The sequence below is a fragment of the Rhizobium sp. NZLR10 genome (assembly GCF_019685125.1).
In the GTDB taxonomy this organism is placed as follows: Bacteria; Pseudomonadota; Alphaproteobacteria; order Rhizobiales; family Rhizobiaceae; genus Rhizobium.
In genome coordinates this window covers 1-230686 of the sequence record NZ_JABDWE010000009.1, presented here as the reverse complement: position 1 = coordinate 230686, position 230686 = coordinate 1, and the positions used below count along the sequence as shown (strand labels likewise).

181 protein-coding genes, 23 pseudogenes and 1 riboswitch are annotated in these 230686 nt (G+C 57.4%); of the genes and pseudogenes, 84 read left to right on the top strand and 120 right to left on the bottom strand.

Translation table 11 applies throughout. From position 1 onward, the window contains the following. The first annotated feature begins 214 nt into the window (after positions 1 to 214). The 5 genes and pseudogenes from nodL to HJB82_RS32005 form a co-directional block, all read left to right on the top strand. The gene (gene nodL / locus HJB82_RS15960; RefSeq protein WP_131702635.1) at positions 215 to 787 is read left to right on the top strand and encodes a nodulation O-acetyltransferase NodL; all 573 of its coding nucleotides are present in this window, start codon (positions 215 to 217) and stop codon (positions 785 to 787) included. Positions 788 to 1628: 841 nt separating this feature from the next. Next, positions 1629 to 3455, top strand: coding sequence for a glutamine--fructose-6-phosphate transaminase (isomerizing) (glmS, locus tag HJB82_RS15955; protein WP_221140613.1), 1827 nt, complete (start codon positions 1629 to 1631; stop codon positions 3453 to 3455). Between the two features lie 77 nt (positions 3456 to 3532). Beyond that, a complete protein-coding gene (locus HJB82_RS15950) occupies positions 3533 to 4018 on the top strand; it encodes a MaoC family dehydratase (protein WP_011654219.1) in 486 nt (161 codons plus the stop codon). A gap of 167 nt (positions 4019 to 4185) precedes the next feature. Continuing rightward, on the top strand, positions 4186 to 5634 hold the full coding sequence (locus tag HJB82_RS15945) for an efflux transporter outer membrane subunit (RefSeq protein WP_221140611.1): 1449 nt from the start codon (positions 4186 to 4188) through the stop codon (positions 5632 to 5634). A 202-nt stretch (positions 5635 to 5836) separates the two neighbouring features. Further along, positions 5837 to 6198 (top strand): annotated as a pseudogene (locus tag HJB82_RS32005) (transposase); the annotation flags it as partial. 110 nt (positions 6199 to 6308) lie between these two features. Here HJB82_RS32005 and HJB82_RS15935 read toward each other — a convergent pair. The 11 genes and pseudogenes from HJB82_RS15935 to msuE form a co-directional block, all read right to left on the bottom strand. Next, a pseudogene (locus HJB82_RS15935) lies at positions 6309 to 6663 on the bottom strand (ATP-binding protein); the annotation flags it as partial. Next, on the bottom strand, positions 6584 to 6928 hold the full coding sequence (locus HJB82_RS32000; protein WP_376775615.1) for a Mu transposase domain-containing protein: 345 nt from the start codon (positions 6926 to 6928) through the stop codon (positions 6584 to 6586). The gene HJB82_RS32000 and the pseudogene HJB82_RS15935, both read right to left, overlap by 80 nt. 356 nt (positions 6929 to 7284) lie before the next feature. Beyond that, entirely contained in the window at positions 7285 to 8139 is an 855-nt protein-coding gene (locus HJB82_RS15925; protein ID WP_221140609.1) for a calcium-binding protein, read from the bottom strand. Positions 8140 to 8455: 316 nt separating this feature from the next. Continuing rightward, the gene (locus HJB82_RS15920; protein WP_127431425.1) at positions 8456 to 9703 is read right to left on the bottom strand and encodes an SfnB family sulfur acquisition oxidoreductase; all 1248 of its coding nucleotides are present in this window, start codon (positions 9701 to 9703) and stop codon (positions 8456 to 8458) included. A 23-nt stretch (positions 9704 to 9726) separates the two neighbouring features. Beyond that, positions 9727 to 10509, bottom strand: a complete 783-nt coding sequence (locus HJB82_RS15915) for an ABC transporter ATP-binding protein (RefSeq protein ID WP_168260017.1) — start codon at positions 10507 to 10509, stop codon at positions 9727 to 9729. Between the two features lie 121 nt (positions 10510 to 10630). Beyond that, positions 10631 to 11965: an ABC transporter substrate-binding protein gene (locus HJB82_RS15910; protein ID WP_168257376.1), complete on the bottom strand. Its 1335-nt coding sequence runs from the start codon at positions 11963 to 11965 to the stop codon at positions 10631 to 10633. A 100-nt stretch (positions 11966 to 12065) separates the two neighbouring features. Continuing rightward, entirely contained in the window at positions 12066 to 13106 is a 1041-nt protein-coding gene (locus HJB82_RS15905; RefSeq protein ID WP_221140607.1) for a branched-chain amino acid ABC transporter permease, read from the bottom strand. A 3-nt stretch (positions 13107 to 13109) separates the two neighbouring features. Beyond that, positions 13110 to 14006: a branched-chain amino acid ABC transporter permease gene (locus tag HJB82_RS15900; RefSeq protein WP_221140605.1), complete on the bottom strand. Its 897-nt coding sequence runs from the start codon at positions 14004 to 14006 to the stop codon at positions 13110 to 13112. After that, a complete protein-coding gene (locus HJB82_RS15895; protein WP_409201848.1) occupies positions 14006 to 14899 on the bottom strand; it encodes an ABC transporter ATP-binding protein in 894 nt (297 codons plus the stop codon). Before HJB82_RS15895 ends, HJB82_RS15900 begins: the two co-directional genes overlap by 1 nt. A 162-nt stretch (positions 14900 to 15061) precedes the next feature. Next, complete coding sequence (gene sfnG, locus HJB82_RS15890; RefSeq protein WP_168257372.1) at positions 15062 to 16165, bottom strand: dimethylsulfone monooxygenase SfnG; 1104 nt, start codon at positions 16163 to 16165, stop codon at positions 15062 to 15064. A 22-nt stretch (positions 16166 to 16187) separates the two neighbouring features. Continuing rightward, on the bottom strand, positions 16188 to 16775 hold the full coding sequence (msuE, locus tag HJB82_RS15885; RefSeq protein WP_221140601.1) for an FMN reductase: 588 nt from the start codon (positions 16773 to 16775) through the stop codon (positions 16188 to 16190). Positions 16776 to 17351: 576 nt separating this feature from the next. Between msuE and HJB82_RS15880 the strand changes: the two genes are divergently transcribed. The 5 genes and pseudogenes from HJB82_RS15880 (at position 17352) to HJB82_RS15860 (ending at position 24538) form a co-directional block, all read left to right on the top strand. Next, complete coding sequence (locus tag HJB82_RS15880; RefSeq protein ID WP_221140599.1) at positions 17352 to 20501, top strand: hypothetical protein; 3150 nt, start codon at positions 17352 to 17354, stop codon at positions 20499 to 20501. A 713-nt stretch (positions 20502 to 21214) separates the two neighbouring features. Further along, a pseudogene (locus HJB82_RS15875) lies at positions 21215 to 21383 on the top strand (transposase domain-containing protein); the annotation flags it as partial. A gap of 689 nt (positions 21384 to 22072) precedes the next feature. Beyond that, complete coding sequence (locus HJB82_RS15870; protein WP_221140597.1) at positions 22073 to 22657, top strand: hypothetical protein; 585 nt, start codon at positions 22073 to 22075, stop codon at positions 22655 to 22657. Positions 22658 to 22862: 205 nt separating this feature from the next. After that, positions 22863 to 23576 (top strand): GntR family transcriptional regulator, encoded by a 714-nt coding sequence (locus HJB82_RS15865; RefSeq protein ID WP_221140595.1) that lies wholly within the window; start codon positions 22863 to 22865, stop codon positions 23574 to 23576. A gap of 188 nt (positions 23577 to 23764) precedes the next feature. Further along, positions 23765 to 24538 (top strand): hypothetical protein, encoded by a 774-nt coding sequence (locus HJB82_RS15860; RefSeq protein WP_246638995.1) that lies wholly within the window; start codon positions 23765 to 23767, stop codon positions 24536 to 24538. Between the two features lie 337 nt (positions 24539 to 24875). Here the strand turns inward: HJB82_RS15860 and HJB82_RS15855 are convergent, their stop codons facing one another. The 5 genes from HJB82_RS15855 to HJB82_RS15835 form a co-directional block, all read right to left on the bottom strand. After that, positions 24876 to 25958 (bottom strand): hypothetical protein, encoded by a 1083-nt coding sequence (locus HJB82_RS15855; protein ID WP_221140593.1) that lies wholly within the window; start codon positions 25956 to 25958, stop codon positions 24876 to 24878. A 35-nt stretch (positions 25959 to 25993) separates the two neighbouring features. Then, entirely contained in the window at positions 25994 to 27202 is a 1209-nt protein-coding gene (locus HJB82_RS15850; RefSeq protein WP_246638996.1) for a glycerophosphodiester phosphodiesterase family protein, read from the bottom strand. A gap of 333 nt (positions 27203 to 27535) precedes the next feature. Further along, a complete protein-coding gene (locus tag HJB82_RS15845; protein WP_246638997.1) occupies positions 27536 to 28033 on the bottom strand; it encodes a GNAT family N-acetyltransferase in 498 nt (165 codons plus the stop codon). A 151-nt stretch (positions 28034 to 28184) separates the two neighbouring features. Continuing rightward, complete coding sequence (locus HJB82_RS15840) at positions 28185 to 28856, bottom strand: HAD family phosphatase (protein ID WP_206990321.1); 672 nt, start codon at positions 28854 to 28856, stop codon at positions 28185 to 28187. Positions 28857 to 28990: 134 nt separating this feature from the next. After that, positions 28991 to 30277, bottom strand: coding sequence for a DegT/DnrJ/EryC1/StrS family aminotransferase (locus HJB82_RS15835; protein WP_221140592.1), 1287 nt, complete (start codon positions 30275 to 30277; stop codon positions 28991 to 28993). A 454-nt stretch (positions 30278 to 30731) separates the two neighbouring features. Between HJB82_RS15835 and HJB82_RS15830 the strand changes: the two genes are divergently transcribed. Next, complete coding sequence (locus HJB82_RS15830; RefSeq protein ID WP_221140591.1) at positions 30732 to 32006, top strand: ROK family protein; 1275 nt, start codon at positions 30732 to 30734, stop codon at positions 32004 to 32006. Between the two features lie 36 nt (positions 32007 to 32042). On the opposite strand, the pseudogene HJB82_RS15825 reads toward HJB82_RS15830, so the two are convergent. The 6 genes and pseudogenes from HJB82_RS15825 to HJB82_RS15800 form a co-directional block, all read right to left on the bottom strand. Continuing rightward, positions 32043 to 33823 (bottom strand): annotated as a pseudogene (locus tag HJB82_RS15825) (methyl-accepting chemotaxis protein). A gap of 182 nt (positions 33824 to 34005) precedes the next feature. Then, positions 34006 to 35172: an ABC transporter ATP-binding protein gene (locus HJB82_RS15820; protein WP_221140590.1), complete on the bottom strand. Its 1167-nt coding sequence runs from the start codon at positions 35170 to 35172 to the stop codon at positions 34006 to 34008. Positions 35173 to 35251: 79 nt separating this feature from the next. Continuing rightward, positions 35252 to 36277 carry a Gfo/Idh/MocA family protein gene (locus HJB82_RS15815; protein ID WP_221140589.1) on the bottom strand — a complete coding sequence of 342 codons (1026 nt, stop codon included), beginning with the start codon at positions 36275 to 36277 and terminating at the stop codon, positions 35252 to 35254. A 27-nt stretch (positions 36278 to 36304) separates the two neighbouring features. Further along, positions 36305 to 37138, bottom strand: a complete 834-nt coding sequence (locus HJB82_RS15810; protein WP_221140588.1) for a carbohydrate ABC transporter permease — start codon at positions 37136 to 37138, stop codon at positions 36305 to 36307. Between the two features lies 1 nt (position 37139). Next, a complete protein-coding gene (locus HJB82_RS15805; RefSeq protein WP_221140587.1) occupies positions 37140 to 38069 on the bottom strand; it encodes a carbohydrate ABC transporter permease in 930 nt (309 codons plus the stop codon). Positions 38070 to 38140: 71 nt separating this feature from the next. Next, a complete protein-coding gene (locus tag HJB82_RS15800) occupies positions 38141 to 39595 on the bottom strand; it encodes an ABC transporter substrate-binding protein (protein WP_221140586.1) in 1455 nt (484 codons plus the stop codon). Between the two features lie 287 nt (positions 39596 to 39882). Between HJB82_RS15800 and HJB82_RS15795 the strand changes: the two genes are divergently transcribed. Further along, positions 39883 to 41142 carry an ROK family transcriptional regulator gene (locus tag HJB82_RS15795; protein WP_221140585.1) on the top strand — a complete coding sequence of 420 codons (1260 nt, stop codon included), beginning with the start codon at positions 39883 to 39885 and terminating at the stop codon, positions 41140 to 41142. A gap of 119 nt (positions 41143 to 41261) precedes the next feature. On the opposite strand, the gene HJB82_RS15790 is transcribed toward HJB82_RS15795, so the two are convergent. Then, positions 41262 to 42452 carry an ROK family transcriptional regulator gene (locus HJB82_RS15790; protein ID WP_259673959.1) on the bottom strand — a complete coding sequence of 397 codons (1191 nt, stop codon included), beginning with the start codon at positions 42450 to 42452 and terminating at the stop codon, positions 41262 to 41264. A 107-nt stretch (positions 42453 to 42559) separates the two neighbouring features. Between HJB82_RS15790 and HJB82_RS15785 the strand changes: the two genes are divergently transcribed. Genes HJB82_RS15785 through HJB82_RS15770 form a run of 4 tightly spaced genes read left to right on the top strand, consistent with a single transcriptional unit; the run spans position 42560 to position 47308 of the window. After that, positions 42560 to 43564, top strand: a complete 1005-nt coding sequence (locus HJB82_RS15785; protein WP_221140584.1) for an extracellular solute-binding protein — start codon at positions 42560 to 42562, stop codon at positions 43562 to 43564. Between the two features lie 50 nt (positions 43565 to 43614). Further along, positions 43615 to 44619, top strand: a complete 1005-nt coding sequence (locus HJB82_RS15780) for an ABC transporter ATP-binding protein (protein WP_168260004.1) — start codon at positions 43615 to 43617, stop codon at positions 44617 to 44619. After that, complete coding sequence (locus HJB82_RS15775) at positions 44616 to 46325, top strand: iron ABC transporter permease (RefSeq protein WP_168260003.1); 1710 nt, start codon at positions 44616 to 44618, stop codon at positions 46323 to 46325. Before HJB82_RS15780 ends, HJB82_RS15775 begins: the two co-directional genes overlap by 4 nt. Before the next feature lie 17 nt (positions 46326 to 46342). Beyond that, positions 46343 to 47308: a sugar phosphate isomerase/epimerase gene (locus HJB82_RS15770; RefSeq protein WP_127431447.1), complete on the top strand. Its 966-nt coding sequence runs from the start codon at positions 46343 to 46345 to the stop codon at positions 47306 to 47308. Between the two features lie 85 nt (positions 47309 to 47393). Here the strand turns inward: HJB82_RS15770 and HJB82_RS15765 are convergent. From HJB82_RS15765 to HJB82_RS15755, 3 genes and pseudogenes are all read right to left on the bottom strand, one after another. Next, positions 47394 to 48099 (bottom strand): annotated as a pseudogene (locus HJB82_RS15765) (IS5/IS1182 family transposase); the annotation flags it as partial. Positions 48100 to 48160: 61 nt separating this feature from the next. Further along, on the bottom strand, positions 48161 to 49372 hold the full coding sequence (locus tag HJB82_RS15760) for an NADP-dependent isocitrate dehydrogenase (protein ID WP_127431448.1): 1212 nt from the start codon (positions 49370 to 49372) through the stop codon (positions 48161 to 48163). A gap of 143 nt (positions 49373 to 49515) precedes the next feature. After that, positions 49516 to 50238: a Crp/Fnr family transcriptional regulator gene (locus HJB82_RS15755; protein ID WP_131702452.1), complete on the bottom strand. Its 723-nt coding sequence runs from the start codon at positions 50236 to 50238 to the stop codon at positions 49516 to 49518. A gap of 513 nt (positions 50239 to 50751) precedes the next feature. Between HJB82_RS15755 and HJB82_RS15750 the strand changes: the two genes are divergently transcribed. The 13 genes and pseudogenes from HJB82_RS15750 (at position 50752) to HJB82_RS15690 (ending at position 67482) form a co-directional block, all read left to right on the top strand. Beyond that, positions 50752 to 51633 carry an N-acetylglucosamine kinase gene (locus tag HJB82_RS15750; protein WP_221140582.1) on the top strand — a complete coding sequence of 294 codons (882 nt, stop codon included), beginning with the start codon at positions 50752 to 50754 and terminating at the stop codon, positions 51631 to 51633. Next, complete coding sequence (locus tag HJB82_RS15745) at positions 51630 to 52394, top strand: GntR family transcriptional regulator (RefSeq protein WP_221140580.1); 765 nt, start codon at positions 51630 to 51632, stop codon at positions 52392 to 52394. Before HJB82_RS15750 ends, HJB82_RS15745 begins: the two co-directional genes overlap by 4 nt. A gap of 616 nt (positions 52395 to 53010) precedes the next feature. Beyond that, on the top strand, positions 53011 to 53211 hold the full coding sequence (locus HJB82_RS15740) for a hypothetical protein (RefSeq protein ID WP_168259706.1): 201 nt from the start codon (positions 53011 to 53013) through the stop codon (positions 53209 to 53211). Between the two features lie 698 nt (positions 53212 to 53909). Then, positions 53910 to 54935: a DUF3991 and toprim domain-containing protein gene (locus HJB82_RS15735; RefSeq protein ID WP_127431453.1), complete on the top strand. Its 1026-nt coding sequence runs from the start codon at positions 53910 to 53912 to the stop codon at positions 54933 to 54935. 64 nt (positions 54936 to 54999) lie between these two features. Continuing rightward, entirely contained in the window at positions 55000 to 55605 is a 606-nt protein-coding gene (locus HJB82_RS15730; RefSeq protein ID WP_127431454.1) for a DUF1419 domain-containing protein, read from the top strand. A 10-nt stretch (positions 55606 to 55615) separates the two neighbouring features. Beyond that, the gene (locus HJB82_RS15725) at positions 55616 to 56017 is read left to right on the top strand and encodes a DUF3085 domain-containing protein (RefSeq protein ID WP_127431455.1); all 402 of its coding nucleotides are present in this window, start codon (positions 55616 to 55618) and stop codon (positions 56015 to 56017) included. Positions 56018 to 56136: 119 nt separating this feature from the next. Further along, positions 56137 to 61239: a DEAD/DEAH box helicase family protein gene (locus tag HJB82_RS15720; protein WP_221140578.1), complete on the top strand. Its 5103-nt coding sequence runs from the start codon at positions 56137 to 56139 to the stop codon at positions 61237 to 61239. Positions 61240 to 61753: 514 nt separating this feature from the next. Beyond that, a complete protein-coding gene (locus HJB82_RS15715; RefSeq protein ID WP_221140576.1) occupies positions 61754 to 63502 on the top strand; it encodes a ParB N-terminal domain-containing protein in 1749 nt (582 codons plus the stop codon). 90 nt (positions 63503 to 63592) lie between these two features. After that, positions 63593 to 64069: a hypothetical protein gene (locus HJB82_RS15710; protein WP_020048110.1), complete on the top strand. Its 477-nt coding sequence runs from the start codon at positions 63593 to 63595 to the stop codon at positions 64067 to 64069. Further along, a pseudogene (locus tag HJB82_RS15705) lies at positions 64066 to 64954 on the top strand (DUF7007 domain-containing protein). The gene HJB82_RS15710 and the pseudogene HJB82_RS15705 overlap by 4 nt, the downstream one beginning before the upstream one ends. Further along, positions 64951 to 65280 (top strand): hypothetical protein, encoded by a 330-nt coding sequence (locus HJB82_RS15700; RefSeq protein WP_127431458.1) that lies wholly within the window; start codon positions 64951 to 64953, stop codon positions 65278 to 65280. The pseudogene HJB82_RS15705 and the gene HJB82_RS15700 overlap by 4 nt, the downstream one beginning before the upstream one ends. 389 nt (positions 65281 to 65669) lie before the next feature. Then, positions 65670 to 66254, top strand: coding sequence for a hypothetical protein (locus HJB82_RS15695; protein ID WP_221140574.1), 585 nt, complete (start codon positions 65670 to 65672; stop codon positions 66252 to 66254). Between the two features lie 301 nt (positions 66255 to 66555). Further along, positions 66556 to 67482 carry an ArdC family protein gene (locus HJB82_RS15690; protein WP_127431521.1) on the top strand — a complete coding sequence of 309 codons (927 nt, stop codon included), beginning with the start codon at positions 66556 to 66558 and terminating at the stop codon, positions 67480 to 67482. A gap of 6 nt (positions 67483 to 67488) precedes the next feature. On the opposite strand, the gene HJB82_RS15685 is transcribed toward HJB82_RS15690, so the two are convergent. Next, complete coding sequence (locus HJB82_RS15685; RefSeq protein WP_164735976.1) at positions 67489 to 67665, bottom strand: hypothetical protein; 177 nt, start codon at positions 67663 to 67665, stop codon at positions 67489 to 67491. A 460-nt stretch (positions 67666 to 68125) separates the two neighbouring features. Between HJB82_RS15685 and HJB82_RS15680 the strand changes: the two genes are divergently transcribed. Further along, complete coding sequence (locus HJB82_RS15680; RefSeq protein WP_127431460.1) at positions 68126 to 68437, top strand: DUF736 domain-containing protein; 312 nt, start codon at positions 68126 to 68128, stop codon at positions 68435 to 68437. A 300-nt stretch (positions 68438 to 68737) separates the two neighbouring features. Then, complete coding sequence (locus HJB82_RS15675) at positions 68738 to 68899, top strand: hypothetical protein (RefSeq protein ID WP_168259652.1); 162 nt, start codon at positions 68738 to 68740, stop codon at positions 68897 to 68899. A gap of 531 nt (positions 68900 to 69430) precedes the next feature. On the opposite strand, the gene HJB82_RS15670 is transcribed toward HJB82_RS15675, so the two are convergent. Beyond that, complete coding sequence (locus tag HJB82_RS15670) at positions 69431 to 69739, bottom strand: WGR domain-containing protein (protein WP_127431462.1); 309 nt, start codon at positions 69737 to 69739, stop codon at positions 69431 to 69433. Between the two features lie 441 nt (positions 69740 to 70180). Between HJB82_RS15670 and HJB82_RS15665 the strand changes: the two genes are divergently transcribed. Further along, positions 70181 to 70498, top strand: coding sequence for a hypothetical protein (locus HJB82_RS15665; RefSeq protein WP_221140572.1), 318 nt, complete (start codon positions 70181 to 70183; stop codon positions 70496 to 70498). 228 nt (positions 70499 to 70726) lie between these two features. Here the strand turns inward: HJB82_RS15665 and HJB82_RS15660 are convergent, their stop codons facing one another. From HJB82_RS15660 to traC, 4 genes and pseudogenes are all read right to left on the bottom strand, one after another. Continuing rightward, a complete protein-coding gene (locus tag HJB82_RS15660) occupies positions 70727 to 71176 on the bottom strand; it encodes a thermonuclease family protein (protein ID WP_221140644.1) in 450 nt (149 codons plus the stop codon). A 439-nt stretch (positions 71177 to 71615) separates the two neighbouring features. Beyond that, a pseudogene (gene traG, locus HJB82_RS15655) lies at positions 71616 to 73546 on the bottom strand (Ti-type conjugative transfer system protein TraG). Continuing rightward, on the bottom strand, positions 73533 to 73748 hold the full coding sequence (gene traD / locus HJB82_RS15650) for a type IV conjugative transfer system coupling protein TraD (RefSeq protein ID WP_165548347.1): 216 nt from the start codon (positions 73746 to 73748) through the stop codon (positions 73533 to 73535). Before traD ends, traG begins: the two are co-directional and overlap by 14 nt. 4 nt (positions 73749 to 73752) lie before the next feature. Further along, on the bottom strand, positions 73753 to 74049 hold the full coding sequence (traC, locus tag HJB82_RS15645; protein ID WP_168257341.1) for a conjugal transfer protein TraC: 297 nt from the start codon (positions 74047 to 74049) through the stop codon (positions 73753 to 73755). A 255-nt stretch (positions 74050 to 74304) separates the two neighbouring features. Between traC and traA the strand changes: the two genes are divergently transcribed. The 4 genes from traA to HJB82_RS15625 are packed head-to-tail and all read left to right on the top strand — an operon-like array spanning position 74305 to position 79966. Next, entirely contained in the window at positions 74305 to 77631 is a 3327-nt protein-coding gene (traA, locus tag HJB82_RS15640; RefSeq protein ID WP_221140568.1) for a Ti-type conjugative transfer relaxase TraA, read from the top strand. Further along, positions 77628 to 78191: a conjugative transfer signal peptidase TraF gene (traF, locus tag HJB82_RS15635; RefSeq protein ID WP_127431469.1), complete on the top strand. Its 564-nt coding sequence runs from the start codon at positions 77628 to 77630 to the stop codon at positions 78189 to 78191. Before traA ends, traF begins: the two co-directional genes overlap by 4 nt. After that, on the top strand, positions 78181 to 79344 hold the full coding sequence (locus HJB82_RS15630; RefSeq protein WP_221140566.1) for a conjugal transfer protein TraB: 1164 nt from the start codon (positions 78181 to 78183) through the stop codon (positions 79342 to 79344). Before traF ends, HJB82_RS15630 begins: the two co-directional genes overlap by 11 nt. Positions 79345 to 79360: 16 nt before the next feature. Beyond that, the gene (locus tag HJB82_RS15625) at positions 79361 to 79966 is read left to right on the top strand and encodes a TraH family protein (protein WP_168257337.1); all 606 of its coding nucleotides are present in this window, start codon (positions 79361 to 79363) and stop codon (positions 79964 to 79966) included. A 226-nt stretch (positions 79967 to 80192) separates the two neighbouring features. Here HJB82_RS15625 and HJB82_RS15620 read toward each other — a convergent pair whose 3' ends face one another. The 3 genes from HJB82_RS15620 to HJB82_RS15610 all read right to left on the bottom strand — a co-directional run bounded on the left by HJB82_RS15620 (position 80193) and on the right by HJB82_RS15610 (position 82262). Beyond that, positions 80193 to 81062, bottom strand: a complete 870-nt coding sequence (locus HJB82_RS15620) for a nucleotidyl transferase AbiEii/AbiGii toxin family protein (RefSeq protein ID WP_168337871.1) — start codon at positions 81060 to 81062, stop codon at positions 80193 to 80195. Continuing rightward, positions 81055 to 81672: a type IV toxin-antitoxin system AbiEi family antitoxin domain-containing protein gene (locus tag HJB82_RS15615; protein ID WP_127431473.1), complete on the bottom strand. Its 618-nt coding sequence runs from the start codon at positions 81670 to 81672 to the stop codon at positions 81055 to 81057. The genes HJB82_RS15620 and HJB82_RS15615 overlap by 8 nt, the downstream gene beginning before the upstream one ends. A 347-nt stretch (positions 81673 to 82019) precedes the next feature. Then, entirely contained in the window at positions 82020 to 82262 is a 243-nt protein-coding gene (locus HJB82_RS15610; protein ID WP_087002841.1) for a helix-turn-helix domain-containing protein, read from the bottom strand. A gap of 223 nt (positions 82263 to 82485) precedes the next feature. Between HJB82_RS15610 and HJB82_RS15605 the strand changes: the two genes are divergently transcribed. After that, positions 82486 to 82809, top strand: a complete 324-nt coding sequence (locus HJB82_RS15605) for a transcriptional repressor TraM (RefSeq protein WP_164735978.1) — start codon at positions 82486 to 82488, stop codon at positions 82807 to 82809. Between the two features lie 3 nt (positions 82810 to 82812). Here the strand turns inward: HJB82_RS15605 and HJB82_RS15600 are convergent, their stop codons facing one another. The 13 genes from HJB82_RS15600 to HJB82_RS15540 form a co-directional block, all read right to left on the bottom strand. Continuing rightward, positions 82813 to 83517: an autoinducer binding domain-containing protein gene (locus tag HJB82_RS15600; protein ID WP_127431476.1), complete on the bottom strand. Its 705-nt coding sequence runs from the start codon at positions 83515 to 83517 to the stop codon at positions 82813 to 82815. Between the two features lie 310 nt (positions 83518 to 83827). Beyond that, positions 83828 to 85126: an IncP-type conjugal transfer protein TrbI gene (gene trbI / locus HJB82_RS15595; protein WP_221140564.1), complete on the bottom strand. Its 1299-nt coding sequence runs from the start codon at positions 85124 to 85126 to the stop codon at positions 83828 to 83830. Positions 85127 to 85137: 11 nt separating this feature from the next. After that, positions 85138 to 85578, bottom strand: coding sequence for a conjugal transfer protein TrbH (gene trbH / locus HJB82_RS15590; protein ID WP_221140562.1), 441 nt, complete (start codon positions 85576 to 85578; stop codon positions 85138 to 85140). 3 nt (positions 85579 to 85581) lie between these two features. Next, complete coding sequence (gene trbG, locus HJB82_RS15585) at positions 85582 to 86394, bottom strand: P-type conjugative transfer protein TrbG (RefSeq protein ID WP_087002831.1); 813 nt, start codon at positions 86392 to 86394, stop codon at positions 85582 to 85584. 17 nt (positions 86395 to 86411) lie between these two features. After that, entirely contained in the window at positions 86412 to 87074 is a 663-nt protein-coding gene (locus HJB82_RS15580) for a conjugal transfer protein TrbF (protein ID WP_034523051.1), read from the bottom strand. Between the two features lie 20 nt (positions 87075 to 87094). Beyond that, positions 87095 to 88276: a P-type conjugative transfer protein TrbL gene (gene trbL, locus HJB82_RS15575; RefSeq protein WP_221140560.1), complete on the bottom strand. Its 1182-nt coding sequence runs from the start codon at positions 88274 to 88276 to the stop codon at positions 87095 to 87097. Beyond that, positions 88270 to 88470: an entry exclusion protein TrbK gene (gene trbK, locus HJB82_RS15570; protein ID WP_131702481.1), complete on the bottom strand. Its 201-nt coding sequence runs from the start codon at positions 88468 to 88470 to the stop codon at positions 88270 to 88272. Before trbK ends, trbL begins: the two co-directional genes overlap by 7 nt. Next, entirely contained in the window at positions 88467 to 89264 is a 798-nt protein-coding gene (gene trbJ / locus HJB82_RS15565) for a P-type conjugative transfer protein TrbJ (RefSeq protein WP_221140550.1), read from the bottom strand. The genes trbK and trbJ overlap by 4 nt, the downstream gene beginning before the upstream one ends. Continuing rightward, a complete protein-coding gene (locus HJB82_RS15560; protein ID WP_221140548.1) occupies positions 89242 to 91692 on the bottom strand; it encodes a conjugal transfer protein TrbE in 2451 nt (816 codons plus the stop codon). Before HJB82_RS15560 ends, trbJ begins: the two co-directional genes overlap by 23 nt. Positions 91693 to 91702: 10 nt before the next feature. Beyond that, positions 91703 to 92002: a conjugal transfer protein TrbD gene (locus tag HJB82_RS15555; protein ID WP_131702484.1), complete on the bottom strand. Its 300-nt coding sequence runs from the start codon at positions 92000 to 92002 to the stop codon at positions 91703 to 91705. Further along, on the bottom strand, positions 91995 to 92378 hold the full coding sequence (locus HJB82_RS15550; RefSeq protein ID WP_168337876.1) for a TrbC/VirB2 family protein: 384 nt from the start codon (positions 92376 to 92378) through the stop codon (positions 91995 to 91997). The genes HJB82_RS15555 and HJB82_RS15550 overlap by 8 nt, the downstream gene beginning before the upstream one ends. After that, positions 92368 to 93345: a P-type conjugative transfer ATPase TrbB gene (trbB, locus tag HJB82_RS15545; protein ID WP_221140547.1), complete on the bottom strand. Its 978-nt coding sequence runs from the start codon at positions 93343 to 93345 to the stop codon at positions 92368 to 92370. The genes HJB82_RS15550 and trbB overlap by 11 nt, the downstream gene beginning before the upstream one ends. Next, a complete protein-coding gene (locus HJB82_RS15540) occupies positions 93342 to 93980 on the bottom strand; it encodes an acyl-homoserine-lactone synthase (protein ID WP_127431485.1) in 639 nt (212 codons plus the stop codon). The genes trbB and HJB82_RS15540 overlap by 4 nt, the downstream gene beginning before the upstream one ends. Positions 93981 to 94369: 389 nt before the next feature. Between HJB82_RS15540 and repA the strand changes: the two genes are divergently transcribed. From repA to HJB82_RS15520, 4 genes are all read left to right on the top strand, one after another. Next, the gene (repA, locus tag HJB82_RS15535; protein ID WP_221140545.1) at positions 94370 to 95560 is read left to right on the top strand and encodes a plasmid partitioning protein RepA; all 1191 of its coding nucleotides are present in this window, start codon (positions 94370 to 94372) and stop codon (positions 95558 to 95560) included. A gap of 84 nt (positions 95561 to 95644) precedes the next feature. Further along, on the top strand, positions 95645 to 96637 hold the full coding sequence (repB, locus tag HJB82_RS15530; protein WP_168259693.1) for a plasmid partitioning protein RepB: 993 nt from the start codon (positions 95645 to 95647) through the stop codon (positions 96635 to 96637). Positions 96638 to 96793: 156 nt separating this feature from the next. After that, complete coding sequence (repC, locus tag HJB82_RS15525; protein ID WP_221140543.1) at positions 96794 to 98038, top strand: plasmid replication protein RepC; 1245 nt, start codon at positions 96794 to 96796, stop codon at positions 98036 to 98038. 341 nt (positions 98039 to 98379) lie between these two features. Then, complete coding sequence (locus HJB82_RS15520; protein ID WP_221140541.1) at positions 98380 to 102024, top strand: hypothetical protein; 3645 nt, start codon at positions 98380 to 98382, stop codon at positions 102022 to 102024. Between the two features lie 284 nt (positions 102025 to 102308). Here the strand turns inward: HJB82_RS15520 and HJB82_RS15515 are convergent, their stop codons facing one another. Together HJB82_RS15515 and HJB82_RS15510 are read right to left on the bottom strand one after the other, a co-directional pair. Continuing rightward, positions 102309 to 103301 carry a phospholipase D-like domain-containing protein gene (locus tag HJB82_RS15515; protein WP_221140539.1) on the bottom strand — a complete coding sequence of 331 codons (993 nt, stop codon included), beginning with the start codon at positions 103299 to 103301 and terminating at the stop codon, positions 102309 to 102311. Between the two features lie 291 nt (positions 103302 to 103592). Beyond that, on the bottom strand, positions 103593 to 104741 hold the full coding sequence (locus HJB82_RS15510) for a site-specific integrase (protein WP_221140537.1): 1149 nt from the start codon (positions 104739 to 104741) through the stop codon (positions 103593 to 103595). 188 nt (positions 104742 to 104929) lie between these two features. Between HJB82_RS15510 and HJB82_RS15505 the strand changes: the two genes are divergently transcribed. The 3 genes from HJB82_RS15505 to HJB82_RS15495 all read left to right on the top strand — a co-directional run bounded on the left by HJB82_RS15505 (position 104930) and on the right by HJB82_RS15495 (position 109188). Continuing rightward, a complete protein-coding gene (locus HJB82_RS15505) occupies positions 104930 to 106069 on the top strand; it encodes an RHE_PE00001 family protein (protein ID WP_221140642.1) in 1140 nt (379 codons plus the stop codon). 418 nt (positions 106070 to 106487) lie between these two features. Continuing rightward, positions 106488 to 107270 (top strand): DUF1837 domain-containing protein, encoded by a 783-nt coding sequence (locus tag HJB82_RS15500; RefSeq protein ID WP_221140535.1) that lies wholly within the window; start codon positions 106488 to 106490, stop codon positions 107268 to 107270. Next, the gene (locus HJB82_RS15495) at positions 107257 to 109188 is read left to right on the top strand and encodes a DEAD/DEAH box helicase (protein ID WP_259673955.1); all 1932 of its coding nucleotides are present in this window, start codon (positions 107257 to 107259) and stop codon (positions 109186 to 109188) included. Before HJB82_RS15500 ends, HJB82_RS15495 begins: the two co-directional genes overlap by 14 nt. A gap of 825 nt (positions 109189 to 110013) precedes the next feature. Here the strand turns inward: HJB82_RS15495 and HJB82_RS15490 are convergent. Both HJB82_RS15490 and HJB82_RS15485 read right to left on the bottom strand, forming a co-directional pair. Then, positions 110014 to 110862 carry a hypothetical protein gene (locus tag HJB82_RS15490; RefSeq protein ID WP_221140534.1) on the bottom strand — a complete coding sequence of 283 codons (849 nt, stop codon included), beginning with the start codon at positions 110860 to 110862 and terminating at the stop codon, positions 110014 to 110016. Between the two features lie 24 nt (positions 110863 to 110886). Further along, positions 110887 to 111516: a hypothetical protein gene (locus HJB82_RS15485; protein ID WP_221140531.1), complete on the bottom strand. Its 630-nt coding sequence runs from the start codon at positions 111514 to 111516 to the stop codon at positions 110887 to 110889. A 92-nt stretch (positions 111517 to 111608) separates the two neighbouring features. On the opposite strand from HJB82_RS15485, the gene HJB82_RS15480 reads away from it, so the two are divergent. The 5 genes from HJB82_RS15480 (at position 111609) to HJB82_RS15460 (ending at position 116575) form a co-directional block, all read left to right on the top strand. Beyond that, complete coding sequence (locus tag HJB82_RS15480) at positions 111609 to 112187, top strand: hypothetical protein (RefSeq protein WP_221140529.1); 579 nt, start codon at positions 111609 to 111611, stop codon at positions 112185 to 112187. Next, positions 112184 to 113563: a 7-cyano-7-deazaguanine synthase gene (locus tag HJB82_RS15475; RefSeq protein WP_221140528.1), complete on the top strand. Its 1380-nt coding sequence runs from the start codon at positions 112184 to 112186 to the stop codon at positions 113561 to 113563. Before HJB82_RS15480 ends, HJB82_RS15475 begins: the two co-directional genes overlap by 4 nt. Positions 113564 to 113568: 5 nt before the next feature. Further along, entirely contained in the window at positions 113569 to 114753 is a 1185-nt protein-coding gene (locus HJB82_RS15470) for an XRE family transcriptional regulator (RefSeq protein ID WP_221140640.1), read from the top strand. Next, entirely contained in the window at positions 114728 to 115351 is a 624-nt protein-coding gene (locus HJB82_RS15465) for a hypothetical protein (protein WP_221140526.1), read from the top strand. Before HJB82_RS15470 ends, HJB82_RS15465 begins: the two co-directional genes overlap by 26 nt. 75 nt (positions 115352 to 115426) lie before the next feature. Next, positions 115427 to 116575 (top strand): DUF3800 domain-containing protein, encoded by a 1149-nt coding sequence (locus HJB82_RS15460; protein ID WP_221140524.1) that lies wholly within the window; start codon positions 115427 to 115429, stop codon positions 116573 to 116575. A gap of 15 nt (positions 116576 to 116590) precedes the next feature. On the opposite strand, the gene dinB is transcribed toward HJB82_RS15460, so the two are convergent. Further along, a complete protein-coding gene (gene dinB / locus HJB82_RS15455) occupies positions 116591 to 117685 on the bottom strand; it encodes a DNA polymerase IV (protein ID WP_221140521.1) in 1095 nt (364 codons plus the stop codon). Between the two features lie 290 nt (positions 117686 to 117975). Here dinB and HJB82_RS15450 point away from each other — a divergent pair, with 290 nt between their 5' ends. After that, positions 117976 to 118644, top strand: coding sequence for a hypothetical protein (locus HJB82_RS15450; protein WP_259673954.1), 669 nt, complete (start codon positions 117976 to 117978; stop codon positions 118642 to 118644). A gap of 58 nt (positions 118645 to 118702) precedes the next feature. Beyond that, positions 118703 to 120157 carry a hypothetical protein gene (locus HJB82_RS15445; protein ID WP_221140516.1) on the top strand — a complete coding sequence of 485 codons (1455 nt, stop codon included), beginning with the start codon at positions 118703 to 118705 and terminating at the stop codon, positions 120155 to 120157. 42 nt (positions 120158 to 120199) lie between these two features. Here HJB82_RS15445 and HJB82_RS15440 read toward each other — a convergent pair whose 3' ends face one another. Both HJB82_RS15440 and ligD read right to left on the bottom strand, forming a co-directional pair. Next, a complete protein-coding gene (locus tag HJB82_RS15440; RefSeq protein WP_221140514.1) occupies positions 120200 to 120973 on the bottom strand; it encodes an SOS response-associated peptidase family protein in 774 nt (257 codons plus the stop codon). 63 nt (positions 120974 to 121036) lie between these two features. Next, complete coding sequence (ligD, locus tag HJB82_RS15435) at positions 121037 to 122101, bottom strand: non-homologous end-joining DNA ligase (RefSeq protein ID WP_221140512.1); 1065 nt, start codon at positions 122099 to 122101, stop codon at positions 121037 to 121039. 282 nt (positions 122102 to 122383) lie between these two features. On the opposite strand from ligD, the gene HJB82_RS15430 reads away from it, so the two are divergent. From HJB82_RS15430 to HJB82_RS15420, 3 genes are read left to right on the top strand one after another with little or no spacing between them, the layout of a single operon-like run. After that, a complete protein-coding gene (locus tag HJB82_RS15430; RefSeq protein ID WP_221140502.1) occupies positions 122384 to 123136 on the top strand; it encodes an ImuA family protein in 753 nt (250 codons plus the stop codon). Continuing rightward, positions 123057 to 124568 carry a DNA polymerase Y family protein gene (locus HJB82_RS15425; protein ID WP_165503836.1) on the top strand — a complete coding sequence of 504 codons (1512 nt, stop codon included), beginning with the start codon at positions 123057 to 123059 and terminating at the stop codon, positions 124566 to 124568. The genes HJB82_RS15430 and HJB82_RS15425 overlap by 80 nt, the downstream gene beginning before the upstream one ends. Beyond that, complete coding sequence (locus HJB82_RS15420) at positions 124565 to 127822, top strand: error-prone DNA polymerase (RefSeq protein WP_221140500.1); 3258 nt, start codon at positions 124565 to 124567, stop codon at positions 127820 to 127822. The genes HJB82_RS15425 and HJB82_RS15420 overlap by 4 nt, the downstream gene beginning before the upstream one ends. Before the next feature lie 101 nt (positions 127823 to 127923). Here the strand turns inward: HJB82_RS15420 and HJB82_RS15415 are convergent. The 7 genes and pseudogenes from HJB82_RS15415 to HJB82_RS15385 all read right to left on the bottom strand — a co-directional run. Continuing rightward, positions 127924 to 128191, bottom strand: a pseudogene (locus HJB82_RS15415) (GMC oxidoreductase); the annotation flags it as partial. Positions 128192 to 128226: 35 nt separating this feature from the next. Next, positions 128227 to 128350, bottom strand: a pseudogene (locus tag HJB82_RS15410) (zinc-binding alcohol dehydrogenase family protein); the annotation flags it as partial. 208 nt (positions 128351 to 128558) lie between these two features. Further along, positions 128559 to 128708: a hypothetical protein gene (locus HJB82_RS15405; RefSeq protein WP_017957033.1), complete on the bottom strand. Its 150-nt coding sequence runs from the start codon at positions 128706 to 128708 to the stop codon at positions 128559 to 128561. Positions 128709 to 128760: 52 nt separating this feature from the next. Then, a complete protein-coding gene (locus HJB82_RS15400) occupies positions 128761 to 129105 on the bottom strand; it encodes a hypothetical protein (RefSeq protein WP_017957032.1) in 345 nt (114 codons plus the stop codon). A gap of 125 nt (positions 129106 to 129230) precedes the next feature. Next, positions 129231 to 129632 (bottom strand): RidA family protein, encoded by a 402-nt coding sequence (locus tag HJB82_RS15395; RefSeq protein WP_128406154.1) that lies wholly within the window; start codon positions 129630 to 129632, stop codon positions 129231 to 129233. Between the two features lie 127 nt (positions 129633 to 129759). After that, a pseudogene (locus HJB82_RS15390) lies at positions 129760 to 130499 on the bottom strand (SDR family NAD(P)-dependent oxidoreductase). 264 nt (positions 130500 to 130763) lie between these two features. Further along, entirely contained in the window at positions 130764 to 131621 is an 858-nt protein-coding gene (locus HJB82_RS15385) for an alpha/beta fold hydrolase (protein ID WP_221140499.1), read from the bottom strand. 132 nt (positions 131622 to 131753) lie between these two features. On the opposite strand from HJB82_RS15385, the gene HJB82_RS15380 reads away from it, so the two are divergent. Beyond that, on the top strand, positions 131754 to 132320 hold the full coding sequence (locus HJB82_RS15380) for a TetR/AcrR family transcriptional regulator (protein ID WP_017957028.1): 567 nt from the start codon (positions 131754 to 131756) through the stop codon (positions 132318 to 132320). 192 nt (positions 132321 to 132512) lie between these two features. Here HJB82_RS15380 and HJB82_RS15375 read toward each other — a convergent pair whose 3' ends face one another. Genes HJB82_RS15375 through HJB82_RS15365 form a run of 3 tightly spaced genes read right to left on the bottom strand, consistent with a single transcriptional unit; the run spans position 132513 to position 134846 of the window. Next, complete coding sequence (locus HJB82_RS15375; protein ID WP_259673953.1) at positions 132513 to 133022, bottom strand: nuclear transport factor 2 family protein; 510 nt, start codon at positions 133020 to 133022, stop codon at positions 132513 to 132515. 40 nt (positions 133023 to 133062) lie between these two features. Then, positions 133063 to 134541 (bottom strand): aldehyde dehydrogenase family protein, encoded by a 1479-nt coding sequence (locus HJB82_RS15370; RefSeq protein WP_259673952.1) that lies wholly within the window; start codon positions 134539 to 134541, stop codon positions 133063 to 133065. Between the two features lie 47 nt (positions 134542 to 134588). Continuing rightward, on the bottom strand, positions 134589 to 134846 hold the full coding sequence (locus HJB82_RS15365; protein WP_132613581.1) for a hypothetical protein: 258 nt from the start codon (positions 134844 to 134846) through the stop codon (positions 134589 to 134591). A 194-nt stretch (positions 134847 to 135040) separates the two neighbouring features. Between HJB82_RS15365 and HJB82_RS15360 the strand changes: the two genes are divergently transcribed. Then, a complete protein-coding gene (locus tag HJB82_RS15360; RefSeq protein WP_221140497.1) occupies positions 135041 to 135952 on the top strand; it encodes a LysR family transcriptional regulator in 912 nt (303 codons plus the stop codon). A gap of 251 nt (positions 135953 to 136203) precedes the next feature. Here HJB82_RS15360 and HJB82_RS15355 read toward each other — a convergent pair whose 3' ends face one another. Further along, positions 136204 to 136731: a nuclear transport factor 2 family protein gene (locus HJB82_RS15355; RefSeq protein WP_259673951.1), complete on the bottom strand. Its 528-nt coding sequence runs from the start codon at positions 136729 to 136731 to the stop codon at positions 136204 to 136206. Continuing rightward, positions 136728 to 137681 (bottom strand): NmrA/HSCARG family protein, encoded by a 954-nt coding sequence (locus HJB82_RS15350; protein WP_077979880.1) that lies wholly within the window; start codon positions 137679 to 137681, stop codon positions 136728 to 136730. The genes HJB82_RS15355 and HJB82_RS15350 overlap by 4 nt, the downstream gene beginning before the upstream one ends. 134 nt (positions 137682 to 137815) lie before the next feature. Between HJB82_RS15350 and HJB82_RS15345 the strand changes: the two genes are divergently transcribed. Further along, a complete protein-coding gene (locus HJB82_RS15345) occupies positions 137816 to 138262 on the top strand; it encodes a helix-turn-helix domain-containing protein (protein ID WP_113544323.1) in 447 nt (148 codons plus the stop codon). A 76-nt stretch (positions 138263 to 138338) separates the two neighbouring features. On the opposite strand, the pseudogene HJB82_RS15340 reads toward HJB82_RS15345, so the two are convergent. Beyond that, a pseudogene (locus HJB82_RS15340) lies at positions 138339 to 139956 on the bottom strand (putative bifunctional diguanylate cyclase/phosphodiesterase). Positions 139957 to 140978: 1022 nt separating this feature from the next. Here HJB82_RS15340 and HJB82_RS15335 point away from each other — a divergent pair. Beyond that, positions 140979 to 141471 (top strand): annotated as a pseudogene (locus HJB82_RS15335) (OB-fold nucleic acid binding domain-containing protein); the annotation flags it as partial. Between the two features lie 81 nt (positions 141472 to 141552). On the opposite strand, the pseudogene HJB82_RS15330 reads toward HJB82_RS15335, so the two are convergent. From HJB82_RS15330 to HJB82_RS15295, 8 genes and pseudogenes are all read right to left on the bottom strand, one after another. After that, positions 141553 to 141651 (bottom strand): annotated as a pseudogene (locus tag HJB82_RS15330) (cold-shock protein); the annotation flags it as partial. Between the two features lie 299 nt (positions 141652 to 141950). Continuing rightward, positions 141951 to 142094 carry a hypothetical protein gene (locus HJB82_RS15325; protein ID WP_225510624.1) on the bottom strand — a complete coding sequence of 48 codons (144 nt, stop codon included), beginning with the start codon at positions 142092 to 142094 and terminating at the stop codon, positions 141951 to 141953. A gap of 273 nt (positions 142095 to 142367) precedes the next feature. Then, positions 142368 to 142987: pseudogene (locus HJB82_RS15320) on the bottom strand (thiamine phosphate synthase). After that, a complete protein-coding gene (locus tag HJB82_RS15315; RefSeq protein ID WP_077987984.1) occupies positions 142984 to 143757 on the bottom strand; it encodes a thiazole synthase in 774 nt (257 codons plus the stop codon). The pseudogene HJB82_RS15320 and the gene HJB82_RS15315 overlap by 4 nt, the downstream one beginning before the upstream one ends. Before the next feature lie 3 nt (positions 143758 to 143760). Next, the gene (thiS, locus tag HJB82_RS15310; RefSeq protein WP_077987983.1) at positions 143761 to 143958 is read right to left on the bottom strand and encodes a sulfur carrier protein ThiS; all 198 of its coding nucleotides are present in this window, start codon (positions 143956 to 143958) and stop codon (positions 143761 to 143763) included. Then, positions 143955 to 144929, bottom strand: a complete 975-nt coding sequence (gene thiO / locus HJB82_RS15305) for a glycine oxidase ThiO (protein WP_221140495.1) — start codon at positions 144927 to 144929, stop codon at positions 143955 to 143957. Before thiO ends, thiS begins: the two co-directional genes overlap by 4 nt. A 1-nt stretch (position 144930) precedes the next feature. After that, positions 144931 to 146748, bottom strand: coding sequence for a phosphomethylpyrimidine synthase ThiC (gene thiC, locus HJB82_RS15300; RefSeq protein WP_221140493.1), 1818 nt, complete (start codon positions 146746 to 146748; stop codon positions 144931 to 144933). 92 nt (positions 146749 to 146840) lie between these two features. Continuing rightward, positions 146841 to 146972: riboswitch (TPP riboswitch) on the bottom strand. A 209-nt stretch (positions 146973 to 147181) separates the two neighbouring features. Beyond that, positions 147182 to 147892 carry a hypothetical protein gene (locus tag HJB82_RS15295; protein ID WP_221140630.1) on the bottom strand — a complete coding sequence of 237 codons (711 nt, stop codon included), beginning with the start codon at positions 147890 to 147892 and terminating at the stop codon, positions 147182 to 147184. Positions 147893 to 149028: 1136 nt separating this feature from the next. On the opposite strand from HJB82_RS15295, the pseudogene HJB82_RS15285 reads away from it, so the two are divergent. From HJB82_RS15285 to HJB82_RS15275, 3 genes and pseudogenes are all read left to right on the top strand, one after another. Further along, positions 149029 to 149270, top strand: a pseudogene (locus HJB82_RS15285) (rhizopine-binding protein); the annotation flags it as partial. Positions 149271 to 149851: 581 nt separating this feature from the next. Further along, positions 149852 to 150084, top strand: a pseudogene (locus HJB82_RS15280) (helix-turn-helix domain-containing protein). A gap of 485 nt (positions 150085 to 150569) precedes the next feature. Continuing rightward, complete coding sequence (locus tag HJB82_RS15275) at positions 150570 to 150989, top strand: ACT domain-containing protein (protein WP_221140491.1); 420 nt, start codon at positions 150570 to 150572, stop codon at positions 150987 to 150989. Positions 150990 to 151353: 364 nt separating this feature from the next. Here HJB82_RS15275 and HJB82_RS15270 read toward each other — a convergent pair whose 3' ends face one another. Beyond that, on the bottom strand, positions 151354 to 152454 hold the full coding sequence (locus HJB82_RS15270) for a TlpA disulfide reductase family protein (protein ID WP_311044403.1): 1101 nt from the start codon (positions 152452 to 152454) through the stop codon (positions 151354 to 151356). Between the two features lie 678 nt (positions 152455 to 153132). Here HJB82_RS15270 and HJB82_RS15265 point away from each other — a divergent pair. Beyond that, on the top strand, positions 153133 to 153474 hold the full coding sequence (locus HJB82_RS15265) for a hypothetical protein (RefSeq protein ID WP_221140488.1): 342 nt from the start codon (positions 153133 to 153135) through the stop codon (positions 153472 to 153474). 57 nt (positions 153475 to 153531) lie between these two features. After that, positions 153532 to 153669 (top strand): annotated as a pseudogene (locus tag HJB82_RS15260) (IS481 family transposase); the annotation flags it as partial. A gap of 188 nt (positions 153670 to 153857) precedes the next feature. On the opposite strand, the gene HJB82_RS31605 reads toward HJB82_RS15260, so the two are convergent. The 21 genes and pseudogenes from HJB82_RS31605 to nifH all read right to left on the bottom strand — a co-directional run bounded on the left by HJB82_RS31605 (position 153858) and on the right by nifH (position 177223). Continuing rightward, entirely contained in the window at positions 153858 to 154388 is a 531-nt protein-coding gene (locus HJB82_RS31605) for a hypothetical protein (protein WP_221159701.1), read from the bottom strand. Positions 154389 to 154519: 131 nt separating this feature from the next. Continuing rightward, a complete protein-coding gene (locus HJB82_RS15250) occupies positions 154520 to 155182 on the bottom strand; it encodes a transcriptional regulator (RefSeq protein ID WP_168260073.1) in 663 nt (220 codons plus the stop codon). A 40-nt stretch (positions 155183 to 155222) separates the two neighbouring features. Next, positions 155223 to 155618 (bottom strand): hypothetical protein, encoded by a 396-nt coding sequence (locus HJB82_RS15245; protein ID WP_221140483.1) that lies wholly within the window; start codon positions 155616 to 155618, stop codon positions 155223 to 155225. A gap of 176 nt (positions 155619 to 155794) precedes the next feature. Further along, positions 155795 to 157351 carry an RNA polymerase factor sigma-54 gene (gene rpoN / locus HJB82_RS15240; RefSeq protein ID WP_221140481.1) on the bottom strand — a complete coding sequence of 519 codons (1557 nt, stop codon included), beginning with the start codon at positions 157349 to 157351 and terminating at the stop codon, positions 155795 to 155797. 312 nt (positions 157352 to 157663) lie between these two features. Next, positions 157664 to 157822 (bottom strand): cbb3-type cytochrome oxidase assembly protein CcoS, encoded by a 159-nt coding sequence (gene ccoS / locus HJB82_RS15235; protein ID WP_221140480.1) that lies wholly within the window; start codon positions 157820 to 157822, stop codon positions 157664 to 157666. Next, complete coding sequence (locus tag HJB82_RS15230; RefSeq protein ID WP_221140478.1) at positions 157819 to 160104, bottom strand: cation-translocating P-type ATPase; 2286 nt, start codon at positions 160102 to 160104, stop codon at positions 157819 to 157821. The genes ccoS and HJB82_RS15230 overlap by 4 nt, the downstream gene beginning before the upstream one ends. Then, the gene (locus tag HJB82_RS15225) at positions 160101 to 160586 is read right to left on the bottom strand and encodes a FixH family protein (RefSeq protein WP_221140476.1); all 486 of its coding nucleotides are present in this window, start codon (positions 160584 to 160586) and stop codon (positions 160101 to 160103) included. Before HJB82_RS15225 ends, HJB82_RS15230 begins: the two co-directional genes overlap by 4 nt. Next, a pseudogene (gene ccoG, locus HJB82_RS15220) lies at positions 160583 to 162150 on the bottom strand (cytochrome c oxidase accessory protein CcoG). Before ccoG ends, HJB82_RS15225 begins: the two are co-directional and overlap by 4 nt. 338 nt (positions 162151 to 162488) lie before the next feature. Next, entirely contained in the window at positions 162489 to 163352 is an 864-nt protein-coding gene (ccoP, locus tag HJB82_RS15215) for a cytochrome-c oxidase, cbb3-type subunit III (protein WP_221140471.1), read from the bottom strand. Position 163353: 1 nt separating this feature from the next. After that, positions 163354 to 163506: a CcoQ/FixQ family Cbb3-type cytochrome c oxidase assembly chaperone gene (locus HJB82_RS15210; RefSeq protein WP_003568501.1), complete on the bottom strand. Its 153-nt coding sequence runs from the start codon at positions 163504 to 163506 to the stop codon at positions 163354 to 163356. 8 nt (positions 163507 to 163514) lie between these two features. Continuing rightward, positions 163515 to 164249, bottom strand: a complete 735-nt coding sequence (gene ccoO / locus HJB82_RS15205) for a cytochrome-c oxidase, cbb3-type subunit II (protein WP_221140469.1) — start codon at positions 164247 to 164249, stop codon at positions 163515 to 163517. Positions 164250 to 164257: 8 nt separating this feature from the next. Then, a complete protein-coding gene (gene ccoN, locus HJB82_RS15200) occupies positions 164258 to 165880 on the bottom strand; it encodes a cytochrome-c oxidase, cbb3-type subunit I (RefSeq protein WP_221140467.1) in 1623 nt (540 codons plus the stop codon). 1231 nt (positions 165881 to 167111) lie between these two features. Next, a complete protein-coding gene (locus HJB82_RS15195) occupies positions 167112 to 168212 on the bottom strand; it encodes a uridylate kinase (protein WP_221140465.1) in 1101 nt (366 codons plus the stop codon). Then, the gene (locus HJB82_RS15190) at positions 168209 to 169234 is read right to left on the bottom strand and encodes an aspartate-semialdehyde dehydrogenase (protein WP_221140463.1); all 1026 of its coding nucleotides are present in this window, start codon (positions 169232 to 169234) and stop codon (positions 168209 to 168211) included. The genes HJB82_RS15195 and HJB82_RS15190 overlap by 4 nt, the downstream gene beginning before the upstream one ends. A 326-nt stretch (positions 169235 to 169560) precedes the next feature. Then, the gene (gene fdxB / locus HJB82_RS15185; protein WP_168301764.1) at positions 169561 to 169884 is read right to left on the bottom strand and encodes a ferredoxin III, nif-specific; all 324 of its coding nucleotides are present in this window, start codon (positions 169882 to 169884) and stop codon (positions 169561 to 169563) included. Positions 169885 to 169897: 13 nt separating this feature from the next. Then, entirely contained in the window at positions 169898 to 170239 is a 342-nt protein-coding gene (locus HJB82_RS15180; RefSeq protein WP_221140455.1) for a hypothetical protein, read from the bottom strand. A 25-nt stretch (positions 170240 to 170264) separates the two neighbouring features. Continuing rightward, positions 170265 to 171584, bottom strand: a complete 1320-nt coding sequence (gene nifN / locus HJB82_RS15175) for a nitrogenase iron-molybdenum cofactor biosynthesis protein NifN (RefSeq protein ID WP_221140453.1) — start codon at positions 171582 to 171584, stop codon at positions 170265 to 170267. 77 nt (positions 171585 to 171661) lie between these two features. Continuing rightward, positions 171662 to 173059, bottom strand: coding sequence for a nitrogenase iron-molybdenum cofactor biosynthesis protein NifE (gene nifE, locus HJB82_RS15170; protein ID WP_221140452.1), 1398 nt, complete (start codon positions 173057 to 173059; stop codon positions 171662 to 171664). Between the two features lie 54 nt (positions 173060 to 173113). Continuing rightward, a complete protein-coding gene (nifK, locus tag HJB82_RS15165) occupies positions 173114 to 174655 on the bottom strand; it encodes a nitrogenase molybdenum-iron protein subunit beta (RefSeq protein WP_168301761.1) in 1542 nt (513 codons plus the stop codon). Positions 174656 to 174749: 94 nt separating this feature from the next. Continuing rightward, positions 174750 to 176234 carry a nitrogenase molybdenum-iron protein alpha chain gene (gene nifD, locus HJB82_RS15160; RefSeq protein ID WP_168301760.1) on the bottom strand — a complete coding sequence of 495 codons (1485 nt, stop codon included), beginning with the start codon at positions 176232 to 176234 and terminating at the stop codon, positions 174750 to 174752. 95 nt (positions 176235 to 176329) lie between these two features. After that, positions 176330 to 177223 carry a nitrogenase iron protein gene (gene nifH / locus HJB82_RS15155; RefSeq protein WP_003551759.1) on the bottom strand — a complete coding sequence of 298 codons (894 nt, stop codon included), beginning with the start codon at positions 177221 to 177223 and terminating at the stop codon, positions 176330 to 176332. 1111 nt (positions 177224 to 178334) lie between these two features. On the opposite strand from nifH, the gene HJB82_RS15150 reads away from it, so the two are divergent. The 12 genes from HJB82_RS15150 (at position 178335) to HJB82_RS15095 (ending at position 195780) form a co-directional block, all read left to right on the top strand. Further along, positions 178335 to 178817: a TlpA disulfide reductase family protein gene (locus HJB82_RS15150; RefSeq protein WP_168260056.1), complete on the top strand. Its 483-nt coding sequence runs from the start codon at positions 178335 to 178337 to the stop codon at positions 178815 to 178817. 431 nt (positions 178818 to 179248) lie between these two features. Next, positions 179249 to 179818, top strand: coding sequence for a hypothetical protein (locus HJB82_RS15145; RefSeq protein WP_221140450.1), 570 nt, complete (start codon positions 179249 to 179251; stop codon positions 179816 to 179818). 531 nt (positions 179819 to 180349) lie between these two features. Continuing rightward, complete coding sequence (gene ectB / locus HJB82_RS15140) at positions 180350 to 181624, top strand: diaminobutyrate--2-oxoglutarate transaminase (protein WP_221140448.1); 1275 nt, start codon at positions 180350 to 180352, stop codon at positions 181622 to 181624. A gap of 557 nt (positions 181625 to 182181) precedes the next feature. After that, positions 182182 to 182883: a hypothetical protein gene (locus tag HJB82_RS15135; protein ID WP_206990211.1), complete on the top strand. Its 702-nt coding sequence runs from the start codon at positions 182182 to 182184 to the stop codon at positions 182881 to 182883. 474 nt (positions 182884 to 183357) lie between these two features. Further along, positions 183358 to 183567, top strand: coding sequence for a helix-turn-helix transcriptional regulator (locus tag HJB82_RS15130; RefSeq protein WP_206990212.1), 210 nt, complete (start codon positions 183358 to 183360; stop codon positions 183565 to 183567). 104 nt (positions 183568 to 183671) lie between these two features. Continuing rightward, a complete protein-coding gene (locus tag HJB82_RS15125) occupies positions 183672 to 184907 on the top strand; it encodes an acetyl-CoA carboxylase biotin carboxylase subunit family protein (RefSeq protein WP_221140443.1) in 1236 nt (411 codons plus the stop codon). A gap of 672 nt (positions 184908 to 185579) precedes the next feature. Continuing rightward, on the top strand, positions 185580 to 190238 hold the full coding sequence (gene gltB, locus HJB82_RS15120) for a glutamate synthase large subunit (RefSeq protein ID WP_246638873.1): 4659 nt from the start codon (positions 185580 to 185582) through the stop codon (positions 190236 to 190238). Between the two features lie 228 nt (positions 190239 to 190466). Next, entirely contained in the window at positions 190467 to 191873 is a 1407-nt protein-coding gene (gene glnA, locus HJB82_RS15115; RefSeq protein ID WP_221140441.1) for a type I glutamate--ammonia ligase, read from the top strand. Between the two features lie 72 nt (positions 191874 to 191945). Then, positions 191946 to 192266 (top strand): thioredoxin, encoded by a 321-nt coding sequence (gene trxA / locus HJB82_RS15110; RefSeq protein ID WP_221140439.1) that lies wholly within the window; start codon positions 191946 to 191948, stop codon positions 192264 to 192266. Between the two features lie 257 nt (positions 192267 to 192523). Next, complete coding sequence (locus HJB82_RS15105) at positions 192524 to 193804, top strand: D-amino acid dehydrogenase (protein WP_221140438.1); 1281 nt, start codon at positions 192524 to 192526, stop codon at positions 193802 to 193804. 4 nt (positions 193805 to 193808) lie between these two features. Then, entirely contained in the window at positions 193809 to 194189 is a 381-nt protein-coding gene (locus tag HJB82_RS15100; protein WP_206990217.1) for a RidA family protein, read from the top strand. 115 nt (positions 194190 to 194304) lie between these two features. Next, a complete protein-coding gene (locus HJB82_RS15095) occupies positions 194305 to 195780 on the top strand; it encodes an NAD-dependent succinate-semialdehyde dehydrogenase (RefSeq protein ID WP_221140436.1) in 1476 nt (491 codons plus the stop codon). Between the two features lie 69 nt (positions 195781 to 195849). Here the strand turns inward: HJB82_RS15095 and HJB82_RS31995 are convergent. After that, positions 195850 to 195988, bottom strand: a pseudogene (locus tag HJB82_RS31995) (IS5/IS1182 family transposase); the annotation flags it as partial. Positions 195989 to 196034: 46 nt separating this feature from the next. Here HJB82_RS31995 and tnpC point away from each other — a divergent pair. Further along, positions 196035 to 196627: pseudogene (gene tnpC / locus HJB82_RS15090) on the top strand (IS66 family transposase); the annotation flags it as partial. 9 nt (positions 196628 to 196636) lie between these two features. On the opposite strand, the pseudogene HJB82_RS31600 reads toward tnpC, so the two are convergent. Then, positions 196637 to 197183, bottom strand: a pseudogene (locus HJB82_RS31600) (serine recombinase); the annotation flags it as partial. 84 nt (positions 197184 to 197267) lie between these two features. Further along, on the bottom strand, positions 197268 to 197732 hold the full coding sequence (locus HJB82_RS15080) for an Lrp/AsnC family transcriptional regulator (protein WP_115097769.1): 465 nt from the start codon (positions 197730 to 197732) through the stop codon (positions 197268 to 197270). A gap of 185 nt (positions 197733 to 197917) precedes the next feature. Between HJB82_RS15080 and HJB82_RS15075 the strand changes: the two genes are divergently transcribed. The 4 genes from HJB82_RS15075 to HJB82_RS15060 all read left to right on the top strand — a co-directional run bounded on the left by HJB82_RS15075 (position 197918) and on the right by HJB82_RS15060 (position 203998). Next, positions 197918 to 199321: an aspartate aminotransferase family protein gene (locus HJB82_RS15075; protein WP_221140429.1), complete on the top strand. Its 1404-nt coding sequence runs from the start codon at positions 197918 to 197920 to the stop codon at positions 199319 to 199321. Between the two features lie 169 nt (positions 199322 to 199490). After that, positions 199491 to 200900, top strand: coding sequence for an aldehyde dehydrogenase family protein (locus HJB82_RS15070; protein WP_221140428.1), 1410 nt, complete (start codon positions 199491 to 199493; stop codon positions 200898 to 200900). A 78-nt stretch (positions 200901 to 200978) separates the two neighbouring features. Beyond that, positions 200979 to 202280 (top strand): aspartate ammonia-lyase, encoded by a 1302-nt coding sequence (locus tag HJB82_RS15065; RefSeq protein WP_221140427.1) that lies wholly within the window; start codon positions 200979 to 200981, stop codon positions 202278 to 202280. 287 nt (positions 202281 to 202567) lie between these two features. Then, positions 202568 to 203998 carry a CapA family protein gene (locus HJB82_RS15060; protein ID WP_221140426.1) on the top strand — a complete coding sequence of 477 codons (1431 nt, stop codon included), beginning with the start codon at positions 202568 to 202570 and terminating at the stop codon, positions 203996 to 203998. Between the two features lie 32 nt (positions 203999 to 204030). Here HJB82_RS15060 and HJB82_RS15055 read toward each other — a convergent pair whose 3' ends face one another. The 18 genes from HJB82_RS15055 to HJB82_RS14970 form a co-directional block, all read right to left on the bottom strand. Continuing rightward, positions 204031 to 205200, bottom strand: coding sequence for a M20 aminoacylase family protein (locus HJB82_RS15055; RefSeq protein WP_221140424.1), 1170 nt, complete (start codon positions 205198 to 205200; stop codon positions 204031 to 204033). 249 nt (positions 205201 to 205449) lie between these two features. Continuing rightward, positions 205450 to 206376: a LysR family transcriptional regulator gene (locus HJB82_RS15050; RefSeq protein WP_164049423.1), complete on the bottom strand. Its 927-nt coding sequence runs from the start codon at positions 206374 to 206376 to the stop codon at positions 205450 to 205452. A gap of 235 nt (positions 206377 to 206611) precedes the next feature. Next, positions 206612 to 208045, bottom strand: coding sequence for an amidohydrolase family protein (locus HJB82_RS15045; RefSeq protein WP_221140423.1), 1434 nt, complete (start codon positions 208043 to 208045; stop codon positions 206612 to 206614). A gap of 35 nt (positions 208046 to 208080) precedes the next feature. Next, positions 208081 to 209253 (bottom strand): Xaa-Pro peptidase family protein, encoded by a 1173-nt coding sequence (locus HJB82_RS15040; RefSeq protein ID WP_221140421.1) that lies wholly within the window; start codon positions 209251 to 209253, stop codon positions 208081 to 208083. A gap of 85 nt (positions 209254 to 209338) precedes the next feature. Continuing rightward, on the bottom strand, positions 209339 to 209956 hold the full coding sequence (locus tag HJB82_RS15035) for a hypothetical protein (RefSeq protein ID WP_246638994.1): 618 nt from the start codon (positions 209954 to 209956) through the stop codon (positions 209339 to 209341). A gap of 138 nt (positions 209957 to 210094) precedes the next feature. Continuing rightward, complete coding sequence (locus tag HJB82_RS15030) at positions 210095 to 210802, bottom strand: hypothetical protein (protein WP_221140417.1); 708 nt, start codon at positions 210800 to 210802, stop codon at positions 210095 to 210097. Positions 210803 to 210892: 90 nt separating this feature from the next. Next, entirely contained in the window at positions 210893 to 211966 is a 1074-nt protein-coding gene (locus HJB82_RS15025) for a DUF2817 domain-containing protein (RefSeq protein WP_221140415.1), read from the bottom strand. A gap of 132 nt (positions 211967 to 212098) precedes the next feature. Next, positions 212099 to 213313 carry a Xaa-Pro peptidase family protein gene (locus tag HJB82_RS15020; RefSeq protein WP_259673950.1) on the bottom strand — a complete coding sequence of 405 codons (1215 nt, stop codon included), beginning with the start codon at positions 213311 to 213313 and terminating at the stop codon, positions 212099 to 212101. A 177-nt stretch (positions 213314 to 213490) separates the two neighbouring features. Continuing rightward, a complete protein-coding gene (locus tag HJB82_RS15015; RefSeq protein ID WP_221140413.1) occupies positions 213491 to 215266 on the bottom strand; it encodes an ABC transporter permease subunit in 1776 nt (591 codons plus the stop codon). Between the two features lie 17 nt (positions 215267 to 215283). Beyond that, on the bottom strand, positions 215284 to 216405 hold the full coding sequence (locus tag HJB82_RS15010) for an ABC transporter ATP-binding protein (RefSeq protein ID WP_221140411.1): 1122 nt from the start codon (positions 216403 to 216405) through the stop codon (positions 215284 to 215286). A gap of 89 nt (positions 216406 to 216494) precedes the next feature. After that, a complete protein-coding gene (locus HJB82_RS15005; RefSeq protein WP_221140409.1) occupies positions 216495 to 217598 on the bottom strand; it encodes a polyamine ABC transporter substrate-binding protein in 1104 nt (367 codons plus the stop codon). Between the two features lie 71 nt (positions 217599 to 217669). Continuing rightward, positions 217670 to 218833, bottom strand: coding sequence for a M20 aminoacylase family protein (locus HJB82_RS15000; RefSeq protein ID WP_221140407.1), 1164 nt, complete (start codon positions 218831 to 218833; stop codon positions 217670 to 217672). Positions 218834 to 219295: 462 nt separating this feature from the next. After that, entirely contained in the window at positions 219296 to 220303 is a 1008-nt protein-coding gene (locus HJB82_RS14995; protein WP_221140405.1) for an ABC transporter ATP-binding protein, read from the bottom strand. Then, the gene (locus HJB82_RS14990; protein ID WP_221140396.1) at positions 220300 to 221307 is read right to left on the bottom strand and encodes an ABC transporter ATP-binding protein; all 1008 of its coding nucleotides are present in this window, start codon (positions 221305 to 221307) and stop codon (positions 220300 to 220302) included. Before HJB82_RS14990 ends, HJB82_RS14995 begins: the two co-directional genes overlap by 4 nt. 1 nt (position 221308) lies before the next feature. Further along, the gene (locus tag HJB82_RS14985) at positions 221309 to 222178 is read right to left on the bottom strand and encodes an ABC transporter permease (RefSeq protein ID WP_221140624.1); all 870 of its coding nucleotides are present in this window, start codon (positions 222176 to 222178) and stop codon (positions 221309 to 221311) included. A gap of 13 nt (positions 222179 to 222191) precedes the next feature. Beyond that, entirely contained in the window at positions 222192 to 223133 is a 942-nt protein-coding gene (locus HJB82_RS14980; RefSeq protein ID WP_221140394.1) for an ABC transporter permease, read from the bottom strand. Positions 223134 to 223138: 5 nt separating this feature from the next. Continuing rightward, positions 223139 to 224737: an ABC transporter substrate-binding protein gene (locus HJB82_RS14975; protein WP_221140393.1), complete on the bottom strand. Its 1599-nt coding sequence runs from the start codon at positions 224735 to 224737 to the stop codon at positions 223139 to 223141. 332 nt (positions 224738 to 225069) lie between these two features. Continuing rightward, the gene (locus HJB82_RS14970; protein ID WP_221140391.1) at positions 225070 to 227205 is read right to left on the bottom strand and encodes a prolyl oligopeptidase family serine peptidase; all 2136 of its coding nucleotides are present in this window, start codon (positions 227203 to 227205) and stop codon (positions 225070 to 225072) included. Between the two features lie 737 nt (positions 227206 to 227942). On the opposite strand from HJB82_RS14970, the gene HJB82_RS14965 reads away from it, so the two are divergent. The 4 genes and pseudogenes from HJB82_RS14965 (at position 227943) to HJB82_RS31590 (ending at position 230409) form a co-directional block, all read left to right on the top strand. Next, the gene (locus HJB82_RS14965; RefSeq protein ID WP_221140389.1) at positions 227943 to 228956 is read left to right on the top strand and encodes an ATP-grasp domain-containing protein; all 1014 of its coding nucleotides are present in this window, start codon (positions 227943 to 227945) and stop codon (positions 228954 to 228956) included. A 237-nt stretch (positions 228957 to 229193) separates the two neighbouring features. Next, a pseudogene (locus HJB82_RS14960) lies at positions 229194 to 229784 on the top strand (MFS transporter); the annotation flags it as partial. A gap of 35 nt (positions 229785 to 229819) precedes the next feature. Then, positions 229820 to 229996 carry a hypothetical protein gene (locus HJB82_RS31595; RefSeq protein WP_246638992.1) on the top strand — a complete coding sequence of 59 codons (177 nt, stop codon included), beginning with the start codon at positions 229820 to 229822 and terminating at the stop codon, positions 229994 to 229996. Between the two features lie 146 nt (positions 229997 to 230142). After that, entirely contained in the window at positions 230143 to 230409 is a 267-nt protein-coding gene (locus tag HJB82_RS31590) for a hypothetical protein (protein WP_246638991.1), read from the top strand. A gap of 12 nt (positions 230410 to 230421) precedes the next feature. Here HJB82_RS31590 and HJB82_RS14950 read toward each other — a convergent pair. Next, positions 230422 to 230686, bottom strand: a pseudogene (locus HJB82_RS14950) (hypothetical protein); the annotation flags it as partial.

Sequence of the window (230686 nt, the reverse complement as noted above, 5' to 3'; positions counted from 1 at the left end):
GACACATCTTATTGTGCCCTCCCCCAGCCGGTGAATGCGAAGGTCGCTTCCGGTCTGCCTATCTGCAGGATTTGCCGCGCTTGAGCAGATGACTTTCGAACCAGCCGCGAAAAGGCGAAAGATTGCTGTTAACTCCTCTGTGCGCTCTGCCGGCAACCAGGTGAATCCGAGCGCAATGACCGACCACTCCTCGAACAAGATCTGAGAAGAGACGATGACACGCAGCCAAAAAGAAAAGATGCTCGCAGGCGAGATGTATAACGCAGCGGATCCTGAGATCCAAGCCGAGTTGCTCCTCACCGGGGCTTGGCTGAAACGGTACAATGACACGCTGGGCGACCCCGCCGAGCGGTGGCATGCGCTTCTGTTAGAACGATTGGGGGCTGTCGGGCTTGGAGCTGCTATTCGTCCTCCGTTCCACTGCGATTACGGGTTCAACATCCGGATCGGAGCGTGGGTCTACATCAATTTCAACTGCGTCATCCTTGACGTGGCAGCAGTGACTATCGGCGACGGAACCGCAATAGGGCCTGCTGTGCAGATTTATACTGCGGACCATCCACATGATCCAGAGCAGCGCCAGGCTGGGTTGCAGTTGGGACGACCGGTCAGCATTGGCAGGCACGTCTGGATTGGAGGTGGAGCAATCATTCTCCCGGGCGTGACGATCGGCGATCATGCTGTCATTGGCGCTGGTAGCGTGGTCACTCGAGATGTTCCTGCTGGAAGCACGGCGATGGGAAATCCAGCTCGGGTCAGGGTTGGTGGACGCTTGCCGCAATCATAAAAGTAGGCGTCGGGCGAAAATCCGGTGGTTAGGGGTAGTCTCGTTGCTTGTGCGAACGACGATTCTGGGTCGCCATGGCCCGTGCGACCGTCGGCACTCTGACGCAGTTCTCTTTGCAAATGCGGTCGGTCAGTCCGTGCTAAGTGATTACTGATCGCGTTTGCTACGACCGGCTGCACATTGCACCGGACCGCCGGATTCCAGTGTCAGGATCCGGCTGTCCTGTCGAAAACTTAAGGCACCATCTACTGCCGACACACGCGGCCATGTGACCTTTCCTCGGAGACCGTTTGAAGATAGCCTGCGTTCGTCCCATGCCAAAGCCTCCTTCCCATCGGCGCCCGAAACCAACCTGTCGAATCTAGATCGACTGATGTTTTCCAGGAGATGCTGGTTCTGCTTCCGATTTATGAGTTGCGAACTGGTCGCATGCGAAGGGGCCAATTACGTTTAGGCTCAACTCGCAGATACAGACCGCTTCACCTGCATGAGCACGAATTGTTTTCGTGCGCTCGATGAATGACAATTGCTCGCTCTGAATAGAAATCACGCGCGGTATGTCGTCGGTAAATATCTTGCTGTCGCCAGGAACATCTTCAGAAGTAGGCACCGATCACCCGGCGCAGCCTATCGGTCCCACTCTGCAGAAAGCGCCTTTCGCCACGTACAGCGTTGATTGACCAGCTACCTAAGTACACTGCATCCATAACGTGGATGATAGCTATCCCAACAATCAATTTTACTAATCTGTTTGGATTTATTAGCACGCGCTGGAGGACACGCGCCGAGCGGCGTCCGCCTCCTGATTACCTGTCGGGGGCTCTTGACATGGGTGACGAGCATGTGTGGAATTGTTGGCATAGTGGGACATAAGCCCGTGTCGGAGCGACTGATCGAAGCCTTGGAGCGGCTGGAATATCGCGGCTATGATTCATCCGGCGTTGCTACGATCTTCGAAGGAGAATTGCACCGACGCCGTGCGGAAGGCAAGCTCGGGAACCTTAAAACGAGATTGAAGGAAGCGCCCCTGAGCGGCACCGTCGGCATTGCCCACACACGATGGGCGACCCATGGCGCACCGACAGAATGCAACGCTCACCCGCACTTTACCGATGGTGTAGCCGTTGTTCATAACGGCATCATCGAAAATTTCTCCAAGCTAAAGGACGCATTGGCGGAGGTAGGGGCCAAGTTCCAGACTGACACGGACACCGAGGTGATTGCGCATCTCCTGACAAAATTCCGCCGGGGTGGCATGGGATGCCTTGAGGCAATGCATGCCATGTTGAAGTGCGTCGAGGGCGCCTTCGCTCTTGCCATCCTGTTTGAGGATGATCCCGCGACCATTATGGTGGCGCGCAATGGACCACCGTTAGTGATAGGCCACGGCGATGGTGAGATGTTTCTAGGCTCCGACGCGATCGCTCTTGCTCCGTTCACCAATGACATCACATATCTGAACGATGGCGATTGGGCTGTTGTAGGCAAAACGAGTGTCCAGGTTTTCGATATCGAAGGCAATGTCGTTACGCGCCCACGGCACACATCGCTTGCTACCGCAGACCTGGTCGGCAAGGGCAATCACCCGCATTTTATGGAGAAGGAAATCTACGAGCAACCGGAGGTCATCGCCGGTGCTCTTGGTCACTACATCAATGTCAACGATAGTCATGTCACAACGACTTCAACCGAAATCGATTTCGCCGGGGTTGAGAGCCTCGCGATCTCCGCCTGCGGCACGGCATATCTTGCGGGACTAATTGGCAAATATTGGTTCGAGCGCTACGCACGCTTAATCGTTGAAATTGATGTCGCCTCTGAATTCCGTTATCGAGAAATCCCGTTGTCGCCGCGGTCGGCAGCGCTCTTCATCTCTCAATCTGGTGAGACGGCTGACACGCTTGCATCGCTGCGCTATTGCAAAGCACATGGTCTGAGAATAGGCGCTGTCGTCAATACCCGAGAATCAACTATTGCCCGCGAGGCAGATGCCATCTTTCCGATCCTCGCCGGGCCAGAGATCGGCGTTGCTTCTACCAAGGCATTCACTTGCCAGCTAGCTGTTCTCGCTGCGCTAGCCATCGGCGCAGGCAAGGCGCGAGGCACGATCGCAGACGACGAGGAACAATTGCTCGTCCAAAGTTTGGCGACGTTGCCGAGCGTTATGCGACAGGTGCTGAACGACATCAAGCCGGGGATCGACCTCTTGTCACGGGAATTGTCGAATTACCGCGACGTGCTCTATCTCGGCCGCGGCACGAGTTTCCCATTGGCCATGGAAGGTGCGCTGAAGCTCAAGGAGGTTTCCTATATTCATGCTGAAGGTTATGCGGCAGGAGAATTAAAACACGGTCCGATCGCCCTGATCGATGAAAATATGCCAGTCATCGTCATCGCGCCACATGATCGGTTCTTCGATAAAACTGTCTCCAATATGCAGGAAGTGGCCGCCCGCGGCGGCCGCATCATTCTGATCACCGACGAGACGGGAGCTTCGATGTCAAAACTCCCCACCATGCACACTATCGTATTACCCGATGTTGCGGAGATTATCGCGCCGATGATCTTTTCTCTGCCGCTGCAGCTTCTTGCGTATCACACAGCGGTCGTCATGGGGGCAGATGTGGACCAGCCGCGGAATCTGGCTAAATCAGTCACAGTCGAATGATCGTGACGATTGGTTAGATCGCAACTCGCTTCCGAGAAAATCCAGGACTTGATCAGACATCAAAAAAGTGAGGTCGTATGCACGAACTTTCGCTCGCCGACGTGCCGTCGCGAATTGGCCAGGAGCTCGGTAAATCCGAATGGATCACCGTCGATCAAACTACAATCGATCTCTTTGCCGATGCGACACACGATCATCAATTCATCCACGTGCACCCGGAACGCGCGGCAGTCGAAAGCCCGTTTGGTGGCACTATCGCTCACGGCTTCCTGACACTCTCGCTTCTGTCGGCGATGAACTTCAGCGGCATGCCAAAGATCCGCGAGCAGACCATGGGCCTTAACTACGGCTTAGACCGGGTGCGTTTCATGTCACCAGTTAAGACCGGCAGCCGTGTGCGCGGTCGCTTCGTTCTCTCTGAATGTCAATTTCGCGGCGCAAGCATGCTGGTGACTACCTACGAGGTTACGGTGGAGATCGAGAACGAGAACCGACCGGCACTCACTGCTAATTGGATCACTATCATTCAGTTTGATCCGAACGACAGGCCTAAAGGGATTTGACGCCAGCTCGCGCCAGCGGGTGTCGACTTGTTGTTTTGGCTGCACGCGATTTCGTAGTGTCACGCCGGAATTCTCGATCTGCTGCGTCGGCAATTGCGCGCTGGCATCATCCTTCGGGCAGGCGAAACGGGTTTGAGTTGAATTTCGCTGTAATGGAGGCTGATTGATTGCATTCGTTCCGTCTGGCCGCTGCGGTGTTGCCGCTACTTTTGTCATCTTGCATGCTCGGGCCCGACCATGCACCGCCGGAAACGCCTTTGCCGGAGAAGTTTTCCGAGGGTGCAAAACAGAGCGCCGGCGATGTTGCGGTGTCGGCGTGGTGGGATTCGTTTTCAGATCGTACGCTCAACCAGTACGTTGCCTCCGGCCTGCATGAGAACCTCAGTGTTCAGCAGGCGCTCGAAAGGGTTAATGCCGCCGCCGCGGACGTCACCATCGCTGGCGCCGGGGGCCTTCCCAAGGCATCACACACGACAAGCGGCGAGATCGGCAAAGGGGGAGATGTCACGAGCACACAGAATGTCTCGAGCGTGCAACTATCGTTGACCTGGCTGCTGGACGTATTCGGTCAGTACCGGCGCAGCACTGAAAGCGCACTGGCTTCTCTTGATTCTGCGCATGCGGCTGTCGACGCCGCAAAGCTAGCTCTAATCAAAGATCTTGTTTCCTCCTACATCGACGCCCGGTACTACCAGCAGCGCGTCTCGATTTCCCGAGCGAACCTGAAGTCGCGCCAGGAGACCTACGATTTCACGAATTTTCAAGTCGAAGCGGGAGCGGCTTCCCGGCTGGATGTCTTGCAAGCCGAAGGACTTGTCCGATCGACGATTGCCGAAATACCAAGGCTAGAACTGAATTTTCGCGTGTCGGCGCATCACATTGCGGCCCTCCTCGCTTTGCCGTCGGAAACAGTGATCAAGCAACTGCAGAAAAGTGAAGGGCAGCCGGTCTATCGCGGAAAGATCAATGCCGGCATTCCCGCCGATCTTATTCGCAATCGATTCGATATTCGCCAGGCTGAACGGGATCTCGCCGCCGCGACTGCACAGATCGGCGTGGCGGAAGCACAGCTTTACCCCGCGATAACGCTCTCCGGCTCGATCACCCCTTCCTATAACAAGCAGCGCGGCCGTCACGGGGGTATCTTGAAATGGTCCTTCGGGCCGAGCCTCGACCTCCCAATTCTGGACGGCGGCCGTTTGCGGGCAAACGTGGAGACTTCTAAATCGGACGCCGCAGCAGCCTACATAAGCTGGAAATTAACCGTCCTGACAGCTGTGCAGGAAGTCGAGGACGCTTTGACAGCCGTCCGACGCGACGTTCACACAGAGAACTCACGTCGCAGGCAAGTAGAAACGATCGAAGAAGCACTGAAGCTTTCGACGGCCTCGTACACTGATGGCGCCTCTTCTCTCCTCGATGTTCTCGAAGCGCAAAGGCAGGTGTCCAGCGCTCAGGCGAGCCTCGCTGCGGCGATCCAACAACTGGCCAAGGATCACGTGCGGTTGAATGTAGCAATCCGCGGTGGTTTTGCGGCTCCCAAAGTCGCGTCACCCAGGGAGGCCTCGAGGGTTGCAGCCGCAAATGCAAACATCCAATCCGCACATTCGCAATAGCCGAGCGCTGGATGCGGGATGGTTTAACCTGATCACGTCATTAGCGCGCCAGCGCCTGAGTTGTATTGGCGCCGGCCGGGAGGTCGTCCAATCGCGGCACATGCCCTTCACCACCTCCCGCTTACGAGCAGGGCTTAGAGCTAATGGGATGGTCCGCCCTGTCTCCCGAGAGCATAACGGAGGTGGGCAAAGGAGGGCTGAAATTATGGATCGCAACCAACTGCGCCAATGCGCCGTCTTCGGCATCGATATCGGAAAGAACCTCTTCCACGTGGTCGGCCTGGATAGTTCCGGCGCGAGACGCTACTGCAGTTCTTCGAACGAGCGAACAGAACGCTTGTCGGAATGGAATCCCGTCCGGGTTCCCAATGGCTTGCGCCAAGTTGCAGACGATGGGGCATTCCGTCCGCATCATCCCGGCGCAGTGAAGTCTATGTAAAATCGAACAAGAATGACATCATCGATGCTGCGGCGATCGCAGAAGCTGCAAGGCGACCGACGATGCGCTTCGTTGGCATTAAGCAAGCCGATCAGGTCGATCTTCAGATGTTGCATTGGGTGCGTATTCCGATGAAACCGGCCATTTTTCGGGCTGATCCTGGGTCTGTTTGATGTTTGGATCGGGTTTTGTGCCAGGTCAAGCTTTGCTGTGTTTCAAGCGCCATCGGTGAACGCTGTTTGCGCATACTTTCGCCAATGATATCGATGCCTCGGCGTTGTGAACGAGGCGATCCAGTATCGCATCGGCGGCGTTGGGTTTGAAATAATTTCCCACCAGCGATCCAGGGGCACCTGGCTTGTGACGATCGTCGAGCGACGCTCGTAGCGGTCTTCGATGATCTCGAGAAGATCGCGGCGCTGATCATCGTTGAGTTTTTCCGGTCCCCAGTCATCGAGGATCAGCAGGTCGGTCTTGGCGATAGATTTGGGGATTCTGCCGTATCGCCCGTCACCCCTTGCAAGCGCGAGCGTGGCGAACAGCCGGGGAACGCGGTGGTATGCAACGGAGAAATCCTCGCGGCATGCTTTGACCGATGGATGCGGCCCAGCGCCGAAAGCGATCTGGTGTCCACTCAGCGTATCGCCGGTGGGAACTGGTCATGTGATCTGGGTCGGTTCCATGACGACAGCCGCCATAGCGGCGCTGATGGACGGCGATGCGCTTGCCGCGGTAAAAGATCTCGATGGTGCGCGCCGTTGCTCTAAGATCGACCTGCTGGCGAATGAGGGCATGGGGGACGGAATAAAAGAAGCTTTTGAACTCGACGTGATAATCGGTCGAGACACGGACCAGACGCCATTCGGCGAATTCGTAGTTTCACCCGGGAGGCTAGCGAGCGCAGCACGTTCGACACGTTCAAATACTTGCCGCCGGGTAACACCCAATCGACGCATGAGGTGATCGTTGATGCGATCAAGTGCCAATAGCGGCATTGGCCTCAGCCAGCGAGAAGAAAGTCAGCTTGCGCAACCGCCCCAGGATGCAGGTGGCGCATGGCGGCGTCGTCATCGGCGACGAGAACTTGTTTCAATGGCGTACCTTTACTGGTGCAGTCGATCAATAAATCACGTCGTTTCTATTTTCAGTTCCCTGCGCCACGTTGGGAAAGAGAAGCGCCCCAAGGGTGGAACGCTCCTCGGATCTTCGAATTAAATGAAGCCGAAATTTTCCGCCGTAAGCGAGGTAAGATCCGACATGTCGTGCAGATTGTCGACATGAGCGAAGGCATGCGCGTGGTTCGCAGAATCGACATAGGCTAGTGTCGCACCGTGAGTTTTGCCATCTTGACCGAGAGTTTTTTCGTCATGGTAGACAATGATGTCACCGGGGACTTCGTCGTGAATAGCGGTCGCGGCGGCAGAGCCAGACGTGAACCCTCGATCCGTGATTACCACGACGTGCTGACCGTGCGCTTTCGCGGCCTCGCCATTGTAGAAAGTGTCCACAAATTCGCCTGGGAAACCCTTCGAGTGGTTGATGAAATTTGCGCCAAACAGATCCCCTTTGCCGAAGTCACCGGCGTCCATGACAAAACGGTCTTGCTTCGGGTCGAAATCCGTCACAGTCGTATACCAGTGCGTTGTTCCAACCATAGGATCGTGGAACCGAAACACGAAGGCGTCGCCGTCTTCGCCGCCAGTCAGAACATCTGCGCCGTCGCCGGCCACCAGGGTATCCCTTCCCTTACCGGCGTCGAGCCTGTCGTCGCTCTCGCCGGTATGTGGTATTACGCGGCGCACTTCGAAGGGGTTGAAGGCTTTGAATGAGCCGTCACTATACAGGAGGTCGTCACCATCATCAGCATGGATTGTGTCTGAGCCATCCCCCGCATAGACAATGTCATGGCCGTCACCGGCAAAGATCACGTCGTGGCCGGCTTGAGCCCAAACCCAATCATCGCCGCCGCCGGCTTTGATCCAGTCATTGAGCTCGCGTGCATAGATTGTGTCGTTGTCATCGGATCCGTTAATAAAGGGGCTGTTATCAGTGCCTTTGATCATCATCGCAAATACTCCTTATGAGGCAACGGGCGCCGCCTGTGCCCCTTATCTTTTCCAAGAGCGAATTAGTGAAATCCATTGTTTTGATATGACCTATTTGAATGACGGATGCGAAAATGTTTATCTCGGCCGCACGGCACGCCCTTCGTAGTTGGCCGGCAGATATGAAAACGACTGGGGGCTATGATGATCGGCGGCCGAGCCGTGGCAACAATGTCCGCGACATCTCGTTGACGAAGGCGAAAGCTTCCTCCTTCGTATGCGCTGCAGGCATAGTCTGCAGAGCACCTTACTCAGGGTGCTTTGCAGATCGAAAACCTCAGCTCCAGGCGTGGAGCGGTGGCTTCTCGCCGTTCAGGAAATACTTACCCAAAATGGCATACTTCCAGCGGACGGGGTCGTGCAGAGTATGGGTGCGGGCGTTGCGCCAGTGGCGATCAAGCCCGTGCTCTGCAAGGGTCGAGCGCGTTCCTGCCAGTTCGAACAACTTGTTGGCGGCCGCGATCGCGATCTCAGTGGAGAGGATCTTGGCTTCGGCGGTAACGATCTGGGCTTCCGCAACGGTTCCCGCGTTCGGGTCGAGGATCGCTCGGTCAATGGCATAACCTGCCTTTTCAAGCAGCGCCTGCGCCGCATGAAGCCTTAGCGTCAAGTCCCCGATCGCCTGGATTGTGTACGGATCGTCCCAAGCGTTGTCGACGCCGGAATCCACCCAGGCGCGGCTCTTGGTGCGCACAAAACTGACGGTCTCGTCAATCGCGGCCTGCGCGATGCCGGTATCGACAGCCACTTGGATAATCTGGAAGATCGCTCCGTCCGCAGTCGGCACTTCATACCCTTTGTAGCCAGGCACGAGATGCGTCTTCGACACTTTGACGTTGTTAAGCAGTACCGTGCCCGACAGCGTGGTACGCTGGCCAAAGGAGGACCAGTCGTCGATGACAGTCAGACCCGGGGCACCGCGCTCGGCAATTGCGTACCAGGCCCTGCCCTCGTCATCCAGTGCCACGATTGGCACCAGATGCGCGAGCAGCGCTCCTGACGAGTAGAATTTCTGGCCGTTGACCACGACATGATCTCCGGCATCAACGAATTTTGTTTCGAAGTCGACCGCACGCTTGGATCCAAATTCGGAGAAGGCATTGCCGAAGCGCGTTCCTTTCAACACTTCCGCGAAGAGCAGCTTCTGTTGGTCTTCGTCTGACACCGTGCGGATGGCGGCGACCACACCCAGGTGGTTTTGCGCGATTTGTCCGATGGATGAATCGGCCGCCGAGATGATCTCGATGACCTTCGCAAGCGTCGCATAAGAGACCTCGGGACCGCCGAAGGCCTTCGGCACGTTGATAGACCAAAGCCCGCTTTGCGAAAACGCGTCCAGTTCCTTGACCGGCCAGATGCGGTCGCGATCGCGTGCTGCCGATTCCTTGACGAACTCTGCCGCGAGTGTCTTGGCGATGGCAATCGCTTCGGCGTCAGTCTTGATAATGTGGGCGGGCTGCGACGGGCGTGGAACAGGTGGCACGGCCTTTGCGGCATTTTCGGTATTTATGGTAGGATGGGTCACGGTGTTTCTCCTCTTGGATCGTGTTAGCCGACAACGGCGGGGATGGAGGGAGCCACGGCTCTCTGGCCGAGGTAGAAAGACTTGATGTCGTCGCGCCCTCGCAGATCCTGTGCGTCACCGGTCAGCACCGTGGCGCCGTTTTCGAGAATGATGGCGCGATCCGCATATTTCAGAGCGACGGCGGAATTCTGCTCCGCCACAAGGATAGAAAGACCTTCTTCGCGATTGAGGTGGCGGAGCTTCCGGAAAATGTCCTGGACGATGAGCGGCGCCAGTCCCATGGATGGTTCGTCGAGAACCAGGAGGCGCGGCCGCGACATGAGCGCCCGGCCGATCGCCGTCATCTGCTGCTCGCCACCCGAGGTCAGGCCGGAAAGTGCACGACGCTTTTCCTTCAACCTGGGGAAATGCGCGTAGATCTTCTCGATATCCTCGGCGATCTCAGCGCGCGTGCCGCTGCGGCCAAGCCCGCCGGAGACGAGGTTTTCCTCGACCGTCAGGCTGCGGAAGCAATGGCGGCCCTCAAGCACCTGCACGAGACCGGCACGCACCAGTGCAGCAGGGCTTGTGCGCAGGACATCGAGCCCGTCGAAGCGGATGCTGCCGGAAACGACTTGCCCACGTTCGGCTGGAAGCAGATTGGACAACGCCTTGAGCGTCGTCGTCTTTCCCGCGCCGTTGGCGCCAAGGAGCGCCAGAATTTCACCACGCGCCAGATGGAAACCAACGCCATCGAGCGCGGTGATGGCGTTATTGTACGTCGCCTTCAGACCATCGACCGCAAGCAGGGTAGTTTCCAGAGCCATGATCGTGTTCCTCTTGCCTTAAAAGGTCGGATTGAGAGAAGGCGCGAGGTTGGAGAGGGAGGCACCATCCTCGCGCCCGGTTCTTCAAGCCTCGCCCGTTATCAGGCGCGGCTTGAAGGGATCAGTTGGTCGCCGCCTCGGCGTCTGCCGCCGTGCGCAGCTTGATGCCCTTCTCGGCCGCGTAGGCTTCGGAAGACTTCTCGATGATGGGCCGCAACAGTGCCCAGTCCGGCGCGATCCAGTCAGAGACCACGTTCCACTTCTTCCCGTCCCACTGTTGGAAAGTCACGTAGCCGTTGCCCTCATGGTTATCCCAGGTGACATTGATCGAGTGGAACAGGCCCTTGGCGCCGAGCGCCTCGACACGCGCCGGATCGAGCTGAAGGTGTTCGAAGCCCCAGCGGACCTCGTCGCCAGTCAGCGTCCGCTTGCCGAACTTCTCCTGAGCGATCCGGATCGCCTCGACATTGAGGATGCCGTTGACGATACCCAGGTTATGGTAGACCGAGCCGATTCGCTTCTTGTCTTCGAGGTTCCCCTTGCCAGCGTCGTAGAGTGTTTTGACGATCTCCCGAACGACCGGGTATTCGGTGCCAGATGCCTGCGTGGTGATTGCCGTATAGCCCTTGGCAGCATCACCAGCGGGGATGACGTCTTCTTCTGAATTGGACCAGACGTTTCCGATTATATGATTTACCGGGAAACCAACCTTGGCTGCGGTCTTCAGCGCGACCGGGTTCATCACGCCCCATCCACGCAGGATGACGAAGTCTGGCTTGGCGCGGCGGATCGTCAGCCACTGCGACTGCTGCTCGTTCCCCGGATGCGGCACCTCGATCTGCTGTAGTTCAAAGGCGTATTTCTTCGCCAACAGTTCGTAGATCGGGATCGTTTCCTTGCCATAAGGCGAGCCATGATAGAGAACGACGATCTTCTTACCCTTGAGGTTTTCGATACCGCCTTCCTTGCCGGCGATGTAGTTCACGATGCCGGAAGTTTCGCTGTACGGGTTGAGCAGCAGCGGGAAGACATAAGGGAAAACGCGGCCGTCGGTCGAATCCGTGCGGCCATGGTTGATGGTGATCAACGGGACCTTGTCGGCGGTGACGCGATCGATCATCGCATAGGCAATGCCCACGGAAAGCGGGTTCCAGGCAGCGACGTTCGGGTTGCTCTTCAGGCGCTCATAGGCCTCGACGCCACGCTCGACCTCGTACTGCGTCTCTGCTTCCGACCATGTTAGCTTGACGCCACCCACGCCGCCGTCGCGCGTGTTGATCAGGTTCAGATAATCGATGAAACCACCGAAGAAGCCGGTGCCGCCGGCAGCATAGGGGCCGACGCGATAGCTCTGGAGCGGGAAATATTGTTCGTCCGCATGGGCCATCGGCAGGGCCACCGTGAAGGCGAGGCCGGCGGCAAGAGCCGCAATCTTGAATTTGGCAAGGATCGTCATTTTTGGACATACTCCGGGTATCGACCGGGGCAAGGCGCCGGTCCGGGTTGATCTGATGAGGGCTGGTGGCATTTCGAGAGCCTTGATGGCTCCGTTTCGATCAGGAATGCACGATGGCGGAACGGATTCGTTTTCGGACCCGATCCCAAAGGGCGACAAGCCCATCCGGTTCGAGGACCAGAAAGAGGATGATGAGCGCGCCGAGCACGATGCGCTGGCTCATATCTAGCACGCCCGAATTGAAGATATTTCCGAGCAGGAAAGAGCCAAGCCGCGACAGGACCAGGGGGAACACAACGATCAGCGCCGCTCCGAAAAAAGCACCGCGGATCGATGCAAGCCCCCCGATGATGACGATGAACAGGACCTGGAACGACCGGTCAAGATTGAAACCGGCGGGCTCGACCGTGCGCAAATAGGCGAAGGCCCACAGGACGCCGGCGATTCCGATGATGAAGGAGGAGATTGCGAAGGCCAGAAGCTTGGTCTTCATCACCGGCACGCCTATGATCCGCGCCGCTGTCTCGTTGTCACGCACGGCGATGAAATTGTGGCCGGTCTGCGAATTCACCAACCGATACGCCAGAAAAGTGAGGACGGCGACCACCGTCAGCGCGAAATAGTATCGTCCGACCGGGTCATCGAAAACAAATCCGGAGACCGAAAGCTGCGGCGCATCGATCACGCCGGACGCGGAGTCATTAGAGAACCAGCTGAATTTGGTCAGCGCCCACTGCACGAAAAACTGCGCAGCGAGGGTCGATACTGCAAGGTAAAAGCCCTTGAGGCGGAGGCTCGGAAGGCCGAACACCAGACCGATGCCGGCCGCCGCAAGACCAGCAAGAATCATGCTGACGATCAATGGCAGACCGTCGACGCGAAGATTGAGATTGAACGCTGCGAAGGCACCGACAGCCATGAAGGCAGCACTTCCCAGTGACACCTGCCCTGCATAACCCGTGAGGATATTGAGCCCCAAGCCGGCGAGGCTGAGCGCCAGGAACGGCACCAGGATAGCCTCGAAGAGATAGTCGGACCCGAGAAGCGGCACAACACCATAGGCAATGGCAAGCCAACGCAATGGCGTCGCCCAGTGCGCCGGGAAACTGTAGACCGAAAGATCATGGGTGATCGTGGACATCGGTCAGACCCTTTCCACAAGCTTCTGGCCGAACAGGCCGGAAGGGCGCACGAGAAGAAAGGCGAGCGCGATGACATAGGCAAACCAGCCCTCAATGCCGCCGCCGAAATATCCGCCGATATAGACCTCAGCCAGCTTCTCGGACGCGCCGATCAGCAACCCGCCGAGGATCGCGCCGAGGATCGAGTCGAACCCACCGAGGACGAGAACCGGCAAGGCCTTCAGGACGATCAGCGACAGGGAGAATTGCACCTCGACGCGCGCTCCCCACAAAAGACCGGCGACCAGCGCCACCAGACCTGCAGCAGCCCAGACGGTCGCCCAGATCCAGGGCAGCCTCAACCCAACGGCGAGCGCCGCGAACTGATCGTCGGCCACGGCGCGAAAACCAAGCCCGATGCGGGTGTAACGGAAGAAGACAGAGAGCAGCAGCACCATGGAGGCGGCAACGACGGCTGCGAAGATGTCGAATTGACTGATGTAGACACCACCGACATCGAACGGCACATCCTCGATACCAAGATCAAGACCGTGCACCTGCGTGCCCCAGATCAGTTGGGCAGCGCCCTCGATAATATAGGAGAGGCCGAGCGTCGCCATGAAGAGCGTGATCGGCGGTTTGTTGGTCAGCGGCCTCAACACGGTGCGCTCGACGGCTATCCCGATAACGACCATGATCGCGAAGGTGATCGCGAATGCGAGCGGGAAGGAAATGCCGCGTTCCGTCAGGCTGACGAAGGTCAGCGCCGCGAACAGGAGCATCGCCCCTTGCGCAAAATTGAGGACGCCGGATGTCTTGTAGATCAGGACGAAACCGATCGCGACCAGCGAATACATGACGCCGGACAAAAGGCCGCCGACGAGAACCTCCATGAAGAACAGCCAGTCGAAATCAGCCATCAGATGCCCGCCCCCTCTTCATTTTCGAGAGCGACACCGAGATAGGCATCAATCACGCGCTGGTCGCGCTGGATTTCGTTGGGTGTTCCATCGGCGATCTTGCGGCCGTGGTCGAGCACGACAACGCGTTCGGACAACCCCATGACAACGCCGATATCGTGCTCGATCAGCACGACGGTGGTACCGAACCTGTCACGTGCGGCGCGCACGAAATCGGCCATCTCGTTCTTTTCCGTCGCCGTCATTCCGGCCATCGGCTCATCGAGCAGCAGGATGTCGGGCTCGGCCACCAGAGCGCGCGCCAATTCCACCCGTTTTTGCAGACCATAAGGCAGTGTACCGACCAGACGATCGCCAATATGCGAAAGGTGGAGGAACTCGAGCACCTCGAAAGCCCGACTGCGGGCATCCCTCTGTTCCGTGCGGGCTCGACCGAGGCCGACGATCTGTTCGACGAAGCTAGACCGCGTCTTGTGCGCTCGTCCAACCACGACATTGTCGAGAACGCTCAAACCCTTGAACAATGCCAGGTTTTGGAACGTGCGAGCGATGCCGAGACGGGCAAGTTTCTGCGTCGGGACCTGGGCATGGCGGCGCCCGGAGAGCCACACAAAACCGCGATCGGGTCGGTATACGCCGCTGATCACATTGATGATCGAGCTCTTGCCAGCACCGTTGGGCCCTATAACGGCGAGGATTTCGCCACGCCAAACGGACAGATCGATATCCTTCAGGGCGACGACGCCACCGAAGGATAGATCGATGCGGACCAGCTCCAGAATGATGCCGTCCGTTGCGCCGGCTTCAATGGGCGACGCCCAGGCCGCGCCTGTTCCTCTGTCCAAGCCGGCCAAGTGCTCCTGAACGTCCGGCGGAAACGGCGCCGCTCCCAAGCCTCCGAAGGCAAATGTCATAGTGTGCAGCCCCTGCTTTCGACGGCGCGCCACGAGCCCACGAGTTCATAGGCGCACGCTATCCCACCACGAACCACCGGGTTCTTGGCCTGTCATCGTTGATGCGGCCGGCTTTGCGGGCCGGCCGACAACGTGTTGCGATTACTCGGCGGCGACGGCCGTCGCCGTTTCGGCTTCTTCCAACTCGCGAATCAACGGGATGACGTGCTTGCCGAAATACTCGACCTCTTCCTGGAAATGCAGGAAACCGAGAAGGATGAGGTCCGCGCCGGCGCGCTTCAGGTCGATGACCCGCTCGGCGACCTGGCGGGGTGTCCCTATCAGGTTGGAGCGGAAGCCGTCGTTGTACTGGATCAGGTCCTCGAAAGAGGATTTCGCCCAGTTGCCCTCGCCTTCAGGTGATGATTTCCCGGCGTTCTTGACTTCGTGCCCGAAGGCATTGACCGCCTCTGGATTGGCCTTCTCAATAATCTCGGCGAGCACGGCCCTTGCCTCTACCTCGGTCTCGCGGACGATGGCGAAAGCGTTGACACCAACGCGGACGGAATGACCGTTAGCCTTCGCCTTGCCCTGGATGTCAGCCACCTGCTTGCCGATTTCCTCCGGCGTGTTGCCATTGGTGAAGTACCAGTCGGAAACACGCGATGCCATGTCGCGTGCAGCGCGAGAGGAGCCGCCCTGGAAGATTTCCGGCTGTGGATCGATCGGCTTGGGCTTAAGCGAATAATTGTTGAAGCGATAGAAATCGCCGTGGAACGTGAAATTGTCTTCGGTCCAAATACCGCGCAGTGCGCGGATGAATTCCTCCGAGCGGCGGTAGCGCTCGTCATGGTCAAGCCAGTGCTCGCCAATTGCGTGGAACTCGCCTCGGAACCAGCCACTGACGATATTGACGGCGACACGACCATTGGTGAGGTGATTGATGGTGGCGATCTGCTTGGCCGCCAGTGTAGGATTCCATGGTCCCGGCAGAATGGCGGCAATCACCTTCAGCGTTGTCGTCGATTCCAGCAGCGCATGGCTAAAGGAGACGGATTCATGCTGGAATTCGGCGCCATAACCGGCGGTGAAACGAATTTGGCTCAGCGCATAATCGAAGCCACTAGCCTCGGCGATCTGCGCCAGCTTTCTGTTATATTCGATCGTCCAGCTCGTCCGCTGCTCAATATTGGAAATGACGAGGCCACCCGAAACATTGGGAACCCAGTAGGCGAATTTGACCGGCTCTCTGCTGGCATAGGACATGATACTCTCCCTCTTGAAATGGCTAGGCTGACGCGTCGGCGAGCGCCCGGCGGTTTGCATGAGCGCGCGCGGCAGCGGTGTGCTCAGAGAGCGGCAGCACCTGAGCGAGTTCTGAAACGGCGCGCTCGATACGCTCTTGAACGACAGGACTGGCGATCTCATAATCCGTGAAATCGGTTTCGGTAGCGTAGATCGACGTCGGCAGTGTCAGGGCGTTGAAGAAGCCGAATAGCGGGCGCAACTGATGTTCGGTCATCAAACCGTGCAGCGGTGTTCCACCTGTGGCAGCCAGAATGACCCGCTTTCCGGTCAGTGCGCGGTAGTCAACAAGGTCGAAGAGATGCTTGAGAGCGCCGGTATACGATGCCCGGTAGACCGGCGACCCGACAACAAGGACATCAGCCGCCTCGACGGCGTCGATAATCGCCCGCCCCTCGGCATCCAACTGGTCCGATCGAAGCGCCTTGAAGAGAATGGGGGCAGCGTCAACCAGTTCTATGGTTTGCCCATCGAGACTCAGCTTCGATGTGGCTTCCGACACGATCGCTTCCACAAGGGAGGCAGTTCGCGACGGTCGTTTCACACTCCCCGATAGACCCAGAATTTTCATTTCGGCAGCACCTTAATTGTTGTGTTAGTCTATCGATTTTATGGATAAATGGTAACGACTTGATGCTATTAATCCTTCCAATCATGGATTCTAATCCTGAAATCGCGCCAGCTTGACGAAATAAAAACCTCAGTAACCTGCGCAAGGCGTTCTATGTGGGGCAACGAACCGAATGCCATGGCGAGGGCGAACAACTCTCCGATGCCGAATCGGCGGGGCGTCCGCAGCGTCGCCGTCATGATTGGCGAAAACGTTGAACCACTCGAAGAAATCACAGCCAACTCAGACAACATCGCCAACGGCGAAATGCACGTCAGCGGCGGCAGCGAACATAGTAGTAGAGCAGATCCTGTTTAATCTGGGTCATATCCTGGCGAAGTCGTTGACGCGTTCTGCCGGCGGTGAAACGTGGCATCCTCCACGAAAGCAGGAATTGCGCTCGCCAGACCGTCAGTGAACATCGAACATAAGATATGTCTGTGAATATAGATCAAAACGTCTGCTTGAGGGATGGAAAGACGATCAAGGGTAGTTATCAGTGTGCCGTGTGTGTGATTTAAGGTTGAGATGATCAGAATGGAAATTATGTCTACTGAGCGACGCTATTTTGATGTGGCCGTCGTTATTCCTCTTGAGGAAGAGTGCCAAGAGTTTCTGGAGGTGTTCGATCTCGGCGAGGACTTCTCAACAGAGTTTTTGTTCCGATCGGCGATCAACTTAGCAAACAGTGATCTTACAATGATCGTTATTAAGCAAGAGGGTATGGGGCGAACCCACGCTGGCAACGCAATAGCGTCAGTTTTGGAAGAGTTCGATATTGGCCTGGCAGTATGTTTGGGTATCGCTGGCTCGTTGAGCGACGATCTACAGCTTGGAGACGTATGTTACAGCACTCAGGTTTTTGACGTTCTCGACAATGCAAAAGCAAGTGACAATAAAGGCGGTATCGATATCGAATTCTCGCCAACCCATTATCGGACGGATCGATCCCTAGTCGCGTGCCTGAACTTCATGCGTTTAAAGAGAGAATTGAGGCCTCTTTATAAAGCTTGGAGGTCCGATCGTGGCGATTTCGCAAAGACGCTCGTTCCAGGACCATTGGTCGGGAGGAAGGGAAGAGCGGAAAGCCTTCACGAACCTAAGGCCTTGGAGGGAACAGTTGCCTGTGCGGCGGTAACGAAAAGCGAGGAATATAACGAGAAGCTACGTAAAATTGACCGCAAAGTCTTAGCTGTTGAGACGGAGAGTGGTGCGGTTTATGAGAAGGCTTCCGCTAAGGCGATTAGCGCTCTGACGATCCGTGGCATTTCTGACCATGCTGATGCTACTAAGAACGAGTTAGAAGCCTCGTCGCGAGGAGGCGTTCGCAAGGCAGCTGCCGCCAACGCTGCACACTTCCTACGGCTACAGCTTGGCAACCAAGAATTTGTGGATTACCTGAAGAAGAAACGCCAATCGAATGGCAAGTTAGTTCAACCCGAACCGAACGCAGTCAATGGCGAGCGTTCCCTTCAAGAAATATTCAATGAAGCGGAATCCGTAATTCGCACAAAACTCAAGGCGCTTTGCCCAGAGTATCAGCTGCAGGAGAAAGGCTATCGACTACCGGTGCCGCGTCTGCGCAGGACCGAGTCTGATCGAGATATCGATGATATTGATGACCGCCATCCCCGTGATATTCTGGAGGTGCTAGCGACGAAGTCAGCAGTCGTCATCACGTTGCCCGCAACATACCCCGATGACAGTATTCCGTGGGTAATTGCCGATCATCTATTGGCTAACAGCGTCGGAGACGCACAAATTCTCCCTATCGTGATAGATGGCAATGCAATGGCGCCGCCTCGAAATTCTCTAGCGAGCCTGTCGTCGCCGTCCGTGCCGTTAATTGATGAGGGCTCGGGCGTTCAGGTCGTGTACGTCATCGATGGGCTGCCACTTTCGTCACGGATCAAAATGAATTTCATTCGGGGCGAGATCAAAGCAAGATCCGAGGCAAAGTTCATCTACATCTGCAAAAACGAATCTAGGATCGTTGAAATCACCGAATTCGCGAACGAGCAATCTGCCGACCTTTGCCGTTTATGCCCTGTGTCTTTTCACGACATAGCATTGTTTCTCCAGAAAAATTTCTCAATGTCGTCCTCCGAAGCTGAGGTCGTGGCGTTTCGTTTAAATCGCACTTTCAATAGGTTCGAGTTGGCGGCCCACCCGACCTATTTTGCCGGTATACCAAAAGAGACTTTAGCGGCTTTGTTACAGGCTAATCGCAGGTCGGAACTTATCCAACTCGCGGTAGACGGCTTCCTGACGTTTGTTGTGGCGGATGATAAAGCGGACATTTCGCTTAGCCGAACGACACGCTCTCGGTTTCTGAGGAAACTCGTGGTCCAGCTGAACGTCGAGAAAATGTCTTTCTCACAGTCCGAACTTGTTGCCTTTACGCAGGATTTCTCCAAACTATATGATTTTGCAATTGATCCTCTCAAATTCATACAGGCGTTTGTCGATAAAGGTATAATTCATTTCGACGCGGGGGATAATGTCCGATTTTCTCTGCCTTTTGTCGAGAAATACCTGCTCGCCAGTGAACTTTCGCAGGATAATATTTTGGCTGAAAAATATTATGATTTCAATGCAACTGATTTTGATTTCAACTCGTTCGATATATACTGTGAAATTGGTGCGGCAGATGTATTGGTTGGCAAGTACCTCGCGCTTACGGACAACCTCATTGCCCAATATGGTCTCCAATCCGACGAAGAACACCTTCTTATCTCGGGCAACATTCATCCCGTAATGCTAGGTTCCCAAGACAGACTGCAAGTGTTGCACAAAAAAGTGGCGCAGGCCCAGGATGATATCAAAAACAACAGGGGCGACACCAAATCGAAGCAACGGATGATCGATATGATCGATCATGTGAAGGAAAAGGTTGCTGAAGAGAGCCGGCTCGAAGCCGAGCAGCCAGACGAACAATTCGCCGAAAGCCATCCGCCAGACCATCAAAACCTCCATCACCTACAGCATGCGATCGGCGTTTGGGCAGTCGGCGTTATCATATTAGGCTCTGGCGCCGAACACCTGACGGGTAAGACAAAGCAGAACATCACAAAAAGCATCGTTAGGCTCGGAAGCGCTTTGACCCATCATTGGACGAGCGTTCATGCGGCTATCGACTTTGCGAAGATGAAGCGTGAGCTGGCGACCGACGAAAATGTACTGCACTTTTTCCGGTCGAACGGCAAGCATCCTGAGGATTTAGTGGAAGCCAAAAAGTTCATCGAAACAATGGTCGATGTGATCGAGTATTACATGCTGTCGCAACCGATGCGACGAACCTTGGAATATCTCTGTGAGCAGGCACGTCAACGAGTTCTCGCAGAAAGCGTTGCCAAACCTTCGTTCGAGCATCCTATGGAGAAAATTCTACATAGTGCGTGGTTAACCGACATCGAAAGTGGTCGTGGAAAGGATGCGCTTTACGATGCCATTCGTGCGCTTCCCCCGGCAACGTTCCTGCGTATCAATCTTGCTTCACATTTTTTGACACGGGTTCATTGGAGTCACTGGCGAAAGGATGATCGCTTGCTTCTACTGGATATGGCGGTAGAGGCAATCAAGCCGTTAGATGTGTCGATTAAGAAGGGAGAGCTAAAACGAGCTATCGAGAAGGAAGCAGCTGAAAAGAAGAGGGATGTCGAAAAGAAGCTATCGGATGGTGGCTAAAATTGCGCTCGCCAGCGCTAACATAGTCTTTTATGCGGAACTGTTCCATCCTGGGTCGGGTCGCTCGTGGGGAAGCTGATTTATTCCTAAGCTTCTTCAAGCCCATGGAACTTCTCTCGACAGTCAGCTGATCGGACGACTCGACGAACCAGCTCTTTCACGAATTGCTTTACATCTGCGACATCATGCTTTTTGAGCTGAACGGAATTTTTTGGGTGGGCTGGCGAATGTGCGTCGGCTCGTGGCTGCCATGGGGGAGTGGGATATTAATCGGCTGTACCTTTGCTGAATCTGCTGCGAAACTGTTCACCTCTGTAGGTGCGTAACCGCCGGCGCAATAATCTAGCGTGGGCGCGCCCAACGATTCTCGCGGCGACAATTACTTTCGTTGAATGTGCACGAATAGTAGCTGACCCTGCTACCTCATCCGGAAAACCGGACTCTCGGGAAAACCTTTCGCATCCCAAGGCAGCGTGGTTGTGGTCGAACTTGTTTCGACGGCAGCCACGTTTGTGGCTATGAGACCGCCTGTGTCGCTAGGAATGTTCCGGGAGCGAGCGCGTAAGCGTCCGGTGAGGGCCGTCTTGCGAGGTTGAGACGAACATCGGAAGTCCTAGTGCAAACACTAGGAGTAGTCCTATGACGAAGCATCAGATTGAAGTGATCACGTCTGTCGAGCGCCGGCGGCGCTGGTCTCAGGAAGATAAAGAGCGGCTCGGTTCATGGCGACGCTGATCATGAGTGCCAAGCTCAACGACATCGATCCGCAGGCTTTGGCTTGCTGACGTCCTGGCCCGAATCGCCGACACGCCAATCAGTAAGCTGGAGCAATTGCTTCCGTGGAATTGGCAGCCACACGGACTGAACGCTCAAGCAGCCTAACCTGCGGCCGTCACCGGATGCTTACACGAGCTGATTGGCGCGATAAGAATGCCGTTCGTTTTTTGCTTTGCGGTGTGTCGCTCGTCCAGCGAAACTAGTCGGTTCTACCGCAAGGGGAAGCTAGGATGTCCGTTTCCGACCTGCCGAGAACGCTTTCTCTGCCGGCCGAATATAATGGTGGTCCGAGTAAACTGACTTCGGCGTAACCGGTGTTCTTCCCACGCGTTATCCTGTCAGGAATCTGGTGTTCGACTTTCAATACAAGAGCGAAGGAAGTGTTTCCGTCGCGGCTGAGATTCTGCGAATAAATTCAACTCATTGGCGATCGATCCGATGGTGACGAAATACTCAATCCGACCAAAATGTCGGGGTTTTCAGATAGAAGGGGAACTTTTCGTGCTGCTTGAGGGAGTCATAGCTGTACATGACCACTTCGAGGTTTGGCCATCGGCAACGGGAGATTGTCAGATCAAACATTTGCGGACTCAAGCAACGCTTCACCGCGCTTGCACAATACTATATCGTGCCGAGTTGTGTACTCGAACACCAAAGTAGAAAGCTAAGCTATGGCGATTTGCCAAATATATCAGAAAATATATTATTGTTAAATATTGATCTATGGCGGAGCGCCGTCTAGACCTGCTCAACACGCGGCATGGGACTACCCCGGTCAGCGAGGGGAGGCTTAGATGAACCGACGTGACAAAATGCATCCAAACGAAGTCAGGTGTGATAGCCCGGAAATGGGGAACCGTCCCGTAGTGACCGGCATGGAGCTGAGCCTTGAAAAATTGTCGACATTGCAACAACCACCTGCCGAACACGAGGCAAGGATAGGCCTGGGCCTAACCAAAGCACATCTCGCCACCAAACACGAACCGGAACAAATGCATCAGATCAGATGGTCTCTTTCAAAATCTGAACGTGTCTTTGATTGCGCTGGAGGCGATTCTGACAACGGCGAAACCATCGCTACTGATGGACAGGTCGAGGCTCTTGCGAACCGCGGCTACATCAAATCCGCCGAAGCCTATAATCAGCTGATTGATAGGAGTAACCGATCGGCAAAATTACTCATCGACGGTGAGGCCGACACACGTCCACCGAAGAGCTATCATGTACATGTTGATTTTGAAATCTGTCAGTACATTGATGGCACTTCCAGGCCTTGGAGACACGGTTCGCTTAAAGGGCGGCCGCTTGCGCGTAATACGACGGGGGTAGACATTGGACCAGCGCGCCATCCCGACGCAGCCTTGTGCCTATGGCATTGAACTTAGCGGCAGAATGCGATAGCTGCCAATTACGGCCGCGGCTGTAATACAGGTGGTTGATCCCGAATCTGGTTCGGGCGTGAAACGCGGTGCCGGTATTGTAAGGGTCGACTAATTCGACCTTCAATTCGAAGCGACCGTCCGGTCTCAAAGCAAGAAGCTCCTGTAGGGTCCTTGAAGGATATCGACAGAGGAAAACTATCAAATGCGGTGTTGCAAGAACGCGCCCCAAGGTCGTGGGGGTGGCTCGAATTTTTCTACTGAACCAGAACCTGCAAAGGCCGATATTGCCTACGATGCTATTCGAAGAATTCTCCACAGTAACGGTCGTGTGCCGGAGCAACATCTCAGGGAACAGGATCTAGCGTCGAAGCTCGATCTTGGTCGAACACCAGTTCGCGAAGCGCTTCAGCGGCTCGCAGCTGAAGGGAAGATTCAATACATCCCTCAAAGAGGCTTTTTCACCAGGCCGATGTCGGAAAGAGCTCTGTTAGATGTTTATGTTGTCGGACGAGAAACCCTGATCTCGGCATTGAATCGAATGCGGCCGCAGGTCCCAGAGAGCTGGACCGTGGCGGATAAATTGTCCTCTGACGAACTTGCCTTAAGGGCAGAAGCGATATTCACTAAAATCGCGCAAGAAGCATCGAATTGCGAGGCTTGCAAAATCGTCCACCGGTTCTGTTTTTGCACTCACCCTTTACGAATGGAACTAACTGCGTCGGAACTTCGGCCCGCGTTTGTTGAAAGCCTCGAGAAGCTAATTGACGCAATGTCTGAACTAGGCACGGCGACGACCCTGGTGGAGTCCGCGTTGATGAACCACCTTGATCTAGAACAGGGTGCCGTCTCAAGGATTGTACAAGAGGTGAACGAACGTGGATTAACAGGTTTTCCGGGGCCTGCGAAAACTTTGTGACATTTCAAACTGTCATCTCGACGAATGATCCTAGTCAACGAGCCTGAAGAATTTTGTCGAGTGCCGCGCATATCTGCGGCTGCTGCGGGCAATCCAAAAGCCGACGTCGGCATCACCTACCAGCATTTTAATTATGTTGCCAAATCAAAGAGGCTGCCGCCATCCCTTCAGCATCCCAGAATACAGCGATGGCAGAGCGAAAGGTGCTTGTGTCCTATCGGGCAACGCCCTCCGTAGGTTTCCATTTGCCGCGGCTTGGCCAAGCCAGCTATGTTGATCGAGCGACGTTTTCAGCCGAAGTCTCAAAAGACATTGTGCCAAAGATCATAACAGCCAACGGGATCGACGCTGCGACCTTGAGGACAGAGGTTACGCCGGGCGGGTATCTCCTCAAAACAAATGCATCGCTTCAGACCGAGGGTGATCTCGATGATGCCGCGGCGGATAGGCTTGCCAGCTCGCTAGGCTACGTCTTGCGTCAATATCGCGTTCTTACCTCTCGCCTCGACGACACGACAGGTAAGACAGGCCTTGTTATCGTGCGGTTTCCGCAGGGCAGCCTTAGCGCCACCGTGGCGCAGAGATTCTTCGAGGCAGCGGATGCAACGAAAAATGGCTTGGGCGGCGGATATAGCGTAGTCGGTGACGAGCAGATCTTCCTCAATGCGACGAATTCCGAAGGAAAACCTTATAGCGGACTCGATGACGCAAGCTTCCTAGACGGATTGAGGCGCGCAGCCGTATCGTTTGGCAGCCCTAAACGAAGGGTTTCTTCCCTCGGCAATGCGATCGCGCGCTTTATTGGGAATGATTGGCAGAGGTCAACAAGATGCGAGGGCTATCAAACCTTGCTTGGTGGATCGGACGGCGAGTTAGTGAGAAAGCTCGACGAGATCAGCAGGTGTTATGCATTCCTCCTCGCGAAGACAGCCGACAGCAAGGGTTGGGCCAGAGATGAATAAGGGCCGGACGAGGACCTACGCTCAAGTCGCTGAGCGAACTCAAAAGGCTTTCACGAAACGGGCCTCGCTGGCGACACTATTTGAGGATCGCACGCCGGCCACCTGGGGCCGCGCCGGAGAAAATCTCACTGCTGCAATGCTCAGAAATTGAGACGGCTTAATCCAGCTATAGTTCTAGAATATCTTAGCGCGGCGATTTCCACGCTTGAGTGGTCACCATCTTTGCCCAATCTTGTCAGACATTCGGTTCACAAGCGACCGGGATTGCGGCATCGCGGTAGCTGAAACTGATGCCGTCTGATCGCCGTTGGAACAAATGAGAGTCGTCCAACATTCGTTATTCAAAGCGTTCAATATTAGTGCGGATCGCATCACCAGCCACCGATTTCACATTCGACGGAGGATTGCCAGGACGAGCCGTGCCGCAGGGAGTCCTTATCTCGCCGGAAAGGTACTGGCCGCTGTTGCAGGGCAGCATGTTGACGTCGAGAAAGTCGCTCCTCTTCAGGGAGTTCTGATACGCTACGACTTCTTTCATCGACAAGGGGTTCGCGAAGACCGTCACTCCCTCAAACCCCGGTAACGCCTCAATTGGCTCAATCATGGGCGATGTCTGACCGGGCACTGCTGCAGCGCCAATAACCCATGGGCCAACCGATCCGAAAATGACGGATTTCGGACGATCGGTTGGCGTGCCAGAGCTGAAAGGAGAATGCGGGAACCCACTGTCGAGCACTGCCTCATCCCACTGGTAAGCTGTAAACGCTAGAAAATATGTGTATGGCGCAAAACGGTCCATGCGAACTTTGCCGTCTGGAGTAAAGGTATAGTAAATCCACTCAGTGCCGGAGAATGCCCCTGTTGGCCCCACGACGTTCATGTCCCAGGGCTTCTGCCACCATGCAGTAGACGCCATGTCGCTTTGAAGCAGGCTTTTCGCGAATGACCACTTCTGACCATTCGGATTGGGTGCAGCTCCCAATGCGAATGATAGGTAAGCATCGTTTGAATTAGAACTTAGAAGCGATAAGGCGCTGCCGCCATTAGGAACAGTATTTTCACGGGTTTTTTCGACCAAAAGGACAGTGAACCCCGTGTCTGGTCTGATCGACGCGCTTCGACTAGTCTCGATTGACGTGCGCGGTGGAAGGTTGAAGGAAGTCTTGTTGGTATAGAAGTCAAATGCCTGCCTCGTATCTTCGGGCACCGGATAATCCGCTTCTGCCGCCGAGTCGTGTATGTACAGCTTTGGAAATTCCCCGAAAATGGGCACTACCTTCGGTGTGAGCGTCTGAGATACTTTCTCCGACGCGCTTCTAAGGCAATTGGCTTCATTGGTACATGATGCCCCTTGCCCTTCTCCAGCGACAAGACAGCCCAGCGCGGAAGACAATAGGAAGATTTTTATTCCATTATTCATCAAAACATTCCCTTTTTGAAAGCGGAGGTCTTGCTCTAGCGAGTGAGTTCGGAGGTGTTGCGGCGCCGTATCTGGCGCAGCATATCGCCGACTACGTCGGGCCAATCAGTGGTGATAAGATTGGTACGATTGACGAGCGCCATCTCAGGATCTCCTCGGTAATCTGGTACGATCCCTCGCTGAGCGGTCGATTTCGGATCCGTGTTGTGCTCGAAGCAGCATTTTCCGGCGCTGTTTGCGACGCCCTCTGGAAAGTAGTTACTTTCATGATAGGTGGCGAAGCCCTGCAGCTGGTCGATATAGTCGAAATATGCCTGCAGACCGTCACCTTTATAGAATTGGTTCATTTCAAACTGAATGGAGAACGGCACCACATTCCATTGATCGTAGATTGGATCCTCGTGGGGATCATAGCTGGAATCCTTCACATTCTCGTCATCCGGGTTTTCGACGACAATCAGCCCGCCAATGAGGTTGGGGTCGTAGGTTGTCCGATTTAGAATCGTGCCGACATCCGCCGCATCCTTTGCTTTGAGCTTGAATACAACGGCTTTGCTGAGTTTCGCATTTCCCTTGCTCGCGAGAATGTCAAGGCAGCGTTGCATGAGCTCGATGGGATCAGTAGGGTCCTGATCATCGACTGCCGCCTTGATATCGACGATCATCACGTACCCATGACCATCATCGGAAACATATTCGGCGAGTAGATCGAGCGCGGCGGAGAATGTTAGGAACTTCGCCTTTCGCCCTTGTGAATCCGTAAAAACGCGGCCATGTCGGTCCCGTAGATCGGCCTGTCGTAGCTGCGACAAGTTCTGATTATATAATAGGCCGCTTCCAGTTGACTCGCGCTCAATCCTGTAGTCGTGAGATAGAACGACTTCTTTGTCTGCGGTGAAGCGGGCATCGACCTCCACGCTCTCAATCTGCGAATTCCAGGCGTCTTGCAAGGCATAGGCTGAATTCTCAGGATAGATCTCCCAAGATCCGCGGTGCGCAGATAGCAGGACCAAGTCGTCATCGGGTTTCGGCAGCTTGAACATGTTTCTCGTAATCGCACTTACAAGATATGGTGAAGGCTTTACCGGAAGTAGCGCCTCTGCTGCGGCGTAGGATGGAATACCGAAAGCAAGAAGAGAAGTTAAAGTGAGCGATGCACGCAAATCACGTCGGCCGCCGAGGTAACCGAGACGCGAGGAGCAAAAATTCACAAGCACTGATGCCACATTGTTGCTGGTGTCCATAAAGATTCAGAACCTTTCGATGAGAATTTCGGGTAGCTCGCTACTTTGTACGGCTTGTTCGTGCGGCCTTTGCAACAGCCCATCACAGCAGTGGCTAAGGCTTGGGGGAGCGAAATCCTGGGGGTGCCCGTAGTGCGAGGAAGTTTTTAGCCGGCCCACTATCGCTGCGATGTGCCGGCAATAACACGCTCTTCAACATCAAGATGATCCATAAATCGGCTTCCACCCAAGGCGCTGCGTTGCCACGTCGTGACGTCGCGTGCTCAAGCGTTGAGAGAGCTGTCATGAAAGCAGCTTGGAGCTCCGGCGCAATTATTTCGTCCTAGCGTAGCCTCAGTTGAGAGGAAGCAGGGCTTTCTTCATTAACGCCGCTTCGCCATACGATGTTTGGACGTGATCAATTGCCCGCCAGCCGCTCTTCTCGTAAAGAAGTTGCGCGTCCTCTGTTGTCAGATAAAGACTCTTGCAACCGAAGCACGATGCTTCGTGCTCGAGCCGCTCGATCAACAACCTGGCTATTCCTTTTTTGCGGTGAAATGGATGGACAAAAAGCGACTTAAGCCAAGGGGATAGATGAGATTTTCCATCGAAATCACGATCAGCCAACGTGACCATTCCTACCGGCAACGCGTTTTCGATGGCGACTAGTGTTAGCGGCATCGAGCTTTTTGTTGCCGCTTCAAACTCGTCTCGCGTTTGTTCGTACGAGCCATTTGATTGACAACCCCATTGTCCGAAAGACCAACTTGCGCAAATGGAAATGAAATTCGGAAATCTTTCTAGGTACTCGATCGTTACCGGAGTTCCAGCTACCATTGCTTTCTCGGTCATAGTGTCTCCATTTTTTGGCGGGCCGAGCAATCGAGTGACGATCGGTCAACTTGAGGTGAAGCCCCTGCACTAGTCAGCTATCGGACCTCACGATATATCCTGCACGGTGACGCCGCGATTCAAGACGGGTCGCCAGCACGCAACAGCGTGATCACAAACCTGCTAAGATTTGTGGCAAGGCGGTCATGCGGCTAAACAGCTTAGTGGCACCTGCCTCCATCAGTTTGTCTCCGTGCCCAGGAAGGCAATGCGAAGCACCTACGAAGCCAATCACCATCATCCCGGCTGCCACCGCCGCCTGAGTTCCAGCAACGCTGTCTTCGATAACGAGACAACTGCTAGCCGGTGTGTTCATATTCTCTGCTGCAAACAGAAACAGATCCGGCGCAGGCTTACCACGCGCAACTTGCGAAGCGCTAAAGACATGGGGCCAAAAGTAATCATGTAGGTCCGTGACTTTAAGCGCCAAGGAAAGCTTTGCAGCATCGCTGTTCGACGCCACGCACTTCTTTAAATTAATGGTCTCCAAGGTTTGCCGAACGCCGCTGGTTGCACGCAGATCGCGAGGATATCGTTTTGCAAGTTCGGCCATCACACATTCATGATGATCCTCCGGTAGGCGTAAGTCGCCCTCGGATTCTATGACGGAATAACTTTGCTGGTCAGTCATTCCTATGAAGCGATCGTTATACTCTTCAGCCGATATGATGTAGCCGCATTTCGCCAAAGCTTCGATGTGAACCGCAGTTGCAATTAGCTCGCTATCGACGAGAACCCCATCGCAGTCGAAGATCAGTAGTTTCGGACTTTTTGAAAAAGACATTAGTAGTCCTCATTATAGAACGACTCTGAGTTTTGCCCCAGTGCCAGCTTTCAATCTTCCAGGCATTGAGCAGGGTAGGATTGTATCCGATCGGATGTTGACCATTTCGGCACTGGGAAATTGACGCGTGGTGCTCAGCCGGAAATTGCTCCTGCGGCGATCTTCGGACCTTGCTTATGAAGAGCATTCCAGACCTTGTGAAACGCCTCTGCATAAAGCCGCATCAATTCGCCGTCGTTGGGCGGCGCAATCTCGGAGACGTAAAACATCGTATCCAAGAGTTTCACTGTATTTGGAAAATCGGCGGACTTCCAGTTGTCGCAAATGTCTGGGAGATATTCGAATACCGGCTTCGTGAGCCAAACACAGATAGGCACGCCTTCAGCCTGCAGCGATTTGACCACGAAATCCCTTGCAGCCGGGCCTGGTGCGAAGCCAAGTGCCGCAGGTTCGATCCGGAGGGGAAAGTTGAGCATCGAATGGTCGCAGTCAGATGGATTAAATAGAGGAAATATACCCACAAGCTCGCTGATCATCTCCCATAAAAGCTTGCTATTTTCTCTTCGGATTTGCAGTTGCGTATCAATCTCAGTGACTCGCAAGTTCGCTATAGATGACGAGAATACGTTCGGCCTGTAGTTGTACCCTTGGGAATAGGGCGAGAATATTCGCGCTCCACTCCGAGACGAGCTGGACAGCGATACGCGATCAACATGTGCAATCAAGTTGGCGTCCTCAGTAATGACAAATCCCAGTTCGCCGGCCCCAAGGTGCTTGGCGCCGTTTCCGGATAGAGCGAGCGCGTCTGCATCAAGATGCGCACCGCCGACGATTGCTTTCGCGGCGCCGATCGATTGGCAGATGTCGTCGATCACAGCAATGCCTTGAGCTCGCGCTGCAGACCTCGCGTCGGGGACGAGAACATTGTTTCCGAAAAGGTGAGTGACTAAAACTGCAGCTACATTAGGGCCGAACTTTTCAGCGGCCGCGCGCTGATCAATCCCGGCCAAGTTCATGTCGACATCAACGAAGACGGGTTGGAGACCGCTGATTTTGATTGGTCCTACCGCTCCTGGCCAATTCAGTGCCGCGGTAACAACTTGCTCGCCTCGCTCTTTGACGTAGTCGAGTTCGATGTGAATGGCCGCCGTTCCGCTGCCGACAGCGCGCACTTGCCACTTCCCAGTCCACCTTGCAAGGCTTTGCTCCAAACCGCTCACAATTGGATGATTAACGCGGTGATATTTTCCACCATCCACGACTCCACGCAGGGCATCCGAGTGCCTCTTCTCCGCGGCGGGCCAAGGTGTAACACGTCCCTGAGGGACCACAGGCTTCCCACCGAAAACGGCGAGCTTCTCGCCTGAGAAAGCACCTGTCGTGTTGCGAGTTATGAGTCGTAGTGCACCGAATCCGTTCATCACGTTCTCCAATCATGCTCACTAGAATGCTGATCAGCCCACACAAACGCTAGCACTGCTTTCCCACGTATGATAGCTAAAATAGAGTATATCAGAAAGTATATTTTAAAGTAGATTTGGAGCAAGCGAGTTAAAAGAAGTATTTTCTGAATATTTGTTGTATATTGGCGGATAGGCGCCTAGGGCGTCACTTTGGTCAGCTTCCGCGCGGAGCACGTTGGAAATTTCAACAGTTTTTTAACGGCTGGGCGGACAACTGGGATCACTGAATGAGGCTTGGGACGGGAACCGGCCAAAGTTTCCCGCAACGCCGGGTGCCTATTGAAGAGGCGATGGACGAACAGCACATTGCCCCGAGCTCATAATCCGAGCCCACCGAATGGTGAAGGAACGGTTGCCCTCCGCTAGTACTGGCCGTTGGTGGCAATGGAATTCGGCAACAGGATTGGATGCTATGGAATCCTTGATAAGAAGACACGAAGCTCATCGACTGGGTGAACGCGAGGGCAGTCCTGACGATCACCATAATGATGAGAGCACTAAGGGTGTTGTACTGGCTCAAAGATTGATTCCAACAGGAACCTTGGGCCCTGCGAATCGGGGCCGATTGTTGCAAGCCTTGTACGACATTGGACCATCTAGCAGAGCGGATCTCGCACGCCTTACCGGTGTGACTCGAGGAACTATCGGAGGGATTGTGCAGCCCCTGATCGATCAGGGCGTTCTTGCGGAAGGAGAGGTGATACCTCCCAATGAAACAGGCGGCAAGCCGGCTACCAAGTTGTGGTTTTCCAAGGATGCAAGGCCGATATGCGCGGTGCTCCTGCTTCACGACCGCGTGAGTGCGTGTCTGGTCTCTTTGGAGGGCGAGGTCTATGCTCAGCACGCCGCCAATTTTCCGAAGAACCTAACACAGCCCTCCGACGCATTCGGTATCATAAGCACCTGTGTCGAAGAAACCATCACATCCGGCAACCCGATCTTAGGGATAGGTGTAGCAGTGGCAGGAATGATCAATACGGAGACGGGCACAATCGTGACCGTCAGTCTCGGGCCATTCCTGGACGGCTTACCGCTCGAAGCCGAGTTGCACAAAAGATTCGGAGTTACCGTGTGTGTCGATCAGGATACCAGAGCCTTGCTGGTTGGAGACCGATGGTTTGGACAAGGCCGCGGTCGGAGAAACTTCGCCTCTGTCCATATCGGCGAGACTTTGGGTGGGGCGCTCTACCTTGATGGGCATCTCTATCGGGGACCCGCAGGTGCAGGCGGTGAAATCGGTCATACGACCGTAGACATCAAAGGTCGGATATGCCAGTGCGGCCGACGCGGATGCTGGGAAACAATCGCCAGCTCGAAGTGGTTAACGGACGAGGCCAAGGTCAGGCGGTTGCCACAACCTCGCTCGTTGGATGTGAGCCGATTGTTGACTCTGGCCAACGACAATGTCCCAGGCGCAAGAGGATTACTTCGCGACTACGCGTTCAATATTTCGGTCGGCCTGGCGAACCTCCAGCAGTTCATGGCGCCCAATTTTATCGTTATTCACGGCGACATCGTACGAGGGGGAAACCCCATGCTTCATTTAATCCAGGAAAGCTTCCGGGAATTGGTATTCCGTCGCCCGGGCGATGAAATTGCCCTTGCTTTCGGAGATAGCGAATGCCTGGCGGCTTTACGCGGTGCCGCCAGTCTTCTTCTTTCTGAATTGCTGAATTTCGTCATCTAAGGACATCCGCAATACGTTCCTGCGGGAGGTCCGCGGTCATTGCCGGGATCTATCTGCAACTCGACCGTCACTCACTTTGCCGAGTTCGTTCGCGACCTTTGCCAGCATCCGGCGTGCTGGCAAAGATATTGACGCTGTTTCACGGTTGCTTTGACTGGTCTGCTTCTCAGAGAGTGCATTCTCAATCTGAAACTCCGCCACAATCCCGCGCAACTGTTTTGCCTCAAGGGCAAGTGCCGTGGTTGCAGCCGTGGATTCCTCGGCCATGGCTGCATTTTGCTGCGTAACCTGATCCATTCGATTGACTGTCCAGTTGACCTCAAAAAGGGTTGCGGACTGCTCGTTGGAAGCGGCCGTGACGGCATCAAGCTGAGTGTTAATCAGCACTATCTGGTCCACGATGATCTTGAGCGCCTCGCCGGTATCGCGGACCAGCTTGACGCCACTGCTGACCTCATCAACCGGATAAGATCCTTGATCTCTTTTGCTGCATGCGCAGAGCGTTGAGCAAGCTCCCGCACCTCCTGGGCAACCACTGCAAAACCTTTTCCTGCCTCGCCGGATCGTGCCGCCTCGACGCCTGCGTTGAGCGCCAGAAGATTGGTCTGAAACGCGATTTCGTCGATGACCCCGACAATACTGGAGATCTGCGAGGATGACCGTTCGATGCGTTGCATTGCCGCGACAGCGCTGGAGACCACCCCCCGGAGTGGCGCGCCGACTTGTTTGCCTCGATCGCAACATGTCGCGCCTCCGCTGTGCGCTTTGAGGAACTGGCGACGTTCTGGGTAATTTGATCCAGCGCGGCGGCGGTTTGCTCCAGTGAAGCAGCCTGGTGCTCTGTGCGGCGTGACAAGTCCTGCGCGCTCAAACTGATTTCCTGCGCGCCATCATCTATCGATTCGGTTGCGTTCGACACAGCTCTCAAGCTCTCGGCGAGCTGGGCAACAGCAGCATTGAAGTTCGCCCGCAACGGTTCGAAGTCCTCGGCGAACTTGTCGTCGAGGCTGAACACGAGGTTCCCGTCGGCGAGATGCCTTAGGCCCTCTGCAAGCCCGGTCGTTGGCTCCGCCATATCCCGCGCCCGCTGACGATCGGTCTCGGCGAGACGCGCACGTTCAATCTCGTTTGCGCCACGACTTGTCTCTGCATCCTTTCCGAGATCGCGCGCCCTCAACTCGTTGTCCTTGAAGATCTGTACTGCCCGGGCCATCGATCCGATCTCGTCGCGGCGAATCGTTCCCTCAACTGTCGAAGTAAGATCGCCGTCGGCTATGACCTTCATCGTCGTAACCATCTGTTTGATCGGTTTGACCAACCAGGCGCGAATTGCGAGAAAGCCGAAACACGAGACAGTGAAGAGTGCCACAATAGCTGTTCCCAAACTCAGCACGGACGTGTCACGGACAACGTTTGAAACGCCAGCACGCTTTTGATCTGCGTCGGAAGCGAGTTTTTCCGTGACGGATGTGAATCTCGGTGAGATGGCAGCAAAGGCGGGTTGGCAACGAGTGAGATAGAGTTGCGCACCATGGCAAGCTCGGCTTCACTAGTTCCGCCGCGACCAACAGCGATGGCTGCACCACACGTATCGGTCAGGACGGAGAATCCATCCGCCTTCAACTTCGGCAGTTCGCTCTGCTCAGGAACTGCGGCAATCGCCATATCCATGAACCTGACGAAGTTTTCTCGTGCGTCATTCAGCTGTCGTTAACTTTCAACATTTGCCGGCTCTGATAGAACGTCAGACTGAGTGCCATGACGCCAAAGACGGCCATGATGATAAAGAACTTACCGACAATGGAAACGTGTTTCACAGGCCACTCCTCTAAGCTCGGGATCACTTACGGCAGATGGATGTTCAGATTCTGATGGTTTGATGTCTCGGGTTTTAAAAAAATGGCTGCCGCCGACCTCGTAATCGACGACAGCCAAGTTGCCTGGGAGGGCAGGAGAAAAGAGTTGAAACCCCAGATGGCGATGGTAAGTGCACTTTCTGTCACTCGCGGATCGCAGTCCCGGTTACTGGATCGAACCAGTGCAATTTCTCCAGGTCGACAGTCAATGGCAGCACCTGATTGGGTCGAGGCGTCAGCGCCGGTGGTATACGCGCCACGAGCCGGTTCTTACCCTTATTGAGAAAGTCTTCGGTATCTTCAGCATCGTTGATATTGACCGACGGTGACGCGATGTCGAAGAACACGAAGGTGTCGGCTCCAAGCGCTTCGGCAACCGGGATCTGCTCGTTGAACAACGCCTCGGCCTCGGGACAAACCTTAAACATCTCTGGGCGAATTCCAACAATGACTTGTCGCCCGGCGAAGGCCGACAGTGCCCCCTGGGCTGGGACCGAGAAGGATATTTTCGTTCCAGTTACCGCAGCTTTTAGCGACCCGCCTTCCGCCGTCAGCTCGACCCGAACAAAATTCATGGCGGGCGAACCGATGAACCCCGCGACGAACAGATTGGACGGCTTGTCGTAAAGCATCTGCGGCGTATCGATCTGCTGAAGATTACTCTCCTGTCCATTAAACACCGGCTTCAGCACAGCCACACGATCGCCCATGGTCATAGCCTCGACCTGATCGTGGGTCACATAAAGGGTTGTGACGCCGAGCCGCTGATTAAGGAGCTTCAGTTCGCCGCGCATCTGCACGCGGAGTTTTGCATCCAGGTTGGAAAGAGGCTCATCCATCAGGAACGCCATGGGATGGCGAACGATCGCCCGGCCCATCGCCACGCGTTGGCGCTGACCGCCGGACAATGCCCCGGGCTTGCGCTCTAAATAACGGGTAAGATCAAGCATTTCCGCTGCGTCGCGAACCAGCTTGTCGATCTTGTCCTTGGGCATTTTTCGCTGCTGCAGACCGAAGGCCATGTTGTCGTAAACGGTCATATGGGGGTAAAGCGCGTAGTTCTGAAAAACCATCGCAATATCCCGGTCCTGGGGTTCTGTCTCCGTCACGTCAGCGTCATCCATGAGCAGCCGGCCGCTGTTGAGCGCTTCAAGACCCGCTGCCATCCGCAATAGTGTCGACTTGCCACAACCCGACGGGCCGACCAACACGACGAATTCTCCGTCCGCGACCGAAAAACTTACATTCGCAACGGCAACGGTCCCGTCCGGAAAGGTCTTGCCGATCCCGTCGAAGGTCATGGACGCCATTTTTATGTACTCCCGCATTTTTCAAGCGAGGCAAGCCGCACCGTTTGTGCGGACATGCCCCTCGCCTTTGGTTCCGGCTTTAGCCGATGTTCACAGCCTTGCCGGTCGCGACGGATTCTTCGATCGCCGCCAGGATCTTTGTGTTTGCCAGACCGTCCTGCGCATCTGCCAGCAGCGGAGCGTCTCGCACAATGCTATCGACAAAGCGGGCAATGGATTCCAAGACAAAACCGCCGATCCGTGTCGCGCCGGTTGGTGTTATGCCGATGTAGTCATTGTATTTCAGTCCGCCGTCGACGATCTTGCGCAGGCCGCCATTATGGGTGGGGTCCGCCTGGACCTGGCCCTTTTCACCAACGAACTCGATCTTGAAATCAACAAGCGAAGGATTGTCACGCGACAGGATCCAGCTGTTCTCCATGGTCACGACCGTGCCCTTGGAAAATTCAAGCACCGACACATGGAAGTCTTTCGTATCCACGCCGGCGGCAAATAGGGTACCCGAGCGGGAAACCGAATAAACACGCACGACTTCGTCTGCGAGAATGAAACGTAGGACATCGACGAGGTGGCTGCCCAGGAACCAGAGTGCCGAAGACTTTGCAGCCCAGCTCAGCATTTCGAGCGGAACGAATGTCGTATTCGAAAGACGCGCGGTCCCGTGTTTGGCCAAGCCGATCTGACCGTTTTGGATCATGTCACGAACCTGGGCGAGGATCGGATTCACACGGTTGTGGAAATCAATCATCAGCTTGCCCTTGGACTTAGCGGCAGCCGCAGCGATTTCCTCGGCTTCACGCACCGTCGTCGCAAGCGGCTTTTCGCTCAACACGTGTTTATCGGCTTTCAGAGCCGCTAGAATGATCGGCGTGTGGGTAAAGTCAGGCGTTGCGACCGAGATGGCGTCGATCTGATCGCTTGAGATCAGCTTCTGGTAGTCAGTGAAGGCCTGCATTGCGCTGTAGCTTTCCTTCATCTTCAGCGCCCGGCCCTCATCAAGATCGCAGACGCCGACCAGATCGGTCTCCGGCAAGACATTAAAGGTATGGGCATGATTGCCGCCCCAGAGACCGGCGCCGATGACGCCCATTCGCAGTCTATTCATTTCATTACTCCATTCATAAAGGAAAGCTCAGCCCTTCACCGAACCAAAGGTGAGGCCTCGTACGACGTATCGATCGAAAACAAGGAAGATGATCATCGGAGGTATCATCGCGAGCACTGCGGCGGCGGCGATGTAGTTCCAGGTCACTCCGCTCGTTGCGAAATACCCAAGTGTTCCGATAGGAAGGGTGGCGGTCGAGCGTGAGCTCAGCACCAGCGGAAAAGCGGCGTTGTTCCACGCGAACACGAAGGCGAACATCGAGGTAACAATGATCCCAGGACGAACGATCGGTAGCGTGATCCGCAACATGATCGTGTACCAACGGGCGCCGTCCACCCGGGCAGCTTCCTCCAGTTCCACTGGCACCTCATCGATAAAGCTCTTCATCAACCAGACGGAAAACGGGATCGTCAGCGTCTGTAGGACCAGGATCATCGAAAAGTAGGAACCCTGGAGGCCAATGCGCGTGATGAGGATGAAATATGGGATCAGAAACGCGACCGGCGGGGCCATCAACAGCCCGAGATACCACAACATGATGTTCTTCTTGCCGCGGAGCTTGAAACGGGACAACGCGTAGGCTGCGGGAACCGAAAAAGGCAGATTGAGTAGCACAGCACCGATCGCGACGATGAGGCTGTTGACCAGTTGCGGCGCGTTGGTGCCAGGATCGACGAGGATGTGCCGGAATGCGTCGAGATTGGGCTCGAATGTGATTTGCGGCGGCATGGTGAACGCCGTCTCGGCCGGCCGGATCGCAAGGGCGATGAACCACAGGATCGGACCGACGAAGATTGCCAGGAAGAGGAGGCCGGCGGCGTAGGTGAGTGCCGTGTTGAAGCTCGTGTGTCGGCGCGACATTTTACCACTCCTCGTTTCGGAACGCGAAGAAGACGTACAGTGCAACGATGACGTTGACGATCAGCACGGTGATCCAGGTCATGGCACTGACCAGTCCGATGTTGAAGTTCACAAGGCCCTGTTCGTAGAGTGAGTATCCAAGGGTGCGTGTAGACGTGCCCGGTCCGCCGCGCGTGAGCACAAGCACCGTGTCGAAGGTGTTGAAGATCTGCATGAAGCGCAGCATGACGATAATGATTGCGGTGCGTTTGATCAGCGGTAGCTTGATCCGCATCAGGATCGTCCATGCAGACGCGCGATCCAGGCGTGCGGCCTCCAAAATCTCGTCCGGCACGGCCAAAAGGCTCGCATAGAGAACGATTGCAAAGAACGGTGTCCACTGCCAGATGTCGACGAAGAGGATCGCCGCGAGTGCTGTCGATGGCGAGCCAAGAATTCCTTCTGCGGGAACGGGGAGCCAGAGCGACTGCAACACCCAACTCAACAGGCCACCGCCGGGATCATAGAGGTAGCGGAACAAAAAGCCGACGACGATGGGCGCGATCGTTGTTGGCAGGATCAGCAAGGCCCGCACGATGTTCATGCCAGGCAGTGCCTTGAGCAGAATGAGCGCGATCGCCAGGCCAAGCGTGAACTCAAGTGCCGTGCCAAGGATCGACAGGATCAGGGTATTGGTGAGCGCGGCGCGAAAGTCGAAAGCGTTGAAGGCCTGCACATAATTCTCGAACCCAATGAACTGGAGCGGCTCCGGGCCGATTTGCAGGTTCCAGAAATAGAAGCTCGATCTTAGGGCAAACAGCAAGGGGTAGGCGATCAGAGCGAGCAGCATCACCACCGAAGGCGCAATCAGCAAGTAGGGCAGGTTTCGTCGGATAAAGCTCTTCCGGGCGGGCCCGAGGGCTCGCGGAGAGCAAACAGTAGTCGTGTGCATTGCCAGATCCAGTTCTTCTTCACTTGGCTGCCGGCGCGATCGCTCTCGCGCCGGCCCGAGGAGAACTCTAATTAGTTCTTGGCGATCAGGGCTTTGGCCCCATCAAGAGTATCTGTGTAGCTATCCTTCTGATAAGGGATCATGAGATTGCCCTTCAGGATGCTCTCGAACAGGCTGTTGGCGCGCTCGAGGCCGGTCTTCGGCTCTTCGCTACCGGTCAGAAGCTGGTTCAATGTGAGACCCAACACGCTTTCGATGGCTGTGTAACCAGGGACAGGCGGGCGTGTGATCTTGCCGTTGCCCTGCTTCATCATCGCATACTGCACATCGAGGTAAGGATAGATCGCCTTGACTTCCTCATCTTGATAGAGCGAAATGCGCGCAAAGTCGGAGAACTGGTAGTTGAGGTCCGGCCAAAGGGCCATTTTCTTCTGCGTGGCTTTCGAGGTCGCCCATTTGATAAAGGCGTAGCCTGCTTCTTGCCTTTCGGAACTCGATGGAATGCCAAGGCTCCAGCCGCCGAGACTAACCGTCTGAGGCACGCCCTCGGCCTTCGGCAAGGCCGCCGTTACGTACTTATCCATGATGTCCGACTTTTTGCCGGTCATGTAGCCCGAGTTCTTGATTAGATAGAAGTACGGGGTCCACCAGTAGAACATGCCGATATCGCCCTTGGCGAAACGGGTGCCGGCATCGAACCAAACATAGTTGATCGCTTCAGGCGGAGACAACTTGTAGAGCTGCCTATAGACTTCGACAGACTTGATCCAGGCGGGGCTCGTCAGTTGCGGGGAGAAATCCCACGGAGCGGCCGGGAAAGATTTGAACCAATTCGCGCCGTGGCTTGCCGACACCTGCGTAAACATGTGGACGATCGGCGACGGCTGGGAACCGCAAACGACGGTTGGAAAGAGCGGCTTACCGGCGAATGATTTGCCTTCCATCGACTTCAGTGTGTCGATGTATTTCGTCCAGGTCCAGTCTTCCGATGTCTCGGTCGGCGGCGCTGTAATGCCGAGTTCGTCAAAGACGTCCTTGCGATACATGACCCCCTGCGCATAGGCGGCAACCGGCAGTGTGCCAACTTGGCCGCGCCACATATTCGAGGAGTAAAGGACCTCGGGGATGAAGTCGGATAGGTCGAATTCGCTGTCCTTGGCAATAAAATCGTTCAGCGAGATGATCCAGCCGTTGTCGAGATATTGCCCGAGCCACATCTGGTCGACGACGATGACATCGGCGTCGGAGGTCTTGGCGACAAAGGCAGACACGAGGCGCGATTGAAGGGCGTCATAGGAGAGACTCTCCAGTTCGACTTTGATGCCGGTTTCCTTCTCGTATTCTGGCACCAGCGCCTTCATTGAGAAAAAAAATGGGTCTTCAACGGACAGGACGCGCACGGTGTTCGCATCCTGCGCGGCACCCCTCCGTGGAATGGCCAATGATCCCGCGCCAGCCACAAGAGCTGCGACGGAAGCGCTTTTCAGCAGGTCACGTCGCGACATATTTCCGATATCGATTGTCATAAACAGCCTCCTCAGTTGCTTCGTATCCCAACCCCGGCCCTTCAGCGCAGCCCCTGGGCTTCCGCTTGTCGATACTGAGATTGTTACCCCTAATGTGCTTTTTGTAAGCAGTTAGTTTGTACCTCGCACAAACTTATGTTAGTGTCAAGAAGTTGTCGCGGCGAAAATTCCGGCGCGGTACTGCGGTTGTCATCGAGGTCCTGCTTGCATCACCGGAAAGGGCCTTATGTTGTATGGCCGTTCGATAATGTACGGGCTAAAAGGATCCGGTAGATTGGAGAAGAGAATTGAAGTTTGAGAGCCAGCCGTCCTATTCGTTGGGCCAGCGCACCCCTGCCAGCAGAGAAGTCGCCGTCGGCGAGAACGGCGGTAACGTGACACTTGTCTCCCAATCGGCGCTTGGAGCGATAAACCGCGGTCGCGTCCTTCAAGCCTTATATGACAACGGACCCAAAAGCCGGGCAGATCTCGCTCGACTTGCAGGTGTCAACCGGACCACGATAACCGGTATTGTGCAGCCGATGATCGAAGACCAGCTTCTTATTGAGGGAGATGCGTCGCCTTCCGACGTCAAAGGCGGCAAGCCGGCTCGTCCGCTTTATTTTAACCCCGATGCACCGATGCTTGGCGCAGTCCTCCTTCTGCCCGGCACGATACAAACATGCCTCGTGGCGTTAACCGGTGAGATCAAGGCCGTTGCGAAAGTTGAATTTGATACGCATGGCGACACAGAAGCATTCATCGCGGTCATGACGGAGACGCTTACTGCCACACTGTCTCAGGCCCAGCAGGCGCCGTTTGGCATTGGCGTGGCCTCTGCTGGAATGATCGACAGTGACAATGGAACCATTCTCACCGTCAATCTTGCTCCCGTTCTAACGGGACTTCCCCTCGTAGCAATACTACAAGAACGCTTCTCTCTTCGGGTTGCCATCGATCACCACCCCCGTGCCTTGCTTGTTGGGGACAGATGGTTCGGACCCGGTCGCGGTCAACAAAATTTCGCAGCAGTCTATACTGGCGAGGTTCTCGGCGGCGCCTTCTTCATCGACGGCAAGGTCTATCGTGGACTCGCCGGATCCGGCGGCGAGCTCGGGCACACCGTGGTGCAGATCGATGGTGCCCCTTGCAACTGCGGAAAGCACGGCTGCTGGGAGACGATCGCTGCTCTTCCGTGGTTACGAAAGGAAGCCGCCCGAATGGGCTTGCCGCATCCCAAGAGCATCACCTGTGCCAGGCTTGTCAAGGAAGCAGACGAAGGCTCGAATGCGGCAGAGGAGCTTCTCGTCCGTTACACACGGAACGTGGCTTTCGGCATCGTCAATCTGCAGCAAACACTCTCCCTCAACTCCTACGTCCTTCATGGAGACGTCGCCGGAGGCGGAATGAAGGCAGCAGAGCTGATCAGGCAGCATGTAGAGCAGCTAGTGGTGAAGAGACCTGGTCAGGAGATATCGATCACGGTGAATGGTATCGGCGAAGGCCATACGGCTCTGCGCGGCGCCGCCGGTCTGGTTTTATCCAGCCACCTCAAGCTGGTCATTTGAGGCTTTGTAGCGACACCGATATGCAACGAAGGGGCTTGCGGACCTGTTGTGTCGATTCGCGCCGGGCAAGGCCTGTCCGGTAGGCTTCTTAAAGAGACTCAGGCGCGCTATCGAATTTTCTAAGGTCGGGATTTGGGCTTGCGACCGTTAAGGTAAGGACTGCCATCGTCTGCGACGGCGGCGGAAAAGAGAGAGGCAAAGAACGGAATGCAGGCCGCCCCGATCGCGCCGGCGCGAGGGCCAAGTCGAGAGGCCTCAACTGCGGCAGCCTCCAAGCCGCGCGACGGGCCAAGGATTGGCTGACTGGAAATTGCGCGTACCAGCCTGTCTGTCACTAGTTCTGGCAGCCGTCCCCCAAGGACAATCAGCGCGGGGTCGAACATCGCCGTAGCTACACGCACCGTCTCGCTGAGCTGCTTTCCGGCGCGTTCAATCCAGATTTCTAACGCCGCTTCGGCGCTATCTGGCAACCGATCGAGGTCGATGAAGTCGTGGATGGCGAAGCCGGCACTGTTGAGGGTGGCAAAAAGATCTTGGCCGGATGGGCGCGGCTGGTCGTACGGGTAGAGAACTCCGGGCAGGCAGGCGTTTCCATTGACACCGCGGTACGGCCGCCCGTCGATAACCGCCCCTCCCCCGACACCGTGTCCGATGTGAATGAAGAACATCGGATCAGGCTGCGGGATGCGTCCGCCGAACACATACTCTCCGAGCGATGCAGCTGTTCCATCATTCTCGATGTAATAGGGCGCTTCGAAAGTCGCTTTAAAAGCTTGGTCCGCCTCACCATCATCGAAAGCCGGGAAGAAGCTGTGGGCCTTGAGGATGTGCGACATCGTGCCGAAATTGCCGGGCACCGAGCAGCCGACCCCGAGAAGGCGATCTTTAGGCGTGCCAAGATCGGTCAGCATCGCTGCGATAGCAGCCTGCGCCGCCTCTGCCACAGACAAAGCTGTGCTGGTCTCGATGTCTACAGATCGGGAGGTAAGAATCTTACCCGCTAGATCAGCAATTGCTACCTCCATTCGGGAGACCGAGAATGTTATTCCCGCGGAAAGATATCGGTCAGCCCGCAAGCTCAGCAAGCGCCGAGGCTGGCCTTGGGCGCCGGTCCGCTCGACCACCTCGATCAGAAGTCCGATCTCAATTAAGCGACTTATCAGCCGAGTGACAGAAGCACCTGTCATGCCGGACCGTTCCGCCAGGTCGACCCGCGCAATCTGCTTGCCTACGAAAATCAGTTCGACCAGTCGTCGTTCGTTCCGTGAAAGGTCCATTGGTTCCAAGAGTGTCAAATTGTCAGCAGCCAAACAGCTATTGCAATATATATTAAATTACGCAATGTAATTAATCTGTCATGAGGATCCTTTAAGAAAGCCAAATCGGAATGACCGCCAAAATGAAATGGGAGAACACCATGCACCAGATCAAACGATTGTTGAGCCTCGCCGCCGTGCTGATCGCGATCGCCTCTCCGACCTTGGCAAAGAGTCTCGTCGTTTATTCACCTCAGGGGGAAGAGAACGTTCAATGGATAATCGACCAGGCTAAAGCCGCCGGTCACGACGTGCAGTTTCTGCGCGCACCCGGAGGAGAACTTTTTGATCGGCTGGTCGCCGAGAAGAACAACCCCCAGGCCGACGTCGTACTTGGCATGGTCGACGCGTCTATGGCTCTGCTCAAAAAGAATGGCCTGTTCCAGCCATACACACCAGCCTGGGCGGCGGACCTGCCTGCGCACTACAAGGACAAGGAAGGCATTGTCTACAAATTCTGGAGCACACCGGTCGTCATCGCCTATGAGTCTGACAAGCTTGCCGCTGAGCGGGCGCCGAAAAGCTGGCTGGACCTGACAAGGGGCGAATACAAAGGCAAATACGTCATCGGCAACACCGCCTGGCAGACGACAAGGGTCTATCTTGCCGGCATCTTGGCCCGGTTCCTCGACGACAAGGGCGAAGTCACTCAGGCTGGATGGGATTTTCTTGGCGCATTCTATGCGAACGCGATCGTTGTCGATGACGCCGATGCGCGCAAGGAAGCCTTCAAATCGGGCGGTGCGATCATCAATCTGAACTGGTTCGGCGGCGTAATCAAGGACGCCAAGGAGCTCGGCATGCAAGTCAAGGTCATTGACCCGGAAGGTGGCACGCCCGTCATCTCTGAAGGCGTGGCGATCATGGCGGGAACCGATCAGCTGGAGCAGGCAAAGGCATTCGTCGACTGGTTCGGCTCTGCCGATGTCATGGCCGGCTACGCCAAGAAATTCGGTCAGGTTCCGGTGCTGCCGGCGGCGTTGGCCAAATCACCGCCAGAGGTGCAGGCGAATGCGAAACTAGTCAAGGCGCAGCCGATCGATTGGGATGCCGTCGCGCCCAAACTGGACGGCTGGTTGCAGAAGATCGAGCTAGAAATCCGGTGAGGATGTAGGGCCGGGCGACGCAGATCGCCAGGCTTCTCAGGAGTATGTTTATGCCGACCCCGATCCTCATCATCGATAAACTGCATATTGGCTATGGCGACAAGGTTGTCATCAGCGACCTCTCGCTTGAGATTCAAGAAGGCGAGTTCGTTGCTCTGCTCGGGGCTTCCGGCAGCGGCAAATCCAGCGTCCTAAGGACCCTGGCTGGCTTTCATCCGGTCATGAGCGGTCGGATTATTCTTGAAGGAAAAGATATTACCATCGAGCCTCCGGAGCGGCGCAAAGTCGGCATGGTATTCCAGAACTATGCGCTGTTTCCAACGATGACGGCTTTCGAGAATATCGCCTTTGCTTTGCGTGTGGCGAAGATCCCGCAGGGCGAGATTGTCAAGCGTGTCACCCAGATCGCCGAAACATCCGGGATTACGGAGCAACTGCACAAGAAGCCCGCGACCATGTCAGGTGGGCAACAACAGCGGGTCGCGATTGCGCGCGCGCTCGTCGCGGGCTCCAAGGTGCTTTTGTTCGACGAACCATTGTCCAATCTCGACGCCAAGGTGCGAGTGACGATGCGCCGCGAGATCAAGAGGCTCCAGCAGGAATTTGGCTTCACGGCGGTCTTTGTCACGCATGATCAGGAAGATGCACTCACCATGTCCGACACGATCGTCGTGCTGGCGAACGGTGGCGTTGAACAGATCGGTGACGGACGTACTCTTTATCGAAAGCCCGCGACGCCGTTCATCTGCGAGTTTATCGGCACCGCCAACGAACTGCTCGCACCGGTTGTCGCGCAAATTCTGGGCCGCGACGTTCGGGGGCGCATCTTTGTCCGCCACGAAGATGTGTTCGTCGGGAAAGCGGTAGAAGCCGGGTTGCCGGCGACCGTCCGCCATGTGGAATTTCTTGGCGCCCACAGCCGCATCGACCTGGATGCCGGCGGACACTTAATTTCGGCCGCCAGGATGGGGCACGAGTTACCTGAAATCGGTGAGACCGTGTCCTGGACGGTCCGGCCGGGCTCGGCGCATATCTTCGAGGAAGCGGGCAGATGAACCGCGCGGCGCCCGTCGAGCGCGTAGTCTATTGGATCGGAGTGGCGGCCCTGATCTGGATCGTCATCACCTTCCTGATCCTGCCGCTAGTCGCGTCACTTCATGCGGCCTTTTTCAAGGACGGCAGCCTGGTGGTCGGCCAGATCGCAAGCGAACTTTCAAGATCACGAAGAGTGCGCGCTGCCCTTTGGAACACGCTTTGGATGACGTCAGCGACCATGGTTACGGTGACCATTGTGGGGATGTTCCAGGTCGTCGTCCTTGAATATTTTCACGTACGCGGTCGCGCACTCTTGAAAATCGCCTATGCAACGCCCCTGGTCTTCGGCGGTGTCGTTGCGGCGGCGGGCTACAACTTCACCTATGGTCCCAGCGGTGCGGTGACACATCTGGTGAAGGCCGCCGTCTCCAGCCTCCCGCAAGCCTGGTTCATCGGCTGGTTTGGCGTGCTCTTCACGCATACCTTTCTGATGACCAACTTTTACTATCTTTTTCTGCGCGCTGCGATGCGCCGCGTCGACTACGCAACAATCGAAGCTGCGCGCAGTATGGGTGCCTCGGAATATACGATCCTGTGGCGTGTGGTACTGCCCGCGATCATGCCGACGTTCCTCGCCGTCACCCTTCTCACCCTTTACACCGCAATCAGCTCTTTCGCCGCCCCTCAGGTGCTGGGCGGTCGCGATTTCCACATGCTGAGCCAGATGGTGCTGACCTTGAACAGCCTGCGCCGTCCCGACATGGCCGCCTTACTCGCGCTTATGATGGGACTATGTCTCATGGCGCTTATACTGCTGTCTCAATATTTCGAAGCGCGCGGCTCCTATGTCGGCGGCGCGAAAGCGACTGCGCCCATCCAGCTACGCAAAATTTGCAGCCCCATCGGCAATGCAGTGCTACATTTGTTTGCCTATCTTCTCGTGGCTATCTATACGGTGCCGATCGCGCTTGTCGTACTCTTCTCCTTCGCCCCTGCCGCGAGCATCGGCATCGAAGTGATCCCATCCAGCCTGACACTGAAGAACTATACCCGCGTCTTCACCGAAGGCAGCGCCTTTCTTCCGTTTTTCAACTCCATAGTGATGAGCCTTGTCGCGGTATCGGCGGCGCTCGGCGTTACACTGTTTGCCGTCCCGGTTATTCTTGGCCGCCGCAGTTGGCTGACGCGCCTTCTGGACATCACTTTCTTCCTGCCATGGGTAGTTCCTAGTATTCTGCTCGCTGTCGGGCTGATCGTCACCTTTGACTCGCCAAACCCGCTCGTTGGAAACGCAGTCCTCCTCGGCGGCTACTGGCTCCTGCCGATTGGCTACGCCATCGTCGCCTTGCCGCTGATGGTGAGGTTCCTGAGGGCCGCCTTCGTAGGAATTGATCCGGCCTATAACGAGGCCGCCCGCTCGATGGGCGCCACCGGTCTTTATCGCTATCGCCGCATCATTCTGCCGATAGTGGCGCCGACTGTAATCCTCGTCGCCGGGATGGCCTTCAACGATCTCCTGTCGGAATACCCCTTGTCGGCCTTTCTATACAACGTCAATAACAAGCCGCTGCCGATTGCAATCGTAGACAGCTCGCTGTCTGTCGATCCTGAGCAGGCGGCCCTCAACCTCGTCTACGTCAATCTGATCATGGTGTTTTCAATGGCGATCATTCTGTTGGCCGAGCGGATCGGCCTTGGCAAAGGTCCAGAAACCACAACATTGTAGAACAGGAGACTGATCCATTGGATACCTGCATCACCGTCTGGCATTGGCCGCACCAGGAGCGTTGGTACGACGAAGGCATTCGCAACTCGCTCACCCTCATTAAGGAAGCTGGCTTCACACACATCAACTGGAATCCCGACTCCGGCAGTTCGTACTGGCTGGCCGACGCCGAGATCGAGTTTACAAGCAGGATCGTGGCCGATGCTGGGCTGAAAGTGCACTCGGTTCATGCCAGCAATGGCCGCAATCCTATCACCGAGATCGGCTACAAAAACCCTGGCCCTTTCGCGATGGAGACGCGCAAGGACTTCCTGTCGCCGCATGAATGGCAGCGCCGCAGCGGAGTCGAGCTGTTGCGTAACCGTGTCGACCTGGCGGCCGCGTTCCAGTCCCCCAATATCGTTCTGCACATCGATATCAACGACAACGTCTTCGGCAGCGAAGCCGCCGAACGAGCGTTCTTCGACCCCCTTTTCCAGTCTCTCGACGAAATCAGGCCTTACTGCGTCGAAAAGGGCGTCCAGATTGCCGCGGAAACTCTCCTCTGCGCCAACGCCCAGAATTTCCTCAACCTCTATGATCGGCTGTTCGCTCGATACGGCAAGGAGTTCATCGGCGTCTGCTTCGATTGTGGCCACTGGGAACTGATCGAGCCAGGCAAGCTCAGCGTCCTTGAGCGTTTCGCGGATCGCGTCATTGCTACTCACATTCACGACAATTTCGGAGCAGTGGATGACCATCTCTTGCCATTCGACGGACGATTAGATTGGCACACGATCGCCTCGGCGATCGCCTCAACTCCTTATCAGACTCCGCTCAACTTCGAGACGCCAATTGACCGGTATGGGATACCAGAATCCGCCTATTATCGCCGCGCTCACGGTGTTGCTGTTAGGCTTGAGGAGATGGTAGCCGAGGCGCGCGAGAGGAAAAGCAGTGATGGCGAATGCGCCTGCCCTCGACAATTCTTCACTACGTCGTGACAGAGGTAGCAGCGTTGACGTTTGAACCGTTCCGCGGTCCAGATGGATGGACAGTTTAGACCAAAGAATCTGTCGGCTTCGTCGGTGTCGTCGAATGGGTCAGCAAATGGCCTTCGGGGCAGCGATAGCCATCGGTCTCGGGTTCGAAGACGAACGTCGACTTGCGCATCATGACGGGCTTGGGCGGAGTGGGATTGCGATAGCCTGTGACGCCAAGGATCTGCCGGTCTTCCAGGCCCTTGGCGATGCCCGGCGTAGCATAGCCGGCATCCAGCCCGTCCGCGCCGACATCGAAGCCGAAACGGGTCTGCTGCCGGTCGAGCCTTGAGAGATAGACGATCGAGTCGTGGACATTGGCTGGCGTGACATAAGTATCGGTGATGATGGCGAGCTTGCCGTCCATCGTGCGATGATCGAGAGAGAAGAAGCCCTTCGGCCTGCCGTCGCGCACCATATAGCCGCTGTCTGAACGCTGCGCGTAACCTTAGTCGTCGTCACCTCCGGCCGGCGTTCCTTGTCCTTCAAGGGCTTCTGGCCGTGCAGCTTGCGTTCGGCCTCGATCGCCGCATCCAGATCGGCCAAGTAGTCGGCGCGCGACTTCTCGACCATTGCAAGATCGTATTCGCCCTTGTTGGCATTGGCCTTCAGATGGGTCGAATCCGTGTAACGCCACCGTGCCGACCAGCCCGTGGCCGATCGCCTGTTCGACGATGTAATCGAAGATGTCCCGGGCAACCGATTTGTCGTTGTAACCGCGGCGGTTCTGGGCTGAGCGTCGGGGCGTCGAACACTCGCAGCAATCTGGCGGCGGGGAAATCCCCGCCGCTTCGATGTTATCTTGGAAAGACCGGCTTACGCCATGGCCTTCTGCAGGTTCTGGTCGATCTTGTCGAGGAATGCGGTGGTCGAGAGCCACGGCTGGTCGGGGCCGATCAGCCGCGCCAGGTCCTTGGTCATGAAACCGGATTCGACGGTGTCGACGCAGACCTTTTCGAGCGTTGCGGCGAAGCGGGCAAGCTCGGCATTGTCGTCGAGCTTGGCGCGATGCGCCAGGCCGCGCGTCCAGGCGAAGATAGAGGCGATCGAGTTCGTCGAGGTTTCCTGGCCCTTCTGATGCTGACGGTAGTGGCGGGTGACCGTGCCGTGCGCGGCTTCGGCTTCGACCGTCTTGCCGTCGGGCGTGAGCAAAACCGAGGTCATCAGGCCGAGCGAGCCGAAGCCCTGGGCAACGGTATCGGACTGGACGTCGCCGTCATAGTTCTTGCAGGCCCAGACGTAGCCGCCAGACCACTTGAGCGCCGAGGCGACCATGTCGTCGATCAGACGGTGTTCGTAGGTGATGTTTGCTTCCTTGAACTGATCCTTGAATTCGGTCTCGTAGACTTCCTCGAAGATGTCCTTGAAGCGGCCGTCATAGGCCTTGAGGATGGTGTTCTTGGTCGACAGGTAGACCGGCCACTTGCGCATCAGGCCATACATCATCGAGGCGCGGGCAAATTCGCGGATCGATTCATCGAGGTTGTACATCGCCATGGCAACGCCGGCGCCCGGTGCGTTGAAGACTTCCTTCTCGATGACGGTGCCGTCTTCGCCGACGAACTTGATCGTCAGCTTGCCCTTGCCGGGGAACTTGAAATCGGTGGCGCGGTACTGGTCGCCGAAGGCGTGGCGGCCGACGACGATCGGCTTGGTCCAGCCGGGAACGAGGCGCGGCACGTTCTTGCAGATGATCGGCTCGCGGAAGATGACGCCGCCGAGGATGTTGCGGATCGTGCCGTTCGGGCTCTTCCACATTTCCTTGAGGTTGAATTCCTTGACGCGGGCTTCATCCGGCGTGATCGTCGCGCACTTGATGCCGACGCCGTATTTCTTGATGGCGTTGGCGGCGTCGACAGTGACCTGGTCGTTGGTGGCGTCGCGGTTTTCGACCGAGAGGTCGAAATAGTCGATGTCGAGGTCAAGATACGGATGGATCAGCTTATCCTTGATGAGCTGCCAGATGATGCGCGTCATTTCATCGCCGTCGAGATCGGCGACGGGATTGGCGACCTTGATCTTGTTCATGTATCTGCCTCGTTCGAGCTTGAATGGGGACGGGGTCCCGGGTGGGTGATGTGATGAGGAGCGCTGCTGGCGCCACAGGCTGGCCCCGCCAACAACCGCGTCGTAATCACGCGCTGATCCCGAATTCGGCAGCTGATCCCGTTCTATGCGCTGATCATCCGCTCCAGCTCATCCATGTTGGGGACGATGATATGTCGAAACTTCTCGATGCGAATGACGCCGCTCTTGCGCAGCCTGGTTATCTGGCGGCTGACGGTTTCAATGGTCAGACCGAGAAAATCGGCGATCTCGGCGCGGGAAAGCGGCAGGTCGAAGGCGGTGGTCGTGGCGGTCTGCGGTTCGGCGTGGGTGGCGATGAGGTGGAGCAGGCTTGCGACCTTCTCCTCGGCGGTGCGCCGGCCGAGCGTCAGCATCCATTCGCGCGCGGCGTCCAGCTCCTTCAGCGCCTGATCGTGCAGGCTGCGCCGCAGTTCCGGCGTCTCCGATATCATGCGGTCGAGCAGGTCGCGGGGGAAGACGCAGATTTCGACATCGGTCGCAGCCTCAGCCGACAGCGTACTTTCGCGCACGAAGGGCCTGCCGACGAAATCGGGGGCGAATTGCAGGTCGACGATCTGCTGGCGCCCGTCCGGCATCACCTTACAGAGTTTCACCACCCCGCGCATTATGTTCGAATAGAAAGAGCTTTCCGACCCTTGAGCGATGATCTCGCTGCCGGCATCGACCTTGCGGCGCAGCGAGTGGCGGCCGAGGTCCTTTAACTGACCGCTCGACAGTACGCCGCAGACGACGCCGTGCCGCGCCTGGCAGGAAGCGCAAGCGACGGGAGTGCCGGCGTCGGAACCCTTACTGCGTGCAACGTCCATGTCCTGATCCCTTCAAAATCCGCGTGTGCCGGATGTGGCTGCGCATGCTGGGCATACTCAGACGCTTACGTCGCGATTGCGGGTTCGGCTATCCCGATTTCCTCCGGCGCGGCTTGATGATTACCAATTTCGCCGGGACCGCGAGTTGATCCAGATCAAAGTTTCCGTGCCATGCTGTTTTTGGAAGCGCCTGCCTCGACACGAGGCCGACCCGCAGAATCCTTCAAACTTGAACGACGAAGCAAAGATCTTCCAACCCTGGGCGACGAAGCTGCCGACGTGTTTGCGCACGAGCATATCCCAAATTGTATGACGGTTACTCGCGACGGGGAAAGGGTTCAGGTCGAAAGGCATTACGGGTGCTTCAGCTGGGTCGCCCATACTCTCCCTAGCCGATTTCGAATTGACGGCCCAGTATGTTTGTGCGACGAACGTACTAAGGCGGTGCGCGCGGCTGGTGCGGCCTGAACGCGATCGACGTTGTGTCAGATGACATCCTGAAGGAATGGGCGGATGACTGTCTACCTAATCGGAATCGACGGCGGTGGCACCAGCTGCCGAGCTGCAGTCGCCGGTGCGAACGGGAGTATCCTTGCGCGGGCTCAAGCCGGGCCAGCTAACATTCTCTCCGATCCGGATACGGCCGTCGACAACATTGCCAGTGCGACCCGCGCGGCTTTCTACGCAGCTGGCATCAATGCGCGTAGCATCGCCTTGGCGCGTGCAGTACTTGGGGTCGCAGGCAATAATGTCGGCGACGCCGTTCACTACGTGAAAAACAGGCTACCCTTCGCCCAGGCGGACATCGAGTCAGACGGGCTGATCGCGCTACAAGGCGCGCTTGGTGATAAAGACGGAGCCGTCGCCATTTTAGGAACAGGCACGATCTACATTTCCCGCCACTGCGAAACGGTGACCTACGTCGGCGGATGGGGCTTTACTGTGGGCGACCTCGGCAGCGGTGCTCGTATTGGACATGCGCTTTTGCAAGAAACGCTGCTCGCATATGACGGCATCCACGACATGTCCGCGATGACCGCCTCCGTCCTTGCGGAATTCAAAAATGACCCGCGCAATATCGTCGAGTTTGCGCGGCATGCAAAGCCCGGCGCCTTCGGCCGCTATGCGCCGCGCGTATTCGAGCACATGAAACAGGGCGATGCTGTCGCCGCGCGCCTGTTGCAAGAAGCCGCTGTTTCAGTTGACGAAGCACTTGATCGTCTAGTCGCTCGAGGAACGCAGAAGATTTGCCTGCTCGGGGGATTGGGGCCGCTGTATTCGTCCTGGATCGCTGCACGGCATCAAAGTCTACTGGTAACGCCCGAAGGCGATGCACTGAGCGGGGCCGTGGCCCTGGCTGTGTCGCGCTTCGGGCATCTGAAAGCGATCGAATGAGCGACACGCTTGCGGCTATGCTTCCAGGATGGGGCACAGACATCAACGGCGCCGGTCCGCTCTATCAAAGGCTTCGCCTGGCGCTTGAAAAGGCGATCCTGTCGGGTAAACTCAAAGTGGGCGACGTTCTTTATCCCGAACGAGACCTCGCTGAACATGTCCGCGTTAGCCGTGTAACGGTCCGCAAAGCAATCGACCATCTCGTGCAAGACGGATTTCTGGTTCGCCGGCGCGGCTCAGGAACCTTCGTAGCCGGATCGGTGGTCCGCGCAGATCAGCCTCCGTCACGCGCGTATCTTTTGACAGGTGGCATTTCCTGGCTTGGATCGGGCAAGAAAGTCGAGTGCATCGAGCGCAGCACGTCCCATCCCGCACCAGAGGAGATGATGACACTCGGCCTGTCAAGCGACAGTCGCGTCGTGCGCATCACCCATTTGCGGAGCTCGGCGGGCCAGCCGATTGCGATTGAACGCATATGCATTTCCTCCGAGTTCCTGCCCGACGCTCGTACCGTTACCTGTTCCATCTGCAACACACTCGCGGACGCAAACTTTAGACCCGTTCGTGCGATCCAACGCACTTTCGCACTTAACATCGAAGATCCGGACGCCACAACGCTTGGCGTCGCGGTCGGAACGGCTGGGCTTTTGACAAAACGCGTTGCCTATCTTGCTTCGGGCCGCGCGATCTTATTCACCCGCTCTCTTTTCCGAGGCAATGCCGAAGGTTTCGTCAGCGAGCTCACCTTTCTCGAAAACTGACCCCTCTTCTTACAAGACAGGATTCTATCATGCACGCCACCATGCAAACGAACATGCGCCGAGAGATCGACGAAGTTCAGAAGCTGCGGCCAGATTGCTCGGTCGCTTAGCGAATGACTTGGCTGCCTTCGATGCGGTTTGCGCGCCCTGGACTCCGAATTCGTCGTCACAGTCGCTCGAGGCTTGTCCGACCACGCCGCCATATCCCTGAAATATTCAATCGAGCTAAGCGCGAAATTGCAGTCGCTTCGATTCGGCTGTCACTCGCATCAAACTACGGTCTCGAGCCCAACTTGGTCGCGGGCCGCCTTCCCAAGGCAGCCACGCGCGCCGTCGCCGCTTGGATTTGCTCTGACAAATACGCTTCCCGCTTGCGGGACCCACCAACGCCATGAGCATGCTGAGCACAAAGGTCGGCTTGTGCCTGAAGACGACGCAGATCTCTTGGTGTTGACCCTAAGTTTGAGTTGAAGTCGAGCTGGACAGGTAGGCCAAAGGGTTTCGAGACAAGCGATCATGGTGATCTTGGATCAAATTTGCACAGGTTCTCCAATCTCATGGTCGATGCTTTCCGCTCGGAAACCTGCTGGCTTTGGCTGAGTGGAACCAGCACGCCATGAAGATTGCGATACTCTCGCCGCTTGAACGAACCTGCCTCCATTGGATATCTAGAGGCTGGGCGGTGACTGATATCGCGTTGATCGAGGGAAAGGATACCGCTGAAATTGAGGCGTGCGTGGAGCGTGCGGTTATTTCACTCAACGCCGACTCAGTGGAACAGGCGCTCGAGAAAATGAAGATCACGCGGTCAGATTGATCGCCACGGTCGCTGGCGCCGGACGCTTTCACCTTGCTTTGCATGCTGCTTTTAAATGCGTCGTCTTGGCAACGTCAGCCCGCAGCAAGATCGCGCCATCGGTTTTGAAAGTACGGAGACACTGGCTCCTGAGGTCGGTGCGGCACGCCGCTGAGAGGTGGCACGAAAGCAGGCCGATCCGCGTGTTTGTGATAGATCCTGGCCGAGCTCCGGATTCTACCGTCAACCCGCTGAAGGTCCGCTAGGAAGTTGTGGCCGCTGCCGCTCCGCGTCGGGCTGATCGCGTCCGTCCCCTGCCTTTGAGGAGCCATTGAGCGGGAATTGGCCAGCTCCCATTGAACCTCCTTAAAGTCGCGCGATCTTTCCTTCGCACGGTCCAACGCCTTCCAGCTCTCCCGCGTCGAAGCCGATGGCGAGTACGGCGTTCTACCCTCTGACGGAATCGACCCCGACAACGATCTTGCGATCGTTCACGAATTCTTTCCCTGGCCGGCTCATTGAACCTGCCCCTGCCTCTGGCGTGCCGCTTGCGAACTGCAAGCCGCAAGGGAGGCTTCGCCGCGGTCGAGCATAGCATGATCCGACACTTGTCAGCCGCGCCCTTGCCGCCTTTGCTCTTCGCGGCTGGCCGAAGGGTGCCCGCGAAACGACGGGCAAAGAAGGCAACGAGGGCCGATCGCCGGGCGATCGGAAATAAAATGAAGAGAAGAGACATAGAAGCGCTGCGCGAACGGGTCAGTTGCGCGGCCGTTCTCGAAAGGGCGAGCTTCGCCATCGACATCAAGGAAAGCACCCGGCGGGCGATCAAGTTTCGCCGTGACGGTGAAATCATCATCGTCACGCATGAGGGGCGCGGATGGTTCGATCCGCTCAGCGATGCGAAAGGCGACGTATTCGGGCTTGTCGAGCATCTCGACCATGTCGGTTTTCTCGAAGGCGCCGAAAGGGTCGCGGATCTCGTCGGTGTCAGGATCACAGATCCGGAGTGGCAGCCCGCGAGGCGTGAAGGAGGATACAACCTCTCTCTTCCCGAGCGCTGGCAGGCGCGCCGGCGCCCATGGCACGGATCACCGACATGGCATTATCTCCATGGCGATCGTTGCCTGCCGGTGCCGTTGCTCCGCGTGGCGATCAAAGGCGACCTTCTGCGGGAAGGGCCATACGGGAGCATGTGGGCAGCTCATACGGACGGTGTCGGCGTTGTGACTGGCTGGGAGGCGCGAGGTCCGCAATACCGAGGGTTCGCCTCTGGAGGGAACAAGGTTCTTTTCCGTCTCGGGCCGCCTACTGCGTGGCGCCTGGCCGTCACCGAAGCTGCGATTGACGCCATGAGTCTCGCGGCGATCGAGGGTTTGCGCGACGGCACGCTCTATCTGAGCACCGGCGGCGGATGGTCGCCGGCCACGCAAGCCGCGCTGTGGGAACTGACCTTCCGGCCCGGCGCCCAACTCGTCGCCGCAACGGACGCCAATGCACAAGGCGATCTGTTTGCCGAGCGATTACGGGCGCTCGCCGAGGATACCGGGTGCGACTGGACGCGGCTGCGCCCGCCCGAGGAGGACTGGAACGAGACCCTGAAGATTGGGAAAAAGGAAAAACGGGAAAAGGAAAGAGGCGTGCCGCATTCGCACCGCCCGCATCAAGGGAGGCTTCGCCCGGCGGAGCCGGCCCTTGACCCGGCCGGTCGCGATGCCGGCAGCTCGGAAGGGGTCATGAAGGATTGAAGAGGATGGCGAGGTCGAGAGGACGGCGCCGCACTTCGGTCCGAAAACGCGCAAGGAGCCGCAGATGATCCCCTCTCCCGCAATCGCCAAGGTTTTTCAGGGCGTCGCAAGCCGCCAGCAGATGTTCCGCATGTTCGATCGCCACGCGCAGCGCCCAAACCGTTGGGATGGTGATGCCGCGCCATTCTACGCAGACGAATGGTTCGAGATCGGCGAGACCGAGCATGATTACATGTTCGAGATCCTACCGCCATTGTGGATCCGAGGGTCCATGTTTGCGATGCGCGAATACATGACAGGCTCGGTGACATCAGTGTTCTTCGCGCTCAGGATCGACGAGGCGATCCGGTATTTCCATGGCTATTGCGATCTTTCCGACAAGGCATCCGTCGAAACGATGCGCGTCGCCATCATCGAGCGCGAAAGCCGTCCGGTCCGGGCCATGACGCGGCAAGAGCGGCTCGAGCATATCTGGAGCACGACTGCCGACGATTACCGCGGCTATGCCGGAGACAAGTGGCCGCAGTCCGCTCGCGGCAAGCGCACCGTCGTGCTCTATGGCGGCAACGAGGGCACTTTCCTGAAGCTACTCGAGGAACTCACCGACGGGGAGATCGCTGTGAAGCTGCCGGTGCATCTTCGCCACCTTCCCTCCCCGATCGCCGCGTGAGGAGGACGCCATGTTCACTTTTAGCGCGGTCGATGTCCGTGCGGTGATCGCGCGCGGACGCACCGACGCGGCAGCCAATGGCGGTTTCCGCAATCCTCACTATGGACTTCTCCCGGACAACGACGAACGGCACGGCCTGTGGATCGTCGGCGATGAAGGCGTCTATGTGCTTTCCAACGGAAAATTGGCAGAGGGTCAAAGGGCACTCGCGGTCTATGCCGACGAGTGCGATCCGAAGACCAATCCGGACCATTGGCACTACAAGCGCCGGTATTTCGGGGGAGACGACGGCATCGTCTTCATCGACGCTGAGAGCCTGGAAGCCATGCTTTCCACAAACCCGGAAGCCACGTATCTGCGGGCGGAGTTTGCGACGGAAACAACGCAGCTCTCCGTAATCACGCGCTCGTAGCTCGCGATCGCTGCCGCCGGACGAACCAGGTCCAATTCCCACAACTCATTTTCATCCGCCTTCGCAGCCACGGGACCTGTCCCGTGGGCGATGGCGCACATCCTCGAAAAGGAGCTTTCATGTCCCACGATCCCTTCACCCTCGATATATCAGGCAGCAGCGCATTGTCGTCCGGCTTCGGCCTGGGTGTCACCGCGTTTGGCGGTTTCGCCGCCAATGACGACGATCCCGATCCACCGCCGCCCTCCCCCACGCCGGCATTGCCTCTGCCAGCTACGAAGCGGCCGGCGACGCGGAGACACGGCGAGCGAACCAACTTCTATCTCAACGACGGCGACGACCGCGGCTTGGCCGCGACCTGGAAGGAGCGGGCGAAGGCAAATCTTGCGGCCATCCTGACTGCCACCGAAATCGAAAAACAGGATCGACCCGCCACCCGTGACGAACAGGCGAAGCTGATCCGCTTCACCGGTTTTGGCGCCTCGGATCTTGCGAATGGGATTTTTCGCCGGCCCGGCGAAACTGCATTCCGCAAGGGCTGGGACGATCTCGGCGGTTCGCTCGAAAGTGCCGTCACCGAGACCGACTACGCCTCGCTCGCCCGCTGCACTCAGTATGCACACTTCACGCCGGAATACATCGTCCGCGCGATCTGGGCGGGACTTCAGCGTCTCGGCTGGCGTGGAGGCCGGGTGCTGGAGCCGGGGATCGGCACGGGCCTGTTTCCGGCGCTGATGCCAACCGCGTTCAGGGATAACGCTCGAGTCACCGGAATCGAACTCGATCCGGTCACGGCACGGATCGCCCGGCTGCTTCAGCCGAAGGCGCGCGTCATCAACGCCGACTTTGCGCGCACCGATCTCAATGCGATCTATGATCTCGCCATCGGCAACCCGCCCTTCTCCGATCGAACGGTTCGCTCGGATCGGCAGTACCGTCCGCTCGGTCTCCAACTGCACGACTACTTCATCGCCCGGTCGATCGATCTCTTGAAGCCTGGTGCACTCGCGGCGTTCGTGACCAGCGCCGGCACGATGGACAAGGCGGACGCGACGGCCCGCGAGCATATCGTCAGATCCGCCGATCTGATCGCCGCTGTCCGCCTGCCCGAGGGCAGCTTCCAGGCAGATGCCGGCACGGACGTAGTGGTGGACATCCTGTTCTTCCGCAAGCGCCGGATCGCCGAGCCGGAGGGCGATCTGTCGTGGCTCGATCTGGAGGAGGTGCGCCCGGCCACATCCGACGACGGTGCAATCTGCGTGAACCGCTGGTTCGCAGAGCACCCGGATCTCGTGCTCGGCGAGCACGCCCTAACGTCTGGCCCGTTCGGCGAGACCTATACGTGCCGGCCACGCGCCGGTGAAGACCTGGAAACGGCACTGAAGGCCGTGATCGCTCTTCTGCCTGAGAATCGGTATGACGGCGAGCCGTCGCAGATCGACATCGATCTGGAAGAAGAGCTGGGCGAGATCGTCGATCTCCGCTCCGGCAACGACAAGGTCCGCGAGGGCAGCTTCTTCATCGATAACCGCCACGGCCTGATGCAAATGATCGACGGCGCTCCCGTCTCGATCCAGGTTCGGAAGGGCCGCACCGGCGACGGCGTTTCTGGAAAGCATGTCCGGATCATCAAGAAGCTGATTCCGATCCGCGACGCAGTGCGCGAGGTTCTCAAAGCGCAGGAACGCGACCAGCCGTGGCGAGATCTGCAGGTTCGGCTGCGTATTGCCTGGTCGAGTTTCGTGCGCGACTTCGGGCCAATCAACCACACAACGGTCTCGATCTCGGAGGATGAGGAAAGCGGTGAAGTCCGTGAAACCCATCGCCGGTCCAATCTCCAGCCGTTCCTGGACGACCCGGATTGCTGGCTGGTGGCCTCGATCGAGGACTACGACCTCGAAACAGACACGGCAAAGCCCGGTCCGATCTTCTCCGAGCGGGTCATTTCGCCTCCGGCACCACCCGTCATCACCAGTGCGGCCGATGCGCTGGCTGTCGTCCTCAACGAACGCGGCCGCGTTGATCCCGAGCATATTGCCGAGTTGCTGCATCGCGACCCCAACGCTGTCATCGACGAACTCGGTGACGCCATCTTCCGCGATCCCGCCGATGGCTCCTGGCAGACCTCTGACGCCTATCTCTCAGGCCCGGTCCGCACGAAGCTCACCGTCGCCGAAGCGGCGGCTGCACTCGATCCAATATACGAGCGCAATGTCCGAGCGCTGCAGGACGTCCAGCCTGCCGACCTCCGGCCGTCGGATATCACCGCACGTCTCGGCGCACCTTGGATTCCGGCTGCCGATGTCGTCGCCTTCGTCAAGGAAACGATGGATGTGGACATCAGGATCCACCATATGCCGGAGCTCGGGTCATGGACCGTCGAGGCACGGCAGCTTGGATATAGTGCCGTGGGAACCTCCGAATGGGGCACGGCGCGCCGTCACGCCGGCGAACTGCTGGCCGATGCGCTGAACAGCCGGGTTCCACAGATCTTCGACGTGTATAGGGATGTTGGGGGTGAACGCCGCGTTCTGAACGTCGTCGATACCGAAGCAGCCCGCGACAAGCTACAAAAGATCAAGGAAGCTTTTCAGAACTGGGTCTGGACTGACCCCGACCGCACCGACCGGGTGGCGCGAGCCTACAATGACCGGTTCAACGATATCGCGCCGCGGAAGTTCGACGGCTCGCATCTGAAACTGCCCGGCGCCTCCGGCGCCTTTGTTCTGTATGGGCACCAGAAGCGTGGTATCTGGAGGATAATCTCCTCCGGCTCGACCTACCTCGCTCACGCCGTCGGCGCCGGCAAGACGATGACGATGGCCGCCGCAATCATGGAGCAGCGCCGTCTCGGCCTGATCGCCAAGGCGATGCTGGTCGTGCCTGGCCATTGCCTGGCACAGGCAGCGCGCGAGTTCCTCGCCCTCTATCCGAATGCCCGCATCCTCGTCGCCGACGAGACAAACTTCACCAAGGACAAACGAGCACGTTTCCTGTCGCGCGCCGCCACGGCAGCCTGGGATGCAATCATCATTACCCATTCTGCCTTCAGGTTCATCGCCGTGCCGTCGGCTTTCGAGAGCCAGATGATCCAGGACGAGCTCGAGCTCTACGAGGATCTGCTCACGAAGGTGGACAGCGAGAATCGGGTGTCGCGAAAGCGGCTCGAGCGCCTGAAGGAAGGTTTGCAAGAGCGGTTGGAAGCGCTCTCAACGCGCAAGGACGACCTTCTCACGATCTCGGAAATCGGCGTTGATCAGATCATCGTTGACGAGGCGCAGGAATTCCGCAAACTCTCTTTTGCGACCAATATGTCGACGCTGAAAGGCATCGACCCGAACGGATCGCAGCGGGCCTGGGACCTCTATGTCAAATCCCGCTATATCGAGACCAAAAATCCCGGCCGCGCGCTCGTGCTGGCCTCCGGCACGCCAATCACCAACACGCTCGGTGAGATGTTCTCGATCCAGCGCCTGCTCGGCCACGAGGCGCTCCGCGAACGCGGGCTTCACGAATTCGACGCCTGGGCCTCGACCTTCGGCGACACGACGACCGAACTCGAAATCCAGCCGTCCGGTAAATACAAGCCGGTCAGCCGGTTTGCGAGCTTCGTCAACGTGCCCGAGCTGATCGCCATGTTCCGCTCCTTCGCCGACGTGGTGATGCCGGAGGACCTGAAACAATATGTGAAGGTCCCCGCACTCTCGACCGGCCGGCGGCAGATTCTCACGGCCAGGCCGACGCCGGCCTTCAAACTTTATCAGCAGATCCTCGACAGCCGCATCAAGGCGATCGAGATGCGCGAGGGCCCGGCCCAGCCCGGCGACGACATACTGTTATCCGTCATCACCGACGGCCGCCACGCGGCGATCGACCTGCGGCTGGTCATTCCGGCAAACGACGACGAGCCGGACAACAAGCTCAATCTGCTCATCGAGAACGCTTTTCACATCTGGAAGGAAACGGGCGAAAACACCTATCATCGCCCGGACGGCAAGCCCTATGAACTGCCGGGCGCCGCGCAGATGATCTTCTCCGATCTCGGCACCATCAATGTCGAGAAGACGCGCGGCTTCAGCGCCTATCGCTGGATTCGCGACGAACTGGTCCGTCTCGGTGTCCCGCCATCGGAAATCGCCTGTATTCAAGACTTCAAGAAGACCGAGGCAAAGCAGCGACTGTTCGGTGACGTCCGATCGGGCAAGGTTCGCTTCCTGATCGGCTCCTCGGAAATGATGGGCACCGGCGTTAACGCCCAGCTCAGATTGAAGGCGCTGCATCACCTCGATGTGCCGTGGCTGCCGTCACAGATCGAGCAGCGCGAGGGTCGAATCGTCCGCCAAGGCAATCAGCACGATGTCGTCGATATCTTCGCCTATGCTACGCAAGGGTCACTCGATGCTGCGATGTGGCAGAACAACGAGCGCAAGGCCCGCTTCATCGCTGCCGCTCTTTCGGGCGATACATCGATCCGCAGGCTGGACGATCTCGGCGAAGGCCAGGCCAACCAGTTCGCCATGGCAAAGGCGATTGCCTCGGGCGACGAGCGCCTGATGCAGAAGGCTGGTCTCGAAGCCGATATCGCTCGTCTCGAGCGGTTACGCGCCGCCCATGATGATGATCTGTTCGCGGTGCGTCGGCAAGTCCGGGACGCCGAACGCGACATCGAGGTATCGACCCGGCGTATCGACGAGATCGGCAGGGATATCCGACGGCTGGTTCCGACTGCGGGAGATGCCTTCACGATGACCGTCACGGGCGTTTCATACGATGAGCGAAAGGAAGCCGGCCGCGCGCTGATGAAGGAAATCCTTACCCTCGTCCAGCTTCAACAGGAGGGTGAGATCGTCATCGCCTCCATTGGTGGCTTCGATCTCGTCTATGATGGCGAGCGGTTCGGCAGGTCTGACGGCTATCGCTACACGACCCTGCTTCAGCGCACGGGCGCGGATTACGAGATCGATCTCGCTGTCACGGTGACGCCGCTCGGCGCGGTCTCCCGCCTTGAGCACGCGCTCGACGACTTCGACGGGGAGCGGGAACGCTATCGCCAGCGGCTGGAGGAGGCGCGCAGACGTCTTGCGTCATACCAAACCCGTGACGGTGGCGAATTCGCGTTTGCCGGGGAACTGGGCGAAAAGCGTCGCCAGCTCCGGGACGTTGAGGCGGAACTCGCAGCCGAGGCGCGCGAGGCAGGTACCTCTGCCAGGCAATCAGCCTGATCTTGGAAGCAGTGCCGCATGCGCATAGGTGCATTGCACAATAAATGTTTTCCATCTGATCAAAAAATGATCATAGTGCACACAGCTGGTGCACATGGCGGTCTCCTCCCAGTGCCGCCGCAACAGCTGTTCCCCTCTGGAGGTTTTTGACCTTCACACTTCGTGGGCCTCGGTTTTCCGACGGCCCATTTTTTTGTTCCCTTGCAACCAGATTGCGAGCTCTGTAGCAGAGCGCTTATCAGAAGAAGTTGGGAAAGGGAGAAGGGGAAAGGGAAGGAGAACCGGTCGCAGATCGGTCCTCCCGCCGCCGCTGTCGCTCAACCGCCGCCTCCGCATCCCGGCCACTCGTCCTTCGCAGGGCTGTTAGCCCCGCTTGTCCTTCGCGGCAGGGCTGCTCGACCGCTGTTGCGCCGGTCGGGCCGCTTTGCGGTCCGGAAGATGTCTTCAGGAAAAAATGAAGACTGGAAGGACCGGCAGAGGGCCAGGTCCGCATCCCCCGGAAAGGAACACTCCCATGCAACTCATGAAGGTCGATCCGCGTGCGCTGAAGGACAATCCCGACAATACCCGCCAGTCGAAATCGACGCCCCAGGCCGACGCGCTGCTGCTTGCGACCATCAAGGCCGTCGGCATCATCCAGCCACCCGTCATTTTCGCCGAAGCCGGCGGCAACGGCTATGTCATCGAAGCCGGTCACCGGCGCACCCGCATGGCGATCGCCGCCGGCATGGAGGAAATCGATGTTATCGTCGTCGAGGCGGCCAACGACAATGGCGCGATGCGTTCGATGATCGAAAACATCGCGCGCGAACCGCTCAATCCGGTCGACCAATGGCGCGGCATCGAGCGCCTCGTTGCTCTCGGCTGGACCGAGGAAGCGATCGCGATTGCGCTGGCGTTGCCGGTCAGAAAGATCCGGAAGCTTCGACTGCTCGCCAATGTGCTGCCGGCGATGCTCGATCACATGGCCAGGGGCGACATGCCAAACGAGCAGCAGCTTCGCACGATTTCCGCGGCGTCGCTCGACGAGCAGAAGGAAGTCTGGAAGGCCCACAAGCCGAAGAAGGGTGACACGGCATACTGGTGGGCGATCGCCACCGGCCTCACCAAGACCCGCATGTTCGCGCGCGATGCGAGCTTTGGCGACGATCTTCGCCAGGCCTATGGCATCGAATGGGCGGAAGACCTGTTCGGACCGGCTGACGAGGACAATCGCTTCACGACGAACGTCGAAGCGTTCCTCGGTGCGCAGCAGGAATGGATGAGCAGCAATCTCCCGAAGAAGGGTTCCATCGTCGAGCTCAACAATTGGGGCCAGCCGCAGTTGCCGCCGAAGGCGGAGCGTGTCTACGGCAAGCCCGGCAAGGGCGATTGCACCGCCATGTATCTCGATCGAGAGGGCAAGGTGCAGTCCGCCCACTTCCGGATGCCGGAGGCGAAGAAGGCGAACGGCAAGGCCGATCCGACCGCGCCCGGCGGTGAGGACGGAAACGAGGCCATCGATGTTGCAGCCAAGACCCGTCCCGACGTGACCCGAAACGGCCTCGACATGATCGGCGATTTCCGCACAGACGCTCTGCACGAGGCATTGGCACGAGCGCCGATCGAGGACGATATCCTCATGGCGCTGCTCGTCCTCGCATTCGCCGGGCAGAACGTCTCGGTCGACTCCGGCTCCGAAACCTCCAGCCATCTCTACGGCTCCAGGCGTTTCGCCCGGCACGCTGTCCGGCTGATCGGTGAAAGCGGCAAACTGGAGTTCGCCACGGACACGCTTCGTGTCGTGGCGAGGTTGACCCTGATCGACGCACTGTCGGCGCGGACCAACCGCACGGACAGTGGTATTGTCGCCCGGATCGCCGGGGATGCCATCGGCGCCGACACCTATCTTCCGAACATGGGCACGGAGCAATTCCTCGCGTGCCTATCGCGTCCGGCACTGGACGCGTCCTGCGGCGGTAGGAGTGTCGCTCCCCGCCCGCGCGTCAGGGACACCCGGGCTGCCCTTGTCGAGCACTTCAAGGAAGAGCGTTTCGTGCATCCGTCCGGCCTCTTCGCACCCGATGACGTGAAGCTGGGCGAGTGGCTGGCCAAGAACATGGAGCAAGGGGGCGAGGACGACGATGCACCCGCCGACGGGCCGATGGGCAGCATCGAGGACGGCGGCAACGCAGCCGACACCGGGCTCGAAGAACTGGATGAAGCCGACGCTGACACCAGCACTGAGGATCCCGATACCGCTTACGGAATTGCGGCCGAGTAACCCTCTCCCACAACGTCATACTGATCGATACCGCCGCCGGCCATCACCGGCGGCTGCTTTGTTTCCACACCTCAAAATAGGAGAACGAAGATGTCTGCGTCTTTGATTTATGACCTCGCCCCGATCGGCTCGATTGTCGTCTGGTCCGACGGCACGCCCCGCCCGCCCGAGCGCCACAGGAAGAAGCTCGCCGCCTGGGAAAACCGCAACAGCAAGGGCAGGCTGATCCGCAAACAGGGCAAGCGCGGCATCGGCAATGCCAACCTGTCGCCGGATTTCACGCTGCATGAGGGCGATTTCGGCGGCAATGGCGTCATCACGATCCGTATCCACAGGACGTTCTCGCTCGACAGCAGCCTGACATTCAAGGTGATCGAGCGCCCGCAGCTCGGCCACGTCAGGGTCTTCGACCGCGCCGGCGACAACGCCGAACTCGTCCACCTCGCCGCTAATCGCCAAGCCGCGGAGGAATGGTTGGCCCGGCATGGCTATCCCGATGCCGTGCTGGAAGAGGTCACTGCCGATGAAGTGGCGGCCGATCACGTCGAGGGGAGGGTCGCGGCATGAACACGCCTGCTCTCCAAGCCAAAGCAGCTTCCGCCCGTGATTTGCCAGGGCCGGAGTTCAGCCGCAGCGCCGATGACCTGCCTGTCGCCCGTGTCGGCGATCTCGTTTTCGCCATGGTGTCGGGACGCGATGGCCAGCATTTTCTCGTGAGCGCCTGGCGTGTGGCACGGCCGCTTTCCGAACTCAAACGCGACGACTTCTATTCGCATCATGGCGCCGTTGCGGATGAGGCGGAATTTCAAGCACGGATGTTCGAACAGGCCGAACACAGCCGCGAGCTCCGGGCGCTCGCCCGGCCAACGGTTCGGATGAACTGCTCCACCCCGTGGGGACCTTCGCAGGGCGCCACCGTCTACGCGGAGGGTATCGTCTCTCACACCACGGCCGGGCATGGCGGGTTCAAGTTGTGCAACGAGTGCAACGTCAAGATTCATCCGATGCTTCGTTGCGCAGGCGGCTGGTACGAAGAAGATACCGCGTGGGCCGCGATTGCCCTCGCCTATCCGAATCTCTTTACCGGATACGAGCGCAAGTGCGCCGATCGGACCATCCGGGATTCGTGGCCCGATGCCTGGGAAGCGATCTTCGGTCGCCCCTTGCGCCCGGTGAATCCCATGAGAAGGATCGCCGCGCCTTCGAGCGGGAGCATGCCGGCGGGACTGGATCGTCATCTCCGCGCTACGCTCGGAGCAGCATGCCGGGATAACCGAAGTCATCGCCACGATCGGCGGGCTGCGGGCAACCGATGAAGAACGCCGCTATCTCGTGCCAAGAGACGAGTACGAGGTTGGCCGATTTGGCTTCGTCATCGATCCGGCGCGCCACGCTGCCTATGACGGACCGTCGTCTTTCATCAATTGGCAGGCGCGGGTGACCAGTCCATGAAACCGGTTAGTCCCTGCGTTCTTCTGTTCCGCATGGAGGCGGCGCGGCGAGAGACCCGCCACCATCTCGATCGCATTCACCGGCAGATCACGGGCCGGGCCGAACGCAGAGCGGCCACCGAGAAGGCGAAAGCCCGCTCGCACCGCCGGGGCGGGTCGCGGTGGACGCGCTCCGACGAACAGCTGTTTCAGGATCACGTCGAGCGGCTCAGCTTCGAACGGCGAACGGAAATCGCTGCCCTAGCTCGCAAACTCCAACATCAGGAGCGGGCGATCACTACCATGCGTCTGATGCTCGGCGATGATGCGGGTAATGCGGCGGCGTGAGTCTGACCGTATGGGGGCTTTCGTGGCGGCTGATCCGCGCTGGAGGAAGGGATGCGGGCTGTCGGTCGCGAGGGGCTCTCTCCTCCGGGGTTTCGGAGCCTTAGCCCGCCCCGCCGGTCTGCCCTTCGTTTTCGCTGCGGTCTGAACCGGCGGCCGGTCGTTTCAAGGTCGCTGGCGGCGCCGCGGAGCGGCCGGTGCAGCCTCCCTCGCAAAACGGCTCCGCGTCCTTCGCAGGGCTTTACCCCGCTTGTCCGCAAACCCGTTTCGCTCGTCCGGCCGTCCCGGACCTGTGAAAGCGCCCGTCCTCAGCCGGTTCCTGTCGATCGCATCGAAGGGCAGACCGGCAGGGGCCGGAGCCGCTTTGGTGGAAACCACGAAAGGAAGATCCCATGGCCAAGCCCGCAACCAATCGACCCTCCCCCCGCGTCGTGCCGCTCCGCAAGGGCGCGACCCTCGAGATGGTCAGGCTCACATGCCCGGACACCGTCCAGGCAATGCTGATTGCCGAGAGTTTTGGAACGGCGGTGGTCGACAGTGACGGCATCCGTGAGCTCCATGAGCGCCTGATCATTGAGACCGCCGACAGCCTCTCGGACGGCCTCGGCGAGAAGGCGATGCAGATCCATCTCCAGCGCATCGTCGGGGCCTATGTCGGCTCGGCGCACGGAGCCGGCCAGTTCTACAGCCGCGCCGTCACCGAGGCCCGAGACGCCACCGCCAAATCGGCAAACGATGCCCGCGACGAGGATCTCGATGGCCCGGTCGGTTACGACAGCGCCGCCCAGCGCAAACGCGAATTCGCCGCCGACATGGGCATACAGTCCCACGCGTTGCGGATGGCCGCCGAGGGCGCAGTCGCTGCTTACAGCCACGTCATCGGCGAAGCCTGGAAGCCTTTCGACCGCCCGGTCGAAAACCCGGGCCAGTCGCTCGACCGCAAGGCGGCGGAGGCGCAGATGGCGGCACTCGGTTGAGCCGTTTTTCGCGCGGAGCTTCGGCTCCGCTTTTTCTTCCCTCTCCCTGATCATTAGGCCGGTTCCTTTGGGACCGGCCTTTTTCCAGGTCATCAGAAGGAAGAGAAACATGGACCCCGCTCGCCACGCGACCCCGTCCCGGTCGGCGGTCCTGCAGGAGCCGGTTGTCCGCCGCAACGGCTTCGCCGTCCTTCTCTCCGTTCCGGCAGTTCCGGTGCGGCATGCCACCCGATCGCTCCTGCCTTCGGACCTCCGCGACGGGGCCGCGGTGGGCGCGGCCTCCAAAACGGAGGATAATGACATGAGCAGGAAAGCCGAGGGCGAACGCGCCGACATCTATGCACGGATCACGGCCCGGATCGTTGCCGATCTGGAAAAAGGTGTAAAACCCTGGATGAAACCCTGGCACGCGGCCAACACCAATGGCCGGATTACCCGGCCGCTACGCTACAACGGTCAGCCCTATTCGGGCATGAACATTCTGTTGTTATGGTCGGAGGGAATGGCGCGCGGCTTCACCTCACCCATGTGGATGACGTTCAAGCAGGCGCTCGAACTGGGAGCGGCGGTGCGCAAGGGCGAGACCGGTTCGACGGTCGTCTTCGCCAGCCGCTTCACCAAGTCCGAGGCGGACGGCAATGGTGGAGAAGTCGACCGGGAAATCCCGTTTCTGAAAGCATATACAGTGTTCAACATCGAACAGATCGACAGGCTGCCGGAGCCGTACCATCACAAACCCGGTCCGGTGCTCGATCCTGACGAGCGCATGGAGCACGCCGATCGCTTTTTCCGCAACACCGGCGCAGTCATCCGCCATGGTGGGGTGCAGGCCTATTATTCGCCAGTCACGGACCACATCCAGATGCCGCCGTTCGAGACGTTCCGCGACGCCGCGTCTTACGTGGCAACCCTGAGTCACGAAAGTTGCCATTGGACGGCGCGCGCCGATCGCGTTGGGCGCGATCTCAGCCGATATGCCAAAGACAAGAGCGAGCGGGCTCGCGAGGAACTGATCGCCGAACTTGGAAGCTGCTTCCTTTGCGCTGATCTCGGGATCGCACCGGAGCTGGAGCCACGGCCGGACCATGCGTCTTACCTCGGCTCGTGGCTGAAGGTTCTATCCGACGACAGGCGGGCCATCTTCCAAGCCGCGGCACATGCCCAGCGTTCTGTCAACTTTCTGCACGGACTCCAGTCCATCCAGGCCGACAACAGAGCGGCTGCGTAGGAGACGTCAAGGTCGGTCGTTGTCACCCGCAACGGCCGACAGGTTTCTAGGCTCTTTCTCCGCCGGCGTGTGCTGATCGGACGTGAGGTCCAGTTTCACCCAGATCGATGGTCTTGGATCGGTGGCTTTCAGTTTTCGGGACTGCTTGATTTCGACGATAAACGGCTTTGTCTGCTGACGCATAGATCCTCCAGGCGACGAATCGCAAGCGCACGATACCGCGTTAATGGCAGGAGGCAACTGCCCGGCCGGCCGAGTTTGTCGCATCCGAATTCGACGCTATGACTTGGAGACAGGGTAACGGTTTAGCGGCTGCGGTGTCTCGGCACGGTAACGCCATGACGAGGGCCGCCATTGCCTTGTTCCTCCCATCGCTGTGATAGCCACGTCCCGCGCGGGCTCGATGAGGCATGTCTGATCGAAGACCGGCTTAGCCTCGATCGTTCTCCCGCAACGGCCGTCCGCAACTTTCTTCCCCTGCGAACTGCGTTCGCATTCCTCGCGGGGCAACAAAGCCGCTCCCCGCCGCCCTCCACGTCGTTTCGGCCCCTTCGGGGTGCGGTCCGATCGTCCCCGATCCTTGCGACAGCCATCGAGGCCGCGAAGGGCGCGGCCCGAAACAACCGAAAGAAAGGAACAGACAATGGCTACCATCGGCACCTTCACCTCCACCGAAAGCGGCTTCACCGGCTCGATCCGCACCCTCGCACTCAACGTCAAGGCCCGCATCGCCCGCATCGAAAACCCCTCCGACAAGGGTCCGCACTTCCGTATCTACGCCGGCAATGTCGAGCTGGGTGCGGCCTGGCAGAAGCGCTCCAGCGAGACCGACCGCGACTACCTCTCGGTCAAGCTGGACGACCCGAGCTTCCCGGCGCCGATCTACGCAACGCTCACCGAGGTCGAAGGCGAGGACGGCTACCAGCTGATCTGGTCCCGCCCCAACCGGGATTGAGATCCCACCAAGGCCCCGCCGCCTAAGGCGGGGCCAACGGGCTGCTTTGAGAAAGCAGGCAACGGGCGTCGAGCCCGTTTCCAGCTTTTTGGGTGCCATACGGGGAAGTGGGGTCTGCTCATATCAAGCCAATCGTGCCGTGGAGCCGGGCCAGCCTCAAGGACGAGCGGTCCCCCCAAAATGCTTGGCGCATTTCGGCTCCCCCACTCGCCGCCGCTGGCGGTCGCATGCGCGATCCTTGACCCTGACCCACCGCCACGACGGTGGGCGTCATCTTTCTCAAACATCAAGGAGATGACGATGATCGAACAACAAATCCAAGAACTGCGCGCTGAGCTGAACGCCTGCGTTGAGCCCGCCGAGCGCCGCCAGATCGAAGCCGAACTCGAAATCGCCCAGGCCGAGCTGACCATGATACTTGCCGAACAGGACGGTTCCATCAATGCCGAGCCGCCCTTCTGAGGGCGGCATAATCACCAACACTGCCAGTCCGCCGGCATCCACAGCACGGAGATGAGCGATCCACTGCCGCTCTCCTTTCGATCTCTGTCATCGACATCGGGGATGTTGCATCCCGTCCGTCGCGCCGCAAGCTGCCGGCGCCAGAATTTTCCCCACCGCGTTGCGGCTCCTCGCAGGCCAAAATTCAGGCGCCGGCAGGTCCTCCACTCTCATTTCGGCCTTTCAGGTGCTCCCTCCTTGCCCGTCATTTGGCCTATCCCCGCGATATCCGCTTTTCGAAAGGAGAATATACCGTGCAACAGCTCGCTCAATTCCTCATCGCCACCGGCCGCAGGCTCCGCGTCCTCGGCAACGTGATCTGTCACTTCTTCCGCAAGGGAAACTCGGTCTCGAGCTCACAATCAAGATCCCGTTCCTGGTCGAGATCGAGGCGTCGTTCGAGACCGACTGGAACCGGCGAGAATAACGCGCCAACAGGGGCCGCTTCGGCGGCCCCTGTTTCGCCATTTGAGAGATCGGAGACGATTGGGGTCAGCTCTGCAAATATCGCAGAGTTGTTCTGGGCCGATAGCCGCGAGTACGTTTTTGCTTCAACAGTTCAAGGAATAAGTGAACCGCTTCCTCTTCCCGTTCGAACACATGCCGTTTCTCCTGGCCACGCTTGCCGATCCGTCCCCATCGCCGGATCAGGCAAGCCTCTCCGAACATCGTCTGCTCGATCTCCATGGCATAATACCGCGCCATGTTCTTGGCTGGATCCGATCGTTCGACATAGAGCTGGTAGGGTTGCGAAATCATGCCGGCATGATCGCCACACGTCGCCGCCACGTCCAACGACATATGTGAATCTTACAAGTGCGACCGATTCATTTTCGTGAAGAATGGCGTGTCGGGCGAGGCGCCGACGGCGCACGGCTCTAGTCGCGCTGCGACCCGAGCCCGCACGCGGTCTGCGCCCTGTCGGGTTACGATCCTCTCGCGGCAAGACGCATTCCTGTGCCTGCTATCGTAATGGGATATGGCCGGAACGTCCCATGGCCAGCGGTGCTGGCAAGCGGTCGCGTCCTTTCAGGACGCGGTTTAATCTCTCTCTGACATCCCATTTTGCACCCGTCGTTCCGGCGTCAAGGACATCGCGGCCCCTCCAATTTTCCCAGCGCCGCAAGCGGCACAGAGAAATCGGTTCCTCCGCTCGCCGCACGGCGGCCGCGTTCCGCGGTCCCGGACCCCTCACGGACTACGGTGCGGACACCTTTCGTCAGAAACGAAAAGGAGACCCTGATGACAAAGCATCAAATCACTCACCAGATTGGAGACGACCAGAAGCGGTCGGATCAACAGCCGGATTGGCTTGAACGCTTGCGCGGAAATTTCGATGCGGAGGTGCATCTTCCCGCCGATATCTCGCGCGAGTTTCTGTCAGCGGCGCTGCTTTGGGCAATCGACAACAAGGTCGATTTCGGATTGTTTCACGAACCCGGCAAGATCATCATTGCGCATTCTGGCGGCGATGAGATCTACCTTCCGTCGCGGTGGTTCGACAAACGATGGCATATCGGCCTGGACGACAAAGAGCCCTTCTTCGATCCCGCTGATTGAGATCCAGACCAGAGGCGGCTTGCCGCCTCTGGTCCTTGACTTCGCGTGAGCCGTTCCAGCCGGAGCGGCTATGAAAGGGGGGCTCTGCCGCCCCTCTCAAACCTCACCCCATGAAGGAACGGCAACGCCCCTCCTTCAAACTTCCTCCCATGGGGAAGGGGACGGTTCCCTCCTCCCTTTCCCCAAACCCCTATCCTTCTCCCGTGCCGGGGAAGCGATGGTTCGCTGTCACCCGCTCTGGCACCAGCCGTGTCGGGCACCATCCCATGATCGGGCGAGCCCTTCGCCGATCAAGACGTCGCCCAGCGAATTGCCTGCGCGAGACACGATGCGAAGTTTGCGACCGTACTTGTCTTCGTCACGGAACCCGGCCGCCAGAGAGAACTTCCCAGCGTTGAGCAGCGCCAGCAGCCGGGATTTTGCCGCTTCACCTTTGATCCTTTCGGCCTCGCAGCGGGGCGGGCTGAGTTCAGGCGTATCGATGTCGGCGATGCGGATTTTCTCGCCCTCGAACCAGAAGGTGTCGCCATCGACGACGCAGTTCGTCCGGTGGCTGTCGCCGCAGATCGAAAATGCCGCCGACAATGAATCCGTCGTCGGTGTCTTGGCCAAAGTGGCGAAACCGGGGAGAGCTTCGTTGCCGCCATAGGCAAGCCAACCTCCAACGGCAATGATCACCGTGCATAGAACTGCCGCCGCGCGTTTACGCCGTCTGATCCGCTCAGATCTTAGCAGTCCTCCGCCCGCGCGCTGCCGATCGCGACCGCGTCCGGCCTTCGGCGGCTTTCTGAACGGAACTATATTCGATTTCGCCACTATCCGATTCCTCGTTTCGCCTCACCCTATGTCGGACCCGGTTTCATCTGCGTTTACGGAGGAGCTTGTCTTCGGGCTGCGGCGTGGCCGCCAAAATGGTGTGCGAGGGTCGGGGAGCAGTCGATCCCGCCTCCCCTTTTGGGGCCACTATGTTGAGGCTCCCGCGGCTGCTCTGTTTCCCGCCCGTCGCACGACGAGAATTCCCGAAATCCCGCCCGTCGGGCGTCGCTATGCTGATTTCTCCGATACTCTTCATTTTCCTGGATCAGCCTTGCTTGTTTGCACTGCGCGCCGGCTTGGATCATGCAGTTGGCGTATCGCCGATCATGTGAAACCTGTTCGTGCCGACGCATGCTTCATGTCGCCGCGCCGGAACCAGATAGCTCGTCCGCATCGGAGCGGCGCGTTTCCTGCGGTGAACACGATCTGTTCGTCGGCACGCATGCGCAGGACTTCGTGGGGCTGGATGAGTGGTCTGGCAGCGAGCTGCTTCGAGCGCGTCCGCGATGATCCCCTCGCTTGGAAACTACGGCTCACCTGGTCGATCTCGACCGTGGTCATGCCGCAACGTCGAGAAATGTAATCGGCGGTCTCGGGATCGTTGATCGCGGCGAACGAAATCCAGCTGGCGCTCTCGAACCATTTGCTTGCAGCATCGCGGCCGCCATAGGTTTCGCGCATCTGGCCGATCGACTGGTAGATCATCGTCAGCGTGATGCCGTATTTGCGTCCGGCGTCGCGCGCGGTCTCGATGATCCGCATGTAGCCGAGGCGGGCGACCTCATCGAGGAGAAACAGGGCGCGCCCCTTGATCTGTCCGTCGCGATTGTAAATCGCATTCAGAAACGAACCGATAATGACACGCGCAAGACCCGAATGGGTCTCCAATGTCTTGAGATCGATGTTGATGAAGACGTCCGTATTCCCGGCCGCGATGTCGCTGGTCGAGAACTTCTTCCCAGACACGAGAGCTGCGTAGTTTCGATAGGAAAGCCAGTGCGTTTCCTTGACCGCATTGGCGTAGACGCCGGAGAAGGTCTCCGGTGTCATGTTGACGAAGGCTGCGACGTTCTCCTTCACGAAATCCGAACCCGAATTGTCGTAGATGTCTTGCAGCCGCTTGCGCAATGTGGGCTCCGGCTCCGAGAGGTTCATGCGCACCTGCCGAAGCGTCTGCTCCTTCTCGTCCGTGTGACCGGACAGGCAGACATCGGCGATCAGCGCCGTGAGAAGCTGCAGCGCCGATGCACGAAAGAAGTCGTCACGGACACCACGCGCACTGCCGCTGTCGCTCATGATCCATGAGGCCACTGAGGCAATATCCTCTTCTTTGGTTCCGCCGAAACGGCCGATCCAGTCCAGGACGTTAAAGCCGATGTCCGGCTTCCTCGGATCGAGAACGAATACGTCCCTCCCCGCTCCGCCGCGATGCGCGGAGACCATCGGTGCGACCTCGTTCGATGGATCGAGCACGATCAGCGTGCCGCCCCATTTGAGCGCCGTTGGGATCGTCACCGACGTTGTCTTGAAACCGCCGGAACCGGCAAAGACGATCCCGTGCGACGAGCCGAACGAGCCATCGAAGCACAGCAACGGCGACTTGCCACCGGCGCCCCAGGTCTCAGCGCTGTCGGCGCGAAACGCTCGGGCGCCGACATTGTCTTTGTCGACCCGATAGCGCTCGCCGATGACGATGCCACCAGCATCGGGAAACAACTTTGCCGCCTCTGTGAGCTTCATCCAATCTGCCTCGCCATGAAGCGCCCGCTTGCCCTGAATGCGCTTCGGCTCGGCCCTTGCGAAGGCCGCATTGCCGATGAGCGCGACGCGGAGTGCGAAGCAGGCACATAAGAGCGCGGCACTCGCTCCGATCGACGTTGCCGGATCGAGAAAGGCCAAGACCGTCTTGTCGGCGGGTACCGTCTTCATGAAAGCGGAAAGGCGTATTGTCTCGCGAAGTGCCGCGATCAGGACCGTACCGCTGCATCCCGCAACGACGCCCCAACCTGCCTGCTTGATATTGATCGCGCCGGCGGTCGCGAACAGGAACAAGATTCCGACTGCGGCACTGGCGAGATAGGGAAGCGCGATCCCTGCCCGCCCCCATGCCAGTCGTGCGGTCTCGGTTTTCCCGAACCCGGATAGCCAATGTTCGATCCCGGTCATTCCGATGACGACCGGGATCATCAACGCCGTTGGTCCGACGACAAGTGCAATCCTATTGATCGTCATTGCCGAAGGCCTCCACGCCGATGGCCGTGATCCTGGAGCGCTCGGTATCGTCACCCTTGATGCGGCGCGCTGCATCGATCAGCGCGCCCAGCAACAGCGCTCGCTTCTCATAGCGCAGACCGGCCTTGACGATCAGGCCGCCGAGCTCGATCTTTTCGCGCGTGTCCTTCTTGCGGGAGTCGGATGTCATCGTCCTCACCATCCGTTCAAGCCTCGCCAGTCCCGCCTGCATTCGGGCCAGACGCGACCGTCGCGGTCGACGTTGCGCCGCTGCCATCGCCTGCCCCCTTTTTCCCTCCGGTCGTACCCCCCTGCCCTCCGCGAAATCGCCTGCTCAGTTGGTCAAACGCTGCCTGAAGCTCCGCCTCGTCGATCTCGAAGTCGCCGAGGCCTGCCTTGAGCGCGATCCGGCCAATGCGTTCCGCTTCCCGTGTCTCGGCGAGCTTGAGCTGCTCCTGCAGTTTGGCAATTTCGTCGCGGATCTTCGCGGATGGCTTCTTCATGTCCGTTTGTCTCCCTGGCTGAGAAAGCTTGTCTTTCGAAGCCAGTTTCCGGAACTTAAGTAGCGAACGCACTACTGTGAATCCTACAATCGCCAGCGGCGATGCTTTGGTGGATGATCCCGGCCGTTCCGAAGGAGCGGCTTCCAAGGGCGCAATTATACGTCGCTGGCGCGACGTGTTGCTGAGAGTGCCTGGCGGGGCCGCCGCTCCCGACGAACCCTTCGATTTCGTTTGCAACCGGGAGAGAACTTCGCCGTGGCCGTCCCTCACTTCTCCGTCAGCGTCGTCGCCCGTGGCTCAGGCCGCAGCGCCGTCCTGTCGGCGGCCTACCGGCACTGCGCCAAGATGGAGTTTGAGCGGGAAGCCCGGACGATCGACTACACGCGAAAGCAGGGGCTCCTGCATGAGGAGTTCGTGATCCCTACCGACGCGCCGGAATGGGTGCGCAGCATGATTGCCGATCGCTCGGTCGCCGGCGCATCCGAGGCCTTCTGGAACAAAGTGGAGGGCTTCGAGAAGCGATCCGACGCGCAGCTCGCCAAGGACGTCACCATAGGCCTTCCGCTCGAACTGACGGCCGAGCAGAACATCGCGCTCGTGCGCGACTTTGTGGCGTGCCACATCACCGCGAAGGGCATGGTCGCCGACTGGGTCTATCACGACGCCCCAGGCAATCCGCATGTGCATCTGATGACGACATTGCGGCCGCTCACCGAGGACGGGTTCGGCTCAAAGAAGGTCGCGGTTCTCGCCCCGGACGGCAAGCCGATCCGCAATGATGCCGGCAAGATCGTCTATGAGCTATGGGCCGGCAGAACTGAGGATTTCAATGCGTTTCGCGACGGCTGGTTTGCCTGCCAGAACAAACATCTGGCGCTTGCCGGCCTCGAAATCCGCATCGATGGCCGTTCCTTCGAAAAGCAGGGTATCGACCTCGAGCCAACCATTCACCTCGGCGTCGGCGCCAAAGCCATCGAGCGCAAGGCCGAGCAATCCGACCACAAGTCGGAGACCTCGACTCCCAAACTCGAACGCGTCGAGCTTCAGGAGGAGCGCCGCAGGGAGAACGCCCGCCGCATCCAGCGCCGTCCGGAGATCGTGCTCGACCTGATCACGCGGGAGAAGAGCGTCTTCGACGAACGCGATGTTGCGAAGGTGTTGTATCGCTATATCGACGATGTCCTTCTGTTCCAAACTCTGATGGTCCGCATTCTGCAAAGTCCGGAAGCACTCCGGCTCGAACGCGAGCGGATCAACTTTGCGACAGGTATTCGGACACCCGCGAAATACACGACGCGCGAGATGATCCGGCTTGAGGCCGAGATGGCCAATCGCGCGATCTGGCTCTCCGGCAGCACCTCCCATGGCGTCCGTGAGGTGGTGCTGCAGGCGACCTTTACGCGCCATTCCCGTCTGTCGGATGAGCAGCGAACGGCGATCGAGCATGTCGCCGGGACCACGCGGATTGCCGCTGTCATCGGCCGCGCCGGGGCCGGCAAGACGACGATGATGAAGGCTGCGCGCGAGGCGTGGGAAACGGCCGGTTATCGTGTGGTCGGCGGAGCTTTGGCTGGCAAAGCCGCCGAAGGTTTGGAGAAGGAAGCGGGCATCGTTTCCCGCACGCTGTCGTCCTGGGAGCTTCGCTGGAACCAGGGTCGCAACCAGCTCGATGATAAGACCGTCTTCGTACTCGACGAGGCCGGCATGGTTTCGTCACGGCAGATGGCGCTGTTGGTCGAAGCAGTCACCAAGGCCGGCGCCAAACTCGTCCTTGTCGGCGATCCGGAACAGCTTCAACCGATCGAAGCGGGTGCGGCCTTTCGCGCCATTGCCGATCGCATCGGCTATGCCGAACTCGAGACGATCTATCGTCAGCGCCAGCAATGGATGCGCGACGCCTCGCTCGATCTCGCGCGTGGCAATATCCGCAAGGCTGTCGATGCCTACACCGCCCATGGTCGAATGATTGGTTTGAGACTGAAGGACGAGGCGGTCGAAAGCCTGATCGCAGCGTGGGACCGCGACTACGACCCTTCGAAGACCAGCCTGATCCTCGCACACCTTCGCCGCGACGCCCGAAAGCTCAACGATATGGCCCGCGCCAAGCTGGTCGAGCGTGGCGTCGTCGCAGACGGATTTGCGTTCAAGACGGAGGACGGAACCCGCATGTTCGCGGCCGGCGACCAGATCGTGTTCCTCAAGAACGAGGGCAGCCTTGGCGTCAAGAACGGCATGCTCGCAAAGGTGGTTGAGGCCGCACCCGGCCGGATCGTCGCTGAGATCGGCGAAAGGGAACATCGTCGCCAGGTCACGATCGAGCAGCGCTTCTACAACAATCTCGGTCACGGCTATGCCACGACCATCCACAAGAGCCAGGGCGCGACCGTCGACCGGGTGAAGGTGCTTGCTTCCCTTTCATTGGACCGGCATCTCACCTATGTGGCCATGACGCGCCATCGTGAGGATCTCGCGATCTACTACGGCAGTCGTTCCTTTGCGAAATCCGGCGGGCTCATCCCGATCCTGTCGCGCCGAAACGCCAAGGAGACGACCCTCGATTACGAGAAGGCGTCGTTCTATCGCCAGGCGCTGCGCTTCGCGGAAGCCCGCGGCCTTCATCTTGTCAACGTCGCCCGCACGATCGCACACGATCGCCTCCAATGGGCCGTCCGGCAGAAACAGAAGCTCGACAATCTCGGCGCCCGTCTTGCCGCCATCGGCGCGGCACTCGGACTGGTCCACGGCAGCCACAAACACTCCATCCCGGACACAATCAAGGAGGCCAAGCCCATGGTGTCAGGTATCGCCACCTTCCCGAAATCGCTCGACCAGGCTGTCGAAGACAAGCTCGCCGGCGATCCCGGGCTCAAGAAGCAATGGGAGGACGTCTCGACCCGCTTCCAGCTCGTCTACGCGAAGCCGGAAGTGGCCTTCAAGGCCATCAATGTCGATACCATGTTGAAGGACCAGTCGGTCGAGCAGTCGACCCTGGCAAGGATTACCGGCGAGCCAGAGAGCTTTGGCGCGCTGAAGGGCAAAACCGGTCTTCTCGCCAGCCGTGCCGACAAGCAGGACCGGGAAAAAGCCATCGCCAATGTGCCGGCGCTTGCCCGAAATCTTGAACGCTACCTTCGTGAGCGGGCCGAGGCCGAATTCAAACATGAGACGGAGGAGCGCGCGGTCCGACTCAAGGTTTCAGTCGATATCCCGGCGCTCTCCCCATCTGCCAAGCAAACGCTCGAACGCGTGCGAGATGCCATCGATCGCAACGATCTCCCGGCTGGCCTCGAATATGCGCTGGCGGACAGAAACGTGAAGGCAGAACTCGAAGGTTTTGCCAAGGCTGTGTCGGAGCGTTTCGGGGAACGGACCTTCCTGCCTTTGGCTGCCAAAGACACTGATGGCAAGACTTTCGAGACCGTCACAGCAGGAATGACGGTCGTCCAGAAGGCTGAGGTCCAGTCCGCGTGGAAATCTATGCGGACGGTCCAGCAGCTTGGCGCTCATGAACGCACGACCGAAGCGCTCAAGCAGGCAGAGACGCTGCGGCAAACCAAGAGTCAAGGGCTCTCGCTGAAATGACCCGGGCAGCAACCACCCGGTCGATGACCACGCAACAACGACGTGCCACTGCGGTTCTGTCGATAGCGGCCGCGGCCACCATTCTGCTGGTGGTGACTGCCGTCGCCGGCGGCTACCGCATCAATCTGACGCCGAGCGAGCCACTGGGCCTATGGCGCATTATCCCGCTTCATCGACCGGTGGCAGTCGACGACCTCCTGTTCATCTGCCCGCTGGAAACGGCGGCGATGCGGGCAGCCAGGGCACGAGGCTATTTCCGTTCTGGTTCCTGCCCGGGCGACGTCGCACCGTTGATCAAGACAGTGATCGCCGTTGTAGGACAGCGTGTCGAAATCGGCGTCAACGTGAGAGTGGATGGGCGGGTGGTTTCCTCATCCAGTCTCGCACTACGTGATGGAAAAGGCCGGCCGTTGACGCCGTTTCCGAGCGGCATCATACCGCCAGGATATGTCTTCCTGCATTCCGCCTTCCCCGGCTCCTATGACTCCCGATATTTTGGCCCGGTGCCGATCTCCGGCATTCTCGGGCTGGCGCAGGAGGTGTTCACCTATGTGCCGTGATTACCTTCAGCCGGCGCTGCTGATATTCGCTTCGATCGCGATCGGCGTGGTGGGCTGGAGCGGCCATGTGTTGCTCCTACCCGTCGCGCTCGGGTTTCCGGTTCTTTGGTCGATCTCGCAAACGAGATCGGTCGCGGCACTTGTCTCCAGCGGATACTTCCTGGCCGCGTCCCGGGGTCTGCCACAAGGCGTTGCCGCCTTTTATTCGTCGGATATCTGGCCAGGCCTCCTGCTCTGGCTGGGTGCGTCTATGAGTTTCGTTGCCGTGCATACGCTCGTCTGGACGATGAACGGACGCGCGCGTCCGTTTCGCTACCTCCTTGCGGCAGCCGTCATGGCCGTTCCGCCGTTCGGCATCACGGGCTGGGCGCATCCTGTCACCGCCGCGGGTGTTCTGTTTCCGGGATGGGGATGGTGGGGACTTGGCTTCATGACAGCCGGCCTTGCGGGTCTCGTAACCCGCATTTGGCCAGCTGTCGCCATCGCCTTCGCAGGCCCTTGGCTGTGGTCCGCCGCAATCTGGACCGACCCGAAACTACCGGAAGGCTGGCGCGGCGTCGATCTTGATATGGGGGCTTCGCTCGGTCGGGAGCCCGGGCTTCAACGCCAGCGTGACATGATCGCAACGGTGCGTGGCGCGGCCAGCGATGGGGCCCGTTTTGTGGTGCTGCCGGAAACTGCGCTCGGTTTCTGGACACCGACCGTGGCGCGGCTTTGGACGAACGCCTTCAGGGATGATGATGGGACGGTGATCGCCGGTGCGGCGATGGTCGATGCTGGGGGCTACGACAATGTTCTGGTCGCGGTCGACGGGAGGGGCGGCCATATCCTCTATCGCGAACGTATGCCGGTTCCCGGTTCGATGTGGCAGCCGTGGCGATCCTGGTTTGGGGAGAGTGGTGGTGCTCGGGCGGATTTCTTGGCGAACCCGGTCGTCTCCATCGGCGCCAGCCGCGCGGCACCGCTGATCTGCTACGAGCAACTGATTGTTTGGCCGGTGCTTCAGTCGATGCTGCACGATCCGGACCTCATTGTTGCTGTCGGAAACGGGTGGTGGACCGAAGGGACATCAATCGTTGCTATCCAGCGAACTGCCACTACAGCGTGGTCAAAGCTCTTCGCAAAACCGATTGTTATTGCCTTCAACACCTGAGTGCTCAGGAGAAACCATGATCGACGCAGCCCTGATAAATGAATGCGCAGACCCTTCTCTCAAGCCGACGATCGTCGAGCAGTTCGTGATGGCGGCGGGCTCGGCTGATCCCTTCGCCGTCACCGTCAAATCAGGCGACCGATTGATCCTCGTTCCGAAAGCGGCATCGGCCGAGGAGGCGATTGCGATCGTGCGCCAATATGCTGGTCAAGCGGTCGTCCGCGTAGGGCTCACCCAGTTCCCCGCTGGCGTGGGAGTCAAGGAACCGGCGGATCTGAAGCCCGATCTCGTCGATCCTTGCCAGAACCTCCGGAAAGGCACTGCGATGTTCGCCAAGGTATTGAGGATCGTTGCAAAATGGTATGGCAACCCCACGAGCAAAGACGTCTTCCCGCAAATCTTCGAGGACGCGGTCTACGCATGGAAGACCGGCGAGTTCGGGGGTGTCGGCGTGTTTCAGGCGGAGGATCCTGGCATACCCATCGAAGCGCCGCAGCAAAGCGATAAGGAAGTGGATGGCGAGGAAGCGACGCCGAAAGACTTACAACCAGAGACGATGCAGGATGTTAGGCATGCGGGGATACGGATCGATCTTTCCCGCATTGGTCAACAACAGCGTTGAGTTCACCTCGCATTGGCGAGGCATGTTCCGGCCAAGCCAAAGTTTAGGCGACTCCAAAGCATGAAATTAATGCGCTTCCAGATGCCTCGTCCGCGGTTGTAATGGCGGCGAGCCAGTAAAACCCACGTACTGACGGGTTCCAGCTATGAAGTTGCCCGACAAAAACCCGACAGGATCTGAATTCTGCTCGCTGAGCCATGAACTCGCGTGGTTGCGACCAAACCGCTCATTCGTCCAGCCTCGCAGCCGCAACCGCGTGCGGCATCAGGAATGTGGCAATCCCCGCGATGACGTCGATCAGATCGCCAGGATTGTGTGCAACGCCTTCAATGAAAGCACGCCATTGTCGCTGCTTTTGCTGGTCCTTGGCAAAGGCGTCCGTTAGGGCGTCCGGCAGGTCAATGGGGATCGGTGTCTCGCGGCGATCAAAGGTAGCGGCTATTGCGCGCGCCAGCCGATCATCGCTGAAGTCGAAAGACCTGCTGAGGATCCAGATGTCGTAGAAATCCTTCATGCGGCTGTTTACTCGCCCCAGCATCACCATTGCCTGGAACTTCTCGGCAATGACCGTTTCTCGCGCATAGGCCCGAAGCCGCGGCATCGGAAAATCGAGCATGGAAGGATAATCCAAAACCTCCACCCCAGGCTCAAGCGCATCGCCAAAACCGATGTCGATGGTCAGGTTGATCCGGGCTCCGCTGATCGAAGCGATCACCCGCAGCCTGAGCCCACCATAATCCAGTGCCTCGCGAATACGATCCACATGCAGCGTATCAGCGTCGAACGTAACGCCATCGTCGGCCTCTTGCGCCAGAATTTCCCGAAATGTCTCAAGCATCGGGTCCGGACTCGGATCACCGAAACCCAAAAGATCCAGGTCGCGCGTGCCTCGGTGCGGATTGTCGAACCAACTCATCATCAACATCGCCCCTTTTAGAACGAAGCGATCGGCGTGGGGCGACTGGCTAAGCCGGAACAATAACCGTTCAAGGGCGAAACGCGTCAGGACGAGATCGAAGCTTTGCCCGCTTGCCTTGGCGAGTTGCAACAGGCGGGCGCGCACCGAGGCGCCGACGTTTCTGATTTCTTTAGCCATTGGCGGTCAGCGCCTCGAGATACGGCCGGATCACAGAGCCAACGCCACCGCGTTCGGCCTGGTTGGCGATTTCGCCAGGAGTAGCCCTTCGTTGCCGCAGCGCCTCCTGCAGCCCTTCTATCGCTACTGAAAGGCCGATCTTGTTGCGATATCGAAAGCAATCGGCAATTGTCTTGGCGATTCCAAAGACCCTCACAGGAACGCCTTCAATGATATGGGTTTCGACGCTGTCGTTGAGAAGGCTGTCTGTGAAGCGCACGATGCGCACAGCGGGGGCTTCCAGCTTCGGCGGCCAGTCCTTACGGCCTATGGCAAGCCAGATTTGTCCGGGGAGCTGATCTGTCAGGCTGTGAAATGCCAATGCCGAAACGAGGCAGATAACGGCTTTGGGCGCGCGTTTGGCAACCTCCGCCAGGCTGTGGCTGGCGTCGAGCTGCGCATCAGGAAGTTGATAGAGACCGCGGGCAAGCCGCAGCACTTCACCATCTCGTTCCATTCGGCTCATGGTGGCAGCCGTGACTCCTGCGTTCCGCAGTTCGACGAAACGTGCTATTCCGCGCTCGGTTAGCACGGTCCGAGCGATTTGGCGTTGCGTGACTGAACTGGGCATTGATATAAAAGCTCGGAGAATAGGATCTATTATCCTAGGATTTGTATCACAATCCCTGGGGCCGAGAAAGCCCTCGCATTATGAATTCTTCACCACGACTAATTGCCTCGATGGACAAAGTTGACAATTCTAGTGGTCGCCTGGAGTAAAGATGTAGCTTGCGGCGAGGTCCACCATGCGCGCAGTGAGAGCCGGATAACCCTCGACGATCTCGTCTGCGGCAGCGCCTTGCAATTTCATCGCAGTGATTGTTCGGACTCGAGAGGAGCACAAATCTCAATTCCATTTGGCTTGCTTCGACGATTTCTCGTTGTCGCGGGCCGGATTGAAGCTGCTGAGATCCCAGATTATGCGCCTGTTTGCGTACTCACTTGGGTCTCACCAATCGGTCGCACTAATTCGACGTGGCTGACATCTAAGGCTTGAGCCAGTTCATAAATCGTAATCACAGTTGGGTTGCGACGACCTCGCTCCAGGCTACTAAGATATTGCTGGCTGAAACCAGAACGCGCCTCGACCTCTTCCTGTGTCAGGCCTTTCTCCCGACGCAGGCGGGCAAAATTCGAGCCGACCAGTTTGCGCATGTCCATGCGCCGAAAGATCGCCGTTTACACACTCGGAGTTTATCAACTAAAGTATGTAAAGCTCCTTCCCGTAAATCCCGCCAATGCGGGCGGGTAATGGGTTTAGTTGTCGATATAAGCATCAGCACATTGTCTGCAACTCAGAGATTTTGGATGTAACGGTGTCCCATTTGATGTAGGCGAACCTTCGGGGCCGCTTGGTGAGAGAATGAAAGTTTGGGAGAAGCGGGTGAACAAAGCGAGCTCATCCGATGCAAATGGTCGAGAAAAGGAAAGAGAATCGCGCTTCAGCTCGATGCAACAGTCGAAGCTTGAGGCGTTGGCTGTCTCGGCAATTCTCGAACACCGCCTCCTGATCGCCGCCGACGAAGCTGTCTATGAGGAATGGGCTCGCGCGACCGCAGACCCATCAATTTCCGCCGCCGTGCTCAAGAGCCTGCAGGAGGAGTATGTCGCGCGCCAAAAGAAATCTGAAGTCCAGCAAGAAGAACTTTCGGAAATCATCGATGCGTTAGGCTACGTCCCCGAGGTTCCACTCGATAAACATGAATGACGGTCAAACCAACCCGTGATCTTTAGCAATTGCGACGAGCTGTGGGACGGTCGCAGCCTCAAGTTTTTCGCGCGCTTTATCAAGGTAGTGCTGCACTGTCCTCGGGTTGATCCCCGTTAGCATTGCGGTTTCCGGAGCGCTTTTACCCTTTGCCGCCCACATGAGGCACATTGCTTCTCTTGGTGAAAGCAACCGTCTCGGAGCGACAATGGTCGTCGCAGCGATAATCTTCAGGCAGTAATGGATCACCAGCACCGCTCGGATCGCTTGTTGCGCATCCCGCAGTTTTGAAACGTCAGCCGTCGGCGCCGAAGATGCAAACGTCAGCATCATCGTCGACCCGAAACTTCCTTCGACGGGGATCGTCACCCCACTCCGAATTCCGTACTCGATCGCCTGGTCCCGAAAACGCCTGAGTTCGGAGGTTCCACGAGCGGGCCAATCGTCGGCCGTCCAGGAAAACATTTCCATGCGACGCTTGGCTTCAGTAACGACCGGGTCGATGCGGGAGTAATGGCCTTCGAGATAAACACCCTGCCATTCCTCCGGATAGGAGTTGAATGTGCGGATTTCCAACCCCTCAGTCTGCAGATAAGCAAAACGGTCGAAGCCGCATGCGTGCGCAAATGTTTTCAAAGCACTTTTGATCATACGTTCATCATGCGCGGCTTCTGTCATATCGATGAGAGAGCGAAGGTCACCGTCCACTAACTTTTCTCCTTTTTTCGACGGTGCAAGCCTCCCACTCGTCGCGCCGTTCTGACGCCGCGAGCTACCGGTTGCCACCGTTCGGCTAGCCGGAACCACATGGGACATTGGACGATACGGCAGTTGCTTCTACGCGAAGCAGATCCACGTTCGTTGCATCGCTTAGGTCTATTGACCTCTGCCGGGTATTCAACTCTTTCTGATCTAAAGACGATGATTTTTATAGAGATTTTTAGTCACACCTGCGCCCCGCGCGGAATGTACTTGCGACGTTCAGCGACAAGCGAAAATCTGAGCGTCCGTTAGCTGTTTAGCGGCCGCTATAGACAGAATGAAAAATAACATCCTGATCGACCAACACATTGAACTTGTAGCCCGGCCGGATGCGAATCGTCGGCTGAACGTTCAGATTCTTCGAGATCGTCTCTTCTGCTACGCGGCCAAATGACGCGGCAAAATTCCGTCTTGCTGCATCCGAAGCCGTGTCCTGCGTCGCGAGCGTCGAACTCTCAGGCATCGACATATCGGTATCCGCCCCGATGATTGCCACCAGGGCTGCAGAACCGAATGTTCTCCAGAGATGCCGGTCGACCTTGTCCTGGAAGCCGCCATAACCTTCAGCGTCAGTGCCCGCCATACCACCGATCTGCAGGGTAGACCCGTTCGGAAAAATGAGGTCCGTCCAGACGACGAGTACCCGTTCCTGGCCGAAAGACACCTTGGAATCGTAGCGACCGAAGAGCTTTGCGCCTTGCGGGATGAGAAGGCGATAACCGGTTGCGCTGTCGTAGACATTTTGGCTGATCTGAGCGGTAATGCGCCCCGGCAGGTCGGAATTGAGGCCGGTGATCAATGTCGCCGCGATGACTGAACCGCGCTTCAATTCGTTGGGTGACATCTGCGGCACGACCTGGTTCGGCAGGTAGCCGAGATCCTTGATGTCCTGATTAAAGAAGTCCTCCTTCGACGTCTGCCCGTTCTGATCGACGTTCTGCTCCATCAAGCCTGATTTCATGGCCGCGCCATAAAGGTCTGAGGCGCTGCTCGTCACGGCATTTGTCGGCTGGCGGACGGTGTCATTGGTGGAGATTGCAGCCTTCTCGACATCGGAGATGTCTACCTTTAGCGGCGAATCGAGCGCCGTGGAACGGGCCTGGAGACGCGCCATCCGTTGCCGCTGGGCTTCGCGCATATATTGTTCATCCTGCTCTCGCTTCAGGCGTGCCTTCCACTCCTCTTCGGATTCGAGCCTTTGTCGGCGATCTTGTCGATCTGTTGGTTGGCGCTCGAAGACCGGTTCCTGCTTTTCCTTTTTCTCCGCGACGACTGGCGTCGGTTGAAACACCTCCTGCTTTTCTGGGTCACCGATAATGCCGTCGGTGACACCCCGCTTAAGCTGATCGCCGAAACTGGTCGCAGGGCTGTTGGAAGCACCCTCGATGTCGCCATGATTGAAGGAAAGCCCGCGCAGTGACAGACCAATCACGACCACGCCGACGAATAGCACGATGACGATGATGGCGACGATGATCGGCAGGCGGTTGAGCCGGCGCATGCCATTCTGATCGTCGGCCTGGGCTGACGCGCCAAGTTGGAGCGACTGGACCATATTGCTCTCCGTCAGTTACGCTGCATGATCGAAAGCGGACTAGCCGGCGTGGCGCCTGCCGCCGTTGGTGTATAAGCACGTCCGAGAGCGATCGAAGGCGTCGAAACCCGCGCGAGCAGCTGCCCGTCGATTCCCTCAATTGCATAGGCAAGCTCGACCGGCTTGATGTCTTTGGCGACTTTGCCGTCCCTGACGACCGTATAACCCCGCCCCTTCAGGGCCGCCTCGAGGGCGGATGCGAACTCCGATGCGTCCGTCTCCATTTTGATCGTGGTCGTAGCACCGGCCGGGCCGATCTGTTCGGCCAGACGACTTGCCATGTCGCCGGCGATGGCGCTTGCAGCCGGTCCGGTGACGGCCACAGGTGTGGAACTGGTGGTCAGTGCGTCGTCCGCCGTTTGGCAACCGGAGAGCAGCGCGCCCACGACGAAATATGTGAGAAGCTTGCGCATGGTTCAGCCTCCCCGCCGGATGGTGATCTTCTGCTGCCGCCAACCGACACCGGAAACGAGGATCGCCTTGTCGATCGCATAGTCGACGGTCATCATGTCGTTCTTCATGCGATAGTTGACGATGCGATTTTGACCGCCGGAGACGACGAAAAGCACAGGCGCATCCTGGCCGGAGATCGACTTCGGGAACTGGATGTAGGTCTTCACCCCGTCCGAATAGACCCGCTTCGGTTTCCACGAAGCACCGCCGCTGATTGAATAGGAGAAGTTCAGCTTGTCCGGCGCGGTGCCCGGAATGCCGCCCGTTTCGAGACGGGTGTTGATGTCGGCGAGCTTGGTGGACACGTCTTCCGGATATTCGAAACCAACGCGCGCCATGTATTGGCTCGGATGGGACTTGAGTTGGATGTGATAGGTGCGCCGCGATGTCGTCACGACCATTGAGGTGAGAAGGCCTGGCTCCGACGGTTTGACGATGAGATGGATCGCCTGTCCGCCTGTGGCCCCCGAAGTGGCCGGCTCTACCTTCCAGCGCACGGTGTCGCCGACCATAACATCGCGAACGATCTCGCCACCCTGAAGTTCGATGTCGCAGACCTGCAGCGGCGAGCAGACGACGGAAGGTTGCGTTTCGCCGAACAGGAAGATCACCTTTCCGTCCGGTCCCGTCGTCACCAATCCCGGCGTGCCGCGCCACTTTTTGGAAAGATTTGTTCCTTTCACCTCGTTGCTCGTCATACTTTGCGCCTGCGCGCCCGCCGCAAGCAAGAGTCCGGCCATGCAGCCGGCGGCCGCGATCAATCCCGTTTTTTTCATTGAAAGAATCCCTACCCTTAAAGCTGTGCCGTCCAGTCGAAATCCCGGACGTAGAGGCCGATCGGATTGAGGCGGATCGTCGCCTCATCCTGTGGCGCGGTGAGCGTCACCGTTGCGATCCCGCGGAACCGCCGCGTGCCGGTTTCCTTGCCCTTGCGGTCCCGCTCGTATTCCGTCCAGTCGATCTGATAGGTCTGGTTCGAGAGCGCCACGATGTTGTTGACCTCGATGGCAACGGTCGAGGACTTTGCCTTCTCGAACGGAGAATTGCCTCGGAACCAGGCGTTGACCTTCTCCGTCGACGGATCGGAGGTGCGAAGAAGAGCGTAGGTGCGGTCGATATATTGCTTCTGCACCACTGCATCCGGCGTGATCGAGCGAAAGCTCGTGACGAAGTTGCCGAGTGTGGCGCGCACCACGCGGACATCGGCATACTCGATCTGCTCGGGGAAGCCTGCGGTGACCGCAGTTCCGAGCTTGTCGACCTCGACGATGTAAGGCACGAGCCTCACTTGCGTGCTGAGATACATCGCGTAGCTGAAGCCGATGACGGCCATTACCAGACCGAGGACACCAACAATCCGCCATGCGGCGGCTGCCTTCACATAGGAACCATAGCGTTCGCTCCATTCCTGGCGGGCGGCAAGGTATGGGTTTTCCGGGGCGCGGTTCGCTGCCATTTATTCTTCCCTTGTCTCGATTACGGTTTGTCGTTGCGTTCGGGAGGAGGCTTCGGTCCGCTATGACCGCCGCGCTGTTCATCGAGCTTCGCATTGGCCAGTCCGAGAATGGACCCGGCATAAGCGCCCGGAGAGCCGATTGCCTTTTCCTTCGCGGCTGATCCGGCTGCTTGCGCGCCGGAACTGAAGCTCGCGCCCATGCCGCGAAGAGCGGCACCTGCAACGGATGAACCAGCAGCTCGTGCGGCTTGCGCGGCCGCAAAGCCTGCGCCGGCGGCGCCGGCGGCGAGGAAGCCAGCGCCTGCGGCGAAAGACGCCGCCTGCCCGCCGTGGCGGATCGCTTCCATTCCTCCGGACACCGATGCGCCCTGGACAACGCCCTGGATGATGCTCGGGACATACATGGCGATGATGAAGACTACGACGGAAATACCGGCGATCGCCAAGGTCGTAACGAACTGGTCCGATGAGGCAGTCGGAGCTTGCGCAAGGCCAAGCAGGACGTTCGATCCGATCTTGGCGATCATCACCAAGGCCATCAGCTTCATGCCGACGCCGAAGGCATAGACGAGGTATCGAACAGCAAAGTCTTTCGTGAAGGACGAACCACCCAGCCCGAGCATGATCATGCCGGCGAGCAGTCCGACATACATTTCGACCATGACCGACACGAAAATCGCTGCAACCAGCGAGAAGGAGATAACGACGATGCCCATTGCTAACACCGCCGCGATCGCCAGCGCATTGTCTTCGAAAACCCCAAACTGTGCCTGCTCCGACATTTGCGACGCGACGCGGATTCCGGCGTCGAACACCTCAGCGGGCGACGCTGAACCACCGCCGGCGCCAATCTGGAAAAGGCTGTCGACCACCGCTCGCGCAAAGGTCGGACCTTGGGTCAGAACGAATGCGAAGAACCCGATGAACATGATCCGCCGCACCAGTTCGGCAAACCAGCTGTCCAATGAGGCTGACTGGATCGCCAACCAGACGGCCGCAATGCCGATCTCGATCGTTGCGAGAATCCAGAATAGGGATTTCGCCGCCTCCATGATGGTGGTCTCCCACCCCCTCGCAGCAGACGAGACCTGGTTTTCCAATTCCGTGAGGACTTGCCCCTCCTGCGCGAATGCGGGAACGGCATAGGCGAGGAAAAAGAGACCTGTCATCAGGAACGAGCGTGCGACAGCAACCTTCACCATCTCGGGCGCATCTCCTGACCTTCCTTGATCGGCGGCAGCTCCTTGTCGGAGCCGAAGAATTTTTCCCGGACGGCGCGCTGCTCCTCGGTGAACGCAGGTGTTCCTGTGTTTCGGGAATTGACGATCAGCACTGTCATTGCAGACGATGCAGCGGCGACAGCCAACAGCAAGGCAATCAGGACGGGGCGGCTCACCAGCGCGGCTCCATTTTCTGGCCCTCCGGAACGCTCTTGACCTCGGCGTTGAAGAACTTTTCCCGCCGCGCCTGCGCCAGATCCTTGTCGGTCTGTTCCGTCTGAAGCCATGTTCCCATCATTGTCATCTGTTGGGAGACGAGGCCGCGAAGCTTCTGCATTTGCGCGACTTGCTGAGCGGCGATCTCGTGCCCGACCTGCAAAGCCTTCATCTGCCCGTCAGCCGTCTCGGACATCGACCGCAGCGAGGACATCGTGTCTTCCTCGCTCTCGAACTGGTCGGTCGTCAGGCTCGCGGCCTTCAGCGAGCTGGTGATCGTGTCACGGTTGGTGTCCGACCAGGACTGGTAAGTCGAGGAGAAGGTTGCGTTGCTCGGCAAATTGGTCTTGAGATCGGCATAGCTCTGAAAGCGCTGCTGAAGAACGTCGTCCGCATTCCCCATGGAAAAGGCGATGCCATGTCCCTGGTCGACGATACTGCGCAGCTGGTTGAGATCGCTTTCGACCTGCCCCCAGATATGATCAGGAAGCTGCGCGGTGTTTTGCAACATGTTCTCGTAGATCTTCAGCTGGTTCTGGATCTGCTCTGCAAGCTGGCTGATCTGCGTCAGCTGATTGTCGACCTGGATGCCGGAGCTTTTCATGAGATCGACAAGCTGCGCATTGTTGGCGAGCTGCGTCCATTCGGTCGCAGCGCCGGTGGCTGTCCCAGCTTGCACCGTGCCTGAGCCTCCAATCGTGAGAGCGGCGGCTGTTAAGCAGACGAGCCATCTACTTGAGTAGCGATGCGGCATCGTGAACTCCTCTCGTTTCAAGCCAGTGGATCGGCCATTCGTGGCCATGTTCGGATTTCAGTGCGCGAATGCGCTTGAGGTCCTCTTTGCCCGACGCGCCGACAAAGCTCAGTGCGATTGGCCCAAGCGACATGTCGAAGAGCCGCCGGCCGTCGGGGGTAGCGACGTAGTATTCGCGCTTGGGGATCGAGCTCGAGACGATCTCGATCTGACGCTCGTTGAACCCTATTCGCTCATAGAATTCTCGCGTGCCCGACTCACGAGCGGCGCCATTCGGAAGGCAAATCTTGGTCGGGCAGGATTCCTTCAGCACGTCGATAATCCCGGATCGTTCGGCATCCGAGATCGATTGGGTCGCAAGAACGACGGCGCAATTTGCCTTGCGCAGCACCTTAAGCCACTCGCGTATCTTGTCGCGGAACACAGGGTGGCTGAGCATGAGCCACGCCTCGTCGAGGACGATCAGACTTGGCGACCCATCCAAACGCTTCTCGATCCGGCGGAACAGGTAGGTCAGCACTGGCACGAGATTGCGCTCGCCCATATTCATTAGTTGCTCGATCTCGAAGGTCTGGAAGGCGCCGAGCGTGAGGCCGTCCTCTTCCGCATCGAGAAGCTGCCCCATCGGGCCGTCGACGGTGTAGTGATGCAGTGCGTCCTTGATCTCGCGCAGCTGCACGCCGCTGACGAAATCCGAGAGTGAGCGACCAGAGGCGCTCGCCATCAGGCCGATCTGCCGAGAGATGGCGTTGCGATGATCGGGTGTGATGGTGACACCCTGCAGACCGACCAGCATCTCGATCCACTCCGCCGCCCAAGCCCGGTCGGCAACACTTTTGAGTTCGGAGAGTGGGCAGAAGGCCAATGCCCTCCCCTCTTCCACACTGTCGCCGCCGATTTCATAATGATCGCCGCCGGCTGCGAGCGTCAGGGGCAGAAGTGAACTGCCTTTGTCAAAGGCGAAGATCTGCGCATTTTCGTAGCGACGAAACTGCGCGGCGATCAGGGCGAGCAACGTCGACTTGCCAGAACCGGTCGGACCGAAGATCAGCGTGTGGCCGACATCATCGACGTGCAGGTTCAGACGAAACGCTGTCGAGCCGCTCGCAACCTGCATCAAGGGCGGCGAATTCGGTGGGTAAAAGGGGCATGGCGCGACGGGGTTTCCGGACCAGACTGAGTTCAGCGGAATCAAGTCGGCGAGATTGCTGGTGTTGATCAGCGGCTCACGGATGTTGCAATACCAGTTGCCTGGCAAGCTACCGAGATAGGCGTCAGTGGCGTTGAGCGTTTCGATCCGTGCCCCGAAACCTTCCGCCTGGATCAGCCGCCGGATCGCTTCGGCCTTCTCCTGGAGTGCTTCGCGATCGCTGTCGAACAACACGACGACCGGTGTGTAATAGCCATAGGCAACCAGTTGCGACGAGGCCTGCGCGATCGCATCCTCAGTCTCGACTACCATCGTCATCGCGTCCTGGTCGACGGATCGACTTTGTGTCTGGAATATCTGGTCAAAGAACGGCCGGACCTTCTGCTGCCATTTCTTCCGCGTCCGTTCGAGCTTTTGCCGGGCCTCCTCGGCATCAAGGAAAATGAAGCGCGATGACCACCGATAAGTCAGCGGCATCAGGTCTAGGCTGTTGAGAATACCGGGCCAGCTCTCGGCCGGCAGACCGTCGATCGCAACGACGCCGAGAAAAAGGTTTTCGACCTTTGGCGTCAGTCCATGCTCAAGCTCCGCGGTGGCGATCCAGTCGAGATACATGGGAACGTCGGGTAGCCGGATTGGATGGCTTTCCCCGGTAGTGCAGAACCGCGCGAACTGCAGCAGCTCGTCGTATCTGGCAATTCGCTCGCCTCCCCTTTCGACCGTTTCACGGGTTTCCATTCGCCGGATCGAAAGCGTGTTGGCCAAATACTGCTCAAGCTCTCGCACCGCGTTCTTGAACACGAAGAGCACCGTGTCCGCGTAGGATTTTTTCCGGCTTTCCTCATCCGAATAGATGTATTTGCTGAGAGCAGTCTTTTTGGATTCGAGCGGCCGGTGGGTCAGGATCAGCGCATGCTTGCTCTCGAAATGGCCCTGCTCGCGCGCGAAATGCGCCCGACGCTCGGCATCGATTGCGCGGGTTACCGGGTCGGGGAAATGGCATCGATCTTCTGATGGATAGTCGACCGTTGGAATACGGATGGCCTCCACCTGGATCATCCAGCCGCTTCCGAGCCGCGACAGAACGGCATTGATCTGCCTCGACAGCTCGTTACGCTCGAGGTCGGTCGCGCTTTCGGAGTCCGGGCCAGCGAAATACCAGCCGGCCATCAGGCTTCCGTCCTTCAAGAGGAGGACACCATTGTCGACCAGGCCGGCATAGGGAACGAGATCGGCGAAGGAAGGGCCAGTTACCCGGAAGCGTTTGAGAGCTACCATGGCCGCCTCCTCAGTACCGTCGCCACGGCGTAGTGGTTGCCTTGTAGTAGCGCTTGTAGGAAATGTGCCTGATATAGACTTGCCGCATCAGTGGGTCGGACTTCGCCATCATCCTGAGCAGCCCGACGATCACGACCCAGACAGTGACGCCGAAGATCGCCGAATAGGCCGTAAGCACGACGAAGATCAGGATCACTGCTGCAAGACCGGTGATCAGGACCAGCTCCCGGTCGGCGCCCATGAGCAGGTTCGGGCGAGAGAGCGCGCGATGGATGCGGTTACGCCGCAGGCCGGACAGGGACTCAGCCATGATCTTCCTCCCCTCCTCTGTTCGAACCAATTGACGTGATCTGCTCGTCGGTCAGCCCGATCGAAGCGCCGGTCGCACCGAACAGGCCGACAATGTTGGTGGCGCCGAGCAGGATGCCGGCGACAAGAACGACGTACACAAGTCGCCGCGCGAAATCGTTGAGCTCGCCGCCGAAGATGAGCATGCCGCCGGCGATGGCCACGGCTGCAAGCGCGATCGCACCCGCGACCGGGCCGGTTATCGATTCCTGAATCTGCTGCAGTGGCCCTTCCCATGGGAGGCTGCCGCCGGAACTGGCGAGCGCCGGCGCGACAGAGGCAAGAACGATTGGCGCCGCCGCGAGCGCGGCCGCGATGAGGGTATGCTTACGCGACATGGCGCGCCTCCTGTTCTTCAGTGGGCTGATCGGATTCGATCTCATACTGTCCGTTGATGAACCGCTCGACTTGAATGATGTCGCGAACCAGCCGCCCCCGCGGTGTCCGCTCGATCGAAATGACCAGGTCGACCGCCTCTCCGATCACCTCGTGCATCGGCTGCTGGCTTGCCTCGGCCGTGAGCTGTTCAAGCCGACGCAGCGCCGACATGGCGGTGTTCGAGTGGATGGTCGCCACGCCGCCCGGGTGGCCGGTGTTCCAGGCCTTGAGCAACGTCAGGGCCGCGCCGTCGCGAACTTCGCCAACGACGATCCTGTCGGGGCGCAGCCGCATCGTGCTCTTGAGGAGCCGCGCCATGTCGATCGTATCGCTGGTATGGAGGAGAACGGCGTTCTCGGCTGCGCACTGGATTTCGGCGGTGTCTTCGAGAATGACGAGGCGATCGTCTGGGGCGGATTTGACGATCTCTCGGATCACAGCGTTCGCAAGCGTCGTCTTGCCCGAGCCCGTTCCCCCGGAAATGATGATGTTCAGCCTCGTGGAAATGGCACTGCGGATCGTTGCGGCTTGGTATTCTGTCATCACGCCGGCGCAAATATAGTCTTCGAGCGGAATGAGGCGTGATGCCCGGCGACGAATCGCGAAGGCAGGCTTGGTGACAACGGGGGGCAACAGTCCCTCAAAGCGATGGCCACCGATTGGCAGCTCGCCGGAGATGATGGGCTGTTCCGTGTCGACCTCTGACTGCAGCGCGTGCGCCACTGTACCAATGACTATCTCGGCGGCAGCGGATGACATCTCGCCGGCGGGCGCAACGCCGTGACCTAACCGTTCGATGAACAGCTTTCCGTCTGGATTGAGCATAATCTCGACGACATTCACGTCATCCAGGGCAACACAAAGCTGATCGCCGAGCGCATCCTGAAGTTTGCGGACGAGCCGAGGGTGAGAGCGAAGCTGGTTCACGTATTTCTCCTTAGGCTGCCAGGCTGACAGGGGGCGAGTTCAGAACGGTAGTTGGAGGGGCGAAGCCTGAGGAACGTATCTGCGTCGGCGGACAGCGTGCCTGCTACGGCCATCGTCACGCCGATCTTCTTGGGTTCGCCTAAACGATGCAGCTGCCACCCAACGCGAGCGAGGATCCGCTCAAACCGAAGATCGGTCACCGTAACAATCTCAGTGTACGCATTCGCCATGCACCATTCGATGATGCCAGCGAACATGGTGAGCGTCGCTTCATGGACCGAGCCGTCCGCCCTCCCCTCCGTGAGAGCCGTATCGACGCAGAACCGGGAACTCTCGATCATCGCGGCATGACCGTTGAGCTGACCGTCGGGGAGAAGCGAGGGGAAAACATCGGCTACCATCGTCGGACCAAGCGCCGGAAGAAGTCTCGCGCACCCAGCCAATTGGCCGGTCTCGGCGATGGCGAGAACATAGGTCGGTCGAAGTGCGTCAAAGCCATCGGACTCGTACCCCGCCGTTACGTCCACCTCCCAACCGAGGCGGTCGGAAAAAACCCGCGCACGTAGCTGGTAGTGGAGGTGAAGGAGGTGAGCCTCTTGAATCGTCCGGGGTGCTGAAAACGCGAGAACCTGCATGAACTTTCTCCGTCGTTGTTGGTGGCGGCGAAATCAGCACAGAATTGAATCGAGAGGCAGTTGTAGGATCCTACAAGTCGCACTCACGCGAGTCGGCAAGGAAAAGCGATAAGGGGTGATCGAGGGGGCCTTGCGCAGCCACATAAACGCGGGGCGCATTGTAGGATTCACAGTAAAACGGACCATGAACGCGGCGGGCCATCCCCCTAGCTAAATCCGTGAAAACGCAAGGAAAAGAAGCTATGGGTGTGCAACCCGTCGATTTTGCCTTAACCCTTTGTTAACCTTAATTCTCTTGCGGCTATCTGAGAATCGGGAGATAGTTGCGAAAATTATGGCTATGGGGCCATTTTTTCGAAAGTTCAGCCTCCCGGGAAATAGTTTTCAAAATGAGCCATCAGCAGCCCAACAGGTTTGACGTTGAGATCGCCCAGCAAGGGGCGAAGATCTCAAGCGCGTTGCATATGCTGCGCAGCCAGCAGTATCCTCCGGACGCTCGGAAGGGACTGCGCAAGTTTCAGCTCGGCGAAGTCGCCGAATTCATGGGCGTTACCCAGAGCCATCTCCGGCAAATCCATTCCGAAGGGAAGGGCCCAGAGATCGAATCGGTCAGCGGCCGACGCTACTATACCGCGGATCAGATGCTGGAACTCCGCGAGTACCTCGAAGCCAACAAAAAATCCGACAAGCGCTATTACGTTCCCCGTCGTCGTGAAGGCGAGCCGATGCAGGTCGTATCGGTCGTGAACTTCAAGGGCGGAAGCGGCAAGACGACGACAGCGGCGCATCTGGCGCAATACCTAGCCCTCACCGGTCACCGTGTCCTCGCCGTCGATCTCGATCCTCAGGCGTCACTTACGTCGTTGTTCGGCATTCAGCCCGAACTCGATGACACCGCGTCTCTATACGAAGCGCTTCGTTTCGATGATGAGCGCAAGCCGATCTCAGAGGTGATCCAGCCGACGAACATTCCTGGACTAGACGTTGTCCCGGCAAATCTCGTGCTGCAGGAATTTGAGTACGATGTGCCCCTGTCCATTTCCTCCCGGAAAGGTGACGAGGGCCGGTTGTTTCACATGCGCATTGTCAATGCGCTGAAGGAAGTGGATGACAGGTACGATGTTGTTATCATCGACTGCCCCCCGCAACTCGGCTATCTAACGATCACCGCGCTGATGGCCTCCACCGGCATCCTGATTACCATCCACCCGCAAATGCTGGACATCATGTCGATGAGCCAGTTCCTGCAGATGCTGGGCGGCATCATGACCCCCGTTGCAGAGGCTGGTGCAGAAATCCGTGTGGAATGGTTCCGTTACCTCGTAACGCGCTTTGAGCCGACCGATATTCCGCAAGCACAGATGGTCGGCTTTATGCAGTCTATGTTTGCACAACAGATGCTGCGAAATCACGTGCTTAAGTCGACGGCGATATCGGATGCATCGATACGAAAGCAGACTTTGTATGAGGTTGAGCGCGGTGATTTCGTTCGCTCGACCTATGACCGCGCTATGGAGAGCCTGAACGCGGCCAATGGCGAGGTCGTGGATCTCATCCACAGTGCATGGGGGAGGAAATGATCAACTTGTCAGCCGTTTTTTTCCCGCTTTTTACGAGCCGAGCCAATGCCTTATCGCATTTGATGGCGAATATGGAGGCCGATGATGTCGCGTGAAAACCCGTTCGCAAAACTGGATCTTTCCTCGCTGAACGAGAAAACGCCAACGAAGCCTGGCTACGGCATGACTGGCGCTGCAAAGACAGTCGTCCGGTCCATTGAGGACCTAGCGGAGAATACGAAGAAGCTCATGGAGGGCGAGGTGATCGTGGATTTGGATCCGCGACTACTCGACGTCTCCTTCGTAGCCGATCGACTTTCAGACGACGGGGAGGAATTTCAGGAGCTCAAGCAAGCGATCAAAGAATCTGGGCAAACGACACCTATTCTGGTTCGACCCAGTTCGTCAGACGGACAGCGCTACATGGTCGTCTTCGGCCATCGTCGCCTCAAGGTCGCTCGAGAACTCGGAATACCGGTCAAGGCCGTCGTCAAGAAGTTAGACGACATCAACTCTGCGATTGCGCAAGGACAGGAAAACTCCGCCCGCTTAAATCTCTCGTTTATTGAGCGTGCTTATTTCGCACAGAACCTGATCGCGTCCGGGATGACGAAGGACGTGGTCAGATCTTCGCTGGCGGTTGATGAGGCAATGCTCTCCAAAATGCTAGGCGTGGTCGATGTGGTCCCTGCCCCGGTCATCAAGGCTCTCGGCGCGGCCAAGAAAATCGGCCGCGACAAGTGGTTGAGCTTGCGCCAGCTGCTGCTGACCCCTGCCCTTCTGAAGATCGCCACGGGCTATGTGGAAACGGCTGAGTTTCTAAAGCTCGAGGAAGAGGCGAGGTTCGATAACCTGCACGGGTATCTCACCCGGTACAAGAACAAGTCAGCGGCCAAGAATCCGAAAAGCCCGAGATCGTCGAAAGAATGGACGTCGAGCGATAGTTCGCTGAGTCTCACAATGAATGCCAGGTCAAAGAAGGTCGCGATCGAGCTTTCGAATGCGGAAGCCAAACCCTTCAGCGATTGGCTTTCTAGCCGCATGGATCATCTGTACGACGAATACAGGCAGTCCAAACCTGAACGCAACGGAGATTAGACCGCAAAAGAAAAAGGCCCCCGAACGGTAAACCGCGAAAGCCTCTCTCGTTATCCTTAGCAAGATCGAGAATCGCATTTCCCGGAATCACAGTCAAGAGTTTTGGCACCGATTTGGTGAGCGGATTTCCTTTGCCTGAAGAAAGGTGAAAGAAAAATGCAAACGAGACATGTAACGACGCCCTTTGGGCGGCGGCCGGCGACGCTTGCCTTGGTGAAAGGGCAATTGGCGATCGCGGCTTCAACACCAGGCACGCGTGTCGAAAAGTGGAAAGTATTTCGCGATGTGTGCGAAGCGAGGGAACGCTTTGGCCTGCAAGACAGAGCGCTTGCCGTTCTCGATGCCCTTTTGACGTTCTACCCTGATCCACAGCTCGATGGCGAGAACGGACTTGTTGTATTTCCATCCAATGCGCAGCTGTCCGTTCGCGCTCACGGGATTACCGAGAGTACACTGCGCCGCCAACTCGGAGCACTCGTCGATGCAGGACTTATCCAGCGTCGTGATAGTCCAAACGGAAAACGTTATGCACACCGCGATCGAGCTGGGGTGATCGAACAGGCTTACGGCTTTGATCTGAGCCCGCTGCTTGCGCGTGCGACCGAGCTTGCCTTGCTGGCTCAGGACGTAGCCGCGGAGCGTATGCGCTTTCGCCGGGCGAAGGAAGCACTCACGATCTGCCGCCGAGATGTCCGCAAGTTGATAACAGCTGCGATTGAGGAAGGCGCTCCCGGCAATTGGGAGCATGTCGAAATGATGTATATTAGAATTCTGGGGCGGCATCCTCGCTATCCGGACAGAAATCAAGTCGAAGCCACACTCGATGAGATGGAGCTCTTGCGTTCTGAGGCACTCAACCTTCTGGAAATGCAATCAGAAACCAAAAATATGCACGGCAATGCCATCTCAAATGACCGCCACATACAGAATTCAAATACCGAATCTATAAGTGAATTTGAACCTAGCTCCGAAAAAGAGCAGGGCGAGAGCGGGCCGGAAGAGCCTCAAGCAACGAGTGTGACGCCTGGAGAGACGAAGGCAAAGCTCGAACAGATCAAAGTGTTCCCGCTGGGAATGATTCTTCGAGCTTGTCCGCAGATTGGAGACTATGGGCCGGGGGGCGGCGTTTCACATTGGCGAGAGCTGATGACTGCGGCCGTGGTGGTCCGCTCGATGTTGGGTGTCAGCCCGTCAGCCTATGAGGAGGCCTGCAATGCGATGGGGCCAGAAAATGCCGCAGTGGCTATGGCGTGCATTCTCGAGCGATCAAACTTCATAAATTCTGCTGGAGGCTATCTTCGCGACCTCACGAAACGCGCGGAACGTGGGGAATTCTCGCTTGGACCGATGCTGATGTCTCTGTTGAAGGCAAACGGTGATACCATACGTCGCGTGGGATAGACGCAAACCGCCAAATTAGTTACTACGATGCCGATCCGGCTATTTTCCCAATCCCGATTGTCAGCCGTTTTTTTTGAAAGATATTCAAGCAAATACAGATAATTAGAGGAAATGAAGCAGGTTAATCCCCCAAGTTGCCTAGAAGGCTGGGGACGAAGTTGGCAGCCTCCCAAAAAGAGTTGCCTAACATTACCAGCACGATCGACTTGAGGTACCCATCATGTTGTAAAAATGCTGGAGCGAGATTGCGATTGTTAACTGGAAAGCTACATAACCAATTAGGGGAGGGCCTTCACCTTAATGCCCTGGCTACGCGGCAGGCAAAACTGTGTGCGCGGCTAGTGAAGTTCGACGGCCTCCACCTCGTCCAGACGCTATCGGGTCTGTCGACGATCCCCGAAAATCAGGTTGCCACGTACCGGATCGAGGCCTTGATCCATCTCGCCGTCGCTTTCTGCCGGGGAACGCAAATCCCGTCTGATGCCCAGATCCGTGAGTGGCTCAATGATGACCTGCTTCAAGACCCCCTTGGCCTCGGTGAGGATCCTGTCGAAGATGTTTTTGCCACCGTCGTGCCAGCATGGGGAGGCGGCGTCGTCCTGCTCGAAGGCTCTTGGATTGATAACGGGTACTACCTTCAGAACCTTCTGGCTGCCCTGCTCTGTTTGCCCGATGAGGAATGGGCTCAAGCCGCCTATCACCACGTAATGGCCATTCTCCAAATTGCCCGCGGGGTTTCGGAGCGAACCGGTGTCAAACGCTATGGCAAATGTGCGTCCCGCCCTGGAAAAAAAGTCACCGTTTCGCCAGGTACAGCCGAGGCAACGCGGTCGGCCGCGCGGTTCAGCGTCCAGGACCTGGAAAACCTTCGTATTCATGCTTGGCAAATCGCCCCCTTTGTTCTTGCAGACAATGAGCGCGACGTCATTGGGTCAGACGTGCTCGGGCATTCGCTCCTGGAGCGGTACCCATTGCTGAGGCAGGGAAACGACTGGCTCCTCGCCTTGCCGACCGCAATCGGGGCAGCAGCACGCCGCTTTATTCTGGAGTTTGCCCAATCGGAGAACGCGTTGCCGCGCCTCGAGGCCACGCTCCGTGCTGTCGAGCTTCAGGACGTTCGGACATTTTTCGCATCAAATCTTGGCTTCAGCAATCGGATTTCGGATGACGATCTGGAGCAGCTGAATTCGCGCACCACCCTAATTAGGACGACATTCGGAGATGGCTGCCATGCTGTTATTGTGCACATTGGCGACGATCTTACCGAGACACTGCAAACAGGACTGCTCGGAGTATCCGAGGTGGGCGAAGGAGTGATGGAATCGGTTCGCGACGCTGAAACCGAACTTGCCAGTCGCCCCAACTATCGGCACGGGCTAACTCTTTTCGTCCATGGCGGAGTAGGGCGAGGATCGGCTAGAGATGCTGCATCTTCTCCGGCCAGTTGGCATCACGTCGACTTGTCGCTGAGCGATGGGTTAAGAATGAGCTGGGATGGGGACTTCACCGCGAAGCGGATCTGGAAAATCCTGGAGCAACAGGAGAAGCTTCACTCGCGCGGTTGGCAAATCGAAAACCCTTACGGCTTCATCAATCTCTACGGTTATCTGCAGGAACGCAATTTTGAAGTTGTGCCCGTCGAATTGCCGTTGTCAGGGATAGCGACCCTCGACGGTGGCTACGCCGGTCTGGCGCGTCATCGAATAAGAACGGAGAGCGACTACCATCTCACTATAGGACCGGACGGGCGGTCGCTCATCGAGGTGCAAAGGCGTTCCACGTCCTCGTACTTCAAGGAAGTCAGTCAACTCCCCATTTTCGTTTCGCCGATGGATGCTCTCCAGGACAAATTGCGGGTTGTCGTCGAAACAGAGCAGAGACCGTGGTGGATCGACCAGGAATTCGGACCGTTTGGCAATCGGGCGTTGACCCTGAACATCTGGGACGCGGCACAGAAATGGCTGCTCAGGTTGGCGCCTCTTTTAGAGCATGAGCTGACAACCCTGCCGGCCGGCCCGGTTGCGATGGAATTACTGTTCTCTGATCTTGAAGACCTGTCACAACTGGCCCCGATCGCTGCCGATCAGCTCGCGCGTCCAAATGTGACAGTGTCGAGCGGCGTGATCGGGATCGATTCAAGGATTGCCAGTCTATGTGGTTACATCCACGAGACGAACATTGCGGAGCGTTATCTCATCGCAGCGATGGCGCTTGGCGCCAGCCAGCTGGCGGGATTGCCTCGCTCAGTCGATTGGGCGGACGAGCTCGCTGTAAGGATTGCTGGCACTAAGGACGCCCGTTTTGCACATGCGATCCCGGCAGGAGACCCCGAGCAGATGATCCAGGCGGCGTTGCCCCTACCGACGCCGCTCTATCAATCAGACGAAGACCGGGCCTGGTCCGACCTCGGGCTGGCGACGCTAGCTGGCGCAACGGGGCGTGGGATTGTTGAGCAAGGCAATGTCAAATCTCTGCTACATGCTGCGGTGATTCGGCTTTGGGATAGAATCCGTGCTCGGCTGGCAACGATTGATCGACGAAGTCTGGTCGTAAAAGCGGTTGTTAACCATGAGGCTATCGATCGGGATAGAGCCAAGTGGGGCCAGACCGCTGCAGCGCTTCTTGCCCTGCACAAGGATCAGGGAGATGTCCTGTCGACACACAATGAGCAGGAGGGGAAGCGGGCTTCGGCCGGAGTGGCCAGCCGAGCGATGGCGGAAATGGCGTTGTGTACCTGCCCGACCGAAGGCGGCATTTCCTGCACGGAGATCGACTTCGACCAACTGCTTGCGGAAGTCTGCACACTGATAGACTGTGCGACGCAAAGCGATGCCTACTACTACGGTTTGGCAACAGGTCCTCTTAGGATCACACCGAGTGGATGCTTCCTCTTTGATAAGGGTTTCTACGATCAGCTGCATAAGCCCTATACTCACGCGCACGGTGACCGCGCCTTTCGCGATGCGGCCGCAGGCTACGCGGATTCATTTGACAAATCCGAGCCTGACGCGCGGAGCCCCACGGCTCCGGTGCTCGATCCCGACCTCATCGCGGGGGTGCGCGCTGAGTTCGGCATGGGGCTAGCGGAGCTCATCGAGCTGTCGCACAGCGTGGCGGAAATGGCACTCGGAAATGGTGATATCCTGGTCTCGATGACCAGAACCGAATTTCGTGAACTGCTGGCTGATCTCGGCACCGATGTCGACGTTGATCGCGCCTACGTATCTCTCACCTTAAGGCCGAGGCCCCAGTGGGACGAGTTAAAGCCGGAAGGCGCCCGTCCGCGGGATTGGGAGCCTTGGAGAATGAACAGGAAGCTGTCGCTGACGCGACGCCCGTTTGTTCAGTTGAGCGATGGCGAGGACCCCGAAATCCTGGTTTCTTCGGTACTCCTGTTACGAGTCGTTCGGCGCTACTTCGAGGTTATCGAAGGCAGGTTAGGAGCCGAATTATTCGATACCAAAGAGATCGGAAAATGGATCGGCAAAGTCGTCGATCAGCGCGGGCATGCCTTCAATCATTCCGTTGCGGCGCGATTGACGGAGCTTGGCCTGACGGCACTGCCCGATCAGCTGATGACACAGTTCCACGGAAAGAAGGAACTTGGAGATGTAGACGTGCTCGCCTGGAACAAGGAGGGTGATGTCTGGATCATTGAGTGCAAACGGCTGCTGCTCGATCGAACGGTTGGTGAAGTTGGTGAACGTCTTGCTGATTACACGACTACGGGAATGCGAAACGGCAAGCGGACGCCAATCCAGAAGCATCTCGATCGCATCAGCTTTTTCAAGAATGATCCAGGCGTTTTGACCAAACTGACAGGCATTGCCCCGGCGAAAATTCGCCTCCGGTCTGCGCTCGTGACGAGCGGCATCGTTCCTATGCAATTTGCAAAAGCAATGTCCCAGCTCGTCAATATCGCGACGGACTATAGAAGTATGGGAGCCGCGGGGTTCACGCCTAGTGGATGCGCGGAGCTACCATAGCGCCCTAAAGCATTTGCGCTGCCCGGCCGTTGCGTCGGGCTGCGCTAAATTCATTTAGACCGAAGCCGCGAAGCATATTTGCATTCTTACAGAATGCGACCTGCGGCTGACTGTGCAGGCGAGTTTTCGATGAGCGAATTCGAGTAGCGGTGCTGCGTGATCCTGTCAACTCCATCGATTTTACGATCAATCGGCATATGCCTGGCTAGGCTTTCGGCCACGTCAGTCAGGGCAGAAAGCGCAGCCGCAGGCAATACATCGGGGCGTGTCATTCCCAATCCCTCTTAGCTCTCTTCGAAGACCGTTGGAAGCAGGCACAACGCGTTTGGTGGAATGATGTCATGTGTCTGGAGTGGAGTTTTGCTATCGCGGAGAGGCCTACTCCGCGAGAACGTGCCCGTTAACCTGATATCCGTGGCGAGGTTTCTGCGCTCCACCCTGAAAACTACGAAGCGCTTTTGCTCGTCGTCGTATTCATTGTATGGCCTCGCAGCGACCAAAGCGTCCTCAATATGAAAATTCTCCTCCCGCATAAGCGGGACGGATCCCTCATTGAGTTTCAGGATGGCCATGTCGATACCACGTCGCATCACCTTGCCTTTGTCCCGCTCGCAGACGGCAAAGAACAAAGGCTGGCACTGCGGAAGTGCGAGCGACCGAGTGTATATTGGTTCATCCTTGTTCCTCGGAAACCGAGCGATTTCAGTGTTGAGATCAATGAAATCCATTATGTCGTTGTCTCGGTCGGTGTCGTCGAGATACAATGGCTCTGGTTCGAGCTCTATCCGGTATTGGGCATCCAGATATTCGCATCGATGACGATGCGCCTGTTTGCCGGTGATGACCAAAGCAGAGTCGTGGCGAACCACCGGCGAATTCGCTGTCCTCTCTGCAGAAAGCCAATTGAAAGAACCGTCGATGAAGATCTTGTCGTCTACAACGAGCGATTTATTGTGAACGTTCCGAAGCTGATGGATTGATACCCCAAGGGAGCGGAGCGTCCGCACGCTCCGCTCAAATCGCTTCTTCAAGGTGACTTTGCTGCCCTGGGTGAGGGTCTGCCGCTTATTTTTACTCAAACCTGGCTCTTCCCGGTTTGACGCGTAGTCGGTGTAAATATGTATTGATATCCGATGCGCCTCCTTTGCCAAACGCTCGGTGATCGTCCGCACGGCTTTGTCCGTTATCCAAGGCGAAGAGATGATTAATTCATGATCCGTCTTCTTGAGGCAGAACTCCAAGAGCTCACAAAGACGTTTAGTGCCCGCTACGAACATGCTTGAACATTCGCAATGACATATCTGGAGTTCTTGGTCACACGTGGCGCATAAGAATTTTTTGTCGGTCATACTCTACCTGGCTCTTGCCAACTTCTCATGTAACAAAGAACGCTTTCAAAGCGTTTATGAGATTGCTCGTTATAGCATTCGGACGCCTAGGCCGCTGCCGTGGGTGACGTCGGTTAGCAACTCAAGGCCCGCTGCACCAATCGCTAGCGTGAAAATTCGCTCTTAATCGCAGTACTCTTGTACCCGACCTTGCTCAAGACGGCCCTCTGTCGAGTTCGGTCAGAGAAGTTTCGCGGCCCGGCCGCTCCTCCTTGTTGCATTGTTATAATAGCTAGACGCCTGCTGCACGGAGCGATGGCGCGACTGCTCCATAGCCTCGGGGAGGGGAATGCCGCGATTGGCCGCTTCTGTCAGATATCCCGACCGCAATCCATGCGCGGAAAACTCCCCAGCATCCAACCCAGCCATTTCGGCCCGCTGCTTGAGGATAGCATTGACCGACTGCGGATCGATCGCCCGCTTCGAAACAGTCCCCCACCGCCCGATCGCCCGAAACACGCTGCCGCTCTCGATCTTCGCGGCCACCATCCATGCATTCAGCGCCTCTACCGGCCGGCCGGTCAGGTATACGACATCGTCCTGCTCGCCGGAGCTGGTCTTGGTGCGGCCCAGATGGATGGCAAGTGAGGGGAGGGGAGGGCCGTCCGGCTCCTCGATCGGCGGCTCGACGGTCAGCTGCTCGCACCGCAGGCCGGCGATCTCGCTGCGCCGGCGGCCGCCGGAGGCAAACGCGACCATCAGGATCGCCCGGTCGCGCAGATCGCGCAGGCTGTCGGTGGAACAGGTCGACAGCAGCTTTGCCAGCACATCGCCGGTGACCGCCTTGGCGCTCTTGCGGCGCCGCGTCCGCGGGACAGCGCGCACGGCGAGGCGGATTGCTGATTTCACAGAAGGGGAGGCGAAGGCGCCGTTAAAACCGCGCCATCTGGTTAGCGTCGACCAGTTCGCCAGCCGCCGGCGCACGGTGGCTGGCGCGTGCGGCCCGACGGATCTCAGGAAACCCTGGCTCCGAAGCTTTTCGTCGACGGCGGCCGGCATGCCGTGATCGGGATCCATCTCGTGGTGCTGCGGATCCCAGAGGTGATGCGCGACGAATTTCAAAAGCAGCGCCTCGGGTGCCGGCCAGGGCAGGGATTGTCCGGTCGCCGCCAGTCCCCAGGCTTCCAGATAGGCAAGGTCGGAAGTCAGCGCCCGCAGCGTGTTGTCGCCCATGCCCTGGTTGACGAGATGGCGCAGCGTCTCGACATCCTGGTCGGTGAGCAGCTCGGCGAGCTCGTCGCGGCGCTCGATCGGCAGCACGGCGGCGATGGTGTCGAGCTCCTCGGCGCGGCACTCCACCGCGGTTGCTGATTTCTTGGCTTTGGCCACGGGCGCTCCAAAATCGCAGTTTTGGCGGCCTTCAGGGCCGCCATTTGCCCCAGTTCTTTCTGATTTGCGACTCCAGATCAACTGCCATCGATAACCAGTACTTATCGATGGTTATAAACCCAACCAGCAATCATACCATGTAGGGAACCAAAACATTCCGATAGAGTTCCTTTAGCAAATCGTTTACCATAAAATCAATGGCTTACGATCTCGCGAAAATCAGCATGACAGCCCTGATGCGACCGGCTTTCGACGCCGTCATCGGATTGGTGCGTCTCGACGAGCGCATCGCCCGCTCCCCGATTGGGGCAGGGTGGATAGAACGCCAGAATTTTGCCGACGCCTGCGCCTCGCTGTGGATCGACGGCGAGCTCGTCCATCTCGAAGACCTCGTCCTCCACGACGCCACGCGGGATATCCGCACCCCGACCCACGAGCTCACCATCGCCCGCGACGTGTTGCGAACCCGTCGACGCATCGCAACCCAAATACCCGACTGGGCGCTTTCCCCCGACGGTTTGCGCACGCTGCGGAAAACATCGGAGATCGGGTCGGGCGGCGGGGACGAGGCGACGACGGCCGAAGTTATTCGGCCGGCGGCCGCGATCGAAGCGGAAGGGGAGGGGGAGGAAGGTGACGACGTCGGAAATCTCCCTGGCGTCGACTATGCCGCCATCGACGCGCTACTGGCCCGATCGGAGGCTGCGATCGAGAACGCAACCCGGCCCGGCCGTGGCGGCGGAGCCGAAAAAAATCCGATGATCTATGATCTCGACTGGGACGAGGACGAGCGGCTGGAGGAATGGCGCGGCGTGCTGCGCCAGGCCGAACATCTGCCGGCGGTGCTGCAGGCCATCGTCGCGCTCGATGCCTGGAACGAGTTGGCCGTTCTGCAGCATGCGCCCTGGCTCGGCCGGCTGTTTTGTGGCTCGATCCTGCGCCAGGCCGGCATCACGTCAGGCGCGCATCTCGCGGCCGTCAATCTTGGCCTGAAAACCATTCCCGTCGATCGGCGACGGCATCGCGATCGGGAGACGCGGCTGCTTGCCATCGCCCACGGGTTTTTGGCGGCGGCCGAAATCGGTCTGAAAGAGCATGACCGGTTGGCGTTGGCGCGCACGATGTTTGTGCGAAAGCTGGAACGGCGCCGGACGTCGTCAAAACTGCCGGAACTGGTCGATCTGGTGATGGCGAGACCGCTCGTGTCAGCCGGCATGGTGGCGAAGACGCTGGATGTCACGCCGCAGGCGGCGCGGCGGATCGTTTTGGAACTCGGCCTTCGGGAGATGACGGGGAGGGGGAGGTTTCGGGCGTGGGGGATTGTCTAGTCACGAGACGATCGGCGCGCTTCGCTCGTTTTCGGGCTATCAACTAACGCCTGAGGTGTCCTCGACCTATTTCACCACAAGGGGGTTTCTGTCCCACACCGGGTTCGCGAAGCCTTGCGATCTGCCCCACGCTAAGAAGGAACTTGGCTCAACCGTGAGGAGCGCCTCCTCATGTCGCAGGTTTCGATCGTTAGCGACGAAGCGGGTTGGTGAAGACGTGAAAGGTATGCGTCTCGGGCCCGAGGCCACAAACGGTCTCATGCCCTTCGAAGTTGGAAGGTCCGTTCGCGCGCCCATTTCGGACGAAAAGCGTGAGTGACTGTGCAGTTTTCGTAAGGTTGGCGGAAGTCTATATACAATCATTGATATACATGATTCTGATATGCCTGGCCGCGTCGGAATCAACTCGGGGGAATGCGTGGGGCTCTACGAACGATGGTGCGATGCCACCAGAGAAAGGGATAAGCGCAAGCGTTACTGGACCTATATCGAGAAGGATGGAGGCCGAGACGATATTCGAGACGACCTCGCCGAGACCATCCGCTCGCACTACGACCGCCTCGAACGCATTGCCGATGACGTAAAGCGGCTCGGCTACAATGTTGCTGCCACAATCCTTAGCGAGGCAATGCCTCAAACGCCAAAGGGCCGTTCTGGCGATCTTGGCGAAATTCTTGCGACGGAGTTGGTGGAAGAAGAGATCGGCCTGCGCGTTCCTGTACGCCGTCTTCGCTACAAGGATGGCCGCAACATGGCCATGCGCGGCGATGACTTTATAGGCGCTGGCTACGACGGGGCTGGCGAAAAGCTCTGGCTCCTGAAAGGCGAGGCCAAGAGCAATGAGAGGCTTGGGAAGGCTACCGTCACGAGCGCCCGCAAGGTGCTCGACCGTGACAACGGGCGCTGTACACCCGATTCTCTGCTGTTCGTCGCCAATCGCCTGCTCGACAGCAACGACCTGGACGACAATGCATTGGGCCGAAGCCTCCGCGACGAGGTGGGATTGAAGTCTCTCCGCGCCGATCGCATCGACCACATGCTCTTCACTGTCTCGGGCAATGGTCCGCACGCTTCGCTGAAGGACGACCTCCAAGCTGCGGGAACCAACCGTGACCACTACGTGGTGAATATTCACGTCGAAGATCACCAAGACTTCATCAAGGCGATGTATCAGGAGGCGGAAGATCTTGGAGACGATTGACGAGCTGACCACTTTTCTGGAAGCCGCAACTGTCGACGGCATTCTTGGGCGCCTCCTCTATCGCGGCGCCGCCTGGTCACTGATGCGCGAGGAAGGTGTCCTGCCGCCCAATGCGCCGCCGCTCGGCGTGACAATCGAGACCGATCTTGCAGAGCACGCCTTTGCCCTGCTTCGAGGTGCGATGGCGCTACGCGCTCAAGCTGGCCCCTCGGAATTGACTAGCAAGGCGTTTGAACGTGCCGCCAACGCCTTCGAAGCCCTCGTACGCAACGGCGATCCGGGGGCGGCCGATCGCGGTTTCCGCCGGATGCTGGCTGCCGCAACCTATCACCTTGCCGGTTTCTCGGCCGTCGCCTATTCGCTCTTCAACGAGACCGCGGAGGACCTCAATGTATCGCCGGGCGAGGCGGCGATCAGGCACCTAATCCTGCGCGATCTCGGCGAAATGCGTGCTTTCGTCCGTGATTGGCTGAATGATGCCGCCCATGGAGATGAGCAGATTGCCGAGGTGCTTCGCGGCGAAGAACCCGACATCGATGAGGTTCTGTCGACCATACTCAACACGACGATCTGTCGCGCTCTCGCACATTTTGATTTCGCGCTCGAGACAGGTGAACCCGAGCCGATCGAGGATGCACGTGCATTGCTGCGGATCGCAGTCAGTCTTGCGGACAACGCCGAGAACATCCCCCTGTGGTGGATTTCGAACCTCTGTCTCCACCTGATCGATGACCTCTGGCAGCACTCGCTACACCAGAACCTACCGACCGAGCCTCCGGACGGAACGGAGGAAAGATACCCGGATCTGCGGCGGCTGTTCATCTCGTCGCTCTTCGCCCGCAAGACATCCGAGGTGGAGCTATGGCCATCGCAACGCGAAGCGGCCCGGCGTTCCACTGACGTTACCGACGATCTCGTCGTCGCCTTACCGACTAGTGCCGGCAAGACGCGTGTTGCGGAGATCGCAGCACTGATGACCTTGTCGTCGGCCCGCCGGGTGCTGATCGTCACACCGCTGCGCGCCCTCTCCGCGCAGACCGAACGCTCTTTCAGAAAGACTTTCGCGCCGCTCGGGTTCAGCGTCTCTTCGCTCTATGGCGCGAGCGGTGTTTCGGCTGGTGACGAGGATGCCTTGCGAACCCGCGAGATCATCATTGCCACGCCCGAGAAGCTCGACTTTGCGCTGAGAAGCGACCCTTCGCTCATCGATGACGTCGGCCTGATCGTCCTGGATGAAGGACATATGATCGGCCCGAGCGAGCGCGAAATCCGGTACGAGACGTTGGTACAGCGTCTGCTTCGACGTGCGGACGCGGGCGACCGCCGAATTGTATGTCTTTCCGCTATATTGCCGAGTGGCGACGAACTCGACGATTTGACCGCGTGGATCCGCTCGGACGAACCGGGCGGGCCGGTTCGGTCCGACTGGCGCCCCACGCGTCAGCGGTTCGGCGCACTAACCTGGCGGGGTAAGGACGCGCTGCTTCGGCTAGACCTTGATGAGAACGGCCCCTTTCTCGACAAATTTGTTGTCGAAAAGCCCCCACTAGGGAGGGAGAAAAATTCTTATCCCCGCCAGAACTCGCATCTCACTCTGTTTGCAGCGTGGGAGTTCGCAGGCCAAGGCAAGCGGACTTTGATCTTTTCCACCCAAGCGAATTGGGTCGAGAGCTACGGCAAACAGGTCGTCGACCTCTGCAAGCGCGGCTATCTTCAGTCCCTTCTGGACGATGAAGGGTCGATCGCCCGCGCCCTGGAGATCGGAAAGGAATGGCTCGGCGAGGAACATCCCGCAGTTGCCTGCCTGAAAGTGGGCGTTGCCATTCACCACGGTCGGCTTCTTCCCGACCTGCCAGAGCACGGAACCCGGCGCAATTTTGTGCTTGTCGATTACCCTGTAGCGGGTTGCCCGGACTAGCCTATTAATCTTACTTTCAACGACTGCTTTTCCAAAGGTTCCGACCGTCGAGAAGAAGACGGCGCTGATCTCCTTGAACGAATCGTTCGTGAAGATCCCTATCTCCACCGGAGCACCGGAAGGCTTCAGGAGCGAGGTTATCTTGCCTTGCTTCCCATAGTCTGGCCCTTCGAGCACCGGCGGCGCCAAGCCAAAAAGGACCATGTTGATAAGTTCGTTATTTTGAGTGAGCGATAGGTCGCTATCGAAGGGGGCGATCGCAATGACGAACGGCCGGCCTTGCACGTGGCTCATCGAGGAATACGGGTGCTTCTTTCCATTCCTTCCGCGGAAAAGATCCAGCTTGTCCCTGATCTTCCCGGCAAGTTTAAGCGCACCGCGAGTCTTGAAATCTTGCGCGTCAAAGGTCTTCCGCTGCTTCGCAGTCGGAGGCTGATCAGAGACGACAGCTTCTATGTTGAACTCGTAGTTTCCGGGTCCTCGGACAAAGAAATCCGGCGCCGACTTTGAAAAGTCCACACTGCATTTCAAATCAATGAGCGCTCTATTCAGATATAGCTCCCACATCGAGGAATTGAACGTCGTTTGAAATTCCTTGATGAACTTCTGGCTCTCTCCCCTACGATTCAGCAGGCCAGTCGCCCAGTTTTGAATGATGGGCTGCACCTTTGTGTAGTCTGGATCGGCCGAGATAAGACGGAAATGATCGTTGAGTTTTTCTTCCGGGAATCGCGGAGTGAACAAGTCTAACATTCATGTACCGTTCGCGTGTTACAGTTGCGCATCGCGCTGATCACGCGGCACAAAGGTTTCCTATGGGGCCGGTTAATATGGGCCACGATCCAAGCGCCGCAAAAATAGTCTCGCGGTGACTAAATTTATCTGGAGCCTGAATGTCGCGTCTTCTTCTTCGGACAGCCCGGGATGCCCACCGTGGGGATGCATCCGGCTCATAAGTGCCTGGACAAATGGAGATTTTTTCCCATCAGGACTCCATTCATTGTAATCTGCCAAGAGAAACGGCGGTGTGACGCTTCCACCCAAGAAGTCTCGCTTCTGCCGGCTGTCCAAAGTATGATCGCAACCCGCCAGGACCGCAATCTCGTTAAAGTAGCTCTCAAGAAAGTTCCGAAGCTCGCCATTTGCACCTGACCACTCGCCTCGCTGGAACGCGGACATCGCTCGAGACAAATGGCCTTCGGCTGTGGTCAGTCGGTGTTTCCTAAGAAGTTGAATGACTTCGTTCTCAGCCTCTCTCATGTCCAGCTCGGGCGCATCGGCTGGCAACATTCTTACAAGCGTTGCGGATGCTTTGGCGGCTCGTCTTCCCCACACGTCGTCTTCCTCATCAGGTTCAACGATTTCAAAACCGTCGAACCTAAGACCTGCTTTCAGCTTTTGCCACGACGCCGTGTCCTTTTTAGTTAGCCAGTTCGTGAGGGCCTTCTCGATCATGGCACGCTCCAAGCTGATTTGGCCGGATTCCGTATAGACTAACAGACCACCTTCGATAGCAGCCTTGGAGAGACTGACGACTCTTGCCGGCTTGCTGCCCCCTCCGCCCCGATCCTCAATTCCCCATTGCACTTCGAGAACATCAATGTCGCTATGGGAATAGCTATCCGAAATAACTTCAGCAGCGGCGACCACTGTCATCCTATTGAATTCACTCATTGTCCTTCAGCTCCCCGGTCTGAATTATGAAGCAAGATCATTGAACTTGCGCACAAACGCAGCTTGCAGATCAAGGTCGGTGAGTAGATCACGGCCGTAGCCATCGATATAGTTTTCGATGAGCGTTTGAAACGTGTTTCGATAGACGATCTTCCGCGAGCAATCGACGCCGGTCTGCCCTGACGCGTGAATGGCCCAGCCGCCCTTGGTCCTTGCCTCATGCAATAACGCGCAACGAACCTTCCGATAGAATTCAAGAGCATCGTCGCGCGTGAAAAGCGCTTTGAACGGTACGGTTTCCGCCAGAAAAGATGCAAAAAGGTCTCCGCTCGCGCTGTACTCGAAAGGCGGCTGGGGGTTTCTGTGGCGATAGATCAGACCACCACGACATGCCGCGAGAAATTCCAACATAGCGCACTGAATGGAGACGATGCTGAAACCTTCGCCCTCCCAGCTTCCCTCGTTCTGGAGAAGACGGATAGGCTTAAGATATCGGCTTTCCAGCCGCTCAAAGAAAAACTCTTGAAAAGCGTCTGCCCATGGTGACGCATCGCCGCCGATTATGAGCTGGCCTGACAGTCGTCGCCAGTCTTCGTCGCTTCGACGCGGCGCCAAGAATATTTGCTTATCACTTCCGCTGCGCACTCCGGTCATTCCTTTCTGCTCCCCAAAACAAGATTCTACCTAAGAGAGAAGTTGACATGTCAGATAAAAAATATCAAGCTATCTGACATTAGGAGATTCGAATGAGCGACGGTCCGCATAAAAGCTTGCCTCTGCGCCCCGGATACCAACGTGTCGCAGCCTGGGCCTACAAGCCTGCCTTCAGCGTCAGTCAGATTGGCGAGGCGGCCGAGTCCGCGCTGTTGCGCGATGTCACCATCGAAGTTGTCCCTACGATCAAATCGCTTCAGGCCATAGTCGATGGTCAAGATCTTCTGAGCTTGGCATCCTCGGTGAATGATCAGCTTGAACGTCTGCGGGTGGACCCGGCGGTCGATACGCTAGCTGCCAATGCCGTCGAGGGAGCTCAGATGGCACTCCGCGAAGGATATGGTGGGCTCGTTGCGCTAGAGAAGGGATTGGCTTCTGCTTTGGCCGAACGCCTCGCAGCTGGAGGCCGCGCCATGGAGGAGCACTATCTTGTTAAAGCTGGACCTGGCGCATGTCAGCAGATGCGTCGCCGGATGAACGAAACGATCACGTACATGACGAATAACGGAACCTTCGATCGCATGGCCAAAGCCATTCTAGGCGATCGCTCCGTCAATGTCGCACGAACGCCGACTGTTCATGATGGCGTCGATCAAGGGGTCCCTCTTTGACCACGATACCAGCAGACGCGCCTTCTATCCGGGTATCTGTCATAGAGCCGGGGCGTAAACCCTACGACGGGTGGCATTCGGTCGAAATCGGCAAGGCTATCGTCTTCAAGACCGAGGATCTGGATGATTATCGGACGAAGAACTGGGACAGTCGCGTTTACGACGCGATGCTTTTGATTGCCGCACTCGAATACTGTGACAAGGCGCTGAAGCGGTCTGGCCTTCGTTGGGCGCGGCGATTTCAGCTTATGGTCCCGGTGCATGACGTCGCCCACTGGCAAAATCCCGACGTAGCGGGCTCAATCGTCGGGGCGTTGAAATTCTTGACCGGCGACGATTGGAACATCACGTTCACCGCTGCGTCGATCGATGTGGACCACGATTTTGGCCAGCAAAGCCTGTTAGAATGGGGGGATCCCGGCCGTACGATAACGCCCTTCAGCGACGGTCTCGATTCGCGGGCGGTGTCGGCCATCCTTGGGGCCAAAGGGCGGGCTGACAGGTTGATAAGGGTCCGGGTCGGATCCAAGGCCGATGACCGGCCGCTCCGTGATCGCAAGAAGGTCCCGTTTCTGAATATCCCGTTTTCCGTCAACATGCGGTATGGCGGCGGGATCAAGGAATCGTCTGTCAGGAGCCGCGGGTTCAAATTTACCCTGCTGAGCGCGCTTGCAGCTTATCTAGTTGGAACGTACGACGTAGCAATGCCAGAAAGCGGGCAGGGGGCATTGGGCCCAACCCTTGTCCCGACGAGCCACGGCTATGAGGATTATCGCAATCATCCTCGGTTCCTTCGCAAAATGGAGGACGTCGTGCAGGCGATCTTCCAGCATCCTGTCCGTTTCCGCTTACCACAGCTGTGGAGCACTAAGGGACAAACGCTTGCAGAATATGCTGCACTCGAGAGCAATCCCGATGAGTGGAACAGGACCCGATCGTGTTGGCAGCAGAGCCGGAATTCCTCGTTTGATGGCAGACGCCGGCATTGCGGAATCTGTGCAGCATGCATGCTGCGTCGGCTGAGCTTTCATTCTGCCGGTATCAGCGAGCCGAAGGAAAACTACATCTGGGAAGATCTTAGCGCCAGTACATTTGCCGATGGCGCCGTCAGAGAATTCACTAAGGTGACGCGAGCAATGCAACGCTACGGCATAGCTGGAGCATTGCATCTTGATCATCTTGCCGAAATGCACTTTTCCCCGGTACATCAGCCACGCGTGAAGCGAAGCGCCTGGCAGCTTGCAGACCATCTGCAAATATCGACCGACGAGGCCGAAGAGCGACTCTTCGGCCTGCTGGAACAGCATGACAGAGAATGGAAGGCATTCATGAAGGATCTTGGGCCAAAATCATTCGTCGCCCAATGGTTGGCATGACCGATATGAGTGAAGGTCATGACCAGCTCAATCCCGAGCAACTCGGCGAGCGGCTTCGCATTGCCCGGGAGTCGGCAGCGAAGACGCAAGCGGACGCGGCTGCTCTGATCGGCGTCGCGCGTACCACTCTCGTTGCCATGGAAAAAGGCTCGCGCCGGGTCAAGATCGGCGAGCTCCAGCAGCTAGCCCGCTATTACGGCACCAGTGCCAATGCGATACTGCGCAAAGAAGCTGTGCATATCGAGCTCACCCCCAAATTCCGCAAGCTCGCTGACCACGAAGAACCATTCGTGGCGAAAGCCGCAGAGCTTATGTCAGATCTTGTTCGAGCCGATGTCGAACTGGAAAGGCTTCTCGGCATTTCCCATGTCCGTAACCTTCCCCCGGAGCGCGCCATTCTCGCGGGCGACGTTCGCCAACAGGCTGAACAGCATGCCTTAGAACTCCGTCATTGGTTAGGACTAGGGCTCGCTCCCGTTTCCGATATTGGCGCGGTTCTGGAGATGCAGATGGGCGTGCGTCTCTACGTGCGCCGTCTGCCGGCGAAAATCTCAGGGCTCTTTGCATTTGAAGGATCCGTGGGCGCCTGCATTCTTTTGAATTCAAGCCACCCTCTCGATCGGCGCACTCAAACTGCAGCCCATGAGCTTGGCCACCTCGTTGCAACGCGGGCTCAGCCGGAAGTCAATGAAATCGATGAGCTTGAAAGCTCGCGAGAAGAGAAATATGCGAATGCGTTTGCGAGGGGGTTCCTCACGCCAGCCCAAACAGTCCGCCAGAAGTTTGAGGAGGTCACGGCTGGCGCATCGAGCTTGACGCGCCGCCATGTCATCGTTCTCGCTCATTTCTTCCATGTTTCTCGGGAGGCGATGGTGCGGCGCCTGGAGGAGCTGCAGTTGACCAAACGCGGCACTTGGGACTGGTTTGAGGCGAACGGCCACATCACCGATGACCATGTAAGGCAGGTTCTCGGCGACGCAGCTCAGAATGATCGTATGAAGGACGAAGCCGCATTGCCGGTCCCGCTTAAGACTGGACTGATGGCCTACCAAGCAGCAAATCGCGGCCTGTTGAGCGAAGGCCAGATCGCCCGGATGCTTCATATAGATCGTGTCAAAGTGCGTGACATCCTCAGCGATATCGACACCGAAGAAAGCGGGGCCAATGCGGCAACCTCTATTCTCCGGTAGCGTCTCAGCTCATCTCGTGGTCGATACGAGTGTAATCATCAATCTCAATGCGACGGGACGAGCGACTGACATCGTGCGCGCATTCGGAGTGAAGCTTCAGGCATCCGCCGTCGTCCGCGATGAGCTCGTTGCCGACCGTTTTAGTGCACGAAATGATGCAGAAATGGCCGCAGCGCTCGTAAGAGAAGAATTGCTCGAGTTCGTCGAACTCGATGATGAGGGTGAGCGCATCTTTGCAAGTCTGATTAGTGGCAGCGCCGCTCAAACTCTGGACGACGGCGAAGCTGCAACACTCGCGGTTGGCGCGGTATTGGGACAAACGGTTGTAATAGACGAACGCAAGGCTCAGAGGATTGCGGCCGAACGGTTTGATGGCATGCAGATCATTGCCACTGCGGATATCCTCTGTTCCGAGCGCATGGTGGCAAACCTGGGTGCGGAACAAGTTGGAGATTTGATCTTCAACAGCTTGACGGGGGCGAGGATGTTTGTTCCAGAAAGGCATCACGGCTGGGTGACCGATCTACTCGGGCCGCGTGCCATCGAATGCTATAGCCTCCCTGCGGCACTACGCCAGGCGGCCAGACAAACGGGCTGAGAAAGCAGGCATCTTAGCCAGCGGTGGAATCACGAAGTGAATATCTGTCGCGCTGGCGAACGGGTTAAGACGCAAATGATTGTCGATGTGAATGAACGTCGGAAGGCGCCGATCGCTCTTTATGGGCTACATAACGCCGACCAGGCCTATACGATCTACTACGACGAGACCAACAACCATCGCCGGGTCCATGTTCGCGAAAGCGGGCTCAATATTCCCGAACCAACATGCTTCGTCATCGGCGGCATAGCCTACAGCGGGCCTCAGCGGATATTCGATCTAAAACACTTGCGAAAAATTCTGCAGGTCCAGGACACTTCCGTGGAGATCAAACTCAAGAATGTCGCAACCGGCGACTTTCTCAAGATGCTCACGAGCCGGAAGTTGGAGACTTTCCTTCGCTGGCTCCTGGAGCAAGGCCTGTTTATCCATTTTTCGGTAGTCGATCCTCTCTACTGGAGCGTCGTCGACATCGTCGATTCGATATTGTCGAACGATGAGGCTGCTCATCTTATCCCATACGAGCGGCACCTGAAGAACGATCTTTTCACGATCCTCCGGCATGACATCAAGGGATTGATCGATCTCTTCCAGCGCTATGAATATCCAAACGTCGGTCAGGAGCGGAGGCGGGAATTCATCGAAGAGCTTCTGGACCTCGCAGAAGCGCGGTCCGATTTGCTCGATCATTTCAATTACATGATGTTGAAGGGTGTGTTGCAAATAGGGCGAAAGATCGAGTCGCTCCCCTTCGTTGAAGATGAGGCTCCGAATGTGCTGATAGACAGTTTCGGTGTCTTTTTCATTGAGCGCCTCTATATCCTCAAGAACGCTTCCCATATTCTGGATGTCGAAGAAATTATCATCGACTATCTTAAAGACGTGCGCTTTGTCGATGGAAACAGGGAGTTAAATCACTTCAGGTTCGCAGACTCGCAGCATGAGCCCGGTATTCAAATCTCAGATGTCGTGGCCGGATTCCTCGGGAAATACTTCTCTTTCATTTGCGCAACAGACGACGACGAACTCATTGAGATCCGCAAGTCGCTCGGACAGCAACAGGCAACCAACCTTTCGCTTCTGTATGAACTGCTTGAGCGTTCCAACGAAGAGAACATGGTCTTCGCTCATGCTGTCATGAGCAATCGCGATAGGATGATGGCAGAGACGTTTCGAGAGCCATTGATCGGGCGTAGAGGCGTATTCACTCGGCCCGATGCATGATGCAGCCGACCGGCATTACAGATTGAAATTCAGTTGTGGTTGCTCACTGCCACATCCATCGGGTCCCTCACTTGTCAATGATGATATTGTGACTCCCAGCAGGCGAACCGATGTTTTGAAAGGATATACGGTTGACAGCAGATCCGTCGCGACACGTAGGACGTCGCGACTTCCCCTAACGGGCAGGACGCTGGTCTTGCTACGCGTTGCCTGGGTGAAGTCAGAAAATTTGATCTTTAGCGTGACCGTCTTTCCGGAGATGCCTTTCGCTTTGCAATAGCCCCAAACTTTCTCCGCTAGCGGCTTTAGCTCGCCTGTGGCAGCATCGAATTCTTCGATATCTTGCACAAACGTTTCTTCAGCGCCGACGGATTTTCGCACCCGGTCTGACTGAACTTGGCGGTTATCGATCCCGCGGGCGATTCCATAAAAATGGCCACCCGATTTCCCAAAATGTTGCGTCAAAAACTGCAGCGACTTCGTCTTCAAATCCGCCCCGGTTTCGATCCCAAGTCGATGCATCTTCTCGGCTGTGGCCGGCCCAACGCCATGAAACTTCTTGACCGCAAGACCTTCGATAAAGTTGGGACCGTTTTTGGGAGTGATGACAGCCTGACCGTTCGGCTTGTTCAGATCGGACGCCATTTTTGCGAGAAATTTATTGTAGGAGATTCCAGCTGACGCGTTCAAGCCGGTGACTGCTTTGATCTTGGCCCGGATCTCTGATGCAATTTCCATCGCTATCGGCATTTCCTTCAGATTGTCCGTCACGTCAAGGTAGGCTTCATCGAGCGACAAGGGCTCGACCAAAGGCGTGTACTCGGTGAAAATTTCGCGGATTTGCCGTGAGACCTCTTTGTAGGCTTCAAAACGAGGCTTCACGAAAATCAGGTCAGGACATTTGCGTGCAGCAGTTACCGATGGCATTGCTGAGTGTACGCCGAACGCGCGTGCCTCGTAGCTCGCCGTCGTCAACACGCCTCGAGCACCAGAACCGCCCACTGCTATCGGTTTTCCACGGAGCTCCGGATTGTCGCGCTGCTCGACCGAAGCATAAAAGGCATCCATATCGATGTGGATGATTTTTCTAATCGGTGCGGCGATTTCCATCTCGGTTTCCATTGTCTGTGATGGAGGTGCAGAACATAAAGAGAACATACTTAAAATGTGAAAAATCACAACCCCTGCAGCATTGTTGAGTCGGGGACGCCTGAATCGCTTGCAATCCGGAAGAGTTTAGTTATCCTTTTGATGACGGAGCCGAGCGCCAGGGCTGCAAGCGACCCAAAAGGCGGCACATCTTGGATATGATCCTGAACGGCAACCATTCAGCCGGCGCAGGGTGTTCATGAAGCGCTTGCGACCACCCCCTCACGACGCCGGTGTGAAATGGATTTGTCATGTCTATCCAAAAGGAGTGCGCAGATCTTCTGCGCGAATACTACCGCAGTCTGACCGGTAGCAAACTCCGCTCCGGTCACGCCCATGAGCTTGTTGCAGCTTATTTCGGGTATGGGACAGCTGCCGCGTTACAGGCAGATGCCGTGTTTCCGATTTCGTCATTGGAAGATGCAGAAGTCTTGATCCCGGATATTGCGGGTATGGATCGTCGGCGTCTGGAGTTAAATGATGTCCCCGCCAATCTTCCGGATGGAAGAGCCCTCGCGGGGATTATATCGACCCACCTTGAAGCGGCCGGCCATTTCAAGGGAGGACAGATATGGGACGCCACATATCTGAGTGATGACATCAACGGCTATATCCAGAAGGACCCGATGGTCATTGAAAGCGATCTTATGGGCGAGATCGCTACGACCAATGCCTACTTCGACGAGCTCTACATCGACGAGACCGACGTAGAATTCCATGACGACAGCATGATTGCGACACTAACGGGATCATTGAACGGCGAACAGGATCAAGACAGAGCCTTCCACGGCGACAAGATCAGGTTCACAAGCATCATGACCATGCGCCGTGCCGCGGGCCGTATCGGATACTTCGATCCTGAGTTCGAGACAGGAGGTGGTGTCGACGACTCGATGTATTACGATCCCGAATTGTCCTGACGTGAATGGGGCCGCCGCGAGGCGGCCTCATCTACTTTATTAATTTGAGGAATAGCGAATGGCGATGAATATGAATGGTCACCAAATCGGACGCCTGAGAGCCGCGCTGGCTAATTTGAAGACCGTCAGGATTGAGGGACAGCCGCCGTATGGGGTTGATAGCCTGTCCGAGGTCATAGATCGGCATGATCTCGTTGAGGCGTCGATAGACTTCGTGAAATTAACTGCGACAGGTTTCACATCTGACGGCGTCAAAGCGATAGCTGCGCTTGCGAGATCTTTCAGGGATCCGGACAGCCAGCTCAGCCATCAGGCAAGCAATCCTACGCTGAGCAAATTCATCGCCAGCGAAATTATGCGCCGCTGGCACTCCAGTGATGTGACGATGATCGAAACGTCCGAGTTACAGGAACTGGCGCCGAGTGTTGAGGCGTGGTTCGCCCGTTTTAACCAAGTGAAGCAGCATGTTGTGCCTTGCATTCTGTTCTTACAGCAGGTGCCGCCTATTAAGATCGGCCCTGTGCTCTTCTTCCATGCTTACGATTTTCCCACCGAGGAATTCGGTATCACTCCACAGGAATTCTGGCCGTCCCTTGGGGAGGGCGAAACGGTTGCCAACGCTGCGGTGCGGCCGGGGGGGTTCTATTTTGAACGGCTGCTTGAAATCGCTTTTCGTCGAGATGCAAACTGGCTTGCAATCGTTGACGTGCCCGGCCGCGCCGATCCTGAATCGCAAAGATCGGCGGATGCGGCGGCTGATATTGCTCTCGGCGCGATCCAGTTGATTTGTCCTGGCAAAGACATGCGCAAGATTGCTCGAACGACCGGGCGGTCTGCATCCACCTACCGGGCGGATGTCTATCGGAGCCCGAATGGAGTGAGTACACCTGTTGCAAACCACACGCCTGCACTTTCCCGATCGCCCGAGATGATCGATCTGCATCTCCAGAATTCGAAACCTATGCTGGAGAGTATGGGCAGGCGGCTGGAGGGCTTTCTAGGTGCCACAAGTAATTCTTACAATCTCGACGCGGCCTGGTGCAACGCGGTCTACTGGTATCATGAAGCGCTTGCGGAAGATCTCGAAACTGTTGCCGCAGTTAAACTCGAGACCGCCATCGAAGTGCTGTTCGGTGCGGGAAACAATAAGGAGAGCACAAGCAGGATGCTCCAAGGTATCGAAGGAATACTTGGCCTGAGGAAAGACCATCAGATCGAACCCGGAAATCCGGTAACGGTAAAACAGGTCGTGGCAGCTATCTCGACAGCACGGTCACGGGTTTTGCACGGAACGTGGCCAACGTTGCACAATGATCTACCAGGATCAGGAGGCACATTTTCGCTTAGTCTCAGTGACATCGAACTGATCGCCCGGAACCTGCTTTTGTTTTATCCGATCTATCTTGAAAGCTATCAGGCGAAAGGGCAGATCGATGACACCGCGAAGGCGTTCCTCGATTGGATCGTGTCTCAAAGGCGTTCAGCAATCTCTGCTGCGACGTCAAAGCTTTGATCGGTAAGGGCGCCAAGCCACAAAGGCGCTAATCAGTGGCGACTATAGCAGGCGTGGTTGCTCAACTGGATCGCCGGATTTCGAGACGATCGTTGAGCCATACGGTTCGCGTGATGAAATGATCAGCGCGTCGTTGGGTAACGGCTTGGCCAGCTCCTTGGCCTCTTCCCAAGGCGCCCGCATCCAGGTGTCCATCTCTTCCTTGGTGAGCAACAGGACCGGCATGGCCTTCTCATGGATCGGCTTCACCAGGTCGTTAGGATCTGTGGTCAAGAACCCGTAGAGATCATCGGTGGTCAGGCCGTCCCTGACCTTTCGAACACTCTGCCATTGCGGCACGTGGAGACCGGCAAAGAACATCAGCGACTTCTGCTCATCGCGGGCGAACCAGGCATTCGGCACGTTGCCGGCATCTTGCAGGCTGGCCGGATCCGGTTCCGCGAAACTGGTGACAGGAACGAGACACCTGTTTCCGACGCCAAACCACCGCTTCCAGTGCGGAAAACTGAGCTTGCGCACATTGGTCGTGCCGCGGTCGGCTTCCATGCGGATCAGTTCTTCGAGATCGAAAGCCTTGCCCTTGGCCGCAAGTTTCTCGGCCTTGGCTTTGGCCGTCTTCTCGAGCGCGAAGCGCGGCGAGGGCAGTCCCCAGCGCGCATGGACCAGTTGCTTCTTTCCGTCGGCGGTGTTGCGGACGATCGGCCCCAGCTGATCGGGGTTCATCTGGTAGGCCGGCATCAGGTTGATCAGGCTTTCGGCGTCCTGGGCCCACTTCGCGACCCAGTCCTTGTCTTCCATGCGATAAAGATTGCACATTGCAGGCCATCTACTCCGCTTGAGCTCGAATGGTGGACAATCTAGCGGATGGCGCTGATTTCGCTAGTCGAGCCGGAAAACGTCGGCATTGTCCTGCCGTTCTCGCAAGCCCTTGTAGGACGGATGACGGAGTTTCCCGTCCGACGTCCAGGCGCGAAACTCGATCTCGGCGATCAGGGTCGGTTCGACCCAGACAATATCGGCACCTCCGGAAGAGGGAAGGGGCGGTTGCTTTCGCTTCCAGCGCAGCGTGTCCAGCATCTTCCGCAGCCTGATGATCTCGGCTTCCTTGAAGCCCGTGCCGACGCTTCCGACGTGGACGAGATCGGCGTCGCGGTAGGCGGCAAGCACCAACGATCCGAAGCCGGCAGGGAACGCTGCCGACCTCTCGTAGCCCACAATGAAGAAAGCCTCGCTCTGGACGCATTTTATCTTCACCCAATCCCCGGTCCGGCCGGAACGATAGGGCTGATCGAGATGCTTGCCGACGATGCCTTCCAAGCCGAGGCGGCAGACGTGCTCAAGCAGGACAGCTGGTTTTCCATCGAGTGTTTCCGATAGCCTGACGGCGCTGACTTGATCGTTCTTGAGGCCGTTTAACGTGTCCTCGAGAAGGTGTCGTCGAGACCGGTATTCGACGCCTCGCAGATCGTGGCCATCAAGATAGATAAGATCGAAAGCGTAAAGAACGGCGTCGGAGGGCCGGTTGCCAGCTTGTTTGCCCGATGCGCCCAGCGATTGCTGCAGCAGCCCAAAGTCCGGCCGCCCCTCTTCGTCGAGGACGACGGCTTCGCCATCGATGATCATCGTCGCCGGCCCGAGCGCTCGGGCGGCCTGCTCTATCGCCGGAAACCGGTGCGTCCAGTCATGGCCGCCACGGGTGAGGATCCTGATCCCTTGCGGCTCGATATGAACGGCAAGGCGATAGCCATCCCATTTAAGCTCCCAGCTCCACTCGTTTCCCTTTGGGGGACGGGACTTCAATTGCGCCAGCGCAGGCTCGACGCGCTCGGGCATGGGATCGAAGAGCAGCTGCGGTTGGGCTGGATTTCGCTTGCCTCGCGGCCGGGAACGGATCGGGGCCTCGGTGTCGCGAAGGAGGGGTTTTGATCTCGGAGGCTTCGTCATGCCGGGGGTTCAGCAGAAAAATCTTAAAGACACTGTGACGAATCCGACTTGTCCCCGCAATTCACACAAAGGGATTAGCGCTCCCAAACGCTCGGAAAAAATCTGCAGGCTTCTATCGGGCTGATTCCCATGGGTATTCTGCTGATTTCTAATGTTCAGGATAATATTCCCATCCCTCCGGTTGCTTGACTCCTTTATAGGATCGGAACAGAAGGGGAACATCCGCATTTTGTTCGACATGATTGTCGGCCGGCAACACGATCTTGAAGGGAGCCGTGAACGATGACTGCTGCCCGTGAACGGGTGATTTCCGATCTGCGCGAGCGCATCGCCTCGCTGGAGGGCGTGTCAGCCAGGAAGGCTGGCTGTCTCTCCTTCGGCGTGCCGGAAATCGATGCGGTCCTGCCGGGAGGTGGCCTGGCCCATGGGGGCCTGCACGAATTTGCCGGCGGCGGATCGGGCACGGTGGATGGCGCGGCGGCAGCGCTCTGTGCGGCGGGCATAGCGGCCCGCACCAAAGGCCCGATCGTCTGGTGCCTGACGCGCCCCGATCTGTTCTTTCCGGCGCTCGCCCAGGTCGGCCTCCACCCGGACCGGGTTATCTTCGTTGAATCCGACAAGGAGGAAGACGTTCTGGCAAACATGGAGGAAGGGCTTTCCTTTGGTGGGCTCGGCGCCGTCGTCGGCGAACTCGTTCGCCTGCCGATGGTCGGATCGCGCCGGCTGCAGCTGGCGGCCGAGCGAACGGGCACGATGGCGCTTGCCGTCCGACGCTGGCGACGGCAGACGGAGGCCAATGACTTCGGGCAGCCGACGGCGTCGACCACAAGGTGGCGGGTGAGCGTCATGCCGTCGGAGGAATTGCCGGTGCCGGGTGTGGGGAGAGCCCAATGGTTGCTGGAATTGATGCGCGTGAAAGCGGGTGAATGTGCTGAGTTTCTCGTGAGGGCGTGCGATGACAAGGGTTGTCTCGATCTATCTTCCGGATCTGCCGACGGATCGCATTCGTCGCGCCGATCCGTCTATTCCGCCTGAACAGGCGATTGCCGTGATCGCCAGGAGCGGCTCGAAACGCTGGGTGTCGGCCGCCGACGCGGCCGCCAGGAAAGCCGGCGTTCATCTCGGCATGCCGGCGGCCAAAGCACAGGCACTGTTCCGCGGCCTGATGCTGGTCGATGCGGATCCTGCAAAGGATGCCGCAGCACTTGAGCGCATTACCCTCTGGGCGCTGACGCTCTATTCGCCGATCGTCGCGGTCGATGGGATTGATGGGATCGTCATGGACACAGAGGGTGCCGATCACCTGCAGGGCGGCGAGCTCGCCATGGTGACGAAGATCGCCAATCAGTTCCTGGCAAAAAAACTCACTCCCCGTGTCGCCATCGCCGACACCTGGGGTGCGGCGCATGCCTGTGCTCGTGCCATCAGCCGCGAAACGGTCATCGTGCCTTCAGGTGAGACCGTCCGCGCCGTCGAAAAGCTGCCGATATCGTTGCTGCGCCTTCCCGGGAAAGTCGTCAGCGATCTGCGCACGCTTGGTTTCCAGACCATCGGCGAATTGGCCAACACGCCGCGCGCGCCACTGACGCTTCGTTTCGGTCCGGAGATTGGCCGGCGGCTCGACCAGATGTTCGGCCGCATCAGCGAACCGATCGATCCGATCCGCACCGCCGAGCTCGTCGAGGTGAGCCGCGCCTTCGCCGAGCCGATCGGTGCTGCCGAAACCATCGACAAATATGTCGGCCGGCTGGTGGTGCAACTGATCGAGGAGCTGCAAAGGCGCGGCCTCGGTGTTCGGCGCGCCGACCTGATCGTCGAAAAGGTTGACGGTGCGCGCCAGGCAATCCGCGCCGGCACAGTGAAGCCGGTGCGCGATGTCGCCTGGCTGACGAAGCTGTTTCGCGACCGGACGGAAAAGATCGAGCCCGGCTTCGGGATCGAAAAGCTCACCCTGGTTGCGGTGATGGCAGAGCCCCTGGAGGAGCGCCAGAAATCCTCCTCGCTGGTCGAGGAGGAAGTGAAGGACGTGACGCCGCTGATCGATATTTACGGCAACCGCGGCCAGCGCGTGTATCGGGTGGCGCCCGTTGCCTCCGACGTGCCCGAGCGCTCCGTCCAACGGATCAGTCCTGCTGCCGATCCGGTCGAGGTCACCTGGGTCAGCCATTGGCGCCGGCCTGTCCGGCTGCTGGCGCGTCCCGAGCTGATCGAGGCCATCGCCTTGCTGCCGGACCGTCCGCCGGTCTCGATCACCTGGCGCGGCAAGCGCCGGAAGGTCGAGCGGGCCGATGGTCCGGAACGGATTTTTGGCGAGTGGTGGCAGCGCGACGCGGAGATGGAGGCGGTGCGGGATTATTTCGTCATCGAAGACGAGGCCGGCGAGCGCCTCTGGGTGTTTCGCTCCGGTGATGGCATCGATCCGGAAACCGGAAGCCATCGCTGGTACTGCCATGGGATCTTCGCATGAGTTATGCCGAGCTGCAGGTCACGACCCATTTTTCCTTCCTGCGCGGTGCAAGCTCGGCGCAGGAACTGTTCGAGACCGCCAAGGCTCTTGGCATCGAAGCCCTCGGCGTTGTCGACCGCAATTCGCTTGCCGGAATTGTCCGGGCGCTTGAAGCATCGCGTGCCACCGCCTTACGCCTCGTTGTCGGTTGCCGGCTTGATCTGGCCGACGGCATGTCGCTGCTGGTCTACCCGACCGACCGCGCTGCCTATTCCCGGCTCACCCGTCTCATCACGCTTGGCAAGTCGCGCGGCGGCAAGAACAACTGCATCCTGCACTGGGACGATGTCATCGCGTACAACGACGGCATGATCGGCATTCTTGTGCCGGATCTGCCGGATGACGTCTGCGCGATCCAGCTGCGCAAGATGGCCGAGCTGTTTGGTGATCGGGCCTATGTATCGCTTTGTCTGCGGCGCCGGCAGAACGACCAGCTGCGGCTGCATGAGATTTCCAATCTCGCTGCGCGGTTCAGGGTGCGGACGGTCGTCACCAATGATGTCCTCTTCCATGAACCAGGCCGCCGGCAGTTGCAAGACATTGTCACCTGCATCCGCACCCGCATGACGATCGACGAAGTCGGCTTCGAGCGCGAGCGCCACGCTGATCGCTATCTGAAGCCGCCGGAAGAAATGGAGCGGTTGTTTCCGCGGTACCGGCAAGCCCTGGCAAGAACCATGGAGATCGTCCGTCGGTGCACTTTCTCGCTTGAGGAGCTCACCTATCAATATCCGGAGGAGGCGATCGTACCGGGCAAGGATGCCCAGGCTTCGCTGGAGCATTATGTCTGGCAATGCGTGCCCGATCGCTATCCCGAGGGACTGCCGCCCGATGTGTTGAAGGTCGTGCGCCACGAGCTCGATCTGATCCGCACCATGAAATACGCGCCGTATTTTCTGACCGTCTTCTCGATCGTGCGCTATGCCCGGTCTGAAGGCATTCTTTGCCAGGGGAGGGGTTCCGCCGCCAACAGTGCCGTCTGCTACATTCTCGGCATCACCAGCATCGACCCCTCGACCAACGATCTTCTGTTCGAGCGTTTTGTATCCCAGGAGCGTGACGAGCCGCCGGATATCGATGTGGATTTCGAACACGAGCGGCGCGAAGAGGTGATCCAGTGGATCTATCGCACCTACACCAGAGAAAAGGCAGCGCTCTGCGCCACCGTGACCCGCTACCGGGCGCGCGGCGCGATCCGCGATGTCGGCAAGGCGCTCGGCCTGCCGGAAGACGTGATCAAGGCCTTGTCGTCGGGCATGTGGGCCTGGTCGGAGGAGGTCTGCGACCGCAATGTCCGCGAGCTCAATCTCAATCCGGACGACCGGCGTCTTGTTCTCACCCTGAAACTGGCGCAGCAATTGATGGGCGCGCCACGGCACCTCGGCCAGCATCCGGGCGGGTTCGTCCTCACCCATGACCGGCTCGACGATCTCGTGCCGATCGAACCGGCCGCGATGAAGGACCGTCAGATCATCGAATGGGACAAGGACGACGTCGAAGCCCTGAAATTCATGAAGGTGGACATCCTGGCCCTTGGGATGCTGACCTGTATGGCCAAAGCCTTCGACCTGATCCGCGAGCACAAGGATCGGGATCTCGACCTGTCTGACATCGAGCAGGAGGATCCTGCGACCTATGCGATGATCCGCAAGGCCGATACGCTCGGAACCTTTCAGATCGAAAGCCGCGCGCAGATGGCGATGCTGCCGCGGCTAAAACCCCGGACCTTCTACGACCTCGTGGTGCAAGTCGCCATTGTCCGGCCCGGTCCGATCCAGGGCGACATGGTGCATCCCTATCTACGCCGGCGCGAAGGCAAGGAGGCGGTCGAGTATCCGACGCCTGAACTGGAAGCGGTGCTCGGCAAGACGCTCGGCGTGCCGCTGTTTCAGGAGTCGGCGATGAGGGTGGCGATGGTCTGCGCCGGCTTTACCGGCGGCGAGGCCGACCAGCTTCGCAAGTCGATGGCGACCTTCAAGTTCACCGGCGGCGTTTCGCGCTTCAAGGACAAGCTCGTGTCCGGCATGGTGAGGAACGGCTACACGCCGGAATTCGCCGAAAAGACCTTTTCCCAGCTCGAAGGCTTTGGCTCCTATGGTTTTCCGGAGAGCCATGCGGCATCGTTCGCGCTGATCGCCTATGCGTCGAGCTACATCAAATGCCATTATCCGGAAGCCTTCTGCGCGGCGCTCATCAATTCGCAGCCGATGGGTTTTTACGCGCCGGCGCAGATTGTCGGCGACGCGAGAGCCCACGGCGTCGAGGTGCGGCCGGTCTGCATCAATCGGTCCCGGTGGGACTGCACGCTGGAGCGGATCGGCGATTCTGGCCGCCATGGTGTCCGGCTCGGTTTCCGGCAGGTGAAAGGACTGGCGGTCGCTGACGCCGCGCGCATCGTCGCGGCACGAATGGACCATGCCTTTGCCTCGGTTGACGACATGTGGCGTCGATCCGGCGTGCCATCGGAAGCGCTCGTCCAGCTTGCCATGGCCGATGCCTTTCTGCCGTCGCTGAAGCTTGAGCGCCGCGACGCGCTTTGGGCGATCAAGGCGCTGCGCGACGAGCCATTGCCGTTGTTTGCCGCCGCGGCCGAACGGGAGATGGCTGCGATTGCCGAGCAGCAGGAGCCTGAAGTCGCGCTTCGGCAGATGACGGACGGGCATAACGTGATTGAGGACTACAGCCATACCGGGCTAACATTGCGGCAGCATCCGATCGCCTTCCTGCGCAAGGATTTATCAGTGCGCAATATCATCACCTGCGCCGAGGCGATGAATTCGAGAGACGGGCGGTGGGTCTATACCGCTGGCCTTGTGCTGGTCCGGCAAATGCCGGGATCGGCCAAGGGGGTCATGTTCATCACCATCGAGGACGAGACCGGGCCGGCCAATCTCGTTGTCTGGCCGACGCTGTTCGAAAAACGCCGGCGGGTTGTTCTCGGATCCTCGATGATGGCCGTCAATGGCCGGATCCAGCGGGAAGGGGAGGTGGTCCATCTTGTCGCCCAGCAGCTGTTCGATCTGTCAGGCGATCTGACCGGCCTCGCCGATCGCGATGAAGAGTTCAAGCTTCCGGCAGGCCGTGGTGATGAGTTCGCCAGGGGCGGTGGGCCGGATCCGCGGGACAAGCCGAAGCCTGTTGTAGCCCCGCGCGACATGTTCGTGCCTGACCTTCATATCGATACGCTGAAGGTGAAGAGCAGGAATTTTCACTAAGAAATCCAGCTGGATTTCTGTCCCAAATAAGGCCGTCGGCGGTTCGATTCCACTCAAGACCTGGTGTAATCGGGCAGTTGCTCATCTGCGTTAGAGCCTTTTTAAGAGGAATACTCTTCTCCATCAACGAGATGACGGCAGGCGCAAAGGGTCAGGGCCATGACGGTGAGGGTGGTGCCGGCAACTCCACTGCCGGGGAAGGCGCTGGCGTCGGTGACGATGAGGTTAGGCGCGTCCCAAACTTGGTTGTAGCGATTGAGCACTGATGGATATCTCCGGAGTCTCTCCCATCCGCGCGCCGCCCGTCTCGTGGATGGCAGCGCCCATGCACATGGTCTTGCGGAACCATGTCCGAAACATGAAGCGGGTGGAGCCTGGGTCAGCTCTCAGTGCAATTCACCAAAGAGGTCGCCTCCCTCAATGGAAATAGCCTCGACGGCAATGAGCACGTCGCCCGGCCCGCAGGCAGGATCCGGCATATTCAAGAACGGCCGGAACACCAGGGTTGCCATAGACTGCAGCCTTCATCTGTTCTTCCTTTTCCGTAACTGCACGGGCTAACTGTCATTCACCGATGAACCCAATTTGCAGCGCTCAGCCCAATCTGCTGAATTCCACTGATAAGGGATTGCCCAGCGATTGCGGGGCCAGATCGCGGTCGTCCCGCCCCTGCCGAGCGCCATTTGCATTGCTAAAAGGCAAGACGCCTGTAAACGCTTCAGTCCTTCGATAGTTGCTATAGCGGCTGAGCTTCCCGCTTGAAGAAATAATGAAAGACGAAATGCGCTGGTGAAACGACCGCAACTAATTCCCACCCGGCGTCACCAAGTTCGTTCATCTGCTGGTTATCGAGTGTCTTGTCGACCGTCAGGTATTCCCATTTCATGATGGACCTCGTTTATTGCTGTGACCGATTGCCTGGGACAGGAAAGTGCCTTTCAGGGCACCGCGGTCTGTGCTGTGTGGCTCTTCCAATAGGTGTCAATGATGTTGCGACAGTTCCGAATGACATGTTCGCCAACCTCCGGGTTTCCTCCCCGCAGCGTATCCGGATTGCCTCCGCAAAGGCGCACGAATGTTGCCTGCTGAACCGCGAACATGAAGTAGCCTTCACTGGTCGGTTCAAATTCCAAACCAGCGTCTTGCACGTTCCTCGTGACTTCGGCTGTCGCATCGGAGATGGCGCGCGACACCTTCTCAAGCATCGTCTGTTCGGCCGCTTGCTGGATGGCTAGGAAGGAGCGCTCCTGCGGTGTGGGAATGGGGCAACTGTCGGTGTTCATTACATTCTCCTTGGGAGGCTGAGATTCTGATCGCATTAAGGCGGTCACAGGCTTTGGCCATGGGTCGGTCGTTGCTAAACGCGACTAGCCTTTGCATCGTAATGCAGCCGTGGTAGGCGCCAGAGTCATTCCAGGATGGCAGTGACACGGATCTCAATTCGCATGGCGGGGAGCCCAAGGGCTTCCACACCGGTCTGCGTCCAGATCGGAGCTCGATCGGGCATGTACTCACGGAAAAGACCGGCAATCGTTTCGTTCACGATCGGTGGAAAGCCTCCGACGTGATAAGAGTTGACATGGACGACATCCTTCCAGTCCGCGCCAGCCGTGGCCAAGGTTCGCCGGACATTCTCAAATGCTCTCTCGATCTCGGTCACGATTGACTCCGGAATTTCGAGTTCATCGTTCCATCCGCCCTGGCCGGAGATCTCGATGCGATCACCAATCTTGAGCGCTTGTGAAAAGTGCAAAAGCTCATGGAATTTCTGCCCGTATCCGGCCGTGACGAAAAGTTCAGGCTTTGCCATTGAGGTCTCCTATTGTGAGGAAGGTATAAGCATGGAGATGGCGCCCACCGAAATGGTGTGTTGCCGGTTAGTCCGGGCGATCGAAAAGGTGGGCACCATCGCTCCATCAGAATCTTGCACGAGCAAGTCAGGCGATTGCACCGCCGTCTGCGGTGAGAATAGCGCCCGTGATGACACTCGCGGCCGGGCTTGCGAGAAATACCACAGCGTTGGCAATCTCCCGCGGTTCGCCGTAGCGTCCCAAGGAGGTCAAGCTTTTCTGCAAGTCTGCAGCCGGGCCGTCCGCCGGGTTGCTTTCAGTATCGGTTGCTCCGGGTTGCACGAGATTGACGGTGATACCACTTGGACCAAGTTCACGCGAAAGACCGCGTGTGAAGGATGTGAGTGCTGCCTTGGACATTGCATAGGGTGTATGCCGGGAAACGGTACCCGCTCGCCCAGAGCCGAGCCGATTGTGACGATGCGGCCGCCTTTGCCGAGATGCGGGATGACGGCTTTCGCGAACAGGACCGGAGCTCGTACATTGACATCCATCAAGGTCTGATACGCTGAGACATCCAGGTCGACGATCATGCCGTTGTGGCCAATCGCGGCGCTGTTCACAAGGATGTCCAGCCCCCCCAAAGCGGAGACGGCCTCGCTTACTGAGCTAGCAATTGCCTCGGGGTCGGCGCTGTCCGCTTGGATTGCAGCCACGCGACGCCCCATCTTTTCGATCGCTTCGGTTACCTTCGAGGCTTTTTCGGCGGAGCGTTGGTAGGTGAACGCGACATCCGCGCCGTTTTCTGCCAACGCCAATGCGATCGCAGCACCAATGCCTCGCGATCCGCCAGTTACCAGTGCGCGTTTGCCTTCAAGATTGATCATGTATCTGTTCCTTTCCACCAGGATAAGTTGATGTGTTTCAAGTTATTTGCGAAGGACACCGTCGGATCCAACCGAACAAGCGAACACTATTTCGCGGGGATTGCTGGCATCCTGTAGGTGCCAGACGTGCAAAACTCCGTTGCTTGAACAGGAACACTTGGAATAGGTCGTAAAACCCGTACCTGTCCTCCCCGTGAAGCTTCGCGATTGTCCGCTTTTCAGTGGCCACTTGAGCCAAGCCCGACGACGACAGTCGTATCGAGCTTAGACATGTCTGATCAGGAAGCTCCGGATGAACTGAGCGATCTCATCCGCATGTGTTTCCAAGGCAAAATGGCCGGTATCGAGCAGATGGACCTCCGCGGTGGGCAGGTCACGCTTATAGGCCTCAGCACCCGCGGGTACGAATGCTGGGTCATGTCTGCCCCAGACCGCCAGGAACGGTGGCTGGTGATCCCGAAAATACGCCTGAAACTCCGGATACCGGTCAATGTTTGTTCTGTAGTCGAGGATTAGATCCAGTTGAATGTCTTCAGCACCCGGCCGCGACATGAACGCGATATCAAGTTGATAACCATCGGGTGAAAGACGCTCCTTTGATGTCCCGGTGCGGTATTGCCAGTTCTCGATCACCCCAGGAGACAGAGATGCCCGACATGCCTCTCTGTTTTGAGCGGAGGGGTCACGCCAATATGCCTCCCACGCAGTCCATGCATCACTGAACCCTTCGATGTAGGCGTTGCCATTCTGGCTGATGATGGCGGAGATTCGGTCCGGATTGGCCGTCGCCATCCTGAACCCGATCGGTGCACCGTAGTCGAAAACGTAAAGTGCATAGCGGCTGAGGCCGAGTGCCTCTGTGAAGCCCGTCATGACAGCGGCGAGTTTATCGAATGTGTAAGGGAATTCTCCACGTTCAGGTGAACTCGTTCGACCGAACCCGGGAAGGTCTGGTGCGATGACGCGGTATTGATCTGCCAACAGCGGGATCAGATCACGGAACATATGGCTGGATGACGGAAAACCGTGGAGCAGAAGAAGGACTGGTGCTTCCTTTGAACCGGCCTCTCTGTAGAAAACCTCGACGTCTTGTACCTTTTGCGTTTTGTAGCTTACGGCCATTTTAGAATTCCTTCTCAAAGGATTCGACAAACCAACAGTCGCGAATGAAGGTAAAATACGACCGAACGGTCGGTTGTCAACCCCTTAGATTTCCTGTATCAAATGCGGAGAACCCTGGCTCGGAGAAGACGTATGAAAGTCATGAGAGAAACGATCGTATCGACTGCGAGGGAGTTGTTTCGATCAAAAGGTTATGCAGGCGCGTCGATGAATGACCTCGCGGATGCCGTGGGCCTGAAGAAATCATCGCTGTACGTCCGCTTCCCCAATAAGGAAGCTCTCGTTCCGGCGGTACTTGATCTCACTTTGCAAGAGACATTCGGTCAAAGAGACTCAGCCTCCGGGCAATGGGATGATGAATTCGTCGAGGTCATCGAATTTATCGCGACCACTCTCACTGATCGCGGCAGATGCGTAGGTCTGCATCTAGCCTACGGCACAAGTGACGAGACCCCGATTGCGAAGCATGCCGTTCGAGCATTTTTTCAAGCGCATCGCGATCATCTGTCGAGCATCCTGTCCCGCGCCATGCCTGTCGATGTAGCTCGCGACATTGCGACTGACACGTTAGCCCGTTTGGAAGGTGCCACGGCTTTTGTTGCGATATTCGGCGAGAAGGATGCCATGAAACGAGCGGTTCGCCTTTCCATCGAAGAAGCTAAAAATGCAGCCGCTGCGAAGTCACTGTCTAGCCGATAACGCCTAAGCCGTGCCGGTTAGGCGCCATCGCTCCTGCGAGAGGTGAGCAAGCGCATGCAGGATCAGGATTGTTTTTTCGGCGTTGTTTTGCCGAAAACTGACCGAAGTTTCGTTCAGTTCGCCTGGCGATTACTTGCTGCCCGAAACCTATTACATCAAGTTAGTGATCGTTGCCGCGAGGCAGACTTACATTCAGACAGTGATTTCGGACCCGTCTGGGTTCGCTTTGATGGAATACTCGCCGCCGTTTCTGAAACTGCGGACCGTTGCGAAAGTATCTTCCATAAACTGCACATAAGACAGCTTGCCGTTCTCACCGCGCGCCAGAACCGAAAAGGGCGACGTCACCGTATTGCCCAAAACGTTTGATGTGTAGGTGAACGTGCCGAAGATCGCTGCTCCGCTCTTATTTTCGAAGCTGTCCTGAATTTCGAAGTTGTCTGTCGTCCAGTAACGGCCGACATCGATAAAAGTCTGAACCAGCCCTTCGGTACCTTCGTTGGTACCGGCCCAAGGCATGATCCGCTTCAGCTCCGCGTGCTCATAGTTCAGCGAAACATAAATGAAATCGTCCGTCGTGAATTGTTTTACGAAATCCAGGTCAGTCGGGTTCGACAGGATCGACTGCAATACCCCCAACGGTGACGTGGGGGATGCAGGCTCGGCTTTAGACAACTTCTTAGCGTGCGCATTGATAGACATCGTATATTCCTCCTTCTAAGTGACTTTGGGAATTGAGGTGTCAGCGTTGCGCCAAGCCCGGCTTGAGCGCGATGTGCTTGTGTTCGATGAAATCGTCCAGCGCGGCCAGACCGTTCAAGCGGCCAACGCCAGACTGCTTGAATCCGCCCTCCTCGGTACCGTCGTAGACCTTCGCCCAGTCATTGATCCACACCGAGCCCGCTTCGAGCGCCTGCGCGACGCGCAAGGATCGATCTACATCGCGTGTCCAGATGCTGGCCGACAGTCCGTACTCATTGTCGTTGGCAAGACGGATCGCTTCCGCCTCGTCAGAGAACCGCTGAATCGTCAGCACTGGGCCAAAAGTCTCCTCCTGTACGATAGCAAGACTGTTGTCGGAGACTTCCAGAAGGGCCGGGCGGAAGAAAGCGCCGTTTGCAAGGGGACCCACATTGATGGGTCCGCCCCGCTCGACGACCTTCGCGCCGGCTGCGATAGCGGCCTCGACCACACCATCGACCCGCGCAACGTTAGCGCGGTCGATCAGCGGGCCCATATCGCTGGAGGGGTCGGCGGCGGGGCCAACCTTGACGCTGCGCAATCTCTCCGCCAAGCCGTTGCGCACGGCCTCATATTTTCCATCCTGCACGAGCAAGCGGGACCCCGTCATGCAGAACTGACCGCTGAAGACAGTCAGCGCCTTTTCCAGTGCCGGCAAGGCGGCATCAAGGTCTGCATCGTCAAAGACGATCATCGGCGTCTTGCCGCCGAGCTCCATTCCGAAACGTTTGAGGTATCTCGCGCCGGCGCTGCTAATGGCTCGGCCGGTACGGGTAGATCCGGTGAAACTGACGACTGGAACCTCCGGCGAGTCCACGAGATAAGCGGAGCCCTCAGGACCGCTTTCGAAAAACAGATTGATCACGCCATTCGGAAGATCCTCTGCTTCCGCCATAATCTCGGCCATGACGCTTGCCGTCTGTGCGACTTGTGCCGGGAGTTTGATGACGGTGGTGCAACCAGCAGCGAGCGCTGGGGCGAGTGATCGGATCGTCAGAATAACCGGAGAGTTCCAAGGTGCAATGACCGCCGCGACTCCCATCGGTTGCCGAAGGATCACGGAGATGCTCCCGGGCTTTGGTGTCAATGCCCGTCCACCTTCGACCAGGGCAGTGGCTGCCGAGTAGCGGAGTTTGCTCGCAACCATGTCCAGCTCGAATGCAGCTTCAGCCTTTACCTTGCCGTTCTCCAACGACAGAATTTCGAGTAGTCTGTCGCGATTGCGTTCGAAGGCGCACGCTAGTTGGTCGAGCACACCAGCCCGTAATTCATGATCATGCGCCCACATTGTTTCGCGAAAGGCTTTAGAGGCTGCTGCCACCGCAAATTTCGCTGCCTCAAGGCCGTAGTCGGGGTAGTGGCCGATTACGTTATAAGTCGCTGGGTCTATTGACTGTTTCAACTGACCTTCTTGGCATTGAGATCCGCTGATCCAATTGAAGGCTTTGCGGCTCGGTTTGTTGTCGAGGGGCATCGTCATATCTGTGGATCCTTCCACTTTCGAGTATTCGTCCGGAAAGGACGAGGCTAGAGCCGGTTACGTGATTGCCACTGCACCATTACCTGTTCGATTTTGCCGACAATTGTCCTGACTGCGGGTTGGCTAACGTTGGTGACAATTGGCACGACCATGAGCGTTGCGCCCAGTACGCGCAGCGGCATTGGCCAATCCTGCATGCAGTCGCCTACAATCCAAATAATCAGAAGGACGCTTGGGTAGACGGCGAGCCACACCATCGCAGTCGTTTTCAGGCGTTCGAATATTACCTGCCGCAATCCTGTCATTGCTTGCTTGATCCTTTACCCGGCGCGTTGAATGATCAACGACGGGGCACGTGCATGAGTGTGAGACATGATTACTTCCTCCCAATGCTTAGCCGACGTTCTAGTAGCGGTCTGCGCGAACAGTTGCTGTGTAGATATTGGAGAATCGCGGCTGTTGACGGAATGGGGGTCTTCGTCGCATCATACCGGACATAATGTCTTCAATCGCCTCAATAGAATCCCTTAGCGGCCTCGTCGCGTTTTCAGTCGCCGTCGAAACCGGAAGTTTTGCGGCTGCGGGAAGGAAGCTTGGTCTATCTGCATCGGCCGTGGGAAAGGCGGTGGAGCGACTTGAGGCGCGTCTAGGCCTGCGATTGCTGAACCGTACGACCAGATCGCTAGCTGTGACCGGGGAAGGCGACATTCTATATCGATACGTCGCCCGCATAATGAAAGAACTGCAAGACGCTGAGCAAGAGCTTCACTTGGTTCAAAAGGCACCCCGAGGCCGCATTAAGGTGAGTGTGCCCACAGTCTTAGGTCGCAAGATCATCATGCCGGCGCTCCTCGATTTTCGCATCCGCTTTCCAGATGTGATGACCGAGATCAGCCTCGATGACGTCAAGGTTGATATTATCAATGGTGGGTATGACGTGGTGCTGCGGCTAGGTGAGCTGGACGATTCGACGTTGCGCGCACGGAGGATCGGACCACACACATTCATAACGTGCGCCTCGCCGAAATATCTTGCACACCGCGGCACCCCGCAAACTCCGTCAGATCTCCATAATCACTGCTGTGTTTTTTATCGTTTTCCAACCACTGGTCGGCCGGAAGTTTGGGCCTTCAAAAATTCACTCCAACCAACGCCAATCAAGCCCTCTGTCGTTTTAAATGACGGCGAGGCACTTGCATCCGCCGCACTGGGTGGCTTGGGAATTATTCAGGCGCCGAGCTATCTCGTAAGCGAAGACATTGCGGCGGGACGGCTTCAAGCCGTCCTCGCAGATTACACGGACGAACGTGGCAGCGTTTCGCTCGTCTGGCCCCCTATGTCGGCACGAGCGCCCAAAGTTCGCGCCTTCATTGATTTCATGGCCGAGCGCGTTTCCCAAAAGCTTTATTGAGTCGGCACCCAAGATTTCTGTCCACTGCTATGGGACAGATTGCTGTTTAGGATCGGTCTCATGGGAAATGCTTTTTAATTCAAGCCACTTAACATCAGAAGCGCAGGAGCCGAAGGTCGTATCCGTTCAAGACCAGCGATGCGCATCGCAGAATGAGCGATTTCTGATAGAAGGCCGATTAACGTCGAGCCGGTTCCGTCCGCTGCGCGGCGCTCAAAGCGGGAAGCGGGCTTGGTCGCAATGGCCTTAGACTAGCCGAAGGTTTCTCGGACATGCATAAGGTCGGTGTATTCCCTTACGCTCGCAATCTTTCCATCGCGGATCTTGAACAGAATAAAGTATTCGTTCTCGTAGATCTTGCCGGACTTCGTGGTTGCCTGCGATCGCGCCTCAGCAGCGATGCTATCTCCTTCGCCGATCAGGTTGATGACTTTCATATCAAGACCGTTCGAATAGGCCGTAAACATGTCGCGGAACATGCTTGCAGCTTCCGTTTTCGTTTTTGTCCCGGCCGACGGAAACAGGTGCGGCTTTCCATTGACCCACCAAGTTGCGTCCTCTGTCATGCCGTCAATTAGACCATCAGCATTTGATGTCTTAAAGTGATTGCAAAACTCGCGCACGATGCGCTTGTTGTCTTCAACGCTCATATCGTTTTCACCATTGTTGTTGCGGCTGAATGCGCTTCGCGTGACGCGATAAGCCAGCCTGTGCCATTTCGACGTCGACAACTGCGTGACCGTATTCCGGCGGTTGTCGGCCCCGGCGGACTGGTTCAAAGGCCGAACTGCTTCCTGTCGCCGCGCCAGTCGGACGACTTCAGAAACTGCTCCCAGGAAAGCGTCTCCGGATTCAAGCGGCGGCTCCATTCCAGATCGTGTTCCTTGTCGAAGTAGCCGTACTCGACCGCAAATTCGACCATGCCGATCAGTTCATCGACAAGAAGCTCATTGGCGCCGAATGCCGGAAAGTATTTCAGCAGTTCTTCGCGCTTGAAAGCGCTACGGTATTCTGCCTTGATGCCGGTCACGTGCTGGAAAGTTTCGACCATCTCACGTGGCGAAATGATGTCGCCGACGATTGGAAGGGTCTTTCCTTTGAATGTCTCCAAGTCGGACAGCACAGAAAGGACGGCCGGTCCCGTTGCCGTCATAGGATCGACGAACGGCGCGCGGAAGTCCCCAGGGAGGTAGATCGGCATGAGGAGCGTGTCGCCTTCCATCTGCGGTACGTAATATTCCAGCAGGTTCGTATAGAAAAAGGCGAGAGAGACGAACGAGTGTGCAATTGGCAGGGTGCGAATGTAATCGGCAACGAGCGCCTTGTCGGTGAAGTGAGGCGTGAACTTCTTCCCACCCGAGATCTTTTCGACATTTTCTAATGTCGAGAAGACGATGTGACCGACGCCGGCTTCAACGGCTGCATCGGCCAGTTGTTTGCCCAGGGCAAATTCGGCGTTGTCTTGTGGCAGAAGCTGCGGCGTCATCAGGTACGCGCCATCCGCGCCCGCAAAGGCTGCGACCAGTTCCTTCTGATGGCCGGGCCCCAGCGGTGCGACCACAACTTCCGCACCAAGAGCTGCGAGGCTGCGAGCTTCTTCTGAATCGCGGTTCCGGGTCAATGCGCGAACCCTGTATTGATTGCTCTTGAGAAGTGTCGTGGCCACGCTGCGGCCTTGCTTGCTCGTTGCGCCAACGACCGAGATAAGTGGCTTTTGTTCCGTAGACATTGTGAGGCACAGCTCCTTCTTGAGGTGAAACGGCTGGAACAGGCCCTCCGGTGCCAGCCGTCCTTCTTTTCACTGCCGTGAAGTAGGAGTATGACGCTCTGAATGAAGTACGTACAAAGAGAGCATGTAGTATCATGGATGATAGTGCCAAGCCGAAGCGCAAGCGCAGTACGGCCAACCGGACTGGATGCGCCGTGGAAGCGACAATCTCGGTCATCGGGGGTCTGTGGAAGCCGGTGATCCTGTTTCATCTGCTAGATGGCAAACTGCGGTTCAACGCGATCTGCCGCCTCACTCCCGCTGCGACGCCGCGAATGATCACGCTTCAACTCAGGGAGCTGGAAGCCGACGGCGTTATCAACCGCATCATTTATCCCGAGATTCCGCCTAAGGTGGAGTACGAGCTCACGGAGCTGGGAAAATCCTTGGAACCTGTGCTTGTTAGTATGTGCAACTGGGGTACGCGGCTGCAGGAGCTAAGCGGTCTGCCGATTGATACCGGTAGCTGCAGAAGCACTTTACGGCAGCAAGAGCTGATCGATGGGCTTACGGCCTTCTCGATCGGAGGCGATGTCAACTGATCCACCGTATCGCGATGGCTTTTCACGAAAATTGGCAGTGACAGCTTTGGGGGCATCGGCGCTCGTTCGGGCGAGGTCACGCCTGGTGCATTGCAAACGACGTTCGCTGCAGATAATCGCGGGTAGCTTTGGCAGACATCGGGGCGCCCAGGAAATTTCCCTGTAGCCGGTCGCACTTTCTCTTGCCGAGCCAGGCAGCCTGACCGGCGGTTTCGACGGCTTCTGCCGTGACCTGCATCCCCAGTCCGTGTGCGAGGCCGATGATGAAGCGTACGATCGTCTGGCCTTTCGGATTCGTCTCAATATCCGTGATGAAATGCCGGTCGATCTTGATCGTATCGAATGGGAAGTTCTGCAAGTAGCTCAACGACGAATAGCGGGTGCCAAAGTCGTCCAGCCTGATCCGGACGCCCAGCACCTCGAGCGTGTGGAGCATGTCGAGGTTTTCGGTTGTTCGCTCAAGCAAGACGGTTTCGGTGATCTCCAGCTCCAGTCTATCTGCCGGAAATCCGACCTCATCGAGGATGCTGGATATGCGATCGGTGAAACCGCCTTGGAGGAACTCGGCCGGGGAAAGGTTGACAGCTACGATGCAGTGCGACGGCCAGGTCAACGCCTCCCGGCAGGCCTGCTCGAGAACCCACGTGCCGATTTCCGCCATCAAGCCGTCGCTTTCGGCCATGGGAATGAAAAGACTGGGCGGAATGACTCCAGCATAAGGATGGCGCCAACGTAGCAGCGCCTCAAACCCGACGATCCCCTCCGCTACCTCGACGACTGGCTGATATTCGACGAAGAATTGTTGTTCCCGAAGGGCGACCCGCAGGCTGCGCCGCAGCATCTCACGCTGTTCCAGCATGATCATCATCGAGCGGTTGAACATTCTTGCCCGGCCGCGTCCATCGTTCTTGGCGGCATAGAGCGCAATGTCGGCCGCCTTCATCAATTGTTCTCCGTCGCTGCCATCATCCGGTGCAATGGCAATGCCGACGCTTGCGCCGACGAAGACGCTGATGCCTTCGATCGTGAACGGCTCTTTGAAGGCCAGGACCAGGGATTCGGCCAGGCGTTCAGCCTCAGCGGGCTGGTCGTCTCCCCGTTGAATAACGGCAAATTCATCGCCCGCGAGCCTGTAGGCGGTCTCGCCGTCACGAAGCAGGGCTTGGATGCGTTCCGCGGTCATCTTGAGGACGACGTCGCCCGCGCCGTGACCGAGCGTGTCGTTGACCGGCTTGAAGTCATCGAGATCGATCTGCATCAGCGCAAGCTTGTGTCCACCGATCCCAGGGAGGCTTGTCTCAAGGTCGTTGCTGAACTGGCGGCGGTTGGCTAGTCCGGTCAAAGCGTCATGTCTCGCCTGATGGAGAAGCAAAGCCCTGTCTGGATCTTCACCGGACACCCGCGAGAGGGCGTTCCCAATTCGCTTTTCGATGACGCCTAGCCCCAGTTCGCCACGGAAAAGCAATAGAACTCCGAGCTTCGGGCTCGATTGTGATGGTGCGTGGAAGGCCGCTGGCGAGAACCGCCTTGACGTGGGACCTGCCGATAGAATTCTGAAGTTCCGGATAGACTTGCCAAAGAGTTCGGCTGGCGTCGCCATCGATGCGGTAGGCCGCGGCCATCTTCGCGGAGCATTCGACCAGCTTCAGGTCATGCCCATAGAAGGAAAGAAGTTCGTCAGCTTGACCATGCATAGCCGTCCGCCATTTAGCCGCTTTTGTTCCCGCCTAAGAATTGAGATATGGCTAACATGACGGCATAGTATTTTTCAATCATCTCTCGTCTTCCTATCATAAAACAACTTTTGAGCGTCCGTACAAGACAACCCGATTTCGGTCGGCCGAACCCGGCGCCCGCAGTATCTGACCGCCGGTGCTTTCGATACATCATCAGCAGCTTTGATGTTTTCGCCGTCGTGACCACCATCGAAACTCTAGGTCTTTTGCGTTTGCGAATAGGTTTGTAGCTTTATTCCGCACCGCGATCTCCTAAAATTGCACAACCAGAAGCTCTGATCTCCCTCTATGTCAAAGCTATGGAATACAATCTATATTTCAGCAACATAGAAGAATCGCCTCTCTCATTCTCCATATATGTTCTCTTGTCGTTCGTGACGACATCCCTGTCTGTTCTTGTTTCCATTAGAAACACCTCATAGTTGAAAGTGGCACTTAGTTTGAACGCATGTCGCGCGCTCGTAATAATTGCCGCGGTGACCACCATCATATTGAATGGATGCGACCGCACCCGCGCATTTTCGTGCAAACTGCAGGTGTCTTTTCAAAAGTTTGGAATGCGTTAGGGCGTATTCCGCCTCCTCTCATACTCCGGATCTACTCTTTGCCTCTCGACGTCATCCTTTTCGTTCTCTTCGGCGCACTGCTACACGCGACCTGGAACGCCATGGTCAAGGCGAGGAGCGCTAAGTCCCGCGATGCGTCTGATCTCCGTCGGCGGCGCTGTTCTGTACTGCGTTCCTCCCATCCCTGCAGTTTGCTCGCCCGCATCGGACCTATTTCGGACAGCGCGTGGCGACGCCGCCCAACACTTTGTTCGCATGCGCGATACCGCACTTGAGTGAGCCGACGAGGCAAAGGTTCTCAAGATGCTTTCGGAAATCGAGTGGCGCCGTGGGATCACGGGATCATCGATGAACAATGGCTCCTGAGCGATGTCTTTGACCGGTGGTGGGTTGCGCATCGCCCCAATCAGCAGATCGAAGGACGGGCGATGGGTCTATACCGCTGGTCTTATCCTAGTGCGGCAAAAGCCGGGATCGGCCAAGGGCGTCATGTTCATCACCATCGAGGACGAGACCGGGCCTGCCAATCTAGTTGTCTGGCCGACGCTGTTTGAAAAACGACGGCGGGTCGTTCTCGGATCCTCGATGATGGCGATCAATGGGCCGGATCCAGCGGGAAGGAGACGTCGTGCATCTTGTCGCCCAGCAGCTCTTCGACTTGTCAGGCGACCTTGTGGGTCTTGCCGATCGGGATGAGGAGTTCAAGCTACCGGCAGGCCGCGGTGATGAGTTCGCCAGGGGCGGTGGGCCGGATCCGCGGGATAAGCCGAAGCCTGTTGTAGCCGCGCGCGACATGTTCATTCCTGACCTTCATATCGATACGCTGAAGGTGAAGAGCAGGAATTTTTTGATATTCAGTTTGGAATGCGGGTCGCTGGTTCAAATCGGTTCAGGGCGACGGATTTAAAGCGGATCCGTGAGCCCGCGGATCTCAGACGCGACTAGCCTGACCGAATTTCTTGGTCAGGCTGTCACGCGGAGCCCTTAATTAGAGCACGCTGACGTTCTCGGCCTTGGACTTCCCGATCTTGCGGTCCTGGCCTACCTCGAAACTGACCTTGTCACCTTCTCTGAGCGAGCCGCCTTGCGCTGCCCTTTTAACCGGTCAAGCCGTGCGCGAACTGGCGCCGTCGCGGGGCGACTTCGCCTGCTATGCTCATTGTTGGAGGAGCGTCCTGGCCGTGGCAGACACGGCGTCGGTTCAAGAGGGCCGGCACCAAGCTGTCCGCCATTCGGGTGACTGATCTTACAAGCGACCCGGCTTGCCAAAACGAGTGACCCGCGGCCGGAACGAAAAGACCACGGGGATGGTCTAGCCCCTCCGCTGGTTTGAGAAGCTCGGAGCGTGCCACGCGTTGCGTATAGAGCGGAACGGCACTCCAACCGCTATTGTGCTGCAATCCCGAGTGCGTTCAGGACCTCTTTCGTTACCGTGTAGTATACCTTGAGGTTGTTGTGCTTTTGCATCTGGCTCAGCGGCGCGCGCGTGTCCTCGTCGATGACGCCAGTCAGGGCACCAGCGATCGACATGATTGTCATCATCGCAGCGTACGACGCGCCGCAGACAGTGGGAGACGTAGAACTCCACCATCGGTGCTCCGATGTTGCGTTATATCCGACGAGGGTCATGATGAACCGACGCCCCCTGACTGTGCGCGACCCGCCCTACTCGTGCCGACCGTATCTCGCAGATCTGGCGGGCGTCGTTCTAATCCAATTTGGCAACAATCGGCCCCTGCTTTGCTAACATTTCAACCAGCCCTTCCGCCTCAAGATGATCCATTACCCAGGTTTCCTGGCGGCTTACTGAAGATTGGGAGTTCGCGCCTGCGCTGTGGCGATGATCCATTGCTTTGTTCTAAGTTCCGGATTTTCATGCCGCATCACGTCGGTCACGACGGCGACGCTATCCGCCCCGTGAGCAAGGACGCCTTCGATCCGTTCGACATTCAACCCGCCGATGGCGCCAGAGGCAGGTCGCCGATGCGCGATTTCCATTCGCTCAGCCGCGTCAGCCCTTGCGGCGCCCATTTCATCTGCTTGAGGATCGTCGTGTAGACCGGACCGAGTGCGATATAATCAGGCCTCGCTGCCAGTGCGGTTTCCAGCTCGCGTTCGTCGTGCGTTGAGAGGCCGAGTTTCAGGCCACTCGCTCGGATCGCGTCGAGGTCCGCTGTCGCAAGATCCTCCTGGCCAAGGTGTACGAAGCCGCAACCTTCCTCGATCGCAAGCCGCCAGTGGTCGTTGACGACCAGCTGAGATTGATGTTTAGCGCAGACTGCTACTGCGCGACGGATCTCGGCGCGTAGTTCAGTCTCCGGACGATCCTTGATGCGCAACTGCACCAGCTTGACGCCAAGCGGTACCAGCCGGGCAATCCATTCGGCGCTGTCGACGATCAGGTAGAACGGATCGAGCTTCATGTGAACACCGCCTTTCCGATCACCGGCGTGGAGGGAACAGCCATGTCGCGCGGCTCCAGCACGCCAGCGTCAAATGCCTGCTTGCCGGCGGCGATTGCCGCGGCAAAGGCGGCTGCCATCGCCGCGGGATCTCCGGCGCCGGCAACGGCGGTGTTGAGCAGAACCGCATCGAAACCGAGCTCCATGACTGCAGTTGCGTGCGACGGCCGACCGATGCCGGCATCGACGATCAGCGACACGTCTGGGAAATGGGCCCGCATTGCTCTGAGCGCTGTCGGATTGAGCGGCCCGGCAGCGCTGCCGATCGGTGCGCACCAAGGCATCAGCACCTTGCAGCCGGCCTCCAGCAGTCGTTCGGCCACGACCAGATCGTCGGTCGTGTACGGGAAGACTTCGAAACCTTCGTTGACGAGAATGCGAGCCGCCTCGACGAGACCGAAGACATCCGGCTGTAGCGTATCATGGTTGCCGATGACCTCAAGCTTGATCCAGTCGGTGGCGAATAGCTCGCGTGCCATCCTTGCGGTCAGCACCGCTTCCCCGACGCTGTGGCAACCTGCAGTGTTGGGAAGGATACGAACGCCGAGTGCGCGGATCATCTCGAAGAAGGCGCCCCCAGTGCGGCCGCCAGACATCTCACGACGAAGCGAGACGGTGACTATTTCCGTCGCCGATTGCCTGACAGCCTCGGAGAGGACGGCAGGAGAGGGGTATCGCGCTGTGCCGAGCAGCAGACGGGAGTTTATTTCGGATCCATAAAGCGTCAGCATCCGTCAGCCTCCTTGCATCGGCGACAGGATTTCGATCCTGTCATTGTCGTTGAGCGAACGATTGAACCGGTCTTCGCGATGGACCAGCTCACCGTTGACGGCTGTCGCCAGCCAGTCACCCTCGTATTCCATCAGGACTAAAAGCTCCGACAGCGTCTCAGCCGCGACATCCTGGGCCTCGCCATTAACGATCACTTTCATGAGGCATTCCTTCCCGTGGTATGTTGGTTGAAGACAAGTTCAGCCGCCTCGGCCGCCATGGCTGGCGCGAGCAGAAAGCCGTGACGGTAGAGGCCGTTGAGCGAGATCACCTTTCCCTGATGGCTTGCACGTGGAAGATTGTCCGGAAAGGCTGGGCGGATTCCGACACCCGTTTCGATTATGGTTGCATCGGCAAAGGCCGGAAATAGCGTGTATGCAGCGTTGAGCAGTTCCATCAGTGAACGGGCGACAATAGGCCCGTCGAATTCCGTCTCGATCATCGTCGCGCCGACCATGAACAGACCGTCTCCACGCGGGACGATGTAGACGGGGAAACGCGGATGGAGCAGGCGGACCGGCCGGGAGAGATCCACGTCAAGGCTTTTAAGGTAAAGCATTTCGCCGCGGACGCCGCGTAACTCCTTGGCCTCGCCGATCTGCGCAGCGCCCGTGCAATCGACGACACTGTCGAAGCTCTCCTCATGCGAGCTCTCGCCCACGAAGGTGACCCCCTGAACCGTCAGCTTGGTGCGCAGCAGAGTCAAAACTCGCCGGGGATCGAGATGGGCTTCGCGGCGAAAGAACAGCCCGTGCCGGAACCGCCCGGCAAGGGAGGGTTCCAGCGCCGCGATCGCTGGCTCTTCCAGCCATTCATAACCCGTCGTGCGGCAGGCAAAGCGTCGCAGTTCACCAAGATCGCGAGCAGAGGCGACCACGAGCGTTCCGTTTCGTCGCACCTCTCCCGGCACAATTGCCTCCCATTTGTCGGCGGCGGTGAGACCGCGCATGAGTACCGCAACATCAGCACTCTCCCGCTCGCACCAGGGCGCCAACATTCCGCCCGCGAGCCACGAAGCAGCACGCAGGAAACCGTCATATGGATCGAGCACAGTGACCTCGGCATCTCGAGCGCGCAGTTCATGCGCCACCGTCAGGCCGGCAACGCCGGCCCCTTTCACAAGAACACGCATCTCATTCGCTCGTTTGCTGCAGGGTTTCTACCGGCATATAGAGGCCGCCGCCCTCGCGATAACGTGCCGCCATCGCCTCCAGTCCCTCCTTCTGCGCTTCGGCGCGGATATCGTGCGAGATGCGCATCGAGCAGAATTTCGGTCCGCACATGGAGCAGAAGTGCGCGACCTTGTGCGCCTCCTTCGGCAGCGTCTCGTCGTGGAAGCTGCGGGCGGTTTCGGGGTCCAGCGAGAGGTTGAACTGATCCTCCCAGCGGAATTCGAAACGGGCACGCGAGAGCGCGTCATCGCGCAGCTGTGCCGCCGGATGCCCCTTGGCGAGATCGGCGGCGTGAGCCGCTATCTTGTAGGTGATGACGCCTACCTTCACGTCATTGCGGTCGGGAAGCCCCAGATGCTCCTTGGGCGTGACGTAGCAGAGCATCGCCGTGCCGAACCAGCCGATCATCGCTGCGCCTATCCCAGAGGTGATGTGATCGTAGCCCGGCGCGATATCGGTCGTCAGCGGCCCGAGCGTGTAGAAAGGCGCCTCGCCGCAGACTTCGAGCTGCTTGTCCATGTTCTCCTTGATCTTGTGCATCGGCACATGGCCGGGGCCTTCGATCATCACCTGGCAGTCTTTCGCCCAGGCGATCTTGGTCAGCTCTCCCAGTGTTTCTAGTTCGGCGAACTGCGCCGCATCATTCGCGTCGGCGATCGAGCCGGGGCGCAGGCCATCGCCGAGCGAGAAGGAGACGTCATAGGCGCGGCAGATGTCGCAGATCTCCTCGAAATGCTCGTAGAGGAAGCTTTCGCGGTGATGATGGAGACACCACTTCGCCATGATCGAACCGCCGCGCGAGACAATGCCGGTGACGCGGTTGACGGTGAGCGGGATGTAGTGAAGCCGCACGCCGGCATGGATGGTGAAATAATCGACGCCCTGTTCGGCCTGTTCGATCAGCGTGTCGCGATACACCTCCCAGGTCAGGTTCTCGGCAATGCCATCGACCTTCTCCAGCGCCTGATAGAGCGGCACGGTACCGATCGGCACGGGCGAATTGCGGATGATCCATTCGCGGATGTTGTGGATGTTGCGGCCGGTGGAGAGATCCATGACGGTATCGGCGCCCCAGCGGGCCGCCCAGACCATCTTCTCAACCTCCTCCGCCATCGATGAGGTGACGGCGGAGTTGCCGATATTGGCGTTGATCTTCACCAGAAAATTGCGGCCGATGATCATCGGTTCGGCTTCCGGATGGTTGATGTTGGCGGGGATGATCGCCCGACCCGCCGCCACTTCCTGCCGGACGAATTCCGCCGTCACATGGTCGGGAATGTGGGCGCCGAAACTTTCGCCGTCGCGGACTATGGCGTCCGCCTGCGCCTTGCGGCCGAGGTTTTCGCGGATGGCTATGAATTCCATCTCGGGCGTGATGATGCCGGCGCGCGCATAAGAGAGCTGGGTGACTGCACTGCCGTCCTTTGCGCGCAGCGGCTGGCGTAGCGCGGGGAATTCGGGCGTCAGCCTTTCGCCGCTGGCAAAGCCGTTGTCTTCGGGACGGACATGGCGGCCCTTATAGGCCTCGACGTCGCCGCGGGCGAGAACCCAGTCACGTCGCAGTGAGGGCAGCCCCTGTTCGATACGGATCTCGGTGCCCTCGATCGTATAGGGGCCGGACGAGTCGTAGACGACAACGGGCGGCTCGCCCGATGTCGGATGCAGGCTGATTTCGCGCATCGGCACGCAAATGTCGGGATGGACGTCCCCCCGAATGTAGATCTTCCTGGATGCCGGCAAGGGGCCGGTGGTGACAGTTGGGGTGGCGGCGATATTCATGGTTTGAGGCTCCAAGTTTTCGATTGGAGACCCAGTCATCAGCCGGAATGATGAAAAGACGCCGGCACGGATTCCGCGCGTGAATCCACTGCCTTCGAGCGCTTGCACCGTCCCTACGCCAGTATGAACTGGATCAGGTTCAACGGGTCACTGCGCCACAATCGGCAAAGCCGTATTGTCCAGCAGTATCTCAGCCCCTTGCCGGGACCCCCCTGGTGAATGCAAAAAGGGTAGAGGCTTGCCGAGGGGACTGTCAAGCGACAATCTGCGATGGCTCGGGGTTAGGTTACACACAGGATATCGTGCGTGTCGCCGCTGTTAAACGATGGACAAGGGCAATCGTGCCGGCCGGCACGCTTCCGCAAGACAAGCGCCCTTGTCGCATGCAGTGGCAGTCGATTTATTTCGCCAAATCTACCGAGATACCGAAGCGCTATTGAGAAAGCAGGCGCGGAACTGGAAAGTCTAGTACTTTTTCCGTGTAGCTTTCGACCAGGGCGCTAAACGGCGTGCCGTCTGGAAGTTTCAATACGGCTCGATGTTCGAGCAGGAACGCCGGCAGGCCGGGGGAACTTGTTTCATGCGCTGTTGAGCCGTCCATGTCCCAGCCTTCGGATAGAGGGGACCAGAGCAACTTGGCAGACAGGTTTGTGCGAGTGAAATTGAGAGCCTGAACGGCTCTGCCAAAAGGGATATCGCTGGTATTCAGCGCCTGATTCATTTCTGCAGTTAACTTTGCAGGTACATACCAGTTGTCGGCTTCAGACAAGACGCGATCTCCGCAGACCAGTCGGACGCGGCGATAAGCGATCAACTCACCGGGTCCGACGGTCAGAAGTTTACGGATGTCCTCATCGGCCGGTTTGCCTTGCCCGCCCACACGCTGAGCTACGATCTTGAAACCTTCCGGTGCGAGCTTATGCGCGGCGCACCAACGGTCAAGGGTCAACGTAGCACTGGCGTTACTCAGGAGATTGGCATTCAGGGTCTGGAGGACCGCAAGCGCTTCCACCCGAGATACCGGCGTGTTCAGCCACTGAGCCCCTATAGACGGTTCTTGCGCAATTGCGAACTGGGTGCCCAGCACGATGGCAGCCGCTGCAAGCGCGGCGATGCGAATGCATTTCGCAGAACATAATGACATAGAGAATGAAATCCTTTCGGAAGTATAATTGGGCGAACCTTGCGGGCCAAATACCCTTGAATTTTGCCGACAAGTGAGCGTTGTCAGTGTATATGATAGCGGCAGCAGGATTTGAACTAGGGCTTGCGCGTACCGTGTAACGGTCAGGTTCCTGAAGACTTTCTTACCATCTTTCGATGTTCCTGCCGTGCTGGTTCGCACGTTTTGAAACCCGTGTGCCCGAGCCGTCCTTTGCTTGCGTTGCATCCATGTCGTCCATGATGTCCTCCATCCGCTCGCCGACCTGTTGTTGTAGTTTGCAAGAGTTGGCGACTGAGCAGGCGCTTCCATTCTGGAATATGGAAACCCGAGAGACGTGGATTTCAAATGAGGGACGTGGCGGCCGGTCCGAACTCTCCCAGTTCCATACTCGTAACTCTCACCTAATGGTTTAGCGCCCTTGTCGTCGCCCTCGCTCGTTGCGAGATGTTCATATAGCTGGATCGGATAAAATAGCTCGCAGCCGAAAGCAAAATCCAGGAGCAATTGTTGGAGAAAGGTCTTCTTCGTCGACCCAGAACCCTCCTGCGGCTCGAGTGACAACTGCAGACCAGACAGCGACACGCCGTCGATGGTTGCCAACCGCAGATGCGAGCAGCCAAGGCGCTTGTCTGATTGCTTTTGATGATCCATGTCATGTGCTCCTTGTGCAAGCCTCCAGACGATGCTGTCGCCGGAAAGGTTTCAGCATTCATAGGGAAAGAATTTCCCGTGCTACCGTAGCTCCCCATGACGGGACACTCGATGAAAACGATAAACAACGCAACAGATGTATTGAGTATATATTATCGTATATCATTTCCAGTTTGGCGAACTTTACCTATTATTTTGAGAAACCTTCGAGTTATAAAGTATGTCATTCATATATTATTACATATATCGCACTTCACGGCGCCTAGGTGAAATGGCAGGTCTCTACCGCTACGGCAAACTCTTGCTGGTGAAAACGGTAGTCGGGCGATACAAGGCCATCATAGGGCGGCCTCTGGGAGCCAGGTCGCGGCCTGGTCGGCAGACCGAACTCGCCATCAGTTGCTCCGTTCTCGACCGCATGCTTGACGGGCACGCCCGAAAGCCGTCTGCCGCCATGCAGACACGGCGTGATCAGACGTTTCAAAGAGGCAAGGAATATGACCACGGTCGTCGTCGGCGCCGGCGCCGACGCCACACAGGACGTGCTTGCCGCCATGCAGGCGCGCGATCTCGACCTTACCGTGTTCCAGGATGGCGCCGGCCAGGGCAAGGCTCAGTCGATACCGCACTCAAGCCTGCTAAGGGCGAAAAGGTCGAAAAGAAGGGCTACATTCCGTTTCAGCTCGTCACGCCTCAAGGACTCCGTCATCAAGAGCTGAAGGGCGAATGCGACACAATGCAGGTTTGCTTGCATCCTCTTTTTGGGCGCTCCAAGTCTCACTAAACCCTTAGAGTGCCAAGACGATGAAGGGTCCTTGAACTCAGGCCGCGCTTGACCTCGACGCGCCGTTCTCCGGCGATCTATTCAACCCGACGCCGATCAACAGAGCCCGGGAGATTTTTTACAAGCTCTGGCCGAACCTGCGGCCCACGAGCTAATCACGCCGAGGCAACGCCCGAATTGTTTGTCCATCACTCCCCGCTTGGGAACAATCAGTGCATTACTCCCTACGAGCTTCCCACCGCCGCGAACGCTCCCGCCAGATAGGAAGCTGTTTGTCGGCCGTCGCGAGTTTGCGCCGCAGTTCGGAGCTGGTCACCTCTCGTTGTTTGCCATGCAAGCGTTGTCCATCCTTCATCGCGTTAGACCTATACTCCGTCGCACAAACTGATAGAAAGAGCGCTCGCGGATTTCGAAGCAACTGTCCGTTGCCGGACGCGATCGGCAGCGGTGGAACTAGAAAACGGATGCACGTTTTCCGGCCGCCAAAAGGAGCCTTAAACGACATGAACATGGTCTCGAAAATTGCGAAATTCCCAGTTGCCCCGTCCGTTGGCGCTCTGCTTGCAGAAGCTCGTCTGGCTCGCGGCTATTCGCTGGACGACGTCGCAGAAACCACTGGTCTGACTGTGGCAGAGGTGACAGCTCTGGAAATGACGCGGATTTCGACGCGTCGAGGATCCGAAGGACCGCATCCGCTCTAGGGGTTCTAAAAAAAATATGTGATGCGCCGCGCTGACTTTTTTGAACAGCTTCTTCCACGCTGCACCTCTTCCAGGAAGATTGGTGCCGCAACTCACGGGTCGCGCTTCAACCACTATCTCGAGCAAGAAATCAATGCCTCCCGAGACGAGGTGACATGCTATTACTTCGGGAATGGGGAGGCCTCTAGGAAGGAGTCTGCGTTGTCGTGGGAGTACCGTGCGGCGTAACGGAATATCCTCACTCCAATTGAGTAGGCCGGCACGGTTGATCGCGGGCTATGAAGACAGCCAACCTTTTCCTCAAGCGCTCTAATATGCTGCGAGACCGCCAAAGGCGTAACCCGAAGTACTTTGGTCACCCGCTCAAGGGCTTGCGTTGCGAAGGACTGCGCTTAAGTTGAAACGATCCAACATCGTCAATCTGCCTTATGCCAGTTAAGGAAATCTCATTTGTTCGCGCCCAGTTCCCGTCTTAGACATGGCCAAGACATCCTGTGATACGCAGAGGAGACCGCTGGCAATGGCTATTGTGTTGCGAGACAAATTCGAAATGCTGTCGAACATGACGCCCTCGCTCAAAGAAGGCGAGTATGTATTCTGCTCGATTCCCAATGAAGGGAGCAAAGCCCACAATCTGAATCCGATCGCGACATTTCACGAAAAAGAAGGTTTGACAGTCATCCTTGAGAAAGGAGAGGCGCACGAAGCGGGGTTCGAAATTTCACTTGCGATGCGCCAGATCACCCTCAATGTGAATTCTGCGCTCGATGGCGTCGGCCTTACGGCGGGCGTCGCCGCCTCTCTCGCAGAAGCCGGGATACCGTGCAACATGGTGGCCGCGTATCACCACGACCACATCTTTGTTCCGACGGGCTTAGACGATCGAGCATTGCATCTGTTGGAAAGGCTGCAACGCGAGTCCGCGCGGGCGATGCGCTGACGAACGGTAATCCCCGCACATAGCGGCGAAGCTTTGTGAAATTCGCGGGCAAGCGGCAGCACGAGCAGACCTGGCGTTGGTTCGCGATTCGGGTAGACCTTGATATCAGCGCTCAGTTTGACATTGCGCAAAGCTCCGATGATCGCCGTCAATGCATCCAAATTCCCGTATCCCAGCGAACGCTTCATTCCATTGCGCTGATTTCGGAAGAAACTGACAGATCGACCGTCTTCCCTCGTGATGCCGGTTGTGGGATGTGTGCGAAACGCGAGCGATCCGGCCGGATCAAACATGCGTTTTTGCTCCAATGGTTCGTTAGAATTCCTGTCGACGCTGTCTGAGCAGCGCCAACAGGTTCCTATTTTCAACACTGCTTTCGCGGAGCTGCACAAATCCCCCCATAACAAACCTGCTCACCCTTATACTCCGCCAAGGTATGCAGCAATTGTGCCATCCGTTCGTGCTTCTCGACGTCCGGGAGAGCCTCTCCGTCCACGAACTTCAGAGCCTGCTCGATCAAATCGACAGCGCGGTCATCGTCGCCGCTCTCATGGTAGTAAAAGGCAATTGTCAGGTAAGAATGATAGCGGAAAGGAGCATCGTGCTGCGGATACAGTCTCAGGATTCGTTCGGAGAGCTCCTTAGCCATCGAAGAACGTTCGGCCAATGGAAGGCCCGAGTAATCGTAGATTGGACCGAAGAGGTCTTGCAGCGCCGCGAGAAGCCAATCTTCAGAGTTTCGTTCAATTGCAGTGCGAGCAAATTGGACTAATGCGATCCAGCCCGCCTCCATGTCGCGCATTACTCCAATCAATATCTCGACATGCTTCTGGTGGAACCTGATGTTGTCCGGGAAAAGGATGATGCCCTCTTCAATGGCAGAGAGCGCCGTCTTCCAATCCTCAATCTCTGTCGCCTCCCGGATTCGACGAAGCAACGCGCGCTGCGGAGCATGGATCTCGGCTTCAGCAATCCGCTCCTCTTCGGCATTTTTTGCTTCGGCGCTGGCGCGCCAGCTGCCGTCAATCACTTTTGGCAGAACGTCCTCGAGCTTAACCAGATCGCCGATAAAGGCGATCCTACCGTCTCGGTCGACAATGAACGCCTTTGGAACGTGGAACGTCAGGCTGGCTTTGAGCCAATCCTTATCCATTTCGCCTGAGTGGTCGAACCCGATCCGTATGTTCGCATTCGGGAGCCATTTGGTTACCCATGCGTCCACCTCAGCTGGGGCCTCGTCAGCCGTTACAATGCCGATGACCTCAATTCCGATATCCCGGTATTGCTCATGCAACTGAGCCAGGCGGGCCAGCGCCGCCCCGCAACCACTGCAGGTAGTCGAAACGAACGCAGGGATGTATATCTTGCCGAGCTGGAAGTTGGAAAGCGGATCGCCTCGCAGCCAGTGCTGCACATTGATAGACGGAGCTGGAGAGTCTATGCCTAAACAAGAGGTCATTTTCATTCTCCACCAATAGCTATCCGACGCTTCGTGCGCCAGGAATGAGCGTGTGAAGTATCAGGCCGAGTTGCTTCGATTTCGAAGCGCGGCGCATGTTCCGTCTGTTGGACCCACGCTTGTGATCTCGTCTTCTAAAATGGCTTCTGCGGGTGCGGGCGGCCATTGCGATAGTGTCCTTCTTTTGGGAGGATGGCGATGTCTCCGTCGTGACAGGAAGACACCCGAGCCTTGATGCAGATGGCGGTCATTGGAATTCCCATTAGTCATGAACACCTATGCTTCTCCGCGTTGGACGCCGCGGGTCGTGCAAGAGACGCCTGTAAGTCAGTCACCGGAGGTTCTGCATCTTTGCAATTGCGGATCCGACCGGGGCCGGGTGTCCATCAATTGTCCGCTTTCCGGAACGACGATCAGGCGCCTGAATGTCCGGCACCCGTTTGATAAAAGGCACAGTGTGCATAGTCACTTGATCTCCCAAAATCGGAACAGGTCAGTAGCGACCCGACTTACTCTGAGCACTACTCGTGCCAGTCAGGTTGCGCCGATAACCCTTTGAAATTGCACATGTGCTGTTGTCGCTATTCGCAGGGTTTGTAGGGCTTCCGACATGCGTTGTCGGAAGCAGCCCCGATCACTACCGCGTTGAAGAGGCGCTCCGACAGGCTTCAAATCGGATAAGTCATGAAGGCTGCGCTACGAGCGGGTAGATTTGGACAATCCCCATACCGTGGGTACCCATCGCCCCTGGTCGCGTCCTTCTCCGGGCGCGCTTCTCGCATCCTGGACGACGGCCGGGTTGCGCAAGATCAGGAGATCCTCACCCTGGATAATGAGGTGGTTGCGAAAAAGCTCATGGCGGTTAGAGCCAATGTTCGGGCTAGCAGCGATCTTGCCATTCACCTCAAAGCTCTGATCTCGTTCGGATCCACCATCGGCCCGGTCCGCCTCCTCACCGAAACGGTTAAGGCCGAGCTGGCGCATTTTCTCAACCTGCTGCGTGAGAACCGATTTTTCCCGTACTAGGTGTTTGATCCCGGGAATTGATGGTGCGATCTTTTCCGCCGAATGGAAGGAAGCACTATCGGCCAAATACGTCACGGCAGCGCCACGACCGCGCACGCAATTCGAGCTGCAATACAGCGATCGCAAGCTTCGGCCGCGGAGCTGAGCCGGAGCTACGGGATCAATCCGAAGACGGTTCTGAAGTGGCGCAAGCGGGCATAAATCAGGCGACCTACTTCAAATGGAAGAAGAAGTATGCCGGCTTTCCGCGCCGATCAGGCCTGTCTGGAACGTCGTCTTCGTGAGATCTGCGAGAAGCGTGTGCGGTACGGCTATCGTCCTCAGCATAAAATGCGTTGACACGCAGCTCAAACCCGCGGCCGGTGGATCGGACTTGGACACGTTCAGTGCTCGAAACGCTCCAGCATATGCTTCAGTTGCGCATTTTGCATTCGAAGCTTGCTCTCGAGTTGGTGGCGGAGGAGCCTGATCTCTTCATTGAGATTGACCGCATCGTCAGAAGCAGTGCAAACGCTCGGGGACCGTGGGAGAACGACTGCAATAGTTTTCGACTTCTTGCCCCGCGTGCTGCGCTTTCGCGTTTGACCTTCACCCGCGGCATGCGCAGCTATGTCGACTTCATCGAACAAAGCTGGATCAGCTCCTTCCTCCGGTCCCGCGCCTTCGATATCTGCGGGACCATTAACAGCGCTTGCCGCCTCTTCGGCACGACCCGGGTCGACTGGCGCCGCCGCGGAATGACCCTGGAGAACTGACTTTTCATCGGCCGGACGGTCTGCGGCGCCTAACTGGTTGTTGGCTGCCGGCTTGGCAATGGCCAATACGTCCTTCACGGCATCGGTCGAGCCGTGTTCTTGCCTCTGCTGCCGTTGCGGGGACACCAGTCTGGCAAGAAGCTTCCATGGAGACGCCATTTTATTCGACCTCGAATTCTACCCCGTGCGCAAACTACGTGCAAAAGCGTTGCCGGCATGACTAACCGCCGCCAAACTATTCGCATCAATAAGCATGAGAATGCGGCCAGCGCTTGATCGACGGCTGTCGATCAACCGAGGTTGAGCCTCTTTCGCAGATCGGCATTTTCAGCACGTAGCTTCTCGGCCAGCAGCTTCCGCAGTCTTTGATTTTCCTCTTCCAGCTGCAGAAGATCCGAAAACTCGTCAACTGCAGCTACCGACGGTGCCGTCGCTGCCTGAACCGCCCTCGGAGCACGCCTGATAGGCGCACGTCTGGCGTTTGTCGCACCTTCGTCAGACTTTGCTTTGCGTCCTCTCTTTTGCTTTCCGGCGGTGGCATTCGAAGCCAATGCTGGTTGCACAGAAACCGGGGCTGGGGCCGTTTCAGGCACTGCCTTCTTGGCGCGAGGTTTGCGCACTTTCTTCGATACATCGGACGCGATCGCGGCCGGCGGTTCAGCATTGATCATCGTATCGTTTTCGTCGGCCATTGTGGTCTCCTGTAAAGCCGATGCATTTGTCTCCTGCTCGATCGGCAGTGTCAATAACGACCCAGCCTGTTCTTCTCCGGATACAAGCATCTCGCTGCTTTTTGCCTGAGGAGTTAATGACAGAAATGGCATTGCCTCGTTCTGAAGATCTTGAGCAACGGACTTGAGATCGGTGTCTCCCCAGATTGAGTTCGGTTTGAAATTGAGTTTCCGGCGACCTGATTTGTACTCGACGGCAAAGCTGCGTTGGACTTTTTTCATCTTAAAGAAGCCTCGGGTGTCTGATTCGGCGGCGACGTCTTCAGCGTCGCAAGCCTTTCAGATAGCGACTGCAGTCCATCCGGTCTATATTTTTTGAATATTGGCTCACTGGGTCGAATCGAAAACAAGCAACTGCTATGATATCGTTCCGTTGGCGCCGCTCGATGATTGCGAGCCGATCTTGGCTGGTGAGAGGATAGCCCTTCGACGTGGCAACACGGCCTGATCCGATGTTCCGGCTATACAAACATTGCGTTAGTTCGTTTTGCGCCGAACCATCGCATAGACGACCAATAGCTGACGCGCCGAACCCGATCACGGTTGTGCAAGTGTCGGGCGAATAGCCGAATGCGTGACGTAGAAAATGGCCGGCTTTCTGCGCCAGCGCAAGCTCATCGTCCGGCAAAGCGAAAAAGATCGAGCGCAATTGGGTCATAGTCCTCCGCAATTAGGGTATCGCCCACGCCGCGGCCTAACCGGCTCGGGTAGGCATATCCGGCAATGCCTTCTCCTCGATCAAGGGTTGGTTCTATCGTAACCTGAGCGCAGCCGGACACGGAAACCCGCGCCGCCGATTAGAGCAGGATAATTCGATCCGGGTTGAAGACAGCCTCAGAAGCCCGCGACCTTGGCGAGTGCCCGCTTCTCGCGGCGGCGCTGGACCGAAGAGGCGATGTTCATCTCTTGCCGGTATTTCGCAACCGTGCGGCGGGCAAGATCGACGCCGCCCTTCTTCAGCATCTCGACGATATCGTTATCGGAAAGCACCGCCTCCGGGCTCTCCCGCAGGATCAGCGCACGGATCTTGTGACGCACGGCTTCGGCCGAATGGCTGTCACCGCCCGCGACGGCGCTGATCGAGACGGTGAAGAAATATTTGAGTTCAAAGAGGCCGCGTGGCGTCAGCATATATTTGTTCGACGTGACGCGGCTGACGGTGGATTCATCCATCTTGATCGCCTCGGCGACCGTCTTCTGGTTCAGCGGGCGCAGGTAGTCGACGCCGTGCAACAGGAAGGCGTCCTGCTGGCGGACGATTTCGATTACCACCTTCATGATGGTTTTTTCCCGCTCGTCGAGGCTGCGCTTCAGCCAACTGACCTTCTCCTGGCAACCGGCAAGGAAGGCGCGAGCTTCGTCGTTCTTTTTCACCAGGGAAGAATAGGACTTGTTGACCAGCACGCGCGGCAGCGTATCCGGATTGAGCTCGACCAGCCAGCCGCCGTCCGAGGCGGGCCTGACGACTACATCCGGCGTGATTGCTTGGGAAACACCCGCTTCGAAGCCGCTGCCGGGCTTGGGATTGAGCTGACGGATCTCGCGGAGCATGTCGAGAAGATCTTCCTCGTCGACGCCGCAGAGCCGCTTCAGCGTGGCAAAGTCGCGCCGGGCCAGCAGTTCGAGGTTTTCGACCAGAGCCTGCATGGCCGGGTCGTACCGGTCCTTCTGCCTGAGCTGGATCGCCAGGCATTCGGCGAGGCTGCGGGCAAAAACACCTGGCGGATCAAGGCTCTGCAGGGTGGCAAGCACGCGCTCGGCCTGTGCGAGGCTCGTGCCCAGCCTCTCGCTTGCCTCGACAATATCGGCCTGCAGATGACCTCGCTCGTCGAGCTGGTCGACGAAAGTCTGCGCGATCAGCCGGTCGGCCATGTCAGGCAGGACGAAGGGGATCTGCTGGGCGAGATGATCGCGCAGCGACACCTGACCGGCGACGAAATCGTCGAGATCGTAGTCGGCGCCTTCACCGCTGCCCGGCATCGACTTCCACTGGCTGACGAGTTCCGGCGCATCGAGGCGCTGCGGGGCGCCGTCGTCAGGAAAGACATCGGTGTAGTTGGCGTCGAGCTCGTCGTTCAGTCGGCTGGTGCTGGCGCTGCCGCCATTGTCGCACCAGTCGGTGGAGAGCGCCTGGTCACGATTGTCATAACCATCGTCCCCGCCAGCATCCTCCGATTGATGAGCATACTCACCATCTTGGGTTCCGCCGCATTCGCCATCCGCCACGTTGTCGTCCTGAAATTCGAGCAGCGGATTCTGTTCCACTTCTTGAGCGATAAACTGGCTGAGTTCGAAATGATTCATTTGCAGCAACCGGATGGATTGCATCTGTTGCGGTGACATCACCAGGGACTGGGTCTGGCGCTGGATAAGATTGGCGGAAGGTTTCATGATAAAGTCCACTTAATTCTCGGATCAATGCCCGATCATGACCTCAGGGCACGAGATCGATGCCGTCAGGTGGCACGTGCTTGGCATCATGAACCAAATTGGGGCAACTTGGGCGCCCCGTCGCTTAGTAGCTTTCAAGAAAGCCCTCCAAATCATCGAGTGAATCCCGAAAAGAATATTCCTAAGTTTTAGTTATTTTGGCGAGCCGTGAACTCGGTTAGGAAAGGGAATTTGTCGCGGAGCCGACAAACGACGACAGTGCAGATTGTCGCAATTCTGTATCTACATTTCCTTTTTGGACCCAGTGTTTGGTCAGGGTTTTCGTTGATCGGTTTCGTCCTGGGCGAGGATTCGCCAGGCGGCGCCTTCAAGGTCGTCGTACTGGCCGCTCTTCAGCGACCAAAGGAATGCCAGGAGTCCTATTCCTCCCATCAGCAGCGCGATCGTTATGAGATAGATCAACATGTTCATGCGGCTTTGACCTCCGCGATCCTGCCGATCCGCCCTCGAATGTGCATATCCGGACGCTTGCTGAAGGCGTTCAGGCGCAGTGCGTTCGTCACGACGATGATCGAAGATGTCGACATTGCCACCGCCGCTATCAGCGGCGTCGCCAATCCGGCGATGGCGATCGGCACCGCCAGCGCATTATAACCAATCGCCAGAACAAAGTTCTGCCGGATCAGCGTGGCAGATCTTCTCGCAATGGCGATCGCTTCCGGAACAGCGTCAAGGTGATCGTTGAAGAAAACCAGGTCGGCCGCCTGTCTGCCGATATCGGAGGCTGTGGCCGGCGCCATCGAGACATGCGCGGCAGCAAGCGCCGGGGCGTCGTTGATCCCGTCGCCGACCATGAGCACGCGACGACCTTCGCCATTCAGCCTCTGGCATTCCTCGACCTTCTGTTTCGGCGTCAGAGAGCCCAAAGCCCTGTCGATACCTAGGGCATGTGCCGTATTGTCGACGACGGTTTGCCTGTCTCCGGACACGATCAGCGTTTCAAGGCCGGCTGCATCGAGCCGGTCGATGGCCTCGCAAGCACCCGGACGAAGCGTGTCATCGAAGAAGAAGCGGGCAAGATCGACGCCATTCTTCGACAGGACCACTTCCGAGAACGGACTGTCGGCGGTGCGGGGCACGACGCTGGTTCCGCAGGCAAACGCCGCGTTGCCCAATCGATAGACATCTGCTCCGTTCCTGGCTTCCAGTCCCCCGCCGGGGATTTCCGTGACGAGGTCGAAGAACATGAGGTCGGTTTCGGTATCCCGTACCAGGGCCCGAGAAAGAGGATGCCGTGAATGCGCTGCCAATCCACGAGCGATCACGGTGGCGCTCTCGTCCATGGCGTCCACTCTGACAAGGCGCGAACTGCCGATCGTCAAGGTGCCCGTCTTGTCAAAGGCCACGGTGTCGGTCTCGGCCAGTCTTTCGAGTGCTGAACCGTCCTTCACCATGATGCCTTTCCGGAAAAGCTCCCCCGCAGCGACAACCTGGACCACGGGCACGGCAAGACCCAACGCACATGGGCAGGTGATGATCAGCACCGCTACGGCGACCAGCATGGCCTGTTTCCAATCTCCGCCCAGGAGGCCCCAGGCAAGGAAGGAGACCAGCGCCAGCAGATGCACGACCGGGGAATAGAGTGTCGCAGCGCGATCGGCGATCCTGCGATAGCGAGCTCTTCCGCCCTCGGCGGCTTCCATGAGGCCGATGATCTCCGAGAGAAGCGAATTCTTGGCAATTCTCGTCGCCCGCAACACGAGGGAGCCGGTCAGATTCATCGCCCCGGAACTCACTTCGCTGTTGCTGGCGACGGCGACGGGGCTGCTCTCGCCGGTGACGATGGAGAGGTCCAGGTCGCTCTCTCCGCTGACGACGATGCCATCGACGGGAACCCGTTCGCCTGCGGCTATCGAGATTTCATCCCCCGCCGCGATCTCATCTACCGCAATGTAGCGTCGCGACCCGTCCGGATTGATCAGCAATGCTCCGCGCGGGGCCAGTCTAGCGAGTCCGTTGATCGCCGCCCGAGCCTTTTCCCGCATGACATGATCGAGGGTTCTGCCGATCAGCAGGAAGAAGAGCAGCGAGACCGAAGCGTCGAACCACGCATGCTCGCCGTGATGGACGGTCTCCCACAATGAAACGGCATAGGAGAGCGTCACGGCGAGCGAAATCGGAACGTCCATGTTGGTGCGCCCATGCCGCAGCGCATTCGAGGCCGATTTGAAGAAGAAGCGCCCCGCATAAACCAGCGCGGGCGCTGCTATCATCGCCGAGATCCAATGAAACATGTCGCGCGTCGCAGCATCTGCGCCCGACCAGACCGATACCGAGAGCAACATGATGTTGGCGGCCGCAAAACCGGACACGCCGATCGCGAGGAGAAGTTGATTTCTGGTCTTGTCGTTCTCGGGAGCTGAGGGCGTGAAGACATGCGCGCGATATCCGGCCGAGTTGATCGCTGCGAGGATCTTGGACGGATCGGTTGCGCCCGTCTCGATCTCCTCCTGGTAGACGCAGCTCACCCTTCGCGCCGTGAGATTGACTCGTGCTGTCTTGACGAAGGGAAGCGCCAACAACGCCCTTTCGATGGTCGAAATGCAGCCACCGCAGTGGGCGTCGGGAACGCTCAGGTCCAGCTGGCGCAATCCTTCGCCGAGCGGCTGGCTGGCAAGGCGAACCTCTTCGGCACTGAATGATGTCGTGCTGAGGGCAAGCACGCTTTCCGCGTCCATGGTACAGCAGCTCACTGGCCTAACTCCGCGGTATCGATGCGTTTTGCCTCATGCATGACGACCACGCCGCCGTTTCGCGAGATGGCCTCGACGATCCAGTCACCGTCGGCTAGATCATGCTCCGCTTCGAACCGCCCCGCTGCTCTCTTCCTGAGCGTAAGGAGGAAGTCTTCGTGGTCTCCGACCGGACGTTTGAAATTCAGAATGACGTCGTCGACGATCGCAGGCGATCCGCTCTTGTCGTGAATATCGTAGCGGATCTCGTGCCCCTTTATGGAGAGGTTGCCCTCGATGTCGGAAGCGGCCATTGCCTTCATCGCCGCCGCTTTGCGGTTGAACTCCTGACTGGCGACATAGGTGTTTTCCACGACCAGACCGCTCCAGCTGGAAGAGGCATAGAAGGCCATGGTGACGTTCACCGCGATCACCACGCCAAAGAATGCCGAGGTCGAAAGCAGCATGTGCAGGCCTGTAAAACCTTGAGCAGAGGTCTTCATTTGATGTCTCCCGGTGCATTGAACGCCGCGCGGTAGGTTGCCCGATCGGCATGATCGATATCTTCGATAACGAACAGAAATTCATTGATCGGGGCTCCGGTAGGCTTGCGCGTAACGAAGATCTTCAGCGTCGTGGCCGCGTCGGGCTCGGCATGAACTGTAAAGCTGCGGGCGTCTTCATTGCCTACCTCGGGAATACGCATCGTCGCCCCCTCCAGCCCGACCAGGCTTATGTTCACATCCCTCGGCTTCGGCACCATGTTCAGGATACGAAGCGTGTAACCATTCCGCAGCGAGCCGTCGCTTTCCAGAACATACTGGGGGTTTCGGTCGTGAACGACGTTGAGTTCAAGGCGCTCCCGAAAGGTGAGATGGACGAGCATGGCCACGCCGACTGCCGCCCAGGAGAGTGCGTAAAGAACGATTCTCGGACGAAAGATGATGCGCCAGTTGAAGTGCCGGATCGCCGGAACGAAAGTCCCATCATCGTTTCGAACCCTTGACGGCTGAACGGCTGTTCGCCCTACCCTGGTGGCAAGCGACATGTTGCTCGAGTATTCGCTCAGCGTGGCGTAGGCGATCAGGCCGCGAGGCTTCCCGCGCTTGTCCATACGACCGTCGCAGGCGTCGATGCAAAGCGCGCATGTGATGCACTCCATCTGCTGCCCGTTGCGAATGTCAATTCCCATCGGACACACCGCCACGCAGGCATTGCAATCGACGCAATCCCCAACCGGGATGCCCCTGGCTCGAGCGCTCTTGGGGTACCGCGACCGCTGCTCGCCCCTCCAGGCATTGTAGGTGACGACGAGAGAATTTTCGTCGAGCATCGCACCCTGGATGCGTGGCCAAGGGCACATATAGGTGCACACCTGCTCTCGCATGAGACCGCCGAGCACATAGGTGGTTGCAGTAAGGATGGCGACGGTCGTGTAGGCGGCTGCAGGAGCGTGGCCGGTGAACAGCGAAACAAGCAGGCTCGGCGCGTCGGCAAAATAAAAGATCCACGCTACTCCCGTGACTACGCCTATCAGCAGCCAGATCGAATGCTTGACGACACGCTTCCTCAGCTTGGCAAAGCTCATTGGCCTAGCGTCGAGCTTCATTCGCGCGTTTCGATCGCCTTCGAGTGCACGTTCGACGACGAGAAAAAGATCAACCCAGACGGTCTGCGGACAAGCGTAGCCGCACCAGGCGCGGCCAACGGCGGAAGTGACGAGAAACAGGCCGAGGCCTGCCATGACGAGGAGACCCGCTACATAGTAAAATTCCTGAGGCCAGATTTCAATGAAGAAAAAGAAGAAGCGCCGTGAGGAAAGGTCGATGAGGATTGCCTGGTCAGGCGCGTAAGGCCCGCGATCCCAGCGAATCCATGGCGCGAGATAGTAGATGCAGAGCGTAACCAGCATGACGATCCACTTGAACCGACGGAATCGTCCCTCTGCACGCTTGGGAAAGACCTTCTTCCGAGGAGCGTAGAGAGGCTGCCGGTTGCGACGGGCGTTGACTGGCTCGCCACTGAGCCTTTTGATGTATCGGGATCTGGGGCGGTGCGGAGGTTCATGGGGCCTATCGGACTTCATCTGCCGTTGTCCCATCTGCTGCGCATCTGCCCTTGATGCAGATCAAGAGACAAGGCCTTCCCGCGAAAGGAAAACGCCATGGAGAGAGGGCGTGGCTTTGGGGGGCTGCGGGGGAACAAGCAACCACGCTGGAACGTCCTCGACAAGGCTATTGCAACCGGCTTGTCTGCTCGTGGTCTTTGAGGCAGGTCCAACTGATGATCGACCTGCCGCTCTTTGCTAGGTCGTCCTGATTGGAAGGTGGCGGCGTGGCCTTGCCGCGTCGTGCCATAGAGATCGAAGATTTGGTTGTCGCCGTGAGCTGTCATGGTTTTTTTCCTCACGTCCCGCCGCCAAGCGAATGCACGAAAATGGTAAGTTCCTTGACGGTCGTATCGCCGAGACGCCCTGCCCAGGCAGGCATGACGCCATGCTTGGGAGCGGCCACCTGACGGATGATCGCATCCTCGCCACGTGCCTTCAGCCAGATCGCATCGGCGAGATCTGGCGCGCCCATTTCGGCTTTTCCTTTGGCGTCGTCGCCGTGACATGCGGCACAGTTATCGACGAAGACCTGTTTTCCGGCCTCTGCGAGGCCGGGGTCCGACGGTGTATTGGTCAGTCCCCAGACGTAAGCCGCGACCTGCCTTGTCTGGAGGGGATCCAGAACATCGGCAAAGGGCGGCATCTCGGAAGCATGAGTGTCCGTATCCTCGTTGAAGCGAATTCCATGCGCGATCGTCGCCTGGATGGCATCCAGGTCTCCACCCCACAGCCAATCGTCGTCGTTGAGGTTCGGAAATCCCGGGCCGCCGCTTGCTCCCGAGCCATGGCACGGCGCGCAGTTCACCTTGAATGCAGATGCGCCGCCGGCGACCGCGAATTCGCGAAGAGCAGAATCGGAATCGATCTCGTGCACCGTCTTGGCGGCGATCAGATCACGCAGCGTCGTCTGCGATGCTTTGGCCTGATCCAGGTTCTGCTGCAACTCGGCGCGGCTGGAGAAACCCAGCATGCCCTTGGTGGCGTCGGTAACCATCGGGATCGCGGGATATGCGATCGCATAACCCAAGGCCCAGACGATGGTGGCGTAGAAGGTCCACACCCACCAGCGGGGCATCGGATTGTTGAGTTCGCGGATGCCGTCCCATTCATGTCCGGTCGTTTCGACGCCGCTAAATTCATCGATATGTTTTTCCGACATCTCAATCGTCCTTCAAGGGAATATCGGCGGCTTCTTTCGCCGTTTGCTTGCTGCCTGGGCGAAGGGTGAACACAACCGCGCCGACGAAGAATGCCGCCATTGCCAAAAGGCCCCAGCTGTCAGCGAAGTGTCTCATTGCAGTGTAGGTTTCCATGGATCACCTCATCGGTAGCCGGTCGCGTCGTCGTAGGTCGAGAAATCGACCAACGTTCCGAGCATCTGCAGGTAGGACACCAGGGCATCCATTTCGGTCAGCGCAGCAGGATCGCCGTCGAAATCGCCGGTCTTCGCCTTCGGATAGCGGGCAAGCAGGGTCGTCGTATCTGCGTTCGGATCGGCTTGGGCCTTCATGTCGGCCTCCGCATTCGCCAGCATGTCGTCGTTGTAAGGCACGCCCACGTCCTCGTTGGCCTTTAGGTCCATTCCCACGTCCTTGACCGTCACCCTCTGCTCTTTGAGGAAGGCGTAACTCGGCATGATCGACTCCGGCACGACCGCCCGTGGATCCGCGAGATGCTGGACATGCCATTCGTTGGAGTAACGTGCACCGACACGCGCCAGATCCGGCCCGGTTCGCTTGGATCCCCATTGGAAAGGATGATCGTACATGGACTCGGCCGCGAGCGAATAATGGCCGTAACGTTCGACCTCGTCGCGGAACGGCCTGATCATCTGGCTGTGGCAGAGGTAGCAGCCTTCGCGGATGTAGATGTTCCGGCCGGCCAATTCGAGCGGCGTATACGGCCGCATGCCTTCCACCTTTTCAATCGTATTCTGCAGGTAGAACAGCGGTGCGATTTCGACGATGCCGCCGATGCTCACGACGAGCAGCGAGCCGACGAGAAGAAGCGTCGCGTTCTTCTCGAGGATCTGATGTTTATCTAGTATCGATGCCATGTCTCACCTCATTCGGCAGGCTGTGGTTGGGGCACGAAAGTGGTTGGGATTGCAGCTTCGTCGCGCAGGTGGCCGCGGATCGTCATGAACACGTTCCAGGCCATGACGAGACCGCCTGCCAGGTAAAGCGTTCCGCCGACCGCGCGCAGCACGTAGTAGGGGAACATCGCCGCGACTGTCTCCGCGAAGGAATAGACGAGGAAGCCCTGAGAATTGTACTCGCGCCACATCAGCCCCTGCTGGATGCCGGCAACCCAAAGCACGGCGGCGTAGACGACGATCCCGAGGGTTGCGAGCCAGAAGTGCCAGTTGACCATCCGCAGGCTGTAGAGACGCTCGCGTCCCCATAGCTTCGGCGTCAGATAGTAGATCGCCCCGAAGGTGATCATACCCACCCAGCCGAGGGCGCCGGAATGCACGTGGCCGATCGTCCATTCGGTATAGTGGCTGAGCGAATTGACGGTTTTCACCGACATCATCGGGCCTTCGAAGGTCGACATCCCGTAAAAGGCGATGGCGACGATCATCATACGGATGATCGGATCGGTGCGGATCTTGTCCCAGGCGCCTGAAAGGGTCATGAGACCGTTGATCATGCCGCCCCAGGAGGGCATCCAGAGCATGATCGAGAAAACCATGCCGAGCGTTTGGGCCCAGTCGGGCAGTGCCGTGTAGTGCAGATGATGCGGGCCGGCCCAGATGTACATGAAGATCAGCGCCCAGAAGTGGATGATCGAAAGCCGGTATGAATAGACGGGTCGGTTGGCCTGCTTCGGCACGAAATAGTACATCATGCCCAGGAAGCCGGCGGTGAGGAAAAAGCCGACGGCGTTGTGGCCGTACCACCATTGGGTCAGCGCGTCCTGGACACCCGAGGAGACAGAATAGCTCTTGGAGCCAAGGAACGAGGTGGGAACCGCCAGGTTGTTGACCACGTGCAGCATGGCGATGGTGATGATGAAGGCAAGGTAGAACCAGTTTGCTACATAAATGTGCGGCTCTTTGCGCTTCAGGATCGTCCCAAAATACACTGCTAGGTAGGCCACCCAAACGATGGTCAGCCAGAGGTCGACGTACCACTCAGGTTCGGCATATTCACGGCCTTGGGTGATTCCGAGAACGTATCCGGTCGCAGCCATCACAATAAAAAGCTGGTAGCCCCAGAATACGTACCAAGCCAGGCTACCGCCGAAAAGACGTGCGCGACAGGTGCGTTGCACCACGTAGAACGACGTCATGATGAGCGCATTGCCGCCAAAGGCGAAGATAACCGCCGACGTATGAACGGGCCGCAGCCTCCCGAAATTGAGATAAGGGGCGATGTTGAGGTCGGGATAGGCAAGTTGCAGCGCGATGATCACGCCAACCAGGAAGCCGACCACGCCCCAGAATACCGTGGCGATCAAGCCATACCGTATCACCTCGTCGAAGTAGCCGGACTTATCGGCGTTACGCTGTTGGCCTGCCGGCGAAAATTCAACCTTGCTGACCATCAGCACAGCCCCCATAACGAGGCAGAGGCAAAGTATGCCCATATGAACCGCAAAGAGATGATCATGCGCGAATGCGGCTAGTAGCAGCGCTAGAAACGCCGCGACCGCGATCACCATCGTTTCCGTTGTGTAATTCATGATGTCGTCCCCAGTACGCCGACGACCGCGTCGCGGCCGTCTTTCTCGCCAGGACTGTCATGAAGCCGCGAATTGCGCCTTGATCTGCGTCAACGAGAGGTCGGGAAGACGGGACTGCGCTACGATTATAATACAATGGGTCGTTTAGTCGTTCGGCACATTGCAACTGTCCTGACATCACGCTGGGTGTGTTAGATCACGTTTTTGTGGTGGATCAGTTCTCCCGGATTGGCGGAACGCGTTATGGGCCAGGTGTTATAGACGAGCGCACGACGACAGATGCAGCCCATCAAACAATGTCAGAGTTTGCTGACGCGCTATAGGATCAACCTGAGGAAGGTGGCCGGAAGAAAAATTATGTTTTTGGCCGACATGCCGTAGGAAACGCCGAATTTAGGGCGCTGCACCCTTGAGGTGAGATGTCCAGAAGGAGGGCTTAGGAAATCGTTGCTAACATCGGCTGGGATACATGTTTCGAGCGGCAACTTGTCGACGGCGTGCAAGCCCGGCGTATAATCAATGAAACACGAGCCGATTGGAAGCAAGCTGCGCGCTTCGCTCGATCGTGTCAGAAACGCCGCTACGGGTGAGCGGCATTATTGTTCCTCTCTATGTTGGTTGTCTGGTCAAAAAGGGGACCGTCCAACACCTGGTTCGCCAAGATAGGTGGAAGTCTCCGATTCGATCAGAGCGTTCCGCAGGGAGCGTTCTCCTCTCGTCGTACAGGGCTGCGCGAGTCGTCCGGCGGCTGGAAGGTGCGCCGAAGACCAAACGCAATGCCATCAAATGGAGGCGCTAGTCATATGCCACCGCGGCGCGGACTGCCGCCAGCCGCATCAATGACCGCGAATGCGAGCTCAATACCTTGCGATGGGTTCTGGCGACCAGCAAGCACTTCATGATCGAGCCTGAGTCAGACAACGATATGCTGGCGCACCGGAGTCGAAGGCTATCAACTTCAGCCGCATTGGGCTGCCTCGTCTTCAATAACGGGAAAGCGCCGATCCGGAACCTACAACCCTATCCGTATTCACCGGTCGGGTCTGTCCGCGCCCTGTCCGTGCGATGAAGACTGCATGTTGAACTCGACGATGTGCCGGGTTATCAGAGCGGTGGAACAGGCGATCGCCGCCAGCGATCAAATGGCTACCAAGTCGACGCGTCCCTGGGCCGATGGCCAGATCAAGCGATTTCGCCGCCGCCTCCATTCGGGCGTCGCTTGTGGCGCTGTTTAGTCGTTCTCTATCACAAGATCGCCAATGGCTGCAGGATGCATTTGTTCGTGGATGTTTTGCGCATGTGCCATGGCGCTCTCGTAGTCAACGTGAAGGTGGACGCGCGACATCGCGCCATTAAGCTCGGTCACCACGACCTTTGATCCGATGGCGACGGCGCGCGTGCCTGCCGTTTCGACGAGGCGCATCGCGAAATCGATGTCGGTTATGATGCAAAGGCAGGGCCTGCCGTCCTCTTCAAAGCATATCGAGCTAATATCGTGTTGATCAAGAAAGACACAGAGAGCATCGCGTTCTGCAACACTCGCGACAGCTAATACTGCTGTGTCGCGTGCTAGTGTCACGGAAGCGGAGTATCCGTGGCCTGTGATGATCGTGCCCGTCGCCGCTCCGTTATCAGTCAGTGCTTTGCACACTATGGTGACTGCGTGCTTATTAGCATAATCCACTGCCCTGTGGTGCAGCACCTTTGCGCCCTGTCGCGACATCTGCGCGATTGTCCCATACCCAATCTTCGGGATGAATCGTGCCCCTGGTACAAGATGAGGATCTGCCGTGTAGACGCCCTTAACATCTGAATATATTTCGCACACTTGCCCTCCCAACATAGCCGCGATCACGACCGCTGTCAGATCGGAGCTGTTTCTGCCGAGAAACGTTAGTCTGCCCGACTGATCAACTGCCTGACCACCCGCGACAACGACAATGTCATGCTCCTGAAGTGCAGCCCTGATTGGCTGAGGATCGACGCTTTCAACTGAGGCGCGACCGAAGTCCGAATTTGTGTGTATCCCTAGGACATAGCCGTTCAACGACGTTACGGGAATCCCAAGGCGACTGACCGCAGCTTCCAACAGGCACGCACTCAGCATCTCGCCGATAGCAAGCGTCGCATCGAGATTCGATGGCGTTGCTTCCCTATTGACGCCAAGCACGGTTGATTTCAGCTCGTCGGTCATTCCAGACATTGCGCTGACCACGGCAACTATCTTGCTTCCTCCTTCAGCTCGCAGCTCAGCTAAATACCGAGCAACTCGGGCATAATGGCAAGGGTCTCGAAAACTCGAGCCCCCGAATTTGACAATAGTCGTCTTCATGATTCACCGATCAAATTTTTGGCGATCGCAAGCTGTGCGATGAGGAGTGCGTTGAGTGCGGCCCCAACCTGAACGTTGTCGGCTACAACCCACATCCACAGCCCGCGCGGGTTCTCTGGATTAACTCGGACCCGTCCGACGTGAACATCTGCAGGATCTCCCAGATAGCGCGGCGTTGGATATCCGTCAGCATAAAGTCGAACACCTGGTTCATTTGCCAGGAGCTCATGGACCTGTTCTAGTCGAACATGTTCGTCAAACTCGACGTATACCGCCTCGGAATGACCCGTCTTTACCGGCACTCTGACGCAGGTGGCGGCTAACTGCAGATGAGGCATACCGAAGATCTTCCGTGACTCTTGAACCAGCTTGCGTTCCTCAAGAGCCACGCCTTCGCGGGAAATCTGTCCGATCTGCGGTATGACGTTGAATGCAAGAGGGACAGGGAAGCTCTCCGCAGCGGGTCCGGTGCTCCCCTCGAGCCAGGCTTTGACACCGTCTTCCAGCTCCTTAATCCCGCGCAGGCCAATTCCTGAGGCGGCTTGAAAGGTGGTCAAAAGAACCTGGCTAATGCCGAACGTCGCTATCAACGGTCGCAGTGCCCGAACCAGCTGTATCGTGGAGCAATTTGGATTTGCTACTATTCCAGACGGTGGACGAACCGTAAGTGAACACGCGTTAACTTGTGGTACGATGAGGGGTACGTCAGGCCTCATTCGAAAGGCATTCGAGTTATCAATCACCAAGGCTCCTTGGGATGCGAACCGAGGTATCCATTCGCCGCTTACGTCGCCGCCTGCAGAGAAGAATGCAATGTCGGTTTTGGTATCACCGATATCGCTAATGTCGCGGAGTGCCTCAACCTGGTATGTTTGGTCTCGAAACTTGAATTGGCGCGCACCCGAACTGGAGGCGAACATCCGCAGTCGATTGACCTTAATCTCACTTTTTTCCAATAACTTGATCAGGGCCGTTCCGACCGCCCCGGTTGCTCCAACGATAGAAATATCTAATGGTCTCATGAGTACCTCATTTAGACGCTCGTGGTTGGATCTTGCTTTCAATATTCGAAGCTCGCTTCGGCCGCCCAAGGATGTAACTGGAAGTCTGTCGTCGCGGCTTGATGCACAGTTCAATGCCTCCTCTCTTCAGATCGTTGGACTTTCGACCTGGTGTTTCCTGCAATAATTGCCTCCGAATGGCAGATTGGACGCCTAGAAAGGTCTTCGCGTCGCCAGCCGGATTTGCTTTCAGGAAGCTGCCATGCGGCCTTCTCCACGTCTTCGAACCGATGCGATAGTCACGCAATTTGGACGGTGCCGGCGGCTTCTAGCGCTCGGAACGGAATTCAAGATTCGTGCGGTGAAAGATGATCAACGGCGATATGAGTCTGGCAGTTCTTTGGACAGACGCGGGCGCACGCTCCGCAGCCGATACAGCGGCCGGGATAATCAATGACCATGATGACCCGACTGAGTTCACCATTAAAGTCGTCCTCGCCATCGCAGGCACCGAGCATGTCGCCTGCTTCATCGATGCCGTAGGGATGCATGACCTCGCGTGAGCAGACCTTGAAGCAGCGACCGCAGCCAATGCAGGTCGCAGGGTTGATCGAATTCAAATATTCCGGCATCCATTGGGATCCGTCGCGAGTCACGCATGAGCTTGTCATAGATTCCTCCAATTTAGCGAGTTCTGCCGATGGCAAATGTGACAGCCGAAGGCCCGCCGATTGCCAGACAAAAACGAGTTGGCAGCTGTCTACAATCTTTGCCCAGCGCAGCCTCACCTTCGCTTCGATGTCTTTCGATCTTGTCGGAGATATTCTCGATCCCGGCGGCTTCCACGAAGGTCCACGTGTCGCTTGTCTCGTCGTAGGTGGCAAATAGTCTGACCGATGCAAACCGCGCTGTCAGTCCCTTCATATCTTGCGTGACGATCGCAATTCGCAGAGCGCCTGCCGGCAGTTTCGGCCGCTGTTGCTGGAGTCTCCCATTGAAGAGTGAGAGGCGACGAATTGATCTCATTTGCGATTCCCGCCTGTCGGTTGGGTCAACTGGACCGTGGGTTCGGAGGGTGGTTGGCCTGAATGATGTTTGCGAGGTCAAAGATCACATCGCGGGTTCCCCGGTATAATATTGTAAGCTTTTGCTGGCTGCCGACGCGGTCGAAAATTGGCAAACCAAGCCGCATCAGCGGAACGCCGAGGCGTTTGGCAGCTTCCCGGCCGTGCGAGTGTGTGGCGATAAGATCGGCCGTTGCGGCGAGACTCTCCAGATCGCTGAGATCACCGACTTTGACGGTGTTGGCCGGTACCATCTCGAGTGCCTTCGAAGTGCCGGTCGTGGCGACTGCGACCGCAATTTCCGCACCCATGGCAGTAAAAAGATTGGAGAACTGGAAAAGCTGATCCGGCTCGGAGGCGATTGCGATCTTCTTGCCTGCCATATGGAAATGTCCGTCGAGCATCGCATCCTGCAGCTGCATTCGATTGCGGCGGACGTTGAGCGGCGCCTGTTTCCGTGACAGAGCGGCAAGCACGCGAATAAAGCGATCGACGTTCTCTAGGCCCGTTAGCGATCTAAACAGGACGTATGGGACGCCGGTCAGTCTCTGTAGCGCTTCAGCCGGTCGCCGCATATGCTCACCGATTGCGATACACTGCATCGCAGTACCAAGATCGCGGATTTCCTGCACTTTCGTGCCGCCATATGTGGTCGGCATCCATTCTTCGGGGATGGACCCGTCGAGCGCTCCCGACACATCGGGAAGGATAACCGGATCGAGCCCGAAGCTTACGGCCGTCTCGCGCAAATGTTCAATATCAGCAACTGTTAAGTTGCAGCCAGGCAAGATCGCGATCTTGCCTGCATCTCGATACTGCTTTTCAGGTCGTGTTATTGCCTCGATCATGGCGGTAACAGCTTTAGACCAACCTTCCTCTATGGCGCCGTCAAAGTCCGGCGTGTTGGCGAGTACCACTTCGGTGCCCACAAGTTCTATCGCCCGCTTGCGTTTTATGTTTTCGACGTCACCGGCGACATCCTCGTCGCGGGCCTCTACCGATGCGGTCGTGCATATCCCGATCAGTCGTGGTCTTGTGCGGGCTTTGAGGCTGAGAATTGCCTCTTCGAGACGATCCGCGCCGCCGACGATTATCGCGGTTTCGTTCATCGCCGTCGTTTGCAGCGGGATCGCTTCATTGAAATGCCTCACGAGCAGTGCGAGCGCGAAGCTCGTACATCCCTGGCTGCCATGGAGCAGAGGTATTGCGCCGTCGACGCCCAGAAAGGCGAAGGCAGCACCAAGCGGCTGAGACGACTTCAGGGGGTTGACCGCCGCCGACTTATTTTGAGATACGACGCGTGCCATAGTACGACCTCAAGATTTTTTGCGAGTGATCTCGCGGTTTTGGTTCGACGCGCTTACGCTTCTCTTTTAGCTCGTTTTTAAACGACCAAGGCCGGCTCCCATGGCGCCGGCTCGCGCACCTGCGGCCACATCGGATTGTGGATTGCCAGGTCAATTTGTCGAGCAAGTTGCACCATTCCCTCATAGCCAGCGTAAGCGTGATGACGCTCCTGGTTGATGTCGAGCCAGGGCAGTTTTGCCTTTAGCGCTATATACTGGGTGCGTCCGCCCGACAGCATGATGTCAGCCTTTCTCTCGAGTAGAAGCGAGAAAAGTTCGCGCGGCGACATCGACTCGAACAGGAGGTTCCCCTCCTTCAGGGTCTGTTTCACTCGCTCTCTATCTTCGAGCGTCGATTTCTTGACTGATGTGCCGACGATCTCCATGCCGATCTCCATCAAGGCATGGACGACCGACCATGATTTCACGCCGCCTGTATTTAGAAGCACGCGCTTGCCCTCAAGGCGAGGTCGGTAGGCTTCCAGCCTCTTCCACACCTTTTCCTCTTCTTCCGCTACAAGGATTTCCGTGCGACGCAAAAGCGAGGGGTCAGCACCTTTCCTTACAAGCAGATCGGCGATCCGCCGGAGCGCCTCCGAGGTGCCGGAAATGCCATAGAAGGAGCCCTCAAAAAATGGAATGTCCCAGCGTTCCTGCATCTTACGTGCCAAAGCAACGAACGCTGTCGAACACACCGTCATCGCTGCGCGTGAGCGGTGGGCGGAGGCGACGTGCAGGTATCGCGCGTCTCCCGGGATACAGGCGCGGACGCGGATGCCGAGCTTATCCAAGAGCGGCTTCACCAGCCAGAACTCACCCGAGAGGTTAAATTCGCCGAGTATGTTGATATCGCAAACGCTTGGTTCATCGGCCTCCACGGTACCAATGACATGCTTGAGTAGCGCCTCGCCCGCTAGCTTGTTGCCGAGGTTCTTAGATCCGAGGAAGCCTGGCGCATTGACCGGCACCACTGGTAACGCAAATTCGTCCGACGCTCGCTTGCAAACAACCCCGATGTCGTCGCCGATCATCGCCGTTATGCAGGTTGAATAGACGAAGATTGCCGCGGGCGCATACCCCTCCTTGATTTCCCGGATTGCTTTAAAGAGCTTCCGTTCACTGTGGCCCATTACGATGTCGATTTCCGTAAGATCAGTCGTGAAGCTCGTGCGCCAAAGTGTTGGACCTGACGAGGCAGTGCCACGGTTGTCCCAGGAATTTCCCTCGCAGGCGAGCGGTCCGTGAATCAGATGCGCGACATCGGTAATCGGCTGCAGTGCGACCTTGGCGCCGTCGAAAGCGCAACCGCCGACAGCCGTTCCCGGGGCCATTGGCCTCGCGCAATTCTTTCGGCGCGCCTTAGGACCCTTGCCGCCGCTCCTTTCACTCGCTAGCTCGTGGAAGGCATCTTTGATTTTGGCGTTGGGCGAGGACATTCGTCTGCCTTCATATCTGGTTTGAGAGATAGGCCGCCTGGCCGGCCGCCGCTCTTAGCGAGTGAGGTCATACGAATAGTCTGTCACACCGGCGTGCATTGTTTCGCGATCGAGGTTGTCGAAGATCTTGTCGAGGATCGCGGTCAAAAGACGCAGTCCGCCCTGGTAGCCCATGAGGGGGAATCGATGATGATGGTGCCGGTCAAAAATTGGAAAGGTCAGCCGAACCAGTGGGGTACCGGTGTCCCGTTCGAGATACTTCCCATAAGAATTGCCTATCAGGAGATCCACGGGCTCAGTGAAAAGTAGCGAGCGCAGTGCCCAGAGATCTTTGCCTGGCCAAACCTGTGCATTCTTCCCGAAGGGCGAGGATGCGAGGAGTTCCTTCATCTCGTCCTCCCAAGCTGAGGTGCCGTTAGTGGCAAGGCAGTGGGTTGGCTCGCCGCCGGTTTCCATGATGAAGCGCGCCATCCCATAGACGAAATCTGGATCGCCGTAGATCGCGTATTTTTTTCCATACAGCCAAGCTTGGCTGTCCGCCATCGCGTCGATGAGTCGCCCGCGCTCCAGACGGATCACCTCGGGAATTTCTCTCGTGGAAATGTCAGATATCGCCATCAGGAGTTCGTCGGTAGCTTCGACGCCAAGAGGATAGCGGAAGGAGGTCGTCGCTTGTCCAACGGCTCTGCAGTAATCCAGCGTCTTGCGAGTGTTGTAATATTGCAGGGACAACGTCCCCTCCGCGTTCAACGCCGCCTTCACGTCATTGATTTTGGTCCCCCCGTCATACATACGAAAGTTACCATCGGAGGGGGTATCGAACTGATCTGATGCGTCCTGGATGAACATGTAAGTCACTTGCATCAAGTCGAGCAGGCGTTTTAATTCGCGATTGTTCCCAACGCAGAAGCCATCAAATCCAGGAATGATGTTAATAGAAGCGGTGGCTTCACTTCGCGCGGTGCCCTTCCAGAAATTCTCCAGCACACCTTTTACCATGCTGTCGTAGCCATCGACATGGCTGCCGACAAAGGCTGGTGTGTGGGCAAAGGGGACATCGAAATCGCGCGGGACCGAACCTTCACTTTTGGCATTTTCGATAAAACCATGCAGGTCATCTCCGATGACCTCTGCCATACATGTGGTCGACACCGCGATCATCTTCGGGTTATAGAGCTTGTACGTGTTGGCGAGACCGTCGACCATATTTTTCAGGCCACCAAAAACAGCCGCGTCTTCTGTCATCGATGACGAGACCACCGATGACGGCTCCTTGAAATGGCGCGATAGGTGCGATCTATAGTAGGCAACGCAACCTTGGCTGCCATGGACGAACGACATCGTTCGCTCGAATCCCGCCGCTGCGAAGACCGCACCGAGGGGCTGGCAGGCTTTGGCTGGATTGACGACAAGGGCTTGGCGGGCCAAGTTTTTCTCTCGGTATTCCCAGCTCTTCGTGAATTCGCGCTGGTCCGACACGACCTGATCCGGGTGTGGGCACTCGAATTTCAGCTTTTTTTTGGCCAACATCTTCCTGTATTCAGGCTCGCAGAATAGGGGCGCGTGGTCGAGAGTTTTCTCAGCTGACTGCGGCATAGGGTCACCTCTTTCGATCTGGCCGCGGCTCAAGGGCGGTCCAGAAACATGCGTCGTTTAAGCCGTTGCGCGTTTACGCGCGAACGCTATGTTCTCACCCAGCAACCGCCGCCAAAATGCGGTCATTTTTCCAGGGCGCGTCGTAGAGACCCCAAACTGGATTGTTGATGGCCATGTCCATGTCCCGAGCGAAAATTGCGAAGCCGTCATAACCGTGATACGGACCAGAATAGTCCCAGGAGTGCATCTGACGGAATGGAATGCCCATTTTCTGCACCGGGTATTTTTCTTTAACGCCGGACCCGACGAGATCGGGCCGAATTCCCTCAATGAATTTCTCAAGTTCATAGCCAGTCACATCGTCGTAGATCAGCGTGCCATCTTTTACATAATGGCCAGTGCGCTGATAGTCGTCGCCGTGACCGAATTCGTAGCCGGTTCCTACGATTTCCATCCCGAGGTCCTCATAGGCGGTGACGACGTGACGAGGACGCAATCCCCCGACGTAGAGCATCACCCGTTTGCCGGAAAGGCGCTGCCAGTATTTGTCGATTACGGCCCAAACGAGGGGTTGGTATTTGGCTATGACCTTTTCGGCTTTTTCTTGGATCTCCGGCCCGAAGTGTTCGGCAATGTTGCGCAGCGAGGCATCGATTTGGGAGTGTCCAAAGAAATTGTATTCCATCCAAGGGATGCCATATTTTTCCTCCATATGCCTGGAGATGTAATTCATCGACCGATAGCAGTGAATGAGGTTGAGTGCCGCTCTCGGCGCGCGCTCCACTTCGGCGAGAGTTGCATCTCCGGACCAGTTGCCGACCACGCGCAATCCGATCTCCTCGAGCAGGATGCGCGAGGCCCATGCGTCGCCGCCAATGTTATAGTCGCCTATGACATTTACGTCGTAGGGACCTGGATCGAATTTTATGTCTTTCTTGTCGAAGACCCAATCTCGAATTGCGTCGTTGGCGATGTGGTGGCCAAGCGATTGCGACACGCCACGGAAGCCTTCGCAGCGTACCGGCACGACGGTCGTCGCGTGTTCTTTGGCCTTCTTTCGCGCTACGGCCTCAATATCGTCGCCAATCAGACCGATCGGACATTCTGATTGTAGGGTGATGCCATTGCTTAGCGGGAAAAGTTCAGCAATCTCATCGATGACCTTTTCCAGTTTCTTGTCACCACCGAAGACGATATCTTTTTCCTGAAAATCAGATGTAAATTGCATCGTCACGAATGTGTCGATGCCTGTCAGACCGACGTAATAGTTGCGACGTTGCGACCAGGAATATTGACCGCAACCCACAGGCCCGTGTGAAATGTGAACCATATCCTTGATTGGTCCCCAGACGACACCTTTTGAACCGGCATAGGCGCAGCCGCGTATCGTCATCACGCCTGGAACAGACTTGATGTTCGACTTTACCTCGCATTCGCTGATCGCGTTTGCGTCCGTTTCGCTCGTTGCAACGCTGAGGTGTTTACTGCGGCGCTTCGCTGCTTTGCCCGGGTATTGCGACAGCACGTCTGCAATAAGCTTCGCATGGAAGTCACTGTCATTATCGTATTTGAGGCTCATTGACACTACCCCTTAGAAAATCCGGATGAAGCCTCATGGCGAAACCTCCCTCACGGGACGGCGGGCGCCTTGCGTGTCGCTGCGCGTCAGTGTGATCACTGGGCAGCTATCAACTTGGCATCCCTGGCTTGAAGTTCGGCAAGCATCTGCTCATCGGTTTTCATGATCCCGAAATCGAGAAGCATGTCCTCAAGTTCTTCCATGGTGATGGGGGTCGGGATGGTGCCTTTGCCCGAATTGTCATGTATTCTTTGGGCAAGTGTCCGGTACTCGGCCGCTTGCTGAGAGTCCGGCGCATATTGGATCACCGTCATCTTTCTAAGTTCGGCATGTTGGACAATGTTGTCGCGTGGCACGAAGTGGATGAGCTTGGAATTGAGTTTGGCAGCCAGCGCTTCGGCGAGGTCGAGTTCGCGGTCGGTCTGACGCTCGTTACAAATGAGGCCACCCAGGCGCACGCTGCCGCCTGCAGCATATTTTAGAATGCCCCTGGCGATATTGTTGGCGGCATAGAGGGCCATCATTTCGCCGGACATGACGATGTAGATTTCCTGAGCTTTGTTTTCACGGATCGGCATCGCGAAGCCGCCGCACACAACGTCACCGAGCACGTCATAAGACACGTAGTCGACATCGTTGTAGGCGCCGTTCTCTTCGAGAAAGTTGATCGACGTGATAACGCCGCGTCCCGCGCATCCGACGCCTGGCTCCGGGCCGCCAGACTCCACGCATTTGATACCCTTATAGCCTACCTTGAGCACGTCTTCGAGTTCAAGATCTTCAACCGAACCTCTCGTTGCTGCGAGATCAAGAACCGTATCCTGGGCCTTCGAGTTCAAGATCAGGCGCGTAGAGTCGGCCTTAGGGTCACAGCCGACGATGAGGATCTTCTGCCCATGGTCCACAAGGGCGGCTAGCGTGTTTTGGGACGTAGTGGACTTGCCAATTCCGCCCTTTCCATAGAATGCGATCTGACGCAGAGCTGCCATGCTTGGCGTTCCTTCATGTGTTCGAGCAATGCGGTTATCCCGCAAAGCGAAAAGCGGAGGCCGTTCCGCTGCCTCGCAATAGCTCTCAAGATTCGTGCCAAGCGGGCCGATAGAGATGACGAACAATAATTAGCTGCGAATCCAGTTATGTGGGCGTAGAATACGGGATTGAAAACAGGAGCGCTTGTCACGTAACCGACAAAGGTGATGACAATGTCGAAAATAGATTGTCACGCTCTGAGGGCCAATGAACGGTGCGGCCCTTTGTGCAATATCTGACCAACCGACAGGATGTCTCATTTTGTGTAGCGGACTATTGTTAGAGCAGTTTCTATCCCATCACCAGACCGGCCGTAACGAATTCTGATCGCTTCCCCTAAAGAGTTGTCTTCGGTGGATATTGATGATGATCATGATCATGCTATCTAGGCTCGACTGCGCCACGGCGAGCGGTCTACTTCACAAGGAAGACGTCATTCGCGCCTCGACTGGTCCCCTACATAAAGTTAACTTCCTGCTCTGCTGTCGGTCATGATAGTGGCAGTGATGTCAACGAAGCTCTCGCCCCTGCTCACGCGGTCAGCAATCATGACCACTCGACGACGAAGAAGGCGCCACGTTCTGACGAACGTCGTGTGGCGCGGTCCTATTGAGTACGGATCTTCTCGAATGCGCTTCAACGTGGCATCCGTCCTTCGAAGTGGCTTACTTTTCTTCAAGGGCACTAGCCGGATGTAGATCGTTCAGAATTGTTCCGCGTTTCAGTGGCGTCCAGCTTCAGAACAGATCTTTGTCTCAAGGCCTTCGTCGAATGATTACTTCGCCCCGTTAGGGATCGTAACTGGCAAATTCTAAATGGCCTAATTAGTTGGAGTAGGTCACGAGTTAAGGCATTGTCGCCCACCTTTGTCGGTTACGTGACAGGCGTTGTTCTTCCTCAATTCCGAATTTTTCGTCAGTTAGCTGAAATGGCAGCGAAATTGTTGCTCGCCAGCTAAATCGGCCTGCTTGGCACGAATCTTGAGAGCTATTGCGAAGTGGCGGAACGGCCGACACATCCGCAGTGCGGGGTAACCGCATTTGGTTTTGAACACGTGAAGGAACACCAAGCATGGTTGATGTGAAGGTAGGTGACTCAGCGCCTTCGATCATTGATGTGGGCTGGGTTCGTGGCAGGCCTCTCGAGACCTTCCAGCCAGGCAATGTTTACATTCTCGTGTTTCTGACGGCCACCCGCGGAGGCTGCGCGGAAATAATGCCCGATCTCGTGCAGTTGCAGGAAAAATACCGGACTGATGGTCTTGAGGTCATCGGCATCGTGATCAAATGGCCTACAACGGCGGCTGCGGCTCGTGTTTATGTGAACGCATGGCTAAACCAAACCTGCCCGAATCTCAATTTTCGAGTAGGGGTCGATTTCACAGGTCAAATTCACAGCCTCTGGATGGACCCGATCCATTCTGTTGTGCCGTACTCGTTCGTTCTCGACCGCGGCGGAAAGGTCGCCTCTGTCCACCCGATAGACCTTGATGACGTTGTGCGGAAAGCGCTTGACGTAAGCCAACGCAAAGCCACGCCGCATAGGCGCTGTTGATGTTTCACGGGCATGATTGATCCAATCAAGGCCGCTCGACCTCATAGGTGCCAAGACCGTCCCCGTCATAGAGCACCAAGCGCCATAACGCAGTGGAGCGCAGATATGGTTGATTGCGGATTGGCTCCGTCGATTAAAGCGCAGGACTGGCTGCGAGGCGATCTCTTTTCGACCTTCCAGCGCGGCATTATGCACATCCCCGGATCCTTTCCTCGTGCGTGTCTGCATACCGGCACTGGCCCGCCTGGAGCAGGTGCCGGAGAAATACGGAACATGGGTTGGAGGGTATCGGCGTTGCAGCAGATGAGGAAGCTGCGACCGCTGACGGCTAGAGCTCACCCACCTGTACATGTGGCTAACGGCAAAGTTCCCTCATTTTGACGCAGCTGGCGCACCAGCAAGAAGCGAACGATCTGACAAAGGAGAACGAAATGGATGCCGCTGGACAATCATTGATCGATCGCATCTGGGCGGCGATAGAGGCTAAGGATTGGAAGACGGCACTGTCGCTACTACAAGATGGCATCAGTGTTATGCCGGACAGCCTCTACCTATTCCAGTTATATGCAGACATATTGATTGACGAATTGCAAGACATGGAGGCCGCCTGCCTGATGCTACGCAAATTTGTCCGCCTTGCAATTGAGAAGGACTCAAAAGACTGGCTTCTTGGAGCGATGCATCAACTCTTTGACTCATCGCATGACTACTCGCGATTTCCATTTGGTGAACGCTTGTCGATGGGCAAGGCGCTCTCCGAGCACATGCTGACACTGTGCCAGTGGGAAAATGCCCACTCAAGAGCGGAGTATTATCAGGCCATGGCCTACTTCTTCCATGAGATCGGCAACAACATCGTGGCAGTGGAGTTGTTCGAAATGACTGTGACTTTGGTAAAGGGGTTGCCCATCCAAGACGAAGTGAAGCGGCTAGCCCGATTGCAGAAGACATTAGCCGAGTACAAGTGCCACGAAGCAGTTCGCGCGGAGCTGCTTTGCTAGGGTGGAAAGAGGCGATGCCTGGGCAGCGGGTCTTAAACCAGCTTGGTGCGCTCGATCGCAATGCCGACCCGCCACCACGCCGATAGTTTTGACGGATTGTAGTGGCTGGCGAAGGCAAGCGTGGTCACTTCTAGGCAGGTGACGAACCGCGATCGATAAACAACGACTGAATGCTTTGGTCAACCCCTCCTTTGCCGATTCAAAGTGATCACAGCATAAAGATAAACGACTCGCACATGAGTTCCACGCGCCACAAGCGGTTAACCGTGCATAGGCGTCACGATGTACGACATTGTCTTTGCTGGTTCAGCGACATGCCTGCATTTCTCGGCCCCGTATTTGGGCGCCTGAATAGCTGGCATAGCAGTGAATAATATGGGTCGTCTATAAAGAAGCTGACTGGCACGAAACTTGAAAGAAATGGGCCGGACGAAGGTTGCAAGTCATCACCGTTGAGCCGAGCCGGAATTCCGATCGGACCCTAGCTCGGACAGCAGACCGAAATTGCAGCGGTTAAAAAGGAGTAAGATCGTGTTCCCTGACAACAACTCCAACTCGCTTTCTGTGTTCGAAAATCTCGAGTCGAACGTGAGGTCGTATTCGCGATCCTTTCCTACCGTATTTAGGAGGGGCGTCGGAGCCATTATCGAGGACGAGAAGGGCTGCAAATACATCGACTTTCTCTCCGGCGCGGGTGCTCTCAACTACGGTCACAACGATCCCGAGTTGATAAATGCCATGGTAGAATACACGAAATCGAGTGCAATAATCCATGGATTGGACATGGCTACGTCAGCTAAACGAGAGTTTATGGAGTTTTTCAATGCCACAATTTTACGCCCGCGTGGTTTGAAATATAAATTTCAATTCCCCGGCCCGACCGGCGCCAATGCCGTGGAGGCTGCCTTGAAGCTCGCACGCAAAGTCACTGGACGGCATAACATAATTTCATTCACCAACGGCTTTCATGGAGTGAGCCTGGGCGCGCTTGCGGTGACAGGTAATCGTTACTACCGCGATGCGGCAGGCCTTCCTCCAGCCGGCGCCGTATTCATGCCCTATGACGGCTACTTCGGGCCTGAAACAGACACGTCGGAGTACCTGGACAAAGTGTTTTCGGATGCAAGCAGCGGCATAGATCTGCCAGCAGCCATCATTTTGGAAACCGTTCAAGGCGAGGGGGGCATAAACGTCGCGAGCGAGAAGTGGCTGCGGTCGGTCGAGCGAATTTGCAGAAAGAACGACATTCTCCTCATCGTTGACGACATTCAAGCAGGATGTGGGAGAACCGGCAGTTTCTTCAGCTTTGAATACGCCGGTATATCGCCCGACATAATCGTTCTCTCGAAGTCGCTGAGTGGCATTGGGCTGCCGCTGTCTCTTTTGCTGCTCAAGCCGGAGTTGGACGTATGGCAGCCGGCAGAGCACATCGGGACGTTCCGAGGCAACAACCTTGCGCTCGTGACAGCGACGGGCGCCTTGAGAAAGTTCTGGGCAAATGAAAATCTATCTGACGATGTCATGGAAAAAGGAAGCAACATGAGCGAGCGCCTGCGGCAGATCGCGCAAAGCACCCAAAATCACAATCTATCCGTCCGCGGAAGAGGCCTGATGCTGGCGCTCGACTGCGCTGAAGGCAATGTGGCCGAAAGGATCGTTCGCAAAGCCTTTGATGAGGGGCTTGTGGTAGAGAGATGCGGTGCAGAGGACCAAGTTATCAAGTTTCTTCCACCTCTGACGATCGATGCGCAAACGCTTCAGCGTGGTCTGGACATTCTGGACCTGTCTGTCCACGCGAGCGTCTGACTCTAAGAGCCGAAAATCGGACAGAGGCTCAATGCAGGGTCAGCGAGACATGAACTTCCTTCGAAAACGCGTTGGCTTACGGTCGCGGAAACTGATGTTGCTGAGTGGCGGACTTGAAGCAGAAGATGCTCATCGCCGACGGCGGCGCCTCGCAGCTGGCTCGCAGGCCTCATGTTTAACGTAGAGGCCCAGGAAGGTCCCTCATCTCGCGGCAAGGTGGATGAAGGGGCCCAACTCGTGGCTTAGTCGAAAGCCGCATGTGCTTCACTCATATTCAGGAGGTAACGATGAGCGAACCTGTTGGCCTTTATATTGATCACCAGATGACCGTCGCCAATCTCCCAAGTAGCGAAGCTCGGATATATTCGTCGACGGCTGCGAAGAAAATAGACAGCTCAGCGGAGATTGGGCTCCCGGTGGCTATAGGCCGTAGACCGCGGCGGCATGCGTGTCCGATTACGCCGCAATGCAGGGGTGACCAAACAGACGACTCATCTGTTGGGCGAAATGCCCTCTAGCGATCTTCGCCGCAAACACTGGTGAATAGGAGAAGTGACATGCACGGAAACGTGACGACGCTCGATGTATCAAAATATATCTGCGCAACAAACGAGTTGGCACGCCGATCCGGTCTCAGCATTACAATGGGCGAAGACTTTGAGGAATATGTGGGGATCACCAGCAAACTTCCCGGAAAGCGGCCCACGTATCCAAACTTCCGTCCAGACTGTTCCGATCTTTTCCCTGGAAAGGCTTTTTGGATCGTCGGGCGGGACAGAAAAGGAACCGTGGCACATGTCCAAGCAATGCGCGTCGACGATCTACTTGACACGAACCTTGCAGAGCACCTCGAGTCGCTAAAATCCTGCTTCAAGGATCCTGTCTTGAAAGCGGGACAATACTCCTCATGTCGCTGCTACGCTCCGAGTGCTCGAGGAATAACCGGCGTTGTAGCATATCGTGGCGATCTGTGGCTGCGGGAAGACTTTAGGGGCCGCGGCCTCATGAGTTATATTGGTCACATCGCATTCGGATTGGCATGGGCTAAATGGGCGCCCGATTTCATTTATTCGCTGGTTGCCGACTGGTATGTGGCAAAAGGGGTCCTTGGTCGTTCTGGTTACGTGAACCGAGAGCAGCATGGCTCGGTCCTGCGCCTGGATGCCGAGGGCATCGATGATGATGATTGGCTCCTTTGGATGACGCGAGACCAGGTGCTGCAAATGATTTCGTCCACTTTGGAGACTGACAACAGCTAATTTGTCTGTGGTACGTGGCCGCGCTCGGCGCCCGGTTTGTCCCCAAAGCGACAGACAGCTTAGTGATGCGCGTTCCCGCTCGTAAGGCATCGGTCAAGACCAAGGAAATCCTTAGAGGGATAGGTTATCAAGCATGACCTTATGCCATGGTTTATCAGTCGGTGAAGGCATAGTTGCCTGCTTGCTTATGGCCCAGAGGGATCGGGCTTTCCTCCCGCCGAATAATTGACCGGGCACCGGACCAAACCATGCCGCGAGGTAGGCATCCTGTAGAGTTTGTCTACTTCAAAACACGACGCTGTTGCCCTGCCTCCATGCTTTTATGCCGTAACCAGTTGAAAAGTAATGGCAATGTCGTCTGAGGCTCGTTCGACGCTGTTGGCACGATATTCGCAACGAAAGAAGCGGCGACGTCAACAGGCACTTCTGTGGCGTCCCTCAATCGGTGGAACGAATCGAAATGGATAAGGTGGCATGGAGTGTGTTCCTAGCCTCTCTCCACGCGAGAAAGAATGTCTCCTGTGGATAGCGCAGGGAAAGACATCGTGGGAAACGGCCGTGATCATGGGGATTTCCGAAAATACGGTCGCTTTTCATGTGAAGAATTGCCTACGAAAATTGGATGTCCGAACCAGAACGGCCGCCGTCGCGACGGCAACACGATTCGGACTCCTGAAGCTATAGCGAGCACTACTTTAGCATGGCCTGGCACGTTCCTACCTCGTAGGCTTCGATACTCGCCAGAGCCTCTGCAGAGGGTGCTATCGAAACCATGGAGGTCAACGCCATTGGCCAAAAGAGCGCTTATTCTGGTTGAGGGCCATAGAACTATTGGCCACCTGTACGTGAAGGAAGCCCGGCGTTTGGGTCTTTACCCAATCACGCTTTCTGCTCACCCAGCTCAGTATGCATATCTCGAGGCGGAAGGCACTGAGGTCATCCCAGTCGCCACGGACAATGTCCAGGCTCTGCTTCATGAATGTTCAATACTGCGTTCAACCCATGAAATCGCTGGCATAACTGGCTTCTCGGGACTTGACGAGTCGATTTATGTGACAGTCAGCGAACTCTGCCGGCATTTCAGTCTACCGGGGCCGGACCCTGCTTCAATCGATCGATGCAACGACAAATTCAATCAACGTCAGTTGCTCAGAAAGGCAGGCATTCCGATGCCCGCTTATCGCTTAGCAATGGATGCAAAGGAGGTAGAATACGCAGCCGCAGAGATCGGCCTACCTGTAGTTCTAAAGCCAGCTGAAGGAAGCGGCAGCAGTGGCGTTCGATTGTGCCGCGATGTCGCCGAATTGGCCGCTCATACGAGCTATCTGCTGGGCGGGGAACACACTTGGCGGTCCACGCCGAGGATACTGGTCGAAGAATTCGCAAGGGGAACGTTTTTCAGTGCTAATTTAATGGGGAGTGAAGTCGTTGCAATCGGTGCTTCTGAATTCGGCCCCCCACCGAACTTCGTCTTCCATGAGACTGTTGTTCCGGCCCCTGTGACTAATGAGGAATATCATCGCGTGGTCGATCTGTCCCGGCGCTGTTTGGAAGGTCTCGGGCTTGGCTGGGGACCGTCAAACATTGAATTCCGATCGACAAAGCAGGGGCCCGTGGTGATTGAAGTCAATCCGCGTCTTGCCGGTGGCGCCAGTCCTCGGCTGGTTCAGCTCTCCTGCGGTATCGACCTCATACACGAGCATATAAAGGTTGTTATCGGCCAGGAATGGGATTTGCGCAGCCGGCATTCATGCACTGCAATTGTACGGCATTTAGTTCCTGATAGCGATGGTACGTTAGATTGGATTAGTGGCGGCGCCCGGGCGGCCTCTATCCAGGGTGTCGCCGATGTGAAGTTCCATGTAAAACCTAACGCCCGGATCATCAGGAGAGGCGACTATACAGATACTCTTGGACATGTCATCGCCGCGTCAACCAACCTCGTATTAACGAAGGAGATCCTCCAGCGGGCTGTTGACGAAGTCACCTGGTCAATCACACCATTTAGGACAAACGACGAATAGGTTGGGCTCCTCCCGCCAGCGGCTGATGGGAGGGAAATTTGTATTGATGTGACTCATAACAGAGGGAATCGTTGATGACGCTCTCATTAATAATTATCACGGAAGCTAAAGCCTACGAACGGTGCCGGTTCCCCCATTTCCCTCCTCGACTACGACGTGGCGGCGCCCGCCTGGCGACCAATCTTGGTCAGCTTCCCCGTGGCACCTCAAAGTGCAAGCTTCTAGCGACAGTGGACAGAGTACGTCCATGACATTTAGAGCGGACCACGACCGTGACTTTTAGAAAGAGCGCTTTCAAAGCTGCGCAGCCTGCATACCAGCGCGTCTTCGCATTGCCTCCGCCGCTTGTGCGAGGGAACGTTTACTGGGTGCGAGCCGTCTCGTCTGCATTTTGCAGCGGATGGCCGGCGGCAGGACTCCTAGCCGTATTGGCGTTTTCGTGCGCCACAAGCGGATTCGTCCCTATCCGATCCAGTAGGTTTCGGACTGCACGCGAGATGATATCACTGAATTTAGGAAAGGAGATTTGCGTCAGCGCCAGCCGGCGCCGGACCGTTAGATCAATAGTGTTGATCTTGCTGAAACGTGTCATCCGTCCGTCGACGCGAGATTGCCGCTGATATTCCTCACCAGCATCGCTGGTGGGAAAGAGGAGCAGAAGAGGGCCAAGTCATGCCAACATTCAGCTCAAGTCCGACAGCCAAGAAGATTGCTGCCAATGCGATCAAGCCTCGTGCCCAGGGCCTTTACGATCCACGGAACGAGCGTGATGCCTGCGGCTTCGGCTTCGTCGCGCATCTAAAGGGCCATAGGTCGCACCGGAACGTCGTGGATGGTCTGGGCATGCTCGAGAGACTGATGCATCGCGGCGCCGTCGGGGCCGATCCGCTGGTGGGTGACGGCGCCGGCATCCTGGTGCAGATCCCCGACCGTTTCTTCCGCGAGGAAATGGCCGAGCAGGGCATCACCCTGCCGCCGGTCGGCGAATATGGCGTCGGCCATATCTTCATGCCCCGCGATGAAAAGCAGATCGAGCACTTCAAGAAGGTGATCAAGGACGTCATTACCGAGGAAGGTCAGGTCTTCATCGGCTTCCGCGACGTGCCGGTCGACAATTCCTCGCTCTCCAAGGCGCCGGCCATTGCCGCAACCGAGCCGCATCATGTGCAGGTCTTCATCGGCGCCGGCGAGGATGCCGAAAACAACGACGAGTTCGAGCGCCGGCTGTTCACGCTGCGCAAGGTGATCTCCAACCGCATCTATGACGAGTTCGACGGCGAGGAGAGCAATTTCTATCCGGTATCGCTGTCGTCGGCGACGGTGGTCTACAAGGGCATGTTCCTGGCCTATCAGGTCGGCGTCTATTACAAGGATCTGTCGGATCCGCGTTTCGAAAGCGCGGTCGCCCTGGTGCATCAGCGCTTCTCGACCAACACCTTCCCATCGTGGAAGCTCGCGCATCCCTACAGCATGATCGCCCATAACGGCGAGATCAACACGGTGAACGGCAACGTCAAATGGATGGAGGCGCGCCGCCAGGCCTCGGTCTCCTCGTCGCTGTTCGGCGAGGACATCTCCAAGCTCTGGCCGATCTTCGAAAAAGGGCAGTCGGACACCGCCTATCTCAACGACACACTCGAATTCCTGGTGCGCGGCGGTTATTCGATGGCGCATGCGATGATGATGCTAATCCCGGAACCCTGGGCCGGAGACCACTCGATGGCCGCCGAACTCAAGGCTTTCTACGAATATCACGCCGCACAGATGGAACCATGGGACGGACCGACTGCCATCGCCTTCACCGACGGCAAGCAGATCGGCGCCAAGCTCGACCGCAACGGCCTGCGGCCGGCGCGCTACCTCGTCACCGATGACGACCGCGTCATCATGGCGTCCGAAGCCGGCGTGCTGCCGGTTCCGGAGGAGAAGATCATCCAGAAGGGGCGCCTGCAGCCGGGCAAGATGCTGCTGATCGACATGGTAGAACGCCGCGTCATCTCCGACGACGAGGTGAAGTCGCAGCTTGCGACAGCGCATCCCTATCGCAGCTGGCTCAACCGCACCCAGCTCATCCTCGAAGACCTGAAGCGGGCGGAGCCGCGGGCGCTGCGCCGCGACGTGTCGCTGCTCGACCGCCAGCAGGCCTTCGGCTACACTGCGGAGGACTTGGCGACGGTCTTGAAGCCAATGGTCATTAACGGCGAAGAGGCTCTCGGCTCGATGGGAATGGACACGCCCATCTCGGCGATGTCGGAAAAGTCGAAGCTGCTCTACACCTATTTCAAGCAGAACTTCGCGCAGGTGACCAACCCGCCGATCGACCCGATCCGCGAGGAACTGGTGATGAACCTGGAGTCCTTCATCGGGCCGCGGCCGAACATTCTCGACCACGAGGGTGCGGCGAACGTCAAGTGGCTCAAGGTTCGCCAGCCAATCCTGACCAATGGCGATCTTGAAAAGATCCGCTCGACCGACCGTTTCGACACCAAGACGCTCGATTTCACCTATGATATCGAGCGTGGTGCCGAAGGCATGCCCGAGATGCTCGACCAGCTCTGTGAGCGCGCAGAAGCGGCCGTCAAGGGCGGCTCCAACATCATCGTGCTCTCCGACCGCCAGATCGGGCCGGACCGGATCGCGATTCCCGCATTGCTTGCCACAGCTGCCGTGCACCATCACCTGATCCGCAAGGGACTGCGCACCTCGGTCGGTCTCGTCGTCGAGTCCGGCGAACCGCGCGAGGTTCATCATTTCTGCCTGCTCGCCGGCTACGGCGCCGAGGCGATCAACCCTTATCTTGCCTTCGACACGTTGCTCGACATGCATGCCAAGGGCGAATTCCCGAAGGAAGTGGATTTTTCCGAAGTCGTCTACCGCTACATCAAGGCAGTCGGCAAAGGCATCCTCAAGGTCATGTCGAAGATGGGCATCTCGACCTACCAGTCCTATTGCGGCGCGCAGATCTTCGATGCGATCGGCCTGCAGTCGGAACTGGTCGACAAGTATTTCTTAGGCACCGCGACGAAGATCGAAGGCGTCGGCCTCGAGGCGATCGCCGCGGAAACCGTCGCCCGCCATAACGCGGCCTTCGGTACCGATCCACTTCTTGCCACGACACTCGATATCGGCGGCGAATATGCCCGACAAAAAGGCGGCGAAAGCCATGCCTGGACACCGGATGCGGTCGCAGCCCTTCAGCATGCCGCGTGCGGCAATGCCGAGGACCGCTACCGCGAATTCGCCGACATGTTGAACAATTCGGCGCTGCGCATGAACACGATCCGCGGGCTGTTCAAGATCAAGAGCGCCGAAGCGCTCGGCCGCAAGCCGGTATCGATCGACGAGGTCGAGCCGGCGGCCGATATCGTCAAGCGTTTCTCGACGGGGGCGATGTCCTTCGGCTCGATTTCCAGGGAGGCGCATACGACCCTGGCGATCGCCATGAACCGGATCGGCGGCAAGTCGAACACCGGCGAGGGCGGCGAAGAATCCGACCGCTACATACCGCTGGCCAATGGTTCGATGAACCCGGAACGTTCGGCGATCAAGCAGATCGCCTCGGGCCGCTTCGGCGTCACGACCGAATATCTCGTCAATGCCGACATGCTGCAGATCAAGATGGCGCAGGGCGCCAAGCCTGGCGAAGGTGGCCAGCTGCCGGGTCACAAGGTCGATGCGACCATTGCCAAGACCCGCCATTCGACCCCGGGTGTCGACTTGATCTCGCCGCCGCCGCACCACGACATCTATTCCATCGAAGATCTGGCGCAGCTGATCTACGATCTGAAGAACGTCAACCCGGCCGCCGATGTCTCGGTCAAGCTGGTCTCTGAAGTTGGCGTCGGCACGGTTGCCGCCGGTGTCGCCAAGGCAGGCGCCGATCATATTACTATTTCGGGCTCCGACGGCGGTACGGGTGCGTCGCCACTAACGTCGCTGAAACATGCCGGCAGCCCCTGGGAAATCGGCCTTGCCGGGACCCAGCAGACGCTGGTGCTGAAGGGTTTGCGTTCACGTGTCGCCCTGCAGGTAGACGGCGGCCTGAAGACAGGCCGCGACGTCATCATCGGGGCGCTGCTTGGAGCCGACGAATTCGGCTTTGCCACCGCGCCGCTGATTGCCGCCGGCTGCATCATGTGTCGCGGGTGCCATCTCAACACCTGTCCGGTGGGCGTGGCGACCCAGAATCCGGCGCTGCGCAAGCGCTTCAAGGGTGCGCCGGAGCACGTCATCAACTACTTCTTCTTCGTCGCCAACGAAGTGCGCGAAATCCTCGCCTCGCTCGGCTTCACCCGGCTTGACGAGATCATCGGCGCCTCGGAGCTGCTGGAGAAGGACGAGATGCTGTCGCACTTGAAGGCCAAGGGCCTCGACTTCAGCCGCATCTTCCACAAGGTTGACGCTCCCAAGGAAGAGACCTTCTGGACGAGCCGGCAGAAGCACCCGATCGACGACATTCTCGACCGCGTGCTGATCGAACAGGCGCAGCCGGCACTGACGGCCAAGACACCCGTCGCCTTCGAGGTCGGCATCAAGAACGTCGACCGTTCGGTGGGCGCGATGCTTTCTGGCGAGGTCGCCAAGCGTTATCGCCATCGCGGTCTGAAGGAAGACACGATCAATGTGACGCTTCGCGGCACGGCGGGACAGAGCTTCGGCGCCTTCCTGGCACGCGGCGTCACCTTCAACCTGATCGGCGACGGCAACGACTATGTCGGCAAGGGGCTTTCAGGCGGCAAGATCATCATCCGGCCGCCGGAGAATTCAAGGATCGTGGCCGAGGACTCGATCATCGTCGGCAACACCGTGCTTTATGGTGCGACCGAGGGCGAGTGCTATTTCCGCGGCGTGGCGGGCGAACGTTTCGCCGTGCGCAATTCGGGCGCGATCGCCATCGTCGAGGGTGTCGGCGACCATGGCTGCGAATACATGACCGGCGGCGTCGTCGTCGTGCTCGGCGCCACGGGCCGCAACTTCGCAGCCGGCATGTCCGGCGGTGTCGCCTACGTGCTCGATGAAACCGGTGATTTCGCCAGCCGCTGCAACATGGCGATGGTCGAGCTCGAGCCGTTGCCCGAGGAAGACGACATGCTGGAGAAGCTGCACCATCACGGCGGTGATCTCATGCACAAGGGACGGGTCGACGTCTCCGGACACATGACGCGCCATGACGAGGAGCTTCTCTACCAGCTGATCTCCAACCATCTGCACTATACGGGCTCGGCCCGCGCCACTGAGATTCTCGACAACTGGGCCGAATACCGTCTGAAGTTCCGCAAGTGTATTCCGCGAGGCCAAGGCCGCTTGCTGGTGAAGAGGGAAACCAAGTGAACGGAAGTGGCAGCGACAAAATCGTTTGGTTTTGTCCGACAATGTCGGCCATAAATATCGTCACAGAAAGTTAACGTGCTGTTTTCACAAGCGTTTTCCGTTCGGCATCGAAATTGCACAGATTGGTGGACAGGCAAGAGGAGAAATCGTCCCGACATCGAGCCTACTGAAAATGCTCCCGCTTCAACGGGTTAAGCTGACTTTGATCGACGCGGCGAAGGACCAAACATGGACCCGCTAAAAAGGCTGCTCAAGCTTATCAAAGACAACGACGTCCAAGAAATCGACTTCCGCTTCACGGAAATAGGCGGCAAGTTGAAGCACATCACATACGACGTCGCAATAATCGACTCGGACACAATGACTAAAGGTTTAATGATAGACGGTTCGTCCTTTGACGGCTGGAAGGCGATCAACGAGTCCGACATGGGCCTTATTCCAGATCCGACGACCGCCCAAATGGATCCGTTCCTCTCGGTACCCACGCTGACGATCATCTGCAACATTTTCGAACCTGTCACGGGTGAGCGCTACAACCGCGACCCACGCGCCATAGCCGAAAAGGCTGAGAATTACGTGCGGTCGATTGGAATCGCCGACACGGTGCATGTGGGTGCCGAGCCCGAGTTCTTCGTCTTCGACGACGTTAAGTACCAGGCTGACCCCTACAACACCGGCTTCAAACTCGATTCCGCGGAGCTGCCGATCAACAGTGATAAGTCTTACGAAGGAGGGAATCTCGGCCACCGCATCCAGACCAAGGCCGGCTATCTGTCAACGCCGCCGGAGGATTCTGGTCAAGAAATGCGCAGCGAGATGTCAGCACAGATAAGATCGATGGGCGTGACAGTGGAAAAGCACCACCACGAAGTGGCTCCTGCCCAGCACGAGATCAGCACGCAGTTCAAGACCCTGGTTCGCAGCGCCGACGAGGTGCAGATCTTCAAATACTGCGTCCGCAATGTCGCTGAACGTTACGGCAAGACGGCGACATTCATGCCGAAGCCGGTCATTGGCGTGAATGGCTCGGGCATGCACGTGCACCTATCGCTGTGGAAGGGCGACAAGCCGATATTTGCCGGCGACGAATATGCCGGCCTTTCGGAGAGCTGCCTGTACTATATCGGCGGCATCATCAAGCATGCCAAAGCGCTCAACGCCTTCACCAACCCGTCAACGAATTCCTACAAGCGTCTCGTCCCGGGTTACGAAGCACCTGTGTTGCTTGCCTATTCGGCCCGCAATCGATCGGCCGCCTGCCGTATTCCGTTCGGCTCCAATCCGGAGGCAAAGCGTGTGGAGGTCCGCTTCCCGGATCCGGCCGCCAACCCCTATCTCGCCTTCGCCGCCATCCAAATGGCCGGTCTCGATGGCATCAGGAACAAGATCGATCCAGGTCCAGCGATCGACAAAGACCTCTACGATCTGCCACTGCACGAAAAGGAAAAAATTTCGACCGTCTCTCTATCGTTGCGCGAAGCTCTTGACAGTCTCCACGACGACCGCGCCTTCCTCAAGGCCGGTGGCGTCTTTAACGATGATTTCATCGACAGCTATATCAAGCTGAAAATGGAAGAGGTTACTCTTTTAGAGACAACCCCGCACCCGGTTGAGTTCCAGATGTACTACTCATGACAGAAAGGAGCGGCGACATCATCACATTGAGATCGCACAATCACATGACACCCCAATTTCAAGGAGTCGCCCATGTCTATTTGCAATGTTGATAAAGAGAGCTTTCAATCAGAAGTTCTGGAATCCGAAAAACCGGTCGTGGTCGATTTCTGGGCCGCTTGGTGCGGCCCCTGCATAGTGATTGCTCAGGTGCTCGAGGAAATCGCCGTCGAATCGGAAGGCAAGGTCAAATTCGCCAAGCTGAATGTCGATGAGAACCCAGAACTCGCCTCGCAATTTGGTGTGGAGTCTATTCCGACCCTTGCAATCTTCAAGCGCGGCGAACTTGTCGATAAGCTGGTCGGTGCAACACCGAAGACTGCTCTTTTGAACTGGATTTCGAACGTTGCCTGAATGATATCGTCCAACTGTTATCCATTGACGAAAATTCCGGTGCCACCGGTCCTTTTTTATCGCAGTCGCCATCTCGAGGATGCCATTGTCGGCTGGAAGTGAGCTTTGAGGTTGTCCATCCGGAGGGAATTTTCGCAGACTGGAGTTGCCACACCTCGATTTCCAGAATCACTCCGAATGAACATCCGTAAGAATGAACCACTGATACGGCTGCATCGAGAGGAAAAGGCTATGGCCGTTGCATCCATGGGGACATTATGAGGGTCATCGTTCTAGGCGCCGGCATTGTTGGCGTCACCTCCGCTTACCAGCTGGCAAAAGCTGGTCACACGGTAACCGTTATCGACAGGCAGAAAGGTCCGGCGCTTGAGACAAGCTTCGCCAATGCAGGCGAAGTTTCCTTCGGATACTGCTCGCCTTGGGCAGCGCCAGGAATTCCGATGAAGGCTTTGAAATGGCTATTCATGGAACGTGCGCCGCTGATCCTGCGGCCAAAGATCGATGGCGCCATGCTGTCATGGCTTTTAAAGATCCTATCGAACTGCACTTCCGAGCGCTATGCTATCAACAAGAGCCGCATGCTACGGCTGGCTGACTACAGTCGTATCTCCCTCGCTGCCCTGCGCAAAGAGACTGCCATCGAATACGACCAACGTATGCAGGGCACGCTGCAGCTCTTCCGCACGCAGGTACAGCTCGATGCCTCCGCCAAGGACGTCGAGGCGCTTGCAGCCGACGGCATTCCCTACGAGGTACTCGATCGTGATGCCTGCGTTCGCACTGAGCCGGCGCTCGCACATGTCCGCGAGAAGATCGTTGGTGGCCTGTTGACGCCGAAGGACGAAACTGGCGATTGCTTCAAGTTCACCAACGAACTGGCCAAAAAGGCAGAGCAGCTTGGCGTCCGGTTTTCCTGGAGTACGGAGATTAAGGGCTTGGATATCGAGGCCGGCCGTGTGCGTGGCGTTGTGACCAAATGGGGAACCCTGCCAGCAGATGCAGTTGTTGTGGCACTTGGCAGCTACTCTCCGTTGCTTCTCAAATGCCACGGCATCAAGCTCCCTGTCTATCCGGTCAAGGGCTACTCCCTGACTATCCCCATCACTGACTCCTCGCGGGCGCCGGAATCGACGATCATGGACGAAACTTTCAAGATCGCGATCACGCGTCTTGGTGACCGTATCCGCGTCGGGGGCATGGCAGAAATCTCCGGCTATTCGAACGACCTCGGCCTAGCCCGCCGGAGCACCCTCGAGCATTCCGTCATGGATCTTTTTCCCGGTGGTGATGCAAAAGAGGCGACATTCTGGTCGGGTCTTCGCCCGATGACTCCGGATGGAACGCCGGCGATTGGTCCCACCAAGATCGCGGGCCTCTTCCTCAACACCGGACACGGCACACTCGGTTGGACGATGAGCTTTGGCTCAGCCCGGGTCATCGCTGATCTCGTGTCCGGTCGAAAGCCCGAAATCGACGCAACTGACCTGGCGGTTAGCCGCTACGCTTTAAGCCACTGTCAGAAATCTCACGGAGGATAAAACCTTGATTGAACAAATTTCGACGACCGACGCTCCTGGAGCCGTCGGCCCATACTCACAAGCAATCAAGGCCGGCGATCTACTCTTTGTTTCGGGCCAACTGCCAATTGATCCGGCCACAGGCGAATTCAATTCCGCAAACGCCGTAGAGCAGGCCGAGCAGTGCCTCAGAAACCTTCAGGCGATCGCGAGGGCCGCCGGTACGGAACTGTCAAAGACAATCAAGACGACCGTCTTGCTAACCGATCTGGGTGACTTCGCTGACGTCAACCGCGTTTACGCGAGCTTTTTCTCGACCGCCTTTCCCGCTCGCGCATGCTACGAGGTAAGGGGCCTCCCAAAAGGCGCGAAGGTCGAGATCGAAGCTGTCATTTCCCTGATTTGACCGACCACGACAGTAAGGCATGTAGCCAGGGCGCTGACGTCATCGCTCCAGTTTTGTCGTTCTGGACAGACGGAAATACAGACGGCTGGGTGCACAATCGGGAGTAGGAAGAGCAATGACCCTAACGACAGCATTGACGCGCCACCTGAACCGACCGGAGCTATTCCTTGGTCTTGCCAATGACCGTTGTTCTTCGACTGCAGGGCTAAGCAGAAGATTTGCCGTGCTCAATCCGTCCACGGGAGAATTGCTGGCCGAAGTACCGGACATGAGTGCCGAGGATGCTCGGTTCGCCATTGAAAGAGCTCACGCCGCGAAAGAGGCCTGGGCTGGGCTGACTGCTCGGGCACGATCGGATGTGTTGTGGAACTGGCACCAATTAATGATTGAGCATAGCGACGATCTCGGAGCGATCCTGACCGCGGAGATGGGAAAACCGCTGGCAGAGGCCAAATCGGAGATCTCGCATGCGGCGGCCTATGTGCAATGGTATGCCGAGGAAGCCAACCGCATTTACGGCGAAACCATCCCGGGTCCGTCGATTGATCGCCGAATGCTGGTCATCAAGCAGCCGATCGGGGTGGTCGGCGCGATCACTCCCTGGAACTTCCCAGCTTCGATGGTGACGCGCAAGATTTCGCCGGCGCTTGCAGCCGGTTGTACCGTCGTCCTCAAACCCGCTGAGCAGACGCCATTGATTGCTGCGGCTATGTTCAACTTGGCAAAGCTGGCTGGCTTCCCCAACGGCGTCTTGAACCTGGTCTATGCGTCAGAAGGTGATGCGATTGGTCGCGAACTATGCGTCAACCCTAAGGTGCGGAAAATTAGTTTTACCGGTTCGACAGAGGTCGGCCGGCTGCTCATGCGCCAGTGCTCTGACCAAATTAAGCGAATCAGCTTCGAACTCGGCGGCAATGCCCCTTTTATTGTCTTCGATGACGCCGAGATCGATGCTGCGGTTGAGGGAGCGATCCAAGCGAAGTTTCGCAATGCTGGACAGACTTGCGTATCCGCCAATCGGATTTACGTTCAGTCGCGGGTCTATGCTGAATTTGCCGAGAAGTTCACTGAGCGCGTGCGATTGCTTAAGGTCGGAGACGGGTTTGATCCTGATGTGACGATTGGTCCATTGATCAACGGGAACGCGCTCGAAAAGATCGAATTACACATCACCGATGCGGTGCAGAAGGGGGCAAGGGTTCGCTGCGGCGGACGTCGGCTTGGAACTTCAGGAACATTCTTCGAACCGACTGTGGTTACGGACGTTGCGAAAACGACGCTTGTGGCGCAGGACGAGACGTTCGGCCCGCTTGCACCACTTTTCCGCTTCGAGGACTCCGACGACGTGATCCGCGAAGCCAACGACACCATTTACGGCCTGGCGGCCTACTTCTACGCTTCCAACCTCAAGCGGGTCTGGCGCGTCGCTGAAGCGTTGGAATATGGCATGGTTGGCATCAACACGGGGCGTATGTCCTCGGAGGCTGCGCCATTTGGCGGCATCAAGCAATCCGGGATAGGACGCGAGGGCTCGTGGCATGGCCTAGAAGACTACCTCGAAATGAAATATCTTTGCATGGGAGGGCTCTAAAAGTCGCAGGAGTGCCCGCTGTGCATGGAACGGAATTTCCTTCCCCCGAACGACATCGTTGCTGTGCCCGCGTCCGTCCATATCGACCATTATTGTCGCTGGCAGCCTTTGATCTTTTTGCCCGCAGCATAGCCGTGCGGACCGCCGCTCTCATGGTTTTGACACTCTGACTATCCAGCACAGCAGCACTCGGAGAGGCATGGCAGCCCGGTCCGCTCACGGGCCACGGGCTAATCGCTGCGGCATCAGGCGCGAGTAGCGAAACGACAGCACCCGTGCTGGATCCGGGACGGGGCAAGACCAAGACCGGCCAGCTCTGGGCGTATTCCCGCGATGACGGGCCTTGGCAGGGAACCGATCCGCCCGGCGTCGTCTATGTCTACGCGCCGGATCGCAAAGCCGAGCGTCCGATGGCCCATCTCGAGGCTTCGTCGGCATTCTTCAGGTAGACGGCTATAGCGGCTATCGCCCGTTGACTGCCAAGAACACCGTATCTCTGGCATATTGCTGGTCGCATGTCCGTCGGCGCTTTTACGAGCTGGCAGCCGCCGGTCCCGCACCCATTGCCACCGAGGCACTCAGACGCATTGCTGAACTCTACAAGATCGAAGATGAGATACGTGGTCGCACGCACAAAGAGCGCAGCACCGCTCGGCAAGAAAGTAGCCGTCCGATCACCGATAGCCTCGCTCCTTGGCTACGCGAAGAGCTTGGCCTCCAGAAGACAAAACTGGCCGAGGCGATCCGTTATGCCCTGTCACGCTGGGACGGGCTGACAAGATTTATCGACGATGGCCGGATCGAGATCGACTCCAACACTATCGAGCGATCCATCAGGCCGATTGCCGGACCTGAGTCATTGTGCACTCCTTCTCTCAGTATCTGTAAACATTGGAAGCGTCTCCATGTCAGCAATGCGACACGGGCGGCCCTTTCGGGCTATCGCGGCTTGGACCCTCGCAGAAGCCAGGTCGCTGACCCTAATTTGATACGGCGCACCGCGAACCACCTCTTCAGCGGACAACACCTTCATCTTTGTCAGATGGCGTATTCGATGGTTAGTTACGCCTAATGCCGCCGCAGCCTCGGTCATGGTCAGCCATTCGCCGTCTTTGTCGGCTGATTTGTACGCGTGGATCGCACGTACCCGCCTTACAGAAACGACCCGATGCGCGGTCAGGTTTTTCCTTGCCCCGTTGGATGCCCATTCGATTAAGCGACGCGGCGATATGTTCATCGGACCAGCGACCAGCCATGCTGCGCATCACCGCCAGGGCATCCTCAGTGGTGGCACAACCGTGTTCACCGGTCTGAGGCTTACGGACCTTGAGTTCCGAATGCTGACCGCCCTTCCAATGGATCGTCAGCACCACGTCACGCACCGCATCGTCGACATGCGCCACGCCGCATCTGGCGAGAAGGGAAAAAAGCCTTGACGAGTGCGGCGCAAGAGAAGACGACACCTTGGCCTAGTCGACCAAACACTCTCAGTCTTCGATCGGAAAGGCAAATCCAGCCTTCACGCGGTCCATGACAACCATTGTTTTAAACCCTTTAATATCATTGTTCTCGTAGAAGAAACGACGCGTGAACTGCTCGTAATCCTCCATATCTTTTGCCGTAACGACGAGCAGGAAGTCGGCGTCACCGGTTACATAGTAGCCGATCATGACTTCGCGCGTGTTTTTGATTGCTGCCTTAAAGCGATCGATAATGTCAGCCCTCTCTCGCTCGAGGGATACCAGGACGACGACCGTCACATGCCTGCCGACTGCCTTCGGCGACACGATTGAAACGTCAGCCTCGATGACGCCCTCGGCCCGCAAGCGTTTGAGCCGGCGCTGGCAGGCTGTCGGTGAAAGATGTGCTCGTTCTGCCAGTTCCTCGGACGTGAGCTTGTTGTTCTTTTGAACGGCGTTTAGAAGCGCGATGTCCGCGCGGTCGAGTTCCATGGTCGTGAAATCCTGCAGCTAGCTTTAAAATTCGCAGAATTCCTGCATAGGTGGCATTATATCCGCCGTCAATCGGCATCAATTTCGCAGCACATTGAACCATCGAATATAGATGCGGGAAATCAGCGGAGCATATCACGCTGGCTTCAGCCGCTTCACTCCATCGCGCTACGGAAGGGGTCAGAATGACCATCAACATCAAGGACATCGCCGAGAAGGACCGCAACTCGGTCCTGCATCCGTTCACGCAGCTGCAGGACTTTGCCAGCGGCAAGCTTGGCGAGCCGACGATTGTCGAAACGGGCAAGGGTATCCACATCCAGGACGCCTACGGCAATCAGCTCATCGATGGCTTTGCCGGCCTTTACTGCGTCAATGTCGGCTATGGCCGAACCGAGGTGGCCGAGGCGATCTCGCGCCAAGCCTACCGGCTTGCCTATTACCACTCCTATGCCGCCCACACGACCGACGAACTGGCGATCCTGTCAGACCGTCTGGTGAAGATGGCGCCGGGCAAGATGAGCAAGGTGTTCTACGGCATGTCCGGCTCCGACGCCAACGAGACTCAGGCGAAGCTCGTTTGGTACTACAATAACCTCCGCGGCAAGCCCACAAAGAAGAAGATCATCTCACGCGAGCGCGGCTACCACGGCTGCAGCGTCGTCTCCGGTTCGATGACCGGCATGAGCTTCTACCATGATCACATGGACCTTCCGCTGCCGCAGATCACCCATACCGGCGTGCCGCATCATTATTGGGGCGCCCATCCTGGCGAGACCGAGCGGGAATTCTCCGCGCGCCGGGCTGTTGAGCTCGACCAGCTCATCGAACAGCTTGGGCCTGACAATGTCGGCGGTTTCATCGCTGAACCGGTGCTTGGCACTGGCGGTATCACCCCGCCGCCGGAAGGCTATTGGGAGGCCATCCAGCCGGTGCTGAAGAAGCACGACGTGCTGCTAATCGCCGATGAAGTGATCACCGGTTTTGGACGCACCGGCTCCATGTTCGGCTCGCAACATTATGCCATCGAACCGGACCTGATCACGGTCGCCAAGGGCCTGACGTCTGCCTACTTCCCACTCTCGGCAGCGATCGTCGGGGAGAAGGTCTATCAGGTGCTGGAGGACGGAGCCGACAGGGTCGGCGCTTTCTCGCATGGCTATACCTATTCCGGCCATCCGATCGGCGCAGCCGCAGCCAACGCCGTACTCGACATCGTTGAGAAGGAAGATCTGCCGGGGAACGCCCGCGATGTTGGCGCCTATTTCCAGGCGCAGCTCAAGGAAAAATTCGCGCAATTGCCGATCGTCGGCGAGGTGCGTGGTGTTGGCCTGATGGGTGCAATCGAGTTCGTCGGCGACCGCGAGAGCAAGACCCGTTTCGATCCGTCGCTGAAGGTGGGTGCACGTGTCTCGAAGACAGCTCGCGACGGCGGTCTGATCGCCCGTGCGATGCCGCATGGCGACATCCTCGGCTTCGCACCGCCACTGGTCACCACCAAGGAAGAGATCGACGAGATCGTCTTGATTGCCGAGAAGGCAGTGCGCTCGGTCATGGACGACCTGGTGCGCGACGGCCAGAAGCTCTGACCGAGAGCGGCTTGCGTTTTCCAGGCCATCGCCTGAACAGCCAGTCGCAATCAGATTGTCGTTGTCGACCACATCAAGTGGGCACAGGGTGGGGGTAAGACCTCACCCTGCCCGAAGACCATACCCGCCGGTCATGCAGGCGCTTCATCAGGGAAAGGGGAGCTGGTCTATGACCGCCGCCAAACTTCAGATCAAAACTGGCTTGCAGCCCATATTTGTTTACAGTCCGTTTGACGGCTCGCTGATCGGATCGGTCGACACGACGGACGCAGAGGACGTCGGGGAACTCATTGCTCGCGCCCGTCGCGGGGCCGAGATCTCGCGCAACCTGCCGCGGCACAAGCGGGCAAGCATCCTCGACGGTGCCGCGCAACTTATCGAGCGCCGCCGTGATGCCTTTGCCGAGACCATCGTGCGCGAAGCCGGAAAGACGATCGTTCAGGCACGCAAGGAAGTTAGTCGTTGTGTCAACACGCTCAAGCTTTCGGCCGAGGAAGCAAAACGCAACGCAGGCGAGATCATCCCCTTCGATGCATTTGCCGGATCAGAACAGCGCCAGGGTTGGTTCACGCGGGAGCCGCTCGGTATCATCACCGCTATCACCCCGTATAACGATCCGCTGAACCTGGTCGCGCACAAGCTTGGCCCGGCGATCGCAGGCGGCAACGCGGTTCTGCTGAAGCCGTCGAATTTGACGCCGTTCTCCGCCATCAAGCTCGTTGACGCTCTTTTGGAAGCCGGCCTGCCTGACGATGTCGTTACCATTGCTCACGGTGATAGGGAGTTGGTCACTGCTTTCATCTCGTCCCGCGATGTCCGCATGGTGTCGTTTACCGGTGGCTTTGCCACCGGCGAAGCCATCAGCCGAACGGCGGGGCTGAAGAAACTGGCGATGGAGTTGGGCGGCAATGCCCCAGTGATAGTGATGAATGACTGTGATTTCGATAAAGCTGTTGAGGGTTGCGTTTCCGGCGCGTTCTGGGCGGCTGGCCAAAACTGTATCGGCGCCCAGCGCGTCCTGGTGCAAGCGGCTATCTATGAGCGGTTTCGTGATGCCTTCGTCGCTGGAACCAAAAAACTTAAAGCCGGCGATCCGTTGTGCGACGACACCGACGTCGGCCCGATGATCTCCGTCCAATCAGCCGAACGGACCGAAGCTGCTGTCAATGACGCAGTCGCAGCTGGGGCCACGCTGCTGTGGGGTCATCGTCGGGAAGGCTCCCTTTATCATCCGACGGTGCTCGAAGGCACGCCGCGAACTTGCGGGCTCTGGAGTGAGGAAGTGTTCGCCCCGGTTGTCATGCTGGCGCCGTTCGAGACCATAGATCAAGCCATCGAGATGGCCAACGACCCCGAATACAGCCTGCATGCGGGCATCTTCACCAACGATCTCAATGTGGCGCTCGACGCAGCAAACAGGATTGAGGCAGGCGGCGTGATGATCAACGATAGCTCCGACTACCGCTTCGATGCCATGCCCTTTGGCGGCTTCAAATACGGCAGCATGGGCCGCGAGGGCGTTCGCTTCGCCTACGAAGACATGACCCAGCCAAAGGTCGTTTGTATCAATCGGGGATGATGTCGCCTGGAACTGCTGCTGAATCTTCCGTAATCCTGGGCTACGCGAGGCAACGCGGCCTGAACAATCGAGGCCACTATGTCTAATGACACTCGTATCGAACACGATCCGCTTGGCCCGGTGAGCGTGCCGTCAGAGCGATATTATGGCGCCCAGACGGCCAGAGCGCTCGCTAACTTCCCGATCTCGGGCATACCGATCAAGACCATGCCGTCCGTCATACAGGCACTCGCCCACGTAAAGATGGCTGCTGCACAAGCAAATTGTGACGAGGGATTGCTTCCGAACGAAAAGCGAGACGCGATCGTGCTGGCTTGCCAGGAAGTGCTGGCGGGTAAACACGACGACGAATTTCTGGTCGACGTCTTCCAAGGTGGGGCAGGGACCTCCACCAATATGAACATGAACGAAGTGCTGGCCAATCGTGCGAGCGAATTGCTGGGCGGAGTCAGGGGCGAGGGGCGTTTGGTTCATCCAAATGACGACGTTAACCGATGCCAATCAACAAACGACGCCTACGCGACTGCCGTCCGGCTTTCTGTGATTCCGGCTAGCCGCCAACTGCGCGATGCGCTCGCCGATCTCGCCACGGTTCTCAATTGCAAAGCAAAAGAGTTTGCAGACATCCGCAAGCTCGGGCGCACACAATTGCAGGACGCTGTTCCGATGACGCTTGGACAGGAGTTCGCAGCGTTCGCGACGACACTTTTGGAAGACTGTGACCGTCTTGACGAGACAGAGCGGCTGTTCCTGGAGGTCAACCTCGGCGGTACAGCAATCGGAACCGGGGTCGCAGCCACCCCATCCTACCGACAGCGGGCGATCGAGAATTTATCCCGCAACATGCAATTGCCAGTGGTCGGATCAAAAGATCTACTGGAGGCAAGTTGGGACATGGGCGCATTCATGCTTCACATGGGGCTTTTGAAGCGAACTGCGGCGAAGCTTTCGAAGATCGCGAATGATTTTCGGCTCCTGTCAAGCGGCCCGCGCGGGGGCATCGGCGAGATTGTGTTGCCCTCCCTTCAACCGGGTTCTTCGTTGATGCCTGGAAAGGTCAACCCGGTTGCAGCGGAAGCGCTGAACCAAGTCTGCTTCTGCGTCTACGGCATGGACACGACCGTCGGCATAGCTGCCGAAGCAGGGCAGCTTCAGCTGAACGCCATGGAGCCGGTGATCATTTTCAGTATCCACAACGCCATGGAACTCCTCAAGCAAGCGATCGGGACATTTAGGAGAACATGCGTCGAGGGGGTTCAGGCCAACGCTGCACGGTGCGAAGCCAACTTGCAAAATAGTACGGCGTTCGCAACAGAACTTGTGACGTCGATTGGCTACGAGGCAGCGGCCAAAATCGTGAAAGCACGATTGGCGAGTTGATTTCTCCGCAAGGTACGTCCGAGTTTCCCCGCCCTCCGGGGCGAACTGGCTGTCGTCGAATCCGCTGCGCGGCAGCCTCTTTTCGGATGGGCTGACAACGTGGCTTGGCGGACAGCTGGCGATGTGTGCCAGAATTTGGCTCTGCCACCCATCACGCATTGCTTTGTGAGGACTCATCCGGACCTCCGACTACCGGGCCCACAGGCCGCATGTTCAGCATGCTGGGCAGGATGAGAGACAGTTCATTGCCTTTAAAATTCAACGAACGAACGATTGAGGATAGATTCATGACGGAAAAGCTGGCGGTTAATTCTGGGCATGATGATAATGGACCGGTTCAGCCAGGCCTCTACGACGTCGATGGCTGCGTTGAGACAAACGTCGCAGATGGCTTCACGCTGGCGGCAGTTGGCGACCTGATCGTCACGCGACCGCTCACAAAAGGTCACCATCCAGGGTTCGGTGAGGTGGTCGAGATCCTGCGCAATGCTGACGCCACTTTTGGGAATATGGAAACCAATATCCTCGACATTCGGTCGTTCAAAGGAAGTCCACAGGCCGAGCACGGTGGTGCCTATCACGTCAGCCTGCCAGATCTCGGGCCTGATCTGAAGTCCATGGGCTTCAACTTGGTGAGCTATGCCAACAATCATACATTCGAGTGGGGAGTTGAGGGCATGCGGGAGACATGCCGGGCGCTCGATCAGAACGGAATTGTCTACGCTGGGGTTGGCGAAAACCTGGCACAAGCTAGTGCCGCCCGTTTCCTGGAGACCCCGCGAGGTCGGGTGGCTCTGGTATCATGTGCCTCAACGTTTACGCCAATGTCGCGTGCCTGCGATCCGGCGGGTGAGGCCCCGGGCCGACCTGGGCTTAATCCCCTTCGTCTCGAAGAACGGATTGTCGTTTCCCCGGCAATGTTTGAAAATCTACGACAAGTGCGTGACGCACTGCCAAACTATGGGCCCGGCCAAAGCGATTCAACCCGCCTTAAGCTTGCTGGAGCGACGTACATAACCGGCGATGACGCCGGTTACAGCTACCGACCCAACCCAGCCGACGTCGCCAACATCCTGCGCAACACTCGGCAGGGAAAACAGTTCGCCGATTTTTGCATCGTCACCAATCATGGCCATGAGCCTGGCAATTGGAGCCAGCAGCCTCCCGATTACGAGCAAGCGTTTGCACGTCAGATGATCGACGCGGGGGCCGACGCATACATCGTTCATGGGCCGCACCAATTGAGGGGCATCGAGATCTACAAGGGCCGGCCGATCTTCTACAGCGTTGGCAACTTCATAATGGACGACCTCCGGACGCCGGTCGGCGCCGACATGTTCGCAGCATACGGCAAGGACCCGCGAACTGACACCGATGCGGAAGTGACGTTGGCAGAAATGGCAGAAGGATATGAGACGGACGCGGGTTTTACTGATCCGATATTCTACGAAAGCTTCATTGCAGTGAGCCGGTTTGAAAATAATCAGCTCGCGGAAACGCGGTTGTATCCCATCGAACTTGGCCACTCCAAAAGGTTTGCCAACCGCGGTGTTCCGCGTCTTGCTCGCGGGCATCAAGGCCGGGCCATTCTGCAACGGATCCAGGATCTGTCGACGCCATTTGGAACTGAGATCACAATCGAGAACGGCGTTGGAGTCATTGTCTGTGAATCCCGCGCCGAGCAAACGGCAGGAGAGAGGATATTTATTGCAGACTAGAGTCGCGGAGCTACAGCATCAGAGCTCCGCTATCACAAGGGACCTGGTAAGACTGTCTTTACAAGGTTCGCCCAGTATCCGATTCCGTAGGGAAGAGCCTCATCGTTGAAGTCGTATGATGGGTTATGGAGAGAAGCTGTTGAACCGTTGCCAATGAAAATCATAGCACCGGGTCGAGCTTCGAGCATGAACGCGAAGTCTTCCGATCCCATGACGGGCTCGAACTGGTCATCTACGCAGATCGGACCTACCAGATTGCGAGCGGCGCTGATGGCGAGGTTCGTCTCCTCAGGAGAGTTGGTCATGATTGGATCAAGCCTGCGGTACTTAAATTCGATCTCCGCGCCATATCCGCTTGCTATCCCGCGCGCTACGGCAGGTATTCGCGTCTCAGCCAAGTCCCGAAGCTCATGCTTCAATGTTCTGACTGTCCCGGACAACGTCGCGGTCTCGGGTATCACATTGTAGGATTCCCCCGCGTGCATCTTGGTAATCGAGACGACCAAGGATTCGAGCGGGTTCGTCGACCGAGAGACCAACGGCTGGAGGCCCACGATAATTTGGCCTGCAATCACTATGGGATCGATGTTGCGATGAGGGCTGGCAGCATGTCCTCCTTGGCCCTTGATCACGATATCAAATTCGTCCAGCGCCGCCATAAAAGGACCGTCGCAAATTGCGAACCGCCCGACATCAAGGCCTGGCGAGTTATCCATAGCAAAAACGCGGGATATTCCGAATCTATCCATAATGCCTTCTTGGACCATCCGCTGCCCGCCAAGCGCGTTTTCCTCAGCTGGCTGAAAGATCAAGGCAACGGTGCCGCCAAAATTTGGGGCTTCGGCGAGAAATTTAGCGGCACCGAGCAGCATTGCCATGTGGCCATCGTGTCCACATGCGTGCATTCTTCCAGACATTTTGGAGGACCACGGTTTGTTCGACCTTTCCTCGATGCGGACAGCATCCATCTCCGCCCTCAAGCCAATTGTCGGGCCACCACGATGATTTCCTTCAATCAGTGCAACCAAACCGGTCTCCGCAAGACCAGTCTCGATATGATTTACGCCGAACGATCGGAGTGTTCCTTCCAGGTAAGCTGCGGTTGAGTGCAAATCATAATCAAGCTCTGGATGCTGATGAAGGTGACGGCGCCACTTCGTCGCCTCCTTCACCAAGGGCCTGAAGGTTTTAAGATCGTGCATGGTGCTTTCCTTTGACTTGCGTCCCTGCCGAAATCCGGCCGGACTATGGTTCGGTTAAACCAAGCAGGGCGTCAAATTCAGAGTTTCTATACAATAAATCTTGATACGCTATGGATGACATAATGATTATTAGCGGTGCCTCGCCGGCTTTGAAGGGCGAGGCGTCTCGCGGCCACGAACGATGACTTCAAAGGTGACCAGCTCCGGCTGGAGAAAGAGCGGAAGAATCACTCTTCGTCTAAGCCAACATTAGGGCGATTGCGGCAATCTCGCCTGCCATCTTCCATCCTTGATCAACTGGCGCACTACCTTCGGAAGCAGCCCCCGGATGGCGGCAACTTCAGCCGAACGCTCATCTCGCGCATTCACCGCAAGTATTACCGACCTCGATATTGATGGGTTTATGATCTTTGCCATTCGTACAAGACCGAGTGACGTTTCCCGCTGGACCGCGGAGGGTGTCAATATAGAGTGAGCTTTACCATCTGCGACCATGTCTATGATCGTTGAGAGCGAATCTATCTCGTACCGGACATCTAAGAAGACATTGTGCATTTTTGCTGCGTCAGTCACGGCTCTCTGAACACTGGTAACATTCATGGGAACAGCCAGGGGGAAAGCGCTTAGCTGATCAAGAGAAATAACATTTTCAAAAGGGGGGCTGCCCGGAGGGATGATCAGACAGAATTCCTCTTCAGCGAGGACGTCATAATACGAACCGTCATCTTTCATGGTGTAAAAAACAGCGAGGTTGAATCGGCCCGCAACCATCATTTCTTCAATCGAACCGCTCATCCCTTCGACAATCTTTAGCGAGACTTTCGGGAAGCGCTCGTTCGCCATATTGAGTAACTCTGGTGCCATAAAGCGCGCCGGACCGGACGGCAGTGCGATGGACACTTCACCCACTGGTATCTTCGGCTTGCTGGTAAGCTCTTCCTCGGCAATACTCACCTGATTCAAAATAATGCGCGCATGGTGCAGCAATCGCGAGCCAGCCGGTGTCAGAGTGACGCCGCTACGCTCACGCACGAGTAGCTTGGTTCCTAAGCCGTCTTCCATCTCTCGGACATGAAGACTAAGCGCGCTTTGCGCGACATTCATATACTCTGCGGCTCGGGTAAATCCGCCTGCCTCGGCTATGCCAACGAAATATTTTAACTTCTTAAGATCCACTCTGGTCGTCCGTAATTCGATGAACTTCCAGTAGTATCGCAAATCGAGATGGATAGAAAGGTTTCTGTGAAATTTTGACTGCGGTCGCACTATAACTACGAGTGCTGAGTCGTTATTCTCTGCCTATTGGGCTTCCTACGGGCGACCTGGCAGCCGATCATCTGAAAAAACGATAAGCGACAGTTCCGGGTTGCCCATTCTTTCTCGGTGGCACATAAGCGACGAAACACCGGTCTCAGTCATCGAGCCCGTAAACGGTACGGTTGTTCTTGTAGAGTATCATCCTTGCGGCCTCGACGGCTTCCTCCACCGAGAGGCTTCCACCAACGACATAATCAGTGAGTGCTTTTGCTAGGTATCGTTTGCCCCACCGACCTGCAAGCCAATACAATTCCGGGATATGGTATGCATCGCTTGCAAACAGGATCTTCGAGAGCGGAACAACTTCCGTCACCTGCATATATCGCTGATATAGATTCTGATGGACATGAGGGGTCATGATCGAGAGTTCGAAGTAGCAGTTGGGGTAAAGGTGACTGAGCCACGCGGCCTTACCGACCGAGGGATAGCCAGCATGCAGCGGAATAATTTTGGGCATCCGCATCATGTTGTCGCGGTCAAACCGGACAACCTCTTCCAAGTAAAATGGGTCTTGATTTCGTAGGACCACGTCGGGAGCTTCACCGTCTCCCGCGTGAATCTGCATAGGCATGTCGCGCTTGAGGCACTCCTCCAGTGCGAGGGTGAACGTATAGCGGCGTAAATCCTTGGTAATTTCCGCGGCAGACTCGCGGTCCATATCAGGCAATTTGTTGAAAGAACTTCTGAGCGCCTCCCAGGATACTCTTGCAGGATCCCGGTCGTGCAGGGGCCGGATAAGACCAATGAACGGCAGGAGGTAAGATTTCATTCCATATGATTTCTTCCCGAAATTGCCGTTGCCATCTAAAGTCTCGTGCAGCCTTTTGATGTAGCGCTGCTCGAACTCGTCAAAGGAAATGTCGAGATGGAAAAACTCTCTCTGGATCTCTTCAATGCGGCTGATGCGGTTTGACCGGCATGGTAAAATCGCCTCCTCGAAGCGGGCAATCGCTTCGCCACCCCGATCCTCGTGGTAGCCGGTTTCGAGCATGATGTTTTCGTAATTGACGTCGCGAAACAGGCTGTTCACATACGCCCAGTAGCTCCTGCCGCGGTCATTGCGGGCCTCGATAACTGCATCCAGTATCGCCTCGCAGCCGAGGAACTGGGCCAGTTCCTTCACCAGGAACTTGATAAAAACCCCTTGGGAAATGTCTCCGGTTACCCCATCTACCTTGCCCTGAATGTCATACATTCTGTTCAGATCGTGCCTCCTGGCTTCGTCCCCGTTGAGCCACTCGGTGTAGACGCCCTTCGGAAAATATGCCGCCATTGGCATTCCCGCCAATGAGATGCGCTCCAGGTAACGCTTTGGCGTCGTGATCGCATCCTGATCGGTGATCACGTGGCAATGAGTGTCGTCGATTGGTAGCGCATCGACTGCCTCGAATATTGCCGCAAACTCAGGTTCCTGCCTCGAGAGGAACAGCGGTAGGTGCTCCAGGTGATACAAACCGCTCCGGTTTGTGCCGGTCGTCTGGGCACTGGCCCTTGAGCCGGCGTACGAGCCTTTTGGATACTCTGTCATTTGCGCCTCCTATCGTTTACAGCATGACTTTCGGGTCACAAGATTTCGAATATCTCTCTTGGAGCGGTGGTGAGGACATCGACGCCGGTGCGGGCAACCCGAAATGTTTCGCTGATTACATAGCCGAACTCTTCATCAATCCAGTTTCCAAGCATCAGGTGGAAGGTCATATTTGGTTGAAGCACGGTCATGTCGCCGTCACGCAAGCTCGCGGTCGGTTCAGTCCAGCCAATCCCATGGGCGTAGCCGCAACGGGATTCCTTCTTCAGCCCCCTTTTTTCAATTGTGCGATAAAAAGCGTTCGCAACGTCGCTGCAGGTCGCTCCTGGTCGAACGGCCGCGATCGCAGCATCAAGCCCCTCCAGCTGGATGTCATGGACCCGGCGGAGCCGATCTGACGGAGCACCTATTGAGTAGGTGCGCATGAGCGCAGCACAGTAGCCATGGCGAGATCCGGCAAGTTCGATATTGATTTGCGAACCTTGCCGGAATGAGTCTTCAGTCCAAGGGATATGACATGTTCCAGTTCGGGGCGTCGCGCAGATCGCTATTTCTTCGAGCCGCGTGCCCGGTTTGCCGTTCACGCCTCGGATCAAGACGGATGCAATCTCAGCGCAGGCATCGGCTTCGCGCACTCCAGCCCGAATGACCTCAGCGGCGCGGGCAATCGCAGCATCTGAAATTGCCGCCGCTTCCCGCATAATTTCGATCTCAAGATCGGATTTGATGAGACGAATCCAGGTGACTGCCTTCGTGCAGTCTACGACGTTGGATGCCTCCAAACGTCTTTTGAATTTCTCGGCGGTGAGGGTGGAAAGGCTGAATTCCTCAATGCCGATCCGTTTGTCTGCAAAGCCCGCTTCCTGGACGTAGTCGATAATAGCGTCGTATCCGTCCTTATCCGGGTGTGCGATCAACTCCTCTGGATAGGCAATTATTTTGTCCCTCTCCATAAAGCACTGGTGCATAGCAGCCGGGGCATCCATCCGTCGCAGAATGAAGACTGGCTCTTCCTCCGTCGCAAGAACCACTAAGGCTTGTGGCACATAGGCTGATCGAGCGGTGTAACCGGTGAGATAAGTGATGTTGTGCTGATCGGACACAACGAGCGCCTCGACATCTCGCCGCGCCATTTCAGATTTTACCAGTGTAAGACGCCGCAGATACTCGTCCCGAGGGAACGCCGGTGGTGCCTTGCTTATCGTCATGACGGTTATCCTTTATATGAACTTTTTGCTGACAGATCAGTCGCGCGCTTAAGACCAACGTTTCGAGCCACACCCGAGCGTAGGATCACGGGGTGATGGACTCCATGAGCATTCTGCTCAGGGTCGTGATGTCGTAGACCGGCAGTCCGGTGGATTGGCGAAGTGACTGAGCAATTCGGGGGAACATGGTACACTCGAGCAACAATGCCCGGATTTCAGGATGTTTCTCCCGCAACCGCTCCACGCACGAGCAGACATCCTCGCGCAGGCCACTTAGGTCTGTCCGCACCGGTGGTCGTGCCATTTCGTTTTCCCAAGTTGGCGTGTTTTCGATTCCGCCAACAACCACCCGTGAAATGTCAGCTGGATCAGACAAGCCAAGCAGTTCGGTCTCAAAATGAGTGTAATCGAAAGTCAGGGCGGCAAGCTTTGCTCCGCCGGACAACTGTCGAACAATCATTGGTGTGAGCAAGAGGGCTGACACAGCAATTGGAACGGGGACAGCAGCCGCAATTGCGGCCTGGTGCCGAATCGAAAAGCCACAGTCTGCTGTAATCGCTGTAGCTCCACGGCTGACAAGGCGCTGCGCTGCTGCGATGTAAGGTCCTTCAAGGGATGGATCACCTCGAACGACAACATCCGCCCATGCCCCGGCAACGGTCTCTCGAATGGTCGGGAACGCGAATATCGATGGGTCATGCAAGGACTCAGCCACAGGTGAGCCGTTTGGGTCAGATCCTGGCTCGAGATCCAGAATTCCAAGGATGCCGTTGCTAACCGAGGCTCGTTCTTGACACATGTTCGCACCAGTGGTTTGTGAGGGGATAGAAAACCCAGGATGTCACGGGGACTGATCGCCGCCGTGTCGATCCCTGACTGGGCTGACTTCAATGAGCATTTTTGCCAGACTGACATAGTCTGCAATCATCAAGCCGGTCTCACGGCGCACGGCGTCGGCCGCGAGCGGGAAGGCAGCGCATTCGAATACAAGAGCGGCAACGTCAGGCTCACGCTTAAGCAGCGATCGTGTGGCTATCATCACATCTTCAACGATGGCTGACGCGGGTAGGTCGGGGATCGGCTCGGCCAATCGCCTCCACGTCTCAGACCCTTCGATGCCGGCTACGGCGACATCGATCTGAGTGGATGACCATCCCGCCGCGGCAAAGTGTTTGTCCCCCATCCGTGTGGCATCATAGGTGAGGATGCCGACTTTCTTGCCCTTGGGGACAGTTGTTGCAGCGAACGGCACCAAGGAGAGGCTCGACAAGGCGACCAGAACGTTTACAGCCGCTGCAAGCTTACTTTGGAATAGCGACGTGAAACCGCAGTTAGAGGTGATCGCGGACACGCCGTCGTTCTCCAGTTGTCGAGCGCAACGGATATAAGCGTCAAGAATATCCTCATCGCCGTCTATAATATTTCTCACCGTGGCCCCTGGGACCGCAGTGTGCAGGGTTGGAAACGAAAATGTATTCGGATTGCAAAGAGCCCCGGCATGGGTGATTGGCCGGTTTTCCAAAAGAAGCAGACCCAGGGTCTTTTCCACTTTCCACCTCCAAAACTGAGAACTTCGTTCTGCCTAGGGCGAGATCGTTTTTCGTGGGCAACTGGCGCTAAGCCTACGGATTCAGCGGCGTCATTTCACCTGCGTCAGCGCTGCAAGAGCCTGGCGATGGACCTGGTCGCAGCGAGAAAGGACCATTTCTTGCCAGTCCGGCCGTGCGGGGTTGTAGTGTTCCCGCGTGGCGTTCCGTATCCGCTTCCCAATCTCGGTGTTCGCCTGATCGGGGTGGTATGCGAAAAGCCAATGATCGTCGCGGAGGACTTCGCGGCCTTTGTCCGGGCTGAAGGTGCCAAACTCCAGGCACACATAGGTGTGTCGGCTGCCCAGCTCATCCTGCCAGAACTCGTCTTGCGTACCCGTGATGGCCACTGACGATGAAGTTCCCAGGTCTGGCGACGTCACCGATGGTCCAAAGATGTCGAAGGCTCGATGATAGCCCTCAAGACCCGAGGATGTTTCGGTTTGGAGCTCGCCGTAACCATAAGGCCCAAGCCCGGTGTGATAATCAATGATGATCACGTTTTGTCGCTCTGCAACTCTATAATCCCTGCAGATACTCTCAAGGATTTCCCGCGGCTCTGACGGGCGCTTGCCTCCGAAAAACATGCCTTCGGGTCGGGAATATTGCCCTTTCTTCCGCGCCGTCTGAAACGCGGCCTCGCCATGGGTCGCTCGGAATTCGGCGATCGCTTGCTCTGCCACTGCCAACTTTTCGGCTGAGAGGTCGGATGGAACGAGTTGATCTGCCAACTCGTCGTAGCCCGGATTTTCCGGCAGCGGCTTGGAGAAATTGACAAAATTCCGATTAAGATCGCATCCCTCGGCAGTGACGCGCCGATCCCAGGCAAAGCCATACGCGTTTAAGGCGTGAATTAGGAGAATGCCGACAGATCCCCCAAGGCTATCCGCCAACTGCGACCGAAGAAGGGACAGCTGCGCGGCGGATCCGCAATAACCCTCCACACCATGCGTCCCTGCGATAGAAACAAGCAGGTTGTCAGCATCGGGGTCGCCGAGATAGGCGACATCCGTAGAAAGTGGCTGGCCTTCAGGTCCACTGTGGCTCGATCGATAAGATTGGACCTTTGTCGCGTCGAGAAAACGCGTGCGGGCTTCGAAATAGGTATCCGAAAACAGGTTCTTCATGGCGTCTTTATCACTATGGGGTGGGGGGTGCGCTTGCGCCACAGGATATGGCGCAAGCTCAGAAATCCGCGACCACTATGGCGCAGGCGAAGCACTCTATTTCCGGCTGGACAAGAACCTCACTCCACGAAGCTACGAGATGGAAACCAACTCTCGCTCGAACTGTGTCAGAGGCTCATTTCCTTCCTCGGTCACCAGGAAGGATTGCGTGATCGCAATGCCAGTGTCATCGAGCCAAAGCCCGGACATGCAGTGGAACGCCATGCCGGGCTGCAAGACCGTCTTGTCCCCCGGACGCAAGCTGACCGTACGCTCGCCCCATGTCGGCGGAAAACCAAGGCCAATCGAATAGCCGAGGCGTGCTTCCTTCTCGAAACCATGTTTTGCGATCGACCCGCGCCATACCAATTCGACCTCTTCGGCCGCCATGCCTGGACGGATGCTGCCCATCGTCGTGTTCAATCCCTCGACCACCGCCGCGGCAAGCCTGCGATAGCTGTCCGGCGGCCGGCCCAGAAATACCGTGCGCGTCATCGGGCAATGGTAGTGAAGGCGGGATCCGGCGATCTCGATGTTGAGGGGCGCGTCTTTCTTTAGAGGGTGATCGGTCCACAGGCCATGTGGTGTTCGCACGCGTTCATCGGCACAAAAATGCGGAGGGCTTGTCGTATAAACGCCACCGGCGTCGGGAAGCCCAGATATCTGCGCCTTGTATATCTCTGCAACCACGTCGCACTCGCGCACACCTGGGGCGCATTTTGCTACCGCTGCCGACATCGCAGCATCTACGATTCGACCTGCTTGGCGCATGTAGATCTGTTCTGCGCTGCTCTTCACCAACCGTACCCGATTGACCAAAAGCTCGGCATCCTCGAACCGTGCATTGGGGAGGGAATTGACAAACTCGGCGTGGATCCGGGCAGTATAATAATACGCGCCCATTTCAACGCCGACTACCCCTTTGTCGAGGCGCCGCTCCTTCAATATCTCCGATACCGGCCGAACGGGGTGTGAGGTGGTCGATTGAATGAAACTGTCTGGATACGCTCGGATGTTCTCCTCGCGCATATAGGTCGTATCGCGAGCTGAAACAGCGTCCATGAACCGGCCGATCCAGATCGGTTGATCCTCGTTGGCAGCGACGACAAGAAACAGAGGCGCATAAAACGCCCACGCGTCGAAGCCCGTCAGATAGAAGATGTTGGCCGGATCAGAAAGAATGAGAGTATCAAGTCCTGATGCCTGCATTTCCACTTTTGTAGCGGCAAGTCGCGCCTGGTACTCGGTTTCGGTAAAATAAAGGGCTGGCATAGCGGCTCCTGTTGGCTCGGGCTTGGAAAAAGTCATGCGCTTCTCGCAGCAAGAAACCTAATCCATTGGATTAAAATTTTGCTTCCACTCCCTGGTGAAAAACTTCGAATTTATCGGCTGCTCGAGCGGCTTGGCGAACACCGCGAAACAAGACGAGCGAGAGGTGGGTGGCGGGAATTCAAGACTATTCCCGCCACGGGAGGACCTTGTTTATTAAGCGGTAGCCTCAAGGACCGTATTCTGAGAGCTGCTCCTGGCGCGCCACCAAGTGACGTAAAGCGCGATCATCCATAGGATCGGCAGAAGGGTCAGCAGAGACGCCACAGCGGCCACTGTCGGATCGATTTCGTTGCGAATGTTCTCCCACATTTTCAGTGGCAACGTTCGGACCGAATATCCGCTGACCAAGGACGTCACGACCACTTCATCAAACGAATGGATGAATGCGAAGAGCGCGCCGCCAATGATCCCCGGTCGGATCAGAGGGAATGTCACCCGCATGAAAGCGGTAAAAGGCCTAGCGCCCATGCTTTTCGCTGCCTGCTCCAAGCGCCTGTCGAAATTGGCAAGAGTTGCGGAAACAATAACGACGACGTAGCTGATTGCGCCAATCGTATGGGCAAGTACGATGCCCGTCTCAGTTCCAATAAACCCTAGATTGACCAGGCCGAAGTAGCTTGCCACGCCGACGACAATGACGGGGATCGTGATCGGAGCAAGGATCACCATCGTCAGCCAGCCTCGAAGATCGGAGGCGATCCGGCTAAGGCCATAAGCTGCCAAGGTCCCTAAGACTGTCGACAGAGCCGCAACGGCCAAACCAATCTTGATGCTGGTCCAGGCCGCGCCATACCAGGCTTCATCACCGAAGAAGCTGCCATACCACTGAAGCGAGAAACCGGACGGAGGAAACTGTAGCGTCGCATCGCTGCTAAACGACATGATGATCACGACGACTTCGGGAAACAGCAGGAAGAAAATGACAAGCGTCAAGGTGAGGCTTCCAGCAAAACGCGACCATCCGCCATCGCCCTGAGCCTGATAAAGGGCCTTGGACCACTGTTTGGATCTTGAAGCGACCGAAAGCTCATTCAGATACTGCTTCACCACGCGAAGCAGGCTAAACCGTTCCATGAAACCTTTTCTCAGCTTCGGCGCGCTGTGTTGTGTTCCCGAGAGGTTTAGCCCGAATACAGAGAGCATCACGACGGCAATCGCCAGAAGGACGAATGAAGAGGCGCTGACTGAACCCATATTGAACCCGGTCGAGACCTGGGAGGCAATAAAGGTTGAGAGCATAGCATCTCCCAAGCCCCCCAACGCCGCTGGCGTGATGTAAAAGCCCAGGCAGATGACGAAGACCAGCAGCGTTCCGCTTCGAACACCCGGCATGCTCAAAGGGAAATAAACCCGCCAAAAGGCTGTCGATGGCTTCGCACCCATGCTTTTGGCAGCCGCGATCAATGATGTGTTGATACCGAGCATGACGCTCACGAGCGGCAGTATCATCATAGGCAGCATGATATGGACCATGCCGACATAGACAGCGGCGCGATTGTAAATCAGAGGGAGAGGGCTGGAAATAAGACCCCAATTCATGAGGGCGCTGTTGATCAAGCCATTGTCCCCGAGAATAACGACCCAGGAATAGGTGCGCGCCAAACCGCTTGTGAGATAGGGAATAACGACGAGAACGATCAGGACCATGCGCGCGCGCTTAGACGCTGTCGAGATCAGGTATGCCGTGGGATACCCGACCAACAAACAGATGACCGTCGCTATTGCGCTGATCTCCAGCGTCTGGAGCAGGACCCGAATGTTGGCATACTGTCCCAGGAACGAAGAATAGTTCTCAATGCTAAAATTGGGTGCGTTCAGACTTTCGAGAAAAAGCTGGACGGTTGGTACGCCGAATACAACGAGCAGAACCCCCATAGCCGGTAGCACGAGGATTATAGGAGCACGGCCAATTCTTTGAAATACTTGCATCTGTGTGCCTCCCCGGTTCATTCATCGAGCAGACGGACGTCCGCCCGAAGCCAGTCGAGACGCACCGATCCACCGGGTGCAAAGACCTCTTGGCCAAACGCCACGTGTTGGCGGACGATCAAGGATTTGTCGCCGACACGGACCTGATATTTTCTCAGCGGGCCGGCGTAGATCATTTCTTCTACTATCCCGGTGACGACCTGGCTCTGATCGAGCTCAGCTGGTGCAGGGGAATTTACCGCAGAGATCCGGACGCGCTCAGGTCGAACCATCGGTACTTTTCCGCGGAAGTTCTGATCGTTGAAGCCGAGCTCCCGTGAATCCAGAACATTTGCTTCTCCCAAGAAGTTGGCAACGAAGCGAGTAGCTGGCCGGTCATAGAGTGCTTCAGGCGTGTCCAGCTGTTCGATTTTGCCACCCCTCATAACCACAATGCGGTCCGAGAGCGTGAGCGCCTCTTCCTGGTCATGCGTGACGCAAATGGTGGTTTTCCCAAATTCGCGGTGGAGACCCTTGATCTCCCCCTGCATCTGTTCTCTGAGGTTCCTGTCCAGAGCGCCAAGTGGCTCATCCAAGAGAAGGATCGGAGGATCTGCAATAAGGGCGCGCGCAAGAGCGACGCGCTGCTGCTGACCGCCGCTGAGTTGCGAGGGCATGCGCTCACCAAATGCGTCCAGGTGAACCCGCTTGAGCATGCGTTCAACCAAAGGAGCCCGCTCGTTCGCCCTCATGCCACGCATTTCAAGGGGAAACTCAAGATTTCGTCGCACTGTCAGGTGCGGAAATAGTGCGTAACTTTGAAAGACGATGCCTTGGTCTCGGCCGTATGAAGGCACGGCTGCAACGGACTTGCCTGAGATCAGAATGTCGCCCTTCGTAGGGGACTCAAAACCCGCCAGCATCATCAGCGCCGTGGTTTTACCCGAGCCGCTTGGACCCAGAATAGTCAGAAATTCGCCTCGCCGAACCGTGAGGGAAAGCTCGGTGACCGCTGCGATCGGGCCGTACATTTTCGTGACGTCACGAAATTCAATCTGGGCGAGGGCGCGGTCTTCCAATTTCTGATCCTCGGTAGTCGCCTGTTTTGGCAGTTTCGCGACGGGGTGTTCATCCGACCGCAGGTGAGCAGACTGGGACATGCTGCCATCCTCTATTCGTGGCGCAAAGACGCCTGTGTTGCGTTGCCAATGTGCCGCCGGACGACACATTGGCTTCGAGCGTGCGCTAGTTACCGGATGACCCAATCGCTCCAGCGCTGCACAAGACGCTGGATATTCGACAGGCCGTCGGGGCCGGCCTCGGAGTACCAAGCGCCATTGAGAAGGATCGCCTTCTCAAGATACCTGGGATGGCTGGGCAACGTGAGACCAAGCTCCTCGGATATTAGCTTAAATGCGTTCCGGTTGGTGGGACCTTCCGGATAGAGCTTGGCAAAAGCAGCCTGGTTTTCGGCACGGCTTACGAATTCCACGAACTTCTGGGCATTTTCGGCATTTGGGCTGTTTTTTGGAATGACCCAGTAATCCCAAGTCATCTTCGCCTGGTTGCGATTGAGCTCCAACGCAGCGCCCTGGGCAATCGCGGAGGCTGCGCGGCCGTCATAAGACATCATGACGTCGCCGGCGCCGCTCAGCATCAGCTGTTGGATTTCGGATCCGGCCGTCCACCACTTGCGGACGTGAGGCTTGATCTTGTCAAGGCTGGCGAAGATCCGATCGATGTCCATCGGATAGATCTTGTCCGGAGCGACGCCGTCAGCCAAGAGTGCTTCTTCCCAAGGACCTTCCGAGCCGTATTGACCCGACACCAAGTATCGGACGCCCGGGAATTTCTCGGTATCCCAGAACTCCGCCCAGTTAGTGGGCCTCGCTTTGTCCGCGGGATATTTCTTGGTGTTGTAAACCAGGTTGTAGGTGTAGAAGAAAAAGCCGACGCCGAAGTCTTGTTTCACGTTCGGGACAAGTCCCTCGATATCTTCCTTTCTGAATTTCGAGTAATCTATCTTCTCCAGATAGCCTTTCTCGGCAGCTTGCAGGGCCGCACCTTGGCTCATAGGACCGACATCGATGGTGATGCTATTCGTCTTCTGCATCAGCTCGAGCTGTGCAAACTCGAAGTCTTGTGTCACTGGGATAACCTTGATGCCGGTTTCAGCTTCAAATGGTTTGGCGTAGGCTTCGATAACATATTTGCCGAGCTGCCCACCGTAGGTCAGCACTCGGACCTCGCCGGTTGTCTGTGCCGAGGCGTTAACAACAGGCGTTGCCAAAGTTGCGACGGCGATGGCGAAGGACGCCTGCATAATTCGTCTGCGGTTGATCAAAATGCTCATCTTCGTTCACCCTCTATTTTTCCTCGCCACTATTGACCAGGTTCTGAAGTTCTGCGGCAGGCAGTGTCTGGCTACGGCGCCAGGACCCTTTCAACCAAGTTCACCCAGTAGCCAACGCCGTAAGGCAAAGCATCGTCGTTGAAGTCGTATTCGGGGTTGTGGACGGAGGCTGTCGGACCGTTGCCAAGAAAGATGTAAGACCCTGGCCGCGCCTCAAGCATGTAAGCAAAGTCTTCTGATCCCATACCTGGCTTGAGGAGGTCATTGACCGAAGCGTGCCCAACGAGATCGCGTGCTGCGTCAACCGCTATCTTCGTCTCGGCGTCGTGGTTCACAGCGACCGGCTCGAGACGGCGATACGCAAAATTGATATCCGCGCCAAACCCGCCGGCGATACCCTGGGCGGCTTCGAAAATCCCTTTCTCTGCAAAGTCGCGGAGGGCGGGCGAAAGTGTCCGGACAGTCCCGCAAATAACTGCGTGCTGTGGGATGATATTATAGGCTTCTCCAGCATGGATTTTGGTCACGGAGATGACCAAGGCCTCCTGAGGATCGGTGTTCCTCGAAACCAAAGTCTGGAGGCCGAGAACGATTTGGGCGCCGATGACAATGGGATCGATGTTTTTGTGAGGCGTGGCGGCGTGGCCGCCTTTGCCCCGAACCGTTATGTCAAATTCGTCGAGCCCGGCCTGAATCGGGCCGCTGCAAATACTGAATTTGCCGACCTCCAGTCCAGGGTAGTTATGCAATCCGAAGACCTTGGAGATGCCAAAGCGGTCCATGATGCCTTCTTGCACCATCTTCTCTGCGCCCCGGCCGTCTTCTTCGGCCGGTTGAAATATAAGGGCGACCGCGCCCTTGAAATTGCGCGTTTCGGCCAGATACTTCGCCGCCGCTAGAAGCATTGCAGTATGGCCGTCATGACCACATGCATGCATTTTTCCAGGAGTTTTAGATGCCCACGGTTTGCCCGAGGCTTCCAATATTGGTAGCGCGTCCATGTCTGCACGCAGCCCAATTGTAGGACCGTCACCGAGATTTCCCTGGATTACGGCAACCACACCGGTCTGCGCTATTCCGGTTTCTATGTGGTTGATGCCGAACGAAGCCAGTTTCTCGGCAACGAAGTTTGCGGTGTCGCGGACGTCATAATCCAGCTCAGGATTCGCGTGAAGATACCGGCGCCATTCCGTCGCTTCGTCTCTAAGCTTTTCGAAGTTTTCGATGCCGCGCATCGTTTATCCTTTTTGATCTTGGATCGTTAAACGAAAAAATCCCTTGGCCGCGGATCCGCCACGATGTTCACTGAACAGGCTCCAGGCGACATGTGGGCTTGGGCGGATCATATACCCGCGATTTTTGGTTCCCTTTTTTTACCAACGTGCCTTCGCGGGCTGTCCTAGGCAAATAGAGACTCAATATAAGTGCCATCGGGAAACCAGATGGCACACCACTGGAGGGAGTCAGTTGGGGCCAAGCCTGCGGGTGTGACGCACTCCTCCCGAGGTGCCACTAGGTTTTCGAGGTCGAAGACGAGCTCCGCCCGGACTGGCTCTGTGCGCCATCGCTACACAACCGGCAGCACTATGCCGGGCAGTATCGACCAAACGTCCTTGGGGATTCTTCAGGCTGCCAATTCTGATTGGGCGAGGTGCGACGACCTCGTCGAAACGACGCTACGCAAAGCCCCCAGCAAGTTAAGGGGTACCAGGCTGATTGTGCTCGATTTTGCCCGCTGGCGCGCGGACGTGACAGGCGACAGCGCGGCCATCGGGCATTGACACCAGCGAGGGCACGTCAATGCGACAGCGGTCTTGTACGAGCGGGCAGCGCGGGTGGAATGCACACCCGCTCGGTGGGCTGACCGGGCTCGGCACTTCACCCTCGACTAGCGCCTCCAACTGAACCCTTGTGGGATCTGGTATAGGGGCGGCCGCTATGAGCGCCTCGGTATAAGGATGTATTGGGTTGGCGAATAGCGCTTCGCAAGTTGCCAATTCGACAATCCGCCCGAGGTACATGACCGCTACTCGATGACCAATATGCTCTACAACACCAAGATCGTGCGAGATGAACACGAAGGCGATCCCCGTTTCCTCCTGGAGGTCCATGAGGAGATTGAGGATTTGTGCCTGCACGGAGACGTCGAGAGCGGAGACTGCCTCGTCGGCGATGATGATTGACGGCTTGAGCGACAATGCGCGCGCAATTCCGAGCCGCTGGCGCTGACCGCCCGACAATTCCGAGGGAAGCCTATGCATGATCTCGGGCGCAAGGCCCACTTTTCGCAGGAGCTCCGCCGCAAGGTCTTCACGCTTTCTGCGGTTCAGACGCTCAAAATTCTCGACCGGTTCTGTGATAATCTGACCGGCCGTTAGCCGTGGGTTCAGCGACGAGTAGGGATCCTGGAAGACCATCTGCATGCGTCGGCGCCAGTCCCGAAGTTCGTTCTTGTTGAGACTGGCAATATCGTTTCCCTCGAGCAGGACGCGGCCACCTGTCGGGTCAACAAGCCGCATCAAGAGCCGTGCGATTGTCGACTTTCCGCATCCTGATTCGCCGACAATGCAAAGTGTTTCGCCTGCGTTGACAGTAAAGGACACATCCTCGACCGCCCGCACGACTGGTGGAACTTTATTGAAGATCCCGCCACCGAGCGGATAGTGTTTGACCAGTTTTTCGACTTGCAACAAAGGTCCAATCATGCGCTCACCACCTCTTCTGCATGCCAGCAGGCGGCTGCGTGATCGGCACCGTATTCTTTAACAGCTGGCGTTTTCTCCCGGCAAACCTCGGTCGCGAACGGACAACGCGGCGCAAAGCTGCACCCGACAATCGGCTCGCGCAAGCTCGGCACAATACCAGGAATTTCTGGTAGGCGGCGCTCTTTGCCGCGCCGTCTGTCTGGGACCGAGCGCATGAGAGCTTTTGTGTACGGATGCATGGGCCGCGCGAAGAGATCCGTGACCGTTGCCTGCTCGACGATACGGCCGGCATACATCACTATGACGCGCTGGCAGGTCTCGGCCACGACGCCTAGGTCATGGGTGATGAACATAACCGAGGTTCCCATGCGCTCCTTCAGATCGACGATCAGCCGCAGGATCTGCGCCTGAATGGTGACGTCGAGCGCCGTCGTCGGCTCGTCGGCAATCAAGAGTTCAGGTGAGCAGGCAAGTGCCATGGCAATCATGGCACGCTGGCGCATGCCGCCGGACATCTCGTGGGGATAATTGCTTACCCGCCGTTCGGGGTCCGCAATGCGGACGAGGCGCAGCATATCGACGGCCTTTGCCAGGGCCTCAGAACGGGAGGCACCGGTGTGAATTTCGACTGCCTCTGCAATCTGGCGACCGACAGTATAGACCGGATTCAGGCTCGTCATAGGATCCTGGAAGATCATCGCGATTTTATCCCCCCGGATCTTACGCATCTCCCGGTCGGGCAGATCCAAGAGATTGCGACCGTGGAAGAGGACCTCACCGCCCATCGTCTTGGCGGAGAGCTTCGGCAGAAGCCGCATAATGGACAGCGCCGTCACGCTCTTGCCACAACCGGATTCGCCGACTACGCCCAGCGTTTCCCCCTTCTTTACTTGAAAGCTAACCCCGCCGAGAGCGTGCGTGACGCTTTCTTCGCCGAAGAAGTGTGTTTCAAGATCCCGGACATCAAGGAGGATATCCCGGTCAGAATCTTTCTGAATGTGCATGTCAGCTCCGCCTTTTCGCACGAGGATCGAACAAGTCGCGGAGACCGTCCCCAAACAGATTTACCGCCAGAACCGTGATCGCAAGAAAGATACCCGGTGCGAATATGGTGAAAGGAGCAATTGAGAGGTACAGCCGAGAGCTGGAGATCATATTCCCCCAACTTGCGATTTCGGGGGGCACGCCAACGCCTAAGAAGCTCAGCCCGGCTTCGGTCATGATCGCGTCCGCACAAACAACCGCAGTTTGGACCATGAGTGGCGGTAGAGTGCTCGGAAGAATATGGCGCCACAGAATCTTCGGGAGCCGTGCTCCGCCGCAAACAGCGGCTTCGACATATGCGCGTTCACGCACACTTAGGACCACTGACCTTACCATTCTCGTCACGCTCGGAATTTGTGGGATGGCGATCGCTATAATCAGAATGCCAATTCCCGTCCCGGTGAGCGAGATGAGCGCGATTGCAAGCAAGAACGTTGGGATCGACATCAAAGCGTCCATCACGCGCATGATGACGTTGTCGAACCTTCGAATGTAGCCGGCGAGTACACCGATCAGAAGCCCGGCGGAGGCGGCCACTAGCGCCGATACCAATCCGACCGTGAGAGAGATCCGCGCGCCGTAAACGGTCCGAGCGAACACATCCCGACCCAGGTTATCCGTCCCCAACCAATATTCGGCCGAGGGGGGTTGCAGGCGGACAAACGGATCCATTTTCAACGGATCACCCGCATAAAGTGGAGCTGCGAGCGTCAGAGCGATCAGGATCACCAAGAGACCACCGCCGATTAGAACCAGCGGGTGTCTTTGAGCATGGCGGGCGAGGTATGAGACTCGAAGCCGATCCCTTTGCCCGGGGTTTCGTAACGACATAGCAAAAAACATATCAGTACCGAATCCGGGGATCGATCAGCGTATAAGTAAGATCGACCGCCAAGTTAATCAGGACGTATATTCCTGAGATGACGATTAGTACGCTTTGAATCACCGGGTAATCTCGATTGTTGATCGCATCGACTACAAGACGGCCGATTCCCGGGATATTGAATACCGTTTCGGTGAGTACGACCCCGCCAATCAGATAGGCAAAACTGAGGCCGATGACGGTGACGATAGGTGCCCCTGCATTTTTCAAAGCGTGGTGAAAAAGCATCGAGTATGACGATGCCCCCTTCGCAGCGGCCGTGCGCATGTAGTCCTCCGACAACACCTCAAGCATGCTCGCCCGCGCGATCCGAGCGATGAAGGCAATATAGGGAAGACTTAGCGCAACAGTCGGGAGAATGAGATGAGCAAACCATGGCCGTAGGCCTAGGCCGATCGGCGCATAGCCTTGAACCGGGAGCAGTCGCGTCTGGATAGCAAACACATAAATGAGGAAATAGCCGACTACGAAAACCGGAAGAGAGTAACCGAGTGCCGAAAATACCGTCAGAGCACGATCGACCAGACCTCCAGCTCGCCAAGCAGCAAGGATGCCAAACGTCACTCCACCCACTACGGAAAGGAACAATGTCAAGAGCGACACTGATAGGGTTGGCTCCAACCGCTGTGTCATAAGTTGAAGGACCGGACGCCCAGCGAAGACCGAGGTACCTAAATCGCCGCGCAGAATGTTTTGTGCCCATTGTCCGAACTGTACCGGCAGCGGTTCGTTAAGCCCCAGTTGTACTCGGACGTTGGCGACCATCTGCTCGCTAGCAGTCGGCCCGGCAATGATGGCTGCTGGATCTCCAGGCGTTAGCCTGATGAGAAGGAAGATTAATATCCCGACCATCGCCATGACGACGATGGCCGAGATCAATCTGCGAAGGGTGTAGTAGACCAAAAGACTCACCCCTTTTGCATATTCCACATGGGAACATTGCCGGTCTTCAGCCCAACAAGGCCGGTCAAGTCCTTCCGATGAGCAACGGGTGATATAACCTGGCCCAAGGCTACCAAGCTCGCGTAATTCCACCAAGCCTGCTGCATGTCGCGAGCAAGTTCTTGACGTTCTTCAAGCGTTTCGACGTCGGGCCATTTGGCGCGCAAGGCCTCGTATTCAGCTGATTCAGGCCAGCCGAACCAACTTTCCTCTCCGTTCATGGCCATCCAGGCCGCAGTCGTCGGATCGCCGAACTGAAAATCAGTTGCGGAGGAAATAAAGATGCTCCAACCGCCTTCGTCGACGGAGTCCTTCTTGGCTCTCCGGGCAACAAGGCCAGCCCAGTCAGTCGACGCCAGCTCCGCATTGATCCCAATCTTGCGCATTTCCGATGCGAGTAGAAGCGAAGCATTATGTGCTTCTCCCCAGTCGGTGGGATCAAGGATAACGACCTTCTCGCCAGCGTAACCTGCCTCCGTAAAAAGCCGCTTGGCAGCCTCCGGGTCACCACCCTCCTTGTACCAATCCGTGTTCGCATCGTTTGTATAAGCCGTACCGGTACCGAAAAGCGATTTAACGGGACGACTGTATTGCGGCGATGGATTGATGACGCGAAGAAACGCCTCCTGGTTGATGAGATGCAGCATCGCCTGCCGCGCCTTGACGTTGTTAAACGGCTTTTGCAGGCAGTTCATGCGGAGGAAATAGTTGTAACCGGATTTGTACAGGTCCTCGAGCACAAGGTTCGGATCACTCTCGATCACCGGGTAAAGATCGGCTGGAGGCGCGCCCAGGAAGTCGATCTCTCCGGCCTGCAAGGCCGAAATGGCCGTCTGCTGATCCGGGAAGTCGCTCCAGATGACACGACTGACTCTGGCGACCTTTCCACCCGCAAGTCCGTCAGAGGGCTCGCTGCGGGGAACATACTCTTCAAACTTGTCGAACGTAATGTTAGCCCCGGGTACGAAAAGCTCTTCGTTGAACTTGAATGGCCCCGATCCGACGTGGGCGGTAACAGCTTCACTCGGCGGGCGATTTGCATCCTTTTCGCGCATGATGAACAGCGGGTAGGTGCTGACTTGTGCCAATTGATCAATCAGCAAACCAAGCGGCTCTTTCAGGGTGATGATAAAGGTTTTATCGTCCTTTTTGGAAACATCCTGCGCCCGCTGCTTCACCAGACTCCCGCCTGGTGTTTGGAACCAACGCCGAATTGAGGCAACACAATCGGCAGCCGTAACCGGCGTGTGATCGTGCCAGCTCAGTCCGTCTCGAAGCTGGAAAGTGTAAGTCCTCTTGTCGTCCGAAGCGCTCCAATCCCCGATCATTTGCGGCTTTGGCACGAGCTTTGAATTGAGGCCGAAGAGCATATCGTAGACACCAAAGGCGTAATCGCCGATATCTACGTCCGTCGTCGTGTAAGGATCGAAGGCCTGCGGCACGCCGTGGGACCATTTCACTGGTTCGCCTCCGGTGGATGCCTGTGCGCGGAGCAGGGAAGGGAACGACGCTGCCGCTGCCATGGCCATGCTCGCTTTCAGTACGTTTCTCCGAGAGATCTTCATTGTCTAAGTTCCCCTACTTGTTTTTGATTTCATCGTGACCGTGATTGAATAGCGCTAGCTTTAACGACGAAGACTAAGGTGTCGTTGAGCGGTGTTGATGGCGCGCCTCTCTCCGCCGGGCAAACTGGCTACACGGAATGGAATTGACAAATAGAGTTTCGATATGTGGTCATATCGAAACCAGATCGTTGAACATTTCGAGGGCTTGCTTAGTCGTTTCGAACGCCAGCTTCGTCTTGCGACAGAGCTCTAGCCGTAGGCCTTGGTCTCCTGAGACGCGATAAAAGTCGCTGCGGTGACCTAGGATGACATGGCCCGTTAGACGGGCCATGCTACGTTGTCGTTCGCCTCGAGCTATCTGCACGATTGAGTTGATCAAGGATCCAAGCCTGGCGGAATGCGGCTTCTTCCACTACTGCGGGTCCGTGTGAAAATCCGGAGTGACCGCCGAGCATGCGGGTCCTAAAGACGAGCGCAGGGTCGCGGTTGGGCGTGCAGGAGCGGCGCTGTGCGACATACCTCGCAGGTTGGTGATATAGTACCTGACTGTCATCGAGCGCGGCGTCAATGTAAGTTGGCGGGAGTGGTCTACCAGCGTCAAGGTTGTAGTATGGGTCGTACGTCCGCATGTAACTGTACTCGTCCGGAGCGCGCGGGTCTCCGTATTCCGCCGTCTCCGCCAACGCGAACGGCATGTTGAAGTCCAGCTCGGTGTCGATGATGTCGGCAACTGGAACTTCCGCGATCACGGCCCGAAATAGATCAGGTCGCAATGCGGCCGCAGCCAACACGGTACCTCCACCAGCACTTTTTCCCTCGATGATAATTCCGTCGCGCGAAGCATAGCCCTGCTCAACGAGAGCCTCGGCACATCTGATCAAATCTGTGTAAGTGACGGTCTTTCGATCACGAATGGCCGCATCATACCAGCGACGCCCGAACTCTCCGCCCCCCCGGACATGCACGATTCCAAAGGCAATCCCCCGATCAAGAAGGCTTAAACGCTCATCCAGGCATGAGGGTGCGGAGAAGAAGGAAGGCCACCTTGTCGTGCCATAACAGCCATAGACGTTCAGGAGAACGGGTCCGCTAGGCCGCCGGTCCCGGCGCGAGATCAGTGAAATCGGCACCTGTACCCCGTCTTCGGCATTCGCCATGATGGTCGTTGCAACGTATTGAGAGGCGTCGTAGCCCGGGACCTTGGCTTGATAAACGATTTTCGATCGGCCGCTTTTCATATCGTGTTCGGTGAATGTGTCCGGCCTAATAAACGAACTGGCGGAGTAGATCAGCTGTGAGCTGCAGAAGCGATGCCGCGCCACCGAGTAAGAGCCTCCTGCCGAAACGCCGACTTTCAACGTGCACGTGCTCGCCTCGGGAACGATGACAGATTTAACCTCTCCAGTTCGCCCATATACGACAAGCCGAGGTCTAAGGTTTTCTCTCTCAAGGGAAACCAGATCCCAATCGAACACGTGAACTTCCTCTAGCGTCACTCCTGCTCGATAAGGAACAAACTCTTTCCACTGCGACGGCGAAGGGTCGTCTGTTGGCGCGCTCACCATTCGCCAGTCCGGGCCATTGTCGTCTACACGGAACAGGAACCTATCGTTCCAATGTTCAGCATAAATCTTGTGTCCTAGATCGCGTGCCACGATCCGGCGCCACTTCCCTTTCGGACTGTTCGACGCGAGACACCACACTTCCGCGGCACCTCGTTGAACGCGCAGCGTGTTGTCACAACCGGGGACCACGTTGAGAAACAGCCAAGCGCCGCTGTGCGATCGCCGAACCACTACCGCCAGCCGCTCGTTGGATTCTTCGAAGACAACCTCGGATTTGCTGGCCTCCACATCGAAACGAACGATCCGATCATGCTGGCGCCTGTCACTGCGCTCCTGTGAGAAGAAGAGTGATTGGCTGTCGGCGGCCCAGACTGCCTGTCCTACCCTTGCCGGGCCTCGCCACACTTCTTGGCCGCTAGAAACATCCCGCACCCTAAGTTCGAAACCCTCATCGCCAACGACATCAAAACTGTACGCTAGATACCGTCCGTCATCGCTTGGTTCGAAAATGCCAAGCGTGAAGAAGACAGCGGCGCCGGGAATCAAATTTGGGTCCAGTACAAGTTCGTCAGGGCCTCCTGCTACTGGCCGGCGCCACCATGCCGGATGAGGCAGGCCATCTTCCTGCATCCGAAAATACTCGAAGGGACCCACTGTCAAAACAGGATGACTACCGCCGCCGGCTTTACGCGCTTTAATTTCGGCAACCAGTTGATGTTTGATCTCCGCCAGGTGGGCTGTCGCCTGTTCCGAGTAACGGTTCTCTGCTTCAAGATACTGGAGCACATCGGGGTCTTCGCGATTGCGAAGCCAGCCGAACTTATCAGTCGTGACATCTTCATGAAGGACGCGGATTCGCGCCTCGGCGCGGGGAAGCGGCGGGTGCAAAATTTGCTCTCCCATCATTTCTCCTCAGACAGGAGACGTATGGGGACGATGACCCCGGCTTTACGCCAATAGTTTGCAGTTTTCATTGATGTGCCTCCCATTGAGCGTTGAGTTGTCAGCTAGCCTAGCGAGCGGATCTCCGCATCTCCTGATGTTGTAGAGCCAGAAACAGTGCAGCTTAGGACTGGTTCGTTGCTGAAAATTGGAGAACTCTTTCAGACTTGGCAAATATCAAATCGATATTCCAGCCATCGATAAGCAAGATGGGCTGAATTCCGCGGGGGCTCCTTGCCTGAAACAACACCTGTGCGAAAGGCTCTCGTGCGTTTTTGAATGTGCCACCCATGGCCCGGGACAGGATCATGTTTGAGGGCTACGGCCGGCAGCCGAAAGTCAGCACAATCCTTGTGAGTCACTCAAGGGCCACCATGCAACGTGGCATCAAGGCTTGTGTGGCGCAGGCGCTTAGTCAGGTCCGGTCGACGTGCCGGTTGCTCCTCTTCGACTTTGTGAGATTTACGACATTTGGGTGCGAAAGCGACAGCCAAGTACAACTATTTACGGCGGCGACGCGGGAAACACGTGGCTTTGGAGCCTCATTTCGCGGAACATCATCGTTGGCACGCCGATTGCAACAGTCATGTGGCCCGGTCAGAGCACTGAGCGCAAATGCCGATAGATACATAGCGAATCGAGGAAGGCTGCCAATTAAACGGCGTTTTGTCCTCGTGTTCTTTCGTTGGAGTATGACCATGCTAATAGCCGTCGTGTGTAATAGCGAATTCACGGGCGTAATTAACCAGTTCGGTCAGCCATATCCGCAGCCGCCGCAACCGTGGCCGCCGGAGGGACGAATAGTTGACAATGTGCTGGCGGCGCTGCGAGAAGGCGGCCACGAGACGCTGCTGTGTCAAGGTAATAAAACACTACTCGCTGCGCTTGAGCAGTTCATGCCACCCGATCCGCTAACCGGCCGCCCCTCGGGAATGGTCTTCAACTTGGCCGAAGGGATTCAGGGCGAGTACCGTTTCACCCACGTTCCAGGAATGCTCGAAATGGCTGGTGTTCCGTATACCGGATCTAGTCCGCTTGGGCATGGGCTGACGGACGATAAAGTCATCAGCAAGATGCTCATGCGCGATAGTGGCGTGCCAACGCCGAACTTTCGCGTCATGCGTCGCGGCACCGAGAGCACCGGCGATCTGCAATTTCCGTTAGTAGTGAAGCCGCGTCACGAGGACAACAGCTTCGGGCTGCGAGTCGTCCATGACGAAGCGCAACTTAGGCTGGCAATCGAAATGATCGACGCTCAGTATGCCCAAGATTCGCTCGTGGAAGAATACATCGAGGGGCGGGAAATCAACGTAGCGCTGCTTGGAAACGAAGATCTCGAGGTGTTTCCTCTCGTGGAGCACGATCTCGCCCAGCTCGACACCAAAATTTTGACTTGGGAAGCGAAGTACCTGACGGCCGCGCAGCCACCAAAGATTTGCCCGGCGATAATCGGGAGCAGACTTGCGGCATTACTGAGGGATATTTCAATTGCTACGTTCCATGCTTGCCAGTGCCGCGATTATGCCCGCGTAGATCTTCGGATTGATCGTTCCGGCAAACCTTTTATTCTAGAAATCAACTCAATGCCGGGTCTCAGCAGGAGCTCCCCTTATGTACTAGCCGCGATGGCTGCGGGACACAGCTACTCGAGTTCGATCAATGGCATCCTTGATGTCGCCCACAAGCGGTATTTTGGAAATGCAATCCAATAGGATTCAACCGCTGATCCAAAAGACGCCGACCGGCACCTCAGAGAAGGTGCACGCGCATCGATTGCAGCCGCTTGCGATACGGTCCTAGCCTCTCGCTAGCGCGGGCTTGATCCGGAAGGCTGGCGGAAACCTCCGCCAGCCCTTCGCCCGTCACACATGACATGCGAGCCCCCCGCGTTTCGCACCGAATATCCTGCTGCCTCGCAGCATCGCCCGTTGGATGAGAGCTCAAGAGATATGCGGCATGAAAAATCGGTTTCAGTCACTTCGACAGCGTTCACCCCGCTCCGAAATAAGGTGTTCCGTTCAATCTGGACGGCCACACAAATCGCAAGCCTCGGATGGCTCATCCAGACGACAGCAATCAGCTGGCTGATAGCCACGACCTCCGCTTCCGATGTGATGGTCGCGCTAAATGCTCATCGGGCATTGTTTGATCGCGTTTTCTTCGCTGATGCTGGCCATATCCGTTGCACTGGGTTTCGTTAGTCCTTGGCTGATATTAGGGCTAGGCTTTCCTTGGGGGATACGGTTTCGCGGTGAATGATCCCGCTTGGCACGCCTCTGTAGGCGACATTCTCGAGAAGCGTGACGTTCCGGCGGCGGTCACATCGATGTCGGTTGGGTATAACATTGTTGGAACGGAAGGGCCGGCAATCGGGGCCAATTCTTGCTTTTTGGGATCCCTTACCGCAATCGTGTTAGCGTTCTCAGCAATCTAGTGTCGCTTGCTGCGGTATCGCGCTCAAAATGGCACGTGAACTCTTCCTCGCTCCTTCTGAGCGGGTTCTAACAGCTATTCAAGATGGGCTGCGCTTTACCGCAATGCCTCGGAACAGTTTGAGCTGAACATCATCGGCATCATGGCGCATTGCGCAGAGTCCCACGCTGGCGTTGACGCCACCACAATGTCGGGAGCCTTTATTAACGAGGTTCAAAAGGTGGTGTCACGCGAGATGCCCGTCGATGACGGTGCGATCATCACCATCGGCACCATCCACGGGGGCAAGGCGACAAATATCATCTGCCCTCGGTCGTGATGACAGGAACGATCCGGACCAGCAGTCCTGAGCGTCGATGCCTACTCGTCCAGCGAGTTCGCTAAGTGGCCGAGGGTGTGGCCGAATCGCCGAGGGTGGAATTTAGTTCTCAGTCCGGCGAACCCCCCGTCTTCAATGATGCAGGCATGGTGGAGCGTTTTCGCCAGATCGTTGTCCGATCAGCCGGCGAATATAAGTATGTGCAGGTAAAACCGATCTGTGGCGGCGACGACTCCGGATTCTACTCTGGCTGCGTGCCTTCAATCTACTTTCAATTTGGCAGCAGGGATCCCGGAAACGAAACGGGGGTGCACACACCAACCTTCGGAGCATCGGATGGACTAATCGTTCCCACAACCGAGATGATTACATACTGTTGGGAGCTCCTGCATAACTCGTCTCCCCCACCATAGGCGCTAAAGTCATCACCGGTTGTTCGTGTTCTCGGCGAGTAGAAATGGTGTTATCTTCCAGCAAATTAAGTCGGCGGCTTGATGAAGTATGGCTGTCGTCTGATCACGGCTGGGCGAAGCGGCGATGATATGTCCGATCAAATCTAGGTAATCGCCCTTTCTGACAATTGGTGTGTTGGGATGAACATACATCTTGACCTCGGCGATGCCCGGTATAGCGGCTGCACGATTGGCGCCCTCGATTCCATCGAGCATGCCGTCGCGATCAGGAACCAGG

Excerpts from the sequence above, each read along its gene's own strand:
- HJB82_RS15020 (WP_259673950.1), bottom strand. The coding sequence starts at position 213,313 with ATGACTTTTTCCAAGCCCGAGCCAACAGGAGCCGCTATGCCAGCCCTT.
- traC (WP_168257341.1), bottom strand. The coding sequence starts at position 74,049 with ATGAAGAAGCCATCCGCGAAGATCCGCGACGAAATTGCCAAACTGCAG.
- HJB82_RS15360 (WP_221140497.1), top strand. The coding sequence starts at position 135,041 with ATGTCTTCAATCGCCTCAATAGAATCCCTTAGCGGCCTCGTCGCGTTT.
- HJB82_RS15910 (WP_168257376.1), bottom strand. The coding sequence starts at position 11,965 with ATGACGATCCTTGCCAAATTCAAGATTGCGGCTCTTGCCGCCGGCCTC.
- repB (WP_168259693.1), top strand. The coding sequence starts at position 95,645 with ATGTCGCGTGAAAACCCGTTCGCAAAACTGGATCTTTCCTCGCTGAAC.
- HJB82_RS15105 (WP_221140438.1), top strand. The coding sequence starts at position 192,524 with ATGAGGGTCATCGTTCTAGGCGCCGGCATTGTTGGCGTCACCTCCGCT.
- HJB82_RS15195 (WP_221140465.1), bottom strand. The coding sequence starts at position 168,212 with ATGAAGACGACTATTGTCAAATTCGGGGGCTCGAGTTTTCGAGACCCT.
- HJB82_RS15710 (WP_020048110.1), top strand. The coding sequence starts at position 63,593 with ATGTCTGCGTCTTTGATTTATGACCTCGCCCCGATCGGCTCGATTGTC.
- HJB82_RS15055 (WP_221140424.1), bottom strand. The coding sequence starts at position 205,200 with ATGCACGATCTTAAAACCTTCAGGCCCTTGGTGAAGGAGGCGACGAAG.
- HJB82_RS15150 (WP_168260056.1), top strand. The coding sequence starts at position 178,335 with ATGGTTGATGTGAAGGTAGGTGACTCAGCGCCTTCGATCATTGATGTG.
- HJB82_RS15010 (WP_221140411.1), bottom strand. The coding sequence starts at position 216,405 with ATGTCCCAGTCTGCTCACCTGCGGTCGGATGAACACCCCGTCGCGAAA.
- HJB82_RS15695 (WP_221140574.1), top strand. The coding sequence starts at position 65,670 with ATGGCCAAGCCCGCAACCAATCGACCCTCCCCCCGCGTCGTGCCGCTC.
- HJB82_RS15490 (WP_221140534.1), bottom strand. The coding sequence starts at position 110,862 with ATGAGTGAATTCAATAGGATGACAGTGGTCGCCGCTGCTGAAGTTATT.
- HJB82_RS15915 (WP_168260017.1), bottom strand. The coding sequence starts at position 10,509 with ATGGCTCTGGAAACTACCCTGCTTGCGGTCGATGGTCTGAAGGCGACG.
- HJB82_RS15810 (WP_221140588.1), bottom strand. The coding sequence starts at position 37,138 with ATGTCGCGCCGACACACGAGCTTCAACACGGCACTCACCTACGCCGCC.
- HJB82_RS15225 (WP_221140476.1), bottom strand. The coding sequence starts at position 160,586 with ATGAAGACCTCTGCTCAAGGTTTTACAGGCCTGCACATGCTGCTTTCG.
- HJB82_RS15325 (WP_225510624.1), bottom strand. The coding sequence starts at position 142,094 with ATGTCGATCGCTGGTGCCCTGACTGGCGTCATCGACGAGGACACGCGC.
- HJB82_RS15780 (WP_168260004.1), top strand. The coding sequence starts at position 43,615 with ATGCCGACCCCGATCCTCATCATCGATAAACTGCATATTGGCTATGGC.
- ccoN (WP_221140467.1), bottom strand. The coding sequence starts at position 165,880 with ATGAATTACACAACGGAAACGATGGTGATCGCGGTCGCGGCGTTTCTA.
- HJB82_RS15145 (WP_221140450.1), top strand. The coding sequence starts at position 179,249 with ATGGATGCCGCTGGACAATCATTGATCGATCGCATCTGGGCGGCGATA.
- HJB82_RS15295 (WP_221140630.1), bottom strand. The coding sequence starts at position 147,892 with ATGTCATTATGTTCTGCGAAATGCATTCGCATCGCCGCGCTTGCAGCG.
- HJB82_RS15515 (WP_221140539.1), bottom strand. The coding sequence starts at position 103,301 with ATGTTCGTAGCGGGCACTAAACGTCTTTGTGAGCTCTTGGAGTTCTGC.
- nifK (WP_168301761.1), bottom strand. The coding sequence starts at position 174,655 with ATGCCGCAGTCAGCTGAGAAAACTCTCGACCACGCGCCCCTATTCTGC.
- HJB82_RS31595 (WP_246638992.1), top strand. The coding sequence starts at position 229,820 with ATGGCGCATTGCGCAGAGTCCCACGCTGGCGTTGACGCCACCACAATG.
- HJB82_RS15540 (WP_127431485.1), bottom strand. The coding sequence starts at position 93,980 with ATGCAGGTTCTCGCGTTTTCAGCACCCCGGACGATTCAAGAGGCTCAC.
- HJB82_RS15440 (WP_221140514.1), bottom strand. The coding sequence starts at position 120,973 with ATGTGCAATCTTTATCGCATGGAAGACAAGGACTGGGTCGCGAAGTGG.
- HJB82_RS15400 (WP_017957032.1), bottom strand. The coding sequence starts at position 129,105 with ATGAACACCGACAGTTGCCCCATTCCCACACCGCAGGAGCGCTCCTTC.
- trbH (WP_221140562.1), bottom strand. The coding sequence starts at position 85,578 with ATGCGCAAGCTTCTCACATATTTCGTCGTGGGCGCGCTGCTCTCCGGT.
- HJB82_RS15830 (WP_221140591.1), top strand. The coding sequence starts at position 30,732 with ATGGAATCCTTGATAAGAAGACACGAAGCTCATCGACTGGGTGAACGC.
- nifD (WP_168301760.1), bottom strand. The coding sequence starts at position 176,234 with ATGAGCCTCAAATACGATAATGACAGTGACTTCCATGCGAAGCTTATT.
- HJB82_RS15190 (WP_221140463.1), bottom strand. The coding sequence starts at position 169,234 with ATGAGACCATTAGATATTTCTATCGTTGGAGCAACCGGGGCGGTCGGA.
- HJB82_RS15555 (WP_131702484.1), bottom strand. The coding sequence starts at position 92,002 with ATGGCTGAGTCCCTGTCCGGCCTGCGGCGTAACCGCATCCATCGCGCG.
- trbG (WP_087002831.1), bottom strand. The coding sequence starts at position 86,394 with ATGAAAAAAACGGGATTGATCGCGGCCGCCGGCTGCATGGCCGGACTC.
- HJB82_RS15270 (WP_311044403.1), bottom strand. The coding sequence starts at position 152,454 with ATGAAAATGACCTCTTGTTTAGGCATAGACTCTCCAGCTCCGTCTATC.
- HJB82_RS15040 (WP_221140421.1), bottom strand. The coding sequence starts at position 209,253 with ATGACGATAAGCAAGGCACCACCGGCGTTCCCTCGGGACGAGTATCTG.
- HJB82_RS15460 (WP_221140524.1), top strand. The coding sequence starts at position 115,427 with ATGATTGTCGATGTGAATGAACGTCGGAAGGCGCCGATCGCTCTTTAT.
- HJB82_RS15785 (WP_221140584.1), top strand. The coding sequence starts at position 42,560 with ATGCACCAGATCAAACGATTGTTGAGCCTCGCCGCCGTGCTGATCGCG.
- HJB82_RS15580 (WP_034523051.1), bottom strand. The coding sequence starts at position 87,074 with ATGGCAGCGAACCGCGCCCCGGAAAACCCATACCTTGCCGCCCGCCAG.
- HJB82_RS14970 (WP_221140391.1), bottom strand. The coding sequence starts at position 227,205 with ATGGGAGAGCAAATTTTGCACCCGCCGCTTCCCCGCGCCGAGGCGCGA.
- trbI (WP_221140564.1), bottom strand. The coding sequence starts at position 85,126 with ATGGTCCAGTCGCTCCAACTTGGCGCGTCAGCCCAGGCCGACGATCAG.
- thiC (WP_221140493.1), bottom strand. The coding sequence starts at position 146,748 with ATGAATATCGCCGCCACCCCAACTGTCACCACCGGCCCCTTGCCGGCA.
- HJB82_RS15430 (WP_221140502.1), top strand. The coding sequence starts at position 122,384 with ATGACTGCTGCCCGTGAACGGGTGATTTCCGATCTGCGCGAGCGCATC.
- HJB82_RS15000 (WP_221140407.1), bottom strand. The coding sequence starts at position 218,833 with ATGCGCGGCATCGAAAACTTCGAAAAGCTTAGAGACGAAGCGACGGAA.
- HJB82_RS15480 (WP_221140529.1), top strand. The coding sequence starts at position 111,609 with ATGAGCGACGGTCCGCATAAAAGCTTGCCTCTGCGCCCCGGATACCAA.
- HJB82_RS15925 (WP_221140609.1), bottom strand. The coding sequence starts at position 8,139 with ATGATGATCAAAGGCACTGATAACAGCCCCTTTATTAACGGATCCGAT.
- HJB82_RS15870 (WP_221140597.1), top strand. The coding sequence starts at position 22,073 with ATGAACCGACGTGACAAAATGCATCCAAACGAAGTCAGGTGTGATAGC.
- HJB82_RS15345 (WP_113544323.1), top strand. The coding sequence starts at position 137,816 with ATGGATGATAGTGCCAAGCCGAAGCGCAAGCGCAGTACGGCCAACCGG.
- HJB82_RS15130 (WP_206990212.1), top strand. The coding sequence starts at position 183,358 with ATGGAGTGTGTTCCTAGCCTCTCTCCACGCGAGAAAGAATGTCTCCTG.
- thiO (WP_221140495.1), bottom strand. The coding sequence starts at position 144,929 with ATGCGTGTTCTTGTGAAAGGGGCCGGCGTTGCCGGCCTGACGGTGGCG.
- HJB82_RS15620 (WP_168337871.1), bottom strand. The coding sequence starts at position 81,062 with ATGGCTAAAGAAATCAGAAACGTCGGCGCCTCGGTGCGCGCCCGCCTG.
- HJB82_RS15625 (WP_168257337.1), top strand. The coding sequence starts at position 79,361 with ATGATCGACGCAGCCCTGATAAATGAATGCGCAGACCCTTCTCTCAAG.
- repC (WP_221140543.1), top strand. The coding sequence starts at position 96,794 with ATGCAAACGAGACATGTAACGACGCCCTTTGGGCGGCGGCCGGCGACG.
- nifH (WP_003551759.1), bottom strand. The coding sequence starts at position 177,223 with ATGGCAGCTCTGCGTCAGATCGCATTCTATGGAAAGGGCGGAATTGGC.
- HJB82_RS15850 (WP_246638996.1), bottom strand. The coding sequence starts at position 27,202 with ATGGACACCAGCAACAATGTGGCATCAGTGCTTGTGAATTTTTGCTCC.
- glnA (WP_221140441.1), top strand. The coding sequence starts at position 190,467 with ATGGACCCGCTAAAAAGGCTGCTCAAGCTTATCAAAGACAACGACGTC.
- HJB82_RS15610 (WP_087002841.1), bottom strand. The coding sequence starts at position 82,262 with ATGGACATGCGCAAACTGGTCGGCTCGAATTTTGCCCGCCTGCGTCGG.
- HJB82_RS15045 (WP_221140423.1), bottom strand. The coding sequence starts at position 208,045 with ATGACAGAGTATCCAAAAGGCTCGTACGCCGGCTCAAGGGCCAGTGCC.
- rpoN (WP_221140481.1), bottom strand. The coding sequence starts at position 157,351 with ATGAAACCTTCCGCCAATCTTATCCAGCGCCAGACCCAGTCCCTGGTG.
- HJB82_RS31605 (WP_221159701.1), bottom strand. The coding sequence starts at position 154,388 with ATGGCGTCTCCATGGAAGCTTCTTGCCAGACTGGTGTCCCCGCAACGG.
- HJB82_RS15685 (WP_164735976.1), bottom strand. The coding sequence starts at position 67,665 with ATGCGTCAGCAGACAAAGCCGTTTATCGTCGAAATCAAGCAGTCCCGA.
- HJB82_RS15740 (WP_168259706.1), top strand. The coding sequence starts at position 53,011 with ATGAAGATTGCGATACTCTCGCCGCTTGAACGAACCTGCCTCCATTGG.
- HJB82_RS15835 (WP_221140592.1), bottom strand. The coding sequence starts at position 30,277 with ATGAACGGATTCGGTGCACTACGACTCATAACTCGCAACACGACAGGT.
- HJB82_RS15060 (WP_221140426.1), top strand. The coding sequence starts at position 202,568 with ATGACGGAAAAGCTGGCGGTTAATTCTGGGCATGATGATAATGGACCG.
- HJB82_RS15690 (WP_127431521.1), top strand. The coding sequence starts at position 66,556 with ATGAGCAGGAAAGCCGAGGGCGAACGCGCCGACATCTATGCACGGATC.
- HJB82_RS15680 (WP_127431460.1), top strand. The coding sequence starts at position 68,126 with ATGGCTACCATCGGCACCTTCACCTCCACCGAAAGCGGCTTCACCGGC.
- HJB82_RS15675 (WP_168259652.1), top strand. The coding sequence starts at position 68,738 with ATGATCGAACAACAAATCCAAGAACTGCGCGCTGAGCTGAACGCCTGC.
- HJB82_RS15730 (WP_127431454.1), top strand. The coding sequence starts at position 55,000 with ATGATCCCCTCTCCCGCAATCGCCAAGGTTTTTCAGGGCGTCGCAAGC.
- HJB82_RS15950 (WP_011654219.1), top strand. The coding sequence starts at position 3,533 with ATGCACGAACTTTCGCTCGCCGACGTGCCGTCGCGAATTGGCCAGGAG.
- HJB82_RS15865 (WP_221140595.1), top strand. The coding sequence starts at position 22,863 with ATGCGGTGTTGCAAGAACGCGCCCCAAGGTCGTGGGGGTGGCTCGAAT.
- HJB82_RS15905 (WP_221140607.1), bottom strand. The coding sequence starts at position 13,106 with ATGTCCACGATCACCCATGATCTTTCGGTCTACAGTTTCCCGGCGCAC.
- HJB82_RS15560 (WP_221140548.1), bottom strand. The coding sequence starts at position 91,692 with ATGGTAGCTCTCAAACGCTTCCGGGTAACTGGCCCTTCCTTCGCCGAT.
- HJB82_RS15800 (WP_221140586.1), bottom strand. The coding sequence starts at position 39,595 with ATGACAATCGATATCGGAAATATGTCGCGACGTGACCTGCTGAAAAGC.
- HJB82_RS15015 (WP_221140413.1), bottom strand. The coding sequence starts at position 215,266 with ATGCAAGTATTTCAAAGAATTGGCCGTGCTCCTATAATCCTCGTGCTA.
- HJB82_RS15375 (WP_259673953.1), bottom strand. The coding sequence starts at position 133,022 with ATGTCTATCAATGCGCACGCTAAGAAGTTGTCTAAAGCCGAGCCTGCA.
- HJB82_RS14995 (WP_221140405.1), bottom strand. The coding sequence starts at position 220,303 with ATGATTGGACCTTTGTTGCAAGTCGAAAAACTGGTCAAACACTATCCG.
- HJB82_RS15465 (WP_221140526.1), top strand. The coding sequence starts at position 114,728 with ATGCGGCAACCTCTATTCTCCGGTAGCGTCTCAGCTCATCTCGTGGTC.
- HJB82_RS15855 (WP_221140593.1), bottom strand. The coding sequence starts at position 25,958 with ATGAATAATGGAATAAAAATCTTCCTATTGTCTTCCGCGCTGGGCTGT.
- HJB82_RS14985 (WP_221140624.1), bottom strand. The coding sequence starts at position 222,178 with ATGTCGTTACGAAACCCCGGGCAAAGGGATCGGCTTCGAGTCTCATAC.
- HJB82_RS15900 (WP_221140605.1), bottom strand. The coding sequence starts at position 14,006 with ATGGCTGATTTCGACTGGCTGTTCTTCATGGAGGTTCTCGTCGGCGGC.
- HJB82_RS15630 (WP_221140566.1), top strand. The coding sequence starts at position 78,181 with ATGTGCCGTGATTACCTTCAGCCGGCGCTGCTGATATTCGCTTCGATC.
- HJB82_RS15210 (WP_003568501.1), bottom strand. The coding sequence starts at position 163,506 with ATGGAAACCTACACTGCAATGAGACACTTCGCTGACAGCTGGGGCCTT.
- HJB82_RS15815 (WP_221140589.1), bottom strand. The coding sequence starts at position 36,277 with ATGAATAGACTGCGAATGGGCGTCATCGGCGCCGGTCTCTGGGGCGGC.
- nifN (WP_221140453.1), bottom strand. The coding sequence starts at position 171,584 with ATGGCACGCGTCGTATCTCAAAATAAGTCGGCGGCGGTCAACCCCCTG.
- HJB82_RS15005 (WP_221140409.1), bottom strand. The coding sequence starts at position 217,598 with ATGAGCATTTTGATCAACCGCAGACGAATTATGCAGGCGTCCTTCGCC.
- HJB82_RS15180 (WP_221140455.1), bottom strand. The coding sequence starts at position 170,239 with ATGAGATCAATTCGTCGCCTCTCACTCTTCAATGGGAGACTCCAGCAA.
- trbJ (WP_221140550.1), bottom strand. The coding sequence starts at position 89,264 with ATGCCGCATCGCTACTCAAGTAGATGGCTCGTCTGCTTAACAGCCGCC.
- HJB82_RS15070 (WP_221140428.1), top strand. The coding sequence starts at position 199,491 with ATGACCGCCGCCAAACTTCAGATCAAAACTGGCTTGCAGCCCATATTT.
- trxA (WP_221140439.1), top strand. The coding sequence starts at position 191,946 with ATGTCTATTTGCAATGTTGATAAAGAGAGCTTTCAATCAGAAGTTCTG.
- HJB82_RS15840 (WP_206990321.1), bottom strand. The coding sequence starts at position 28,856 with ATGTCTTTTTCAAAAAGTCCGAAACTACTGATCTTCGACTGCGATGGG.
- HJB82_RS15135 (WP_206990211.1), top strand. The coding sequence starts at position 182,182 with ATGCACGGAAACGTGACGACGCTCGATGTATCAAAATATATCTGCGCA.
- HJB82_RS15665 (WP_221140572.1), top strand. The coding sequence starts at position 70,181 with ATGACAAAGCATCAAATCACTCACCAGATTGGAGACGACCAGAAGCGG.
- HJB82_RS15720 (WP_221140578.1), top strand. The coding sequence starts at position 56,137 with ATGTCCCACGATCCCTTCACCCTCGATATATCAGGCAGCAGCGCATTG.
- nifE (WP_221140452.1), bottom strand. The coding sequence starts at position 173,059 with ATGTCCTCGCCCAACGCCAAAATCAAAGATGCCTTCCACGAGCTAGCG.
- HJB82_RS15245 (WP_221140483.1), bottom strand. The coding sequence starts at position 155,618 with ATGACCCAATTGCGCTCGATCTTTTTCGCTTTGCCGGACGATGAGCTT.
- ccoS (WP_221140480.1), bottom strand. The coding sequence starts at position 157,822 with ATGAACATGTTGATCTATCTCATAACGATCGCGCTGCTGATGGGAGGA.
- HJB82_RS15265 (WP_221140488.1), top strand. The coding sequence starts at position 153,133 with ATGAAGGCTGCGCTACGAGCGGGTAGATTTGGACAATCCCCATACCGT.
- HJB82_RS15805 (WP_221140587.1), bottom strand. The coding sequence starts at position 38,069 with ATGCACACGACTACTGTTTGCTCTCCGCGAGCCCTCGGGCCCGCCCGG.
- HJB82_RS31590 (WP_246638991.1), top strand. The coding sequence starts at position 230,143 with ATGGTGGAGCGTTTTCGCCAGATCGTTGTCCGATCAGCCGGCGAATAT.
- HJB82_RS15615 (WP_127431473.1), bottom strand. The coding sequence starts at position 81,672 with ATGCCCAGTTCAGTCACGCAACGCCAAATCGCTCGGACCGTGCTAACC.
- HJB82_RS15315 (WP_077987984.1), bottom strand. The coding sequence starts at position 143,757 with ATGCTGACGCTTTATGGATCCGAAATAAACTCCCGTCTGCTGCTCGGC.
- HJB82_RS15080 (WP_115097769.1), bottom strand. The coding sequence starts at position 197,732 with ATGGAACTCGACCGCGCGGACATCGCGCTTCTAAACGCCGTTCAAAAG.
- nodL (WP_131702635.1), top strand. The coding sequence starts at position 215 with ATGACACGCAGCCAAAAAGAAAAGATGCTCGCAGGCGAGATGTATAAC.
- HJB82_RS15395 (WP_128406154.1), bottom strand. The coding sequence starts at position 129,632 with ATGGCAAAGCCTGAACTTTTCGTCACGGCCGGATACGGGCAGAAATTC.
- ccoP (WP_221140471.1), bottom strand. The coding sequence starts at position 163,352 with ATGTCGGAAAAACATATCGATGAATTTAGCGGCGTCGAAACGACCGGA.
- HJB82_RS15370 (WP_259673952.1), bottom strand. The coding sequence starts at position 134,541 with ATGACGATGCCCCTCGACAACAAACCGAGCCGCAAAGCCTTCAATTGG.
- HJB82_RS15380 (WP_017957028.1), top strand. The coding sequence starts at position 131,754 with ATGAAAGTCATGAGAGAAACGATCGTATCGACTGCGAGGGAGTTGTTT.
- HJB82_RS15385 (WP_221140499.1), bottom strand. The coding sequence starts at position 131,621 with ATGGCCGTAAGCTACAAAACGCAAAAGGTACAAGACGTCGAGGTTTTC.
- HJB82_RS15725 (WP_127431455.1), top strand. The coding sequence starts at position 55,616 with ATGTTCACTTTTAGCGCGGTCGATGTCCGTGCGGTGATCGCGCGCGGA.
- HJB82_RS15470 (WP_221140640.1), top strand. The coding sequence starts at position 113,569 with ATGAGTGAAGGTCATGACCAGCTCAATCCCGAGCAACTCGGCGAGCGG.
- trbL (WP_221140560.1), bottom strand. The coding sequence starts at position 88,276 with ATGGTGAAGGTTGCTGTCGCACGCTCGTTCCTGATGACAGGTCTCTTT.
- HJB82_RS15715 (WP_221140576.1), top strand. The coding sequence starts at position 61,754 with ATGCAACTCATGAAGGTCGATCCGCGTGCGCTGAAGGACAATCCCGAC.
- HJB82_RS15670 (WP_127431462.1), bottom strand. The coding sequence starts at position 69,739 with ATGTCGTTGGACGTGGCGGCGACGTGTGGCGATCATGCCGGCATGATT.
- sfnG (WP_168257372.1), bottom strand. The coding sequence starts at position 16,165 with ATGTCCTATGCCAGCAGAGAGCCGGTCAAATTCGCCTACTGGGTTCCC.
- msuE (WP_221140601.1), bottom strand. The coding sequence starts at position 16,775 with ATGAAAATTCTGGGTCTATCGGGGAGTGTGAAACGACCGTCGCGAACT.
- HJB82_RS15775 (WP_168260003.1), top strand. The coding sequence starts at position 44,616 with ATGAACCGCGCGGCGCCCGTCGAGCGCGTAGTCTATTGGATCGGAGTG.
- traD (WP_165548347.1), bottom strand. The coding sequence starts at position 73,748 with ATGGTGAGGACGATGACATCCGACTCCCGCAAGAAGGACACGCGCGAA.
- HJB82_RS15405 (WP_017957033.1), bottom strand. The coding sequence starts at position 128,708 with ATGAAATGGGAATACCTGACGGTCGACAAGACACTCGATAACCAGCAG.
- HJB82_RS15420 (WP_221140500.1), top strand. The coding sequence starts at position 124,565 with ATGAGTTATGCCGAGCTGCAGGTCACGACCCATTTTTCCTTCCTGCGC.
- HJB82_RS15095 (WP_221140436.1), top strand. The coding sequence starts at position 194,305 with ATGACCCTAACGACAGCATTGACGCGCCACCTGAACCGACCGGAGCTA.
- HJB82_RS15880 (WP_221140599.1), top strand. The coding sequence starts at position 17,352 with ATGGAAATTATGTCTACTGAGCGACGCTATTTTGATGTGGCCGTCGTT.
- HJB82_RS15700 (WP_127431458.1), top strand. The coding sequence starts at position 64,951 with ATGAAACCGGTTAGTCCCTGCGTTCTTCTGTTCCGCATGGAGGCGGCG.
- HJB82_RS15550 (WP_168337876.1), bottom strand. The coding sequence starts at position 92,378 with ATGTCGCGTAAGCATACCCTCATCGCGGCCGCGCTCGCGGCGGCGCCA.
- HJB82_RS15075 (WP_221140429.1), top strand. The coding sequence starts at position 197,918 with ATGACCATCAACATCAAGGACATCGCCGAGAAGGACCGCAACTCGGTC.
- traF (WP_127431469.1), top strand. The coding sequence starts at position 77,628 with ATGACCCGGGCAGCAACCACCCGGTCGATGACCACGCAACAACGACGT.
- HJB82_RS15450 (WP_259673954.1), top strand. The coding sequence starts at position 117,976 with ATGTCTATCCAAAAGGAGTGCGCAGATCTTCTGCGCGAATACTACCGC.
- HJB82_RS15275 (WP_221140491.1), top strand. The coding sequence starts at position 150,570 with ATGGCTATTGTGTTGCGAGACAAATTCGAAATGCTGTCGAACATGACG.
- HJB82_RS15025 (WP_221140415.1), bottom strand. The coding sequence starts at position 211,966 with ATGAAGAACCTGTTTTCGGATACCTATTTCGAAGCCCGCACGCGTTTT.
- fdxB (WP_168301764.1), bottom strand. The coding sequence starts at position 169,884 with ATGACAAGCTCATGCGTGACTCGCGACGGATCCCAATGGATGCCGGAA.
- ccoO (WP_221140469.1), bottom strand. The coding sequence starts at position 164,249 with ATGGCATCGATACTAGATAAACATCAGATCCTCGAGAAGAACGCGACG.
- HJB82_RS15760 (WP_127431448.1), bottom strand. The coding sequence starts at position 49,372 with ATGAACAAGATCAAGGTCGCCAATCCCGTCGCCGATCTCGACGGCGAT.
- HJB82_RS14965 (WP_221140389.1), top strand. The coding sequence starts at position 227,943 with ATGCTAATAGCCGTCGTGTGTAATAGCGAATTCACGGGCGTAATTAAC.
- gltB (WP_246638873.1), top strand. The coding sequence starts at position 185,580 with ATGCCAACATTCAGCTCAAGTCCGACAGCCAAGAAGATTGCTGCCAAT.
- HJB82_RS15065 (WP_221140427.1), top strand. The coding sequence starts at position 200,979 with ATGTCTAATGACACTCGTATCGAACACGATCCGCTTGGCCCGGTGAGC.
- HJB82_RS15445 (WP_221140516.1), top strand. The coding sequence starts at position 118,703 with ATGGCGATGAATATGAATGGTCACCAAATCGGACGCCTGAGAGCCGCG.
- HJB82_RS14990 (WP_221140396.1), bottom strand. The coding sequence starts at position 221,307 with ATGCACATTCAGAAAGATTCTGACCGGGATATCCTCCTTGATGTCCGG.
- HJB82_RS14975 (WP_221140393.1), bottom strand. The coding sequence starts at position 224,737 with ATGAAGATCTCTCGGAGAAACGTACTGAAAGCGAGCATGGCCATGGCA.
- HJB82_RS15755 (WP_131702452.1), bottom strand. The coding sequence starts at position 50,238 with ATGGACGTTGCACGCAGTAAGGGTTCCGACGCCGGCACTCCCGTCGCT.
- HJB82_RS15485 (WP_221140531.1), bottom strand. The coding sequence starts at position 111,516 with ATGACCGGAGTGCGCAGCGGAAGTGATAAGCAAATATTCTTGGCGCCG.
- HJB82_RS15820 (WP_221140590.1), bottom strand. The coding sequence starts at position 35,172 with ATGGCGTCCATGACCTTCGACGGGATCGGCAAGACCTTTCCGGACGGG.
- thiS (WP_077987983.1), bottom strand. The coding sequence starts at position 143,958 with ATGAAAGTGATCGTTAATGGCGAGGCCCAGGATGTCGCGGCTGAGACG.
- ligD (WP_221140512.1), bottom strand. The coding sequence starts at position 122,101 with ATGACGAAGCCTCCGAGATCAAAACCCCTCCTTCGCGACACCGAGGCC.
- HJB82_RS15745 (WP_221140580.1), top strand. The coding sequence starts at position 51,630 with ATGAGCGACACGCTTGCGGCTATGCTTCCAGGATGGGGCACAGACATC.
- glmS (WP_221140613.1), top strand. The coding sequence starts at position 1,629 with ATGTGTGGAATTGTTGGCATAGTGGGACATAAGCCCGTGTCGGAGCGA.
- HJB82_RS15750 (WP_221140582.1), top strand. The coding sequence starts at position 50,752 with ATGACTGTCTACCTAATCGGAATCGACGGCGGTGGCACCAGCTGCCGA.
- dinB (WP_221140521.1), bottom strand. The coding sequence starts at position 117,685 with ATGGAAATCGCCGCACCGATTAGAAAAATCATCCACATCGATATGGAT.
- HJB82_RS15735 (WP_127431453.1), top strand. The coding sequence starts at position 53,910 with ATGAAGAGAAGAGACATAGAAGCGCTGCGCGAACGGGTCAGTTGCGCG.
- HJB82_RS15860 (WP_246638995.1), top strand. The coding sequence starts at position 23,765 with ATGGCAGAGCGAAAGGTGCTTGTGTCCTATCGGGCAACGCCCTCCGTA.
- HJB82_RS15350 (WP_077979880.1), bottom strand. The coding sequence starts at position 137,681 with ATGTCTACGGAACAAAAGCCACTTATCTCGGTCGTTGGCGCAACGAGC.
- HJB82_RS15365 (WP_132613581.1), bottom strand. The coding sequence starts at position 134,846 with ATGACAGGATTGCGGCAGGTAATATTCGAACGCCTGAAAACGACTGCG.
- HJB82_RS15250 (WP_168260073.1), bottom strand. The coding sequence starts at position 155,182 with ATGAAAAAAGTCCAACGCAGCTTTGCCGTCGAGTACAAATCAGGTCGC.
- repA (WP_221140545.1), top strand. The coding sequence starts at position 94,370 with ATGAGCCATCAGCAGCCCAACAGGTTTGACGTTGAGATCGCCCAGCAA.
- HJB82_RS15845 (WP_246638997.1), bottom strand. The coding sequence starts at position 28,033 with ATGACCGAGAAAGCAATGGTAGCTGGAACTCCGGTAACGATCGAGTAC.
- HJB82_RS15425 (WP_165503836.1), top strand. The coding sequence starts at position 123,057 with ATGACAAGGGTTGTCTCGATCTATCTTCCGGATCTGCCGACGGATCGC.